We start from the raw sequence: 230686 nt of genomic DNA, 5'->3' as shown, positions 1-230686 counted from the left end.
TGCGTTGTCCCGGCAGGATGAAAATAATCAGGCTTAAATCAGGGAGAAAACGTTAATGGCGGAAATTGGTATTTTTGTCGGCACCATGTATGGAAACTCGCTGTTGGTTGCCGAAGAGGCCGAGGCGATCCTTACCGCGCAGGGGCATAAAGCAACCGTCTTTGAAGATCCGCAACTGAGCGACTGGCAGCCGTATCTGGATAAAGTTGTGCTGGTTGTGACATCGACGACGGGGCAGGGCGATCTCCCGGACAGCATTGTGCCGCTGTTCCAGGGAATAAAGGACAATCTCGGTTTTCAGCCAAATCTGCGTTACGGCGTGATTGCGCTGGGCGACAGCAGCTACGTTAATTTTTGCAATGGCGGCAAACAGTTCGATGCGCTGTTGCAGGAGCAAAGCGCGCAGCGTGTTGGGGAGATGCTGTTGATTGACGCCAGCGAACACCCGGAGCCGGAGAGCGAATCCAACCCCTGGGTCGAAAACTGGGGAACATTGCTCTCCTGAGCAAAACCCAGCCGGATGGCGACGTCCGGTCTACATGCGCAGTCTGTTGGCCTGATAAGCGTAGCGCCATCAGGCATTTGCCCTAAAACCCTTTCATACGAAAGGGTTTTCAGAGGCATTTTCATAGGGTCAAGCGACCCGTTTCACACTCCTCTTCTTTTGCTTCTCGCACCCTGTCCGTTTACCTCTTCGTTTTTCATTTCCGTGAAGTGGCTTCCATTGCCCTGGGCTTTTGCCACAAACATACGTGATACGCTGCCGAAATACTGTGTTGTTGCACGGTGAGAGTGCGAGGTGTGCTTTTTATACTTCTCGTGCCAGTTATTAAAAATGCAGTACACAAGGCAAACGACCTCATAAAAAGCTGCAAAAAACACGAAACGTCATCTCTGATTCCCTACCGGTTGTGCAGTTCAGAGTGAGCGTAGATAACGCGAAAATTCAGGAGTGCAACAATGAGTTCATTAAGTCACGCGGTGAGCGGCGCGGAAAAACGCACCAATGCCCGCTACTGGATAGTGGTGATGCTGTTTATCGTCACATCCTTCAACTATGGCGACCGCGCCACATTGTCCATTGCCGGATCGGAAATGGCCAAAGATATTGGTCTCGACCCGGTAGGCATGGGGTACGTGTTCTCCGCTTTCTCATGGGCCTACGTGATCGGGCAAATCCCCGGCGGTTGGCTGCTCGACCGTTTTGGTTCTAAACGTGTCTACTTCTGGTCCATCTTTATCTGGTCCATGTTTACCCTGTTACAGGGCTTTGTGGATATCTTCAGCGGTTTTGGCATCATCGTGGCGCTGTTTACCCTGCGATTCCTGGTCGGGTTAGCCGAAGCGCCATCTTTCCCCGGCAACAGCCGAATCGTCGCGGCCTGGTTCCCGGCGCAGGAGAGGGGAACGGCGGTGGCGATTTTCAACTCCGCGCAATACTTTGCCACCGTTATCTTTGCGCCAATCATGGGCTGGCTGACCCATGAAGTGGGTTGGTCGCATGTATTCTTCTTTATGGGCGGTCTGGGGATCGTGATCAGCTTTATCTGGCTGAAAGTGATCCATGAACCAAACCAGCATCCCGGCGTTAACAAAAAAGAGCTGGAGTACATTGCTGAAGGCGGCGCGCTGATCAATATGGATCAGAAAGATACGAAGGTGAAAGTCCCGTTTAGCGTGAAATGGGGCCAAATCAAACAGCTGCTGGGTTCCCGCATGATGATCGGCGTCTATATCGGCCAGTACTGCATTAATGCGTTGACCTATTTCTTTATCACCTGGTTCCCGGTTTATCTGGTGCAGGCGCGTGGCATGTCGATTCTGAAAGCGGGGTTCGTCGCTTCCGTCCCGGCTATTTGCGGCTTCGTGGGCGGCGTGCTGGGCGGCATTATTTCCGACTGGCTGATGCGTCGTACCGGCTCGCTGAACATCGCCCGTAAGACGCCGATCGTGATGGGGATGCTGCTGTCGATGGTGATGGTGTTCTGTAATTACGTCAACGTCGAATGGATGATTATCGGCTTCATGGCGCTGGCCTTCTTCGGTAAAGGCATTGGCGCGCTGGGCTGGGCAGTCATGGCGGACACCGCGCCGAAAGAGATCAGCGGCTTGAGCGGCGGCTTATTCAACATGTTTGGCAATATTTCCGGCATCGTAACGCCAATTGCGATTGGCTACATCGTCGGCACGACCGGCTCGTTCAATGGCGCGCTGATTTACGTTGGCGTCCATGCGCTGGTGGCGGTACTGAGTTACCTCGTGCTGGTCGGGGATATTAAACGCATCGAACTGAAACCTGTAGCAGGACAATAAATATGACAACGCAATCAAGTCCCGTCATTACCGATATGAAAGTCATTCCGGTGGCCGGACATGACAGTATGTTACTCAACATCGGTGGGGCGCATAACGCGTATTTCACGCGCAATATCGTCGTCCTCACCGATAACGCCGGTAACACCGGCGTGGGTGAAGCGCCCGGCGGCGAGGTGATTTACCAGACGCTGGTGGATGCGATTCCGATGGTTTTAGGCCAGGAAGTGGCCCGCCTGAATAAAGTGGTGCAACAGGTGCATAAAGGTAATCAGGCTGCCGACTTTGATACCTTTGGTAAAGGCGCCTGGACTTTCGAACTGCGGGTGAATGCGGTAGCGGCTCTGGAAGCGGCGCTGCTGGATCTGCTGGGCAAAGCGCTGAATGTACCGGTGTGCGAACTGTTAGGGCCGGGCAAACAACGCGATGCGGTGACTGTGCTGGGCTACCTTTTCTACGTGGGCGATCGCACCAAAACGGATTTACCTTATCTCGAAAAAACGCCGGGCAATCATGACTGGTATCACCTGCGCCATCAGGAAGCGCTCACCAGCGACGCGGTTGTGCATCTGGCGCAGGCGGCGCAGGATCGCTACGGCTTTAAAGATTTCAAACTGAAGGGCGGCGTGTTGCCCGGCGAGCAGGAGATCGACACGGCCCGCGCGCTGAAAAAACGCTTCCCGGATGCGCGAATCACGGTTGATCCAAACGGCGCCTGGCTGCTGGATGAAGCCATCGCACTGTGTAAAGGGCTGAACGATGTGCTCACGTATGCTGAAGATCCGTGTGGCGCAGAACAAGGATTCTCCGGGCGTGAAGTGATGGCGGAGTTCCGTCGTGCGACGGGGCTGCCGGTCGCGACCAACATGATTGCCACCAACTGGCGTGAAATGGGCCATGCGGTGATGTTAAACGCGGTGGATATTCCGCTCGCCGACCCGCACTTCTGGACGCTCTCCGGCGCGGTGCGCGTGGCGCAATTATGCGATGACTGGGGGCTGACCTGGGGCTGCCATTCGAACAACCATTTCGATATTTCCCTGGCGATGTTCACTCATGTTGGCGCTGCCGCGCCGGGTAAACCGACGGCGATTGACACCCACTGGATCTGGCAGGAGGGCGATTGTCGCCTGACGAAGCAACCGCTGGAAATTAAAGACGGAAAAATTGCAGTGCCGGATGCGCCGGGTCTTGGCGTGGAGCTGGACTGGGAGCAGGTGCAGAAAGCGCATGACGCTTACAAGAAACTGCCCGGCGGCGCGCGCAATGACGCAGGCCCGATGCAATACCTGATCCCCGGCTGGACTTTTGATCGTAAACGCCCCGTTTTCGGCCGTCGCTAATTCATATAAGGACTGAATGATGAGTACACAATTTACGACCCCTGTTGTTACCGCTATGCAGGTTATCCCGGTTGCGGGGCATGACAGTATGCTGATGAACCTGAGCGGGGCGCATGCGCCGTTCTTCACCCGTAATATCGTCATTATTAAAGACAATTCTGGTCACACCGGCGTGGGGGAAATCCCTGGCGGCGAGAAAATCCGCCAGACGCTGGAAGAGGCGATCCCGCTGGTGGTGGGTAAAACGCTGGGTGAGTACAAAAACGTGCTGAATGCCGTGCGTCATCAGTTCGCCGATCGTGATGCGGGCGGGCGCGGCTTACAAACCTTCGACTTACGTACCACCATTCATGTGGTCACCGGCATTGAAGCGGCGCTGCTTGATCTGTTAGGCCAGCACCTGGGGGTTAACGTGGCATCCCTGCTGGGTGAGGGGCAACAGCGTAGCGAAGTGGAAATGCTTGGCTATCTGTTCTTTGTCGGCAACCGTAAAGCGACGCCGCTGCCGTACCAGAGCCAGCCGGATGAGAAATGCGACTGGTATCGTCTGCGTCACGAAGAGGCGATGACTCCTGATGCGGTCGTCCGCCTGGCGGAAGCGGCATACGAGAAGTATGGCTTTAACGACTTTAAACTGAAGGGCGGCGTTCTGGCGGGAGATGAAGAGGCGGAGTCCATTGTAGCGCTGGCGAAACGCTTCCCGAATGCCCGCGTGACGCTGGACCCGAACGGCGCCTGGTCGCTGAACGAAGCAATCCAAATCGGTAAGTACCTGAAAGGCTCGCTGGCCTATGCGGAAGATCCGTGCGGGGCGGAGCAGGGTTTCTCTGGTCGTGAAGTGATGGCGGAGTTCCGTCGCGCGACCGGCCTGCCGACGGCCACCAATATGATCGCCACTGACTGGCGTCAGATGGGGCATACGCTCTCCTTACAGTCTGTGGACATTCCGCTGGCTGACCCGCATTTCTGGACGATGCAGGGATCTGTTCGCGTCGCGCAGATGTGCCATGAGTTCGGCCTGACCTGGGGTTCGCATTCCAACAACCACTTTGATATTTCCCTGGCGATGTTCACGCATGTGGCGGCCGCCGCGCCAGGCAAGATCACCGCGATCGACACCCACTGGATCTGGCAGGAAGGTAATCAGCGTCTGACCAAAGAGCCGTTTGAAATCAAAGGCGGTATGGTGCAGGTGCCTGATAAACCAGGTCTTGGCGTTGAGATCGACATGGATCAGGTGATGAAGGCGCACGAGTTGTATCAGCAACACGGCCTGGGCGCGCGTGATGATGCGATGGGAATGCAGTATTTGATCCCGAACTGGACATTCGACAATAAGCGCCCGTGCATGGTGCGCTGACTGTATTGAACCGGTTTCGTCATGGGGTCGGTTCTTCTCCTGGTGTATGCTTAGTACAGTCAACATGCGTAAGGATGCTTTATGAAAATAGTGATCGCACCGGACTCTTATAAGGAAAGTTTGAGCGCTCTTGAGGTAGCGACCGCCATTGAGGAGGGGTTTCGTGAAATCTGGCCTGATGCGGATTACGTAAAACTCCCGGTTGCTGATGGTGGTGAGGGAACGGTTGAAGCGATGGTCGAGGCCACGGCAGGCCGGATTGTTGATGTTGACGTGACGGGCCCGCTCGGTGACAGCGTGCGGGCATTTTATGGGCTTTCTGGCGACGAGCGTTCGGCCTTTATCGAAATGGCCGCCGCCAGCGGGCTGGAGTTGGTTCCACCGCAATTACGCGATCCGCTAAAAACCACCTCGTGGGGAACCGGTGAGTTAATTCGCCACGCTCTCGATGCCGGGGTGGAACATATTATTATTGGCCTTGGCGGTAGCGCGACGAATGACGGCGGCGTCGGTATGGTGCAGGCGCTGGGGGCGAAATTGCTGGATGCGCAGCACCAGGAGATTACGCAAGGCGGCGCGGCGCTGGAAGCGCTCTCAAAGATTGATATCAGCGGTATTGATAAACGTCTTGCCGCGTGTCGTATCGAAGTCGCCTGCGATGTTACGAATCCGCTGACCGGGAAAGAGGGGGCATCTGCGGTATTTGGTCCGCAAAAAGGCGCCACGCCGGAGATGATTCAACGCTTAGACGATGCGCTGACGCACTATGCCCGGCTGATTTCCCGCGATCTGGATATTAATGTATTCGAACTGGCGGGCGGCGGCGCGGCGGGCGGTCTGGGAGCCGCATTATATGCGTTTTGCGGCGCGGAGTTACGGCGTGGCATTGAGATCGTGACCGATGCCTTGCATCTGGAGGAGTGCGTTGCTGATGCGGATCTGGTTGTTACCGGAGAAGGGCGCATTGACAGCCAAACGATTCACGGCAAAGTGCCTGTTGGCGTGGCAAAGGTCGCGAAACGACATAATAAGCCCGTGATTGGCATTGCAGGTAGCCTGACGGCAGATGTGGGTGTTGTACACCAACATGGGCTGGATGCTGTTTTCAGCGTGATTTATACCATCTGTACGCTGGATGAGGCGCTGGAGAATGCCGCAGAAAATGTGCGTATGGCTGCGCGCAATATCGCCGCCACCCTTAACGTGGGGCAACATTTACGTTAACTGCCTGATGGCGCTGCGCTTATCAGGCCTACGGTCACGCACCTGTAGGCCGGTCACGTTGCGCTTATCAGGCCTACGGCCACGCACCTGTAGGCCGGATAAGACGCGCTAGCGTCGCCATCCGGCATCCCCCTCATCCTAATATTTTCTTTGCTTCGCGCGCGACGTTGTCCATCTCATCAAGCAGCTCCAGAAACTCGGGTTCAAGCTCCTCTTCTTTGGTGCCGCTGCGTAACTGCTGCTCAATTAACTGGCACAAGTTTTTCATGCGCGGCACCCCGCTGTAGCCGCAGCTGCCGTGCAGCGTGTGGATGAGATCCACCAGCCCTTCGGGCGCCTCTCCCACCAGCTGTTCTTCAATTTTGTTACGCACTTCCGGCAGGAAGTCGATGAGCATTTGCAGCAGATCCCGCGCCAGATCGGATTTTCCGGCCGCCTGGCGCAGCGCCAGTTGCCAGTCGAGCGTTGCGTTCGGGTTGACGATAAACTCAGCCGATTCAGCGGCGGGTAATCGGGTTGCTACCACGGCCCCCGGCTTATAGCGTAACAGCAGACTGTGCAGCTTTTCTTCTTCTATCGGCTTGGCCAGATAGTCATTCATCCCCGCGCTCAGCAGCTTCTCTTTCTGACCCGCCATCGCATGTGCCGTCACGGCGATCACCGGCGTTTGCTGCTGATGCGGAAGCTGATGAATCAGCTCACAGGCGCGGATACCGTCCATATCCGGCATCTGAATGTCCATCAGGATCAAATCAAACTGCATCTGTTTGGCCCGTTCCACCGCCTGATGCCCGCTGTCGCAAAGCTCCACATGCTGGACTTTGTCCTCCAGCAGCGCGCCGATCAGCTTCAGGTTGGCCGGGTTATCGTCGACCGCCATTACCGTCATGGCGATTTTATTCTCATCCGTCAGCAGCGGTTCAACATGCTGATTTAAATGGCAGTATTCCGTCAGCGCAGGCAGTAAACGCGTTGAGGTGAGCGGTTTTAACAGACAGGCCGCCGCGCCGCCTTGCTTGAGTTTTTCGGCGTTAATCTGGGCATGGCAAGGCAGCGCCAGCAACAGGAAGTCCGTCATGGCGGCGGCTTTTGCCAGCCGTTCTTGCTGCATGGTGAGCGGTTCGTTAAAGGTCACCGGAACGCTGATGAGCAGGATATCGTAGTGATCCAGCGGCAACGCTGAGAACGTCGGGCTGTAGATCACCTCCAGCGGCGTGTCGCTCAGCATATCCAGCGTGCATTGCGCGGCGGTGGCGTTCGGTTCGACGTAGGCCAGCCGTTTTCCGACCAGACAGCGCGTTGGCGGCGCGTCGCTTATCACATTCGGGTTGAGATCGAGATTAATGTGGAACCAGAAAGTGGAACCGCGATTGGGCTGACTGTGGAACGAGATATCGCCGCCCATCTCATTGACCAGTTTTTGCGTAATCACCAGCCCCAGACCGGTTCCGCCATGACGGCGTGAAATGCTGGCGTCCGCCTGGCGGAAAGCCTGGAACAGACGCGACTGGTCGCGCTCGGGAATGCCGATGCCGGTATCGCGGATCTGGATTTCAATCTGTACTTTGGTATTACTGAGCGCGCGCTTTTCAACCAGAATATCGATATTGCCGCTTTCGGTAAATTTAATGGCATTACCGACCAGATTGGTAATGACCTGCTGTAGGCGCAGCGGGTCGCCGATGACGTTATCCGGTACGTCATTTTTGATGTTTAGCGTGAGTTCCAGCCCTTTGTCATGGGATGAATGCGCCAGCAGCGTCACCACTTCATCCAGCGTGCTGCGTAGCGGGAAAGGAATGCTTTCCAGAATCAGCTTGCCCGCTTCCAGCTTGGAAAAATCGAGCACGTCATTGATGATCGCCAGCAGGTTGTTGGCCGAACGCTCGATAGTATTGAGGTGATCGCGCTGGGTTGTATTGAGTTCGGTTTTTAGCGTCAGACGGGTAAAGCCAATCACGCCGTTAAGCGGCGTACGCAGTTCGTGCGACATGTTGGCCAAAAACTCAGACTTAATACGCGCCGCTTCCTGAGCGCGCTTCTTCGCCAGATCCAGCTCAACGTTCTGGATCTCCATCTGTTCCAGCGTTTCGCGCAGATCCGAAGTGGCCTGATCGATATTATGCTGCATCTCTTCATGGTAAGCGGCAAGCGACATCGCCATCGAGTTGATGCCGTTTTTCAGCATATCCAGCTCGCCCAGCATAAAGCCCTCGACGCGGCTGTCGAGCTGCCCACGACGAATGCGGTCAACGGTATTGACCATATTACGAATGGGACCGGTGACGTCGCGCATCAGACGCCAGCCAAAAATTAAGGCAATGCCGATACAGAACAGCATCATCACGCTGGAGATGAAAATCTCTTTGTACTGTTGCAGGCGGACGGACTTGAGATCCAGTTCAAGCGCCACATATCCCAACATATTTCTCGGCGTTTTGGCGTCTGTTACGGGGGATTCGTCCGGCGAATACCTTTCGGAGATAATCGGCGTTCGCAGGATCATAATGTCCCCGTGGCGGGTCACGCTCAGCCTGCGGGGAAACGGCTCCCCGGTGGCGAGCTGCATTTCTGACGGATCGAGATGGAAATTGGATGTGACAAACAGCCGGTTATTCTCGTCATAAACGGAAATGGCGCGCACGATGTCGGAGTGGCGGCGATGGAGAACGCTGATGAGCTGCCCGATTGATTCGCGGTTTTGCAGGTTCATGCCATATTCGCTGGAGACCGCAAGAGGTTCGATAATGCTGGCGCCAGCATCTTCCAGTTGACGCTGCAAGTCGTTATAGCGATGCACAACGAAAAAGATACTGAGCAGTAAACCAATGAGGACGGTCGGGGCCAGGATCAGAATCATCATGCGTGCGCGCAGGCTGTAGTTGGTCATGGAGTTCCGTTATGGGACAATTAGGGTCACACTGTTAAATTGAGAAATATCTCGTCGATGGCGCAATTCTACTCTGCAAAACGACGCGTGACGACGCGTCAGATCATAACCGTTACGGTCAATGACCTCGATCCTTTTGGTCAGGGCGTGGCTCGCCATAATGGAAAGGCGCTGTTTATACCGGGATTACTGCCCCAGGAAAAGGGCGACGTCGTCATTACCGAAGATAAAAAACAGTTCGCTCGCGCGCAAGTTAAGCGTCGCCTGAATGATAGCCCGGAACGGGAAACGCCGCGCTGCCCACACTTTGGCGTCTGTGGCGGCTGCCAGCAGCAGCATGCCAGCGTCGCGCTGCAACAACGCAGCAAAAGCGCCGCGCTGTCGCGCTTAATGAAATGCGATGTCGCCGAGGTGATCGCCGATACGCCGTGGGGCTATCGACGTCGCGCGCGTTTAAGCCTGAATTATCTGCCTAAAACTCAGCAATTGCAGATGGGATTTCGCAAGGCGGGCTCCAGCGATATCGTGGATGTCAGGCAGTGCCCCATTCTGGTGCCCCAGCTTGAGGCGCTGCTGCCTCGCGTCAGGGCGTGTCTGGAAAGTTTGCAAGGAAACCGCCACTTTGGCCATGTCGAGCTGGTACAGGCGGGGAATGGCACCCTAATGGTGCTGCGTCATACGGCGCCCTTGAACGCGACGGACAGAGAAAAACTGGAACGCTTTTCGCATTCTGAGGGACTGTCTCTGTTTCTGGCCCCTCAAAGCGACATACTTGAACCGCTTACCGGGGAGGCGCCCTGGTATGATTCAAACGGGCTACGCTTAACCTTCAGCCCGCGCGACTTTATTCAGGTCAACGAAGGGGTGAACCAGAAAATGGTCGCCCGGGCGCTGGAATGGCTGGATATTCAACCTGACGACCGCGTTCTGGATCTGTTCTGCGGCATGGGGAATTTTACTCTGCCGCTGGCGACGCGCGCCGCCAGCGTTGTGGGCGTTGAAGGCGTTCCGGCGCTGGTGGAAAAAGGCCGGGAAAACGCGCGGCGTAACGGATTACAGAATGTGACATTCTTTCACGAAAATCTCGAAGAAGATGTCACGAAGCAGCAATGGGCGAAAAACGGTTTTGACAAAATTTTGCTCGATCCCGCTCGTGCCGGGGCGGCAGGCGTGATGAAACACATTATAAAGTTAAAACCAATTCGTATTGTTTATGTATCCTGTAATCCTGCTACGCTGGCACGGGATAGCGACGCCTTGTTGAATGCCGGATACCAAATTCAGCGGCTGGCGATGCTCGACATGTTCCCACACACTGGGCATCTGGAATCAATGGTGTTGTTTGAGCGTTTGTAATGAGTCATGGCTTGCTGACTTCGGTAGGCCTGGTCCCTTAAGGAGAGGACAATGGTTGCGGTAAGAAGTGCACATCTTAATAAAGCTGGTGAGTTTGATCCGAAAAAATGGATCGCGAGTCTGGGTATCTCCAGCCAGCAGTCGTGTGAACGCTTAGCCGAAACCTGGGCGTATTGCCTGCAACAGACACAAGGACATCCCGATGCGGAACTGTTGCTGTGGCGTGGCGTGGAGATGGTGGAAATCCTCTCTACGTTAAGTATGGATATCGACACGCTGCGGGCGGCGCTGCTCTTCCCCCTGGCTGACGCCAATGTTGTCAGCGAAGATATCCTGCGCGAGAGCGTGGGGACATCGATCGTCAATCTGATTCACGGCGTGCGCGACATGGCGGCGATTCGTCAGCTGAAAGCGACGCATAACGATTCCGTCTCCTCCGAGCAGGTGGATAACGTTCGTCGGATGCTGCTGGCGATGGTGGACGACTTCCGCTGCGTGGTCATCAAGCTGGCGGAACGCATCGCCCATCTGCGCGAGGTTAAAGACGCGCCGGAAGATGAACGCGTACTGGCGGCGAAAGAGTGCACCAATATCTATGCCCCGCTGGCTAACCGGCTGGGCATCGGGCAACTGAAGTGGGAGCTGGAAGATTACTGCTTCCGCTATCTGCACCCGGCGGAATACAAGCGGATCGCCAAACTGCTGCACGAACGCCGCATTGACCGCGAGCATTACATTGAAGAGTTTGTCGGGCATTTGCGTTCTGAAATGAAAACCGAAGGTGTGAAGGCGGAGGTCTATGGCCGCCCGAAACACATCTACAGCATCTGGCGCAAAATGCAGAAAAAGCATCTGGCGTTTGACGAGCTGTTTGACGTGCGCGCCGTGCGTATTGTGGCCGAACGTTTGCAGGACTGCTATGCCGCGCTGGGGATTGTGCATACGCACTATCGCCATCTGCCGGACGAGTTCGATGATTACGTCGCCAACCCGAAACCTAATGGCTACCAGTCAATCCATACGGTGGTGCTTGGCCCTGGCGGTAAAACCGTTGAGATCCAGATTCGTACCAAACAGATGCACGAAGATGCCGAACTGGGCGTCGCGGCGCACTGGAAGTACAAAGAGGGAGCGGTCTCCGGGGGCGCGCGCACGGGCCATGAAGACAGAATTGCGTGGCTGCGTAAGCTGATCGCCTGGCAGGAAGAGATGGCGGATTCTGGCGAAATGCTGGATGAAGTGCGCAGCCAGGTCTTTGACGACCGGGTGTATGTCTTTACGCCAAAAGGCGATGTGGTGGATCTGCCCGCAGGCTCCACGCCGCTTGACTTTGCCTACCATATCCACAGCGATGTGGGGCATCGCTGCATCGGGGCGAAAATCGGCGGGCGTATCGTGCCGTTTACCTATCAGTTGCAGATGGGCGATCAGATTGAAATCATCACCCAGAAGCAGCCAAACCCTAGCCGGGACTGGCTCAACCCGAACCTGGGCTATGTGACGACCAGCCGTGGCCGTTCTAAAATCCACGCCTGGTTTCGCAAGCAGGATCGGGACAAGAACATTCTCGCCGGGCGGCAAATCCTCGACGATGAACTGGCGCATTTGGGCATCAGCCTGAAAGAGGCGGAAAAACACCTGCTGCCGCGCTACAACTTCAATGAGCTGGAGGAACTGCTGGCGGCGATTGGCGGCGGGGATATTCGCCTTAACCAGATGGTGAACTTCCTGCAATCGCAGTTTAATAAGCCGAGCGCCGCCGAACAGGACGCCGCCGCGCTGAAACAGCTTCAGCAGAAAACATACGCCCCGCAGAATCGCCGTAAAGACGATGGTCGCGTGGTGGTGGAAGGGGTCGGCAACCTGATGCACCACATTGCGCGCTGCTGCCAGCCGATTCCAGGAGATGAGATTGTCGGGTTTATCACCCAGGGGCGCGGTATTTCCGTACACCGGGCGGACTGCGAACAGCTTGTGGAGCTGCGTTCTCATGCACCGGAACGTATCGTGGATGCGGTGTGGGGCGAGAGCTACTCTGCGGGATATTCGCTGGTGGTACGCGTTCAGGCCAACGATCGCAGCGGCTTGTTGCGGGATATCACCACCATTCTGGCTAACGAGAAGGTGAACGTGCTGGGGGTGGCCAGCCGCAGCGACACCCGGCAGCAGCTCGCCACCATCGATATGACCATCGAAATTTACAACCTGCAAGTGCTGGGGCGCGTTCTCAGTAAACTCAACCAGGTGCCGGATGTGATCGACGCGCGTCGTTTGCACGGTAATTAATTTTTCCAGGCCGGATACGCTTTGTAGGCCTGATAAGACGCGTCAGCGTTGCCATCAGGCATTGCCAGTTGCCGGATGGCGGCTGTCGCCTTATCCGGCCTACGTTGGTGACAATTTTCAGGATATTCCAATGAATCAAATCGATCGCCTGCTTGGCATTATGCAACGCTTGCGCGACCCGGAAAACGGCTGCCCGTGGGACAAAGAGCAGACGTTTGCCACCATTGCGCCGTATACCCTTGAAGAAACCTATGAAGTGCTCGACGCCATTGCCCGTGAGGACTTTGACGACCTGCGCGGAGAGCTGGGCGATCTGCTGTTTCAGGTCGTGTTTTATGCGCAGATGGCGCAGGAAGAAGGGCGCTTTGACTTTAATGATATTTGCGCCGCCATCAGCGATAAACTGGAACGTCGCCACCCACACGTCTTTGCGGACGTAGCCGCTCACAACAGTACCGAGGTATTAGCCCGCTGGGAGCAAATCAAAACCGAAGAGCGCGCGCAGAAAGCGCAGCATTCGGCGCTGGATGATATTCCCCGCAGCTTACCGGCGTTAATGCGCGCGCAAAAAATCCAGAAACGCTGTTCGAACGTCGGCTTTGACTGGACGACGTTAGGGCCGGTTGTCGATAAGGTGTATGAAGAGATCGACGAGGTCATGTTCGAGGCGCGGCAGGCTGTCGTAGACCAGGCTAAACTGGAGGAGGAAATGGGCGACCTGCTCTTTGCCACCGTCAATATGGCGCGTCATTTAGGGACAAAAGCAGAGACCGCGTTACAAAAAGCCAATGAAAAGTTCGAACGGCGTTTTCGTGAAGTTGAGCGGATTGTTGCGGCGCGAGGCCTGGAAATGACGGGAGTTGATCTGGAAACAATGGAAGAAGTCTGGCAGCAGGTAAAACGCCAGGAAATTGATCTCTAACGAATTTAGGCAGTCAAGGGCGTTTTGTGTGATTTTTTAAATAACAAGCTCTTGATTTACGTCAAAAACATTTACCCCAAAGGGGCTATTTTCTCTTTCCGTTATGTTGATGAAACACCTTGTATACTGCCTCTTCGAGTTATTCGAGTCGCAACAAGGCGGCGACTGAAAGAATCCCCAGGAACATAGAAATGCGATGTGACTGGGGGGAGTGAAGGAAGCTAACACTGGTGCGGCTTGAAGAACGAAGGAGAGGGGATAATGAAAGTTTGTGGCGTACGCCATGTTCGGGTATACTGCTTTCCCGTCCTGGTTATTCCATCGTCTTTTAAACCTAACTTCTCAGGTTCAGCATGACAACGAACTATATTTTTGTGACCGGCGGGGTCGTATCCTCTCTGGGTAAAGGCATTGCCGCAGCCTCCCTCGCAGCCATTCTTGAAGCCCGTGGCCTCAACGTGACCATCATGAAACTGGATCCGTACATCAACGTCGATCCTGGTACTATGAGTCCAATCCAACACGGGGAAGTGTTCGTTACTGAAGACGGCGCCGAAACCGATCTGGACCTGGGTCACTATGAGCGCTTCATTCGCACCAAGATGAGCCGCCGCAACAACTTCACCACGGGTCGTATTTACTCTGACGTTCTGCGTAAAGAACGCCGTGGCGACTATCTGGGCGCAACCGTACAGGTTATCCCGCACATCACCAACGCGATTAAAGAGCGCATCATCGAAGGCGGCGAAGGCCACGACGTGGTGCTGGTCGAAATCGGCGGTACTGTCGGTGATATCGAGTCCCTGCCGTTCCTGGAAGCGATTCGTCAACTGGCGGTTGATATCGGTCGTGAGCACGCGCTGTTTATGCACCTGACGCTGGTGCCGTACATGGCCGCGGCAGGCGAAGTCAAAACGAAACCGACGCAGCACTCCGTTAAAGAACTGCTCTCCATCGGTATCCAGCCGGATATTCTGATCTGCCGTTCCGATCGCGCCGTTCCGGCCAATGAGCGTGCGAAGATTGCATTGTTCTGTAACGTTGCTGAAAAGGCCGTTATTTCTCTGAAAGACGTCGATTCTATTTATAAAATTCCGGGCATGTTGAAATCTCAGGGCCTGGACGATTATATTTGTAAACGATTCAGCTTAGACTGCCCGGAAGCGAACCTGGCCGAATGGGAACAGGTTATCTACGAAGAAGCGAACCCGGCGGGCGAAGTGACTATCGGTATGGTCGGCAAGTACATTGAACTGCCGGATGCCTATAAGTCGGTGATTGAAGCGCTGAAACACGGTGGCCTGAAGAACCGTGTCACCGTCAACATCAAGCTGATCGATTCGCAGGATGTTGAAACGCGCGGCGTCGAAATTCTGAAAGATTTGGACGCTATCCTGATCCCTGGCGGCTTCGGCTACCGTGGCGTTGAAGGTAAGGTCGCGACGGCGCGTTATGCGCGTGAAAACAATATTCCTTATCTGGGTATTTGCCTGGGTATGCAGGTTGCGCTGATTGAGTTTGCGCGCAACGTAGCGGGTATGGAAAACGCCAACTCAACGGAATTTGTGCCAGACTGTAAGTACCCTGTTGTGGCGCTGATTACCGAGTGGCGTGACGAGAACGGCAACGTTGAAGTCCGTACGGAGAAGAGCGATCTGGGTGGCACCATGCGTCTTGGCGCGCAGATGTGTCAGCTTTCCGATGAGAGCCTGGTTCGCCAGATGTACGGTACGCCGACAATCACTGAGCGCCATCGTCACCGCTATGAAGTCAACAACATGTTGTTGAACCAAATTGAAGCTGCGGGTCTGCGCATTGCGGGCCGTTCCGGGGATGATCAGTTGGTCGAGATCATCGAAGTGCCGAACCATCCGTGGTTCGTTGCCTGTCAATTCCACCCGGAATTTACTTCAACGCCGCGTGACGGGCATCCGCTGTTTGCAGGCTTTGTGAAAGCCGCCAGCGAATATCAGAAGCGTCAGGCGAAGTAAGAAGTAAAAAAAGTTAGAACGGCAACGCGTACCAAAGGTACGCGTTGTTTGTCTGGAGTTTTAGTTTAACTTGTACTGAGGAAAACCTAATGTCCAAAATCGTTAAAGTCATCGGTCGTGAAATCATCGACTCCCGTGGTAACCCGACTGTTGAAGCCGAAGTACACCTGGAAGGTGGTTTCGTTGGTATGGCAGCCGCTCCGTCAGGTGCTTCTACGGGTTCCCGCGAAGCGCTGGAACTGCGCGATGGCGACAAATCCCGTTTCCTGGGTAAAGGCGTAACCAAAGCTGTTGCAGCGGTTAACGGCCCGATCGCTCAGGCAATCCTTGGCAAAGACGCCAAAGATCAGGCTGGCATTGATAAAATCATGATCGACCTGGATGGTACTGAAAACAAATCTAACTTCGGTGCGAACGCGATCCTGGCTGTGTCTCTGGCTAACGCCAAAGCCGCTGCGGCCTCTAAAGGTCAGCCGCTGTACGAGCACATCGCTGAACTGAACGGCACCCCGGGTAAATACTCCATGCCGGTTCCGATGATGAACATCATCAACGGCGGCGAGCACGCTGACAACAACGTTGATATCCAGGAATTCATGATTCAGCCGGTTGGCGCTAAAACCCTGAAAGAAGCAGTGCGTATGGGTTCTGAAGTGTTCCACAACCTGGCTAAAGTTCTGAAAGCTAAAGGTATGAACACTGCTGTTGGTGACGAAGGCGGCTATGCGCCGAACCTGGGCTCCAACGCTGAAGCACTGGCTGTTATCGCTGAAGCGGTTAAAGCTGCTGGCTACGAGCTGGGCAAAGACATCACTCTGGCGATGGACTGCGCAGCATCTGAATTCTACAAAGACGGCAAATACGTTCTGGCTGGCGAAGGCAACAAAGCATTCACCTCTGAAGAATTCACTCACTTCCTGGAAGACCTGACCAAACAGTACCCGATCGTTTCCATCGAAGACGGTCTGGACGAGTCTGACTGGGACGGTTTCGCATACCAGACCAAAGTGCTGGGCGACAAAATCCAGCTGGTTGGTGACGACCTGTTCGTAACCAACACCAAGATCCTGAAAGAAGGTATCGACAAAGGCATCGTTAACTCCATCCTGATCAAATTCAACCAGATCGGTTCTCTGACCGAAACGCTGGCTGCTATCAAGATGGCGAAAGACGCTGGCTACACTGCCGTTATCTCTCACCGTTCTGGCGAAACTGAAGACGCGACCATCGCTGACTTGGCTGTTGGTACCGCAGCAGGCCAGATCAAAACCGGTTCTATGAGCCGTTCTGACCGTGTTGCTAAATACAACCAGCTGATTCGTATCGAAGAAGCGCTGGGCGAAAAAGCGCCGTACAACGGTCGTAAAGAGATCAAAGGTCAGGCGTAATCCTGCTCTTCACTCTTAACGTAAAAAACCCGCTCCGGCGGGTTTTTTTATGGCGTGCGTTTGGCGCAGTTGCTGTGCATGACCTTAGCGAGGCTTTCTGCGATAATCACTGATTATCCCCTTAACAGAGAATGCTATGCAGTACCCGATTAACGAGATGTTCCAGACCCTGCAAGGTGAGGGTTACTTTACCGGCGTCCCCGCCATTTTTATCCGTTTACAGGGATGCCCGGTTGGCTGTGCCTGGTGCGATACCAAACACACCTGGGATAAGCTTGAAGATCGGGAAGTGTCGTTATACAGCATCCTGGCGAAGACCAAAGAGAGCGACAAGTGGGGCGCGGCAAGTAGTGAAGACCTGCTGGCGGTGATAAGCCGACAGGGGTATACCGCGCGTCATGTCGTGATCACCGGCGGAGAGCCCTGTATCCATGACCTGATGCCATTGACCGATTTACTTGAGAAGAATGGATTCAGCTGTCAGATTGAAACCAGCGGTACCCACGAGGTGCGCTGTACGCCGAATACCTGGGTGACGGTCTCGCCGAAGGTGAATATGCGCGGTGGCTATGATGTCCTGTCGCAGGCGCTGGAGCGTGCGAATGAAATCAAGCACCCTGTTGGTCGCGTCCGTGATATTGAAGCGCTGGATGAGCTATTGGCGACGCTGAGCGACGATAAGCCGCGAATCATTGCCTTGCAGCCAATCAGCCAGAAAGAAGACGCGACGCGTCTGTGCATTGAAACCTGTATCGTGCGTAACTGGCGCTTATCAATGCAGACGCACAAATATCTGAATATTGCGTGATAAAAAATCGTTAGCGCGCTTGCCGGGGGCGCTTCGCTTGCCCGGCCTACGGTCATACTCATTTGTAGGCCGGATAAGACGCAACGCGTCGCCATCCGGCACGTTCGCCCGTTCATTTACAGGCCGGATAAGACGCGAGATAAGGAATGCTACGCGTTCGACCAGCTTTGAATCGAATCGACGTTATCCAGATTGCCATGCAGCACTTCATACGACTTTTTCAAAATCACATCGGTGTATTGCGTTAAGTCGCGGAAAATCCCTTTATTCAGTGCGTCATAGCGTCTGGCATTGCTCTCTATCGGCATAAACACATCTTTTACCCGCACCATTTTTTCAACCGCGGTCTCATAGTTCGGGTACAGACCAAGCCCTATGGCCGTGTTAATTGCCGCTCCCAGACTCGCGCAACCATTTATCACATTGCGTCTGGCGGGGAGATTGAACACATCGGCAAAGATTTGCATAAACAGGTCGCTATTCGAACCACCCCCGGTGATGATCACATGTTTAGCAAAGTGGTTCATTTCATTGCACATATTGTCGTAGTTGTTTTTCAGCGTCAGCGCAACGCTCTCCAGAATAGAACGGTAAATCCATGCGTAATCCATGCTGGAATCAAAGCCGATCATGATTCCTCGCTTGAACGGTTCCCAGGGATTGGTTAGCCAGTCGAGAACCGTCATTAAACCGTTACAGCCAGGCGGTACGCCGGCCGCTTTCTTATTGAGTAAATCTTCCGGCGACAGCCCCTGTGCTTTGGCGTCCTGAATCAGTGATTCGCCCAACATATCCCGCAGCCAACTGACCGTCCACATGCCTTTACGAATACCGTAGCCTTCATAGAGCAGGGTTTCGGGAATAGAAGACATAATCGGCCAGTAAGCGACCGGATCTTTGGGGAGCGCTTTGCCGTTCATCATCAGGGCGATATAGGTGCCTAATGAGATAACTGCGGTTTCATCGTCCAGCAATCCTGCGCCCAGTGCTTCCACCGGTTTGTCGCTGGTAGTGCAGACCACGGGCAAGCCGACAGGGAAACCCGTTGCCAGGGCGGCGGCTTCAGTCAGATGACCAAGCACGCTTCCCGGCATCTGGACGTCAAACAGCATCCTGCGCGGAATGTTGAACTTCTTCATCACCTCATCGTCATCGCTCCACGCCCAGGTTTTGTAATCCACCGGCCACTGCCCAAAGTAGTTGGCGATATTGTCTTTAAACTCACCGGTTAAGCGATGCGACAGATAACCTGAAAATGAGGTGACATAAGCCACATCGGGGTTGGTATGCTCGTAGGGACGGGTTACGCGCGCGTCCTGCCAGCTAATCAGCGGAGCTGCGGGCGTGCCGTCGGCTTTTAATAATGCGCGACAGCAACGGATGGAACCCAGACCGATTCCAGCAATGTCTTTTCTGTCACCCGAAAACTGACTCATCAGGTCTTGCCCTGCGGAGCATAAAGACGTCCATAAATCATCATCAGGATGTTCTGCCGTATTGGCATCGGGTGTATACATGGGCTGTAACAATCCTTTCCCTTCGCACACCACATTCCCTTCGAGATCGTACATCACGACCTTCGTACTCTGACTTCCGCCATCAATTCCAATGATGTATTTCTTCGACATTGTCATTCTCCTTAATTTTCTCTCTTCACTCGCCGGAGGCTTCTGCGGCCAGCGATGTCATCTTTTCCGGTGTGGCGTTAGCGGTACGAATTTTGCGAAAGAGCAAAAAGGTAAACAGAATCACCATACACAGCGCCGCCAGTCCCATCAGCCACATGTTGCGATAGGCTTCCGCTGCCGGGAGCGTGTCCTGCCAGTGGCCTACGATCGGATAAACAAAAACGTCGGGTAGAAAACCGATAACCGAGCAGATACCTACCGTCGTTCCCATGATGTAAGACGGCGTTCTGGCTTCACCAGGGCAGGCCCAGTAAAGCCCGCGTGAGGCGTAGCAGGTGAAGCCCAACAGCAGAATCAGGCCGATCCCCATCACGACAGACTGTGGATTTGAGTTGGTGGCCAGCAGCGCAATAAGCGCGACGGCTCCGACAATGGAGAGAAGCTGAATGACGCGCGTCGGCGATTTAATTTTGCTGTAAGTGGTAATGATGCCGCCCAGCGGGCCACAGATAGCGCGGAAAATTTTGTTGATCACAATGCCCATGTAACTCGCGGCGACCAGCGACATGCCATACATTTCGGTCAGGTAGTTGGTGGAGTAGCTGAGGATGGCATAGATCGTAAAGACACCGAAGATGACCATGCTGCAATACCAGGTGGTGCTGATGCGTAACACGGCCAGAATATCGCTGAGCTGGAATGATTTTTTCTCTTCTTTTGCCGCGCTGCTGTGATGATGACCATCGCTGACGAAGAACCAGCACAGGATACCCAGCAGGATATAGACCACGCTGTAAATCAGAATCACCGTTTTCAGGCTGTTGCTGTCATCCGGCGCGAAGCGAGAAAAGACCCACATGGTAAACACTGCCAGCGACATCACGCCGACGCCGCGCAGCCCTTCCATCCAGCCCATAATTTTGCCTTGTTCACTGTGATCGCCAAGCAGCGACGCGGCTTTAATGGATACGGACCACAGCATCAGGATTGTCGTAATCGCGAACGCGACCTGAATGCACAGCATGACCCATAGCGGTGGATACGTCGCCATGACCAGACCGAGTAGTCCGGTAATAATCATTGCGGAGGTAATCATTTTGCGATGGGAAAATTTATCGGCGATGATTCCGCTGGGCGCATAAAGAATAATAGCAGCAACACCAAAGGTACTCATTATTAGCCCTATTTCGGTATTGCTAAATCCCATAAATTTTGCCATGGGAATTTGATATATATAGCGTAAATAAGCCAGATCAAAACTGACGCCACCGCTAAAACTAATAATGGCGAGGGTTATCCAGCGGCGATATGAGTTGTGTTGCATATCGAATTCCCATTTGTAATGGACAAAAAAAAGAGAAAAGTAAGCCGCCTTTTCAGGAGGATTACTTTTCTCAGGTCTCTAGTAATTACGTTAGAAATAGCATGGAAGGGCAGCTTATAGTGTGAGAATAATCACGCTTCTTGTTTTTTACCATAATTACAAAGCGAACGGTTCATCTGTGATTACGATCACATTAGATGTCTGGAGGTTGTGCTAAAAATTTACGCCAGTTACCAGAGATAATGAGAAAGGTAACTTCCCTCTCGCGGGGGAAGTTACCTTTCTTTTTTTTTTGCCTGAAGGAATTTGGAGCCAACTATGTCGATCGAATCTCTCAATGCATTCTCAATGGATTTTTTCTCCCTGAAAGGGAAAACGGCAATTGTAACGGGCGGGAACAGTGGTCTGGGTCAGGCTTTCGCGATGGCGCTGGCGAAAGCCGGAGCCAATCTTTTTATTCCCAGCTTCGTAAAGGATAACGGTGAAACGAAAGAACTCATTGAAGCACAAGGTGTTGAAGTGGCGTTCATGCAAGTGGACATCACCGAGAAAGGCGCGCCGCAGAAGATTATTGCCGCCTGCTGCGAGCGTTTTGGCACGGTAGATATTCTGGTGAACAACGCCGGGATCTGTAAGCTGAATAAGGTTCTGGACTTTGGCCGCGCGGACTGGGACCCGATGATTGATGTTAACCTGACTGCGGCGTTTGAGCTGAGCTATGAAGCGGCAAAAATTATGATCCCACAAAATAGCGGGAAAATTATTAATATCTGCTCTTTGTTCTCTTATCTTGGCGGGCAGTGGTCTCCGGCTTATTCAGCAACCAAGCATGCGCTTGCTGGTTTTACCAAAGCATATTGCGATGAGCTTGGGCAATATAATATTCAGGTTAACGGTATTGCGCCGGGTTATTATGCCACTGATATTACGCTGGCAACCCGCAGTAACCCGGAAACTAATCAGCGTGTATTGGATCATATTCCGGCCAATCGTTGGGGTGATACTCAGGATCTTATGGGGGCGGCGATATTCCTCGCCAGTCAGGCATCAAATTATGTTAATGGTCATCTTTTGGTTGTCGATGGCGGTTATCTGGTGCGTTAATTTTAATATCGGTGGTTTCTGGTTTTTATTTTATTCTGCATTGACTATCAGGAAGGATTTATTATGTCATTATCCCGTGAAGCGATTGTTGACCAGTTAAAAGAAATTGTGGGTTCCGGGCGTGTTATTACGGATGAAACCGTATTAAAGAAAAACAGTATTGACCGTTTTCGCAAATATGCGGATATTCACGGCGTTTACACGCTGCCCATTCCGGCGGCCGTGGTTAAGCTCGGTTCGACGGAGCAGGTCTCTCGTGTTCTGGCATTCATGAATCAGCATAAAATCAATGGCGTGCCGCGTACCGGCGCATCTGCGACGGAAGGCGGTCTGGAAACTGTCGTCAAAGATTCTGTGGTGCTGGACGGCGCAGGGATGAATCAAATCCTGAGTATTGATATCGAAAACATGCAGGCAACCGCGCAATGTGGCGTACCGCTTGAGATTCTGGAAAACGCGCTGCGTGAAAAAGGCTATACCACCGGGCACTCGCCGCAGTCTAAGCCGCTGGCGCAGATGGGCGGTCTGGTCGCCACCCGCAGTATCGGCCAGTTCTCCACGCTGTACGGCGCGATTGAAGATATGGTGGTGGGGCTGGAAGCCGTGCTGGCGGACGGAACCATTACCCGCATCAAAAACGTGCCTCGCCGGGCGGCCGGGCCGGATATCCGCCATATCATCATTGGGAACGAAGGCGCGCTGTGCTACATCACTGAAGTCACAGTGAAAATCTTTAAGTTCACGCCCGAAAACAACCTCTACTACGGCTATGTGCTGGACGACATGAAAACCGGTTTCGACATCCTGCGTGAAGTCATGGTGGAAGGCTATCGCCCCTCCATTGCGCGCCTGTACGACGCCGAAGATGGAACCCAGCACTTCACGCATTTTGCCGACGGCAAATGTGTGCTGATTTTTATGGCTGAAGGCAATCCGCGACTGGCGCAAGCCACCGGCGAAGGGATTGCAGAGATCGTGGCGCGCTACCCGCAGTGCCAGCGGGTGGACAGCAAACTTATCGAAAACTGGTTCAACCATCTGAACTGGGGGCCGGAAAAAGTGGCTGCCGAACGCGTACAGATCCTGAAAACCGGCAATATGGGCTTTACGACGGAAGTATCTGGTTGCTGGAGCTGCATCCATCAAATCTACGAAAGCGTGATCAACCGTATCCGTACCGAGTTCCCGCATGCGGACGATATCACCATGCTGGGCGGCCACTCTTCTCACAGCTATATCAACGGCACCAACATGTATTTTGTGTATGACTACAACGTGGTGGACTGCAAGCCGGAAGAGGAGATTGATAAATACCATAACCCGCTCAACAAGATCATCTGCGAAGAGACGATCCGTCTTGGCGGCTCAATGGTGCATCACCACGGCATTGGTAAGCACCGCGTTCACTGGAGCAAGCTGGAACACGGTAGCGCCTGGCCGCTGCTGGAAGGTCTCAAGCGCCAGTTTGATCCAAACGGTATTATGAATACAGGCACGATCTACCCGATTGAAAAATAGAGAGTTATACGCAAAATCCTTTAAGCTGCATCAGGCAGCTTAAAGGGCGAAGCGTATAAACGGCTTCTCAACCGGGAAGCCGCGACTTTACCGGACAATGAAGGGGCTACGATGAACACTTCACCGGTGCGAATGGATGATTTACCGCTGAATGGTTTTCATTGCCGCATTGCTGCGCTGACATTCGGCGCGCATTTGACCGATGGCTATGTATTAGGCGTCGTCGGCTATGCCATGATCCAACTGACCCCCGCCATGCAACTGACGCCTTTTATGGAAGGGATGATTGGCGGCTCGGCGCTGGTTGGACTTTTTCTCGGTAGCCTGATCCTGGGATGGGTATCTGATTATATCGGGCGTCAGAAAATTTTTACCTTCAGCTTTATGCTGATAACCATCGCCTCTTTCCTACAGTTTTTTGCCACAACGCCGGAACAGCTTATTGGCTTGCGCATTCTGATTGGTATCGGCCTTGGCGGTGACTACTCGGTTGGTCATACATTGCTGGCTGAATTTGCGCCGCGTCGCCATCGGGGAATATTACTGGGCGCATTCAGTGTGGTGTGGACTATCGGCTATGTTCTGGCGAGCCTGGTGGGGCATCATTTTATTCAGGAAACGCCGGATGCCTGGCGCTGGCTGCTGGCATCGGCATCATTACCCGCGCTGTGCATTACGTTCTTACGCTGGGGAACGCCGGAGTCGCCTCGCTGGCTGATGCGTCAGGGGCGGATAACAGAAGCGTATGCGATTGTGCACCGCTATTTTGGCACGCATGTGCTGCTCGGCGATGAGGTGGCGGCGCCGACGAGCAGACATATCAAAACGCTATTTTCAACGCATTACTGGCGAAGAACCGCGTTTAACAGCGTGTTCTTTGTCTGCCTGGTGATCCCGTGGTTTGTGATTTACACCTGGCTTCCCACCATTGCACAAACGATCGGTCTTGAAAATGCGCTAACCGCCAGCCTGATGCTTAACGCGCTGCTGATTGTTGGCGCGCTGCTGGGGCTGTTGTTAACACACCTGTTGGCGCACCGCCAATTTCTGCTCGGCAGTTTTATGCTGCTCGCCGCGACGCTTGTCGTCATGGCTTGTTTACCGGCGGGAAGCAGCCTGACGCTGTTGCTGTTTGTGTTGTTCAGTACCACCATTTCTGCCGTCAGCAATCTGGTGGGGGTTCTGCCTGCGGAAAGCTTCCCGACGGATATTCGTTCCCTGGGCGTCGGGTTTGCCACGGCAATGAGCCGATTAGGGGCGGCGATCAGCACCAGTTTGTTGCCCTGGACGCTGGCGCAGTGGGGAATGCAGGTTACGCTATTACTGCTGGCTGGGGTATTAGTCATCGGATTTGTGGTGACCTGGCTGTGGGCGCCGGAAACCAAGGCGCTGCCGCTGGTGGCTGCCGGGAGTGTGGACAAAAGACAGGGAGGTGTGAATGAACATTCTGTTAGCGTTTAAGGCAGAGCCCGATCCCGGTATGTTGGCGGAGAAAGACTGGCAGGCGGCGACGGCGGATACCCACGGCCCGGATGTCTCCTTGCTGCGTTGCTCCCCAGGTGCGGATGAACAGGCGGCGGCAGCGTTGCTGCTGGCTCAGCGCAATGGGGGCTGTGAGATGACGTTGACTGCGTTAAGCATCGGCGATGAGCGGGCGCTCCACTGGTTACGTTATTTTGTCGCGCTGGGTTTTGAGACGCCGGTGTTGCTGGAGACGACGGCAGACCTGCGGTTTGCTCCCGAATTTGTCGCCAGGAACATTGCCGACTGGCAGCGTAATCACGGTGCGGATCTGATTATAACGGGCTGTCAGAGTAGCGAGGGTCAGAACAGTCAGACGCCATTTCTGGTTGCTGAAATGCTGGCGTGGCCCTGTTTTACCCAGGTGGAGCGTTTTACGCTTGAGCCTCCTTTTATTGTGGTTGAGCAGCGAACGATGACCGGGCTTCGGCGTTGTCGGGTACGGTTCCCGGCCGTCATCGCCGTCAGGCAGTGTGGTGAAGTGGCGCTTCCCGTACCGGGGATGCGCCAGCGTCTGGCGGCGGCGAAAGCAGACGTCGTGCGTCGGAGCGTTGTGGTTGAGACAACACCAGCGGTTCAGTGCCTGCGTCTGGAGAGACCGGAACAGCGGCGGCATGCAACGATTATCAGCGGCGCGACGGCACAGGAAAAAGCCCGGAGGCTATGGGCGGATTATTTGCGCCAGAGGATGCCGTCATGAAAATTGCTATCATTACTGACTCGCATGAGTGTGCGGCGATGGCGAGCTGGATCGCAGAGAATGCGCTTTGCACCGCAGAACTGGAGCGCTGGATTATCGATCCCGTGCCGGATGTTGCAGAGCAGGTGCTGGATGCGCTGGCGGCGCAATGGCTGCGGACACCTGTTGATATGCTGATCTTTCCGGCAGGTAGTCCGGGCGATGAACTGGCGACGCGACTCGCCTGGCGTCTGCATGGCGGCAGCCTCTGTCAGGTTCAGGCTGTGGATGTGCGACAAGGCCTGGTGAAAAAATCCCATTGGGGGAATGCGCTGACGGCAACGTTGCAAATTACCGCGCGCCCTTTGTGCCTGTCGCTGGCGCGACAGCCGGAGGTGAGCACTTCTGGTCATTCCTTGCCTGTGATGACGGAATATCTGATTACCCCCACGGCGCCCCCCGACTGGCTGGATAAGGTGGAAAGCGTAAATAGCGTCACTACCCATCCTTTGTTACGTGCCGGGCGCGTACTGGTGGTTGGGCAAGGGGGAAGTGAAGCGGATGCAGATAAGATTACCGCGCTTGGTCAGGCGCTTGATGCTGAGGTAGGGTACAGCCGTGCGCGGGTGATGAACGGCGGTTTTGATGCCGATCGCGTGACTGGAATATCGGGGCATCTGCTGTCGCCGGATGTCTGTATCGTGGCTGGCGCGTCAGGGGCGGCGGCGTTGATGGCCGGAGTACGCCAGAGCCGTTTTGTTGTGGCGATAAACCACGATGCCAGCGCGCCGGTTTTTTCGCAGGCGGATGTCGGGATTGTCGATGACTGGCTACCGGTGCTGGAAGAGTTGGTCCGCTGCAAAAATGCCTGATGGCGCTACGCTTATCAGGCCTACGTGTAGGCTACAAAATGCCTGATGGCACTATGCTTATCAGGCCTACGTGTAGGCCGGATAAGACGATTTATCGTCGCCATCCGGCGTTGCCCGGCTTAATTAAGGTGTTTCGCTAACGTCCAGACATCGGTATTGGTGGTGGAAAGCGCCGCCACACCGGCTTTCATCGCATTGCGGGCGTCTTCTTCATCGCATACCAGCCCCCCGGCAATCAGCGGCTGGCGTATCTTCTCTGTCACCCAGCCCAACACTTTCGGCATACAGCCCGGCAGGATCTCAATACAGTCCGGGTTTGACTGCGCGACCTGCTTATCAATATTGTGAAATGAAATGGAATCAACGATAAACAGACGGTGAATACAGAAAAAACCTTCCGCTCTGGCGGCTTTCAGCATTGCCGCTTTCGTGCTGATGATGCCATCCGCTTCGGTGACCAATTTTAAAAACTGGATCACGACCTCTTTATTTGACGCCCCCTCCAGCAGATCAACGTGGATAAACGCATATTTACCCGCATTTTTTATTTTCTTCACAATCGCGCTGATGGTGCAAATGTTCCCGTACAGCACGGAGATGAACTGACATTCGGAATCAATGGCTAACTGTAGGCTGGCGTTATCTTTAACGGCGGCAATCACCGGATTCTGGCGGAGCAGGTGTAACAGGGGCATAGATTATCCTTATATACTCGTCATACTTCAATTTGCTGGTGCGTTGGCTTTCCTCGCAACTCGAATTATTTAGAGTATCAAATTAGCCAAATCGGTAAGTGATGCCAAACCCAGATGCCGGGTAGCGCCACTGTTGCAGCGTTTTTTCATCACACAGTAGTCGACAGGCGCCACACTCCAGGCAGCCGCGAAAGTCGACTTGCAGGCCCCCTTCCGGCGTGCGGGAAAAGAGTCCGGCGGGGCAGGACGTGATCAGCCGTTCTGCCGTTTTGCTGTCGACAGCGGCAGCCGTAACGATATGGGAAATATCGGCGGGGCGCCAGATGTTGCGGGCTACAGACATCGTAAGCTCCTGATAATATCGCCTGCCAGATGGCGCAGGCCGTGACGGCGAAAATGACGCCAGACGATCTGGCGCAGCGGCGGCACAGGATGATGCCCCTGATGCCAGAGCTCGTGAGAAATATCCTGCATTAATGCAGGCCATTGACGATACCATCCCGGGCGCTGCAACAGCGCGGGAACATCCCGATAGCGTTGCAAAACCTCCCACAGCAGACTGTGCTGGATGTCCTGATGATAGGCCGGGAACAGATTTTGCGGCGCATGTTTCTGGCAGGCGTTAATCAGGGTTTGCGCGGCCGCCTGAGCGCCGATGAGCGCCATATCCATACCGCGTACGGAGAAGCCGGTATTGACGCAGCTGCGCAACGCATCGCCTGTCAGCAGCCAGCCTTCGCCTGCGTACTGGACGGGCATGCTGTGTAAGCCGCCTTCCGGCACCAGATGTGCGCCGTACTCCAGCGTTTCGCTGCCTCTGAGCAAAGGACGCAGCGCTGGATGTGCTTTGAGCCGTTCCAGCATTTCGACTGTCGGAATGTCGCTCTGCGCAACAGAAGAGAGTGGACACACTACGCCTAAAGAGAGCGTCTCCTGGTTGGTATAAAGAAACGCGCCGCCAGGGAGATCGCCGCAAATTTCTCCGCTAAACAACATGGCGGCACCTTCCTCCCCGGACAATCGGAAGCGCTCTTCAAGCGTTTGTTTATCCAGCGCCAGCACCTCCTTGATCCCCAGCGCCATTGATGTCGCGGCGGGGCGAGGCAGGAATCCATACCGTTCCGCCAGCACGCTGTTTGCTCCTTCTGCCAGTACGACATAACGGGCGCGCAGCGTTTCATCTTCGCACATGACGCCGCAGACTCGGCCATCTTCAATATGGAGCGCTTCAACCGTAACGCCGTTAACGCACTGTACCCCTGCGGCCTCGGCCTGAGCGACAAACCAGGGATCGAAGCGGGCGCGCAGCAGACTCCATGAGTCACCGTCTGGTTGCAGGCTGGACCAGGTTGTTGCGCCATCACGGGTTAATAGCGTGAGGTTTTCCTGAGTGATACGGCGTTCAAGGGGGGCGGACTGGTGAACGTCGGGAAGAAGTTCGGCGAGCGCATGACAATATAAACGACCGCCGGAAAGATTTTTGCTGCCGGGAAACTCACCGCGTTCAATCAGCAGGACTGAGAGTCCAGTCCGCGCACAGCGTAAAGCACAAGCGGTGCCCGCTATCCCTGCACCGATGATGATGATATCGAAATCGTCAGCCATGTTGTGCTCCAGAAATCCTGAGAACACAACCCTAACATAACGTTATTTAAGGAAAATTGACCCGCGACACAAACGAAAAAATCACTCGCCGCGATACACGCAGCCTGCTGTGCAGGTCTCTTTCACCATTACCGCGCTCAGCAGCGGTACGGCAGGTTTAACCTGATCCCAAATCCATTTTGCCAGTACTTCGCTGGTTGGATTTTCCAGACCTGGAATATCGTTCAGATAATAATGATCCAGACGATCGTACGTCGGTTTGAACGCGGCTTTCAGTTCGGCGAAATCCATGATCCAACCGGTATGCGGATCGACGTCACCGGTAATTTCAAGGCGCACCATAAATGAATGACCATGCAGGCGGCCACATTTATGCCCTTCCGGTACGTGGGGCAGGCGGTGAGCGGCTTCAAAGGTGAAATCTTTAAACAAGGTGGTGGACATGGATGATTAACTCTCAAGAATACAAAAACCGCCGTAGGGTACCGGAAAGCACATTTTTTATCATTAACTAAAACGGCGTTGACGCGCGGATAATGAGATTTACACAAGAATCGTGAATTATTTCTTTCTATTTCAATGGGTTGTTTAATCGCTTTTGTTGTTAATAACTATAACTAAAACAGGTTAGTCCATTTGGTTATTTGTTATTTCCATCCCTTCTTTAATTGTTATTATCCCCGCCGTTAACCTTATCGCTAGTTTGGTCTTTTTGCATAAATTCCGCTTTGCTACTGGAACATAACGACGCATGACAACACAGGCCCCACCATCCGCTTTGCTTCCGCTAAACCCGGAGCAGCTGGCACGCCTTCAGGCGGCCACAACCGATCTTTCTCCCACCCAGCTTGCCTGGGTTTCCGGCTATTTCTGGGGAATGCTGAACCAGCAGCCGGGCACGCTCGCCGCCACGCCAGCGCCTGTCGCTGAAATGCCGGGTATTACGCTTATTTCTGCATCGCAAACCGGCAATGCGCGGCGCGTGGCGGAAGCCCTGCGCGATGACCTGCTGGCGGCGAAACTGAGCGTCACGCTGGTTAATGCGGGCGACTACAAATTCAAACAGATCGCCAATGAAAAGCTGCTGGTTGTGGTCGCGTCCACGCAGGGCGAAGGCGAGCCGCCGGAAGAAGCCGTTGCGCTGCGTAAGTTTCTGTTCTCTAAAAAAGCGCCGAAGCTCGACAACACCGCCTTCGCCGTCTTTGGCCTCGGTGATACCTCCTATGAATTTTTCTGCCAGGCGGGTAAAGATTTCGACAGCAAGCTGGCGGAACTGGGGGGGGAGCGTCTGCTCGATCGCGTCGATGCGGATGTGGAATACCAGGCGGCGGCACAAGAATGGCGGGCTCGCGTTGTTGACGTACTGAAAGCGCGTGCGCCGAGCGCATCGGCAGCGCAGGTCGCTGTCGCGGCAACGGGGGCCGTGAATGACGTGCATTCCAGCCCTTATACCAAAGAAGCGCCGCTGAGCGCCTCGCTCGCCGTCAATCAGAAAATCACCGGCCGCGACTCGGAAAAAGATGTGCGCCATATCGAAATCGATCTGGGCGATTCTGGCCTGCGTTATCAGCCGGGCGATGCCCTGGGCGTCTGGTATCAGAACGATCCTGAACTGGTCAAAGAGATCGTCGAACTGGTCTGGCTGAAAGGCACGGAGCCGGTCACCGTTAACGGTAAGGTGCTGCCGCTTGCCGAAGCCTTGCAGTGGCATTTTGAGCTGACGGTGAACACCGCCAATATCGTGGAAAACTACGCCACGCTGACCCGCAGCGAATCGCTGTTGCCGCTGGTGGGTGATAAAGCCCAGTTGCAGCATTACGCCGCGACGACGCCTATCGTTGATATGCTGCGTTTCTCTCCGGCTCAGCTGGATGCTGACGCGCTGGTGGGGCTGCTGCGCCCGCTGACGCCGCGTCTTTACTCGATAGCCTCTTCCCAGGCGGAAGTCGAGAGCGAAGTGCATATCACCGTAGGCGCCGTGCGTTATGAAATAGAAGGCCGGGCGCGGGCGGGCGGGGCATCAAGCTTCCTGGCCGACCGCGTGGAAGAAGAAGGGGAAGTGCGCGTATTTATCGAACACAACGATAATTTCCGTCTGCCGGCCAACCCGGAAACACCGGTGATCATGATTGGTCCAGGCACCGGGATCGCCCCTTTCCGCGCCTTTATGCAGCAGCGTGCGGCAGATGAAGCGCCGGGTAAAAACTGGTTGTTCTTTGGCAACCCGCACTTTACCGAAGATTTCCTCTACCAGGTGGAATGGCAGCGCTACGTCAAAGAGGGCGTCCTGAGCCGCATCGATCTGGCCTGGTCCCGCGATCAAAAAGAAAAAATATACGTACAAGACAAACTGCGCGAACAGGGCGCAGAGCTGTGGCGCTGGATTAATGACGGCGCGCACATTTATGTCTGCGGCGACGCGAATTGCATGGCGAAAGACGTTGAGCAGGCACTGCTGGAAGTGATTGCCGAATTCGGCGGTATGGATGCCGAAGCGGCGGATGAATTTTTAAGTGAGCTGCGCGTTGAGCGCCGTTATCAGCGAGATGTCTACTAATGAGCGAAAAACATCCAGGCCCACTGGTGGTCGAAGGTAAACTGGCAGATGCCGAGCGCATGAAGCTTGAGAGCAACTACCTGCGCGGCACCATTGCTGAAGATTTGAATGACGGCCTGACCGGCGGTTTTAAAGGCGACAACTTTCTGCTGATCCGTTTTCACGGTATGTACCAGCAGGATGACCGCGACATTCGCGCCGAGCGCGCCGAGCAGAAGCTGGAGCCGCGTCATGCGATGCTGCTGCGTTGCCGTCTGCCGGGTGGGGTTATCACCACCAGACAGTGGCAGGCGATCGATAAATTCGCCGCGGAAAATACGATTTACGGCAGCATTCGCCTGACTAACCGTCAGACCTTCCAGTTCCACGGCATTCTGAAAAAGAACGTGAAGCCGGTACATCAGATGCTGCACTCCGTTGGGCTGGACGCGCTGGCGACCGCCAACGACATGAACCGTAACGTGCTGTGCACCTCTAACCCGTATGAGTCTGAGCTGCATGCCGAAGCCTATGAGTGGGCGAAAAAGATCTCCGAGCATTTGCTGCCGCGTACTCGCGCCTATGCGGAGATCTGGCTTGATCAGGAAAAGGTCGCCACAACGGATGAGGAGCCGATCCTCGGCCAGACCTATCTGCCGCGTAAGTTCAAAACGACCGTGGTGATCCCGCCGCAGAACGACATCGATCTGCACGCCAACGACATGAACTTTGTCGCCGTGGCGGAAAACGGCAAGCTGGTGGGCTTTAACCTGCTGGTCGGCGGCGGGCTTTCCATTGAGCACGGGAACAAGAAAACGTATGCCCGCACCGCGAGCGAGTTCGGCTATCTGCCGCTGGAGCATACCCTGGCGGTGGCGGAAGCGGTGGTGACGACTCAGCGCGACTGGGGTAATCGTACCGATCGTAAAAACGCCAAAACCAAATACACTCTGGAGCGTGTTGGGGTCGAGACGTTCAAGGCGGAAGTCGAGCGTCGTGCAGGCATCAAATTTGAACCGATCCGCCCGTATGAATTTACCGGGCGCGGCGATCGCATCGGTTGGGTGAAAGGCATCGACAACAAATGGCACCTGACGCTGTTTATTGAGAATGGCCGTATTCTGGATTATCCGGGGCGCCCGCTGAAAACCGGTCTGCTGGAGATCGCGAAGATCCACAAGGGCGAATTCCGTATTACCGCCAACCAGAACCTGATCATTGCCGGCGTGCCGGAAAGCCAGAAAGCGAAGATTGAAAAACTGGCGCGCAACCACGGCCTGATGAATGCGGTCACGTCGCAGCGTGAAAACTCGATGGCCTGCGTATCGTTCCCGACCTGCCCGCTGGCGATGGCGGAAGCGGAGCGTTTCCTGCCGACCTTTGTCGATAAAGTGGACGCGTTGATGACCCACCACGGCGTGAGCGATGAGCACATCGTGCTGCGCGTGACGGGCTGCCCAAATGGCTGCGGACGCGCCATGCTGGCGGAAGTCGGCCTGGTGGGGAAAGCGCCGGGCCGTTATAACCTGCATCTGGGCGGCAATCGCATCGGAACGCGTATCCCGCGTATGTTCAAAGAGAACATTACCGAGCCGGAAATTCTGGCGTCGCTGGATGAACTGATTGGGCGCTGGGTGAAAGAGCGCGAAGCGGGTGAAGGCTTCGGCGACTTTACGGTGCGTGCGGGCATCATTCGCCCGGTGCTCGATCCCGCCCGGGATTTCTGGGAATAACGTGCATCGCCGGATGGCGGCATAAATGCCTTATCAGGCCTACGTAGACGGTAGGCCTGATAAGCGCAGCGCCATCAGGCAAGGCAAACAGTGAGGAACTTATGTCCGTACTCGATCTAAACGCCCTGAATGAATTGCCGAAAGTCGAGCGCGTCATGGCGCTGGCTGAAACCAACGCGCAGCTGGAAAAGCAGGATGCTGAAGGACGCGTGGCGTGGGCGCTGGAGAATCTACCCGGTGAATACGTGCTCTCGTCGAGCTTTGGTATTCAGGCGGCGGTCAGCCTGCATCTGGTTAACCAGGTTCGCCCGGATATTCCGGTTATCCTGACCGATACCGGCTATCTGTTCCCGGAAACCTACCAGTTTATTGATGAGCTGACGGAAAAGCTGAATCTGAACCTGAAAGTCTACCGTGCGACGGAAAGCGCGGCCTGGCAGGAAGCCCGCTACGGTAAACTGTGGGAGCAAGGCGTTGAGGGCATTGAGAAATACAATGACATCAACAAAGTCGAGCCGATGAACCGGGCGTTAAAAGAGCTTAACGCGCAAACGTGGTTTGCTGGCCTGCGCCGCGAACAATCCGGGAGCCGGGCACATCTGCCAGTGCTGGCGATTCAGCGCGGCGTTTTTAAAGTGCTGCCCATCATCGACTGGGATAACCGGACGGTGTACCAGTATCTGCAAAAACACGGTCTGAAATACCATCCGCTATGGGATCAGGGCTATCTGTCGGTTGGCGATACCCACACCACCCGTAAATGGGAGCCCGGCATGGCGGAAGAAGAGACGCGATTCTTCGGGCTGAAGCGCGAGTGCGGGCTGCACGAAGGGTGATTGTTTGCCTGATGGCGCTGCGCTTATCAGGCCTACCAGACAGCACGAAGGGTGATTGTTGCCTGATGGCGCTACGCTTATCAGGCCTACCAGACAGTGTCTGTAGGCCGGATAAGGCATTTATGCCGCCATCCGGCAAGTGCAGCTCTGTAGGCCCGGTAAGGCGTAGCCGCCACCGGGCGACACATCAGGCTTTACCGGCTTTCGCCAGTTCTTTTACCAGCGGCAACATGATGCGCACGACATCGCGACTGCGGTGTTCAATTCTTCCTGGTAGCGCCTTGTCGATGTGCTGTTGGTTATCCAGACGCACATCGTGCCAGCTGTTTCCGGCCGGGAATGAAGGCGTTTTCGCACGCTGCTGATAGCCGTCTTTTTTCCCCAGATTCCAGTTGGTGGCTTCAACCGACAGCACGGAAATACCGGCTTTATCGAAGACTTCGGCGTCGTTGCAGCAGCCTGTGCCTTTCGGGTAATCCTTGTTCAGACCCGGATTGGTCGCGGCGGCGATACCGTGGCTGCGCGCAATCGCCAGCGCCCGGTCGCGCGTCAGTTTGCGTACGGCTTCCGGCGTTTGCTGCCCGCTGTTGAAGTAGAGTTTGTCGCCGACAATCAGGTTATCAAGGTTAATTACCAGCAGCGTATTTTTCTTCTCAGCGGCGCTCATCCGCTTAAGCAGGTTTTCTGCGCCCAGTTTTCCTTCTTCTTCACCGCTGGTGGCGATAAAGCGGATGCCGTACTGCGTCGGGATGTCTTTCAGGCGTTCAGCCAGTTCCAGCATCACGCCCAGCCCGGCGGCGTTATCGTCAATGCCCTGCAAGGTTAAACCGCCGAGATTGGCGTCGGTATCAGCATCGCTCAGCGGCGCATAGGTATCCAGGTGCGCCATAATAATAATTTGTTGCGGCGCTTTCCCTTCGTGCGCCGCAATAACGGTACTGCCCGTCACGTTATGCCAGTTCTTGCGATTATTCCTGGCGGTATAAATATAGCGGCTATTAAATGTTCGGATATCGCTGCGATATCCCATCTGCTCAAATTGCTGACGTAAATAATCGGCAGAGAGCATCTCCGCCGGTGTTCCGGTCATTCTGCCGGGAAAGAATGTTGCAATGTGTCGTGCCTGAATATTGGCGATATCGCCAGGCTTCGGTGACGTTGCCTGCGCGGGAAGGATAAAGCATACGCCGAGCGCCAGGAGCGCTGCACGGAGGCGCGATGCGGAAAACATAGTGAGTCCTTAAATACAGAGCAGAAATTTTTACCCGCTTAGTATGAAACCGTGATTGCCGTAAAACAATTTCATTTGCTCTGAAATGCCCTAAATTCGGTGGGTTAAGCATTTTTTGATATTTGCTTTCTCAAATCGTTATTCCTTTGAGGAACTACTCATTCCAATTCGTAATTTCATTCGTTCTCCTGCGCTCCCTATAGTCGTGTTATCTGAATGTTTAGCAAAATAGCGGTATTGCAAAGGAACGGTTATGGACCAAAAACGACTCACCCACCTGCGGCAGCTGGAAGCGGAAAGCATCCATATCATTCGCGAGGTGGCCGCCGAATTTTCTAATCCGGTGATGATGTATTCCATCGGTAAAGATTCCAGCGTCATGCTGCATCTGGCGCGTAAAGCGTTTTATCCAGGTACGTTGCCGTTTCCGCTGCTGCACGTTGATACCGGCTGGAAGTTTCGTGAGATGTACGAATTCCGCGATCGCACCGCAAAGGCCTACGGTTGTGAACTGCTGGTGCATAAAAACCCGGAAGGGGTGGCGATGGGGATTAACCCGTTCGTTCACGGCAGCGCTAAACACACCGATATTATGAAAACCGAAGGGTTGAAACAGGCGTTGGATAAATATGGCTTTGACGCCGCGTTCGGCGGCGCGCGCCGCGACGAAGAGAAGTCGCGCGCCAAAGAGCGTATTTACTCCTTCCGCGACCGTTTTCATCGCTGGGACCCGAAAAACCAGCGCCCGGAGCTATGGCACAACTACAACGGGCAGATTAACAAAGGCGAAAGCATCCGCGTTTTCCCGCTCTCTAACTGGACCGAGCAGGATATCTGGCAGTACATCTGGCTGGAAAATATCGAGATCGTGCCGCTGTACCTGGCCGCTGAGCGCCCGGTGCTGGAGCGCGACGGCATGCTGATGATGATCGATGACGATCGTATTGACCTGCAACCCGGCGAGGTGATCAAAAAACGCATGGTGCGTTTCCGTACCCTCGGCTGCTGGCCGCTCACGGGGGCGGTGGAATCCAGCGCGCAGACGCTGCCGGAAATTATTGAAGAGATGCTGGTCTCGACCACCAGTGAACGTCAGGGGCGCGTGATTGACCGCGACCAGGCTGGCTCAATGGAGCTGAAGAAACGTCAGGGGTATTTCTAAGGAGCCGCCATGAACACCACACTTGCACAACAAATCGCTAATGAAGGCGGCGTCGAAGCCTGGATGGTTGCCCAGCAACACAAAAGCCTGCTGCGCTTCTTGACCTGCGGCAGCGTCGATGACGGTAAAAGCACGCTGATTGGCCGACTGCTGCACGATACGCGTCAGATTTATGAAGATCAGCTCTCGTCGCTGCATAACGACAGTAAGCGTCATGGCACCCAGGGTGAAAAACTCGATCTGGCGCTGCTGGTCGACGGGTTGCAGGCTGAGCGCGAGCAGGGAATTACCATTGATGTGGCATACCGCTATTTCTCGACCGAGAAACGCAAATTTATTATTGCCGACACGCCAGGGCACGAGCAGTACACGCGTAACATGGCGACCGGCGCATCAACCTGCGATCTGGCGATCCTGCTGATCGACGCCCGCAAAGGCGTGCTGGATCAGACCCGCCGCCACAGTTTCATCTCTACGCTGCTGGGCATTAAACACCTGGTGGTGGCGATCAACAAGATGGATCTGGTGGGGTTCAGCGAGGAGACGTTCGCCCGTATTCGCGAAGATTACCTGACGTTTGCCGGGCAGTTGCCGGGGAACCGGGACATCCGCTTTGTGCCACTCTCTGCGCTGGAAGGGGATAACGTCGCGACCCAGAGCGCCAGTATGCCGTGGTACAACGGCCCGACGCTGCTGGAAGTGCTGGAGACGGTTGAGATCCAGCGGGTTGTCGACACCCAGCCGATGCGCTTCCCGGTACAGTATGTGAACCGGCCGAACCTCGATTTCCGTGGTTATGCCGGAACGCTGGCCTCCGGCAGCGTGAAGGTCGGGCAGCGTATCAAAGTTCTGCCGTCCGGCGTTGAATCCAACGTGGCGCGCATCGTCACCTTTGATGGCGATCTGCAAGAGGCGCACGCCGGTGAAGCGATTACGCTGGTGCTGAAAGATGAAATTGACATCAGCCGTGGCGATCTGTTGCTGGATGCAGGCGAAAACCTGCCAGCCGTACAGAGCGCCGCCGTTGATGTGGTATGGATGGCGGAACAACCGCTGTCGGCCGGGCAGAGTTATGACATCAAGATTGCCGGTAAAAAGACCCGTGCGCGCGTCGATGCCATTCGCCATCAGGTTGATATCAACAACCTGACCCAGCGCGAGGTGGAAAGCCTGCCGTTGAACGGTATCGGCCTGGTCGAACTGACTTTTGACGAACCGTTAGTGCTGGATACATACCAGCAGAACCCGGTCACTGGCGGGTTAATCATCATCGACCGGCTGTCCAACGTGACCGTTGGCGCGGGGCTGGTACGTGAGCCTATTGAGCACACCGCCGCGACGCCTTCCGGGTTCAGCGATTTTGAGCTGGAACTGAACGCGCTGATCCGTCGCCACTTCCCGCACTGGGGCGCGCGTGATTTGCTGGGAGGCAAGTAATGGCGCTGCATGACGAAAACGTCGTCTGGCATGCCCATGCGGTAACGCGCGAAGATCGTGAAGCGCTGCATGGGCATAAAGGGGCTGTGGTCTGGTTTACGGGACTTTCCGGTTCGGGGAAATCAACGATTGCAGGCGCGCTGGAAGAGGCCCTGCATAAGCTGGGCATCAGTACCTGGTTGCTGGATGGCGATAATGTCCGTCACGGCCTGTGCAGCGATCTTGGCTTTAGCGACGCAGACCGTAAAGAGAATATCCGCCGGGTGGGGGAGGTTGCGAACCTGATGGTGGATGCCGGGCTGGTGGTGCTGACGGCGTTTATTTCGCCGCATCGCGCGGAGCGGCAGATGGTGCGCGAGCGCATCGGGGAGGGGCGGTTTATCGAGGTTTTTGTCGATACGCCGCTGGCAACCTGTGAAGCGCGCGATCCTAAAGGGTTGTACAAGAAGGCCAGGGCGGGTGAACTGCGTAATTTCACCGGCATTGATTCGGTATATGAAACGCCTGAATCGCCTGAAGTTCATCTGGATGGTGAACAATTAGTAACAAATTTGGTTGCCCAATTATTAGATCTACTGAGACAGGGCGATATTATCAGATCCTGAGACACCGCCGGGCTTGTATGCCCGGTGAGTCAAGGTTACAGGATTCGATATGCGTAATAGCCATAACATTACTATCACAAGGTCAGATGCCCTCACGACCGACGACGACACAACCTGGTCACTGCCGGGCGCCGTGGTCGGTTTTGCCTCGTGGCTGCTGGCGTTGGGAATTCCCTTTCTCATCTATGGCCCTAACACGCTGTTTTTCTTCCTCTATACCTGGCCCTTCTTCCTGGCGCTCATGCCCGTTGCGGTTGTGGTTGGCGTGGCCCTGCATTCAATCATGAGCGGCAAACTGTTCTACAGCATTACGGCTACGCTATTAACGGTAGGCGCGATGTTTGGCGCGCTCTTCATGTGGCTGTTGGGGTAGGTCAGCCCTCCCTTTTCATGACGGGCGAGAGTGGCCATAATTCAAACCGTAACCAACAATAAGATTATGTTCTCCCTGCACGAGATATGCGGATCGGCGGATAAATGTGGTACATTTGCCCGCGTTGTCGCGGCATTCCCGCCTCAGAGTAGAGTCTCTGGGAAAGTTATGGGATGATGGTGCCGTTTTTCAGGGGGCAGGATGGGTAAACTAACGCTGCTGCTGCTGACTTTACTGGTCTGGTTGCAGTATTCGCTGTGGTTCGGTAAGAACGGCATACATGACTACAGCCGCGTCAACGATGATGTGGCTGCGCAGCAAGCTACGAATGCGAAACTTAAAGCGCGTAACGATCAGCTTTTCGCCGAAATTGACGATCTCAATGGCGGCCAGGAAGCGATCGAGGAGCGCGCGCGTAATGAACTCAGCATGACCAAACCGGGCGAAACTTTTTACCGTCTGGTGCCTGACGCGTCTAAACGTGCTCAGGCTGCGGGGCAAACTAATCGATAAATCAGCCCAGGAAATGACATGGCAGCCACTTTATTGGACGTTTGCGCTGTGGTACCGGCTGCCGGATTTGGCCGCCGAATGCAAACGGAATGTCCTAAGCAATATCTCTCTATTGGCAATAAAACCATTCTTGAACACTCGGTGCATGCGCTGCTGGCGCATCCCCGGGTGACGCGCGTCGTTATCGCAATCAGCCCTGGCGACAGCCGCTTCGCCGAACTTCCTCTGGCGCAACATCCGCAGGTCACCGTCGTGGACGGAGGTGACGAACGCGCCGATTCCGTACTGGCAGGCTTACGGGCGGCCGGTGACGCGCAGTGGGTGCTGGTGCATGACGCCGCCCGGCCTTGTCTGCATCAGGATGACCTGGCGCGTCTGCTCTCGCTTAGCGAAACCAGCCGCACGGGCGGAATCCTCGCCGCTCCGGTACGCGACACCATGAAACGCGCCGAGCCGGGTAAAGCCGCCATTGCGCATACCGTAGAGCGTACCGACCTGTGGCACGCGTTAACGCCGCAATTCTTCCCACGCGAGCTGCTGCATGATTGCCTGAGCCGTGCGCTGAACGAAGGCGCGACCATTACCGATGAGGCGTCCGCGCTGGAGTATTGCGGTTTTCATCCCCAACTGGTTGAAGGCCGGGCTGATAATATAAAAGTCACCCGCCCGGAAGATCTGGCGCTTGCGGAATTTTATCTGACCCGAACAATCTAGACACAAAATCATTCAGGCTGCATCGAGGCGGCAACTGAGTGCATCCCCAGGAGCTTACATAAGTAAGTGACTGGGGTGAACAAAGGCAGCCAACAAAGAGGCAGCTTGAAGGATGATGTGTATATCAGGAGAATGCATAATGCGAATCGGACACGGTTTTGACGTACACGCTTTTGGCGGAGAAGGCCCAATTATCATTGGTGGCGTGCGCATCCCGTATGACAAAGGGCTGCTGGCGCATTCTGATGGCGACGTGGCGCTGCATGCGCTGACCGATGCGCTGCTCGGCGCGGCGGCGCTTGGCGATATCGGCAAACTTTTCCCGGATACCGATCCGGCCTTTAAAGGCGCAGACAGCCGCGAATTGCTGCGGGAAGCATGGCGACGCATTCAGGCCAAAGGCTATACCCTTGGTAACGTGGACGTGACCATTATCGCCCAGGCGCCGAAGATGCTGCCACATATCCCGCAAATGCGCGTGTTTATCGCGGAAGATCTTGGTTGTCATATGGATGATGTCAACGTCAAGGCGACCACCACGGAGAAACTCGGGTTCACCGGGCGTGGGGAAGGGATTGCCTGCGAAGCGGTGGCGCTACTGATTAAGGCCGCGAAATGACCGAGTTTGAAAACCTGACGTACCTCCACGGAAAGCCGCAGGGCGCCGGGCTGCTTAAAGCGAACCCGGAAGATTTTGTGGTGGTTGAAGATTTAGGTTTTGAGCCAGATGGCGAAGGCGAACATATTCTGGTTCGCATTCTGAAAAACGGTTGTAACACCCGTTTTGTGGCCGATGCGCTGGCGAAATTCCTTAAAATTCATGCCCGTGAAGTGAGCTTTGCCGGGCAGAAAGACAAGCATGCCGTCACTGAACAGTGGCTGTGCGCGCGCGTGCCGGGCAAAGAGATGCCAGACCTGAGCGCATTCCAGATTGAAGGCTGTAAAGTGCTGGAGTACGCGCGTCACAAACGTAAGCTGCGTTTAGGCGCGCTGAAGGGCAACGCGTTTACGCTGGTGCTGCGTGAAGTCAGCCATCGTGATGATGTCGAAGCCCGGCTACAGGCCATCAATACGCGCGGCGTACCAAACTATTTTGGCGCGCAGCGATTCGGTATTGGCGGCAGCAACCTGCAAGGCGCGCTGCGCTGGGCGCAAAGCAATGCGCCGGTGCGCGATCGCAATAAACGCAGTTTTTGGTTGTCGGCGGCCCGCAGTGCGTTGTTTAATCAGATCGTCAACGAACGCGTGAAAAAACCAGACTTTAATCAAGTTGTTGATGGCGATGCGCTACAATTAGCGGGGCGCGGGAGCTGGTTTGTGGCCACGCAGGAAGAACAGGCGGAATTGCAGCGTCGCGTTGACGAAAAAGAACTGATGATTACGGCGGCGCTTCCCGGTAGCGGCGAGTGGGGAACCCTGCGCGACGCGCTGGCGTTTGAAGAGGCTGCCATTGCGGATGAGGGCGAACTGCAATCGTTACTGCTGCGCGAAAAGGTTGAAGCGGCGCGCAGAGCGATGCTGCTCTATCCGCAACAATTACGCTGGAACTGGTGGGATGACGTCACCGTTGAGCTGCGCTTCTGGCTACCGGCAGGCAGTTTCGCCACCAGCGTCGTAAGGGAACTGATTAACACAATGGGTGATTATGCGCATATTGCTGAGTAACGATGATGGGGTCCACGCGCCCGGTATACAAACGCTGGCGAAAGCGCTGCGTGAGTTTGCTGACGTACAGGTCGTCGCCCCGGATCGTAACCGCAGTGGCGCGTCAAACTCGCTGACGCTGGAATCCTCGCTTCGTACCTTTACCTTTGATAACGGCGATATCGCCGTGCAGATGGGCACACCGACCGACTGCGTCTACCTGGGCGTGAACGCGCTGATGCGTCCGCGCCCGGATATTGTGGTTTCAGGCATTAACGCGGGCCCCAATCTGGGCGATGATGTCATCTATTCCGGGACCGTCGCCGCAGCGATGGAGGGCCGTCACCTGGGTTTTCCCGCGCTGGCGGTATCGCTTGACGGCCATCAGCACTATGAGACGGCGGCAGCGGTAACCTGCTCTATTTTGCGTGCATTACGTCGGGAGCCGCTGCGTACCGGACGCATTCTGAATATCAATGTCCCGGATCTGCCGCTGGATCAAATCAAAGGCATTCGCGTAACCCGCTGCGGCAGCCGCCATCCGGCCGATCAGGTTATTCCACAGCAGGACCCGCGCGGCAACACGCTGTACTGGATCGGCCCGCCGGGCGGCAAATGCGACGCCGGGCCGGACACCGATTTTGCAGCGGTGGATGAGGGCTATGTCTCCGTTACCCCGCTGCATGTGGATTTAACGGCGTATAGCGCGCATGATGTGGTTTCGGACTGGTTAGACAGCGTGGGAGTTGACGCGCAATGGTAAGCAGACGCGTACACACTCTTCTTGAACAATTGCGCGCTCAGGGCATCAAAGATGAGCAAGTGCTGGATGCGCTTGCCGCCGTCCCGCGTGAAAAGTTTATTGATGAAGCGTTTGAACATAAAGCCTGGGACAATATCGCTTTGCCGATTGGCCAGGGGCAGACCATTTCGCAGCCCTATATGGTGGCGCGAATGACAGAATTGCTTGAGCTGACGCCGCAATCCAGAGTGCTGGAGATCGGCACTGGCTCCGGGTATCAGACGGCGATTCTCGCGCATCTGGTACAGCATGTGTGCTCGGTGGAGCGCATTAAAGGGCTGCAATGGCAGGCGCGTCGTCGCCTGAAACAGCTTGATTTACACAATGTTTCAACTCGTCATGGCGATGGATGGCAAGGTTGGCAGGCTCGTGCCCCGTTTGACGCCATCATCGTGACGGCAGCTCCGCCGGAAATTCCGACGGCGTTAATGACGCAACTGGATGAAGGCGGGATTCTCGTTTTACCCGTGGGTGAGGAGCATCAGTTCTTGAAACGGGTGCGTCGCCGGGGAGGCGAATTTATTATCGATACCGTGGAGGCCGTCCGCTTTGTGCCTTTAGTGAAAGGCGAACTCGCTTAAGCATCCTTTAATACCCGGATTTTTCCTGGTTATTTTATAAAGGGTAAGCGTATTGTGGGGACGTTTCCAGCGTCCAGGCCGATGCCTTGCACAGTTATTACGTCACTGGTTGTTAACCAAATTTTTCCTGGGGGATAAATGAGCGCGGGAAGCCCAAAATTCACCGTTAGCCGCATTGCGGCATTGTCGCTGGTTTCGCTATGGCTGGCAGGTTGTTCCAATTCTTCGAATCCTCCTGCGCCGGTAAGCTCAGTTAATGGTAATGCCCCGTCGAGCACCAGCTCCGGGATGCTGATCACGCCGCCGCCCAAAATGGGGACAACGGCGCAACAAACGCCGCAGATTCAGCCCGTGCAGCCTGTTCAACCGGTTGCCCAGTCCCGGCAGATCCAGCCGGTCGCTGAGCAGCCTGTGCAAATGGAAAATGGCCGTATCGTGTACAACCGCCAGTATGGGAACATTCCGAAAGGCAGCTACACCGGCGGCAGCACATACACCGTTAAAAAAGGCGACACGCTTTTCTATATCGCCTGGATCACCGGGAACGATTTCCGCGACCTTGCTCAGCGTAACAACGTTCCAGCCCCATACGGCCTGAATGTGGGGCAAACGCTCCAGGTCGGCAATGCCTCAGGCACGCCAATTACCGGCGGCAACGCGATTACGCAGGCGGATGCAGTAGAGCAAGGAGTTGTGACCAAACCTGCACAAAATTCCACCGTTGTAGTTGCGTCGAAACCGACAATTACGTATTCTGAGGATTCAGGTGAACAAAGTGCTAATAAAATGTTGCCGAACAACAAGCCTGCTGGGACCGTGGTCACAGCGCCTGTAACGGCACCAACAGCGAGCACAACCGAACCGACTGCAAGCAGTACGTCAACCAGTTCGCCAATCTCCACATGGCGCTGGCCGACTGAAGGCAAAGTGATCGAAAACTTCGCGGCTACCGAAGGTGGCAACAAAGGGATCGACATTGCAGGCAGTAAAGGACAGGCTATTGTCGCGACCGCAGATGGACGCGTCGTATATGCCGGTAACGCGCTGCGCGGTTACGGTAATCTTATTATCATCAAACACAACGATGATTACCTGAGTGCCTACGCCCATAACGATACGATGCTGGTCCGGGAACAACAAGAAGTTAAGGCGGGGCAAAAAATCGCTACCATGGGTAGCACCGGAACCAGTTCTACACGCTTGCATTTTGAAATTCGTTACAAGGGGAAATCCGTAAACCCGCTGCGCTATTTACCGCAGCGATAATTCGGCGGAACCAGGCTTGCACTTGCTAGTTCCGTCCAGGGATCACGGGTAGGAGCCACCTTATGAGTCAGAATACGCTGAAAGTTCATGATTTAAATGAAGACGCGGAATTTGATGAGAACGGAGTAGAGGCTTTTGACGAAAAAGCCTTGAGTGAAGAGGAACCCAGTGATAACGACCTGGCTGAAGAGGAGCTGTTATCGCAAGGGGCCACACAGCGTGTGTTGGACGCGACTCAGCTTTACCTTGGTGAGATTGGTTATTCGCCACTGTTAACGGCCGAAGAAGAAGTTTATTTTGCGCGTCGCGCACTGCGTGGAGATGTTGCCTCTCGCCGTCGCATGATTGAGAGTAACTTGCGTCTGGTGGTAAAAATTGCCCGCCGTTATGGCAATCGTGGACTGGCGTTGCTGGACCTGATTGAAGAGGGCAATCTGGGGCTTATCCGTGCCGTCGAGAAGTTTGACCCTGAACGTGGGTTCCGTTTCTCAACATACGCTACCTGGTGGATTCGCCAGACGATCGAACGGGCCATTATGAACCAAACCCGTACGATTCGACTGCCGATTCACATTGTTAAAGAGCTGAACGTCTATCTGCGTACCGCACGAGAGTTGTCGCATAAACTGGACCACGAACCGAGCGCGGAAGAGATAGCAGAGCAACTGGATAAACCGGTTGATGACGTCAGCCGTATGCTTCGTCTCAACGAGCGCATAACCTCGGTAGACACCCCGTTGGGTGGTGATTCCGAAAAAGCGTTGCTGGATATCCTGGCCGATGAAAAAGAGAACGGCCCGGAAGACACCACGCAAGATGATGATATGAAACAGAGTATCGTCAAATGGCTGTTCGAACTGAACGCCAAACAGCGTGAAGTGCTGGCACGTCGTTTCGGTCTGCTGGGGTATGAAGCGGCGACACTGGAAGATGTGGGGCGTGAAATTGGTCTCACCCGTGAACGTGTTCGTCAGATTCAGGTTGAAGGCCTGCGTCGTCTGCGCGAAATTTTGCAGACTCAGGGGCTGAATATCGAAGCGCTGTTCCGTGAGTAAGTGATTATTCGTCAAAAAAAGGCCAGTCGTGAGACTGGCCTTTTTCTTTGGCCGTCAGTTCGTAGGCCAGATAAGGCGTAGCCGCCATCTGGTACTTATTGCCCGATGGCGCTTTGCTTATCGGGCTGACTTTACCCCATCATCTTGCGCACCAGCTGCGTGAACTGCTCACGCTCATCGTCGCTCAGGCGCCCTAAAAATTCATCATCCACACGATCCCCCAACGGCATGGCGCCGGTCAGCAGCGTTTCTCCTTCGCCGGTAAGATAAACAAAGCGGCGGCGTTTATCTTGTGGATCGCTTTCCCGCGTCACCAGTCCCCGGCTTTCCATTCGGCTTAGCATCTCCGCCAGCGTCGCTTTTGTACTGACCGCCGCCTCCATTAGGGCAATCTGCTCAATGCCTGGATGCTCAGCAATAGCGCGCATTACCGCATACTGTGGCTTGGTCAGTTCCGGTAATTCGTGCTGCCAGCGGGCCGTATGCTGTTGAAAAAGCTGACGTAACAGATGAAACGCTGTGTTTCGTAACTCCATGTGCGCTCCTGGCAAAATATCTGTTGCTATCATAACGGGTTGTAGCAATTTTTATAATGCTCAATCTTTTAGCTCTCCGTGCGGCTATGGGGAATGAAGCTTGTCCAGGTATTCCGGGTAGCGTATTTTATCTAAAACGTTCGTATACGAACAAAATGGAGTGATGGATGAGACTGATTGTGGGGATGACCGGCGCAACGGGGGCGCCGCTAGGCATTGCGCTGCTACAGGCGCTGCGGCAAATGCCGACAGTAGAAACACACCTGGTAATGTCTAAGTGGGCCAAAACGACCATTGAGCTGGAAACGCCTTACAGTGCGCGAGATGTTGCCGGACTGGCTGATTACTGCCATAACCCGGCGGATCAGGCGGCGACGATCTCTTCCGGCTCATTTCGCACCGACGGCATGATCATTATGCCTTGCAGTATGAAAACGCTGGCGGGGATTCGCGCAGGATATGCCGAGGGGTTAGTTGGCCGTGCCGCCGATGTGGTGCTGAAAGAAGGGCGCAAACTGGTGCTGGTGCCGCGTGAAATGCCGCTCAGCACGATCCATCTGGAAAACATGCTCGCCCTTTCCCGCATGGGGGTCGCGATGGTGCCGCCCATGCCTGCTTTCTACAACCATCCGCAAACTATTGATGATATTACGCAGCATATTGTGGCGCGTGTGCTGGATCAGTTTGGTCTGGAGCATCCGCGTGCCCGGCGCTGGCAGGGGTTGCAGCAGGCGCAGAATTTTTCACAGGAGAATGAATAATGGCATTTGATGACTTACGCAGCTTTTTGCAGGCGCTCGACGAGCAGGGGCAACTGCTGAAAATCAGTGAAGAAGTGAATGCAGAGCCGGATCTGGCTGCTGCGGCTAACGCAACCGGGCGCATTGGCGACGGCGCGCCTGCGCTGTGGTTCGATAATATCCGTGGCTTCACGGATGCGCGCGTGGCGATGAACACCATTGGTTCCTGGCAGAACCATGCCATCTCTTTAGGCTTGCCGCCTAATGCGCCAGTAAAAAAGCAAATTGATGAATTTATCCGCCGCTGGGACACGTTCCCCGTCGCCCCCGAGCGCCGAGCCAACCCGGCGTGGGCGGAAAACACCGTTGATGGCGAGGCGATCAACCTGTTTGATATTCTGCCGCTGTTTCGCCTCAACGATGGCGATGGCGGCTTCTATCTGGATAAAGCCTGTGTCGTCTCCCGCGATCCGCTCGACCCGGATCACTTCGGCAAGCAGAATGTGGGTATCTACCGGATGGAAGTGAAAGGCAAGCGCAAGCTGGGCCTGCAACCGGTGCCAATGCACGATATCGCGCTGCATCTGCATAAGGCGGAAGAGCGTGGCGAAGATCTGCCGATTGCTATTACGCTCGGTAACGATCCGATCATCACTCTGATGGGCGCCACGCCGCTGAAATACGATCAGTCTGAGTATGAAATGGCGGGCGCGCTGCGCGAAAGCCCATACCCGATCGCCACCGCGCCGCTGACCGGCTTTGATGTGCCGTGGGGTTCAGAAGTGATCCTTGAAGGGGTGATCGAAAGCCGTAAGCGTGAAATTGAAGGGCCGTTTGGCGAGTTTACCGGCCACTATTCTGGTGGGCGCAATATGACGGTGGTGCGCATCGACAAAGTGTCTTATCGCACTAAACCGATTTTTGAATCACTCTATCTGGGGATGCCGTGGACTGAAATCGACTACCTGATGGGGCCAGCGACCTGTGTGCCGCTGTATCAGCAGTTGAAAGCGGAATTCCCGGAAGTGCAGGCGGTTAACGCCATGTATACCCACGGTCTGCTGGCGATTATCTCGACCAAAAAACGCTACGGCGGATTTGCCCGCGCGATCGGCCTGCGGGCAATGACCACGCCGCACGGTCTGGGCTATGTGAAGATGGTGATTATGGTTGATGAGGATGTCGATCCGTTCAACCTGCCGCAGGTGATGTGGGCGCTGTCGTCGAAGGTCAACCCGGCAGGCGATCTGGTGCAGCTGCCGAACATGTCGGTGCTGGAACTGGACCCAGGCTCAAGCCCGGCGGGGATCACTGACAAACTGATCATCGACGCCACAACGCCGGTTGCGCCGGATAATCGCGGCCACTACAGCCAGCCGGTATGTGATTTACCGGAAACCAAAGCCTGGGCTGAAAAGCTGACTGCCATGCTGGCCAACCGTAAATAAGGAGTAGCAGATGATTTGTCCACGTTGTGCTGATGAACATATTGAATTGATGGCGACCTCTCCGGTCAAAGGGATCTGGACGGTGTATCAGTGCCAGCATTGTCTGTACACCTGGCGTGATACCGAGCCGCTACGCCGTACCAGCCGTGAACATTATCCGCAAGCGTTTCGCATGACGCAGAAAGATATTGATCAAGCGCCGATGGTGCCGGGCATTCCACCGCTGCTGGCGGAAGATAAGCGTTAATAAAAAAGCCGGATGGCGGCTGGCGCCTTATCCGGCCTACGGATTGCGATGCTTCTTGTAGGCCCGGTAAGCGTAGCGCCACCGGGCGTTTCTGATTTACACCAGACTCTTCAACCGGTAGATCCACTCCAGCGCCTGGCGTGGCGTCAGAGAGTCAGGGTCGAGGTTCTCCAGCGCTTCAACGGCAGGAGAGGTCTCTTCCGCAACCGACAGCAGCGACATCTGCGTACCATCCACCTGGGTCGCGGCGGCATTCGGCGAGAGGCTTTCCAGCTCGCGCAGCTTTTGCCGCGCGCGTTTGATCACCTCTTTCGGCACGCCCGCCAGCGCAGCTACCGCCAGACCGTAACTCTTGCTTGCCGCCCCGTCCTGCACGCTGTGCATAAAGGCGATGGTATCGCCGTGCTCCAGCGCGTCCAGATGCACATTCGCGACGCCTTCCATTTTCTCCGGCAACTGCGTCAGTTCGAAGTAGTGGGTGGCGAACAGCGTCAACGCTTTGATCTTATTCGCCAGATTTTCCGCACACGCCCACGCCAGCGACAGGCCGTCATAGGTTGATGTGCCGCGCCCGATTTCGTCCATCAAAACCAGACTGTTTTCGGTCGCGTTGTGCAAAATATTGGCGGTTTCGGTCATCTCGACCATGAAGGTTGAACGACCGGAAGCCAGATCGTCCGCCGCGCCTACGCGGGTAAAGATGCGGTCAATCGGGCCAATCTCAACGCTTTGCGCTGGCACGTAGCTGCCAATATACGCCAGCAGCGCAATCAGCGCGGTCTGACGCATATAGGTGCTTTTACCCCCCATGTTCGGCCCGGTGATAATCAACATTCGGCGCTGCGGGGAAAGGTTCAGCGGGTTGGCGATAAACGGCTCGTTCAGCACCTGCTCGACAACCGGATGGCGACCTTCGGTAATACGAATGCCGGGCTTATCGCTAAAAGTCGGACAGGTATAATTCAGCGTATACGCGCGTTCAGCCAGGTTGACCAGCACGTCCAGCTCAGCCAGCGCATTGGCGCTCTGTTGCAGCTCTGCCAGGTGAGGGAGCAGCAGATCGAACAGCTCGTCATAAAGCTGTTTTTCCAGCGCCAGCGCTTTGCCTTTAGAGGTCAGAACTTTGTCTTCGTACTCTTTCAGCTCGGGAATAATGTAGCGCTCGGCGTTTTTCAGCGTCTGACGGCGGACGTAGTTAATGGGCGCCAGGTGGCTTTGCCCACGGCTGATCTGGATGTAATAACCGTGTACGGCGTTAAAGCCGACTTTCAGCGTATCCAGCCCGGTACGTTCACGCTCGCGTATTTCCAGACGATCGAGATAGTCGGTCGCCCCGTCAGCCAGCGCGCGCCATTCGTCCAGTTCTTCGTTGTAGCCCGGCGCAATAACGCCGCCGTCGCGCACCAGAACCGGCGGCGCATCTATAATGGCGCGTTCCAGCAGATCGCGCAGTTCGGTAAACTCGCCCATTTTCTCGCGCAGGTTCTGCACGGGGGCGCTGGTTACGGTTTCAAGCTGTGCGCGCAGTTCCGGTAACTGCTGGAAGGCGTGACGCATACGGGCGAGATCGCGTGGTCGGGCGGTACGCAAGGCCAGACGGGCGAGGATACGCTCCAGGTCGCCCACCTGACGCAGTACCGGTTGCAATTCACTGGTCACATCCTGCAACGCGCCAATGGTCTGCTGACGTTCGATCAGGGTTTTCGTGTCGCGCACCGGCATATGCAGCCAGCGTTTGAGCATACGGCTGCCCATTGGCGTGACGGTGCAGTCGAGCACCGAAGCCAGCGTATTGTCCACGCCGCCCGCCAGGTTCTGGGTGATCTCCAGGTTGCGGCGCGTGGCGGCATCCATAATGATGCTGTCCTGCTGGCGTTCCATCGTAATGGAGCGAATGTGCGGCAGTGAAGTGCGCTGGGTGTCTTTGACGTACTGCAACAGACAGCCTGCGGCGCACAGTCCGCGTGGTGCGTTCTCTACGCCAAAGCCGATCAGGTCCCGCGTACCAAATTGCAGGTTTAGCTGCTGGCGAGCGGTATCGATTTCAAATTCCCACAGCGGGCGACGGCGTAAACCACGGCGGCCGTCGATCAGCGCCATTTCGGCAAAATCTTCGGCATATAGTAGTTCTGCCGGGTTAGTGCGCTGTAATTCTGCGGCCATCGTTTCACGGTCAACCGGTTCGCTTAAGCGAAAACGCCCGGAGCTGATGTCCAGCGTGGCGTAACCATAGCCTTTGCTGTCCTGCCAGATGGCGGCCAGCAGGTTGTCCTGGCGCTCCTGCAACAGCGCTTCATCGCTGATAGTGCCAGGCGTAACGATGCGCACGACCTTACGTTCAACCGGGCCTTTGCTGGTGGCCGGATCGCCAATCTGTTCACAGATTGCGACGGACTCCCCTTGATTGACCAGCTTCGCAAGGTAGTTTTCGACGGCGTGATGCGGGATGCCCGCCATCGGAATCGGTTCGCCCGCCGATGCGCCGCGTTTGGTCAGCGAAATATCGAGTAATTGCGAGGCGCGGCGTGCATCGTCGTAAAACAGTTCGTAAAAATCGCCCATGCGGTAAAACAGCAGGATCTCCGGGTGCTGGGCTTTCAGCTTGAGATACTGCTGCATCATGGGGGTATGGGCGTCGAGATTATCGATTGTACTCATGGAGTCGTGTCCAGTTCCCTGATTTTAAATGGATTGCGATGCTTTTTCTTTTCGTTGTTATCACATAAGGGGCACATGATAACGGAGATACGCATTTCAGGGAAAGCAGCGATGGACGACTTATCGATCCTTATTCCGTTTCTGATTTTTATAACTGCTGTTTGAGCTGCATTTCGGAACGCCGCTCCCGCAACGTAGCGTAAATAAATGCCACGATGAAGATCGCAGTGAACAATACTACGATGGTTGGCGCAGGGGCGCTGTCGAGGAAAAACGACAGATAAACGCCGAGAAAAGAGGTGACGACCGACAGCGTGACCGCCAACATCAGCGCGCGGGCAAAACGCCGCGTCAGCAAAATCGCAATCGCGCCAGGGGCGATTAACAGCGAGATGGAAAGAATAATCCCCACCGATTTCAGCGTTGCGACGATGGTCAACGCGATCATGCACAACAGGCCATAATGCAGCAGGGAGGTATTAAGGCCGCTGGCTTTTGCCTGGTGCGGATCGAAGGCATGCAGTAAAAAGTCTTTCCATTTCAGCCCGATAATCAGCGCAATACCCAGCGCAATCAGCGCCGTTTGCAGAATATCGCTGATGGACACGCCCAGCATATCGCCGAACAGAATATGATCCAGATGGACTTCAGACTGGATAGAAACGTACAGCACCAGCCCTGCGCCAAACATTCCTGAGAAGACGATTCCCATGATGGTATCGCGCTTAATGCGGCTGTTATCGTCGAGATAGCCGGTGGCAACCGCGCAGAATAGCCCGGCAATAAACGCGCCGATGGCCAGCGGAATACCGGCGATATAGGCCAGCACAATGCCGGGGAACACGGCGTGACTCATGGCGTCGCCCATTAACGCCCAGCCTTTCAGCACCAGAAACACCGACAATAACGCGCAGGGGATCGCCACAATTGCCGAGACCATGAGCGCGTTGATCATAAAATCAAACTGGAAGGGTTCCAGTAAGGCGGTTAAGCGCATGGGGTCTCCTTATTCAGGCGCGCACGACGGCGGTTGGCAAGCAGGCCGTGTTTCGGGGCGAAGATAAATGCCAGCAGAAATAATAGCGTTTGCAGGACGACGATGATCCCGCCGGTCGCACCATCCAGCCAGTAGCTGAGCCAGGCGCCGAAAAAGCTGGTCAGGCTGCCAATGGCGACGGCGATGGTTAACAGGCGCGGAAAACGATCGGTCAGCAGCCAGGCGGTGGCGCCAGGCGTGACCACCAGACAGATCACCAGAAAAGCGCCGACGGTTTGCAGAGCGGCGACGGTGGAGACCGACAGCAACGTGAAAAACAGCAGCTTCAGCCGGGCGGGGTTAAGCCCAATCGATCGCGCATGGTTTTCGTCGAAAAAAGTCACCATCAGATCTTTCCACTTCAGCAGCAAAATCACCAGAGAGACCGTGCCGATGATCGCCAGTTGCAGAATATCTTCTGGCGCAATAGCCAGCACGTTGCCGAGGATAATGGTCTGGATGTTGACCGACATCGGATTGAGCGAAACCATAAACAGCCCGATGCCAAAGAAAGAGGAGAAGATAAGACCGATAATCGCGTCTTCCTTCAGGCGTGAACGCTGGTTGAGAAAAAGCATGCTGCCCGCCGCCAGGCCGCCGGAGAGAAACGCGCCGAGAGAGAAGGGCAGCCCCAGCATATACGCGCCCGCCACGCCGGGGACGATGGAGTGGGAAAGCGCGTCGCCAATCAGCGACCAGCCTTTAAGCATCAGATAGCAGGAGAGAAAGGCGCACAGGCCGCCGACCATTGCCGAGACCCACATGGCGTTGAGCATGTACTGGTAGCCGAACGGTTCCACAAGCCAGTTCATGATGATTCTCCTCCGCCTGCTGCGCGCCGTGAGATAAAGGGACGCTCGTCGTCGGTGATGATATGCTCCTCGCCGCCGCTCAGCGCCACATGACGCAATACGCCGCTGAACGCCAGTTCGAGGTTTTCAGCGGTGAAAGTGGTTTCCGTCGGGCCGCTCGCCAGCACGGTGCCTTTGATCATCACCGTGTAATCGCAAAACTCCGTTACCGAGCCGAGGTTATGCGTTGAAACCAGCATGGTGCGGCCTTCATCGCGCAGCTCGCGCAACAGGGCAATAATGCGGGCTTCGGTTTTCACGTCAACGCCGGTAAAAGGCTCATCCAGAAGAATAACCTGCCCGTCCTGGGCGATGGCTCTGGCCAGAAAGACGCGTTTTTTCTGCCCGCCGGAAAGCTCGCCAATCTGCCGATAGCGATGTTCCAGCATGTCCACCCGCGCTAGCGCAGCGTCCACGCTTTCACGATCGTGCGCGCTGGGGCGGCGCAGCCACCCCATATGGCCGTAGCGCCCCATCATCACCACATCTTCCACCAGTACCGGAAACGACCAGTCCACCTCTTCAGATTGCGGGACATAGGCGATCAGATTCTGTTTCAACGCTTTGTTGACGGGCTGTTGCAGGATGGCGATTTCTCCCTTCGCCAGTCGGACAAACCCCATCAATGCTTTAAACAGCGTCGATTTCCCTGAACCGTTGACGCCAACCAGCGCGGCAATTGAGCCGCCAGGCACCTGAAACGTTGTGTCCCGCAGGGCAGTGTGACCATTGCGATACGTCACCGTGACGCGATCAACGGTAATCGCAGATTGACTCATTTCTGGCTCCTCAGCCCGTCAGTGATGCCGCTGACGATGGTTTCAGTTGTGACGCGCAGCAGATCCAGATACGTCGGCACCGGACCGTCGGCAGCGCTCAGAGAATCAACATATAGCACACCGCCGTAGTGCGCGCCGGATTCACGCGCGACCTGGCGGGCCGGTTTATCGGAAACGGTACTTTCGCTGAACACCGCCGGGATGTGATGTTCCCTGATCGCGTCGATCACTTTGCGTACCTGTTTAGGCGTGCCTTGCTGATCGGCGTTGATCGGCCAGAGGTACAGCTCTTTCAGGTCGTTATCGCGCGCCAGATAGGAAAATGCGCCTTCACTGGTCACCAGCCAGCGCTTGTCGGCAGGAATCTTCGCCAGTGCGTCGCGTAGTGGATCGAGCGTCTGGCGGATTTGGGCTTTATAGTTTTCGGCGTTTTTCTGGTATGTCGCGGTGTTATCTGGATCGTATTTCACCAGCGCATCGCGAATGTTATCCACGTAAATCAGCGCATTTTCCGCCGACATCCAGGCGTGCGGGTTGGGTTTGCCGTTATACGGCCCTTCGGTAATGCCCATCGGCTTCACGCCGTTGGATACCGTAACTTCCGGCACGCCGGATAAGTGCTGGTAGAACCGGGCGAACCACAGCTCCAGGTTCAGGCCGTTAGAGAGGATCAGCTGCGCGCCCTGCGCCCGCTTAATGTCGCCGGGCGTCGGCTGATACTCGTGGATCTCCGCGCCAGGCTTCGTGATTGAACTGACGTCCGCCGCATCGCCCGCTACGTTTTTCGCCATGTCGGCGATGACGGTAAACGTTGTGATGACCTTAAATTTATCTTTTGCATAAGCAGGCGACAGCGCAAGCATCGCCAGCGCGCTGGCAAGGAGAATGGATTTCAGACGGAGCAAGTGCGGCATAGTATCCCTCATCATAATGCGGTTAATTATTCATCGAATATAGCCTTTGCTATGTTATATAGCACAAGGTATAGATAAATGAAAATAATTCTTATTTACGTAGGGCGCTAAGGATGTGTCACCTTAGGGTGATAGTCCTGAGAGAAGATAAGGTGTATTATTTATGCAACTTATTTGTGGAGGCATCATGTCCGGTAAGCGTATTGCTCGTGAAAAACTGACGATTAAAAAAATGATCGCGCTGTACGAGAGCCAGTGCCCGCAGGCCTCAAACGAGCAAGGTCATTACGATGCGCTGTTTGCCTATGCGCAAAAGCGGCTGGATAAGTGCGTGTTTGGCGAGGAAAAACCGGCCTGTAAGCAGTGTCCGGTACACTGTTATCAGCCAGCGAAGCGTGAGGAGATGAAGCAGATCATGCGTTGGGCAGGCCCAAGAATGCTCTGGCGCCATCCGATTTTGACCATCCGTCACCTTATTGATGACAAACGCCCCGTCCCGGAATTGCCGGAAAAGTATCAGCGCAAGAAATAAATGTGTCTTACCGGATGGCGGGAGTTAATCGCAGTTGCGTAGGCCCGATAAGCGTTAGCGCCATCGGGCAACACCATTACGCTTTGGTCGCAATCAGAATCGCTGACGCCTTAATCAGCGCAATAACGCGACTGCCCTGCGCCAGTTTCATCTCTTCCTGACTTTCATTGGTGACAACGGCCACAATCTCAAAACCAGCGTCGGTTTTGATGTGTACAGTCGCGTTGACCGCGCCTTCCGTTACCTGAGATACGCTACCGGCAAACTGGTTGCGGGCGGAGAACTTCAGGCCGCAATCTTCGCTTGCCAGAGTAACCCAGGGGGCTTTAATCAAAGCAATGGCGTCTTTTCCGTTTGTCAGACCCAGCGCCTGCTGGCTGCTGTGAGTGACAATCGCCACCAGTTTTGCGCCGCCCGCCAGCGTCAGTTCAACTTCATCATTCACCGCACCCGTTGCGACTGCGCTAACCGTACCGGTCAGTTGATTACGTGCTGATACCGCCATACTGCCTCCTTTCGTTGAGATATCTGCCAGTATAGCCAGAGATGCTATACCAATGCATCTTTATCAATGCCTAATCGTTTCATGCGAGAGAGCAGGGTGGTGCGCTTCAGCCCCAGACGCTGCGCGGCGCCTTTTGGCCCCGCCACCACGCCATTTGTCTCTTTCAACACGCGCATAATGAGCTGAAATTCATCCTCGCCCTCCTGGGCGACTTCGGTGGCGACCGGCGGCGCGCCCGGCGTGAGCATTCCCATGTCCGGCAGCGAGAGTTGCAGCACGTTGCCCCGCGTCAGCAGAACGGCGCGCTCGACGACGTTTTCCAGCTCGCGGACGTTCCCCGGCCACTCCATATTGCTCAGCGTGCGCAGCGTTTCGGCAGGAATACTGTTGATGTTGCGCCCCATCCGGCGGGCGATTTTAAAGGTGAAGGCTTTGACCAGCAGCGGAATGTCCTCCGGGCGCTCGCGCAGCGGCGGGAGCTGGATCGGAAAGACGTTCAGACGGTAATAGAGATCGTTGCGGAACTCACGATCGGCCACCATTTTTTTCAGATCGCGGTTGGTGGCGGCGATCAGCCTGACGTCCGTCTGGATCAGTTTATTGCTGCCCAGACGTTCAAATTCCTGCTCCTGGAGCACACGCAGCAGTTTCGGCTGTAGCTCCAGCGGCATGTCGCCCACTTCATCAAGAAACAGCGAGCTTTTATCCGCCAGCTCAAAGCGGCCAATACGCTGCGCGCTGGCACCGGTAAAGGCGCCGCGCTCGTGACCAAACAGATCGCTTTCCAGCAGCCCGGCGGGCATCGCCGCGCAATTCATCTTCACCATTCGCCGTGCGTTACGCCCGCTCAGATTATGAATCGCCCTGGCAATCAGCTCTTTACCGGTTCCTGTTTCACCGAGGATCAGGACGGTGCTGTCGCTTTGCGCCACCATCTCCACCTGCTTGAGCACGTTGTACATGGCTTCGCTGCGACCGATTATCTCGCCAAATTCGCTATCCACGTTATTGAGCTGCTCGGTAAGCGCCAGGTTCTCGTCGACCAGACGCTCTTTCAGCCGGTGAATCTCCTGATAGGCGAGGGCGTTGTCCACGGCAATCGCCACGCGTTCGGCAATCTGGCGCAGCAGTTTGAGGTTGGCGGTGGTAAACACTTTCTCTTCGCATTGCGCCAGCTTCAGCACGCCGAGCATTGTATTGCCGGACATCAGCGGCAGCAGACACAGGGTCTGTATCTGGTTGCCCCAGGTGTCGAACAGCATGCGTTCGTACGGCGCAAGCGTATCCCGCTCGTTCAGGTTAATCAGCAGCATCTCTTTGCTTTTGAAAACCCGTTCAGAGAGCGTTCCCGCTTCGTCCACTTCGCTTTGTTCATGCGCGGGATTATGTTCATCCAGATAATGTGTGGAATAGATACTCAGCTTGTTTTTGCGGGAGCTGTGCAGGACGATGCTAATGGCATCGATATTAAAGTAGTGGTGGATCTCTTTCGCGACTTCGCTCACCAGTTCGTCGATGTCCAGCCGTGAAAGCACGGCATTGGTGATCGCCACCAGAATGCGGAAGTTGTCGCGCTCACGGCACAGGAGATCGTAGTCAACGTTATTGCTGACCCGACACTGAATTTGCTCAGCGACCACTGCGACAATCTGGGTGAAGGTTTGCAGACGTTCGTACTCTTTCTCGCTCCACGGCTGGTCGTTTTGGCGGATGAATTCGCAGCCGCCAAAAATGCGCCCTTCAGCGGCCAGCGGCAGCAAACAGTAGTGGCCAAATTCACCGTACAGCCCGTTTGTCGCCAGTTGTGGCCAGGTTTCGCTGAATTCGTGATGATTGCAGTGCAGCGCATCGGGGCGCGAGAGAATGCGCCGAACCGGGCCATGTGCCAGCACGGTTTCGTCTTCATACGCGACAGGTTTACCATTTTCGCGAGTTGCATAATAACGCGCGCGTTGTGTCTGTGGCTGCCATAACACAATAGCCGCGCTGTCGGCCAGCGCTGAGCGCTTGACCAGTTGCGAAAGCGCTTCACTGAGCGACGCCAGGTCGGGCTGCTGCAATAATGTACGAGTGATGTCGAACAAACCTTGTTGTCCGAGATCGCTCATCGGTGTATACGACATGTTGCTTTTCCAGAAAAGCACCGCGATGCGGTGCGAAAACGGTAAATAAATTATAGATATAGGTAATATATTTTGGGTATCACCGCAGGCCTGTCCATCCGTAGGCCTGATAAGCGCAGCGCCATCAGGCGCCTTTGCCGGATGGCGGCGTAAACGCCTTATCCGGCCTACAAACTTCGTTGAACCGCAGGCCTGATAAGCGCAGTGCCATCAGGCACCTTTGCCGGATGGCGGCGTAAACACCTTATCCGGCCTACAAACTGCATTGAACTGTAGGCCTGATAAGCACAGCGCCATCAGGCGCTAGCATATACGCGGCAACGGTTCGGCGTGGGGTAAATCAAGGGTACGTTTCACGCCATACAGACCGGCCAGGCGAACGCCTCTGCGTTCAACCACCTCGCCGATCGGCGTCGCATCGCGGCCCAGCGGGTGCGCGCGCAGCGCGTCAAGCACCGCGTCTGCGGCCTGGCGCTCAACGGCGATCACCAGTTTGCCTTCATTGGCAAAGTTAAGCGCATCCAGCCCCAGCAGTTCGCAGACGCCGCGCACCGCCGGTTTGACCGGCAGCGCGGATTCAGACAGCTCAATACCGAAGCCGCAGGCGGCGGCAAACTCATGGGCGACAGCATTCACGCCGCCGCGCGTCGCATCGCGTAAGGCTTTCACGCCAGGAATATCACGCAGCGGCTGAATAAGCGGGGTTAATACTGCGCAGTCGCTGACCAGCTCGCCATCCAGCCCCAGTTGTTCACGCAAATTGAGGATCGTTGCGCCATGATCGCCGAGCGTGCCGCTGACCAGCAGCACATCTCCCACGCTTAATGTCTGCGCCCCCCAGTGAATATTGGCGGGAATAGCCCCCATTCCGGCGGTGTTGATGAACAGCTTATCCGCCGCGCCGCGCTGAACGACTTTGGTATCACCGGTCACAATGGCGATACCGGCTTCACGCGCGGTTGCCGCCATGCTGTTCACCACGCTTTTCAGCGTCTCCATCGGCAGACCTTCTTCGAGGATAAAGCCGCAGGAGAGATAACGCGGGATCGCGCCGCTGACCGCCACGTCGTTGGCCGTGCCGCAAATCGCCAGTTTGCCGATATTGCCGCCGGGGAAAAACAGCGGGTCAATAACATAGCTGTCGGTGGAGAAGGCCAGGCGGTCGCCTTCCGCCGCCAGTTGCGCCAGTTCAAGACGCGCCTGATCTTCCTGCTCAGCCAGCCACGGGTTGGCAAAGGCTTCCATAAACAGGCTGTTAATCAGCTGCTGCATGGCCAGACCGCCGCTGCCGTGGGCAAGTTGTACGCTGTTCATGCTTCACACTCCTGCTGACGATATTGATACCAGGCGGCGCATGCCCCCTCGGAGGAGACCATTAACGCGCCGAACGCCGTCTGCGGGTTACAGGTCGTGCCAAACAACGGGCACTGGTGCGGTTTGCACTTGCCGGTGAGCACTTCTCCGCAGCGCGCACGCGGATCGTCGCACACCTGTTGCGGCGCCGGGCGGAAGTGCGCTTCGGCGTCAAACCGCTGGTAGTCTGGCGTCAGGTGGACACCGGACGATTCAATCACGCCCAGCCCGCGCCATTCGCTGTCGCCGTTGACACAAAACACCTCGGCGATAGCCTGTTGCGCCAGTAGATTACCGGCATCCGGCACCACGCGACGGTACTGGTTCTCAACCTGGCTATGGGAGGCTATTTTCTGCTCAACCAGCATGACGACGCCTTGCAGTAGATCAAGCGGTTCGAATCCCGCCACCACCAGAGGACGATGGAAATCCGTCGCGATGAAGCTATAGGCGTCGGTGCCGATCACCATGCTGACGTGACCCGGCGCGAGAAATGCGTCAATTCCGTTATCCGGCTGCTCCAGCAGGCTGCGCAGCGTTGGAATAAGCGTGATGTGCTGGCAGAAAAAGTAAAAGTTCTGCACGTTGCGAAGCTTCGCCTGTTGCAGCGTGATGGCGGTGGTCGGCATGGTGGTTTCAAATCCCAGACCGAAGAAAACGACTTTGCGCGTTGGGTTTTCCTGCGCCAGTTTCAGGGCATCCATTGGCGAATAAACAATGCGGATATCTGCGCCACGGGCTTTGGCCTGCAATAGCGAACCCTGTTTCCCCGGTACGCGTATGGCATCGCCAAAGGTGCAGAAAATCACCTCAGGATGGCTGGCGATCTCCACGCAGCTGTCAATTCTGCCCATCGGCAACACGCACACCGGGCAACCGGGGCCGTGGATAAACTCCACGTTGTCGGGCAGCAGCTGGTCGAGGCCGAACTTGAAGATGGCGTGCGTATGACCGCCGCACACTTCCATAATGCGTAGCGGACGTTCGGCGGTATAAGGGAGATGCGCGGCACGTTCACGCAGGTGATCAATCAACTGCATCACCTGTTCCGGCGCGCGATATTCGTCAACAAAACGCATTATTTTTCCTCGCCATACAACAAAGCGCCGACGTCCGGTTCGACATCAAACATGTTTTGCAGCGCGTCGAGGGTGTCGCGCGCTTCCGCTTCGTTAATCACACTCATGGCAAAACCAACGTGAACCAGCACCCACTGGCCCAGACGCGGCTCACCGCTCTCATCGCAACTGCCAACCAGCGTCAGGTCGACATCGCGCTGGATGCCGCAGACATCGACTTTCGCCTGATTGCCGTTAATGGAGCGAATTTGCCCCGGAACGCCTATGCACATCGCTGTGCCTCCAGCCAGTTCAGCCACCGATCCATCCCTTCGCCGCTGGTGGCGGAGATGAGGATGATCTCAATGTCAGGATTGACTTCCCGGGCGCTGGCGATGCACTTCTCAACGTCAAAATTGAGGTACGGCAGCAGATCGACTTTGTTCAGGAGCATGAGCGAAGCGGCGGCGAACATATGCGGGTATTTCAGCGGCTTGTCTTCGCCTTCCGTAACGGAAAGCACCGCCACTTTATGGCGCTCGCCGAGGTCAAAGCTGGCCGGGCAGACAAGGTTACCGACGTTTTCGATAAACAGAATACCGTTGTCGGCCAGCGGCAGACGCGGAGCGGCATCGGCAATCATTTGCGCATCAAGATGGCAGCCTTTGCCGGTGTTGACCTGAATCGCAGGCGTACCGGTCGCGCGGATGCGGGCGGCGTCGTTGACCGTTTGCTGGTCGCCTTCAATCACCGCGCACGGCACACTGTCTTTTAACTTCATCAGCGTTTCGGTCAGCAGGGTGGTTTTACCGGAACCGGGGCTGGAGACAAGGTTGAGCACCAGATGCTGGCGGGCGGCGAAGCGGGCGCGGTTGCGCTCGGCCAGACGGTTGTTTTTGTCCAGCACGTCAATTTCGACTTCCAGCATCCGGCGCTGGCTCATACCCGGCGCATGGGTTCCCGCTTCACCGTGACCGTAGTGCAGATCGCCTTCGGCGGTCTGGCTCGGGGTAAAGGCGGATGTCTTCACGCCGGTGATGTTCAGCGCCGGGCGAGCTGCCGGGGCAAAAGGCGCGCTACGAAACGCCGAATGGGGATTATGCTCATCTCCCTCTATATAAAGGTTGCCTTCACCGCAACCGCATGTCGTACACATCGCTCACTCCTGATCTCTATCTTGCGGTAAATCTATTGCCGGATGGCGGCTTTGCTTTATGCAGCCTACAACTCAGGCTATTCCTGTCGGCCGGATAAGACGCTCAGGCGTCGCTATCCGGCGTTGGATTACTGTCTATTTCAATTCGGCGAATCTGCAATCCGTCATCGGCCACAATGCGTAACGTGTCACTCTGGCATTGCGGACAACGGCGCACGCGCTGCGTCAGTAGCGTGACGTACTGCTGACAAGACTCGCACCAGCATTCGGCTTCTTGTTCTTCGAGGTGGAGTTTACAACCTTCCGCCAGGGTGCCACGGCATACCAGATCAAAACAAAAGGCGAGAGCGCTGGTTTCTACGCAAGAAAATGCGCCAATTTTGAGCCAGACCCCAGTTACCCGTTTTGCACCGTGCGCTGCGGCCTGTTGTTCAATTAATTCCAGTGCCCGTTGGCAGAGAGTTATTTCGTGCATATCGCCTCCCGAATTCATTGCCCTGAATAAGCAATAAATATGCCAGTTATTTTTCCCTTGCTTGTGACAATGACGACGATGACGAAATGACATGTCGTCACAGCGTCGAACGTGATGGCTGTTTTTGTATCATCATGAAAAATAAAGGTTTAAAAACTGGCATGGAAAATGCTTAAGGCTGGCTATCTCTGCTAACCGGGTAACCTGACATGACTATTTGGGAAATAAGCGAAAAGGCTGATTACATCGCGCAGCGGCATCATCGCCTGCTGGACCAGTGGCGAATCTACTGCAACTCACTGGTTCAGGGGATCACCTTATCAAAAGCGCGTCTGCATCACGCCATGAGCTGTGCGCCGGACAAAGATCTGTGCTTTGTGCTTTTCGAGCACTTCACGATTTACGTCACCCTGGCGGACGGCTTTAACAGCCACACCATCGAGTATTACGTCGAAACCAAAGACGGTGAAGATAAGCAGTTGATTGCACAAGCGCAATTGACCATTGACGGTCTCGTTGATGAGAAGGTCAGTAACCGCGATCGCGAGCAGGTGCTGGAGCACTATCTCGAAAAAATCGCCAGCGTTTACGACAGCTTATACACCGCCGTGGAAAACAATCGCCCGGTGAATTTACGTCAACTGGTAAAGGGAAATAGCCCGGCGGCATAAGCACGAGGCGCTGCCCGTTGTTACTCGCGGCGTGCGCTTCACGCTGCATATGAATGTTTGAGGGGATGGGAATGTCGATAAGTGTCGAAAATGACATTTTTCAGACATGTTTTCGTCAAAAATGACTATCACCTGAGGAATGCCTGGTGAATCGTTTTGTAATTGCTGACTCCACGCTCTGTATTGGCTGCCACACCTGTGAAGCAGCCTGTTCAGAGACGCATCGCCAGCACGGCCTGCAATCAATGCCGCGGCTGAAAGTGATGCTCAATGAAAAAGAATCCGCGCCGCAGCTGTGTCACCACTGTGAAGATGCGCCCTGTGCCGTGGTGTGCCCGGTGAACGCCATCAATCGGGTAGACGGCGCCGTACAACTGAATGAAAGCCTGTGCGTAAGCTGCAAGCTGTGTGGCATTGCCTGCCCGTTCGGCGCGATTGAATTTTCCGGCAGCCGTCCGCTGCATATTCCGGCGAATGCCAATTCACCGAAAGCCCCGCCGGCGCCTCCCGCGCCGGCACGCGTCAGCACGCTGCTGGACTGGGTGCCGGGCGTGCGCGCCATCGCGGTCAAATGCGATCTGTGCAGCTTCGACGAACAAGGCCCGGCCTGCGTGCGGATGTGTCCGACCAACGCGTTACACCTGGTGAATAACATGGATATCGCCCGCGCCAGCAAGCGCAAACGTGAGCTGACCTTCAACACCGATTTTGGCAATCTCACCTTGTTTCAGCAGGCGCAAAGTGGGGAGGCAAAATGAACGCAATTTCACTGATCAATAGCGGTGTGGCCTGGTTCGCGGCGGCGGCCGTACTGGCATTTCTGTTTTCTTTTCATAAAGCGCTGAGCGGCTGGGTCGCTGGTGTCGGCGGCGCGGTCGGCAGTCTGTATACCGCGGCGGCGGGTGTTTCCGTCCTGGTGAATGCGACAGCGGTCAGCGGCGTGATGCCGTTGATCGGTCATGGTTTACAAATCACCCCGCTCAACGCCATCTGGCTGATTACGCTGGGGCTGTGCGGGCTGTTCGTCAGCCTGTACAACATCGACTGGCATCGTCACCCACAGGTGTTAGCCAACGGGCTGCTGGTAAACCTGCTGATGGCGGCGGCAGTTTGCGCGGTCGTCGCCAGCAATCTCGGCACGCTGGTGGTGATGGCGGAAATCATGGCGCTGTGCGCGGTGTTTCTTACCGGTTGCAGCAAAGAGGGCAAACTGTGGTTTGCGCTGGGGCGTATCGGTACGCTGCTGCTGGCTGTCGCCTGCTGGCTGGTGTGGCAGCGTTACGGCACGCTGGAGCTGCGTCTGCTCGATCTGCGCGCCCAGGCGCTGCCGCTCGGTTCTGACATCTGGCTGCTCGGCGTAGTCGGTTTTGGTCTGCTGGCCGGGATTATCCCGCTGCACGGTTGGGTGCCGCAGGCGCATGCCAACGCCAGCGCGCCGGCGGCGGCCCTGTTCTCTACCGTGGTGATGAAAATGGGTCTGCTGGGCATTCTCTCTTTATCGCTGATTGGCGGCAATGCGCCGCTGTGGTGGGGCGTTCTGCTGCTGGTGCTCGGCATGATCACCGCGTTTGTCGGCGGTCTGTATGCGCTGATGGAACATAACATTCAGCGTCTGCTGGCGTACCACACTCTGGAAAACATCGGCATTATCCTGCTCGGTCTGGGCGCGGGCGTCACCGGTATCGCCCTTAATCAACCGGCGCTGATTGCGCTCGGCCTGACCGGTGGTCTCTATCATCTGGTCAACCATAGCCTGTTCAAAAGCGTGCTGTTTTTGGGCGCGGGCAGCATTTGGTTCCGTACCGGGCACCGCGACATCGAAAAACTGGGCGGCATCGGCAAGCGTATGCCGGTGATTTCTGTCGCGATGCTGATTGGCCTGATGGCGATGGCCGCGCTGCCGCCGCTGAACGGGTTTGCCGGTGAGTGGGTTATCTATCAGTCCTTCTTCAAACTGGGCAACAGCGGCGCGTTCATTGGCCGTCTGTTAGGGCCGTTGCTGGCCGTGGGGCTGGCGATTACCGGTGCACTGGCGGTGATGTGTATGGCGAAAGTCTATGGCGTCACTTTCCTCGGCGCGCCGCGTACCAAAGAGGCGGAAAACGCCTGCTGCGCGCCAATCCTGATGGGGGTGAGCGTCGTCGCGCTGGCCATTTGCTGCGTGCTGGGCGGCGTTGCCGCGCCGTGGCTGCTGCCGCTGATCTCCGCTGCCGTCCCGCTGCCGCTGGAGACGGCGAACACCACCGTTTCTCAGCCGATGATTACGCTGCTGCTGATCGCCTGTCCGCTGCTGCCGTTCATCATCATGGCGATTTTCAAAGGCAACCGTCTGCCGTCGCGTTCACGCGGCGCGGCCTGGGTCTGTGGCTACGACCACGAGCAGTCGATGGTGATTACCGCCCACGGTTTCGCCATGCCGGTGAAAGAGGTCTTTGCCCCGGTACTTAAGTTGCGTAAATGGCTTAACCCGGTATCGCTGGTTCCGGGCTGGCAGAATGCGGCGGCACCGGTTCTGTTCCGCCGCCTGGCGCTGATTGAGCTGGCGGTGCTGGTGGTGATTGTGGTTTCACGAGGAGCCTGAGAATGAGTGTGTTATATCCGTTAATTCAGGCGCTGGTGTTATTCGCCGCAGCGCCGCTGCTGTCCGGTATTACCCGCGTGGCGCGTGCCCGGTTGCACAATCGTCGCGGGCCGGGCGTTTTGCAGGAGTATCGCGACCTGATCAAGCTGTTGGGGCGCCAGAGCGTTGCGCCTGCCGATTCCGGCTGGGTCTTTCGCCTGACGCCGTTTGTGATGGTCGGCGTCATGCTGACTATCGCCACCGCGCTGCCGGTGGTGACGGTTGGTTCGCCGTTGCCGCAGTTGGGCGATCTGATCACCCTGATCTACCTCTTTGCGATCGCCCGCTTCTTCTTTTCTATTGCCGGTCTGGATACCGGGAGTCCGTTTACCGCGATCGGCGCAAGCCGCGAAGCGATGCTCGGCGTACTGGTGGAGCCAATCCTGCTGCTCGGCCTGTGGGTGGCGGCGCAGGTGGCCGGTTCCACACACATCAGCAATATCACCGACACGATTTACCACTGGCCGGCAGCGCGCAGCATTCCGCTGATGCTGGCGCTGTGCGCCTGCGCGTTCGCCACCTTTATCGAGATGGGCAAACTGCCGTTCGATCTGGCGGAAGCGGAGCAGGAGTTGCAGGAAGGCCCACTGACCGAATACAGCGGCAGCGGCTTCGCGGTGCTGAAGTGGGGCATCAGCCTGAAACAGCTGGTGGTGCTGCAAATGTTTGTCGGCGTATTCCTGCCGTGGGGACAGATGGAAACCTTCAGCGCGGGTGGGCTGCTGCTGGCGCTGGTGATTGCCATCGTCAAGCTGATCGCTGGCGTACTGGTGATTGCCCTGTTCGAAAACAGCATGGCGCGCCTGCGTTTTTGCGCCACTTCACGCGTGACCTGGGCCGGTTTTGGGTTTGCGTTTTTAGCATTCGTCTCCTTGCTGGTGGCGTGATTTAAGAGAGTTTGAGCATGTCTGAAGAAAAATTAGGTCAACAATACCTTGCGGCGCTGCACCAGGCTTTTCCGGGCGTGGTGCTGGACGAAGCCTGGCAGACCAAAGATCAGCTGACCCTCACCGTGAAGGTGAACTACCTGCCGGAAGTGGTGGAGTTTCTCTACTACAAACAGGGCGGATGGCTCTCGGTACTGTTTGGCAACGACGAACGCCAGCTGTGCGGCCACTATGCCGTTTACTACGTGCTGTCGATGGAGCAGGGGACGAAGTGCTGGATTACCGTGCGCGTTGAAGTCGATGCCAACAAACTGGAGTTTCCGTCCGTGACGCCGCGCGTGCCTGCTGCGGTGTGGGGCGAACGCGAAGTGCGCGACATGTATGGCCTGATCCCGGTCGGCCTGCCTGATGAACGCCGCCTGGTGCTGCCGGATGACTGGCCGGATGAACTCTATCCGCTGCGTAAAGACAGCATGGATTACCGTCAACGCCCGGCGCCGACCACCGATGCCGAAACCTACGAATTTATCAACGAGCTGGGTGACAAGAAAAACAACGTGGTGCCGATCGGCCCGCTGCACGTCACCTCTGATGAACCGGGTCACTTCCGCCTGTTTGTTGACGGCGAAAACATTATCGACGCCGATTACCGCCTGTTCTACGTCCATCGCGGCATGGAGAAACTGGCGGAAACCCGCATGGGCTACAACGAAGTCACCTTCCTGTCGGACCGCGTGTGCGGCATTTGCGGCTTTGCTCACAGCACCGCCTATACCACCTCCGTCGAGAATGCGATGGGGATCGTGGTGCCGGAACGCGCGCAGATGATCCGTGCCATTCTGCTGGAGGTGGAGCGCCTGCATTCACACCTGCTGAACCTCGGCCTGGCCTGTCACTTCACCGGCTTTGACTCCGGCTTTATGCAGTTCTTCCGCGTGCGTGAAACGTCGATGAAGATGGCGGAGATCCTTACCGGGGCGCGTAAAACCTACGGTCTGAACCTGATCGGCGGGATTCGTCGCGATCTGCTGAAAGAGGACATGATCCAGACCCGTCAACTGGCGCAGCAGATGCGCCGCGAGGTGCAGGAACTGGTGGATATGCTGCTCAGCACGCCGAACATGGAGCAGCGCACCGTCGGCATTGGGCGCCTCGACCCGGAAATCGCCCGCGACTTCAGTAACGTAGGGCCGATGGTGCGCGCCAGCGGTCACGCCCGCGATACCCGCGCCGATCACCCGTTTGTCGGCTACGGCCTGCTGCCGATGGAAGTGCATAGCGAGCAGGGCTGTGACGTCATCTCCCGTCTGAAAGTGCGCATCAACGAAGTGTACACCGCGCTGAACATGATCGATTTCGGCCTGGACAACCTGCCGGGCGGCCCGCTGATGGTGGAAGGCTTTACCTATATTCCACACCGTTTTGCGCTGGGCTTTGCCGAAGCGCCGCGCGGGGATGACATCCACTGGAGTATGACTGGCGACAACCAGAAGCTGTACCGCTGGCGCTGCCGTGCGGCGACCTACGCCAACTGGCCGACCCTGCGCTATATGCTGCGCGGTAACACGGTCTCCGACGCGCCTCTGATCATCGGTAGCCTCGACCCTTGCTACTCCTGTACCGACCGCATGACCGTGGTGGATGTGCGTAAGAAGAAGAGCAAAGTCGTGCCGTACAAAGAACTTGAGCGCTACAGCATTGAGCGTAAAAACTCGCCGCTGAAATAAGGAATCGCCATGTTTACCTTTATCAAAAAAGTTATCAAAACCGGCGCGCCGACGTCGTCGTATCCGCTGGAGCCGATTGCGGTCGATAAAAACTTCCGTGGCAAACCGGAGCATAACCCGCAGCAGTGTATTGGCTGCGCAGCCTGCGTCAATGCCTGCCCGTCGAATGCGCTGACGGTTGAAACCTGCCTTGTTACCGGCGAGCTGGCCTGGCAGTTCAACCTCGGGCGTTGCATCTTTTGCGCCCGCTGTGAAGAAGTGTGCCCGACGGCGGCGATTAAACTCTCGCAGGAATATGAGCTGGCGGTGTGGAAGAAAGCGGACTTTCTGCAACAGTCCCGCTTTACGCTGTGCAATTGCCGCGTGTGCAACCGTCCTTTCGCGGTGCAGAAAGAGATTGATTACGCCATCGCGCTGCTGAAACACAATGGCGACAGCCGCGCGGAACATCACCGTGAAAGCTTTGAGACCTGCCCGGACTGCAAGCGTCAGAAATGCCTGGTGCCGTCCGACCGTATTGAACTGACTCGCCATATGAAAGAGGCCAGCTGATGAGCAATTTATTAGGCCCACGCGACGCCAACGGCATCCCTCTGCCGATGACGGTGGATGAATCCATCGCCAGCATGAAGGCGTCTTTGCTGAAAAACATTAAGCGTTCGGCGTATGTCTACCGCGTGGACTGCGGTGGCTGCAACGGCTGCGAAATCGAAATTTTTGCCACCCTTTCTCCGCTGTTTGACGCCGAACGTTTTGGCATCAAAGTCGTCCCGTCGCCGCGTCATGCGGATATTCTGCTGTTCACCGGGGCGGTGACGCGCGCGATGCGTTCTCCGGCGCTGCGCGCCTGGCAGTCCGCGCCGGACCCAAAAATCTGTATCTCTTACGGCGCCTGCGGCAACAGCGGCGGTATCTTCCACGACCTGTACTGCGTCTGGGGCGGCACCGACAAAATCGTACCGGTGGATGTCTACATTCCGGGCTGCCCGCCGACGCCTGCGGCAACGTTGTACGGTTTCGCGATGGCGCTGGGTTTGCTGGAACAGAAAATTCACGCCCGCGCGCCGGGAGAACTGGACGAGCAGGCGGCAGAGATTCTGCATCCCGATATGGTGCAGCCGCTGCGCGTGAAGGTGGATCGCGCGGCGCGTCGTCTGGCGGGTTATCGCTATGGCCGTCAGATCGCCGATGATTACCTGACCCAACTGGGGCAGGGTGAACATCAGGTGGCGCGCTGGCTGGAAGCGGAAAACGATCCGCGTCTGACCGAGATCGTCACTCACCTGAATCATGTGGTTGAAGAGGCGCGTATCCGATGAGTGAAACGGTGGTGTTCAGTCAACTGAGCCGTAAGTTTATTGATGAGAACGATGCGACGCCCGCCGAGGCGCAGCAGGTTGTCTATTACAGCCTGGCGATTGGCCACCACCTTGGGGTCATCGACTGCCTGGAAGCGGCGTTAACCTGCCCGTGGGAGGATTATCTGGCGTGGATTGCGACTCTGGAAGAGGGGAGCGAGGCCAGACGTAAAATGGAAGGCGTGCCGAAGTACGGCGAGATCGTCATCGATTTTAACCATGTGCAAATGCTGGCGCGCGCTTTCGACAGCGCGCTCGCTGCGCAAAACCCGCAACAGCAGGCGTGGAGCAAGCTGATGCTGAGTATGCTCCACGATATTCATCAGGAAAGCGCCATCTATCTGATGGTGAGGAGACACCGTGACTGATGTTTTATTGTGCGTCGGCAACAGTATGATGGGCGATGACGGCGCCGGGCCACTGCTGGCCGAGATGTGCGCCGCGCAGCCTAAAGGCAACTGGGTTGTTATTGACGGCGGCAGCGCGCCGGAGAACGATATTGTCGCGATCCGCGAACTGCGCCCGGATCGTCTGCTGATTGTCGATGCGACCGACATGGGGCTGAATCCGGGCGAGATCCGCATCATCGACCCGGATGACATCGCCGAAATGTTTATGATGACCACCCACAATATGCCGTTGAATTACCTGGTGGATCAGCTGAAAGAGGACGTTGGCGACGTGACTTTCCTCGGCATCCAGCCGGATATCGTTGGCTTTTATTATCCGATGACGCCGCTGGTGAAAGAGGCGGTGGAAGTGGTTTATTCAAGGCTTGCAGAGTGGGTTGGCGACGGGGGATTTTCTCCGCTCTGAGCAGGTGCCCGGTGGCGCTACGCTTACCGGGCCTACGGTTTTGTAGGCCGGGTAAGGCGAAGCCGCCACCCGGCAAAACGGGCTACGCCAGATCTTCCCCGTTACTCGCAATCACTTTCTTGTACCACCAGAATGATTTTTTGCGGGTACGCGCCAGCGTGCCGTTGCCAGCGTCGTCACGGTCGACATACACAAACCCGTAGCGTTTGCTCATTTCGCCTGTCGAGGCGGACACCAGATCGATGCAGCCCCAGGTGGTGTAACCCATCAGCGGCACGCCGTCTTCAATGGCGTCGGCCATCGCCCGAATATGCTCACGCAGGTAGCGGATGCGGTAATCATCATGGATCTCACCTTTCGCGTCCGGCTCATCTTTCGCGCCGAGGCCGTTTTCCACCAGAAACAGCGGCTTCTGGTAGCGGTCATACATCATATTCATAGTGATGCGCAGACCAAGCGGGTCAATCCCCCAGCCCCATTCGCTGACGTCAAGGTGCGGATTGCGCAGCGATTTCACCACGTTGGCGGCGTTGGTGTTATTGGCGTTCATCTCCGCTGAGGCGCAGCGTGACGCGTAGTAGCTAAACGAGACGAAATCGACGGTGTTCTTCAGGATAGCGTCGTCTTCCGGGGCTTTTTCAATCACCACGCCTTTCTCGCGAAAAACGCGGGCGGAATAGGCCGGGTAAGCGCCGCGCGCCTGCACATCAATAAAGAACAAGTTTTCGCGGTCTTTCTCCAGCGCGGTCCAGACGTCCTGCGGTTTACAGGAGTACGGATAAAAATTGCCCCCCGCCAGCATACAGCCGACCTGGTTTTGCGGGTTGACCTCATGGGCGATTTGGGTCGCCAGCGCGCTGGCAATCAGCTCGTGATGCGCGGCCTGATACTTCACCTGATCCTGATTTTCACCTTCCTCAAACACCAGGCCCGCGCCGGAGAATGGGCTGTGCAGCATGATGTTGATTTCGTTGAACGTCAGCCAGTATTTCACCAGACCATCAAAGGCTTCAAAGCAGGTTCGCGCGTAGCGGGTAAAGAATTCCACCATTTTGCGATTGCGCCAGGAGCCGTACTCCGTCACCAGGTGCATCGGCACATCGAAGTGGCACAGCGTGACCAGCGGCTCAATACCGTACTTTTTACACTCTTCAAACACCGCGCGATAAAACGCGATGCCTTCTTCGTTCGGCGTCAGCTCATCGCCGTCAGGGTAGAGACGGCTCCAGGCGATCGAGGTGCGAAACACCGTGAAGCCCATCTCCGCCATCAGGGCGATATCGTCTTTATAGCGATGGTAAAAATCAATCGCGTCATGGCTAGGATAAAATTCGTCATCCCGCAGTTGAAAGCGTTTCTCCAGCCCCAGTTTGACCGGCATACGGTGCTCGCCGTGCGGGATCATATCGACGGTGCTCAGCCCTTTGCCGCCTTCCCGGTATGCCCCTTCAGACTGGTTGGCGGCCAGTGCGCCGCCCCATAAAAATCCTTGCGGAAATACAGACATAGTCATCCTCAATATGCGCCAGTCAGATGCTGGCTTCTTTTGCAGTAGTCGGTTGCGCGGCCTGGTTTTTTCTTGCCTGCGCGGCTGCGTCTTCCACGGGGATATCTTCAAAGCCGAGGAGCAGCGTCAGAACAAAAGAGAGCACCACGGCCAGCGCCATCACGCCAAACACCCAGGCGATGGTCATCGGGTTCGCCGGGTCGAAGAACTGGACGCTGGTGAACAGGCCCGGCGCCGCCATCGAGTGGCTGGCAAGCCCCGCCATACCTGCCACCGCGCCGCAGATAAAGCCGCTGATCAGGCTCGCAATCAGCGGACGCTTCAGACGTACCGCCACGCCGTACAGCGCCGGTTCGGAGATCCCCGCCATAATTGCGGAAGCGGCGGCGGCAAGCGCCGTCTGGCGCAGTTCCGGGTTTTTGGTTTTCCATGCGACGGCCAGAGAGGAGCCGCCCAGCGACAGGTTAGCGCCAATTTCAGACGGCATGACCATGCCTTCTTTGCCGGTTTCAGCAATGGTCTGGATGATGGTTGGGGTAAAGACGCGGTGCATCCCGGTCATGACCAGCAGCGGCCACAGCGCGCCCATGATGGCGACGGAAAGCCAGCCCAGATAGCCGTGAATGGTGTAAACCAGCGCGGAGATGGCGCTACCGATCCAGATCCCGATTGGGCCGATTAAAACAATGGCGAGCGGGGCGGCGATCAGGACGATCAGCATTGGTTTCAGGAAGTTTTTCGTGACGGCTGGGGTAATGCGATCCACCCAGCGTTCGATATATGAAAGACACCATGTCATCACCAGCGCCGGGATCACCGTGTAGGTGTATTTCACCGCCGTCACCGGGATCAGGGCAAATTCAACGTGTTCACCTTCGGCGGCTTTCGCCATCAGGTCGATAAAACTCGGGTGAACCAGCACGCCTGCGATGGCAATCGCCAGCGACATGTTTGTTTTGAACTTGATTGCCGCTGACGCCGCCACCATCAGCGGCAGGAAGAAGAACGCGCCGTCGCCAATCACCGTCAGGATGGTCAGCGTGGAGGCGCCTTTTTCCAGCAGCCCCGTCATTTCGAGGATCATGGCCAGCAGTTTCAGCATCGATCCGCCGATAATCGCCGGGATCAGCGGGGACATGGTGCCGATCAGCGCGTCAAGTATTCCCGCGCCGATGCGTTTAAAGGTGAGTTTAGGTTTGCCGACGGGCGCTGCGGGCTGCATATCGGTCGGCAGCAGACTAACGACTTCGCGATACGCCTGTGAAACGGTGTTGCCGATAATCACCTGACACTGGTTGTCGCTGCGAACCACGCCGAGAACGCCGCTGAGGGTTTTCAACGTCGCGCTGTCGACCTGCGCGTCATCTTTGAGAACGAAACGCAGACGCGTCATGCAGTGTGTCACGGCGGTGATGTTATCCACACCGCCCAGCGCCGTCACCACGGAGCGCGCCAGTGCCGCATAATTCTTAGACATCGGATTTTATCCTGTTTTATCAATAGGGTAGTTTTATCGTCTTACGCCTTTTCGCTAAAAAAACGTGGGCAATGAAACGCAAAATAGGAAACCGGTTCCACAAAATCATGAATAGTTTCACTGAATGACACAAGATCACAACTTGATCATTTTTTATAATTGTGAGAATGATCACTTGTTGTTTTGGGCGGTGATTTACCATCAAGGACAACAACGGTACGGTGAAGTACACTGCGTGTCATTGAGTGCTAATGGATGAGTAATATGACGACGATGCTGGAGGTGGCGAAGCGGGCCGGGGTGTCGAAAGCGACGGTTTCCCGGGTGCTTTCAGGTAACGGCTACGTCAGCCAGGAGACCAAAGACCGCGTGTTTCAGGCCATTGAAGAGAGCGGCTATCGACCCAATTTGTTAGCGCGCAGTCTGGCGGCGAAGAAAACGCAGACCCTCGGTCTGGTGGTGACGAACACCCTTTACCACGGCGTTTATTTTAGCGAGCTGCTGTTTCATACGGCGCGGATGGCAGAGGATAAGGGGCGTCAGCTTCTGCTCGCGGACGGCAAACACAGCGCGGAAGAAGAGCGTCAGGCGATTCAGTATCTGCTCGATCTGCGCTGCGACGCCATTATGATTTATCCCCGTTTTCTCAGCGTGGATGAGATTGACGACATTATCGACTCACACGCCCAGCCCATTATGGTGCTTAACCGTCGGCTGCGAAGAAACAGCAGCCACTGCGTTTATTGCGACCAGAAGCAGACCAGTTTTAACGCGGTGGAACAGTTGATCGCCGGGGGGCATCGCGAGATTGCGTTTATCACCGGTTCGATGGATTCCCCTACCGGCGTGGAGCGTCTCTCAGGGTATAAAGACGCATTGACGCGACACGGCATCGCTATCAATAACGAATTGATTGTCAACGGAAAGTGGACGCCCGCCAGCGGTGCTGAAGGGGTGGATACGCTTCTGGCGCGCAAGGTGAGTTTTACCGCGCTGGTAGCCAGTAATGACGATATGGCGATTGGCGCCATCAAACAGTTACACGAGCGTGGCATGAGCGTGCCTGCGCAGACCTCGGTCATCGGATTCGACGACATTGCGATGGCGCCCTATACCATCCCGGCGCTTTCCAGCGTTAAAATTCCGGTCACGGAGATGATTCAGGAGACGATTGGACGTCTTATCTTCATGCTGGACGGCGGTGAATTTACGCCGCCAAAAACCTTTACCGGTGCGCTGATCCTGCGCGATTCGGCAGCGCCGCTGCCTGCCCGCTGATCCCGCTTTACATTGTCATTTGTCATCGTCATTCGTGACGATGACAGTGCCTGGTCACAACGTCATCATCAAATATCAAGCGATAACAATCAGTTAAAAACTGGCACGATTTATGAATGTTTCGGCACATAATCTGTCATTGCTGGAGAATTTGATGAACCGTTTCATCATTGCCGACGCCAATAAATGCATTGGTTGCCGTACCTGTGAAGTGGCCTGTGTGGTGTCTCATCAGGAAAACCAGGACTGCGCGTCGCTGACCCCTGAAACTTTCTTACCCCGCATCCATGTGATCAAAGGTGTAAATGTCTCCACGGCGACGCTGTGCCGCCAGTGTGAAGACGCGCCGTGCGCCAACGTCTGCCCGAACGGCGCCATCAGCCGTGATAAAGGTTTCGTACATGTGATGCAGGAGCGTTGCATTGGCTGTAAAACCTGCGTGGTCGCTTGCCCATACGGCGCGATGGAAGTGGTTGTGCGTCCGGTGATTCGCAACAGCGGCGCGGGCCTGAACGTCCGGGCGGAAAAAGCGGAGGCCAACAAATGCGACCTTTGCCACCACCGCGAGGCCGGCCCTGCCTGTATGGAAGCCTGTCCGACCCACGCGCTGATTTGCGTCGATCGCAACAAACTTGAACAACTGAGCGCGGAAAAACGTCGCCGTGCGGCGCTGGACTCCTCCGCGTCTTTGCTTTTCTGATTCCTGAAAAACCGCGTAAAATACGGCGGTATTCATGCCGGATGGCGGCCTTGCCTTATCCGGCCTACTGTTCGTATCCCCGTAGGCCTGATAAGCGTAGCGCCATCAGGCAAACCGGGATAGATGACTGCGGGAACGACTTCATGACAATAAACAACCACTCCGGCGTACAGCTGCGTATTCGTGGCAAGGTACAGGGCGTCGGATTTCGCCCCTACGTCTGGCAACTGGCGCAGCGGTTACAACTGCATGGCGACGTGTGTAACGACGGTGACGGTGTGGTTGTGCGCTTACAGGAAGATCCGGCGGAGTTTATTGTGCAGTTACATCAACATTGCCCGCCGCTGGCCCGTATTGACAGCGTCGAGAGCGAGCCGTTTGCCTGGTCTCAACTGCCTGCCGATTTCTCCATCCGCCAGAGTGCGGGCGGAACGATGAATACGCAAATTGTGCCCGATGCGGCCACATGCCCGGCCTGTCTCGCCGAAATGAATACGCCCGACGAGCGGCGCTACCGTTACCCTTTTATCAACTGTACCCACTGCGGCCCGCGTTTTACGATCATTCGTGCGATGCCTTACGACCGTCCGTTTACCGTGATGGCATCGTTTCCGTTGTGCAGGAAGTGTGCGACGGAATATCGCGATCCATACGACCGACGTTTCCACGCCCAGCCTGTTGCCTGCCCGGCCTGCGGCCCGCATCTGGCGTGGCGCTCTGGTAGTGCTCGGGCAGAAAAAGACGCCGCGCTACAGGCTGCCGTCGCGATGTTAAAAGCGGGGGGCATTGTCGCCATCAAAGGTATTGGCGGCTTTCATCTGGCCTGCGATGCGCAAAACGATGAGGCGGTGGCGATGCTGCGGGCGCGTAAACGCCGCCCTGCGAAACCGCTGGCGGTAATGTTGCCGGATGCGGAAGGCTTGCCGGATGCGGCGCGCCGACTGCTGACTACGCCGGCCGCCCCCATCGTACTGGTGGATAAACAGCATGTCGCGTCGCTGTGCGAGGGGATCGCGCCGGGGCTGGCGGAAGTGGGGGTAATGCTGCCCGCGAATCCGCTCCAGCATCTGCTTTTACAGGCGCTGAATTGTCCGCTGGTGATGACCTCCGGCAACCTTAGCGGTAAACCGCCAGCCATCACTAACCAACAGGCGCTGGACGACCTGAAGGCGATCGCCGACGGTTTTCTGTTGCACAACCGCGATATCGTGCAGCGAATGGATGACTCGGTAGTGCGTGACAGCGGCGAAATGCTACGCCGTTCGCGGGGCTATGTGCCGGATGCGATCGCGCTGCCGCCGGGATTTCGCGATGTGCCGCCGATGCTTTGTCTGGGCGCCGATCTGAAAAATACCTTCTGCCTGGTGCGCGGCGAGCAGGCGGTGGTAAGCCAGCATCTGGGGGATCTCAGCGATGACGGTATTCAAACGCAGTGGCGTGACGCGCTGCGTTTGATTCAGAACATTTACGATTTTACGCCGCAACGCGTTGTCTGCGACGCGCATCCGGGCTACGTTTCCAGTCAGTGGGCCAGCGAGATGACGCTTCCGACCGAAACGGTATTGCACCACCATGCGCATGCGGCGGCATGCATGGTCGAGCACGGCTGGCCGTTGAACGGCGGCGATGTGATTGCCCTGACGCTCGACGGCATCGGTATGGGAGAGGGCGGCGCGCTGTGGGGCGGGGAGTGTTTACGCGTTAATTACCGTGAATGCGAGCATCTTGGCGGCCTGCCCGCCGTCGCGCTGGCGGGCGGCGATCTCGCCGCGAAGCAGCCCTGGCGCAACCTGCTGGCGCAGTGTCTGCGCTTTGTTCCTGACTGGCGGGACTATCCAGAAACGGCTGCGCTGCAACAACAGCAGTGGAACGTGCTGGCGCGGGCCATTGAGCGCGGAATCAACGCCCCGCTGGCGTCGTCGTGCGGACGCCTGTTCGATGCCGTCGCCGCCGCATCAGGCTGCGCGCCTGACACACTCAGTTATGAAGGAGAAGCGGCCTGTGCGCTGGAGGCGCTGGCTTCGCGATGCAATCGCGTTGAACATCCGGTGACGATGCCGGTTAAAAACAACCAGCTGGATTTAGCCACGTTCTGGCGGCAGTGGCTGAACTGGCAGGCCGCTCCCGAGGAGCGGGCGTGGGCCTTTCACGACGCGCTGGCGCATGGGTTCGCCGCGCTGCTGCGCCAGGAGGCGACCGCACGCGGGATCACCACGCTGGTATTCGGCGGTGGCGTGCTGCATAACCGCTTGCTGTGCAGGCGTCTGGCGTTCTGTCTTGCTGATTTTACCTTACTGTTCCCGCAGCGTTTACCGGCCGGGGATGGGGGAGTGTCGTTAGGGCAGGGAGCGATCGCCGCAGCGCGCGAGCTTGCGCAAAAATAAAAAAAAACCCCGGGACTGGCGGGGCGAAACGTGTCGGGGCATACCGACAAGCAGCAGCGCACTTCCGTGTGCGTGAGGTTAATAAATCAGTGGCAGTATCGCCGGATGGCGACGTACAAACAGGCGCTTCCCGTAGGCCGGATCAGGCGTTTACGCCGCCATCCGGCAAAGATGTTCGAACATTGCCTGATGGCGCTGCGCTTATCAGGCCTACGGCGTCATGATTTGCAGGCCAGCCGCCATCCGGCACAATGAACTTACGCGGGCAGCGTTTTCAGCAGCGCAAAGGCCTCCTTCATGCGGTCTTCGCTCACCACAAAGGCGCAAAGCTGACCTTCGGTATTTATGCCTCGGGCGACCATCCCTTCGGACTCCGCCGCAATGTGCCAGTTCAGGTCGCAACGCTGGGTTTCGCCTGCAAGATGTAACGGCAATTCCGGCGTTTTGATTTTCACCAGCATGGCGGGCAGCTTCAGCGGCGCGTTCCCGCCGAGCAGATTTTTCGCCAGATACATGGCGCTTAACTGAATCGGTTGCAGGAAAGGCAGAACCTGACCGTTAATTTCCGCGCAGTCTCCCAGCGCATAAATATCCGGGTGGCTGGTTTGCAGATAGCTGTCAACGCAGACGCCACGGTTGATGGTCAACCCGGCACGGCGCGCCAGCGCGGTTTCCGGGCGCAGGCCGGTCGCGGCGATGACCGCATCCACCTCTACCTGACGATCGCGATCCAGCGTGGCGCGAATACCGGTAGCGGTTTTCTCCAGACCCTGCAACTGCGATTTCAGCAGCAGATGTACGCCCATATCGGTCAGACGATGCTGCAAACGGCTGCTCACTTCCGGCGGCATCAGCGAGGCCAGAATGCTGGCGGCATTGTCAATCAGCGTGACGGCTTTACCCGCACGGCAGAAATCCATTGCCAGTTCGCTACCAATCAAACCGCCGCCGACGATCAGTACGCGCTGTGCGTCACGCAGTTGCGTTTCACAGGCGCGATACTCCTGTTGGCTATTCAGTGTGAGCATTAACTCACGTCCGGCAACCGGCGGAACAAAGGCTGATGCCCCTGTCGCCAGTACCAGTTTGTCGAACTGCCATTGCTTGTCCTGGCTTTTTACCACATGGGCGTCGGCATCAATGTCCGTAATCCAGGTGTGTGGGAACAGACGAAGATTAAACTGTTCGGCAAACTCACCCGCCGACTGGCGGGTGAGGTCGTCGGCGCGCTGCGCCTGGCTGATGACGTGACTGAGGTCGGGTTTGTTGTACTCGTCCATACTGTCAGCGGCAATCAGGGTCAGCGCTACGGTCGCGTCCTGTTTACGGATGTTTTTGACTAACTGGCGGGCGGCGAAGCCCGAACCAATAATGACAATTCCCCGGCTCATTTTGCCTCCGTTGCCAACACATCAAAGACGTCTTTACCTAATGAGCATTCCGGGCACAGGAAGTTATCCGGTACGTCGCTCCACGGCGTACCCGGCGCGACATCCTGCAACGGCTCACCTTTTGCAGGGTCGTAAATCCACTGGCACACGCTGCACTGCATGCTTGGGCCGAGGTCAGCCGCAGCGGCGGCGGCACAGGCGCACTCTTCTTCCTGGGTTGTCGCTTTCACATTTGTTTCCGGCAGCGGAGCGAGCGCCCACTGACGGGCAATATCGCGGCCGTGCTGGCGGCAAAGTTCCAGGGCATCAATATCAGGACGCCATTTCGCTTTCAGACTCAGTGACATCTCGAAGCCGGCATCTTGCAGACGGGTGGACAGACGGTCTACCGCGCCGCCGCTCCAGCCGTGGGAACCGAAAGCGCTGGCGCGTTTGTTACGAAAGCGCAGGCCAGTCATCTCTTCAACGAGACCGGCGATTTTCGGCATCATCACGTTGTTCATCGTAGAAGTACCGACCAGCACGCCTTTGGAACGGAACACGTTGGTCAGAATTTCGTTTTTATCGCTGCGTGCGACGTTAAAGATTTTCACCGCCACGTTCGGATCAACTTCGTTGATGCCTTGCGCAATCGCGTCGGCCATCATGCGGGTGTTGTTGGACATGGTGTCGTAGAAAATGGTGATGCGATCTTCCTGATAATCCGCCGCCCATTTCAGATACAGTTCAACGATCTGGGTTGGGTTGTCGCGCCATACCACACCGTGGGAGGTGGCAATCATATCTACCGGCAGGTTGAAGCCGAGGATTTCGGTGATTTTTGGCGTGACCAGACGGCTGAACGGCGTCAGGATGTTGGCGTAGTAACGCTGGCACTGCTCGAACAGCTCGGTCTGATCGACTTCATCGTTGAACAGACGTTCGTCACAGTAGTGCTGACCAAAGGCGTCGTTACTGAACAGTACCGCGTCGCCCGTCATGTAGGTCATCATGCTGTCCGGCCAGTGCAGCATCGGGGTTTCAACAAAAATCAGCTGCTTGCCGTTGCCGATATCCAGCGTGTCGCCTGTTTTTACGACGTTAAAGTTCCATTCCGGGTGATGGTGGTGACCGGTAATGGAGTCAATGGCGTTTGCGGTGCAGTAGATCGGCGTATCCGGGATTTGCGCCATCAGTTCGGTCAGCGCGCCCGCGTGGTCTTCTTCCGCATGGTTAATAATGATGTAATCAATGTCGGCCAGGTCGATTTCGCTACGCAGGTTTTGCACGAATTCGCGGCTGAATTTATGGTCTACGGTATCGATCAGAACATTTTTTTCTTCACGGATGAGATAGCTGTTGTAGCTGCTGCCGCGCAGCGTTTTATATTCGGTCCCGTGAAAATCACGAACTTCCCAGTCACGTTGGCCAACCCAATGAATGTTATTTTTAACCAGAATAGACATAGCAACCTCAGTAAATACAGTTTTTTTAAGAAAGATGTATTGCTAATAGCAGGATGCGTGCCAACTTTTTAACTGATTGATTTTAAATAATTAAAAAATTTATACTCATAAAATGGTAGTCAAAAAGACTATTCAATTAATTGTCAATATGACACTATTAATTGTCAAAATGACAATGAGGTAGCCATGAGCTTTTCAGTTGATGTCCTGGCGGGCATCGCCATTGAATTACAAAGTGGTATCGGGCATCAGGACCGCTTTCAGCGCCTGATCACCACGCTGCGTCAGGTGCTGGAGTGCGATGCGTCGGCGCTGCTGCGCTATGAGGGGCGGCAGTTTATTCCGCTGGCGATCGACGGTCTGGCGCAGGATGTACTGGGCAGGCGCTTCACTCTGGAAGGGCACCCGCGACTGGAAGCCATTGCCCGTGCCGGGGATGTGGTGCGTTTTCCGGCCGACAGCGACCTGCCGGACCCGTATGACGGACTGATCCCGGATCAGGAGAGTCTGAAGGTACACGCCTGTATCGGGCTGCCGCTGTTCGCCGGGCAAACCCTGATTGGCGCACTCACGCTTGACGGCATGGAACCCGATCAGTTTGATGTTTTCAGCGATGAAGAACTGCGGCTCATCGCAGCGCTGGCGGCGGGGGCGCTGAGCAATGCGCTGCTTATTGAGCAATTAGAAAGCCAGAATATGTTGCCGGGATCTTCCGCCTCTTTCGAACAGGTGAAAGAAACGCAGATGATCGGCCTGTCGCCAAATATGATGCAGTTGAAAAAAGAGATTGAGATTGTGGCGGGGTCGGATCTCAACGTGCTGATCAGCGGCGAAACGGGAACCGGGAAAGAGCTGGTGGCGAAAGCGATTCACGAAGGCTCGCCACGGGCGGTGAACCCGCTGGTGTATCTGAACTGCGCCGCGCTGCCGGAAAGCGTGGCGGAGAGCGAGCTTTTCGGCCACGTCAAAGGGGCGTTTACCGGGGCAATCAGCAACCGTAGCGGTAAGTTCGAAATGGCCGATAACGGCACGCTGTTTCTTGATGAGATCGGCGAGCTGTCGCTGGCGTTGCAGGCGAAACTGCTGCGCGTTTTGCAGTATGGCGATATTCAACGCGTCGGGGACGATCGCAGCCTGCGCGTTGACGTGCGCGTGCTGGCGGCGACTAACCGCGACTTACGCGAAGAGGTGCTGGCCGGGCGTTTTCGCGCCGACCTGTTCCACCGTTTGAGCGTGTTCCCGCTCTCCGTGCCGCCGCTGCGTGAGCGTGGTGAGGATGTGGTCTTGCTGGCCGGGTATTTTTGCGAACAGTGCCGCCTGCGGCTGGGGCTTTCCCGCGTGGTGCTGAGCCCGGGGGCGCGTAGCCATCTGCTGAGCTATGGCTGGCCGGGGAACGTTCGCGAACTGGAACATGCGATCCACCGTGCGGTGGTTCTGGCAAGAGCGACCCGGGCGGGGGATGAGGTGGTGCTGGAAGCGCAGCATTTTGCCTTACAGGAGGAGGTTTCTCCCGCCCTGCCTGACGACAGTACGCCGACGCTACCGGCAAATCACAATTTGCGCGACGCGACCGAGGCTTTCCAGCGGGAGATGATTCGCCGTGCGTTAGCGCAAAATAACCACAACTGGGCCGCCTGCGCGCGGGCGCTGGAGACAGACGTCGCCAACCTGCATCGGCTGGCGAAGCGTCTGGGGCTGAAAAGTTAGATGATGCCTGCCTGGTAGAAGTCTTGCAGGTTGATTGCGCCGGTGAGTTTACCGTTTTCATCCACCACCGGCGCGGCGGTGATCTTGCGCTTCATCAGAAGTTCTTTGGCATCGATGGCGCGGCTCTGCTCCTGCAACGTAATGCCGTTGTGGGTCATCGCTTCGCTGACCGGCGTAGCCAGCGTGCCGCCGCCAACCAGCCAGCGGCGCAGGTCGCCGTCGGTAAAGACGCCTTTCACAACGCGCTGCGCGTCGCATACCGCAACCAGACCTAACCCGGTACGGCTCAGCTCCAGCATGGCGTCCATCACGCTGGTGGTGAGCTGAACCTGCGGCACCGCATCGTCACGGCGCATCAGGTGATGGACTTTGTTGAGCAGACGCGCGCCCAGCGCCCCGGCAGGGTGTGAACGGGCGAAATCCTCTTCATTGAAACCGCGCGCCTGCATCACCGCCATAGCCAGCGCGTCGCCCATCATCAGGGTGTTGACGGTGCTGGAGGTCGGCGCCAGGTGCATCGGGCAGGCTTCACGCTCAACGGAGATATCCAGCACAGCCTTTGCCGCCAGACCTAGCGGGGAGGTCGGCTTTCCGGTCATCGCCAGCAGGGTTATCGATTTATCTTCCAGGCGCGGAATAATGAGATCCAGCTCTTTCGCACCGCCGGAATAGGAGATGAACAGCATCACGTCCCGGCTTTCGATCATGCCGAGATCGCCATGTAACGCTTCTGCCGGGTGGACAAAGAACGCGGGCGTTCCTGTACTGGCGAGAGTCGCGGCGATTTTTTTGCCGATATGGCCTGACTTGCCAATACCGGAGACAATCACTTTGCCTTCGCAGTGGAGGATAGTATTGGCGGCACGGACAAAATCATCGCCCAGGCGTTCCGGCAGACGGCTTGCTTCCTGTAACTCCAGCAGTAATGTCTGGCGACCCGCGTTCAGTAATGCATCACTCATTGGTTTCTCCGGTTATGATCACTTCAATCCCTTTTGCTTCCAGCGCCTGACGAAACGCGGGGTCGATACCCGCGTCGGTAACCAGTTTGTCGACGCTTTCCAGACTGCACACAACGTTGGGGCTTTTACGCCCAAATTTTGAGGAGTCCGCCATCAGAATCACTTCGCGCGCGGCATTGCACATCGCTTTGCTGACGGTATAGACCTCGTTAAAGGTGGTCACTCCGGCATTGAGATCGATGCCGTCGGTGCCCATGAACAGTTTATCAAAACTGAACTGCTCAAAGGCGTTTTCTGCCAGCTGACCGTGAAATGACGCAGATTTTTTGCGGAATGTGCCGCCGGGCATCAGGATGGTCTGCTCGTTGTCCAGCTCCGAAAGGGCGTTAACAATGTGCAGGCTGTTGGTCATGACGGTGATATTGCTAAAGCGGGTAAGCATCGGCACCATCTGCAACACGGTGCTTCCGGCATCAAGGATGATGGAGTCGCCATCGTGGATAAACTGGACGGCCGCTTGTGCGATCAACGCCTTTTTATGGGTGTTGATCAGCGTTTTGTGATCGATAGGCGGGTCGGATTCATCTTTATTCAACACCACGCCGCCATACGTGCGAATAACGGTTCCGGCATTTTCCAGAATGACCAGGTCTTTGCGAATGGTGGTGCCCGTGGTGTCAAAGTACTGGGCCAACTCCTCAACCGAGCATTTTCCCTGCTTTTGCAGATGCTCCAGAATAGCAGCCTGACGCTGACGTGGTTTCATAGGCGTAATTACCCTGACTGATGTATAAGTTGTGAAATGATAATTTCGCAAGCAATTAGCATTCACAACGAAATTACCCATGTTTCAGTTTAAGCGCTAATGATAGTGCATTCTGTGAGAGCGAATCATGGGGAAAGATCACATCAGGCTGTAATTCATCAAGATGTTTGCCCTGTATTGCGGGAATTTTAACCGGTCGGGCAAAGACGGTGAGACCTTTCATGAATAAGGTATCCGTGACGCGCTGCTGGTCATCCAGAGCGATGGCGACCACCACTCGCGGTTTAAAGCGTCCGCCGGAGCGCCCGACGCCCACTCGCCCTCGTTGGCAAAGTTTGTCAAACGCCCGGTTAAAGCGGGAGATTTGCCAGCCGCCCAGCGCCAGTTGCGCACACCAGGCGATAACGGCGACGGTGATCAGTGCGGAAACCATAATGCGCTCCTTTGATTTTGCCGGATGGCGGCTGCGCCTTATCCGGCCTACATAATATTCGTAGGCCCGGTAAGCGCAGCGCCACCGGGCAATCATACCTCTTAAAACATCACCTGACCGCCGGTTACATTGATGGACTGTCCGGTGCAGTACGACGCCTTCGCGCTGGCGTAAAACAGCAGCATGTCCAGTACGTCCTGATAATCGCAGCCGCGTTTTAACGGAACTTTGTCGATGTAATACTGCTCCACTTCGTCCGGCTTGATGCCAAGCTTGGCGGCGTATTGCGGCAGCAGCGACTGGAACATCGGTGATTTCAGCAGGTTGCCAAGCATCAGCGAATGCACGGTAATGCCGTATTCTGCCAGATCCAGCGCCAGCGACTGGGTTAAGCCCACGCCGCCGAACTTCGCCGCGCTATAGCCGGAGTTGTGTTTACTGCCCACTTTCCCGGACTTGGAGTTGATCTGGATAATGCGTCCCTGAATGCCGTCGCGGATCATCAGGCGGGAGAATTCGCGAGCGCAAAGGAAATACCCCACCAGATTCACCTGTAGCGAGCGGTCGAAATCGCCGAGTTGAAAATCGCTGATAAACGCCGCTTTGGCGATGCCCGCGCTGTAGACCAGCAGATCAACCCGGCCAAAAATTTCATCGACTCCGCGAGAGAGCGCCAGAACGCTCTGCTCGCTGGTGGCATCGGCGCCAAAACCGTACGCCATGCCTTCGCCAAACGCGGCGTTAATCTCCTGCGCCACATTTGCGGCTTTATCACTCTGAATATCGACAACGGCGACGCGATAACCAACCTCTGCAAGCCCACGGCAGAGGAAGGCCCCCAGGGTCTGGCCTCCACCAATGACAACGGCAACCTGATTCATTTTTCTCTCCTTAAACCTTTAAGCCACAAACTTCAAAATACAGCCCGGCGCGATGTCGTCCGGTACTGGCCCCGCAACGTGTACGGTGCCGGGAAATTCCGCCTCGTTCAGCCCGTCGAAGCGCAGGGTGATATGCCCCAGTTCACGCAGATTCTGCTCGGCCACGCTGCCCACAGCAGTCACCGGATAGCGATGCTCACCCAACTGAAACTGTGCGCCGGGTTGCAGCGTGCCGTTCAGCTCGCCGTGGCAGTGGATAAAGCAAAACGCTTCGATATCCGCCGGCGCGCCTTCACGAAAGGTAATCAGCATCCTGTCGCAGAGCGCGTCCGGCGCGCTCTCGCCGATACGGGTGATGGTGGTCTGGTAAATCACGGTCATCTCTGAACCTCTTATTGATAAATAAAGCCGGAAACAAACCAGGCGATGAGAACGGTAGGCGCGCCGGTCAGGAAACGGCTAACCAGCACGGAAGGCACGCCGACGCGAACGGTGTCCTGACGGGCCTCCGCCAGCGATAAACCGACCGGAATAAAGTCGCACGCGGCCTGAGCGTTAATCGCGAACAGCGCGGGCAGCGCCAGATGGGGAGGGATATTACCTAGGCCAATCTGCACGCCAATCAGCACCCCGATAACCTGGGCGATCACCGCGCCAGGGCCGAGGAAGGGCGACAGCAGCGGGAATGAACAGATGAGCGCCAGCGTGACCAGCCCTAGCGGATGGCTGGCAAGCGGCGCCAGGCCGTGAGCGATCCAGTCGCCGAGACCGGAGGCCATAATGATGCCGATCAGCGCCGAGACGAAGGCCATAAACGGCAGAATGGTTTTCAGCACCGTATCGATGGTGTCGCGCCCGGACTGGAACAGCACCGCTACCGCTGAGCCCATCCCCATACCGACTTTCGCCAGCAGGCCATCGCTCTGTTCGGTGATTTTTTTGCTGGCGTCGTAATCGCGGCCCGCAGGCGAGGCGACAGGCTGCGCGTTTGCAGGCGCCTCGCCGCTCAGCGTGATGTTCTCTTCCTTCACCCCGGAGACGTAAATATCTTCCATGATGTATTGCGCCAGCGGCCCCGACTTCCCGGTAGAGTGGATGTTGATGGTTGGAATGCGCCGCTTCGGGTAAATCCCGCAGCGCAGCGTGCCGCCGCAGTCGATGATTGCCGCGCCGATCTCTTCCTCAGGCGGTTCGCCCTCTTTAAAGCCATCCACCGCCTGCCAGCCTGTTAGTTGCGCCAGTTTGTCGACAATCCCCGGACGCGTCCCGGCGGTGATGTAGACGATTTTCTTTCCGGGTGTTGCATCCAGTTCAAGCGGGCCGCCCCAGCCGCCGGTGCCTTTCTCAATACGAATACGCGTCATGATGTTGCTCCAGCCAGGTGGACTTTCTGCTCAAGTTGAATGCCCATTTTTTTCTCAAAGATGGATGTGGTGAGGTCAGTCACCCAGCCACGGAAGAAGTTGGTGACCAGACCGACCAGCAGATAGCTGACGGCGAGCGGGCCAAGCGGGAGGCCGAGTGTCGTCAGGCCGCTGGCGATGCCCAGGTAAACAAACAGTTCGCCGGGGTTGATGTGCGGGAAGAGTCCGTTCATCGAGTGGCAGCTGTAGGAGGCCGCCGCGTAGTAACTGGGCTTGTATTTTTCTGGCATAAAGCGGCCCAGGCTCAGCGTCATCGGGTTACAAAACACAAACGTACCGATGCACGGCAGCAGCAGGTAACGGGATAACGGGTTCCCGGCGCAGCGCTGGGCAAAACGTTCAATACGCTGCTGGCCAATGAAGTTTATTAAGGCATTCATGATGACCAGCAGGCTTATCAAAAGCGGAAGGATGCCGGTCACCATACTGGTGAACACCTCTCCGCCTTTCTGGAACAGCCCGATAAACCACTCCGCACCATGTGTAATGGTTTCGATCATTGTTCTCTCCTGTAGGGTTTGTTGTTATCTTGCCAATTGGTGAGTTATTTTAATCAGATCGAAAGATTTAAAAGTGTTATTTTGATCTCAAAATGAAAGATAAATATTTTAAAGTGAAAGTTTGCGTTTGTTGCGGAGAAAAAAAGCAGGGATGTTACGGGAGAATAGTGCGTATTCTGTGAAGAGCGCTTCCTTGTGCGAAGCGGGATGCTTTACCATACTTCCCCCTGGCTGAATCTGTTTAATGGATGTCTCATGTTCAAGCGTCGTTATGTAGCACTACTTCCTCTCTTTGCGTTGCTTGCTGCCTGTAGCAGCAAACCACAGTCTTCAGAAATTCAAACGACAACGGGAGCGCCGTCCGGCGGTTTCCTGCTTGAGCCGCAGCACAATGTCATGGTGATGGGCGGTGATTTCGCCAATAATCCGAACGCGCAGCAGTTCATTGAGAAGATGGTGAACAAGCACGGTTTTAATCGCCAGCAGTTGCAGGAGATCCTGTCGCAGGCGAAGCGCCTGGACTACGTTCTGCGACTGATGGACAGACAGGCGCCGACCACGCAACCGCCAGCGGGGCCGAATGGCGCATGGTTGCGCTATCGCAAGCAGTTTATTACCCCGGACAATGTGCAAAACGGCGTGGCGTTCTGGAATCAATATGAGGATGCGTTGAACCGTGCATGGCAGGTTTATGGCGTCCCGCCGGAGATTATCGTCGGCATTATTGGCGTGGAAACCCGCTGGGGCCGCATCATGGGTAAAACGCGAATTCTGGATGCGCTGGCGACGCTGTCGTTTAACTATCCGCGTCGGGCGGAGTATTTCTCCGGCGAGCTGGAAACGTTCCTGCTGATGGCGCGTGATGAACAGGATGACCCGCTGGATCTGAAAGGCTCTTTTGCCGGTGCGATGGGGTACGGACAGTTTATGCCGTCGTCCTATAAGCAGTATGCGGTGGACTTTAACGGCGACGGGCACATCAACCTGTGGGACCCGGTTGATGCCATCGGCAGCGTGGCGAACTATTTCAAAGCCCACGGTTGGGTGAAAGGCGATGTGGTCGCCGTTCCGGCCAACGGTCAGGCGCCGGGGCTGGCGAACGGCTTTAAAACTCAGTACAGCATTTCTCAGCTTGCGGCCGCCGGGCTGATGCCGCAGCAATCGCTGGGCAATCATCAGCAGGCCAGCCTGCTGCGCCTGGACGTGGGTACGGGCTATCAGTACTGGTACGGGTTGCCGAACTTCTATGCCATCACGCGCTATAACCACAGCACTCACTATGCGATGGCGGTCTGGCAGCTTGGTCAGGCCGTCGCGCTGGCGCGTGTACCTGCGGCGTCGCTGTTTAGTCAGTAGCCGCGGTGTGTTTTCCGGGGGGCTACGCTTACCCGGTCTGGATTACGCTCCCTTTTCCCTGAGAGAAAGGGGAGCGTGCAGCGCCGCTGCTGCGCTATTTCACGTCTGAAATATTTCGCCACACTCCCTTTTTTCCTGGCAATTTACATCCGCATCGTATTTTATTATTGTTATGTTATAACATTTTATTGTGGTGCGAATATGTCTGCTTCACTCTTCTCTCTTTCGGCTCTGACTCGCCTGTTGATGGCTATCGCGCTTGTTTTGTTTATCGGGCTGGCCGTGCGCTGGGCGGTGGCATTGCCATGATTATCCTGAATCAACTGGTGGCTGGTTACGAGCGACAGCCGGTCACGTCGCCTCTGACCGGCACGCTGGAACGCGGCAGCATGACGGCGATTATCGGCGCTAACGGCTGCGGCAAATCAACGCTGCTGAAAACGCTGGCCGGTTTTCTTCCTCCGGTGAGCGGCGCATTTCGCTGGCGCGGACGCCGCCCGGTAATTGGCTGGCTGGCGCAACGTCACGCACTGGAGACGCAGTTTCCGCTTACCGTTCAGGACGTGGTGAGCATGGGGTGCTGGCCTGATATTTCCCTGCTGGGGGGATTTCAGCGCAAAACCCGTCTGCGTGTCGCCCACGCTATTGAGCGCGTGGGGCTGGAGGCAATGGCGACGATGACCATTGATGAACTCTCCGGCGGTCAGTTTCAACGCATGCTGTTTGCCCGTGTGCTGGTGCAGGAAGCGCCGCTGGTCATGCTGGATGAACCCTTTACCGGCGTGGATGAGGAGACCTGCAACGTACTGATGGGGCTGATGCTGGAGATGTATCAGCGAGGGCAAACGGTGCTGGCGGTGCTGCACGACAGCGAACGGGTGGCGCGCTATTTTCCGCAGACGTTACGGCTGGATACAGATGTGTCTCACTGGATGACCGAGCGGGTGAGGGTGGCATGATCTGGCATATCTTCTTTCAGCCGTTTATTGAATACGGCTTTATGCGGCGGGCGCTGGTGGTCTGTCTGGCGCTTTCGGTCAGCACGACGGCGCTTGGCGTCTTTTTACTGCTGCGACGTATGAGCCTGATGGGAGACGCGCTGTCGCATGCGGTGCTGCCCGGCGTGGCGGTGGGCTATCTGCTCAGTGGAATGTCATTGCTGGCAATGAGCATCGGCGGGTTTATCGCCGGGATTACGGTAGCGCTGGTGGCGGGAATGGTGAGTCGCCGTACGCCGCTAAAAGAAGACGCCAGCTTCGCCGGGTTCTACCTGGGATCGCTGGCGCTGGGGGTTACGCTGGTGTCGCTGCGCGGGTCAAATGTCGATCTGCTGCATCTTCTGTTTGGTTCCATTCTGGCGGTCGATCGCGATTCCGCGCTGTTCGTGGCGGGGGTATGCGCATTCACATTGATCATGCTGGCGATTTTCTATCGTGGTCTGGTGAGTGAAGCGTTTGATACCGCATGGTTGCAGGTTAACGCGCGCTGGCTGCCTTCGCTGCTGCACGGGCTGTTTCTCTCGTTGCTGGTGTTGAATCTGGTGGCTGGCTTTCAGGTACTCGGCACGCTGATGGCGGTAGGGCTGATGATGCTTCCTGCCGTCGCGGCCCGCTGTTGGGCGCGCACGTTACCGGGGCTGTTATTGCTTGCCGGCGGCAGCGGCGTCGTCTGTGCATGGCTGGGGCTAAGCCTTTCCTGGGCGGTGAGTTTACCCGCCGGGCCGTCGATTGTGCTGACCGCCAGCGCGCTGTTCTTTATTTCCATTTTATTCGGCACGCGCAGCAGGCTGGCTGACAGTCTGCGCGCGCTTTTTTAATGCAAGGGGAAAAGATGAAACGTACAGGGGTAATGATTGCGCTCGCGTTGGGGTTGATGACGCAAGGCGCGCTGGCGAAAACGCTGAATGTGGTGACGAGTTTTTCTATTCTCGGCGACATCACCCAGGAGGTCGGCGGCAAGAATGTCAACGTCACTACGCTGGTTGGGCCGGATGGCGATCCGCATACCTTCGAGCCTTCGCCGAAAGACAGCGCGGCGTTGAGCAAAGCGGATGTGGTGGTAGTGAACGGGCTGGGGCTGGAGGGGTGGCTTGACCGGCTGGTAAAAGCCTCCGGTTTCAAAGGTACGCTGGTGGTGGCTTCCGACGGGGTGAAGACGCATACGCTGGATGAAGACGGCGAAACCGTCACCGATCCGCATGCCTGGAATAGCGCAGCGAACGGCGCGCTGTATGCGCAGAATATTCTTTCCGGGCTGGTCAACGCCGACCCGCAGGATAAAGCCGCGCTGGAGGCTTCCGGCAAACCTTACATCGCACAGCTGACTGAACTGGACGCGTGGGCGAAAGCACGCTTTAGCCAGATCCCGCAGGAGAAACGCAAGGTGCTGACCAGCCACGACGCCTTTGGTTATTTCGGTCGCGCCTACGGTGTTGAGTTTTTGGCGCCGCAGGGGCTGTCGTCGGAAAGTGAAGCCTCTGCCGCGCAGGTCGCCGCGCTCATTAAGCAGATTAAAGCGGATGGGGTGAACACCTGGTTTATGGAGAATCAGCTCGATCCGCGTCTGGTAAAACAGATCGCCAGCGCGACGGGCGCGCAGCCGGGCGGCGAGCTGTATCCTGAAGCCTTGTCGGCAAAAGGCGGCGTGGCGGATAGCTACGTAAAAGCGTTTCGCCACAATGTTGAGACCATCGCCAACAGTATGAAATAACCGTACGATCGGCCGATGCCTTCGCATCGGCTTTTTTCTGAAGCCTCCTCGTAAAATCCGCACCTCGTCCCCATATCTGCTCAGAAAGTGCTATCTTGTGCTGCACGTTTTTCAGGAGCCTTAAGCGATGATGACTGACCATGAATTGATGCAGTTAAGCGAAGTGGTAGGGCTGGCGCTGAAACAGCGCGGCGCAACGCTGACGACAGCGGAGTCCTGCACGGGCGGTTGGGTAGCGAAAGTGATTACCGATATCGCCGGGAGTTCCGCCTGGTTTGAACGCGGTTTTGTTACCTACAGTAATGAAGCGAAAGCGCAAATGATTGGCGTGCGCGAACCGACGCTTGAGCAGCACGGCGCGGTCAGCGAACCGGTGGTGATTGAGATGGCGATTGGCGCGCTCAGAGCGGCCCGCGCGGATTATGCCGTTTCTATCAGCGGTATTGCCGGGCCGGACGGCGGCAGCGACGTGAAGCCCGTCGGCACTGTCTGGTTTGGTTTCGCAACCGCGCAGGGCGAGGGGATCACCCGCCGGGAGTGCTTTAGCGGCGACCGTGACAGCGTACGTCGCCAGGCGACGGAATATGCGCTCAAAACGCTCTGGCAACAATTTCTACAAAACACTTGATACTGTATGACTGTACAGTATAATCGCACCTAACAGTACAGAATTCACTATCCGGTACAAGCGCAAGCGGACCCCGGCTCATGACAGGAGTAGTTAATGGCTATCGACGAAAACAAACAGAAAGCGTTGGCGGCAGCGCTGGGCCAGATCGAAAAACAATTCGGTAAAGGCTCCATCATGCGCCTGGGTGAAGACCGTTCTATGGATGTGGAAACCATCTCTACCGGTTCGCTTTCTCTGGATATCGCGCTGGGCGCGGGTGGCCTGCCGATGGGGCGTATCGTAGAAATCTACGGGCCGGAATCCTCCGGTAAAACCACCCTGACGCTTCAGGTGATTGCCGCTGCACAGCGTGAAGGCAAAACCTGTGCGTTTATCGACGCCGAACATGCGCTGGACCCTATCTATGCCCGCAAACTGGGCGTCGATATCGACAACCTGCTGTGCTCCCAGCCGGACACCGGCGAGCAGGCGCTGGAAATCTGTGATGCGCTGGCGCGTTCAGGCGCTGTAGACGTTATCGTTGTTGACTCCGTGGCGGCGTTGACGCCGAAAGCGGAAATCGAAGGTGAAATCGGCGACTCTCATATGGGCCTCGCGGCGCGTATGATGAGCCAGGCGATGCGTAAGCTGGCCGGTAACCTGAAACAGTCCAACACCCTGCTGATCTTCATCAACCAGATCCGTATGAAAATTGGCGTCATGTTCGGCAACCCGGAAACCACTACCGGGGGTAACGCGCTGAAATTCTACGCGTCCGTTCGTCTGGATATCCGCCGTATCGGCGCGGTGAAAGAGGGCGAAAACGTCGTGGGTAGCGAAACCCGCGTGAAGGTTGTGAAGAACAAAATCGCCGCGCCGTTTAAACAGGCAGAGTTCCAGATCCTCTATGGCGAAGGCATTAACTTCTATGGCGAACTGGTTGACCTGGGCGTGAAAGAGAAGCTGATCGAGAAAGCCGGTGCATGGTACAGCTATAACGGCGAGAAAATCGGTCAGGGTAAAGCGAATGCCACTGCCTGGCTGAAAGAGAACCCGGCGACCGCCAAAGAGATCGAGAAAAAAGTGCGTGAGCTGCTGCTGAGCAACCAGGACTCGACGCCAGACTTCTCCGTTGATGACAACGGTGAAGGTGTGAAAGAAACCAACGAAGATTTCTAATCGTTGCATTGCCCGGTGGCGGCGCTCTGGCGCCTTATCGGGCTTATACTTTGAAGGGCTGCATATCTTGCGGCCCTTTTTGCATTTCTTTTTCCGAAGGTTTGTTATGAGTGAATCCACACCGCGACGCCCCGCATATAACCGTCTGCTGGATCGCGCGGTACGTATTCTGGCGGTACGCGATCACAGTGAACAGGAACTGCGGCGTAAACTCTCCGCACCGGTTATGGGAAAAAACGGGCCGGAAGAGATCGATGCGGCGCCGGAAGACTATGAACGGGTTATCGCCTGGTGCCATGAGCACAACTACCTTGATGATCATCGTTTTGTTTCGCGCTTTATCGCCAGCCGCAGCCGTAAAGGTTATGGCCCGGCACGTATTCGGCAGGAGCTGAATCAAAAAGGCATTGCGCGTGAGGCGATTGAGCGCGCAATGCGTGAATGCGAGATTGAGTGGTTGCGTCTTGCACGAGAACAGGCGATCCGCAAATATGGCGAACCCTTACCAGCCGCATTTTCGGAAAAGGTCAAAGTCCAGCGTTTCCTGCTTTATCGTGGCTATCTGATGGAGGATATTCAGGAGATATGGCGAAATTTTGACGATTGACTGCATACGGGATTTTACTTCCCCGTAAAGAAAACTTATCTTATTCCCACTTTTTTCAATTGCCAGCCGGGCAGGGCATATGAGCGCTGAGGCGGGTAATGATATTTCGTTAGCTTGATTTCAGGATAATTATGAGCAAGAGCACCGCTGAGATCCGTCAGGCGTTTCTCGATTTTTTCCACAGTAAGGGACATCAGGTAGTTGCCAGCAGCTCCCTGGTGCCAAACAATGACCCAACTTTGTTGTTTACCAACGCCGGGATGAACCAGTTCAAGGATGTTTTCCTTGGGCTCGACAAGCGTAATTATTCCCGCGCCACCACTTCGCAGCGTTGCGTACGTGCGGGTGGTAAACACAACGATCTGGAAAACGTCGGTTACACTGCACGTCACCACACCTTCTTCGAAATGCTGGGTAACTTCAGCTTCGGCGACTATTTCAAACACGACGCGATTCAGTTTGCGTGGGAACTGCTGACCGGTGAAAACTGGTTTGCCCTGCCAAAAGATCGTCTGTGGGTGACCGTCTATGAAACTGACGATGAAGCCTACGAGATCTGGGAAAAAGAAGTCGGCATTCCGCGCGAACGTATCATCCGAATTGGTGATAACAAAGGCGCGGCATACGCGTCCGACAACTTCTGGCAGATGGGCGATACAGGGCCGTGCGGTCCATGTACCGAGATCTTCTACGACCACGGCGATCACATCTGGGGCGGCCCTCCGGGAAGCCCGGAAGAAGATGGCGATCGCTATATTGAGATCTGGAACATCGTCTTCATGCAGTTCAACCGTCAGGCTGACGGCACGATGGAACCGCTGCCGAAACCGTCCGTCGATACCGGTATGGGTCTGGAGCGTATCGCCGCTGTGTTGCAACACGTTAACTCCAACTATGAAATTGACCTGTTCCGCACGTTGATTGAAGCCGTTGCGAAGGTGACTGGCGCGACCGACCTGAGCAACAAGTCGCTGCGCGTGATTGCCGACCACATCCGTTCCTGCGCTTTCCTGATCGCCGACGGCGTGGTTCCGTCGAATGAAAACCGTGGCTATGTGCTGCGCCGTATCATTCGTCGTGCGGTTCGTCATGGCAACATGCTGGGCGCGAAAGAGACCTTCTTCTACAAGCTGGTTGGGCCGCTGATTGACGTTATGGGCTCTGCCGGTGAAGAGCTGAAGCGCCAGCAGGCGCAGGTTGAGCAGGTTCTGAAAACGGAAGAAGAGCAGTTTGCCCGTACGCTGGAACGTGGTCTGGCGCTGCTGGACGAAGAGCTGGCGAAGCTTTCCGGCGACACGCTGGATGGCGAAACCGCTTTCCGTCTGTATGACACCTACGGCTTCCCGGTTGACCTGACGGCGGACGTTTGCCGCGAGCGCAACATCAAAGTTGATGAAGCGGGATTTGAAGCCGCGATGGAAGAACAGCGTCGTCGTGCGCGTGAGGCCAGCGGTTTTGGCGCAGACTATAATGCGATGATCCGCGTTGACGGCGCGTCAGAATTTAAAGGTTATGACCATCTGGAACTGAACGGTAAAGTGACCGCGCTGTTTGTGGATGGTAAAGCGGTAGATGCGATTAGCGCGGGTCAGGAAGCCGTTGTCGTGCTGGATCAGACGCCGTTCTATGCGGAATCCGGCGGTCAGGTTGGCGATAAAGGCGAACTGAAAGGTGCAGGCTTCGCGTTTGCGGTTAGCGATACGCAAAAATATGGCCAGGCGATTGGACATATCGGTACGCTTTCGACCGGTTCCCTGAAAGTGGGCGATGCGGTGCAGGCTGATGTGGATGACGCTCGCCGGGCGCGTATTCGCCTGAACCACTCTGCGACGCACCTGATGCACGCGGCGCTGCGCCAGATTCTGGGCACGCACGTAGCGCAGAAAGGCTCGCTGGTTAACGACAAAGTCCTGCGTTTCGACTTCTCGCATAATGAAGCGATGAAACCGTCTGAAATCCGTGCGGTGGAAGATCTGGTGAATGCGCAAATCCGTCGCAACCTGCCGGTCGAAACCAACATCATGGACCTTGAAGCGGCGAAAGCCAAAGGCGCGATGGCGCTGTTTGGCGAGAAGTATGACGATCGCGTTCGTGTGCTGAGCATGGGCGATTTCTCCACCGAACTGTGTGGCGGTACGCACGCCAGCCGTACGGGGGATATCGGTCTGTTCCGCATCGTTTCTGAATCCGGTACTGCGGCAGGCGTTCGCCGTATTGAAGCGGTTACGGGCGAAGGCGCGATTGCTACGCTGCACGCTGAAAGCGATCGCTTAAGCGATATCGCACAGCTGCTGAAGGGCGACAGCCAGAATCTGGGCGAAAAAGTCCGTTCTGTACTGGAACGTACGCGTCAGCTTGAAAAAGAGTTGCAGCAGTTGAAAGAACAGGCTGCCGCGCAGGAAAGTGCGAACCTTTCCAGCAAAGCGGTTGATATCAACGGCGTGAAGCTGCTGGTTAGCGAGCTTGCGGGCGTTGAGCCAAAAATGCTGCGTACGATGGTTGATGATCTGAAAAATCAACTGGGTTCTACCGTTATCGTTCTTGCAACGGTAGCGGAAGGTAAGGTTTCTCTGATTGCGGGCGTGTCGAAGGATGTGACCGACCGCGTGAAAGCAGGGGAGCTGGTCGGCATGGTCGCTCAGCAGGTGGGCGGCAAGGGCGGCGGACGTCCAGACATGGCGCAAGCCGGTGGTACGGATGCGGCTGCTCTGCCAGCAGCGTTAGCCAGTGTGAAAGGCTGGGTTAGCGCAAAACTGTAATAACTATAAGCGTTATCTAACGCCGCAGGCCCCGGTCTGCGGCGTTTGCATCAACGTTATTGACAACGATAAAGTCAGGTTGAAGTTGTGTATATCGGCTAAACTTAGGTTTAACAGAATGTGATGCCGTGACTGCTTACACTTTACGTGTTTGTCATCGCTTACTTTTTGGCGTTATATGATGGATAATGCCGGGATACAGAGAGACCCGACTCTTTTAATCTTTCAAGGAGCAAAGAATGCTGATTCTGACTCGTCGAGTTGGTGAGACCCTCATGATTGGAGATGAGGTCACCGTGACAGTTTTAGGGGTAAAGGGCAACCAGGTGCGCATTGGCGTAAACGCCCCGAAAGAAGTCTCTGTCCATCGTGAGGAGATCTACCAGCGTATCCAGGCTGAAAAATCCCAGCAGTCCAGTTACTAAGGTTTTCGCGTCTCATCTCTTCCGATGAGGCGCAACCTGCTCTTCGCGTCCTTTCTCTTTCTCTTTTTCATTTTTCTTCACTCTTTTTCCGTATCGCTTTCCATGCCGGTAGGCTCTTTCCTGGCTATTCTGTTTTTCTGCCTGCGTTCAGGCGGTGTAACACGCCGATTTATCTGTTGATAAAACACCCTTTTTGCCGTTTTTGCAGACTAATTGAGCGTGAAGTGTGCAAACGATAAAAGCGCGGGAAAAATTGTTTGACTTATAAGTCCCAGAAAGTAATATGTGCGCCACGCAGCGACGATGAGCAGAAACAAGTTCTTCGAAGCACTCGTAAGAGGCGCGTGGTGAGGTGGCCGAGAGGCTGAAGGCGCTCCCCTGCTAAGGGAGTATGCGGTCAAAAGCTGCATCCGGGGTTCGAATCCCCGCCTCACCGCCATTTGCATCCGTAGCTCAGCTGGATAGAGTACTCGGCTACGAACCGAGCGGTCGGAGGTTCGAATCCTCCCGGATGCACCATCTCTTACTTGATATGGCTTTAGTAGCGGTATCAAAATCTGCAATAAAGTAAGTTTCCCGATGCATCCGTAGCTCAGCTGGATAGAGTACTCGGCTACGAACCGAGCGGTCGGAGGTTCGAATCCTCCCGGATGCACCATCTTCCCCGATATAACAGCTACGCTGTTGTTTCATGGTCTGCGAAGTTATCGCAAGCACCAGGGAGGATAACGTTGCTTCAGCAACGGCCCGTAGGGAGAGGCGCAGCCGAGTAATCCTCCCGGATGCACCATCTCTTACTTGATACGGCTTTTGTAGCGGTATCAATATCGGCAGTAAATAAGTTTCCCAATGCATCCGTAGCTCAGCTGGATAGAGTACTCGGCTACGAACCGAGCGGTCGGAGGTTCGAATCCTCCCGGATGCACCATCTTCCCCGGTATAACAGCTACGCTGTTGTTTCATGGTCTGCGAAGTTATCGCAAGCACCAGGGAGGATAACGTTGCTTCAGCAACGGCCCGTAGGGCGAGGCGCAGCCGAGTAATCCTCCCGGATGCACCATCTCTTACTTGATACGGCTTTAGTAGCGGTATCAATATTGGCAGTAAATAAGTTTCCCGATGCATCCGTAGCTCAGCTGGATAGAGTACTCGGCTACGAACCGAGCGGTCGGAGGTTCGAATCCTCCCGGATGCACCATCTTCTCCGTTATAACAGTTACGCTGTTGTTTCATGGTCTGCGAAATCGTCGCAAGCACCAGGGAGGATAACGTTGCTTCAGCAACGGCCCGTAGGGCGAGGCGCAGCCGAGTAATCCTCCCGGATGCACCATCTTCTTCTCCACCATCTTCTCCTGAATACCTCCATTACCTCTCTACCCTGAACAATCCTCATTTCTCTGTCAGCGACAAAATCAGTCAATTACGATAAAGTAACATCTGGTCATTTGGTTTGTGAGAACACGATGTACGAACGTTATGCGGGTTTGATTTTTGATATGGATGGCACCATCCTGGATACCGAGCCGACGCACCGTAAGGCGTGGGACGAGGTATTAGGGCGCTATGGCCTTCGTTTTGATCTGCAAGCGATGGTGGCGCTTAACGGTTCTCCAACCTGGCGTATCGCGCAGTCGATTATCGAACTGAATCACGCGGATCTTGACCCTCATGCGCTGGCGCAAGAAAAAACTGATGCAGTGAAAAGCATGTTGCTGGATAGCGTAGAGCCTCTGCCGCTGGTTGAGGTGGTTAAAGCCTGGTACGGCCGTCGACCTCTGTCGGTGGGAACGGGCAGCGAAAGCGCAATTGCCGAAGCGCTATTGACCCATCTGGGGCTGCGTCGTTATTTTGATGCAGTTGTCGCTGCGGATCATGTTCTGCACCACAAACCCGCGCCGGACACGTTCCTGCTGTGTGCGGAGCGTATGGGCGTTGTGCCGACGCAATGCGTCGTGTTTGAGGATGCGGATTTCGGCTTGCAGGCAGCACGCGCGGCGGGAATGGATGCCGTGGACGTTCGACTATTGTGAGTGACGGGCTGTCGCTCCTGTCACTGTTTGCCAGCAGTTTTCTCAGCGCCACGTTGTTGCCCGGTAATTCCGAAGTTGTTTTAGTTGCCATGTTAGTCTCCGGGGTAAGTCATCCCTGGGTCTTAGTCTTAACAGCAACAATGGGTAATAGCCTTGGAGGGTTAACTAACGTTATCCTTGGGCGTTTTTTTCCGTTGCGCAAAACATCGCGCTGGCAGGAAAAAGCCACTGGCTGGCTTAAGCGCTACGGTGCAGTCACACTATTATTAAGCTGGGCGCCGGTTATCGGTGATTTGTTGTGCCTGTTAGCGGGATGGATGCGCATCTCGTGGGGGCCAGTGCTCTTTTTTTTATGCCTTGGTAAAGCGTTGCGTTACGTTATCGTCGCAGCCGCTACGGTTCAGGGCATTATGTGGTGGCACTAATTGTGGGATAGACATTTACCGTCACCATTACAATTATGCTAATTAAAACGATTTTGACAGGCGGGAGGTCAATTTGATCCCGGACGTATCACAGGCTCTGACCTGGCTGGAAAGGCATCCTCAGGCACTAAAGGGGATTCAACGCGGGCTGGAGCGCGAAACGCTGCGTGTTAACGCTGATGGCACGCTGGCAACCACGGGTCATCCTGACGCGTTAGGCTCGGCGCTGACGCACAAATGGGTCACGACAGATTTTGCTGAAGCCTTGCTGGAGTTTATTACCCCGGTAGACGGCGATATTCAGCATATGCTCACATTGATGCGCGACCTGCATCGCTATACGGCCAGAAATTTGGGTGATGAGCGAATGTGGCCGCTGAGTATGCCTTGCTATATTGCTGAAGGGCAGGATATTGAGCTGGCGCAGTACGGTACGTCAAATATTGGTCGTTTGAAAACGCTTTACCGGGAAGGGTTGAAAAACCGTTACGGCGCGTTGATGCAAACCATCTCCGGCGTACACTACAATTTTTCGCTGCCGATGGCATTCTGGCAGGCGAAGTGTGGCGTCGTGGACGGGGAAGATGCGAAAGAGAAAATTTCCGCAGGCTATTTCCGCCTGATCCGTAACTATTACCGTTTTGGGTGGGTCATTCCGTATCTGTTTGGCGCCTCTCCGGCTATTTGTTCCTCATTCTTGCAGGGCAAACCCACCACGCTGCCGTTTGAAAAAACGGACTGCGGTATGTACTACCTGCCGTATGCTACGTCGCTGCGTTTGAGCGACCTGGGTTATACCAATAAGTCGCAAAGCAATCTTGGAATTACGTTTAACGATCTGCATGAATATGTGGCAGGATTGAAGCGCGCGATCAAAACGCCGTCCACGGAGTATGCGGAGATCGGTCTGGAGAAGGACGGTAAACGCCTGCAAATCAACAGCAACGTGCTACAGATTGAGAACGAGCTGTATGCGCCGATCCGCCCTAAACGCGTGACGCGTAGCGGAGAAACGCCGTCAGATGCGCTTCTGCGCGGCGGGATTGAATATATCGAAGTGCGTTCGCTGGATATTAACCCGTTCTCGCCTATTGGCGTGGACGAGCAGCAGGTGCGTTTCCTGGATCTGTTTATGGTCTGGTGCGTACTGGCCGATGCGCCGGAAATGAGCAGCGACGAGCTGCTGTGCACGCGCACGAACTGGAATCGGGTGATTCTGGAAGGGCGTAAACCAGGGCTGACGTTAGGGATTGGCTGTGAAACCGCGCAGTTCCCGCTGCCGAAAGTGGGTAAAGATCTGTTCCGCGACCTGAAACGTGTGGCGCAAACGCTGGACAGCATCCACGGGGGAGAGGATTATCAGAAGGTATGTGATGAACTGGTTGCCTGTTTCGACAACCCGGAGCTGACGTTCTCAGCGCGTATTCTGCGCTCGATGATTGATACCGGGATTGGCGGCACCGGCAAAGCGCTGGGCGAGGCTTATCGCAATCTGCTGCGCGAAGAACCGCTGGAAATTTTGCGTGAAGAGGACTTCATTGCTGAACGTGAGGCGTCAACGCGTCGTCAGCTTGAGGTTGAAGCGGCGGATACCGAACCGTTTGATGCGTGGCTGGAAAAGCACGCCTGACAGAAAAGAAAAAGGCCACTCGTGAGTGGCCAAAATTTCATCTCTGAAAACAGGGATGATGATAACAAATGCGCGTCTTTCACATACTCAGACTCGCCCCGGAACGAAGAGTTCAGTTTATTTTAAAAAATATTATCGGAGGTGGCTAAATGCCGTTGTTAGATAGCTTCACAGTCGATCATACCCGGATGGAAGCACCAGCAGTCCGGGTCGCGAAAACGATGAACACCCCGCATGGCGATACCATTACCGTGTTTGACCTGCGTTTCTGCATCCCGAATAAAGAAGTGATGCCTGAGAAAGGTATCCATACGCTGGAGCACCTGTTCGCTGGTTTTATGCGTAATCATCTGAACGGCAACGGCGTTGAGATTATCGATATCTCCCCGATGGGCTGCCGTACCGGTTTCTACATGAGCCTGATCGGTACGCCTGACGAGCAACGTGTGGCGGACGCCTGGAAAGCCGCGATGGCTGACGTGCTGAAAGTGAAGGAGCAGAATCAGATCCCGGAGCTGAACGTTTATCAGTGCGGTACGTATCAGATGCACTCTCTGAGCGAAGCGCAGGATATTGCACGTCATATTCTGGAACACGACGTTCGCATCAACAGCAACGAAGAGCTGGCCCTGCCGAAAGATAAATTGCAGGAACTGCATATCTAGTCGAATGCAATGCCCGGTGGCGCGATGCTTACCGGGCCTACAATGTGCGCGTTCTGTAGGCCGGATAAGGCGCAGCCGCCATCCGGCAAAAAAAAAGCCAGTTCATCATGAACTGGCTTTTTTATTAATGCGCGCCTCCACCGCCGCCGCCCGCGCCGAAAGGTGGTTTGGCGAACCAGACCAGCCCAAGCAGCACGAGGAAGATCCCGGCCGACATCCAGAAGATCTCATTGGCGGAAATAATCAGCCCCTGATTGGTAATCTGCTGGGCGATCCAGCCTGACGCCTGCTGCTGCGTCATCCCCAGCCCCTGTAGCTGATCGTACATCGCCTGGGCATTGGGGTTGTACGGATTCACCGACTCGGTCAATTGCGAATGGTGCATCGCTTCACGGTTGGTCCACATGGTGGTGGTGATTGATGTACCAATTGACCCCGCCAGCGTTCGCGTAAAGTTAGACAGACTCGACGCCGCCGCCAGACGCTCAGGCGGCAAGCCGGAGAGCGTGATGGTGGTGAGCGGCATAAAGAAGCAGGCTACGGCGAAGCCCTGAATAAACTGCGGCCAGGCCGATGCGCCGAAATCCATACCCGGTTCAAACGTCCACGCACGCCAGTAAAAGCAGACGGCATACATGATAAAGCTGAACGTGACCAGCCTGCGCATATCCAGCTTGTGGGCGAAACGTCCGATAATCGGCGACAGGATCACCGGGATTACCCCGACCGGCGCTGAGGCCAGGCCGGCCCACGTCGCGGTATAGCCGTATACCTCCTGCAACAGCTGCGGTAACAACACAATCGCGCCGAAATAGAGCATATAGGCGAGACTGATACACAAACAGCCAATCGTAAAGTTACGCGACTTGAACAAGGAGAGGTCAACGATTGGGTTATCGTCGGTCAGCTCCCAGACAATCAGGAAACTGATGGCAATGACGGCGACCACGGTCAGGATGATAATCTCTTGCGAGGCGAACCAGTCCAGCTCTTTCCCGCGGTCAAGCATGATCTGTAGACTGCCGATACCAATCACCAGCAGCGCCAGGCCGATAGCGTCGATACGTCGCTGCTCGGTGCGGGTCTCGCGACCGCGCAGGGTTTGCAGCGTCATCAGCACGACCGCAACCCCAATCGGCACGTTGATGAAGAAAATCCAGCCCCAGTGATAGTTATCGCTGATGTAGCCGCCCAGTATCGGGCCGCAGATCGGCGCGACAATCACCGTCATCGACCATAGCGCCAGCGCGATAGAACGTTTTGCGGGAGGATAGTTATTCAGCAACAGGCTCTGTGAGAGCGGGATTAACGGCCCTGCGACGACACCCTGAACCACGCGGAAGAAGATCAGCATGTTCAGACTGTTGGAGACCCCGCACGCCCATGACGCAATGGCAAAGGCGACGGTTGACCACATGAACAGCTTCACTTCCCCGACGCGTTTCGCCAGCCAGCCGGTAATCGGGATGGAGATCGCGTTCGCCACCCCGAATGAGGTGATAACCCATGTCCCCTGGCTCAACGATGAGCCAAGGTTCCCGGCGATGGTGGGGATCGCCACGTTAGCAATGGTGGAGTCCAGCACCTGCATGAATGTCGCCAGCGACAGCGCAATCGTCATAATGACCAGCTGCGCGCCTTCCAGCGGTTTTTGCTGTTGCATTACACGCACCTCAGGATTATCCCGCGTTGGCCTGCACAATCTCTTCGATCAGCTTATTGACCGGAGCGAGATTAATTTCTCGTGCGTTACTCTCAGAAACCGGGGTACTACGAACCTGGCTTGCCAGCACCTGTCCGTCGCGATTCGACGTATCCACGGTGACGAGGGTTGATAAGCCGATACGCAGTGGATGCTGCGCCAGTTGCTGCGCATCCAGTTCAATACGTACAGGCAAGCGCTGCACGACCTTGATCCAGTTGCCGGTCGCGTTTTGCGCCGGAAGCAGGGAGAAGGCGCTGCCTGTCCCCATATCCAGGCCGACAACCTTACCGGTGTATTTCACGTCATCGCCGTAAATATCGCTGATGACCGTTGCCGGTTGGCCGATACGCATATGGGCGAGCTGCGTCTCTTTGAAGTTCGCGTCCACCCACAGGTTGGTGGCAGGCACGACCGCCATCAGCGGCGTGGTCGGGCTAATCTGCGCGCCAGGCTGTACGGCGCGGCGGGAGACGTAGCCAGTCATCGGGCTGACGATTTTGGTACGCTCCAGCGCCAGCCAGGCGTTGCGCACTTCCGTAGCCGCCTGTTGCACGGCAGGCTGATCTTCCAGCTTGCTGCCGAGGATCATCGCCTGGTTTGCGTTATATTGTTGAATTGCCACATCCAGCTGCGCCTGCGCGCTGGCGACGGCATCACGCGCGTGTTGCAGCTCTTCGCGACCGATCAGGTTCGCATTGCCCAGCGGCACGCGACGATTAAAGTCGCTTTGTGCCTGCGCCAGTGCGGTTTTCTGCACTTCAATGCTGGCCTGGAGCTGCTTGCTATTGATCATCAACTGGTGCGTCTGGCGAACGCTGGAGGCCAGCGCCGTTTTCGCTTTTTCGAATGCCTGTCTGGCATCCGTCTGGTCGAGCGTGACCAGCACGTCGCCCTGTTTTACAAAGTCAGTATTATCAGCCCAGACTTTCGTCACGCTGCCTGATACCTGCGCCATGATTTGAACCTGGTTCCCTGCCACGTACGCATCATCCGTTTCTTCGATATGACGCAGTACTAAAAACCAATAAATCCCATATGCCACGGCAATTGCGATAAAGAGCAAGGTTAAAAGGATTAGCGCGCTTTTACGTTTGCCATTCTTCTTAACCGGTTGCTGCGGGGTTTGAGTCTCCGCATTTGCGCTCATGTTGTTCTCCACGATCTTATTTTTCATATCGGCTGGGCCGACGTTTTTGTCAGAAAGGCCAGCAGTATGACGTGCTGGCCTGTCAGTTTTTTCTTTTATAAATCTGGATGATTGAGCGTGTCGACGCGTTAGCGTAGCGCCTCAAGAACGGCGCCATCCTGATCCATCTGATCGAGACGCGTCAGGAGCTTACGAGTGATGTGCTCAAGTTGATCTTTTTCGGCGGTGCTGAGAGAGGACCATAGCTGGTGCAGGCAGTGATGCTGAGGCGGTAACACCTCGCGCAAAAACGCGTGACCTTTCTCCGTCAGTTGCAGATGCAGGCAGCGACGATCGTTATCGCTTTCACGACGTTCGATCCAACCGCGTTTCTCTAATTCATCTGCGATACGTGTTGCGTTGGTACGGGACGAGCCCAGCGCGCAACTCAGTTCAGATGGCTGAATACTGTGGTTTTCCTGAGACTCCAGCGTAATCAACGCCATAAACAACGTCTCGTTAATCCCTTGAGCTTTCAGCATCTTATTGCGGTTTTCCAGCAGTTTGCCTTGCATATGCATGCAAAGGCGGGTCAGAAGGATCTCCTGGTAAGGAAACTCTTCGTGGCGGCTGGCGCGAAATTTTAGCATTTGTTCAATGGGCGTAAACGAACTATCCATTTGGGCATGACCTCATTAATTTCAGCCGATATAGTAACGACAGTGACAAATAAAGTAAATGTATTATTAATTTAAAATGATTCTTTTGGGTTATAAAATGACCTCTATCTTCCAGGCGAGTCCATAGCCCAGAGCGCTCAGTAGCGTTGGGATGATGATGCTGCGCGTCTTGTAGAAACTGACGCCCAGGACGGCAAACCCGACCAGCGTCGGAATGAACCGGCTGGCGTCGTGCATCACTTCGGGAGCCGTAGACACCACCAGCAGGGCGCAGATGGACGCGATGCCAATGGTGTCGAGCAACACGCCCGTTGCGCCGCGCCTGGCGGGGCGGGTGTTTCCCATTCGCAGACGAAGCGGTAAATAACGAAAACAATAATTGGCGCAGCCGACCAGCAGTCCCAGCAGCAGAACCTCATAACTCATCGGGCGCTCCTTGCCAGAACGACTGGATCAAGGCGGTCAGACACCCGCTGGCGATACCCGCCAGGATAGCCGCAGGAATGGAAAACAGCGTGACGCCTGCCAGCGCGCCGATTAACGCCGCCGTGACGCACAGCGTTTGTTTGCGTTGAAAAGAAGCGAGCAAAAAGCTCATAAACAGGGCTGGCAGCATAAAACCTAATGCCGCCTCAACGGCGGGGAAGCCTTTCAGCAATCCGCTCCCGGAAAATGCGCCAATGACCGTGCCGAGCACCCAGGAGGCCCAGGAGCAGAACGCGATGCCGATCATCCAGTTTTCACTCCAGCGGCGGTTATCCCGCACCAGTTTGGCCGTGGCGGCAGCAAACACTTCATCGGTGAGGCCAAATGCCCACAGGGCGGTTTTAGGTTTACTGAGCCGTTGGCTGATGCGACTACGCAGGGAAGGGCCGTACAGCACATGACGCACGTCCATCGCCATCACGGTCAGCGCGGCGACCCATAATGTGCTGCCCGCCGCGAGCATGGTGGTGATGACGAACTGGCTGGCGCCTGCGTAAATAATGCAGGAGAAAAAAACGCTTTCGAGGGGAGTAAAGCCCAGACGGGTGGCGTTAAGGCCAAACGCAAACGCCACCGGAATATAACTTATGACTATCGGTAAACTGTCTTTGAATCCTTCCGTTAATGTTGCCGGACGGGGCTCAGACTGGGGTGCAGGGCTTTCCATAAGATTATCTGATTCGTCACCGATGTTAAAATAACCAGCATAAATGAATCATATAACCTTAACAGAGTGGGGGACGCCTTAACACCCTGGGGAGCTCAATCAAAGGTAAACGCTTGCCATCTGCTTAATTTGCGGCTTCTTGTCGGTGAAAACCTCGCCACCAGACCAGCAGATTGAGCGCGGCGACGGTGGTACCGGCCAGACAAACGCCGGCCCAGCCGGCATGCTGCCAGGCCGATGCCGAAATCAACGAACCGGCGGCGCCGCCGATAAAGTAGCTGGTCATATACCCGGCGGTGAGCCGGTTACGCGCATCCGGGTGGACGCGGTAAATCACCGTCTGATTGGTGATGTGTACGCCCTGCACGGTGAGATCCAGCACCAGGATGCCAATAATCAGCGCCAGCACGGAGCTGTGTCCGTACCAGATAGCCAGCCAGGAGAGCAACAGCAACAGCAGGCCGAAAGTCGTGGTGAGATGGGACTTCCCTTTATCGGCAAAACCGCCCGCCGGACGTGCGCCCAGCGCGCCAGCGGCTCCCGCCAGACCAAACAGCCCAATCATCCCTTCGGAATAGTTAAACGGCGGCGCGGCCAGTAAAAAGGCCATCGATGTCCAGAGAATGCTGAAGTTGGCGAACGTCAGGCAGCCTAACAACGCGCGGGTGCGCAGGAGGCCGTCGTGGATAAACAGGCTGAACACGGAACCCAATAGCTGCGGATAGTTAAGATGCGTTTCTGATTTCACCTTTGGTAAACCGCGCCACAGCGCGACGGCCATCAGCGCCATCAGCACAGAAGCGACCCAGAAGACGGTGCGCCAGCCGCCAAGATTCGCCAGCAATCCGGCAACGGTACGCGCCAGTAAAATCCCCAGCAGCAGGCCGCTCATGATGGTGCCGACCACTTTGCCGCGCTTATCCGGCGTGGCGAGCGTCGCCGCCAGCGGCACCAGGATTTGCGCCACGACGGAGAACAGCCCGGTGAGCGCCGTGCCGAGAATCATCATGCCGAGCGACTGGCTGCTGGCGGTAATCAGCATGCCGCCTGCGGCCAGCAGCGTCATGGAGACGATGAGCGTCCGGCGCTCGAACATATCGCCCAGCGGCACCAGAAAGAGCAATCCGGCGGCATAGCCCAACTGAGCGGCGGTAACGATAAAGCCCGCCGAGCTGGCGGAAAGCGAGAAATTGTTTGCGATAGTATCGAGCAACGGCTGGGCGTAATAGTTACTGGCGACGGCCAGACCGGTTGCCACGGACATTAAAACAATCAGCGCCGGGCTAAGCCCGTGAGTGGATTTGGTCATTATTTTGAGTCAGATATGATTTCCTGGGGTATCAATCATAGCGGATGTTTATGAATGTGAGTGGTTTGTTGAGTGATGGATTGTGCGGTTGGGGGAGGGCGTATAGGCCGGATAAGGCGCATCGCGCCACCATCCGGCATTGGTGTGGTTACTGCGCCTGATGGCGCGCAGCTTTAAGGCCGACGAGTAGGTTATTTCTGCGCGGCCAGCGCTTCTTTTACCCAGCCGTCAAACTGCTGCTGGTGGGCTTTGATCCAGCCGTCAACGTGACCCTGAACATCGGCCTCGGATGATTTGCCTTCATGCATCATCGCGTTCTGCGCGTTGATATCCGCCAGCGGCACCTTCATGATGGCGAACAGCTTCGCCGCCGCCGGGTTTTTCTCTGCCCAGGCTTTGTTGGCGACAATGTGCATGGTGTTCACCGGGAAGCCATAGTTCGCGCCGTTCGGCAGTTTGGTATCAATGTCTTTCTGCTCGCCCGGCAGGGAAGAGAACGGCACCTGTAACCAGACAACATCTTTACCCGGCTTCATCACGTCGCTCACCCAGTACGGCGTCCAGGTGTAGTACAGAATCGGCTTGCCTTCTTTGAAGCGGGTGATGGTGTCGGCCATCATCGCGGCATAGTTACCGTGGCTGACGTCGACGGTTTTTTCCAGATCGAACGCTTTGTTCTGGTGGTTAATCACCGCTTCACAACCCCAGCCTGGCGAACAACCCATCATGTCAGCTTTGCCGTCGCCGTTGGTGTCAAAGATTTTGGCGATTTTCGGGTCTTTCAACTGGGCGAGGTTAGTGATCTTGTACTGCTCAGCGGTTTTCTTGTCGATCAGATAACCCTGCGCGGCGCCCGTCACGAATACCCCCTCGCGATAGAACTTTTTGTCTCCGCCCGCAGCGGCGTACATATCATCATGCAGCGGCTGCCAGTTCACGGCGGTAAAAGTTGCATCGCCAGAGGCAATGGAGGTGTAACCGACGTTGTAATCAACTTCGCTTGGCTTATTAACGGTATAACCCAGTTTCTCCAGCGCGCGGCTGACCAGCAGCGTCTGGAAGGTTTCTTCGGTGATGGTGCTCTGCACCGGCTGTACGGTAACGCCTTTGCCCGGCAGGTCGGCAGCGAATGCGCTGGTAGAGACAAGGGTGGCAAACGCTGTGGCAAATAGAATGTTATGTCGCATCGTTGTTCCTTATTACACTTCATCTTTCAAGCTGCCTCTTTGTTGGCTGCACTCATGCACCCCGGTCACGTACTGCGTGTTCGCTCCTGGGGATACATTCGTTTGCCGCCGCGATGCAACTTGAACGATTTTGTGTAAGCTAATGAATTGTAGACCCGGTAAGCAATGCGCCACCGGGCAACGGGTGAATTACTTAACGAAAGGGCGAGTGATAAGCCCAACGGGACCGGTGGTATACCAGCGGCGGTTGCCACGGCTGCGCGAGTCGCGACCAACGGCCTGGGTCAGGCGGTCCAGAATGATAGCGAGGATCACAATACCGACCCCGCCGACGGTTGCCAGCCCCATGTCGAGGCGGCCAATACCACGCAGCACCATCTGACCAAGCCCGCCGACGGCAATCATAGAGGCGATCACTACCATGGAGAGGGCAAGCATGAGCGTCTGGTTAACACCCGCCATAATGGTGGGCATGGCCAGCGGTAGCTGTACTTTGAACAGCATCTGACGCGGACTGGCGCCAAATGAGCGTGAAGCTTCGATCAAATCCGCCGGAACCTGGTTAATCCCCAGAATGGTCAGACGCACAATCGGCGGCAGGGCAAAGATAATGGTCACTACCACCCCCGGCACGTTACCGATACCGAACAGCATCACGATTGGCACCAGATAGACGAACGCAGGCGTCGTTTGCATCGCATCCAGCAGCGGGCGGACAATCTTCGCCGCACGCGGACTGCGCGCCAGCCATATCCCCAGCGGCAAACCGATGACCACGCAGAACAGCAGGGCGGTCAGCACCAGCGCCAGGGTAATCATCGCCTGTGACCAGGCGCCAATCGCGCCGATGGCAATCAGGGACACCAGCGTGGCGACCCCCATCCCCAGGCCGGAGATCTGCCAGGCGATCAGTGCGAAAATGATAATCGCCACCGGAGCTGGCATACCCAGCAACAGCTGTTGGAAGCCATTGAGAATGTAATCCACCGGCACACGGATGCCCTGGAAAACAGGGCGGAAATGCGTAACGACCCAGTCGATCCCTTCAGTGACCCAGCTGTCCAGCGGGATCAGCGTCTTATGGAACGGGTCCATAATATTAAAATGTTCTGGCGCAGGCGCGGGCGCGCTGGTCAGCCAGTCTGCGCCGCCGCCATCGGCAGGCGCGCCCGAAGGCGTTCCCCAGGCGTCGGCGGATTGCGCGGCGCTATCCGCCGCTGGCGCGGTATCCCACGGATTAGTTTGTTCAGCCATTGTTTGCCCCCTCGCGATCTAAAGCCTGTAGCAGCATGCGTTTTGAAATAATGCCGACATACTGTTGTTCCTCGTCGACAACCGGCACCGCACAAGGCGCCTGGCCAACATGAGAGAGCAACTCGCTAAGAGGTGTTTGCGCATCCACCGCCAGTGACTCGTCAATAAGCGCTGCTTCAATACCTTGCGCCTGGCTTAATGCCGCTTTTAATGAGTCGATGGAAACAATGCCGACAAACTTATTACCGCGTTCAATCACATAACCAAATTCACGGTCTTCATCCTGCAATAATTTCAGTGCGGAACGCGGACCAAAACCTGGCGTTTTACGAATTAATCCCACCGGGCTGCGGCGGGCAATATCTTTGGCGCTGAACACCTGGCTAATATCGACCCCACGGAAGAAGGTGCGGACATAATCATTCGCCGGGTTATTCAGAATTTCATCTGGCGTTCCCACCTGAACGACTTCGCCGTTTTGCATAATGGCAATACGATCGCCAATACGCATCGCTTCATCGAGATCGTGGGAAATAAAAACGACGGTACGCTGATGTTTTGCCTGTAGTTTTACCAGCTCATCCTGCATCTCGGTACGAATTAAGGGATCGAGCGCCGAGAAGGCCTCATCCATTAACAGAATGTCAGGGTTGATCGCTAATGCGCGGGCCAGACCGACACGCTGACGCATACCGCCGGAGAGTTCATCCGGGTAGCCGTGCGCATAATTCTCCAGCCCCACCTGGCGTAAGGCATCCAGCGCTTTTTCACGGCGCTCTTCAGCGGCAACGCCGGCTAATTCCATGCCGAATGCCGTATTATCCAGTACGGTCATGTGCGGCATTAATGCAAATGACTGGAAAACCATCGCAATTTTCTTTCTGCGCACCTCGCGAAGTTCGGCGTCAGATATTTTTGCAATATCAACGCCGTCGATAAGCACTTGCCCGCGGGTGGGTTCAATCAGGCGATTGAGAAGGCGTACCATTGTGGATTTACCCGAACCGGATAATCCCATGATGACAAAAATCTCGCCTTCTTCAATGGCCAGACTGGCGTCTTTAACGCCAAGCGATAGCCCTGTTTTATCCAGAATTTGCTCTTTCGAAAGTCCTTTTTCAATATATTTGAAAGCTCGCTGCGGATGCTCACCAAATATCTTATAGAGATTCTTAACTTCTAATTTAATTGCCATGCAATAGAAAGATTCCTGTTATTTATTATGTCGATACGATACCTGATAGAAATAGTCACCTTTTTCTACCCTAACATACTGAGAATCTGAGACAACCCTGAATTTCCCTCAGACACAAATATTGCCGGAGGCCATTTGCCGGGATTTCCCATGATATAAGGGCTGAGCGGGAGTGGGGGGAGAGCGATATTTTTTGTAACGACCACCGAAAATGCGCCTGAATTGCTGAAATTCAGGCGAATAATGTGGCAGATATTGAGTGTAGATCACACAGAAATAATTGTGTGATAAAAACGTGATCCCGTTAAAATATTATCGCGGAAGTGTGATCGATATTTACCGCGATAATCGCCGTCAAAAATTCCAGTCTTCATCTTCGGTTTCAATGGCTTTTCCCATCACATAGGAGGAGCCTGAACCGGAGAAGAAATCATGGTTTTCATCCGCATTCGGTGACAGCGCAGCAAGTATGGCAGGATTGACCTCCGCCATTTCTGCGGGGAATAACGCTTCGTAGCCCAGGTTCATCAACGCTTTATTGGCGTTGTAACAGAGAAAGGCGTTAACGTCTGCCACCCAACCGGTTTCGGCATACAGTTCTTCCGTATAGCGAGACTCGTTGTCATACAGCTCCATCAGCAAATCAAGGGCGAAATGCTTCAATTCGTCGCGTTCAGATTCCGACAGTTTCTCCAGCCCTTTTTGGTATTTATAGCCGATGTAATACCCATGTACCGCTTCGTCACGAATAATCAGACGAATCAGGTCGGCGGTGTTGGTCAGCTTGCCCCGGCTGGAAAAATACATTGGCAGCCAGAAGCCGGAATAGAACAGGAAAGATTCCAGGAATACGCTGGCGATTTTCTTTTTCAGCGGATTGTCGGCGGTGTAATGTTGCAGGATAATCTGCGCCTTGCGTTGCAGCGGCGCATTTTCCTCACTCCAGGCATAGGCCGCGTCTACGTCTTTCGTCTGGCAAAGCGTAGAGAATATCGAGCTGTACGAGCGGGCATGTACCGCTTCCATAAAGCTGATGTTTGACAGCACCGCCTCTTCATGCGGCGTCAGCGCGTCCTGCATCAACGCGGGGGCCCCGGCGATATTCTGAATGGTGTCGAGCAGCGTTAATCCGGTAAACACGCGGATGGTAAGCTGCTGCTCGGCGGCGCTCAGCGTCTGCCAGGCGGGGATGTCATTGGAAAGCGGCACCTTTTCCGGCAGCCAGAAGTTGCTGGTCAGGCGGTTCCACACTTCCAGGTCTTTATCATCCTGAATCTTGTTCCAGTTGATGGCGCTCACGCGTGATAGTTTCATCCTGCTCTCCTTATAGCGCGCATGATACGCAGCCTTCTATTTCAGTACCTTCCAGCGCCAGCTGACGCAGACGGATGTAATACAGCGTTTTGATCCCTTTTCGCCACGCGTAAATCTGGGCTTTGTTGATATCGCGGGTTGTCGCGGTATCCGGGAAGAACAGCGTCAGCGACAGTCCCTGATCAACGTGGCGTGTGGCTTCGGCATAGGTATCAATGATTTTTTCCGGGCCGATTTCATAGGCGTCCTGGTACATGTCCAGGTTCTCATTGGTCATAAACGGGGCCGGGTAGTAAACGCGCCCGGTTTTTCCTTCTTTGCGGATCTCTATCTTCGACACGATCGGGTGAATGCTTGACGTCGCGTGGTTGATATAGGAAATGGAACCGGTCGGCGGCACCGCCTGTAAATTCTGGTTATAGATGCCGTAGCGCATCACCTCATCCCGCAGCCGCGCCCACATTTCGCGGCCCGGAAGCGTCATGCCGCTACGGGCAAAGAGCGCACGAACCGTGTCGGTTTTCGGCTGCCAGTCGCCCTGCAAATATTGTTCGAAATACTCGCCGCTGGCATAGCGCGATTGTTTGAATCCGGCGAAGGTTTTACCGCGTTCACGCGCCATCATCATTGAGGTATTCAGCGCGTGCCAGGTCACGGTGTAGAAATAGAGGTTGGTGAAATCCAGCGCCTCCGGGCTGCCGTAGGCAATGCCTTCTCGCGCCAGATAACCGTGCAGGTTCATCTGCCCCAGGCCAATCGCGTGTGACGCGGCGTTTCCGGCTTCAATTGACGGTACGCTGCGGATATGGCTCATATCCGACACCGCCGTCAGGCCGCGAATCGCCGTTTCCACCGTGCGGCCAAAATTCGGGGAGTCCATCGTATGGGCGATGTTCAGCGAACCGAGGTTGCAGGAGATATCATGCCCGGTCTGCGCGTAATCCAGATTTTCATCATAGGTGGAGGCGCTGTTGACCTGCAAAATCTCCGAGCACAGGTTGCTCATGTTGATGCGACCGGCAATCGGATTCGCGCGGTTTACCGTATCCTCGTACATGATGTAGGGATAGCCTGACTCAAACTGGATTTCCGCAAGCCGCTGGAAAAATTCGCGCGCGTTGATGTACTGCTTGCGTACGCGTTCATCGGCGAGCAGCTCATCGTACCGTTCGCTAATGGCGATATCTCCGAACGGTTTGCCGTAAATGCGTTCGACATCGTAAGGCGAGAACAGCGCCATCTGCGCGTTTTCTTTCGCCAGACGGAACGTTACGTCCGGGATCACCACGCCCAGCGACAGCGTTTTAATGCGGATCTTTTCATCGGCGTTTTCGCGTTTCGTGTCGAGAAAACGCAGGATATCCGGGTGGTGCGCGTGCAGATACACGGCGCCCGCCCCCTGACGCGCCCCTAACTGATTGGCGTAAGAAAAGGCGTCTTCCAGCATCTTCATTACCGGGATCACGCCCGAGGACTGGTTCTCAATACGCTTGATCGGCGCGCCCGCTTCACGAAGATTCGAGAGCAAAAACGCCACGCCGCCGCCGCGCTTGGAAAGCTGTAGCGCCGAGTTAACCGCTCGGCCAATGGACTCCATATTGTCTTCAATGCGTAACAGGAAGCAGGAGACCAGCTCGCCGCGCTGTTGTTTGCCGCAGTTTAAGAAGGTCGGCGTGGCTGGCTGAAAGCGCCCGGAGAGGATTTCATCGGTAAGCTGCATCGCCAGCGCTTCATTGCCCTGCGCCAGCGTCAGCGCCACCATTGTCACCCGGTCTTCAAAGTCTTCAAGGTAGCGTTTGCCGTCGAACGTTTTCAGCGTATAGCTGGTGTAATATTTCCACGCGCCAAGGAACGTCTGGAAGCGAAAACCGCTGGCGTGGGCGTGAGCAAACAGCTTCACCACGAAAGCGCGATCGTAGCGGGTTAAAACGCTTTCGTCGTAATAGCCTTCGCGAAGCAGATACTCCAGGCGCTCGTCCTGGCTGGCAAAGGAGACGGAATTGGGGCGGACATGGGTGGCAAAGAACACCTCCACCGCCTGCCGATCCTTGTCGAACTGAATATGGCCTGCTTTATCGTACAGATTCAGCATGGCATTCAGCGCGTGATAATCCATCGTTTCTTGCTTCACACGTTCTGCGGTTGTCGTTGCCAAAATTCGCTCACTCCTTTTCGGACGTTGTCGATGTCGCTTTGCGTTCCCATCAGTTCAAAGCGGTACAGCCAGGGGACGCCGCATTTTTGTGAAATGACCTCGCCAGCGCGACCGTAAGCCTCGCCAAAGTTACGGTTGCCGGAGGCGATCACGCCGCGAATTAACGCCCGGTTATGTTCATCATTTAAAAAGCGGATCACCTGTCGTGGAACCGCGCCTGCCGTACCGCCGCCGCCGTAAGAGGGGACGACCAGAATGTAAGGTTCGTCTACCCTGATTCGCTCGCGTTCATTAAGCGGAATGCGAATAGCGGGCAGCCCCAGACGCTGCATAAAGCGGTGCGTATTTTCGGAGCTACTGGAAAAGTAGACGAGTTGGCTCATGCGCTGGCCACGCGCGCATCAGGATGCAGACGGTTGATCATATCCGGGCGGAAGCCTGACCAACTGGTATCGCCCGCGATGACCACCGGCAACTGGCGAAAACCTTTTTCCCGCAGGGTGTCTGCCGCGTCGGGAACCAGATCGACGTTCACCATCTCAAAGTCAAATCCACGGCTTTCCATCGCCCGTTTGGTGGCGTGGCACTGAACACAGTCGTTACGAGTGTAAATAGTAATGCGCATGATTCGTATTTCCATTTAAAATGAGAGAACGGCGCGATGATATGCGTCGGGTTGTGTGTGTCTTGATAGAGAGAATACTAGATGTAGATGAATAAAGTTTCAACCACACAAGATATGGGAAATATCGATTAATTTGCTTCTGCTGATTAGCTCAGCGGGAATGGGGGGGTATGGTTAAACGTCGCCCGATGGCGCTTACGCTAATCGGGCCTACGGTGTAGGCCGGATAAGGCGTTTACGCCGCCATCCGGCAATAGCGGGATTACATCCGCATCCCAACGGCCAGTCGGTTGAAGCAGTTCATCAGACTGATAGCAAAAGTCAGATCGCTGATTTCACGGGCGCTGAAACTTTCGAGTAGCGGCAGATACGCGTCATCTTCGGCATGCGTTCTTGCGATATCCGTGACGGATTCCGCCCAGGCCAGCGCCGCACGCTCCTGTTCGCTGAAGTGATGGCTTACCCGCCACCCGGCCAGCGCATCCAGTTTGCTTTGCGCCACGCCGGATTTACGCAGGGCTTTGCTGTGCATCTCCAGACAAAATGCGCAACCGTTGATCTGTGAGATACGCAGATAAATCAGTTCCATCAGCGTGGTGTCCAGCGCGCTGTTTTCCAACGCTTTTTTGGCCTGGCCCAGCGCACTATAGACTTCAGGGCTAAGTTCATAATAGGGCTGACGTAATGTCGTCATCATACTTCTCCTCGTTTAGACGTCAGCAATGTAGCACTATAATGGACTGCTAAAGAGAGCCATATTTTTATGAAAAAAGCAGACCATAAAGGAGCGTTCACCTGTGCCACGCTACCAGCAAATCGCCCGTCAGTTAAAAAACGCCATTGAGCATGGCGAACTCAAGGCCGGGGCGCGTTTGCCGTCCAGCCGGACATGGTCGCAAGAGTTAGGCGTTTCACGCTCGACGGTCGAAAACGCGTACGGCGAGCTGGTGGCGCAAGGCTGGCTGGAGCGGCGCGGGCAGGCCGGTACGTTTGTCAGCGGGCATGTACGTCCAGAAAAAACGGTCGCTACGCCTGCCGTTTTCGCCGGAGAAAGCCAGACGCCCGATCCATTTCAAATGGGATTACCTGCGCTGGATCTTTTCCCGCGTGAGATTTGGGCGCGGGTGATGGGGCGTCGCCTGCGTACGCAGACCCGTTTTGATCTCGCGTTGGGCGACGTCTGCGGCGAAGCGGTTTTGCGCGAAGCCATTGTCGATTATCTGCGGGTGTCGCGCAGTATTGAATGCCTGCCGGAACAGGTGTTTATCACTTCCGGCTATGCCTCCTCAATGACCCTTATCCTGCGCGCGCTGGCGAAACCAGGAGAAGGCATGTGGGTTGAAGATCCCGGGTTTCCCCTTATTCGCCCGGTGATTGCCCAGGAAAATATCGGGCTGATGCCGGTTCCGGTCGATGATCATGGACTGAATGTGGCGGCAGGCATTCACGATTACCCGCAGGCGCGTTTTGTGTTGTTAACGCCGGCCCACCAAAGCCCGCTCGGCGTGGCGCTCTCTTTAACCCGTCGCCGCCAGTTACTTGAATGGGCGGCGAGCGCGCAGGCATGGATTATCGAAGATGATTATGACAGTGAATTTCGTTACCACGGCAAGCCGCTTCCGCCGCTGAAAAGCCTCGATGCGCCGCAGCGGGTGATCTATGCCGGAACGTTCAGCAAGTCGCTGTTTCCGGCGCTGCGTACCGCATGGCTGGTGGTTCCGCTTAATCAGGTGGCGCGTTTTCGTCAACTGGCGGGGCTGATGGCCTGTAGCGTGCCGGTGCTGTGGCAGCAGACGCTGGCGGATTTTATCCGCGATGGTCATTTCTGGCGGCATTTGAAAAAGATGCGCCAGCATTACGCCAGGCGACGGCTTTGGATGGAAGAGGCGCTGCGTGAGCAGGGATTCGCCGTTGTCCCGCAGGAAGGTGGCATTCAGTTGGTTGTTGCAGTGGATGCTGATGACCGGTTGCTGACGGCGAAAGCCAATCAGGCCGGATTAGCGGTGCAGGCATTGAGCCGCTGGCGGCTTAAGTCAGAAGGAAGGGGAGGACTGCTGTTGTCGTTTACCAACATCACTTCAGCGGAAATGGCAAAACAGGTCGCACGTCAGCTTCGGGAAGCCATAACCGACACGCCGTCGGCCGGATAAGACGCTCTGCGTCGCATCCGGCAAGATTCCCCGTTAACGGCGTAAACTTAACAGCGCCCCGACAACGATGCCGACAGCGGCGGCTGTCCCCATGCTGCACCAGGGTTTTTCTCGCACAAAGGTATCCGCGCATCCCACGGCATCACGCGCCGCCTGTTCTACTCGCGTGCGGCCATGCATACGGGCACGGGTTTCTTTCAGCAATGCCTGCGCTTTGCGCCGCGCGGTTTCCGCTTCATCTTTGGCATCGCTTCCCCATGATTTCAGCACGTCTTCAAGGGTATCGGCTAATTGACTGACATCGTTCTGAATATCCTGAACATTTTCATCGGCGTCTTTTCGGCTCGGTCGGTTAAACATATGATCCTCCATTGATTTCGATGTGAACTTCAGTGTAGTCCATATTTTTTATCTTCTGAGGCGCGTCACGGTATATTCGCGTGTTTATGGATTTTTCTGAAAGCGTTGCTAATGCTGGATCGGGTAAGGTAAGCCCGCAGTAAAGGATAACGAGGATAAAATATGTATTTACGACCCGATGAGGTGGCGCGCGTACTTGAAAAAGTGGGTTTTACCGTAGATGTGGTAACACAGAAAGCATACGGTTATCGACGTGGCGAAAATTATGTGTACGTTAATCGTGAAGCGCGTATGGGGCGTACCGCATTAGTGATTCATCCGACGCTAAAAGAACGCAGTTCTTCACTGGCGGAACCTGCTTCGGAAATTAAAACCTGCGATCATTATCATCAGTTCCCGCTTTATTTAGGCGGAGAAATTCACGAACATTACGGCATACCGCACGGCTTTAGTTCACGGATTGCGCTTGAGCGCTATTTGCATGGACTGTTTGGTGAAGCAAAACCAAATTCAAACTAACGAAGCGACTGGCCTTGCCAGTCGCGAAGAAAGCGGGTCTCAGGCTTTAGCCTGGTGGTAGCTGCTGACTTTGAACAGGCGTCGGCAATAATCAAGGAAGTAGCCGTAAACCGCGCCCATCAGCATGGATATCACGATATTCGAACTGACTGCCGCTGTAATCTGGTGCCAGTCTGCGCCGACCGTCAATAAAATCGCGACATAAACCGGAGACTGGAAGGTGACGTAAGCCAGTACATCCGCCAGATTCTTCACCCAACTCGCCGGGCTCGCCTTACGCGCGACGCGCATAATCGCATCACGATACATTCCATAGGGCCACGCGATCAGAATATTGACCGGAATGGCGACCAGACGGGAAGACAGCGACTGTTCAAAGGTCATTCCAGAGAGGAATATCTCGATCAACATGTTCACGACAGAACAATAAACAACCATCGCGAACGTGTCTGCGACTGCATGACGCAAGCGTGACTGCGGTGAGAACATGTTAATGCTCCTTGTAAAAGGGTAAAAATCGCCATTGAACGTGTGGTTGTAGTGATTTAGCATAGTGCTTTCGCTAATGCATAGCGTATATCTCTACATAATAACTAGCAACTAGTGTAAAATTTTTATTTATTGCCTTTTTGTCGATAAAATACTCTGTCAGTGTCTGTTTTTTGTTCGTTTCGGGATTTTCGTTGTCCGCCGTGACTAATGTTTTCCAAATCAATGGCTTAACTTTTATTGTTTTTTTCGGCGTTTTGCGCAAGTGAGGCGGGAGCGAAAGGGCATCGACGGCTGCTGTTGTGTACGCCGGGGAGGGGCCGCTTTTTTAATTTTGCAGGCGTGCGTTATTCAGGCTGAATATATAACGGCGAAGGCGAATAAATATAAGCGGCGGTGTGCAGGCCAGATATTGCTGTATATCCCACTCTCTGGAAATATAATCAATAATCGAATATACTTTCTGGCGTAATACTTGTTTTCCCCTGCGTTAAAAGGTTTTATTGTTATGACTTTGATGTTACAGAATTTAAATAATATCCGTACACTGCGCGCAATGGCCCGCGAATTCTCCATTGACGTTCTTGAAGAAATGCTCGAAAAATTCAGGGTTGTCACTAAAGAAAGACGCGAAGAAGAAGAAGAGCAACAGCGTCTGCGCGCTGAACAGCAAGAGAAAATTAATACCTTTCTGGAGATGATGAAAGCCGACGGCATCAATCCAGAAGACTTATTAAATATGGGGGCGGCAACGCCGCGTTCAGGTAAAAAACGTCAGCCGCGCCCGGCGAAATATCGTTTTACCGATTTTGATGGTGAGACGAAAACATGGACTGGTCAGGGGCGTACGCCTAAGCCGATTGCCCAGGCGCTGGCGGCGGGGAAATCTCTGGATGATTTTCTGATCTAATTTCGCGGTATTTTGCCGGATGAGACGGTGCTTATCCGGCTGATATCAACCAGGTCAGTACAAACCACCCGGCCCGCCGGGGACTGCGGCGATTCTGGCGCTACCGCTTAATGCGTTCGCCGGTTCCAGGGCATCTTTTCGAGCAGTCGCGCCATGCCGCAGAAACCCGTGAATCCCGCCAGCATTAACCCGGCGCCAACAAAGCCGCTGATCAGGAAGAAACCGCTACTGACGGTGTAACCCAGCGCAACGCCCAGTAGAACCAGCCCTCCGGCGGCAATTTGCACCTGACGCATCAGCGGCAGCGGCTGAGACTTATCTTCCGCCACGGGCAGGCCCGCAGCTTTCCAGCCTTCGATTCCCCCCTCCAGCAGCCAGACTTCTGCGGGGGCGGCGACCGCCTGGAGCGCTGCGGCATTGCCGCTGGTACGCCTGCCTGACTGACAGTGAAAGATGACGCGTTCAGCCCGTAACGCCGCCGGAAAAGCGCCGTGCTCAAGCGTGGAGAGCGGCGCCAGCTGCGCGTCGGGAATATGTTCGCGCAGGTATTCATCGGCGTCACGGATATCAATCAGCGTTGCCCCTTGTGCTATCAGCGCCTGTGCTTCGCGCGGGGAAATCGTCCCGGTTGTCATGGTTTCTCCTGGTGGACAATACGGTGTATTTAGCAGCGTAAATCAGCTTCCTGGCAGCGTAAAGGGTGTAAATGAGGAATGTCTTGTTCGCCTTACAGTTTGCGCCAGCAATATGTCATGCCGTTTCCCTGTTAAGCCGCTTCCCTCTGCTACACTCTCTGGGTGTCTATTGTGTACAACCGAGGTAAATATGGGTCTCTTCAATTTTGTGAAAGATGCGGGCGAAAAGCTCTGGGATGCCGTAACCGGAAATCATGATAAAGATGATCTGGCGAAAAAGGTGCAGGAACACTTAAACAAAACCGGTATTCCTGACGCCGATAAAGTCAATGTGCAGGTGACGGACGGTAAAGCGACGGTAACGGGCGACGGTTTAAGTCAGGAAGCGAAAGAAAAAATCCTCATTGCGATCGGGAATATTTCCGGGATCGGCAGTGTGGAAGATCAGGTTAAAACGTCAGCGCCTGCGGCGGAGAGTCAATTTTATACGGTGAAATCAGGCGACACGTTGAGCGCTATTTCAAAACAGGTTTACGGTAATGCCAATCTGTACAACAAAATCTTTGAAGCGAATAAACCGATGCTGAAAAGCCCGGATAAAATATATCCCGGGCAGGTTTTACGTATCCCGGAAGAGTAACCGGACTCAGCTCTGTTCCTGCTGAAGTTTACCGGCCATCGCCTGTTGAATAATCGGAATTGGCGTCAGTAAATGCTGGCGCATTAATTCGCTGGCGCGTGCGGCATCGCGCGCCAGAATAGCCTCCATAAGCGCCCGATGCTGAATATGTTTATCTTCGAGCATTTCAACGGACAGAACCGTTTTGCGCAGCCAGATAAAACGGTAGCGTGCCGCCAGATCGAAAAGTCGCTCGCGCATTTGCAGCAGATAATGTGAGCCGCAACCGGCAACAATGGCCGTATGAAATGCCTGATGGCGCTGATCCCACTCGTCCAGCATACGTTCGCTGGCATCGCTCGATTCCAGTTTGTTGAGCATATGCGCCCTGGCGAGAATATCGGCTTCCCACTCATCGCCGCCACGCGCAATAGCCAGTTGCACCAGCATGGCTTCCATATTGGCGCGGGCATCGAAAATATCGAGCAGTTCCTGCTCCGACATCGACGCCACACGATAGCCTTTCTGGTTCACCACCGTGACCAGCCGTTCCGCCACCAGTTGAGAAAGCGCTTCCCGCAACGGCCCCACGCCTAACTCATAGCGTGATGTTAACAGACTCATGCGCAGCTTCTCATCGGGCTGATAAACGCCGCGAATAATATCGTTTTTGAGCCATCGGTATCCATCTATGGCCGTCGGTTGGGCAGAGGCGGTCATGGTACAACTCCTGAATAGCATTGGGCTGATATCCCGGCGCGCGCCGGGACACAGGTCTAACGCGTATTTTGCAACGGCGTTTTTTGCCACAATACCAGTTTTTTCCAGCGGGACATAATCGGCACGGTACAAATGATCCCCAGTCCTAACAGCCCGGTAGATATCACCTCCAGCTGTTGCGCCGGTCGGAATAGCATCACCACCAGCACAAAGCAGATAAAAGCGATAACCAGCCAGGTCAGCCACGGATAGAGCCACATTTTCAGCTTAATTTCGCTCCCTTCCGCCAGCAGGATTTTCCGCATTCTGAGCTGGGAAACCGCAATCACCAGGTAGACGAGCAGGGCGATCGCGCCGGAGCTGTCGATCAGGAATTTAAACACTTTCGCCGGGGCGTAATAATTTACCACCACCGTGAGAAATGCCGCCCCTGTGGATAACAGCACCGCCACATACGGCGTCCTGCTGCGGTTGAGTTTGCCCATAACGGCGGGCGCATCGCCACGACGGCTGAGGGAGTAGAGCATTCTCGACGCCGTATACAGCGCGGAATTCAGGCAACTGGTGACTGACAATAAAATCACGCAGTCCATGATCGCTTTGGCATAAGGAATATTCAGCAATTCCAGTACCGAACGGTAGGAACCAACGTCTTTGAGTCCCGGCATGTTCCACGGGATGAGCGCGACCACCACGAAAATAGAGCACAGGTAGAAGATTGAAATACGCCAGATCACCGAGTTGGTGGCGCGCACGATATGCTTATCCGGCGTGTCGGACTCGGCGGCGGCAATCGTGACAATCTCTGCGCCCATAAACGAGAACATGGTGATCAGCATCGCGCTCAGTACCGCGCCGAAGCCATTGGGCATAAAGCCGCCGTGATCCCACAGGCGTGAAACGCCGCTCACGTCTGCGTAGGGATAAAAGCCGCTAATTGCCGCCGCGCCCAGCGCGATAAACGCCAGAATGGCAATCACTTTGCACAGCGCCAGCCAGAATTCGAACTCGCCGTAATTTTTGACGCTCAGCAAATTACTGCCGGTTAATGCGATGGTGATCGCCAGAGAGAACAGCCAGATGGGGACGCCCGGTATCCATGAATGCAGGATGATGGCGGCAATATTGGCCTCCAGCGGGATAACCAGCACCCAGAACCACCAGTACAGCCAGCCGATGGTGTAGCCCGCCCAGGGGCCGATGGCTTTATCCGCATAGGTTGAGAAAGAGCCGGTATCCGGCGTGGCGACGGCCATTTCGGCCAGCATTCGCATAATCATAACGACCAGCAACCCGGCAAACAGGTAAGCCAGCAGTACCGCAGGCCCGGCTTGCGCAATCGCGACGCTGGAACCGACAAACAGACTGGCGCCAATGACGCCGGCGATAGACAGCATGGTGACGTGGCGGGATTTCAGTCCGCCACCTAAAGCATGTGATTCTGACAATTGCCCCATCTTCTTACCCCGTTATTGTTATTGAAGCTGTTGGCTGCTCTTGATGCGTAGGCCCGGTAAGCGGAGCGCCACCGGGCATCACAACATTGCCGGATGGCAGCGTAAGCGCCTTATCCGGCCTACAACAACCTAACCTTGCTTCGCCTCATCAAAACACTGAGCGATGATGTCCAGCCCTTGCTGAATTTGCGCTTCTTCGATAGTCAGCGGCACCAGAATGCGCAGCACGTTGTAGTACGGCCCGCAGGAGAGCAGGATCAGCCCTTTATCACGGGCGCGGGCGACGATGTCGGCGGTCAGTTTCGCGTCCGGTTTGCTGCGATCGCCATTTTCAAACAGCTCAATGGCGATCATCGCTCCCGGGCCGCGCACGTCGCCAATCTCGCGGTGCGTTTCAGCAATATTCAGCAGCCCTTTACGCAGGGTTTGCCCCAGGTCTTTGGCTTTTTGCAGCAGGTTTTCCTGCTCGAAAATGTTCAGTACCGCCAGCGCGGCGGCGCAGGCGAGAGGATTACCGGCGTAGGTGCCGCCCAGACCGCCCGGCGGGATGGCGTCCATCACATCGGCGCGACCGGTTACTCCCGCCAGCGGAAAGCCGCCGGCAATCGATTTGGCGAAGGTGGTGAGGTCCGGGGCGACGCCCGTCTGTTCCATCGCGAAAAGCGTACCGGTACGCCCCGCGCCGCTTTGCACTTCATCGGCAATGAGCATGATCCCGTGTTCGTCGCAGAGTGCGCGCAGACGCTGCATAAAAGCGGGCGAGGCCGCATAAAAACCGCCTTCTCCCTGTACCGGTTCAATGATGATGGCGGCAATATCTTCCGGCGCGGCATCGTTTTTAAAGATGCGCTGGATGCTGGCAATCGCATCATCATCACTGATGCCGTGCAGGGCGCAAGGGTAGAGCGCGCGGTAAACGTGGCCTGGCATCAGCCCCATTCCGGCAGAGTAGGGATTGACTTTTCCGGTCAGCGACAGGGTGTAGTGGGTACGGCCATGATAGGCACCGCTAAAAGCGATGGCGCCGCTACGCTTTGTCGCCGCACGGGCGATTTTCACCGCGTTTTCCACCGCTTCGGAACCGGTAGTCACCAGCAGGGTTTTCTTCGCGAAATCGCCTGGCACCTTCTGGTTCATGAGTTCGCACAGCTCCAGATACGGCTCGTAGGCGAGTACCTGAAAACAGGTATGCGACAGCTTTTTCAGTTGTGCTTCGACCGCCGAGACGATCTCCGGGTGCAGGTGCCCGGTATTCAACACCGCAATACCGCCTGCAAAATCGAGATACTCGCGGCCTTCCACATCCCAGACCCGGCAGTTTTCCGCGCGATCGGCAAAAATAGGGTGGATCTGTCCTACGCCGCGAGGGACGGCGTTACTGCGGCGATGCATTAATTCTTTATTGCTGCTCATCAGGTGTTCTCCAGTATTGTTTTTTTAAAGGCCGATGCACATGTATTTGATTTCTAAATAATCTTCGATGCCGTACTTAGAACCTTCGCGGCCAAGACCGGAGGCTTTAATCCCGCCGAATGGCGCGACTTCGTTGGAGATAATGCCGGTGTTGATGCCGACAATGCCGTACTCCAGCGCTTCACCGACGCGAAACACGCGGCTTAAATCGCGGGCGTAGAAATAGGCTGCCAGACCGAACTCGGTATCGTTCGCCTGCGCGATCGCGTCCGCTTCATCTTTAAAGCGGAATAGCGGGGCGAGGGGGCCGAACGTCTCTTCTTTAGCCACTTTCGCGTTATTGGGGACGTCCACCAGGATGGTGGGCTGGAAGAAGTTGCCGCCGAGCGCATGCGCCTTACCGCCGCAGAGCACTTTTGCGCCTTTCTCCAGCGCGTCGGCGATGTGCTCCTGCACTTTGGCTACCGCTTTTTCGTCAATCAGCGGCCCGGTGGTGACGTCTGCTTGCAGGCCGTCGCCGAGATGCAGCTTGCTCACCGCCTGCTGGAGTTTTTCCGCAAAGCGGTCATACACGCCGTCCTGTACATACAGGCGGTTAGCGCAGACGCAGGTCTGCCCGGCGTTGCGAAACTTAGAGGCCAGCGCGCCTTCCACGGCGTTATCCAGATCGGCGTCATCAAAGACGATGAACGGCGCGTTGCCGCCCAGCTCCAGCGACACCTTTTTGATGTCTTTCGCACACTGTTCCATCAGTTGACGGCCAATTTCGGTTGAGCCGGTAAACGACAGTTTGCGCACCAGCGGGTTGCTGGTCAGTTCATTGCCGACCGCTCCCGCAGAACCGGTGATGATGTTAAAGACGCCTGCGGGAACCCCGGCGCGGTTCGCCAGTTCAGCCAGCGCCAGGGCGGAAAACGGCGTCTGGCTGGCGGGTTTCAGAACCATCGTACAACCGGCCGCCAGCGCCGGGCCGGCTTTGCGGGTAATCATCGCCGAGGGGAAATTCCACGGCGTGATGGCGGCGGTAACGCCAATCGGCTGCTTGATAACGATCAGGCGCTTATCGGCCTGGTGGCCTGGAATCGTGTCGCCATAGATACGCTTACCTTCTTCGGCAAACCATTCAATAAAAGAGGCGGCATAGCTGATTTCTCCTTTTGCCTCCGCCAGCGGCTTCCCCTGTTCCAGCGTCATCAGACGGGCGAGATCGTCCTGGTGCTCCATCATCAAATTGAACCAGCGACGCAGAATATTCGCCCGCGCTTTGGCGGTGAGCGCGCGCCAGGCGGGCAGCGCGCGGTTAGCGGCGTCAATGGCTTCACGGGTCTCTTCTGCCCCCATTTTCGGTACGCTGCCTAATGGCTGACCGTTCGCTGGGTTGGTTACGGCGATTGTGTCGCCGCTTCTGGCGTCGCGCCATTGCCCCTCGATAAACGCCTGCTGGCGGAACAAGGTGGGATCGTTAAGTTGCATGATTGCTTCCTGTCTTAAAAGGGTTAACGGGTGAATGCGGCGTTTAATGAGTCCACGCGACGCGCCGCACGTAGCGTGCGTCCGGGATGACTCTGGCTTGCCAGCAGCGTCTGCACTTTGCTGACGATATGCGCCCCGATGGGAATGGCTGATGTGGCCGCCGGAGAGGGCGCATTGCAGGTGTGAATGGATCGTGGCGTGGTGACAAACAGGAAATCGTCGATCAGCTTGCCATCCGGCGACACCGCCTGCGCCCGCACGCCAGCAGGCCACGGCTGCAAATCTTTTAAGGTCAGGCTGGGGCAATATTTTTGCACCAGCCGCAGATAGCCGCTTTTGCACAGTGAGTTCTTCATCTCGCCAAGCCCTGAGCGCAGATTGTTTTGCAGCACGCGGCGGATGCCGGACGAACCGAAAATTTCCAGCGTATCGGATAATGAAAAATCGCCTTTCCGGTAGCCTTCTCGTTTAAAAGCCAGCACGGCGTTAGGCCCGACGGTAACGCTGCCGTCGATCATCCGGGTGAGGTGGACGCCCAAAAACGGCATCGCCGGATCGGGAATGGGGTAGATCAAATGGTTAACGATTTGATTATGCTGCGACGCCAGGCGGAAATATTCGCCACGGAACGGGCAGATGATAAAACCGGGATCGACCCCCAGCATTTTAACCAGCCGGTCGGCCATCAGCCCGGAACAGCTAATCAGGGTTGAGGCTTCGTATATCTGCCCGCCCCGGGTTGTGATCACCACGCCCGCCGCATGTTCCTTCAGCGCGCTGACCTCCGCGTTGTAGACAATCTCACCGCCTTTGGCCTGGAAGATTTTCGCCATCGCCGCCGTCACGTCCCGGTAGCTGACAATTCCGCTGGAGGGGACAAAAATCCCGCCCAGACCAGTGATGTTCGGCTCCCGCTCCCGCAGTTCCGCCGCGCTTAACCACTCGCGTTCCAGGCCGTTTGCCGCCGTGCGATCCCACAGCGCCCGCATCCGCGCCATTTCCAGTTCGGATGTCGCCACCAGCATTTTTCCGCAGGTGTCGTAGCGAATGCCGTTTTGATCGCAAAAGGCTTTGGTGGCGCGATTTCCGGCGAGGCAAAACTGCGCTTTGAGGCTACCGGGAGTGTAGTAGACCCCGGCATGGATCACGCCGCTATTGTGACCCGTCTGATGACAGGCCGGTTCGGACTCTTTTTCCAGCAGGGCGATGCTGGCGTCTGGATACACATCAATAAGCTGCATGGCGGTCGACATGCCGATAATGCCGCCGCCAATAATCACAAAATCATACATCCGCTTAATTCCTTCGTCTGACCGCGCTTATTGATGAGTCTGGTAGCAACGGGTGGAATAAGCGAAATAACCGCGCTGGCGCATCAGTTCACGGCGCAGATCCGGGTGTGGCGTAAAACGATCGCGCCCGTGCAGCCAGAACAGGTTGTTAATCAACAGGAATTTACCGACCGGCACCGGAACAGAGAGGATGTTTTTGCTGGTTTCCAGCGCATCGGAGAGATCGCTGAGCCAGACGCCCTCTTCAAAATCTTTTGGCTGGACGAACTGGTCGATATAGCGCATGACCGGGCGCCCCTGCTGGTCAACGTCAAATACCGGATGATAAACATCGTGGCTGACGTTTTTGCTCGGCGGCGCGGCAAAACGCATGGAGCGACGTGCCAGCGGGTGGCTGAAAAAGCGCTCCAGATGTTCCCAGTCATCAAGGTGTAGCAACAGTGAGTTTCCGCCCGCCATATTTTGTTCGTCGATTTTCATCATCAGCACGTAGTCGGTAACTTCCTCAACGTAGGTGCCGTCGTTATGCAGCTCCATCACGCGGTGCGGTTGTCGCAGGTAGCTGTCTGAATTATCAACGTTCTTCACCACAAAGCGCGCGTAGTACTGGCCGCTCATCGCATCATAATTAGAGCGCCCGATAAGGTGCGCCACCGCCGTCGCCAGCTTGACCATCTCGTCAGCCTGTTCTACGTTGTCGATCCCTTCGGCGTTGATCAGCAGTGCGCCTTCGGCGCGATCCAGCAGCGTTTTAATAAGCAGCGGCTGTAGCTGGTTGCCACATAAGGCGTCGAGGATCTGACCGACCTTAAAACGTAAAAAGGATTTGTATTCCAGCGCCTGTACCGGCCACTGTTCCACCTGCTGCAAAAATTGCGCCGTCGTTTTTGCGCTAAAGGTCAGTTCCAGCAGACGCGGCGACTGTACGGAAGGGGCGAAGGTAAATCCGGCGTCGCTGCGGGTGACACTATCAGCATTTGTTTTTACGGCGGTCAGTGCATTCATCAGAATCGATCCTCTCAGTAAATGGTCAGGGAGACATGGCGATGCTCATTTCGTAGCCATAAACTAAAAATATCTACATTTTTGATAAACGCATACAAAACTGACGATTTGTTTAATTTTTGTGATCAAAAGCAACAAATATTTAACATTATAAATATCAGGGATTAAGAAATGAGACAGGATTTACATCCGCAGCCTAAACTGATTCTGTTTGTGAAATAGCAGACGAGCGGGAGACAGGGATTAAACCATTGATAAAAAATCTATTCCGACGCCTTAAATGGATGAGTACCGGACTGGCATCGCTCATCAGGCATGTGGCGTTGACGCTGCTTGTGGTTCTGATCGTTTTTCTTGGCGTGCGGGTTTACCAGACAGAAAGTGGGCCCGATCTTCATCTCTGGCATACCTGGACCGGTAGCGAAATGTCTGCCAAAGCGCTGGATAAGGCCACTTTTTCGCAGTACCTGGCGCGGGAAGAGGCGCTGTTTAGCCATCTGAAAACCGGAGTGACGGATAAGCTGAAGCCGGATGAGCAGACGCCCATCAACCGTTTTTACCATAACAGCCGGGTCTGGCCGCCGCAGTTTTCGCCCAACGGCAATCGCTCGTACGTACTCATGCCGCAGGGGAAACCGCGTGGCGTCGCCGTGTTATTGCATGGTTTAACGGATTCGCCCTACAGCATGAAATACGTTGCTAAGGATTATCAGCAGCGTGGCTTTATCGCCATTGTGCCGCGTCTGCCTGGGCACGGCACCGCTCCCGGTGCGTTAACGGCGGTGGAGTGGGAACAGTGGCTTGCCGCTTCGCGGCTGGCGGTTCGGGAAGCGACGCGGCTCGCGGGGCGTGATGTGCCGTTGCATCTGGTGGGCTACTCAAACGGCGGGGCGCTAGCGCTCAAGTACACGCTGGACGCGCTGGAAGACAACACGTTGCGGCGTCCTCAGCAGCTTATCCTGCTGTCGCCGATGATCGGCGTGACGGCATTCGCCCGTTTTGCCGGACTGGCGGGTTTACCTGCGCTCTTTCCAGCGTTTGCCAAAGCGGCGTGGTTGAACGTCACGCCAGAATATAATCCGTTCAAATATAACTCGTTTCCGGTTAACGCCGCGCGTCAGTCTTATCTGCTGACAAAAGCATTACAACAGCAGATTTCGCGGGATGCGCGAAGCTCCCGCCTTAACGAACTGCCGCCGGTGTTGACCTTCCAGTCAATTATGGATTCCACGGTGAGCACCCGTGCAGTGGTGGATTCGTTTTATCGTTATCTTGGCAATAACGGCAGTGAGCTGGTGTTGTTCGATATCAATCAGGCCGCCAGTCTGCGTCCGCTGTTGCGCACCTCATCGTATACCGCCATTACTCAGTTGTTACCGCCTGCGCCGCGCAACTATCGCACGACAATTATCACGAATGCGACGCCGGAAACGCTGAATGTCGTGGCGCGCGATACCCCGGCCGGGGAGCATGTGGAGCAGGTTCAGCCGTTACCGTTGGCCTGGCCGCAGGAGATGTATTCGCTGTCGCATGTGGCGGTGCCGTTTCCGCTCAGCGATTCGCTGTATGGTCTGCAACCGGACGAACTGAACCGCTATGGAATCAGTATCGGGACTATCGCGCTGCGCGGGGAAACGTCCACGCTGGCGGTGGGGCTGGATACGCTGATGCGCGTGACGTCGAATCCTTTCTTCCCGTATATGCTACAGCGGATTGAGGCGCGACAGTGATGATTGCCGGATGGCGCAACACCATCCGGCAATCCGTTAGCCGATATCCACCTGTGGCTTATTGTTGCGTTTGCGGAGCAGGCGCAGCAGCGGCGGGATGATAATCACCGCTATCGCCATCGTCAGCAGCGCTTTCGTCACACCGCTCTCCCACAAAATCGCCATATTGCCGTTGCTGATAGAGAGCGCGCGGCGCAGGTTCTGCTCCAGCATTTCGCCCAGCACAAAGCCGAGGATCAGCGGCGACATGGGGAAGTGCATTTTGCGCAGAATGTAGCCCAGTATGCCGAGCGCCACCATCAGCACCAGATCGAACGTGGTGCTGTGTACCGCGTACACGCCGACCGCAGACACGGCGGCAATCGCCGGGACAAGGAACCACAGCGGGATGGTCAGCATACGGGTGAACATGCCAATCAGCGGGATGTTCATGACCAGCAGCATCACGTTGGCGATCAACAGCGCGGCGATCAGCCCCCAGACGATATCCGGCTGTTCGGTGAACATCGCAGGCCCTGGCGTGATGTTATACAGCGTCAGCGCTCCCATCATTACCGCCGTGGTGCCGGAACCCGGTACGCCGAGGGTCAGCATGGGGATGAATGAACCGCAGGCCGACGCGTTGTTAGCGGCTTCCGGTGCCGCCACGCCACGGATATCGCCTTTACCGAAGCTGTCGCTGTTGCCGCTGATCTTCTTCTCGGTCATGTAGGTGATGGCGCTGGCGATGGTGGCGCCTGCGCCCGGCAGCACGCCGACGAAGAAGCCAATCACCGATGAGCGTAACGTTGCGCCCACGCACTGCGCTCCTTCTTTGGCGTTAAATAACATGCGCCCGGTTTTGCGTACCAGTTTCTGGCCGCTGCTGGTATGTTCCAGCATTAATAGAATTTCTGAGACAGAGAACAAACCGATCACCACCACGATGAACTGCACACCGTCGGAGAGATGTACGCTGTCAAAAGTAAAGCGATAAACCCCGGTGTTGGCGTCTACGCCGACGGTCGCCAGACCCAGACCGATCAGCGCTGCCAGAAATGATTTCAGTGGATTTTGCGCCATCATGCTGCCGAGGCAGGCGATGGCAAAGACCATCAGCGCAAAGTATTCCGCCGGGCCAAACGCCAGCGACCATTGCGCCAGCAACGGCGCGAACAGGATGATCCCGCCGATGGCGATAAGCGATCCAAAAAATGAACTGACCGCCGAGATGGAAAGCGCGACGCCGCCGCGCCCCTGTTGCGCCATCGGATAACCGTCGAGCGCGGTCATGATCGCCGCCGCATCGCCGGGCACGTTGAGCAGAATCGACGAAATACGCCCGCCGTATTCACAGCCGATATAAACCGTAGCCAGCAGGATCAGCGCGGACTCCGCAGGCAGATGCAGAGCGAAAGCCAGCGGCAGTAAAATCGCCACGCCGTTAATCGGGCCAAGACCCGGCAGCAGGCCGACAATGGTGCCGACGAAGCAGCCGATCAGCGCGATCACCAGGTTTTCCGGCGTCATTGCCACCGCAAAACCCTGAGAAAGATATATCCAGGTATCCATCGTTTCTCCGTTAACTCAGCCAGGCGCCGAGAGGTAAGGTGACGTCAAGCAGACGGTCGAAGGCATACCACAGCAGGATGCCGAGAACCGCGCCGGAAATGCCCGCAGCCGGGATTGTTGCGCCGAACAGAATGCCGATGACCAGGGTGAGAATGGCGGTGGCAACCGGGAAGCCCAGCCACTCAAATCCCCAGGCGTACATCAGCAGGACAATCACCATCGTGAGCAGCTTTTGCAGCACATGGTGGTGAGGCCAGCTAACGGTATCGGGATGACGCAATAACAGCGCCAGCGCGCAGAGCGCCATCAGACCGATAATGCCCAGCGGAAACGGGCGAGGGCCGACCGGTTCGTAGCTGTATTCACTCTGAATCTGCCAGGCGATGAACAGCCCGGCAACGCAGAGCAACAGCCAGATACCTGCAAAAATACGATCGCTCATGATTGCCTCCAGGTTTATTTCGCGAGGCCGAAGGCTTTCGCCTGCTCGCGGTAATCGGCGACCTGCTTTTTGACGTAGTCGTCAAGCTGCTTGCCGGTCATGTCGAATGCAAACAGGCCGCGCAGCTCACGCTGCTTTTTAAACTCGTCGGTCTGCTGGAGCTTTTGGAAGGTCTCTACCCACCACTGGTAGTCGGCATCGCTGACTTTTGGCCCCACGTAGAAGCCGCGAATGATCGGCCAGACCAGGTCGTATCCTTGCTCTTTGGCGGTCGGGACGTTGGCTAACTGACCCGGCAGGCGTTCTTCAGAAAATACCGCCAGCACGCGAATTTTATCGCCGCTCAGGTAAGGCACCATTTCACTGAGATCGCCGGAAACTACCTGCACATGGTTGCCCATCAGCGCAGTGACCGGCTCGCCGCCGCCTTCAAACGCCACGTAGCGCATCTTGTGCGGATCGACATTGGCTTTTTGCGCCAGCAGCGCCGACTTCATCCAGTCCTGGCTGCCAATCGATGCGCCAGCGCCAATCACCACGCTGTCAGGATTTTTCTCCATCGCGGCGAGCAGATCTTTTAGCGACTTCCACGGGGAGTCGGCGCGCACGGCGATCATGCCGTAATCAGTACCGGCGCTCGCCAGCCAGCGCACGTCATCCACGCCGTAACGACCAAATTTCCCCTGCGACAGATTAAGCAGCGAGCCGCCGGAGAAGGCGACGACCGTCCCCGGTTCGCCAGGTCGCTGGGCGACGATAGCGTTATAGGCGACCGCGCCGACGCCGCCCGGCATGTAGGTGACGCGCATCGGTTTTTCGATAGCGCCGGTTTCCATCATGCTCACCTGAATCAGCTTACAGGTGAGGTCAAACCCGCCGCCGGGTTTGGCCGGGGCGATACACTCAGTACGCGACGGCGCGTCCTGCGCCAGTACAGCGGTGCTCATCAGTAAAACGCTTGCAGTAAGGGCACGAAGTAATTGTTTTTTCATTGTTTATCCTCACGCGGACGTCCGAGTTTTCAGATACGGAAGAAGATTTTTGTGATTATGTGAGCCGACATGTAGCAGTTCGGTTGCGTGATTGTTAAAACAATAACCTTTCAATTCCCTTTCAATGCGGCAGAAACTTTACAGGATGTGATATGCGTCTCTTATTAGCGGAAGATAACCGTGAACTGGCTCACTGGCTGGAAAAAGCGCTGGTGCAGAACGGTTTTGCCGTGGACTGCGTATTTGATGGCCAGGCGGCCGATCATCTTCTGCACACTGAGACCTATGCGCTGGCGGTGCTCGACATCAACATGCCGGGGCTGGACGGACTGGAAGTAGTGCAGCGCCTGCGCAAGCGTGGACAAACGCTGCCGGTGCTGCTGCTGACGGCGCGCAGCGCGGTGGCGGATCGGGTGAAAGGGCTGAACGTCGGAGCGGATGACTATCTGCCAAAACCGTTTGAGATTGAAGAACTTGATGCGCGGCTGCGGGCATTACTGCGGCGCAGCGCGGGTCAGGTGCAGGAGTTGCAGCAGCTTGGCGATCTGGCGTTTCACGATGAGGGTTACTTTTTGCTTCAGGCGCAGCCGCTGGCGCTGACCCCGCGTGAGCAGGCGTTGCTGACGGTATTGATGTACCGCAGAACGCGACCGGTGTCGCGCCAGCAGCTGTTTGAACAGGTCTTCAGCCTGAGCGATGAGGTCAGCCCGGAGAGCATCGAACTCTATATCCATCGTCTGCGGAAAAAATTGCAGGGCAGTAACGTGCGGATCACCACCCTGCGTGGGCTGGGTTACGTGCTGGAGTGCGGCGATGAGGTGGGCTAAACCCCAGTCGCTGTACCTGCAACTGTTGCTGTTCCTCGGATTGCCGCTGGTGCTGCTGTGGGGATTGTCGGCATTTAACAGCTACGTTAGCGCGCTACAGGCGGCGACGCAGGCCTACGACAGGACGCTGCTCTCTTCTGCGAGAACGGTGGCGGAACGGCTGGTGGTGCGCCACGACAAACTGGAGGTGAATGTCCCCTGGGTGGTGCTCGACAGCTTTGAACTCAACATGAACGACCGTCTCTATTACAAAATCGTAGACCCGGGCGGCAAGGTGATCTCCGGTTATGACGATCTGCCCGCGATGCCGCCTTCCACCTCGCGAACCCGGCTCTACCCGGCGCTGGCGTGGTTTTATCACACCCAGTATCGCGGACAGGCGATCCGCGTGGCGCGTCTGCTCCAGCCGGTAAATGAAGGGGCGATATTCGGGATGGCGGAGATCTACGTTGCCGAGACGCTACAGTCCCGGCGCTATCTGGCCGGGCAACTGCTGTTCTCCTCATGGGTGTCGCAAGGGCTGCTGGTGCTGCTGACATTGATTCTCGTTGGCTGGCTGCTGCGACGCATTCTGAAGCCGATGCGCCAGCTCTCCTCGCTGATGGTGCGTCGTGAACCGGGCCTGCTGACGCCCTTGCCGGAACTGCTGCCCTGGTCAGAGACCCGGCTGCTGATCGTTGCCTTTAACCGCTACATTGATCGCCTGCGCGCGCTGATCTCCCGTCAGGAACGCTTTAGCGCCGATGCGTCCCATCAGTTAAAAACGCCGCTGGCTGTATTGAAAACGCAGGCGGCGGTGGCGTTAGCCAGTCAACAGCCGCAGCAGTGGCACGAAAGTTTACGGGCGATGAGCGCGACGCTGGATAGCACGATTTTGCTGACGGAGCGGCTGTTGCAACTGTCGGCGGTGAAACGTAAAGAGCAGGGGGAGCGACAGTTCTTGCCGGTTAATCTGTATGAGGTGGTGCAGATGAGCTGTTTTAGCCGTCTGGCGCAGGCGCGCAGCAAGGCTATCGATCTGGGGTATGAAGGTGAGCAAGAGGCGGTGTGGATTGAAGGGGATGACGTTTTGCTCGGCGAGCTGTGCGCGAATTTGCTGGATAATGCGCTGAAATATACGCCGTCGCAGGGAACGGTAACGGCACGGCTATTGCGGGATGGCGAGGCTGTTGTGCTGGTGGTGGAAGACAATGGGCCAGGGATTGACGCTGAGCAGATCCCGCAGGCGCTGATGCCGTTTCATCGGCTTGCTAACGTGGGGAATGAGAGCGGGGCGGGGATCGGTCTGGCGCTGGTTAACGACATTGCCCGCCTGCACCGTACCCATCCACAGCTGTCGCGCAGTGAAACGCTGGGCGGTCTGCGTGTGCGGGTACGGTTTTTAACGACGGCGCAGTAAATAAAAACGTTATCACCGTAGGCCGAATAAAGGGTGATTCGCTGGAATAAAAAAAGCCGCATTAGCGGCTTTTTTCTCATGTCAGGCAAAATTATTCGCTGACTTTTTTCTCAAGTTCTGCTGCGCCTTCTTTGGTTTTGTTCCAGCCTTTCTCAGCACCTTCTTTCGTGGCATTCCAGCCTTTTTCGGTGCCTTCTTTGGTCTTATTCCAGGCCTTCTGCGAGCCTTCGCTCACTTTACTGCTCAGGTTGTCGCTTTTACCTTCAGCGGCATGTTCAGATTTCAGTTTCAGCTCTTCACCCTGATTCTGCGCCTGGTGCAGCTTCTCTTTGGCGGTATTTGCGCTTTCATGAGCGGCTGCAACGTCGTTATCGGTCGCGTGTGTGGTCGCAGCAAAAACAGGGGAAGCCAGCAGAAGTGCAGATAAGGCGATCATTGTTTTTTTCATAAGAACCTCGCTTAACGTTATCAGTTATATGCGTGGTTAAGCATGACACGGCAGAAAGGCGGTGGCTTTAGGAATAAACTGTAATTGAATCAATGAGGTCTGGATGTGGGAGCGACGGGGGCTCCGTAGGGGGTCGTGAATATTGTAGAAACTGCCGTGATAAGCGGTCATATGGGTTGACAATCAGACAACGTTGATCTGGCAATCGGGAAGGTTGCGTGATAGGCTTTAACCGGAAAATTTGTGATTTTTTCACAAAAAAAGGAGTTATAAATGCTTATTGAATTTTCAGTGCAGAATTTTAAAGTTTTTAGCCAAAAACAAACTTTATCGATGGCTGCTAAAAAATCTTATAAAGAGCATCCAGAGACGACGGCAACAGCTGAGCATTTTGATGATCTGCTGATTAATAAGGTCGCAGTAATTTATGGTGCTAACGGCGCGGGCAAAAGTAGTTTTGTTGAAGCTTTAGATTTTCTGCAATCCTATATCCTTAGAGGGTTTGCTGATAGTTCACAGAATGATTCAATAAGAACGCGGTTTATCGACAGAGAAATACCTAAATTTATTTTTGATGAGGAACAGTTAACCGCGCCTACTGATTTTGAGATCAGTTTTATCGGCACGACCGGTGAACGGTATCAGTATACGTTATCTATCGGTACAGACGCGATAGAAGCTGAAGGTTTATGGGTTTACTCAAAAAAAGGGGTAAGACCAAAGACGATTATCTCCAGAGTATATAATGCTGAAACCAATGAATTCGAATACTACTGCCCATCGTTGCAGATAGATAAAAAAACGTATGAAGTGGCGATAGAAAAAGCCAATAACAGCAAACGCTCGCCATTCGTATCCATTCTGCATGCTTATGATGTCTCACAACTGGATGAGTTTATTAACTGGTTCAGAGGCGATTTAATTGTATCCAGTAATCGCAATGATGATGTTTTCCGAATGGCATCCAGATACTCTTTTTTAGACGATCTGGCTGATGGCGATGAACAGAAAAAAAATAAAATACTTGAGTTTTTAAACAAGTTTGATCTTTCTATTTCTGATATTTCGGTAACGAAAAAGAATGTGACGTTACCTGATGAGATGCCAGAAGAAATGAAAAAAATGATATTGAGCGATGTCGGTTTTCAAATTGTCTTAGAACATACGACGTCCAGCGGTATCAAGAAAAACATCCCTTATGAAAGATTATCTTCGGGAACGAAGAAGTTATTCGATCTATCAGGCATTCTTTTACTGTGCTGTGAGGCCGGTGAAAAAAGCGTACTGGTTCTTGATGAGTTTGAATCATCGCTCCACCCTTATATCGTCAGAGCGATTTTTGAGTTAATGGTCAAACACTCTGAACGTCTTTTGCAGCTGATTCTCACAACGCATTCAAACGTTCTATTAGATACGGAAAAACTCGTCAGACGGGATCAAATATGGTTCCTGGAGAAAAATAGCGAGCTTGAAACCGTGCTTTATCCACTGAGCGATTTTGCCCCCAGGTTTGAGGACTCTATTATAAAAGGCTGGGATTTGGGTAAATTTGGTGGCGTTCCTTTTTTGGGGTGAATGATGGCCAGGAAAATGAAAGAGTTAATTTCTCCTTCTGCATTGAAAAAACGAGGCAGCGGTAAAGTTAAATCTGAGCGTAAGAAAACCCTGATCGTTTGCGAAGGTACGGAGACCGAACCAACCTATTTTAAGGATATGGTTAAAGACCTTAAAATAGCGAATACAGACGTTTATATTGAACCTGGGCGCCATTCAAACCCAAGTAGCGTTGTACGCACCGCCATTGATCTTTATGAGCAGGATCTTGAATTTGAGCTGATTTATTGCCTAATTGATACGGATGAGTTTGGGAAAGATATTGACCTGGCATCCAGTATGTTAAAAGAACATACTTTTTCACGGCGTAAAAAGTCCCTTGGTGGCGACCGGTATCCTCAGGCGAAGATCCTGCGTTCTGATCCCTGCATCGAGGTCTGGTTTTTACTCCATTATGAAGTGTTAAGACGGCCATTTGTTAAAGCAAATAAAAGCGCGGCACAGAACTGCAAGGAATACCTTAAAAATACGCATTTGAAAGATTATAGCGAAAAGTATAATGGACTCTATAGCCTAATAAAGAAAAATGGTCTTAAGGCGTGTGAGGAAAGCGCCAGGCTCAGAGCATGGCTTGAGAAGAACGATTGTATCAATCCGTTTACGCAGATTGATGAGTTATATCTGGATTTACATGAAAAAGTTTTCGCGCCAGCGAAAAGATAAATAAAGAGTAACACTGCACACGAAAAGCATTGCGTTTGTGCCCCTGTAAAGGGGCATTTTGAATTAACGCATGATCAAAAAATAACGCTATTTTAAGCAATATTATCTTCGTCCACGCCTTAACGATTATTTATGACTGTTTCCCTGCCTGTAAGCCAGAGCGACAACCAATGACTGCACCAGACAAAGCGTTGCGGACTGTGAGCGAAAAGCGTCTACCTGCGCTTCTTTGACTACAAAGCAGAGATCGCTGAAGGTCGCCAGTGGGCTTATCTGACTGTCGGTAATGACAATTTGCTTTGCGCCGACGCTGGCTGCGGTTTCGCTGACCATGACCGTCTCTTCTGCGTAAGGGGAAAAGCTGATGGAGATAACGATATCGCGACTCTTGATTCGGCTGATTTGCTCTCGCAGCATCCCCCCCATGCCATCAAGCAGTATTGGGCGGCATTCAAGGTGGCTGAGCGCGTAAGTCAGATAGGCGGCCACGCTAAAAGAGCGCCGCAGGCCAGCGATATAAATCGTATCGGCCTCCGCCAGTAATTGAACGGCGCGTTGCAGCATGTCGGGATCGGTACGCGACGCCAGCTGTTGCAGCGCCTGAGCATTCGAACGGGCAAATTCTTGCAGGATGTCTAACGGCGTTTCCGGTACGGATTCGCTCTCCATCTCTCTGAACAGCCGCGCGCGATCGCTGTAGCTGGCCGTTTCTTCCACCAGGTTCATACGAAACAGTTGTTTCATTTCGTTGAAACCGGTGAAGTCAAACGCGTTGGCGAAACGGATAAGCGTCGATGGCGGCACGTCCGCCCGCTCGGCGATGACGGCGACGGTATCGAACGCTACGCTGTTAGTGTTATCCAGCACATAGCGGGACACCTGCTGCAATCGTTTACTGAGACTATCGTAACGGTCGCGAATTTGCTGCTGTAGCTCGCTCAGACTGGATGCTGTCGTCATGTTATCCCCCATACTTAGTTTTCTGATTCTAAACGCAAAACCGTACATTTTAAATGTTAGCGATACATCCGGCCCGGCGATGTAGCCTGTTAACATAAAAATCCATTCCTGATCACAATAATCAATATTTATTTTATTTCAACTTAAAATAGAACGTTTGTTTCATATACAGTGTTCGGGTAACAGTCACGTATTAACAGCGAGAGGTTCAGGATGGAGACGGTAGCGAATTTTATTCACGGCGAATGTGTTACAGGCTCAGGCCAGCGCATTCAGGCGATCTTCAACCCCGCCACGGGCGAGCAAATTCGTCAGGTGGTGATGAGCACGGCGCAGGAAACGGAGCGAGCCATTGCCGCTGCGCAGCAGGCGTTTGCCGCCTGGTCAAGGCAGTCGCCGCTGAAACGCGCGCGAGTGCTGTTTCGTTTTAAAGCGCTGCTGGAGCAGAACATGGATTCGCTCGCCCGGCTGGTCAGTGAAGAACATGGCAAAGTGTATTCTGATGCGGTGGGCGAACTGACGCGCGGTCTGGAAGTGGTCGAGTTTGCCTGCGGCATTCCACACCTGCAAAAAGGCGAACATTCGGCGAATGTCGGCACCGGCGTTGACAGCCATTCACTGATGCAGCCTCTGGGCGTGTGCGCCGGGATCACCCCGTTCAACTTCCCGGCGATGGTGCCGATGTGGATGTTCCCCATCGCGCTGGCTACCGGCAATACCTTTGTGCTTAAGCCGTCGGAAAAAGATCCCTCGCTGCCGCTTGCGCTGGCAAAACTGCTGAAAGAGGCCGGTCTGCCGGATGGCGTTTTTAACGTCGTGCAGGGCGATAAAGAAGCGGTGGATGTTCTGCTGACCGATCCGCGCGTTCAGGCCGTCAGTTTTGTCGGCTCGACGCCGATTGCAGAATATATTTATCAGACGGCGTCGGCGCACGGCAAACGCTGTCAGGCGTTGGGCGGGGCGAAAAACCACTGCATTCTGATGCCGGACGCAGACATGAATATGGCGACCAATGCGATTATGGGGGCGGCGTACGGTGCGGCGGGCGAGCGCTGTATGGCGCTCTCCGTGGTGCTGGCGGTGGGGGATAACACGGCGGACGAACTTTGCGCGCGGCTGGAAACGCAGATCGCCGCGTTACGCGTTGGGCCGGGGCTTGATCAAACGCCGGAAAATGAGATGGGGCCGCTGATCTCCGCCGCACATCGCAGTAAAGTGCTGGGCTATATCGACAGCGGCGAGGCGCAGGGCGCGCGGCTGCGGGTGGATGGTCGCGGCTTTAGCGTGAAGCGCCACGAACAGGGCTTTTTCGTCGGGCCGACCTTGTTTGATAACGTCACGCCTGAAATGACGATTTACAAAGAAGAGATCTTTGGCCCGGTACTCTCCGTGGTGCGGGTGAAGGATTACGCCAGCGCGGTGGATCTGATTAATCGCCACGAATATGGCAACGGGACGGCGATCTTTACCCGCGACGGCGGCTGCGCGCGTCGTTTCTGTGAAGAGGTGCAGGCCGGGATGGTCGGTGTTAACGTGCCGATTCCGGTGCCGATGGCGTTCCACAGTTTCGGCGGCTGGAAACGGTCTATTTTTGGTCCGCTTAACGTTCATGGTAATGACGGCGTGCGTTTTTATACCCGCATGAAAACCGTTACCGCCCGCTGGCCGGAGATGCAGCAGGATAGCGGCGCCGCGTTCTCCATGCCAACGCTGGGCTGACGGAGGGACTTATGACAACCGTACGTATGACCATGGCGCAGGCGCTGGTCAAGTTTCTCAACCAACAGTACGTCGATGTAGACGGGCAGGAGATGCCGTTCATTGAAGGCGTGGCGACCATCTTCGGCCACGGCAACGTACTCGGCATCGGGCAGGCGCTGGAGCAGGACGCCGGGCACTTGCGGGTGCATCAGGGCTGTAATGAACAGGGAATGGCGCACATGGCGACAGGGTTCGCGAAACAGCACCGTCGCCAGCGCATTTACGCCGTCACCTCTTCGGTAGGGCCCGGCGCGGCTAATATGGTGACGGCGGCGGCCACGGCGACGGCGAACCGTATTCCTCTGCTGCTGTTGCCGGGCGATATCTACGCCAGCCGCCAGCCGGACCCGGTATTACAGCAAATCGAGCAGTACCACGATCTCAGTATCAGCACCAACGACTGCTTTCGCCCGGTTTCGCGCTACTGGGATCGTATCAACCGCCCGGAACAGTTGATGAGCGCGATGCTTAACGCCATGCGCACCCTGACCGATCCGGCTGATACCGGCGCGGTGACGATCTGTTTACCGCAGGATGTGCAGGGCGAAGCCTGGGATTACCCGCAGAGTTTCTTTGCCCGTCGCGTTCACCATATTGAAAGACGACCGCCGGACCCACACCGGCTGGCGCAGGCGCGGGCGCTGATTGCCCGTAAACGCCGCCCGCTGGTGGTTTGCGGCGGTGGGGTGCGTTATTCCGGCGCGCACGACGCGTTTCGTCAGTTCGTGGAAAACCTGCACCTGCCGTTTGCGGAAACCCAGGCCGGGAAAGGCGCGCTGGTCAGCGACCATCCGCTGAATCTGGGCGGTATTGGCGTTACCGGCGGGCTGGCGGCAAACCAGCTTGCGCCACAGGCCGATCTGGTTATCGGCGTCGGCACGCGTCTGACCGATTTCACTACCGGTTCGAAAGCGCTGTTTGCACACCCGGACGTAGAATTTCTCCTGCTGAATGTCGCCGAGTTCGATGCCCTCAAACTGGACGCCACGGCGCTGGTGGCCGATGCCCGCGCCGGTCTGACGGCGCTGACGGAAGGGCTTCAGGATTATCGCAGCGGCTGGGGAGACGAGGTGGCGCAGGCGAAATCGGCCTGGGACGAGGAGTGCCGCCGGCTGTGGTCTCGCCAGTGGCGCCCGGATGACGCGCCGGAAATTGCCGGGCACCTTGATGCGCAACTGGCGGAATACAGTGAAGCGCTGAACACGCGGCTGACTCAGACTCGCGTTCTGGGGATTATCAACCAGCACATTGAGGATGACGCCATTGTGGTCGGCGCGGCGGGATCGCTGCCGGGCGATTTGCAGCGTCTCTGGCAGGTGAAAACGCCCGACAGCTACCACCTGGAGTACGGCTATTCCTGTATGGGGTATGAAATTGCGGCCGCGCTTGGGGCGAAACTCGCGAAGCCGCAGCAGCCGGTCTATGCGATGGTGGGCGACGGTTCGTACATGATGCTGCATTCTGAGCTGCAAACGGCGGTGCAGGAGGGGATAAAAATCACCATCCTGCTGTTTGATAACGGCGGGTTTGGCTGCATCAATAACCTGCAAATGGGGCATGGGATGGGCAGTTTTGGCACCGAGAATCGCGCCCGTCAACCACAATCCGGCCAGCTGGACGGCCCGCTGGTGGCGGTTGATTTCGCCCAAAATGCGCAAAGCTACGGCTGCCGGGCGTGGCGGGTGCATGATGAGCAGAGCCTGCTGACGGCGCTGGAGGCGGCGCGCGCGCATCCGGGGCCGACGCTGCTGGATATTAAAGTGTTGCCAAAAACGATGACTCACGATTACGCCTCATGGTGGCGCACCGGCGATGCGCAGGTGGCCGATTCACCGTCAGTGCGAAAAGCCGCCGAGCAGACGTTCGATCAGGTGAAAAAGGCGCGTCAGTATTGAGTGAGTAATGCCGGATGGCGCTAACCCGTAGGCCGGATAAGGCGTTCGCGCCGCCATCCGGCAACCTGCGACAACGAAATTTTCATTTCATTTTTCCTGTTTTTTCATTCCTCGCCCTCTTTCTGAATGAAAGGGGGCCAATTTCTGCATCTTCTCCATCGTTGTGTTGTGAGATTGATAACAAAATTTACCTCAATCATCACAAGAATGTTAACTTGCACGCAAAAACATAATTTTCACTATTTATAAAAATGAAATAAATGTTTTATTTAAGGGGTCGTTAGTTCACCGCATTCACCAACACCGGGAGCCGTTATGTTTAACATTGCTTTACTGGGAGCTGGCCGAATTGGTCAGGTACATGCCGCTAACATCGCAACCCACAAAGAGACAACCCTGTGGTCTGTCGTTGATCCGAACGAGACCTTTGCCTCCCGCCTGGCTACGCAATATCAGGCCCGTCAGCAAAGTCTTGATGAGGCGATGACCGATCCTGATGTTCATGCCGTGCTGATTGCCTCCGCCACGGATACCCACGCCGATTTGATTGAACTGGCCGCCCGCCACGGCAAAGCCATTTTCTGTGAAAAGCCCGTACATCTTGATCTTGCCCGCGTGCGCGACTGCCTGAAAGTGGTCAAAGAGTTCGACGTGCCGCTGTTTATCGGCTTTAACCGTCGTTTCGACCCACAGTTCCGCCGCGTTAAAACCGAAGCGCAGAGCGGGCGCATCGGCAAGCCGGAATCATTGCTGATTATCTCCCGCGATCCTTCTCCGCCGCCTGCGGAATATGTGCGCGTCTCCGGCGGGATGTTCCGCGATATGACCATCCACGATTTCGATATGGCGCGTTTCATCATGGGGGAAGAGCCTGTTTCGGTCTACGCCCAGGGAAGCAATCTGGTCGATCCGGCAATTGGCGCGGCAGGCGATATCGACACCGCGTTTATCGTGCTCAAGTATGCCTCCGGCGCGCTGGCGACCATCGTTAACAGCCGTCGCTCGTCTTATGGCTATGACCAGCGTCTGGAACTGCACGGTTCCGAAGGTCTGCTTACGGCGGGCAATATCCTCGAAAACCAGGTGCAGCACTTTGGACAGAACGGCTGCACCAGCGCGCTGCCTGAGCATTTCTTCCTGCAACGTTATCAGGCTGCCTATGCCGCCGAGTGGGAGCACTTTGTCGCCATCTTACGCGGCGAGGCTGTGCCGGAGTGCAGCGGTGATGACGGCGAGCGTGCGCTGTATCTGGCTGATAAAGCGCTGGAGTCATTGCACAGCCAGCGTGAAGTTCTCCTCTGATTTTCCATAACAACACACCCTACACAGAGAGACATAACAATGAAAAAGCTGATTTTAGCCGCCTTCATCGCCATGACAGCCGGGGCGGCAATGGCCGAGAACGAACAAATTGTTTTCAGCACGCCGAACCTGGCAATGCCGTTTGAAGTTCACATGCAGCGCACGGCGGTGAAAGCCGCGAAAGAGATGGGCGTCAGCCTACAGGTTCTGGACGGGCAGGGAAGTTCGCCGAAGCAGGTTGCCGATCTGGAAAACGCCATCACCCGCGGCGCCCAGGGATTTATCGTCTCCCCGAATGATGTCAACGCAGTTTCCAGCGCGGTGGATGAGATTCAGGACGCTAAGCTGCCGGTGGTGACGCTCGATCGCTCCGTCGATAGCCAGAAGCAGGTTCCGCATTTTGGCGCGAACAACTACAAGGGCGGCCAGGCCATTGGCGACTTTGTCAAAAGCAAATTTCCTGACGGCGCAGACATTGTGCTGCTGACCGGCCAGCCGGGCTCTTCTTCCAATATTGAACGCACCAAAGGCATTCGCGACAGCCTGAAGGCGGGGGGCGATACGTACCGCATTGTTGCTGACCAGACCGGTAACTGGATGCGTTCGGAAGGAATGCGCATTGTTGAAAGCGTGCTGCCGTCGTTGAAAAAACGTCCGCAGGTCATCCTCTCCGCCAACGATGATATGGCGCTGGGCGCGATTGAAGCGTTGCAGGGGCAGGGGGTGAAACCGGGTGAAATTCTGGTGACAGGATTTGACGCGGTGCCGGAAGCGCTGGCGCGGGTACGCGACGGCTGGATGGCGGCGACGGCGGATCAGCGTCCGGGCTTCGCGGTACAGACGGCGATGAGCCAGCTGGTTGCGAACGTGCGTGAGAAGAAAGCCATCACCGGTGCGGATTATCCGCCGACGTTAATCACCAAAGAGAACCTGCAACAGGCCGAGCGTATCGGCGAAGCCGGTAACTGATTTGCCCGGAGCCGCCGTCGCTGCGGCGGCTCGCATTAAAGGAGGAGCAGACCGATGTTGCAACCCTTACTGAAAGTTACCGATCTGGCAAAGAGCTTTTCCGGCGTCTGGGCGTTGAGCAACGTACAACTGACCGTCGGGACGGGGGAGATTCACGCGCTGCTTGGCGAGAACGGCGCGGGGAAGTCCACGCTGCTGAAAGCGCTGGCAGGGGCGCAGCCGCAGACCCGTGGGGACATCTGGTTCAATGGCGAAACGCTGCCGGTGGAGGACTCGCCGGTTGAGCGGCAAAACAAAGGCATCATTACCATCTATCAGGAATTTAATCTGCTGCCCAACATGACCGTTGCGGAAAATATGTTTCTCGGGCGCGAGCCGCGTAAACGTAATGTGATTGTCGATGCGAAGGCCGTGAACCAGGAGGCGCAGGTGGTGCTGGACTATCTGCAACTGAATGTCGCGCCGACCACGCCGGTCGCCCGCCTGAGCGTGGCGCAGCAGCAAATGGTGGAGATCGCCCGCGCGCTGACCCTGAACGCGAAGCTCATCATTATGGATGAACCTTCCGCCGCGCTGAGCGACAGCGAAGTGGAAAGCCTGCACCGCGTCGTGCGGGAACTTAAAGGCCGGGGCGTGAGCATTATTTATGTCACCCATCGTCTGCATGAAGTTTTCCAGCTCTGCGATCGCTTTACCGTGTTTCAGGATGGCCGCTTTACCGGCAGCGGCGCGGTCGCGGAAACCAACGTGGAACAGCTGATCCGCCTGATGGTGGGACGAGACGTGGCCTTTAATCGTCGCCCCCCCAGTGAAACCCATCATGAAGACAAACCGATTCGCCTTGCGGTGAAAGGGCTGTGTCGCGAAAAGCCGCCGCTGGACCCGCACGGCATTGCGCTGCACGACATCAGCTTTCACGTTCACGCCGGGGAGGTGCTGGGGATTGCGGGGCTGGTCGGCGCCGGGCGTACTGAAGTGGCGCGCTGCCTTTTTGGCGCTGACGGCTTTACTTCCGGGACGTTCGAGCTGGACGGCGCGGCGTATCACCCCCGTGACCCGATGTATGCGCTGGATCAGGGTGTGGCGCTGGTGCCGGAAGATCGCAAAAAAGAGGGGGCGGTGCTGGGACTGTCTATTCGCGACAACCTGTCGCTCTCCAGTCTCTCTTCGCTGCTGCGCTGGCGCTTTTTCGTCAACACCCGCAAAGAAGATGACCTGATCGAATCTTACCGCCAGGCGCTGCAAATCAAGATGGTCAACAGCGAACAGGAGGTGCGCAAGCTCTCCGGCGGCAATCAGCAGAAAGTGATCCTCGCGCGCTGTATGGCGCTCAATCCACGGGTGCTGATTGTTGATGAACCGACGCGCGGCATCGATGTGGGCACCAAATCCGAGGTGCACCAGGTGCTGTTTGATATGGCGAAACAGGGCGTGGCGGTGATTGTGATCTCTTCCGATCTGCCCGAAGTGATGGCGGTTTCCGACCGGATCATCACCTTAAGCGAAGGCCGGGTAACCGGTGAAATCCACGGCGATGACGCCACCGAAGAGCGGCTCATGATGATGATGGCCATCAACCATAACGCCCTGAACGCGGCATAACGGAGTTTCACATGACGCAGATAGTGACCAAAACGCAACCCCCTGCCAAACGTAGCGGACGTATCGATCCGATCGCTTTTTTCGAGCGCTTTGGGGTACTGATTTTTATGTTCCTGCTGCTGATTTTTTTCCAGACGCAGAACAGTAACTTCCTGTCAGAACGCAATATTTTCAACATCCTGACCGAGGTGTCGATCTACGGGATCATGGCCGTGGGGATGACGTTCGTCATCCTGACTGCCGGAATCGATCTGTCTGTCGGCTCCATTCTGGCGGTATGCGCCATGACGGCAGCATACGTGATTAAAGGCGACAACTTTACCACGGTAGACCCGAGCGCCTGGGGCGGGATGAGCTGGCTGATTGGCCTCGGCATCTGCCTGGCGATGGGGACGGCGATTGGCTTCCTGCATGGCCTGGGCGTGACCCGCCTGCGCCTGCCGCCGTTCATTGTCACCCTCGGCGGGATGACCATCTGGCGCGGCCTGACGCTGGTGATTAACGACGGCGCGCCCATTGCCGGTTTTGATCAGGGCTACCGCTGGTGGGGGCGTGGCGAACTGCTCGGTATCTCCATCCCGATCTGGATTTTTGCGCTGGTGGCGATCGGCGGTTATCTGGCGTTGCACAAAACGCGCTGGGGCCGTTTCGTCTACGCCATTGGCGGCAACCCGGAGGCGGCGCGTCTTGCCGGGGTCAACGTCAAACGTGTGCTGGTCAGCGTGTATGTCGTGATTGGCTGTCTGGCCGGGCTGGCGGGGTTTGTACTGAGCGCCCGTCTGGGCAGCGCGGAGGCGGTGGCCGGGATCTCCTTTGAGCTGCGCGTTATCGCCTCGGTGGTCATTGGCGGGACATCGCTGATGGGCGGCTATGGTCGCATCGGCGGCACCGTTATCGGCTCGATCATTATGGGCATTCTGATAAACGGTCTGGTGCTGATGAACGTCTCCGCCTACTACCAACAAATTATTACCGGGCTGATTATTGTGCTGGCGGTGGCGTTTGATACCTATGCCAAGAGCCGTCGTGGCGCGCTGTGAGGGATAAATAATGAAACAAGTGCGAATTGGATTGATTGGGACGGGATACATCGGCAAGGCGCACGCCATTGCCTATGCCCAGGCGCCGACGGTGTTCAACCTGCAAGGCCAGCTGGTGCGCGAAATGGTGGCGGAAGTGACGCCGGAGCTGGCGGCGGAACGGGCGCAGGCATTCGGGTTTCGCCGTTCGACCGGCGACTGGCGTGAGCTGGTGGCAGACCCGAATATCGATGTGGTGGATATCTGTTCGCCCAACCATCTGCATAAAGAGATGGCGCTGGCGGCCATTCGCCACGGTAAGCACGTCTATTCGGAAAAGCCGCTGGCGCTGAACGCTCACGATGCCCGCGAAATGGTTGAGGCCGCAAAACAGGCCGGGGTGAAAACGCTGGTGGGTTTTAACTATATGAAGAACCCGACGGCGGCGCTGGCGAAAGAGATCATCGCGCGAGGGGAGATAGGCGATGTGATCCACTTCTACGGCACCCACAACGAGGACTATATGGCCGACCCGCTTTCCCCTATTCACTGGCACTGCTTTAAGGAGACGGCGGGGTTAGGGGCGCTGGGCGATCTGGCGGCGCATATCGTCAATATGGCGCACTACCTGGTCGGCGATATTCGCGAGGTCTGCGGCGACCTGAAAATTGTGGTGCCGGAGCGCCCGGCCAGCGCTGGAGCGGCGCAGAAGGTGGCCGTGGAAAACGAAGATCAGGCGCACGCGATGGTGCGATTCGCCAGCGGCGCGCAGGGGGTGATCGAAACCTCCCGCGTGGCCTGCGGGCGCAAAATGGGGCTGTCATACGTGATTACCGGCACCAAAGGCGCCATCAGTTTTACCCAGGAGCGAATGGCCGAGCTGAAGCTCTATCTGCATGACGATCCGGTTAACCGCCAGGGATTTCGCACCCTGCTGGTGGGGCCCGCGCACCCGGACTATGCCGCGTTTTGCATGGGGGCGGGGCACGGCATCGGCTTTAACGATCAGAAAACGGTGGAAATCCGCGACCTGGTGAACGGCGTTGCCGCCGATGCGCCGATGTGGCCGGATTTTGAAGAGGGCTGGAAAGTGTCGCGCGTGCTGGACGCCATCGCGCTCTCGCATCAGGAAGGCCGCTGGCTGAATGTGAACGATATTGTCTGACGAGGTATCAACGTGGAAAAGCAGTTTGATGTGATATGCATGGGCCGCGTGGCGGTTGACCTCTACAGCCAGCAGATTGGCGCACGGCTGGAGGATGTCTCAAGTTTTGCCAAATACCTCGGCGGTTCCTCAGGGAATGTCGCCTACGGCGCCGCGCGTCAGGGGCTGCGTTCGTCGATGCTGGCAAGAGTGGGCGACGAACATATGGGGCGCTTTTTGCGCGAAGAGCTTAACCATGTTGGCTGCGATACCAGCCATCTGATAACGGATAAAGAACGCCTGACGGCGCTGGTGCTACTCGGCATTAAAGACCGGGACACCTTTCCACTGATTTTTTATCGCGATAACTGCGCGGATATGGCGATTACCGCCAGCGATGTTGACGAGCAGTACATCGCTTCATCCCGCTGCCTCGCCATCACCGGGACTCATCTTTCTCATCCGCAAACCCGCGACGCGGTGCTGACGGCGCTGACCTGTGCCCGCCGTCACGGCGTGCGCACGGTACTGGATATCGACTATCGTCCGGTGCTGTGGGGGCTGACCTCGCTGGGCGATGGCGAAACGCGCTTTATTGCCGCAGAGCAGGTCACTCGCCAGTTGCAGGCGGTGTTGCACCTGTTTGATGTGATCGTCGGCACCGAGGAAGAGTTTCATATTGCGGGCGGCGCTACCGATACCGTGCAGGCGCTGGCGCAGGTGCGTGAGGTAAGCGCGGCGACGCTGGTTTGTAAACGCGGCGCGCTGGGCTGCTCGGTGTATACCGACTCGATTCCGCCATCGCTGGATGACGGGCTGACGGTGACCGGCGTGCGCGTCGAGGTGCTTAATGTGCTCGGCGCGGGCGATGCGTTTATGTCGGGGCTGCTGCGCGGTTATCTCAATGATGAAGGCTGGGAGCAGGCCTGCCGCTACGCCAACGCCTGCGGCGCGCTGGTGGTCTCGCGCCACGGTTGCGCGCCCGCGATGCCGAGTAAGGTGGAGCTGGATGACTACCTCTCCCGCGAGCATCAGGTGCCGCGCCCGGATCTTGATCCACGGCTTAATCATCTGCATCGCGTCACGACGCGTCGGCGTAACTGGCCGGAATTGTGCGTGATGGCGTTTGATCACCGCAGTCAGCTTGAAGAGATGGCGCTACAGTGCGGCGCCTCCCTGAAGCGCATTCCGGCGCTGAAAACGCTGATCTTACAGGCCAGCCGCGATGCGGCGAACAGCGCGGGGCTGGAAGGAAAAGCCGGTCTGCTGTGCGACGGAACGTTTGGCCAGGACGCGCTGAATGCGATAACCGGCGAAGGGTGGTGGATTGGCCGCCCGATTGAGCTTCCCGGTTCACGGCCGCTGGAGATGGAGCACGGCAACATTGGCACTCAGCTTATCAGTTGGCCGCAGGAACATGTGGTGAAGTGCCTGGTCTTTTTCCACCCGGAAGATGCCCACGGCCTGCGCCTGGAGCAGGAGCAGAAAATCGCCGAGGTGTATCACGCCTGCTGTCAGTCGGGGCATGAGCTGCTGCTGGAAGTGATTTTACCTGTGGGTATGCCGCGCAGCGATGAGCTTTACCTGCGGGCTATCTCCCGCTTCTACAACCTGGGCATTTATCCCGACTGGTGGAAACTGCCGCCGCTCTCCTCTGACGGCTGGACGGCGCTGAGTGACATTATCGAACGCCGCGACCCGCACTGCCGTGGCGTGGTGATTCTTGGGCTGGATGCGCCAGCCGAACAGTTACGCGCAGGGTTCAGAGCCGCTGCCGGACATGAGCTGGTGAAAGGGTTTGCGGTGGGGCGCACGCTGTTTGGCGAGGCTTCCCGCGCATGGCTGAAACATGACATTGACGATGCGCAACTGGTGACGCGCATTCGGGATAACTATCTGCAACTGATCGCCTGGTGGCGCGAGCGCGGGCAGGCATAACTTTAGGAGAACATTATGGCTGTGCAATTAGGCATTAATCCGCTGACATGGACCAATGATGATTTGCCCTCTCTTGGCGCGGAAACGCCGCTGGATACCTGTCTGAGCGAAGGTAAAGAGGCTGGTTTTGCGGGCTTTGAACTCGGTAATAAATTCCCACGCGAGGCGCGTCTGCTGGGGCCAATCCTGCAACGCCACGATCTGAAGCTGGTGTCGGGGTGGTATTCCGGTCGCCTGCTGGAGAGGAGTGTAGAAGAAGAGATTGCGGCGGCGCAGGCGCATTTGACGTTATTGCGCGAGCTGGGGGCGAAAGTGATGGTTTTCGCTGAGGTGAGCCATTGCATTCACGGCGAGCAGCAGACGCCGGTTCACCTGCGTCCGCGATTCCCGCAGGCGCGCTGGGCGGAGTATGGCGAGAAGCTCACCGCGTTCGCCCGCTATACACAGCAGCAGGGGGTGCAGATTGCTTATCATCACCATATGGGGACGGTGATTGAGTCCGCTGAGGATGTGGACAATCTGATGACCCATACCGGTGATGAGGTTGGATTGCTGCTGGATACCGGTCATTTGACCTTCGCTGGCGCCGACCCGCTGGCGGTGGCGCAACGCTGGGCGAGCCGTATTAATCATGTGCACTGTAAAGACGTGCGCGCCGACGTGCTGGCGGATGTGAAAAACCGTAAAACCAGCTTTCTGGATGCGGTGCTCAGCGGCGTCTTTACCGTGCCGGGCGACGGCTGCGTGGATTACCCGCCGATTATGCGACTGCTGAAAGCGCACGATTATCAGGGCTGGCTGGTGGTGGAGGCGGAGCAGGACCCGGCGATTGCCCATCCGCTGACTTACGCGCGGCTGGGATATAACAACCTGAGCCGCCTGGCGCGGGATGCCGGTCTTATCTGAGGAGGCGCTATGTCACGTTTACTGTCACGCTGGCAACAGCCTGACGCGCAGGGACGTACCCAGTCCGTCACCCCGGAGCGGGCAGGCTGGGGCTACGTCGGTTTTGACGCGTTTGAGCTTGAAGAAGGGCAGCAGTTGCATCTTCCCGCCGTTGCTGAAGAGCGCTGTCTGGTGCTGGTGGCGGGGAGGGCGTCTGTCACCACACCAACCGCGCAGTTTTCAGAGATTGGCGAGCGGATGAGTCCGTTCGAGCGTATTAAGCCGTGGGCGGTATACGTTACGCCCGGAGAAACGGTACGGGTACAGGCGTTAACAAAGCTGGAGCTGGCGGTATGCGCCGCGCCGGGCAAGGGAACGTATCCTACCCGCCTGATTGCACCGCAGGATATCGACGGCGAGGCAAGGGGCAAGGGGCATAACCAGCGTTATGTACACAACATTCTGCCGGAAGATAAACCCGCCGATAGTCTGCTGGTGGTGGAAGTGTGGACTCACGAAGGCTGTACCAGTTCGTACCCGAGCCACAAGCACGACACTGATAATCCGCCTTACGAGACCCTTCTTGAGGAGACGTATTACCATCGCCTCAACCCGGAACAGGGATTTTGTATGCAGCGGGTATACACCGACGATCGCTCGCTCGATGAGTGTATGGCGGTCTACAACCGTGACGTCGTGATGGTGCCGAAAGGCTATCACCCGGTGGCGACAATGGCCGGGTATGACAGTTATTACCTGAATGTGATGGCAGGCCCGGTGCGCAAATGGATTTTCACCTGGGAAGACGATCACGCGTGGATTAACCGCGATTACCCTGCGCGTTGAGAACGCGATAAATAGAAAAGCCCCTGGCGTATGCTGAGGGCTTTTTGCTTTTCGCTGCTATCGTGAGGCGCCAAAAACCTGTACGGCCTGTTGCAGCCGTGACGCGCGTCCCGTTAAATCCCCCGCGGCATCCGTCACCTGCTCCACCATTTCCGCATTGTTGTCCGTCATGGAACCAATTCGTGAAATTGAATTGTTGATCTGTTCGAGCGCTAAAGTTTGTTCCCGCGTCGCCAGGCTTATCTCTTTGATCATGGTAGACATCTGCAACACGTCATCGATCATTCCGGTAAGGTGTGTTTCCGTCTGCTCGACCATTTGCACTCCCGTATTGACGTTGGTGACGTTTTTCTCGATAAGCTGCTTGATCTCTTTTGCCGCAGACGCAGAATGCTGGGCGAGGTTACGCACCTCTGCGGCAACGACCGCAAATCCGCGCCCGGATTCACCGGCGCGGGCCGCTTCGACCGCTGCATTCAGCGCCAGGATGTTGGTCTGAAAAGCAATACTGTCAATGACGCCGATAATGTCCACGATTTGACTGTTATCGTGTGAGATAGCCTGCATCATGGTGATGGTTTGCTTCATGATATGGCCGCCTTCAGTCGCATTGGCGCTGGTACTGTCGGCCATCGTCATTGTCTGGGCCGCGGTATCTGCGGTTTGTTGCACAGCGCTACCGATCTCTTCAATGGCTGCGGCGGTTTGTTGCAGGTCGGCAGATGTCTCTTCTGAGCGGCTCTGCAATGCCGTGCCTTCCTGAGACACGCGCTGGCTGATAGCCTGAATACCGGATATTTGCGTGCTGACATCATCAACCAGGGAGCGCAGATTAAGCCCCGATTGATTCACCAGTCGCATGAGCATCCCTATTTCGTCCACGCGCTGCAAATGGCAATTATCGGGTTTACGGCCCGAAACCACTTTTTGCATCTGCACCAGCAGCGTATTAACCGGCTGACAAATTTGAACCTTAAGGTAAATAGCCAGGAGCAAAAATAATACGATGATGCTGCCCCCCTGAATAGCAGGAGGAACAGGTAAGAAAATAAATAACAGGGCTGTCAGACTGGTGATGGCTAAAGCATAATTGACGCGTTGGCTAACCGACAGCCATTTAAACATCGAAAGCCAGGACAGCGCTCCGCGACGGATAATTATGCCTTTAAAAAGTCGAAACCCTTTAATTCCATTATTGTTTATTTTCTGATAAAGCTGTTCGCTGTGCGAAACTTCATCCCGGGAAGGCACGGTGCGTACTGAAATATACCCCGTTAATTTTTCATTTTGCCAGACAGGGGTAACATTTGCGCGTACCCAGTAATGATCGCCGTTTTGTCGTCGGTTTTTGACCAGCCCGGTCCAGCTATCGCCTTGCAGTATCGTGTGCCACATGTCAGCGAAAGCGGCAGAGGGCATGTCCGGGTGGCGAATAATATTATGTGGTTTACCCATTAACTGCGTTTCATTAAATCCGCTGGCGTCGATAAATGCAGAGTTAGCATAGGTAATATGACTGTCTTTATCTGTGGTTGATAATAACGTTGTTTTATTGTTAAGCAAATATTCTTTTTGCGTGACAGTTGTGTTGTTTTTCATGAAAACTCCATGACGCTATTTATATAAAATGCAAATTTCACCCATTGTGCATCAGGTAAATAATAGTAAATGGCGGTTTTATCTGAGGCGTTACATTCTCTACTAATCATCATTTATATGAAAGCACTTCAAATGAATTTTTATTTTTAATAAACCTGGCGTGTCATAAATATGAAATACATAAATGCAGGTTGATAATCTGGAATTGATATATATCGACTTAAACTAAATCTAAAAGATAAAAAAGATCTGATTTATTGGGGCTGATAAATGCCCGCTTTCCTTGATGGGTTTTAGTCCACCCACGAAGTTCGCTGCCGCGTTGCGGTCAGTATTCTTACTCATGCTGCGATCCCTTTGTGATAGTCTAACCCGATGTCATTTATAGACATCTGGATGGCTAATAATATTTTGCTTTATCTTATGCTTTTTATGTCGTTGTCAGTCAGGGAGAGCTGTGAAAAATTTCGTAAATCAAATGATTATCAGAAAGGATTTACAGCGGATGCTCTCCAGTCGCCTCGACATGCGCGGTATCAGCCTGGCCTTTTCCGGCTTTCAGGCGCTCTCCCGCGTTGATTTCACCCTGACGGGCGGTTCCGTGCACGCGCTGACGGGGGCGAACGGTGCGGGGAAATCCACGCTGATGGCGGTGCTCTGCGGCACGCACGACCATTACGAAGGGGAAATTGCAATTAATAACCAGCCGGTGCCGATACGCGAACCGCTGGACGCCAAACGGCTGGGCATTCATCTGGTGCAGCAGGAGGTGGATGTTGCGCTGATCCCTGGGTTGAGTATTGCGGAAAATATTATGCTCGATCAGCTGGCGCAGCCGGGACACCGCTACCGCTGGCGCGCTATTCGCCAGCAGGCGCGTGACGCGCTGGCCCAGCTTGATGTTCATCTGGACGTGCGCCGGGTCATCGATGGTTGCACGCTCGCCGAAAAGCAGCAGATCCTGCTGGCCCGCGCGCTCTCGCACCACTGTCGTTTTCTGATCCTCGATGAACCCACCGCGCCGCTCGATCAGCATGAAAGCGAACGGCTGTTTGCCGTGGTGAAACGCCTGCAACAACAGGGGATCGGCGTGGTGTTTATCTCCCATCGCATTCATGAGCTAAAGGCCATTTGCGACACCTTAACCGTACTGCGCGATGGCAAGTTGATTGAGTCCGGGCCGATGGCGGAACTGAGCGCTGACGCCATCGTCGAGAAGATGCTGGGTCATGAGTTAAACGATATCTATCCGCCAAAACGCCCGCCGCATGCTGATGAAACGCTGCTGCGCGTGGAAGGGCTGCACGATGAACGGCTGCTGAAAAATATCAGTTTGCACCTGCGTAAAGGTGAAATTCTCGGCATCGCCGGGCTGGCGGGGGCCGGGAAAACCGAGCTGTGCAAGGCGCTGTTCGGCGCGTCGAAAAGCCGCGTTGAACGCGGCGAACTTAATCATCAGCCGTGGACGCCGCGCGACCCGGTTGATTCGGTGACGCGCGGGCTGGCGCTGGTGCCGGAGGAACGGCGCAAAGAGGGCATTTTTATTGATGAGTCCGTCGCCATGAACCTGGCGGTCGCCGCTGATAACCGTTTCTCGCGCTGGAGCTTGTTTGGTCATCGTCAGGCATGGCGCTGGGCGGAAGCGGTGATTGCCCGCGTCGGCGTGCGCGCTCGCGGGCCGGGGCAAGTGTTGCGTCGGCTTTCCGGCGGCAACCAGCAGAAAGTGGCGATCGGCAAATGGCTGCGCGGCGACGCCCGCGTGCTGATTTTCGACGAGCCGACCAAAGGCGTGGACGTGAAAGCCAAAACCGACCTGTTTGCGCTGATCGACGGCCTGGCGCGGGAAGGCAAAGGGGTGATTTACGCCTCCGGTGAGTTCGCCGAACTGGTGGGACTGTGCGACCGGATCTGCGTGTTGTGGGACGGGCGCATCGTGGCGGAAGTGGAAGGCGCGCAGGCCCGCGAAGAGACACTACTTTATTATTCAACCGGAGGAACGGCGTTGTGAGTAAGGCCCTTTCAGTCAATGCAGCGGCGTCTGGCCGCCAGCAGATTTTCGATTTTCTCTATAAGTGGGGCATGCTGCTGACGGTTGTCGCGCTGATCGCCATTTTTGGCGTCGCGTCGGATAACTTCCTCGATCCCTTCAATATCATCAACATCCTGCGCTCTATTGCGATCGTCACGGTGATTGCGATTGGCGTCTCCATCTCGCTTACCGTCGGCGGTTTTGATCTTTCCGTTGGCTCAACCGCGTCGCTGGCGAACGCACTGGTGATTTCGCTGTTCGTCTGGCACGGCTTTGGCACCACTGGGGCGATTGTCATTACCCTGGCGCTCTGTACGCTGGTGGGGCTGTTCAACGCTTTTCTGATTGTGGTGCTGCGTATTCCCGACATGCTCGCCACGCTTGCCAGCCTGTTTGTGATTCAGGGAGTGGCGATGACCTACAGCTACGGCGGTTCTATTACTGAAAACATGGTGCTGCCGAGCGGTGAAATGGCTGAGGGGCTTATTCCGGCGGCATTCGGCGCGCTGGGGCAGGTGCCGACTATTGTTGTCGTGATGCTGGTCGTGACGCTGGCGGCGCAGCTCGCGCTGTCGTTGACCACCCACGGGCGACGGATGTACGCCATTGGCGGCAACCCGGAAGCGGCGCGCCTCTCCGGTATTCGCACCACCCGCTATAAAGTGGCGGCCTACGTCATTGCCTCGTTGCTGGCGGGGTTAGGGGGCATCCTGCTGGCTTCGCGTATTGGCTCTTCACAGGTTAACGCCGGGGGAGGCTATTTGATGGATGCCGTCGCGGCGGCGTGGATCGGCTTTTCGCTGGCCGGTTCCGGCAAACCGAATGCGTTCGGCACGCTGGTGGGGGCGGTGATCCTTGGCGTGCTCTCCAACGGGCTGGTGATGCTCTCGGTGCCCTATTACGCAATGGACATTATAAAAGGGCTGGTGCTGGCGGCGGCGCTGGCGATCACCTACATACAAAAACGTTAACAACACAACGGGAAACGATAATGAAAAAAACTGCACTTTCTTTGTTGGCGCTGGGATTACTGAGTTCGCTGCCGGGCTATGCGGCAACGCCGGTGCCAGCGGCCATTGCCGGGCATAATGGCCCGGTTCGCATTGCGGTGATCCGCAACCTTGGCTCTGATGACAACACGACCCAGTTCGTTGCGGGCGCGATTCAGGAGGGGAAAAAGCTCGGCTTTAAGGTCAGCACCTTTTTAAGCAATGGCGACGACGCGAAATTCCAGGATTTCGTTAACCAGGCGATCAGCCAGAAGTATGACGGCATTATTCTCTCTCAGGGGCGCGATCCGTACTCCACCGCGCTGGTGAAGAAAGCGGTAGATGCCGGGATCAAAGTGGCGGTGTTTGATACCGCCGTCAACGGTGAGATCCCGGGCGTGACGGTAACTCAGCAGGATGACGCCTCGCTGACCCATCTCTCCTTCGGACAACTGGTAAAAGATTTCAACGGTAAAGCCAATATTATCAAGCTGTGGGTCGCCGGTTTCCCGCCGATGGAGCGCCGCCAGGCGGCTTATCAGCAAATGCTGAAGGACAATCCGGGGATTAAAGAGCTGGAGTCTATCGGCGCGGTCTCTTCCGACGTGCAGGGCGATACCGCCAACAAAGTGGGCGCGGTGCTGGCGAAATACCCGAAAGGGAAAATCGACGCTATCTGGGGGACCTGGGACGCCTTTAGCCAGGGGGCGTACAAAGCGCTGAAAGAGAATGGCCGCACTGAGATTAAGCTCTACAGCATCGACATCTCCAACCAGGATTTGCAACTGATGCGCGAGGCGGGCAGCCCGTGGAAGGTGAGCGTGGCGGTTGACCCGAAACTGATTGGCGCCACTAACGTGCGGCTGATTGCCAATAAGATTGCTGGTGAACCTACGCCTGCCACTTACGATTTTAAAGCCGCAGCCATTCCGCAGGCGCTGCTGGCAGCGCAGCCGGGGGCGGTTAACGTCGCCTCATTAGGCAAAATCATTCCGGGCTGGGGCCAGACGGAAGACTTCATCGCGCCGTGGTTTGCGACGCTTGAAGCGAAGAATAAATAATGCCCGGTGGCGCTGCGCTTACCGGGCCTACAATGCGCTCCCTGTAGGCCGGATAAGGCGGTTACGCCGCCATCCGGCGTAATGCCCGCTGGCGCTGCGCTTACCGGGCCTACAATGTGCTCCCTGTAGGCCGGATAAGGCGGTGACGCCGTTTGGCAAAAGGAGATTAAGGTGACTGAATTACCGCGCCCCGACTATAGCCGCAATATGCGGCTGATTGGCCATAGCGACCAGGGCGGTCGCCCGGACGGCGTACAGCTAATGGTACATCGCGGTTTTGCCTATATTGGCCATATGGTGTCGCAGGGGTTTTCGATTGTTGACGTGCGTGACCCGAAAAATCCACGGGCGGCGGGCTATGTGCCTGCACCGCCAGGCACCTGGAACGTGCATTTGCAGGCGCATGACGATCTGCTGCTGGTGATTAACGCCCGCGATTTGTTCGCCGATGCCCGCTTTGCCGATGAAAAGGTCTACTACACGCGGCAGGTCGGTGAGACGGTCAGCGATGTGCAGGACCGGGGCTGGAGCGCAGGGCTGCGCGTGTTTGATATTTCCACGCCGGATAAACCGCGTGAAATCGGTTTTCTCTCCCTGAATGGGATCGGCATTCACCGCATCTGGTACGTCGGCGGACGCTGGGCCTACGTCTCGGCGCTGATCGACGGTTTCACTGACTACATCTTCCTGACCATCGATCTGGCCGATCCGCGTAAGCCAGAGGTGGCCGGGCGCTGGTGGTTGCCAGGGATGAATCAGGCGGCGGGAGAGACGCCAGACTGGCCGGAGGGCAAACGCTATGCGTTGCATCACGCGATTATCGCTGGCGATACCGCCTACGGTAGCTGGCGTGACGGTGGTCTGACGCTGCTGGATGTGCAAGATCGCACGCAGCCGAAACTGATTAGCCATCGCAACTGGAGCCCGCCGTTTGGCGGCGGCACACACACTGCGCTGCCGCTGCCGGACCGCGATCTGCTGGTGGTACTGGACGAAGCGGTGCTCGACAATCAGGAAGACGGCGAAAAGCTGATCTGGCTGTTTGATATCCGCGAGCCGTCGAATCCGGTGAGCATCGCCACCTTCCCGCAGCCGGATGAGGCTGATTACGTGGCGAAAGGGGCGCACTTCGGGCCGCATAACCTGCACGAAAACCGCCCTGGCAGCTTTATTAGCTCGACGCTGATTTTCGCCACTTACCAGAACGCAGGGGTGCGCGCTTATGATATTTCCAATCCTTATCGTCCGGTAGAAACCGGCGCGCTGGTGCCTGCGGCACCTGAGAAGATGATGGATACGCGGCCAAATCGCCCGCAGGTGATCCAGTCCTGCGATGTGTTTGTCGATGCGCGGGGGATTATCTACAGCACGGATTACAACGGCGGGTTATCGGTGATTGAGTATCTGGGGTAAGTATTTGCCGGGTGGCGGCTTCGCCTTACCCGGCCTGCATTCGGATCGTAGGCCCGGTAAGCGTAGCGCCACCGGGCAAACGGCCTACACTTAACTGTACTGCCGCACCCGCGCGATCAGCGCTTCCACGCTCTCAATCCGGTCGGCAATCACAATCAGCGCTTTTCCGAGGGTAATGGCATGGCGCAGGCATTCATGGCGCATTTCCGCATCCTGAATGGTATCGATATCCGCTACGTGCGACAGCCCGACGCTGCGGCGAATCAGCTCGGTGCCGCAAAAGCCGATGGCGTCCGCCCAGACTTTTTTCAGAAATTCCGACGCGTAGCCCGGCGCGCGTAGCGCCGCGTCGCGAGTTTTCTCCGTCGCCAGCACCTGAAAACGTTCAGCAAAGGTGTTCCACAGCTCCTGAATATCCGTCAACCGCTGCTCGCGCGCGGCGGCGGCGTCGCGAATGCCCAGATGACCCGGCAGGCCGCAGAAGTTCAGCAGCAGATTGCCGATGGCGGTGCCTACATCAAAGCCTATCGGCCCAAAGTAGCCGAACTCGGCGTCGATGGCTTTCAGGCGACCGTCGGCGACAAAGATCGAGCCGCTGTGGATATCGCCGTGCAGTAGCGCTTCGGCATGGGAGAAGAAACGATGTTTGAGCGCTGCCACCGCCAGCTTAAGCTGAGCGTCACTGCGTAGTGCGGCGACGTCGCCTTCGATCTCCGCAGGATAGCTGTTGCGCTCGTGGATCTGGTAGGGATCGTTGAAGAACAGATCTTCGGTGATCTCACACATCTCCGGGTTAATAAATGTCGCCACCTGCGCTTTTTTGTCATGCGGGTGGAGATAAAAATCGCTGGTGTGAAACAGCGTTTGCGCCAGATATTCGCCGAGCTGGCGTGCCGCCTGCGGATACCAGGCGCCTTTAATCAGTTCGCCGCGCCAGATGTTATGGTCGGAGAGATCTTCCATCACCATCACCGCCAGTTCAGGGTCGAAATGGTGGATTTTCACCGTATGCTGCGGGCAGTGCTGGTAATGCGCCACCAGCGTTTGCGCTTCAAGACGAGCGCGATCCAGCGTCAGCGGCCAGGATTCGCCGACGCAGCGCACGTAAGGCAGCGCCTGTTTGACGACGATGCGGCTTACGCCAGTGGTATCGAAAATCTTAAACACCAGATTAAGGTTGCCGTCGCCCACCTCCTGCGCCTCTACCAGTGTGGATGGATCATCGATGCCGCCAAACGTTCGGGCGTATTCCACGGCATCCTGGGCGGTAAAGGTACGGTATTGCGACATTGCCTGTTCCTCACTCATTTCACTAATAAAGACATGTAGACGTCTATACATCTGTAATTCATCCTGACACAATGTGATACAACAACGCAACAGAGAATTAACGACATGCAGACATTACAGACGACCAGCCTGCGGGTGGCGGATAATCAATTATTTATTCTCGATCAGCAGGCGCTTCCACAGGAGAAACGCTGGCTGGATGCCTCAACGGTAGAAGCGCTGGTGGGGCATATTCACGCGCTGCGAGTGCGCGGTGCGCCGCTGATTGGTCTTTCCGCCAGTCTGCTACTGGCGCTGCTGGCGGAGTCAGGCCATCGCCGGGATGAACTGGCGATAGCGCTGGAAACGCTGCGCGCTGCGCGCCCGACGGCGGTCAATCTGATGAACAATCTCGATCGCATGAAGCAGGCGCTGAGGCAAGAAGACTTTGTTCCGGCGCTGGCGGCGGAAGCGCTACGTCTGATCGATGAAGACAAACAACTCTGTGACGATATCGCGCGTGCGGGAAGTGCGCTGGTGAAGCCGGGCAGCCGTCTGCTGACCCACTGCAACACCGGCGGGCTGGCGACAGCGGGCACGGGGACGGCACTGGGGGTGATTGCCCGCGCGTATGCACAGGGCAACGTGCAAAACGTCTGGGTGGATGAAACGCGCCCGTTATTGCAGGGCGGCAGACTCACAGCCTGGGAACTGGGCGAACTGGGGGTTCCCTATCAACTGATTACCGACTCAATGGCTGCCAGTCTGATGGCGAAAGGGCTGGTGGACGCGGTGTGGGTAGGGGCCGACCGTATTGCCGCAAATGGCGATGTGGCGAATAAAATCGGCACCTATTCGCTGGCGGTGCTGGCGAAATTCCACGGTATTCCGTTTTACGTTGCCGCGCCGCAAACCACGCTGGACCCCCACTGCCCGAATGGCGACGCAATCCCGATTGAGCAGCGTGCGGCAGGAGAAGTCACCGGCGTGGCGGGCAGTTTTGGCGCGGTACAGTGGGCGCCGGAAAATGCGCAGGTCTATAACCCGGCGTTTGACGTGACGCCAGCAGCGCTGATTAGCGGCTGGGTGCTGGATAGCGGCGTGGTGACGCCAGAAGACGTGGCGAAGGGAGTTTTCAGGACGGAGGCGGCCTGATGCAGAGCAGGCCTGGCGTACGATAGCGTCGCCCGGCCAGATCGTTAAAGCAGGCGCGGATAGGCATCCGCAATGGCGTCGCCGGTAAACTGCGCCACCCAGCCTTCCGGGTTATCGAAAATACGGATCGCGGTAAAGTTTGGCTCGGAGCCCATATCAAACCAGTGCGGCGTACCGGCGGGCACTGAAATCAGATCGTTTTTCTCACACAGCACCTGGTAAACCTGGTCGCCAATGTGCAGGCAAAACAGTCCTGCGCCTTCAACGAAGAATCGCACTTCATCTTCGCCGTGGGTGTGTTCATTGAGAAACTTTGCACGCAGCGCCTCTTTTTGTGGATTGTCGGCGCGCAGGCTGATCACATCCCAGCTCTGATAGCCTTTCTCGGCAACCAGCTTATCAATCGCATGTTGATAGGCGGTGATCACCGTTTCTGGCGCGGGGGCCTGGCCTAAGTCGCGGTCTGCAACCCAGCGTTCGAAGCGGACGCCTTTCGCGTTGAGCTGTTGGGCTATCTCTGCGGCGTCGGTACTGTGCCACTGGGGCTGGCTGGCGTCTTTATCGGAATAAATAGTCAATGCGCTCATGAAAGGATCTGCTCCGGGTTAATGTCGTCGAATTGATGTACCTGGTGGTGGCGGCTGGCGCCATCACCCTCGCCACGAATCAGTTGCAGGGTGCGAAGACCCGCCTCTTCAGCGGCGTCCAGCTCCTGATATACGTCGGAGAGGAACAGGATTTGCGACGGCGCGACGCCGATATACGACGCGATATTGCGGTATGACTGCGTTTCTCGCTTTGCGCCGATATGGGTATCAAAATAGCCGCTGAACAGATGAGTAATATCACCTTCGTCGCTATAGCCAAATAACAGTTTCTGCGCTGCGACGGAGCCGGAGGAATAAACATAGAGATCAATGCCTTGTGCTTTCCATTTCTCCAGCGCTGGCAGAACGTCCGGGTAGAGATGACCGGTAAAGTCGCCATTGACGTAACCGTCGTGCCAGATAATGCCTTGCAGGGCTTTTAGCGCCGTTGATTTGCGATCTTCATCCATAAAGGTGAAAAGCGTTTCGATAAGTTCTGCGGTACTGGCGTCCGGCCGGGCAATCTCGTTGCGCAGATTATCAAGAATTGATTTTACCGGTTCGGCATACTGCCGGGCGGTAACAAACGCCGCCAGCCGCTCGCGCGCATAGGGGAACAGAACATTGTGAACAAAACGGATATCGCTGGTGGTGCCTTCAATATCCGTCACAATCGCGCGAATCATAATCTCTCCAGTTGCCGCAAACGCATTTCGCATTCAAATAAAAATTCCAGCCCCTCCAGATGACGGCGGGCCTCCTCCACTGAGCGTCCCCAGCAGGTTAAGCCATGACCGCGCAGAAGAAAACCGTAATTCAGAGAACGCTCTTGCGCGTAATGCGCAATACGTGACGCCAGCGCGTCGATATCCTGGTCGTTGTCGAACACTGGCACGCAGACGGTATCAAGATGGGTGGTCTGCCCGCTAAGCGACTTTTGCATTTCAAAACCGCTGATATATAGCTCCGGCGTTTTAACGATGCGCGAGAGCACCGTGGCGTTGGCGGTGTGGACGTGCAACACCGCGTTTGCCTGGGGAAAGAGGTGATAAATCAGGGTATGCAGCCCTGTCTCCGCCGATGGTTTGCGACCGGATGGTGCGTGACTGGTGGCGATTTCCACCTGCAAAAAATCGTCGGTAGTCAGGTTGCCTTTATCTTTTCCCGACTCGCTGAGCCAGCAAAAAGCGTCGTCCTGGCGGACAGACATATTGCCGCCAGTGGCGGGAGCCCAGCCTTTTGCCCCTATCCAGCGGCAGGTCTCGACCAGTTGTGTGAGTTGCAGGTTATCTGTCATCTTCCTTTTAGCCTCTCTCGGGGTCAGGAATGGGGTTTTTAGACATCTAAGCGTCTTGATTGCCAAATGCTAACATCGTGTTACGGCAGCAGCAACACAACTCTTCCGGGCAGGAGCAACAACATTGTCCTGGTGGCAGTGTGACTTGGTGGGGGAGGTGGTTGAGTTTGTCAGGAGCGGGAGTTTTGCGTATTGATTGATGCTTTCAATGGAAGCTGTAGGGGGGGGGCGCCCATAGCAGACCTGATAGCCCTTCGTTCAGGCCGCTTTGTGCCAGGAGGGGGCATCCACAACAGGTATTAATCGGCAAGGTGCCGGTGGGCTGCTTAAATGTTCAGGGAAAGCAATGCAGGAAGTGCGCGGTTTTTTATCATGTTATTTAACAGACTCAGATACCAGACATAAATCTCCTCCTTGATATTAAGAACATTCGGGTGCACGGATGGAAAGTGGTTTATTCTCTTTTTCACAGAACAGGAATGTCAGAGCCGGGAAGAGGGGATTAGCGAGAGATTAAAACAGGCAACTCAGGAGTTCAGTAAATGGATACTAAAAAATGGCGCTGTGTTTGCGCCATTTTACCACATTAAGAATTTGTCACCGGCTTGTTCCCAAAGGGATCTCCGGGTCCGGTTGATGAGTAATCCTGTTACGCAGATCCCGACGGATAATTTCGATGGACCAGAACCAGATTAAATGTCCAAAAATTTCGGATACATTCTCATACCATGGAAGGTCAACCAAAGGTGGAGTCAGCCCCATGAGAGGGAAGGAAATCATATGTACGAAAAGCTGTGCCAGCGCACCAGCCAGCAAACCCTGCCAGAGTTTAATTTTGGGGAAAACTTCAGCAACAACACAGTAACCCACTGCGAAGACAATCGAAAAGATGATGTGTGTTACGCCAACCCAGTTAAACACATGCCCGGCAAAGGTGTAGACGGCAGCGTTAGGATCAGCAAGCCCCATCCAGTCACGAAGGAAAATATAAGGGGGATTCAGGAAATTGCGGGAACAGTCAATTTGCCCGGCAGCCCTGATTAATGATTCCGGCCCGCATGCAGCAGTGAACATATCAGTCGGACTGCGGGGTGGCAAAGGTACTTCAGCGCCCCATTTAACAAATGCTGATACGATACCAGCGATTAACCCAATAAATGCAGCCAGGCCATAACGCCTGCGGTTTGGTGGAGTTTGTTCAAATATATTCATATTTCATCCGTTGAATTTCATCGTGTTAACATAATCATTTAGTAGTATTCATGAAAACCACCAAATGTAAAGATGTGTATGTGATTGTATGTTCCGTATTTGCGTCAGTAACTGGAAATTCCCAATCGAGTTGCTTTATATGGCGTAACAGGAAGGCTGTGAAAGTGGTGAGAGCGGCAAGGCCGTATGCGATCTACAGCAAGATTCTCATCAGTAGAATTAATAGAGTAGCAACCACGCCGCATGGAAGAGCATGGTACGGACAGCTGGCGTGCGAATATAGAATGTTGCCAGCCGCCGCGGATTGTATCTGCCCGGCATGACGGATCAATGTGTTTTAAGTATTAATGCCACGTCTTTTTGCTCAGGCTTGTTATAGCTGAAATCGCATGTGCTGAATCATCAAAAAGCCGGGTCAGTACAGGAACCTACTGCCTGTTTTTGTACTCAAGCACCAGATGTCCAGGCGGGTCTTTGCTGACGATGGCAAATGTCCTGAGTTCAGGCGTTGGAACAGGGAGTTCGGTGCCAGGCGGGAAATATATTCTTACCCCGGCAATAATCATGTTGTCCATGCTCATAATTCGTTCACCAGCCACATATCGGCTTCTTCAAACATCTCTTCCAGCATTCTGTTTAGCCGCTCTTTTTCGGTCTTTGTGCAGTCGCTGTTTAATGCGTTAGCCTGCATTGGCTTAACTCTCACGTCGGCGTCGGGGAAGATCCGGTGTACGCGCTTTGTCAGCTCGTTAAGAATGATGTTTCTTGCGTCCGGTAGCCCCTCGACATTACGCTTGTCATAAACCAGTTCAACGAACATAAAAGCCCCCCGGAAAATTACTGTGATTGTATACAGTATTTTTACTGTAAAAATAAACAGTGTCAAGGTGAGCGGAGCGCGAAAGGGGGATGTGTTTTTGTTACCCTTAGTTACAAATAGAAAAACCCCAGACCGTGAGATCTGGGGTTCTTTTAAAGTGCACGTGCATTTCACGTGTATATTTTTGTCTTTTCTCGGTCTGCGCACTGTCTGGTCAGTGTCCTTAAGTGGCTGTTTTTATTGCCGCTGTCCGGTTGCAGTCCTATCAAGCTGGCGTCCCTGTGATTAGCTATTTAAACCATTGATTTTTAGATTAATTTTTTATTTATATTTTATTGGTGGTTCTAAAAAGGAACCATAAATCTTAATGGTATGAATTCTCACGATTAGCTGATTGGCAAATTGTATCAAAAGATAACAAATCCTCAGTTCAGCTACCAACTGGGAGTTGAACTGCGTAAGCAGGATCTGCTTTCCACCGATTAGTGTATACGGTAGTTTTTAAGCATAACTGAATTGTACCCGTAGGGCAGTACCAGCATAGGTGGAGAATGGATTTTGAACAACTGGTCACTAGAGCATACAAAAGAAATCAAAGCTTGGCTTAACATAGATAACTATCGCAAGTTTGAAGATCTCTCATTGATACACTTCTATCACGAGTTATGGGCCCGGAATCTGTTCTTTAAGGAGTATCGGGAAGAGTTTGAGAGCAGAACTCTTATGGGTTACTTCTCAAAGATTTTCACCGGTAACCCTTTTTTGATTCCAGAAGGGCAACTTGGATACATGACTCCTGCCAACAAACTTTTTCAGCCCCCCCATTTTTTTCTAACAACTCTTGATCGCCTTGCTGAAACGAGCATTATTGCTATGCAACGCGGAGGTTTTGTTTGGCATGAAGGTAACAATTATTCTATAAACGCAGAGCTTCGAGAGGAATCACTTTCAGACATTATGCCAGATCAGTTTACACGAACAGTCATGATCGAGATTGATTTGGCAAGTGGCACAGACGAAGAGATTGCAGAGTCGCTTAAAGCTGCATTACCGCAATGGCGTAAAATTAAGGGTATTGATGAAAACCCATTGGAATCTGTTCGTTTTGGATACGGAACTATCAAGAAACTCATCAGTTATCGTGTAATACCTATGTTGGATATCTTGGTGTGGGCAGCCGTTAAAAAAATCCGTGTTTCTGACGACAGGTTATCCAGACTACTATATACAGACGATGACGAAGAAAGCGAAATGAGGCAGTCCAGCCAAATCAAAGATACCGACAGGCCTTTGGCCCTTAAATCCTGCACAACTGACTTTATCCGACAATTCCTTTACTTCATGAACAAAAATAGCCATTTGAAGCAAATGAAAGTCTCTGATGTAATGAAACTATCGGATTAGTATTTTATCTATAACCATCTGTTTTTATTATAAAAAGAAACCAAAAGCATCATCGTAAATGATGCTTTTTTTTTGCGATTTTTACTTTAAACCGCCCATTTGGCCACTTGCTATAAAACAGGGGAATTTCAGCTACTCTCAAGTTCCCCTGTTCTGTACGGCACCAACTTCGAGAAAACCATCCTGCATAGCAGCGAAGAACCTCCGTTTCAGGAGCTTCGCTCCTTTCTTTTCCCAAGTGTTCGTATAGTGACTTCACCGCAACGACAAGGGGAAACAAAATGAACAATCAAGCAACCCGCCTCATACGCCTACCAGAAGTTCTCGAACGAACTGGCTACGGAAAAGCATGGATCTATCGTCTGATCAACGATGGCAAGTTTCCTGCTCCTGTCAAAATTGGAAGTCGTGCAGTAGCTTTCGTTGAAAGTGAGATTGATGCCTGGATTCAGTCTGTAATCGAAACAAGCCGCAATAAAGTTGCTTAATTAAACCTGGGAGAGATTTTATGAATATTGAGAAATTTTTGAGTGAAGAAAACCATATGTGCAATTTAGGCGATGATCTTTTTTACAAGATCTTCGAACTCGGAGCGATTTACGATTTACCTGATAATGAATTTAACAGAAAGATTGTTTACTGGTTAAGCCAGTATTTAGTGGGGAATCTAAGAGAACCGTTAGATTCGATCTTTGAGCTTAATATTTTCGAACAGTTTTATGTTTATGAGACATGGTTCTCGCTAATTAAATGCCCAGATGAAATTAGAAATTTATCGAAACGGATAATTCGATATCAGATTGGGTTGAAAACCATTCTTTGAATGAACCTATATTTAGTACTATTTTGTAAATTGCATTATTGAAATGATAGTGCTATTTACTTTTTGATTTACAAAACACCTTTAATTCCTTTTAAAATAATGGGTTAACTATTTCAAGTGAAAAGAAAGGATTATAATATCCCTCTAGAGGGATATTATAAATTTTCGACCTGTAAGTGTTATAGCAAAAGGAAATAATGTTAAAAACAGGAAAATATATTTGTAAATTGCTTATGTTATATGCTTTATTTATTTTCACTGATGATTATATGTAAATAGAGGTGATATGACTTTGAAATATAGAATAAAAAGATTGAAGAATAAAGATGGTATCAGGAGTTGTATAATTATTAATGAGAGCAACGGATTACCCCTGGTTTATCCGAACCTGTATATGAGTGTTATTTCGCGTACAAATAACTATTCATTTTCAACAATGGAAGCAATAGCAAATGCTTTGCTTTTATTTGAAAGATACAATGCTGATATTAATGTGGAAGCTTTTAATACAGTAAATCTTGATATCGAAAAACTTGTCTCGAACAAAGGGTACTTATTCGGCTTAATGAATGCACTCACATACAGAAAAGACTTAGGAAATGTTACAAGCATTCTTAAAGAACAACATGTCTCTAAAAGAGCCCTTTATTTCAAGATAATGACAATTGAAAATTACGTCAAATGGTTTTTTGATAACATTGCTATCAATAATATTGACTCTTCTCGTTATGAAACAATCAGTCGAGCATTTGATTTTATAAAGCCAAGAATAGAGAACGGAAAGAATTACAATATTGAAAGCGAAAGCAAATCATTGACAAATGAGCAAGTTACAACTTTGACTGGTATGGTAAGTGTTAAATCTAAGATTAATCCATTTTCGGAGCATGTAAGGTTTCGAAATAATCTAATAATTGAAATTTTGTTAGAGACAGGTATTAGGGGAGGGGAGCTACTTAATATTAAGTTGGTTGATTTTGACTATGTCCACAAAAGTCTATGCATAGTAAGAAGGCCAGATGATCAAAACGAACCACGATTAAGGCAACCATTGGTTAAAACTTTAGAAAGAAAAATACCATTGAGTATAGAATTGACTGAGTTAATACAGAATTATATTAGTGATTTCAGAGGTAAGCAGTGTCATGCAGGGGAGCATGACTATCTGCTTGTTACTCATAGCAGTAAAGGTCAATTAGGTCATGCATTAACTATTTCAGGTTATCAGAAAATTTTCGAACAAATTAGGAAAAATAGTAATGTATTGAGCGATATTGTGGGGCATTCGCTAAGACATACTTGGAATGTGAAATTCTCAGAAATGATGCTCATGAATTCGAACTCTCAGGAATATATTACTTATGAGAAAGTAAGAAATTATCTTATGGGGTGGAAAAAGAATAGTACAACCTCAGATATCTATAACCAAGCATTTATAGCACAAGAGAGCCGAAAAATAATGGCTGTTATTAATCCACTAAAAACTATAATAGAGGATAAGTCTAATGTTTCAAACCTTAAAAAAACTTCAAGAAAATCAATATTCGGTTTTTGAAACCAAAGATTGTAACTTCAAAGTAAATTTTGCGCATTCCAAGTGGAAGATAAGTGAAAGTATAACATTGAACATTGATTCTTTAAGAATGATCGTTAGTGCATTCATGCCTATCAAAACCACTTTGGCATATTTCGCTATAAATTATAGTGCCAGTTATACTAAGAAAATGTTTTATGCAATAAAGCATTATATTAGGGTAATTAACAAGGATGATAGCTTGCTATCTAAGGATTGCATACAGTATTACTATAAAAATGTTAGCTCATCGGATTACACACATGCCGAGACACTGAAATACTTTTTTATGAAAATTAGTGATATTTATCCATCTCTGTTTTCGGCTGAATCAATCATATTCATTACTAATGTTAAAGTTAAAAAAGCATACACAAGCAAGCATATAAAGACACATGATTACAAAAGAGGTCCATTTAGTGATTCTCAACTTAAAGTAATAATCGATTCTGTAGAAAAAGCACACAGGGAAGAGAAGGTTAGCTTATCTAACTACCTACTATTAATCCTTATTGCATATTCCGGGCGGCGACCAATGCAAATATCACAACTTGAAGTTGGTGATCTCTTCAATTCCAATGGCGAGTACTATCTAAATGTTCCAAGGATTAAACAACGAAATGGATATAGAAAAGAGTTTAGAAAAGTACAAATACCAGAAGAGCTTTTCAGACAGTTGACCTTTCTCGTTGAAGCTGTGATTTCTCTGGTAAGTGAAACATTAAATTTAGAGTTAAGTGAAAAACAAAAGAGAAAACTTCCTATTTTTATAAATACATATCTTTTTAAAAATAAATGTGTAGAGCTAAGTATGATTGATAATGGTGGATTAAAACTTACTCCATATGCAATAACCCTAAAAATCAGAAATACTATAAATCGCGCAATAAATAAACCTCAAGACTATCTGGGTGTTATAAACTCACGTAGATTTAGATACTCATTAGGAACCAAATCTGCGCAATTGGGATACAGCCCTTCACTTATTGCAAATGTTTTGGACCATTCTTCAATTAATTCTGTTATGAGTTATATAGAAAATACAGCAGAAAATGGTAAGAAAATAAATGAATCCGTAAACGATTTAATGAAACCTTTGGCAAATAAATTTATTGAGGGTAAAGAACTTGAAAGGGAATTGAATTCTTTGAAGAACTTGATTGATAAATATTACGAAAGATGCAAAAGAACATTTTTTGATAATAATGAATTATTGTTAGTCAAAAATGAAATAGATGATCTTATCAATAGTATTTAGTAATAAGGGGGAAATAATGATATTTAACTATAAGAATATGATTGATGATTTCATCACAACTAACAAGGCATTAGCTAAAAAATGTGACGATTTTAAATGGGATAATTCCAGCTGGGGTGGAGGAATAACATTTTTTAGCGGAATCAAGGTTAGAAGAGGAAGCAAGAGTAAGGAATTAATGGACCCCAATATTTCTGAATTTGCAAAATCATATATATGGCATGAGTGTTTATATGACATTCCGGTGGCTTTTAGGATGCTAAGATTATTTAGGGTTTTAGAAATTGCCATTCGTAGGATAAAGAATGAAGTTAATATTTCTAATATAGATAACAAGGTCTTAGATGAGGTTATGATTATTTCACATGCCAATTTTGCAATTTCAACTTCTTATAAAATTTATTTGGATTTGAAAACATTATGTTCGTTTATGTCTAAACATAAAATGCTGTCTGAATCGATTACACGATGGTCATATCCATTTGAAACACACGATATTTATAAAAGTACAACAATGGATTCTATTTTGAATTTATCCCACCAAAGAAAACTTCCAGATGAGCGGGTCATAGATTTCATTGGTAGAATATTTACTTCTAATCCAGTCGATGAAAGAGATATATTCACATCTTCAATTTTTGCATTACTCATATGTGCTCCGTCACGAATCAGTGAAATTATGCTTTTGGAAGATGATTGTGAGGTTATCATTGAAGATAGTAATGGCACTTTAAGATATGGTCTGCGATTTTTTTCATTGAAAGGTTTTGGATACAATACTAAATGGATTCCAGACTGTATGGTTCCCGTAGCTTCAAAGGCTATCATGCGATTGAAAAAACTGACAGGGAATGCAAGAGTTGTCTCACAGTTGATAAAAGCAGGGGAATTTAATTTATACGAATCATTAAACAGAAGTGCATTTGAATGTTTAACAATTGAAGATCTCCACAAGCTTGGCTTTGTCATAAATCAATCAACTGTCTGTCAAGAAAATTTAAAGTTCTTGTCGAGTGTTAGGGCTGGTATCGTTAGTGTAAAAGCATTTTGGATATATTTAAAACGCAAAAACACGAATTCTAAACAAAAGAGTAAAAAATATCATCTCGATAATTATGTTAGCTTGCTTTCTATTAATAATAATCTATTGAATTCTAACAAAGGAGCCGATATCTTTACAACTGTAAAGGCAACTTCAAATGATTTCAGAACAGACTTCCGTAATGATAATGTCAATAACATCTTTCATAGGCATGTTAATTTTAACGGTGAGAGTACTGATTTCAGTTTTCATAGTCACCAAATCAGGCACTTAATTAATACCTTAGCTCAAAGGAGTATGTTGTCTGAGATACAAATTGCCCAATGGTCCGGTAGAAAGAGTGTCAAGCAGAATGCAGTATATGATCATATGTCTCACGACGAGCTATCAGAACTATCAAGAAAAATACTGAGAAGAGACATATTAGAAGAAGCAAAAAATTCAAAAATTTCATTCTATGAAGAATCTATTATTATGGATTCAATTAAAGATAAATTTGAAAAACTCGAATTAAAAATCCAAAATTCAGATCCAGTGAAAAGAAAATATATTCTGGAAAAAATAAAAGAGTTAAGGTTGAAAGTTGAGAGAATATTAATGTGAGGAGGTTATATGGCAAGAAAATTTTATGATAAAGAAATAAAAGCTATTGTTAAACTTATTGAGACCTGGAGTAAGCCTGATTTTACTTGGGATTCTTTATGCATGGCTTGTAAAAAAATTTTAGGTAAAGTACCAACACGGCAAGCATTAAGCCAGCATACTGAGATTGTCGTTGCATACAGGACCAGAAAAAGGTCTGGTATGGCTAAATGTCTAAATACGAAGTTACCTGGTAGTCTGAGCCTTGCAGCGAAAAGAATAGAACGACTAGAAAATGATAATTCGGCACTAAAATATGAAAATAATAATTTACTGCTGATGATTCAAAGAATGCACGAAAATGCTTACAGGCATAATATATTGGCTTCTATTCTTGAAGAAGAATTGCCGCAGAGAGCAAGAAAATGATAGCTTGATAGGTTTTACCTATTGACAGGTGATATTAATATGGTATTTGTATATTTAGTCAGGAAGACAACACTAACTTGCAAGGATGCAATTTATGGACAAAAACATAATCAATCCAGATTTTACTCTGGAAGAGCAACTTATCATTATAATTGATAAATATATCGCTAAACGATATCAACCGAACGATAAAAGTTTCTCATACCAACTATACCTCCTTTTCGTAGGCTATCACTTAAAGTATTTCTATCCCCAAAAACTTTATACTCGCTCTAATCGCAACATAGACAACATCATGACGATGTTCAGTTCTGTATACAAATGTCTGACAAGTAATCTTTTGCAGAAGTTAAACAATAAAGAGGCAGTTCTTAGGGAGCTAAATTCTCTCGTTAATTATATTGATAACAATCGAGAAAAAGCAGAGGAAATTTATGCTGTTGTAAGAACACAGTATGAAGTGAAGGTTATCGAGAAAGAGTTAACCCATGAGGTTGTTAGAGTAAGAAATGTTAGATTATAAAAGCTCCCGAAAGGGAGCTTTATTTTAATAATTAATTATTGCTAATTGCCTACAAATTGCCAGCCGTCATCTGTTTTTAGGATTTTAATAGATGCTGCTTGTTTTGAACCACTGATATCCATCACTACATTACATTTATAGCTTTTATCAGATTCCTTTGTGCAATCTACTTTATTTACGGAGGTCAGTTGGCTTCCCATCCATTTACTTAAAGCAGAATAAATATCTTTTTCTGATGGTTCACTGTTACATGCGGTTAGAAGAAATGTAGTCAGGATAACAGTAAGGATTGAGTATGATTTCATTTTTTATCCAAATTAATTAAGAACACCAGATTTAGTGTTGCTATTATCAGAGGAGAAAGACCATTTGCTGACAATTTCGCCTTTGAAATCTATTTCAAGAGTTTTAGACTGAGTCTGTGAACCACCAGTTAGTAGCCCAACCACAGGAATGAACGTTGAGGCATTGAACTGATTGTTATACATAAAGTATCTCCACTGCTCATTTCCGTCATCGAGAGTCGTTCTGGTGTCAGGCTCACCGAGTTTAGCGAGTAGCTCCGTCTTAGTTGTTTTGTTTTTAATGATCTTTGATTGCAGGCTTTGAGGTGTTTCGTTTTTAAGGTTCTGGTTCCCTGATGTTGAACAGCCAGAAAGCAGGAAGACAATAATAAAAAAAGAGGACTTTATAAATCGGTTCATTTACTTTCTCATTTTAGGTTTGCGGTTGTGTGAAATTAATTTCACCGTAAAAAAACAACTCTGTCTGCATACGTTTTTTTAATTTTATAGATAAGAATAATGATGCTTACGAAAAACGTAATGACTGATACAAGAGTGCTGCCAGTCCACGAAAATGCTAACCACGCGAGACCAAATGCAACGAATTGAAACAGGAATGCCACACTGAGCGGGCTTTCACCGTAAGCGATCTTTGCATGGCAGCCTTTACAAATCCGCACACCATGAGGACTTTGTGTAAAGCAGAACGGGCACTTTATTGTTTCGTTTTTCATAGCAACCCCAGGGTGGAAGATTTACTGCGTGTTTGTAGGGATTCTCGATGAAGGTCTTGCTTTAGTAAAATTGCTTGTACCGATCGATGATTTGCACTTGATAGGCATTATCTATCATAACTAATTTATCGATCTGTAATAACGATCAATATTTTATTGACTAAACGAAAATTTATTACTACATGGCAGAGTGCGGTTACGAAAATTTTTTGCAATTGACTGTCTATAAACGAATTTTTCTTGCAGGTTTCAGATGATGTGTTGAATAGACTTCTGAGAAGTTTGTAGGGGTCTTATGAAGAATGCTCTTACCATAGCTTCTGAGAAGCTCAATGAACTGCTTTAGAGAAGCAAGCCACTTTAAGAAGCTGAGATGCTTTTGCTGTTGTACTGCGTTTTTTTGAAGAATCTTTTCTACGATTTCGTTTCGTCTGTCTTCTCTGAGCCTCAATTCAATTTCAGCAATCTTTTCACTTATGCTTTCCCTTGGTAAATCCGTTGCAGCAACATCTTTTGCAGGAGCAGGAGCAGGAGCAGGAGCAGGAGCAGGAGCAGGAGCAGGAGCAGGAGCAGGAGCAGGAGCAGGAGCAGGAGCAGGAGCAGGGTGGCCTTTTGTCGGTCTGTTGGTTCGTATAGCTTCTAAGTGGTCAGGGTCGTAGCTAAGTTGCTTTTGAAGATTTGCCCAGGAATAGCTCTTACCCAATTGCGAAGCTTTGAAAGCTATATCGCGGTAGGAGAATGAGAACCCGTTCATTTTACCTGTGCTTGCGACATTCGCTGTCCAGCCGACTTCTGAATCTTCGAGTCGCTTAATAAAAGTTAGAAGGTCAGGTTTACCAACTAAACTTTTATCAATAATCTGCTGTAAAGCTTCTTTTGGTGAAGGCTCCCCGGTTCGTTCTGATAGCATCTTTTCGTTTCGAGAGATTCTTTTCCGCTTCGATTGCTTCGGTGTAATGGAATGGGCTGTCTTAGTCACTGTCAGACCATGAGCGATTTCAAGTTCACTGATTATGCTGGTACTTATGAGGTTCTCATTCCTGCCAAGGTAGAGCTTCCCTCCATTGAGGTCTATGCGACTTGCGATAATGTGTATGTGCTGACCGGCAGAATCGTCATGTAGAACATAACAACGAAGATGAGTATCACTGAACCCCATCCTCTTCATGTAATCATCTGCGATGCTGGACCATTGTTCAGCCGTTAGTGATTCTCCATCAGGTAAGCGAAGCGAGTTGTGCCAAACTGGTTTTGCGATATCTTGGCGAAGATGCTTGGTGCTATCGAATTCAGTGATCAGTTCAAGGGCTGAATCTCCAAGCATATTGCCCCCTATTATGACTGGATCGCATTTATGATGTGCTCCCGGTTTCAATGCATATTGGACCACACCAGCAAAATTCTTACCCCTCTTGATCTTCCGCATACCCTTCATTCGGGAGGCTCCATATACCGTCACTTAAAACATTCTTGCGAAGCTCTTCGAGTTGTCGCTTCACGGCGAAAAGCTCTGTATGAGTAAGCTTGCTATCTTTGCTCTTACCATCGATATGGATCGCAATTCGATTTAGTTTTTGTGATATGTCAGTTAAAGCTATCCAGGCTTTGGTATTAATAGCTGGTATAACTGGAGGCAATTTTTGAAGGGAAGCCATACGAAGCCACTCTCCTTTCGAATAATGCTCCCTCAATGTATTAAGCTTGGCCAATTCAGCATTGTTAAGACGAACACTAACACAATGAATTCGTAATTCCTGTGGTAGTAAGTTACACTTTGAAGTTGAATGTTTTGCATCCTTAGTGTTCAAAAACTGCGATTTTTTATTTGCCATATAAACTCCTTTTATATGTCATGCTTTAAAAGTAATTAACTAACTTTACCTCTTGTTATAGTAAATAATTATTAGTTGTCAATGTTAAGTGCGATTTAATATGTTTGCTTCTCTATTGGATAAGAATAGGCGGCTAATTAAAAAAGAGATTAATTAGTAAATAAGATAAATCTAAATAATAAAAATTAAGATGAATATATCAATAAGCTGTAAATATTAGTTTATTCATTAAAAAATAAGGGCCAAAAGGCCCATGTAAAATTAGTTCCATTCAAAGTGGAACACATATCCATTTAATGTTAAAAAGGTTAGTGCCAAGATTAAAGTTATGATCCCACCATTACCAAGAGCTTGAATACGGAATAAATTAGTTATTTTAAGACTTATAAACCAAAATCCAGACATGTTTTTGTTAGCTAAGGAGTATGATAATTCTCTGAATGCAGCGAAGATTATCAATATTATTGATGCACCAATCAAGATACTCGAAGATATCAACGACAAAGAAAGGTTTTTGCCATATTCGTTTAATCCGTTCCAAAAACCTGAAACCGATGCGGCTCGTTTTGATAAGTCTATGATTTCTAATGGAACATTTATATTCAAATATTCATTTAATAAAAAAACAGAACCTCCAGCTAAGACTAAGAAAAAAAACCTGACAAAATCTGTCGTTTCAACCTCTTTTCTAAGAACCAAAGCTATAATTCCAATTATCGAGAATACAGGAGAGAATAAAGCACCCGTTTTTAAAATGGGATAAATTTCTTGATAATGTGTGAAAAATGACCAGATGACAAATCCTATTCCTATAGTTAAAATGATCGCTCCCGCCATAAAAGCACCTGCATCGCCATCACCATTAGAATTTTGCTTTGTATAATGATTGTTGATGGTTCGATTATTTATGACCTGGGTATTTTGAACATTATAACCACCACTGTTGCTTTGACTGACATTAGTATTTTCGGTATTGTTTTTGATATTAAAATCCGCAAATTTTCCCATTTTTTATTCCATATCAAACGAAGGAGTAACAATTTTACATCGATTAAATAGTAGATCATAGAAATTTCGTATCGGCATACAAAAGTTCTCTTTTCATGTGGCAATTAATTACATCCTAATTAAATTAGGAGTTCGAAAGTTAAGGTTCCAGGTTTAAATCATTCTTTTTCAATCAAAGAGCAGAAAAAGCAAGGCAACTTAGAGAAGCGGAGCATCTCTGAGTTAGCTCTTGCTTAATTTAATGGGGTGTTGACAATAGATTAAAATAAGCTATTTATATATAAAACACGAGAGGGTTTATGATGAAAGAAAAAATTATAGCTTTATCAGCTTCATTAATATGTATTGTCTTTTTTTTATTTTTATCATTAATAATAAAAGAACCATGGATTAAAGACGGATTGTATTTCCTAACTCCGATCATGGTTCTAATGATTCCTATAATTTGCGTGCTAATTCTTAAAAATTATATGAAGCTAAAAAAACGTGAAAGCAATAATTTTATTCGTTAGTAAAAATCTCAAAAAGAGCTATGGATGCCTTCAACGTCGCAGCTGTGGCTAAAATCATTAGCAGTAATGTACTATTTTTTAAAGCATCTATAATTTGATTCAATACTAAGCTATCATGATTCAGTTTAGAAGCAACTAACTTAATAGCACCAAGTCCAGCAGAAGAAAAAAGCAAAAAATCATTTGCACTTTTAAGCTTATTTAAGTTTTTTTTGAAAAACATGCATAGGGATATTGAAATGATGAAAGGAAGAAAGAAAATCAAATAATTTAAGGGGCCAATCATTTCAGAAATAACATAGCAAAACAATATAACATATATAAAGAAAAATATACCAATTATCACTTTCAAAAAGATGTCTACTTGATTCATATTCTTTCCTTTGTAGTAACCAGTGAGTTAATATTTCCTCACTGGTTATATTATTAAGCTGCTAATCCTTCATTGGGGCGATCTGAATCTTCTCTGCTATCTTTTTCAGCAGCATAAGTAGATTCACGAGATTTCGTTGACATACCTGAACCATAGATTCGTTGAGCTTCACTATTCTCAGGTTTCCATGCCCAATTTGATACATCTACTTTTTGTTCCGATTCCATTTTCTCAAGAAAATTTAAACCAAATACATTCATAGTTCACCTGCTATTTGAAGTTAACCAATTTGCAATGGACCCGGAAATATCCATGCCGGACAAATCTTCGATCCATAACCATTGACCAGCAGAATTCACCTCTAAGAACCACCAGTCATTATTTTCATCGACGATGAAATCTAAAGCCCCATATCGAAGGTTTAACTTAGACATTAAGGAATTTATTTTTTCCTTCACCGCTGTGGGTGCATCAATTTTCCAGTGCGGTGTATTAGGTATATCGTATCTACGCCAGTCTACTTTTGCCTTGTTTGAATGCTGAGAGTCTATAGCGCAAGCAAAATGTTTATCTTCAATTACTGTGTATCTAACTTCAAATTTTTTATTAACATATTTTTGAAGAGTAATAGGATTTTCTGAATCGTTTGAGAAACTTTCTAATTGTTCTAAAGTGATTTTGTTTACATATAGACCTAATATCTCACCTGATTCAGAGACATACATATCTTGCGACATGAATTTAACAACCGAATCAGGATAAGTAGTTAAGAAATTTTTGAGGTCTTGTTTGGAGTTTGATGTTATAAATGCTGGATTATTTAGCCCAACTTCATTAGCTATTTTATGTTGAAAATACTTGTTATCAGCGAGAGTTGCATCTCTTACATGATTAAACCAGCAACTTTCAGATAATGCATTATATAGACCAAAAAGGCTTTTATTCCATTCAGATCGCCATAATCTGAAACCATTACTTTGATCTTGCTGTTGTTCAGAATTGACTTGAACAGATACCCGCCTTGGCCAAACACATTTTACGGATGAATTTTTGATCGTTTTTCCGTTCTGGGAGATAGTCCATTCAGAGCCATCAAAGCTAATTTTGGTATCTTTAAGGGCTTCTATATCTAAATTCAAACGGAAATAGTTATCACCGAGTTTCATCGAAACTACATCTGCATGAACATCGTTACTGTCAGTAAGTATCAAGATCATTGTTAGGATGTGTCTGAAATTTTTTGTTCATTTAATATCCGATAGTTATGTTGCATCGTCAATATTAATTTTTATCTAGTGTAATCTATTGATTTAAAAGTGTTTTAATCGTTATATTGGTTTTCATAATCAAATTTCAATGCGGTATTATATCTTTTCTTTTAGTCCCTTTTGTAAACTATATTGCTTTTACTTGACTTAACTAGACTTTTGAACTCGATGGCTTTGTGCTTCTGGTGGCTATGGAGTAATCTAATGTGTAGTAAAACTATGCTAAGGGCCCAATCGATTACTATGTATATCAATAAATTAGCTATTAGAAACTATAAAAACTTTCGAAGCTCAAATTTCTACTTTGTTAAAGGCTCAGTGAATACAATTATCGGTGAAAATGCTTCGGGAAAAACAAATTTATTTAATGCGATGAGATTAATTCTAGATGATTCTCTCCCAATGAATTCTAGGATTCTATCTAATGAGGACTTCTACCGTGGATTATCCGAACCCTTTGGTCATTGGATCATAATTACGCTATATTTTGATGATTTAAGTGAGTCGGAGGAAGAACAGGTCCTTGCCAACTATACAGTAAATGATGGTAATGATAAGTCTATAAAGGAAGGTAATTATACTTTTATATATCGACCTAAATTTCATATTCGACAAAAGCTTTATGAGTTAACATTAGAAGATGACAATGTGGAAGCAAGATCTGCTTCTTTTACTGAATTTGCATCTAACCATATTATTTCTAAAGAAACATATGAAGCAGTAGCTTTTGTTAGAACAAAGGTTGATTTGAATAATGACGAAATTTATAAACAAGTAGTTGGTGATTTTGATAGTTACTCCTTTTCAAATCCTAATGATGATGATGCTACTGTATTAGGGGTTAAGAAGCCACCTTACTTTGCCTTAGGCAGCGAAGTCGCTTGCACTTATGTCAAAGCACTTAGGAATGTAGTTGCAGATCTTAAATATTATAAAACGAATCCATTGTATAAATTACTTACTTTAAAAAGTAAACAAATTGATGATAGAAAAGATATTGTAGAAAATGTTAAAGAGATCAATGGTAAAATTTCAGCTATACCTGAAATTGAGAGATTGAGTAATAAGATATCTGCTTCATTACTTAATACAGTAGGTTCGACTTATTCCCCTAAAATATTAGTATCCTCACAACTTCCAGAAGATTTCACAGAATTAATTCAATCACTTGGCTTAGTGGTTGAAGATTCTCTGGATTACAATGGCTCAGGAAAGATTGATGATCTGAGTCTTGGTGGAGCAAACTTAATTTATCTTGCTTTAAAGTTATATGAATATGAAGAAATAAGGGATAGTGAAGAGCATATTACTCACTTCTTGTTAATTGAAGAGCCCGAAGCACATATTCATAACCATATCCAAAAAACCCTTTTCGATAACTTCAATTTTAAAAATACGCAAGTGTTTGTATCTACACATTCAACACAAATTAGTTCTGTATCAAAAATATCATCAATGAATATACTATCACGCCAAAAAGGATTCACTGATGTATATCATCCATCGTTTGGTTTGACGCCGAAAGAAATTTCTTCCGTAGAACGATATCTTGATGCAATTCGTAGTGACCTTTTGTTTGCTAAAAGTGTCATTCTGGTAGAAGGCGATGCAGAACTTATTTTAATACCAGCAATGGTAAAAGAAACTTTGGGAATCAGCTTAGATGAGTTGGGCATAAGTCTGATCAAAGTAGATGGCACTGTTTTTAAACATATTTCTAACCTTTTCCATGAAAAACGGCTGAAAAGAAAATGTGCAATTCTCACGGATCTTGATTCGGCCTATGTAAAAGTAGCTGATGATATTTTTGATGCGGATTTTGTCGAATCTCTGGTAGATGCCGAAGATGATGGGTTACGAAGAAAAGAAGAGTTAGATAAATATATTGAAGGTAATGAGTTTATTACGGTTCATTACGCAGAAAATACTTTCGAAACTGAGCTTGTTCGCTACGATGAAAACAATAACTTGTTTTTAGAGGTTATGAAAACAGAGTATAAAAAAGAAGCGTATTTTAAAAAGGCTGAATCAGATGTAAATTCATCTGATCTCAGAGTTCGATATAAAAGAGTATTAAAGTTTGCAAAGAAAATAGGGAAGGGATGGTTGGCTACTGAAATGGTAGAGCATCTTAGTGTTGATAATCGTGTTCCTGATTATATTTTACAGGCCATTCAATTTGTTCTTCGAGATAGAAATGTCGAGCCTATATATCAAAAAATGCTTGATTACAATATGTCTTTAATGGGGGTTAAAGAATTTGACTGTATAAATGCCGAAAAGGATTTTTCTAGTAAAATGATAGAATATAAGAAACATTTCAATGACAGTTTTGTAAGACTGTTGGAGTTATAGTTTATGCCATATAGAAATTTAACTTCTGAGCAAATGGATGCCGTTAAATTCAACGGGAATTTATTGTTAACGGCATGTCCAGGGTCTGGTAAAACAAAGACATTGGTTTCTAAACTTTGTTTTATTTTAGAAAATAAAGAACTATTTTGTATAGGTAAAAAAAAGATAATTGCTCTTACATATACAAATATAGCAGCCGATACAATTCTTGAACGAATTATGTCATTCGGCATAAGTAGTGAATCGTTATGGATTGGAACAATACACAGTTTTTGTTTGAATTGGATTATAAAACCTAATGTAGATAAGATACCAAGACTTTGCCGAGGATTTAGTGTAATTGATGAGCATGAAAAGGAATTTCTCATAAATGAATTAAAAGAAAAGCATGGCTTATCTGCAAATGATAAAGTTTTTACTAATTTAGATTTTAACCTTTGTCAGCTTTATTCCCGTGGGACCAAAGAATATTTGGTTGTAAAAGAATATCATAATCATTTGTATGAGCAAAAATTAATCGATTTTGATTTGATATTAAATCTGTCTTGTCGGGTGTTGACAAAATACAATGCACTTTGTGAAAGATTGTCTTTACTTTTAAGGTGTATTTTAGTCGATGAGTATCAAGATACATCCCTTATACAATATGAGATACTCAGACAAATTGTATTAAAGAAAAATACAATGATTACTTTTATTGGAGATAAAGAGCAAGCTATATACACTGGTTTGGGGGCTGTCGTTAAGAATAGAGATGAATTAATTGATTGTTTCCAACTTGATAATCTAACCGAGATGAAATTAACAGGGTGTTTTCGTAGTAGCCAATCTATTGTTGATTTTTATAGTAAATACAAAGACGAAGATTATGATATTAATTCACTTTCAGATAATAAGGATTTCAACTCAGTAATTTTTAAAGAAAGCGAGGTAGATGTTACTCAACTTCCTATTTATATATCAGGTATTATTAGAACTCATTTAGCTCAGGGAGTGCTTTCAAATGAAATTGCTATTCTGTGTCCAGGCTGGTTTGATGTGATAAAACTGTCAAATGATATTGTTACTCTTAATCCGGATATAGAAGTTGATGGAGTCATGATCTCTCCTATACCTAAAAACAATGAAAACCTCTGGCTTGCTTTGGTTAAACTCTTTTTAATTAAGAGGGTTCCATCTAATTTTAATACAAGACAGAAACTATTGCGAGATTTCCTTCAGGAATTAAATGTTGCCGCACCGTATACAGAGTCTTTGTCTCCTAAAAAAATATTGAAGATAATAAATAAAATATCATTATCCGTAGATTACAATTGTGAAATTGATGTTTGGTTGAGAGAGATTATAACGAGCTTTTGCCATTCTATTAACTTGAGTATAAGTATCGATAGCTACTATTATCAAGAAATGGATCTTTTGATTAATGCCACATTGAAAAGAATGTTGAAGTATAAAATGGCTTATAAAGCAAATGAATTACATTTATTTTTCAATTTTAGAAGCGGTGTTAAAATCACAACTTGTCATTCAACAAAAGGAGATGAGTATGAAGTAGTCATTTGCACTGGGTTACTAAATGGAAAAATACCTAATTGGAATGATATTATAAATTGTAGCTCAGAGCATCAAAATTATGTTGCCCGTAGACTTTTATATGTTGTTTCTTCGCGTGCAAAGAAACATTTATACATGATATCAGAGAGAGGTTACAAAACAAAAAGGGGATATCCATATCAGACAACACCACAGCTATGATCTCGCATTTCTTGTGTTTTTTGCCAGTTCATAGAGAAAATCGTTTTTGTTCGTTACTGCCCATTTATCTTGGTTTAGAAAAAAGTGGTGTTAAAAAAAATGGTTATGTCTTGGTGGATAAGGGGCTAGGAGAATTAACCCCTTATAGAGTTGTTACGCCGCAATAGCCTTAAATTTTTGAGCAATGACGTAATCGCTCCACCACTGCATGAGAACTACTCGTTCTGCTAAGTATTCTGCACGATTATAGGCTGCGATGATTTCATCTTTCTTCGAATGGGCAAGGGCCGCTTCTAAGACATCTGTCCTGAACTTACCCGACTCCTCTGCGGCCGTTCGTGCAATAGATCTCATTCCATGGGCTACAAGCTCTCCCCCAAAGCCCATACGGATTATGGCCGCATTAGCTGTTTGTTCATGCATATGGCTAAGAGGAGCCTTTATACTTGGAAACACCCATTCACGATGTCCACTTATCGCTTTCATTGACTCCAGGACTCGCAAAGCTTCTTTGCTTAGTGGAACTTTGTGAGGCTTCTTCATTTTCATAAAATCCGATGGTATGTTCCACATGCCGGTTTCTATATCAATATCTGACCATCTTGTGCGAACTGCTTCACCAGGGCGAACCCATGTGAGAAGTTGCCACTCAATCAGTAGCCTTGTTTCTAAACGGATAGAAGCATTGTTTAGAGCAACTAGGAAGCGGGGGAGTTCGGAAGGGGGTAATGCTGGCATATTCTGTTTTTTAGGCTTACTGAACCGTTGCCCCAGGTTGTCAGCCGGATTGAATTCGATAAGTTCCTCAGTTGTTGCATAACGGAAAATTTCATTTAATCGGGAAATGATTCGCCGTAAAGTTTCGAGTACTCCTCGTTGCTCAATAGGGTCAAGATGTTGCTTTAAGAGTTTGGGGCGGATCTCATTGATAGGAACATTACCCAAGCCGGGAAAGATGTTTCTCTCCAGGCTTCGCCAGATGTCTTCTGCATGGTCTTGTGAGATACCTGAGGTCTTTACCTTTTCATCTAACCATTTCCTTGCCACGGCTTGGAGAGTGTGTTCAGTAGCATTCTTTAAGGCATTAGCTTTATCGTTGTTATGGACTTGCGGATCAATGCCATTGGCAAGCAAGGAAAGGTATTCATCTCGTAAGGCTCTGGCTCTAGCCAGTGTAAGGTGAGGATAGGTCCCAAGGCTCATTTTGGTTCTTTTCTTACTCACCGGCACTGCATACCTGAAATACCAATTCTTCTTCCCTCCTTTTGCGAGAGCAGAGATTCGCAGGATCAAACCATCACCGTCAAACAAGTTGATTTCTTTGTCGGTTGGCTTAGTGCTTTTGATTTCAGTGTCAGTGAGTTTCTTAGCGATTTTTGCCATTTTGGGACCCTCGATTTTAGGACCCTTCGTTGTGGGTCCCATTCAGGGTGCCATAAGTGATAGTTCTCAGCAATTCTCACTGGACGACAATAGACGTAAAAAAGCCCGCAGAGCTTGTGCTGTGCGGGCTTAGTAGACTTCATTGTACTTCAAACAACTAAAAAGTGGTGGAGCTGGCGGGAGTTGAACCCGCGTCCGAAATTCCTACATCCTCGGTACTACATGCTTAGTCAGTCTTTACATTCGCCTGGCACCTGCGGACGGACACGCCACTACCAAACTAGCCTGATTAGTTTTAACGCTTCAACCCCAGGCAGGGCATCCACGCGATCTCTTTTGGGTTTGACCTCTCTTTGATCCCCGTCTTAAGAGCGGAAGCTAGGGAGAGAGGGCTCAGAGCAGGTTATTAAGCTGCTAAAGCGTAGTTTTCGTCGTTTGCGACTATTTTTTGCGGCTTTTTACGAGGCCAACCGCCCCTCGGCATGCACCTTGGGTTTCGCAAATCCCGTCGAATCCAGAATCAGCCCCAATGTGTTACGTTAAGTATAACAGAGTTGTGACACGCGTGACCAGCCCCCGATTTTCCTTATCTTCAAGGATTTACCGCTCATTTCGCGTGATGGAACGATTTGCTTAAATAGCCAGCAACGAAAGCGGTGTTATCAGGGAACGTTTAGCGGCCTGCATTCTTCATGATGCGGGCTTTATCCAGTTGCCACTCACGCTCTTTCAGGTCTGAGCGTTTATCATGCTGTTTCTTACCTTTTGCGACGCCGATTTTCACTTTGCACCAGGCGTTCTTCCAGTACAGTGAAAGCGCGACGACGGTATAACCTTCACGATTGACGCGTCCGTACAGGGAGTCGAGTTCGCGCTGGTTCAGTAGCAGTTTACGGGTGCGAGTGGGGTCGCACACGACGTGCGTTGAGGCGACTGCCATTGGCGTAAAGTTTGCGCCGAACAGGTACGCTTCGCCATCCCTGAGAAGGACATAGCTATCGCTAATATTCGCTTTGCCCGCGCGCAGGGATTTAACTTCCCAACCTTGCAGGGCGAGTCCAGCTTCGAACTCTTCTTCAATAAAGTATTCGTGTCGGGCGCGCTTATTCAACGCAATAGTGGCTGAGCCAGGTTTGTGTGCTTTTTTCTTCGTCATAATGCCGCTCAGTATAGGTAATCTGAAATCGAAAAACACCCCATTTCATCCTGCGGGGGATAAGGCGTTATCTTAGCATGAACCTGCGTAGGCCCTGTTGAGGTATAGCGTTTTTTTTACCTGGGGATAAATGGTATTATTTGTTCGATTTATGTTGATGGAAATTGCTATGCCTCAGATTAGCCGGACCGCTTTAGTCCCTTATAGCGCGGAACAGATGTATAAGTTAGTGAATGATGTTCAGTCCTACCCTCAGTTTTTGCCGGGATGCGTCGGCAGCCGTGTGCTGGAATCGACGCCGGGTCAGATGACGGCGGCCGTGGATGTGTCTAAGGCAGGGATCAGCAAAACATTCACGACACGTAACCAGTTGACGAATAACCAGAGCATCCTGATGCATCTGGTCGATGGCCCTTTCAAAAAGTTGATTGGCGGGTGGAAATTTACGCCGCTCAGCCAGGAAGCGTGCCGCATCGAGTTCCACCTCGATTTTGAGTTCACCAACAAGTTAATTGAACTGGCGTTTGGCCGCGTCTTTAAAGAGCTGGCTTCTAATATGGTGCAGGCGTTCACCGTTCGGGCCAAAGAGGTTTACAGTGTCGGCTAAAATTGTCGTCGAAGTGGCGTATGCGCTGCCCGAGAAACAGTATTTACAGCGTGTGACGTTGCAGGAAGGCGCGACGGTTGAAGAGGCGATTCGTGCTTCCGGTTTGCTGGAACTGCGCACCGATATCGATCTCGCTAAAAACAAAGTCGGTATATATAGCCGCCCGACAAAACTTGCCGACGTGGTTCATGACGGCGATCGGGTAGAGATCTATCGACCGCTGATTGCCGATCCAAAAGAGTTGCGCAGACAGCGAGCGGAGAAATCGGCAAATAAATAATCATGGATGCCTGAACGCTTATCAGGCCTGCATTCTTTCGGCAAAGCGGGTTCAGGTTCGTCAATAATTAAAAAAGGTGCCAATGGCACCTTTTTTAACACCAGAAAACAATCTTACTTGTTGTCGGTCAACGCTGGCTTATTGTCGATGTTGGTCAACACGCCGTTGCTGTTAAAGGTCAGCGTTAAGGTTTGTTGCGTTACGCCTTCATGACCCGGTTGCTGACGGAACACATAGAACCATGTGTTAGTGCCAAAAGGATCGGACATCATCGGTGTACCCAAAGCATAAGCAACCTGCTGTTGCGTCATACCGACGCGCACTTTGGCGACATCGTTAGCGGTCAGATAGTTCCCCTGGTTGATGTCAGGGCGGTAAACCACTCGCTCCAGAGTGGAACAGCCTGCGGTCAACATCAGTAGTACTGCTGCGGCAGCAGTCAGCGTTTTACAGCGCATAGTGATTTGATTCCTTTTCGGGCCCGAGCAGTACGCGGCTCATATGTAATATGCCGATGATAATAGACCTTTCACCACTTTAAAACCTTTTGGTGTCGGGTCTTACGGCGATTTTGTTTTGTACTCAGACCTTAAAGGGTCAAAAAAGTTTACGCAGCCAACAGTTCTTTCGCATTTGCGAGGGTATTACGCGTCACTTCGCTGCCGCCAAGTAAACGAGCCAGCTCCTGTAATCGCGAGCGTTTATCCAGCGACTGCATATGCGTTTCGGTCATGGCGCCGTCCGTTTCTTTGCTGACAAAGAAGTGCTGATGACCACAACCGGCAACTTGCGGAAGGTGGGTAACGCACATTACCTGAGTTGACTCACCTAACTGGCGCAGCAGTTTACCGACAACGGCCGCAGTAGGGCCGCTGATACCGACATCGACTTCATCGAAAATGAGCGCCGGGGTTTCCATTTTACGGGCAGTAATGACCTGAATTGCCAGCGCGATACGGGACAGTTCGCCCCCGGAAGCGACCTTTGCGATTGGCTGCAATGGCTGACCCGGGTTTGTGGTGACTTTAAACTCTACGCGGTCGGCACCGTCGCTGCTCAGATGATGCTCATCAAATTTCACATCAATAGTGAACTGGCCATGCGGCATCGACAGCGCATGCATGCTTTCGGTGATCAACTGCCCCAGTTCCTGCGCGTCATGCTGACGCTGAGTATGCAGCGCTTTTGCCGTCTCCAGCGCCTGCTGGCGATGTTTGTTCACCGCCAGCGTCAGGGTTTCCAGTGAGTCGGCCTGATCGTCAAGCTGCTGCTGTTCTTCGAGCAGTGACTGATAAAACTGCGGCAGCGCTTCCGGGCTGACGTGATGTTTACGCGCCAGTGAAATCTGCTTAGAAATGCGCTGCTCAAGTTCGAACAGGCGATTGGGGTCTAAATCCAGACGATCGCAATAGTGACGCAGTTCGTCGCTGGCCTCAGTTATCTGGATTGTGGCCTCTTCCAGCATATCCAGAATGCCAGACAGTTTGCTGTCCATGCCCGTTAGTTCGGTGACTAACTGTTTTGACGTGTACAGCTGGCTTTGCAGATTGACGTCTTCGCCATCAGCAAGCAACGTCAGCGCATTCTGGCTGGTCGTCAGCAACTGGCCGCTGTTTGCCAGTCGTTTATATTCTTCATCAATTTGCTCAAACTCACCGGGCTGCGGGTTAAATTCGTTCAGTTCTTTCAACTGATATTGCAGCAGCTCCATACGTGCGGCGCGTTCCTGGCTTTGCTGTTGATGATGCGCCAGATCGCGGCAGCTTTGATGCCACAGTTGATAGCGTGAGGACATTTCCTGAATCAGAAGCGCTTCGTTGGCGTAGCCGTCGAGCAGGGATTTTTGATGTTCAGACTTGGTCAGTAGCTGATGCGCATGCTGGCCGTGAATTTGAATGAGCAACTGGCCCAGTTCCCGTAACTGGGAGAGAGGCACGGCGGTGCCGTTGATGAAGCCGCGGGAGCGACCGTCGCTGCTAATGACGCGGCGAAGTAAGCACTCACGCCCTTCTTCCAGTTGGTTTTCTTCCAGCCAGCGCAGCGCTGCTGGCGTATCTTTCAGTGAGAAGCGGGCGCACAGGTCTGCGCGGGTTGCTCCCACCCGCACCATGTCGGCGTCTGCACGGCCACCCAGACACAAGCCGAGCGCATCAATCGCAATAGACTTACCCGCGCCGGTTTCACCGGTAATGACGGTCATTCCGCTCTGAAAATCGATCTCAAGTTCACGAACGATAGCAAAATTGCTGATGGTCAGTTGTGCCAACATAGATGTTTTCCTGTATGAAAAACCATGACTGTGATTACATACAGTATAAACTGGTTTTTTATACAGTAAAGAGGGCGGCGTTAAATTAGAATAATTTTTTTGACCAGCCTAATTTTGTGCTTAATGTGTTGAAATAACTGTAATCTTTAGGGTGTATCAGGTTCAGGTGGTAGTCACAGCGGCGGATCAATACATCTTCGCCTTCCTGTATGGGCAGGGCAATCTGACTGTCGCAACTGATTTCGAGGTCGCTACGGCGGTGTGAGAAACGCAAACGAATCGTGCTGCTGCCGTTAATGACCAACGGGCGTGCGGATAGGGTGTGCGGGAACATCGGCACCAGCGTGATGGCGTCCAGCGACGGCGTCAGAATGGGGCCGCCCGCCGAGAGTGAATAGGCGGTGGAACCGGTCGGCGTGGAGATGATCAGGCCATCGGAACGCTGAGAAAAGGCGAAGGTTTCGTCGATATACACTTCAAATTCAATCATGTGCGCCACTTTTCCCGGGTGCAGCACGACTTCATTGATGGCGGTACTGATGCGTTTCTGGCAGTTTTGCTGGCAGACCTGAGCTTCCAGTAAAAAGCGTTTCTCGGCGATATAATGGCCTTCCAGTACGTCCGCGAGTTGTTGCAGGGCGTTGTCCGGGTCAAGGTCGGTCAGGAAGCCGAGATTGCCACGGTTAATGCCGATCACTTTGATATCATAGCGCGCCAGCGTGCGCGCCGCGCCGAGCATATTGCCATCCCCGCCGACAACGACGGCGAGATCCGCCAGTTGACCAATTTCCGCCAGCGTGCCGGTTTTTACATTTTTCAGCTGTAATTCGTGGGCGATCTGCTGCTCCACGATGACCTCGTAACCTTTTGTGCATAGCCAGCGGTAGAGCATTTCATGTGTCGTCAGTGCAGTGGGGTGACGTGGATGTCCCACAATGCCAATACACTTGAAATGATTGTTCATTTTCTCGAGGTCCTTGTAGCGAAGATTGATGACAATGTGAGTGCTTCCCTTGAAACCCTGAATCTGATCCCCATAATAAGCGAAGTTAGCGAGATGAATGCGAAAAAAAACGCGGAGAAATTCATGAGTAGTAAAGAACAGAAAACGCCTGAGGGGCAAGCCCCGGAAGAAATTATCATGGATCAGCACGAAGAAGTTGAGGCGGTTGAATCAGACGCTTCTGCTGAGCAGGTGGATCCGCGCGATGAAAAAATTGCGAATCTGGAAGCGCAGCTTGCTGAAGCCCAGAATCGCGAACGTGACAGCGTGTTACGTATCAAAGCGGAAATGGAAAACCTGCGCCGTCGTACCGAGCTGGACGTAGAAAAGGCGCATAAGTTCGCGCTGGAAAAATTCGTCAATGAGCTGTTGCCGGTTATCGATAGCCTGGATCGTGCGCTGGAAGTGGCGGATAAAGCGAATCCAGATATGGCGTCAATGGTCGAAGGCATTGAGCTGACGCTGAAATCCATGCTGGATGTCGTGCGTAAGTTCGGCGTAGAGGTGATTGCTGACACCAACGTACCGCTGGATCCGAACGTACATCAGGCGATTGCGATGGTGGAGTCTGAGGATGTTACCCCGGGTAACGTGCTGGGCATTATGCAGAAAGGCTATACGCTGAACGGTCGTACTATTCGCGCGGCGATGGTAACGGTGGCGAAGGCGAAAGCGTAATTTGCCATCCGTAGTGCCGGGTGGCGGCATTCGCCGTACCCGGCCTACAACATTATTCTGAGATACTCTCCCGCAACGGTTTCACCGGCAAGACTTTAACCTGCTTAATCATATTGTCCTGGACGTCGAGAATATCGATATCGTACTGGCCAATGCGCACGCGCGTTCCGGCGATGGGGATCTCTTCCAGCGCTTCCAGAATCACGCCGTTTACCGTTCGCGCATCGTCTTCCGGCAGGTGCCAGTTAAAGGCTTTGTTGATTTCCCGCACGTTGGCGCTGCCGTCGATAATCACTGAACCGTCATTCTGCGGCGTGACCTCTTCTGCCAGCGTCGGCGACATAGAGGTAGTGAAGTCGCCGACAATCTCTTCCAGAATATCTTCGACCGTCACCAGCCCCTGAATATCCCCGTATTCGTTGACCACCAGCCCGACTTTCTTTTTATTACGCTGAAATTTTACCAGCTGCGTGCTGAGCGGCGTGCCTTCCGGGATGAAGTAGATCTCATCGGCGGCGCGCAGCATGGTCTCTTTAGTGAACTCTTTTTTCTCGGACATTAACCGCCAGGCTTCGCGTACGCGCAGCATGCTGATGGCGTCATCCAGCGAGTCGCGGTAAAGCACAATGCGCCCGTGCGGCGAGTGAGAAAGCTGGCGGACGATCGACTTCCAGTCGTCATTGATATCAATGCCGATAATTTCGTTGCGCGGCACCATGATGTCATCCACGCTGACCTTTTCCAGATCCAGCACTGAGAGCAGCATGTCCTGGTTGCGGCGGGAGATTTGTGAGCGGGATTCATTCACGAGCGTGCGCAGTTCGTCTTTACTCAGAGAGCCGCTGATGACGATATCCGTTTTAATGCCCATCATACGCATCAGCAGCCGGGTAATGGTGTTAAGCAACCAGACCAGCGGCATCATCAGCACCTGCAAAGGCGCCAGCAGAAAACTGCTGGGGTAGGCCACTTTTTCCGGGTACAGCGCGGCGATGGTTTTCGGCAGCACTTCCGCAAATACGAGGACGACAAACGTCAGTACGCCGGTGGCAATCGCCACGCCCGCATCGCCGTACAGACGCATACCGACGATGGTGCCGATGGCTGAGGCGAGAATATTGACCAGGTTATTACCGATCAGAACCAAGCTTATCAGTCGGTCCGGCTTGCGCAGTAGTTTTTCCACGCGCTTTGCCGGACGGTTGCCCTGTTTTGCCAGGTGGCGAAGACGATAGCGGTTCAGCGTCATCATGCCGGTTTCGGAACCGGAAAAATAGGCTGAAATAACCACCATGATGATCAGTGTGACGATCAGCGTGGTAGTGGAGATATGTTCCAGGGGGGGCTCCTTTAAGACTTAGCTTACAAACTGCTGCAATACGCGGCTGCCGAAATAGGCCAGCGTCAGAATGCCTGCGCCCGCGACGTTAAACCATACGACCCGACGTCCGCGCCAGCCTTCGTGGTAATGTCCCCACAACAGAACAATATAGACAAACCATGCCACGATAGAGAGAACGGCTTTGTCGATATTTTCCATGCTGAACAGGTTATGCATGTAAAACAGACCAGTACACAGCGTGAGCGTCAGCAGCACCACGCCAATCTGCGTGATGTGAAACATTTTGCGCTCAATGCTCATCAGCGGAGGCATTTCATTATTGAACGCCAGCTTTTTGTTTTTGAGCTGATAGTCGATCCATGCCAGCTGCAACGCATACAGCGCGGCAATGATCAATGTGGCGTAAGCGAACAGCGACAGGCCGATGTGTATCATCATACCTGGCGTGGCTTCGAGGTGGGTGATGTACTCGTTCGGCATGAACGTGGCGAAGGCCAGGTTAATTAACGCAAAGGCGTAGACAACAGGCAGCAGCAGCCAGCCGCGATTGCGTGAAGCGACAATTGTCATGACGGTACAAATCATCAGGCTGACCAGCGAACCGACGTTCAGCAGACTCAGGTTTTGACCGCTTTCGCCGCCGGGCAGGATTCGGGCTTCCAGCGCAAAAGCATGGCACACCAGCGCGATGACCGCAGAAAGAATAGCCATACGCCGCCAGCCGCTGTTTTTTTGCAGCAAAGCTGGAACGATCAGCGCGAGGCTGATGGAATAGGCGACAAGAGCGAGTAAAGCAAAAACGGGCATAGGAGTGTCGACAGTTGGCCAGTGAGAGAGAAGCAGTATAGCGTTACGTGACCGCTGCTCCAACCGTTGCATAACAACAAAGGCGGCTTCATGTTATACTGCGACAAAATTCTGTATATGTGTCGCGCTAGCGACCAACCGTTTCCACCCCAGGCGAGAGACAATGTTTGATAATTTAACCGATCGTTTGTCGCGCACGCTGCGCAATATCAGTGGCCGTGGACGCCTTACTGAAGACAACGTTAAAGAGACGCTGCGCGAAGTGCGCATGGCGCTGCTGGAGGCTGACGTTGCGCTTCCTGTAGTGCGAGAGTTTATCAATCGCGTAAAAGAGAAAGCGGTTGGTCATGAAGTTAACAAGAGCCTGACGCCGGGGCAGGAGTTCGTCAAGATTGTGCGCAACGAACTGGTTGCGGCGATGGGCGAAGAGAACCAGACCCTGAATCTGGCCGCGCAGCCGCCAGCCGTCGTGCTGATGGCGGGCTTGCAGGGCGCCGGTAAAACCACCAGCGTCGGTAAGCTGGGTAAATTCCTGCGCGAGAAGCACAAGAAGAAAGTGCTGGTCGTCTCTGCCGACGTTTATCGCCCGGCGGCGATCAAACAGCTGGAAACCCTGGCACAGCAGGTTGACGTCGATTTCTTCCCGTCTGACGTCGGTCAGAAGCCGGTTGATATCGTCAATGCCGCGCTGAAAGAAGCGAAACTCAAATTCTACGACGTGCTGCTGGTGGATACCGCCGGTCGCCTGCACGTCGATGAAGCGATGATGGACGAAATCAAACAGGTCCACGCTTCTATTAATCCGGTAGAGACCCTGTTTGTGGTCGATGCGATGACCGGTCAGGATGCCGCGAATACCGCGAAAGCGTTTAACGAAGCGCTGCCGTTGACCGGCGTGGTGCTGACGAAAGTCGACGGTGACGCCCGTGGCGGTGCCGCGCTCTCTATTCGTCATATCACCGGCAAGCCGATTAAATTCCTCGGCGTTGGCGAGAAAACCGAAGCGCTGGAGCCGTTCCACCCGGATCGTATCGCGTCCCGTATTCTCGGCATGGGCGACGTGCTGTCGCTGATCGAAGATATTGAAAGCAAAGTTGACCGCGCGCAGGCTGAGAAATTAGCCAGCAAACTGAAAAAAGGCGACGGCTTTGATCTGAACGATTTCCTCGAACAGCTCAACCAGATGAAAAACATGGGCGGTATGGCGAGCCTGATGGGCAAGCTGCCGGGCATGGGCCAGATTCCTGACAACGTGAAATCGCAGATGGATGACAAGGTGCTGGTGCGGATGGAGGCGATCATCAACTCGATGACGCTGAAAGAGCGCGCGAAGCCAGAAATCATCAAAGGTTCCCGTAAACGCCGTATCGCAGCCGGTTGTGGCATGCAGGTACAGGACGTTAACCGTCTTCTGAAACAGTTCGACGACATGCAGCGCATGATGAAGAAAATGAAGAAAGGCGGGATGGCGAAGATGATGCGTGGCATGAAGGGTATGATGCCGCCAGGCTTCCCGGGTCGTTAATCAGCCTGGCTTGTTTGCCATTTCGGCACCGGGGTGTGCTCGCCATCCTCACGTACTGCGTGTACGCTCCGGTGGCTGCGCGCACGCCGGCACCGAACTGCCTGCACCGCCGACGGCCTTTTATAGCAGAGTTATCAACTGCTGATTGCATTTTCCCCAGAAATCAGTAAAATTTTCGGGCTTTTAATATGACACCCGGGCTCCGTTCCTCGATGGGGCCTGGGTGTTTTATTCACACAAGAGGATGTTATGGTTACTATTCGTTTAGCTCGTCACGGCGCTAAAAAGCGTCCGTTCTACCAGGTTGTTGTTACCGACAGCCGTAATGCACGCAACGGTCGCTTCATTGAGCGCGTTGGCTTCTTCAACCCGATCGCCAGCGAAAAAGAAGAAGGCACCCGCCTGGATCTGGATCGCATCGCTCACTGGGTTGGCCAGGGCGCGACTATTTCTGATCGCGTTGCAGCGCTGATCAAAGCAGCAAACAAAGCAGCTTAATCTGTCACGGTGGTCATGATGAGCAAGCAACTCACTGCGCAAGCGCCCGTTGAACCCATCGTTTTGGGGAAAATGGGGTCGTCTTACGGTATTCGTGGGTGGCTCAGAGTGTTTTCTTCCACCGAAGACGCCGAAAGCATTTTTGACTATCAGCCCTGGTTTATCCAGAAGGCGGGTCAGTGGCAGCAAGTACAGCTGGAAAGCTGGAAGCACCACAATCAGGATCTGATCATCAAGCTGAAAGGCGTTGACGATCGTGATTCGGCGAATCTACTGACTAATTGCGAAATTGTCGTGGATTCCTCGCAGTTGCCAGCGCTGGAAGATGGTTCCTACTACTGGAAAGACCTTATGGGCTGCCAGGTAGTGACCACTGAAGGCTACGATCTCGGTAAAGTCGTCGATATGATGGAAACCGGTTCGAATGACGTCATCGTTATCAAGGCAAACCTGAAAGATGCGTTTGGTATCAAGGAACGTCTTGTGCCGTTCCTCGATGGGCAGGTTATCAAGAAAGTCGATCTCGCTACTCGTACTATCGAAGTAGATTGGGATCCTGGTTTTTAAACCACCGGATAAACGGTAAAAGTCGGCGTTATGGGGATTGGCTTGTGTTTATAGGTATCGTTAGCCTGTTTCCTGAAATGTTCCGCGCAATTACCGATTACGGGGTAACTGGCCGGGCAGTAAAAAATGGCCTGCTGAGCATCCAGAGCTGGAGTCCTCGTGACTTCACGCATGACCGGCACCGTACCGTGGACGATCGTCCTTACGGCGGCGGACCGGGGATGTTAATGATGGTGCAACCCTTGCGGGACGCCATTCATGCAGCAAAAAGCGCGGCGGGTGAAGGCGCTAAGGTGATCTATCTGTCACCTCAGGGACGCAAGCTTGATCAAGCGGGCGTCAGCGAACTGGCAACGAATCAGAAACTGATTCTGGTGTGCGGTCGCTACGAAGGAATAGATGAGCGCGTGATTCAAACCGAAATTGACGAAGAATGGTCAATCGGCGATTACGTACTCAGTGGTGGTGAGTTACCAGCAATGACGCTGATTGACTCCGTTTCCCGGTTCATTCCGGGGGTTCTGGGTCATGAGGCTTCGGCAATCGAAGATTCCTTTGCCGACGGATTACTGGACTGTCCACACTATACTCGACCTGAAGTGTTGGAAGGGATGGAAGTACCGGCAGTATTGCTGTCAGGAAACCATGCTGAGATACGTCGCTGGCGTTTGAAACAGTCGCTGGGCCGAACCTGGCTTAGAAGACCTGAACTTCTGGAAAACCTGGCTCTGACTGAAGAGCAAGCAAGGTTGCTGGCGGAGTTCAAAACGGAACACGCACAACAGCAACATAAACATGATGGGCTGGTCTGAGACCCCCAAATATCAGTTTACCCAGGATAAGAGATTAAATTATGAGCAACATTATTAAGCAACTTGAACAAGAGCAGATGAAGCAGGACGTACCTTCCTTCCGTCCGGGTGATACCGTGGAAGTGAAAGTATGGGTTGTTGAAGGTTCCAAAAAACGTCTGCAGGCATTCGAGGGCGTGGTTATCGCTATTCGTAACCGCGGTCTGCACTCTGCATTCACTGTTCGTAAAATTTCCAACGGCGAAGGCGTTGAGCGTGTCTTCCAGACTCACTCTCCGGTAGTTGACAGCATTGCTGTTAAACGTCGTGGTGCCGTTCGTAAAGCTAAACTGTACTACCTGCGTGAGCGTACTGGTAAGGCTGCTCGTATTAAAGAGCGTCTTAACTAAGATATCGCTCAGGCGACATCCTGTAAGAAAGGGCTGGCCAGTTGGCTGGCCCTTTTTTTATCTTCGTGAAGCTCACAACGTTAACCATTAGTTCATAAATCATTTACAATGCCCGTTCGTTACGGGAGGGGCAGTGGTTATCGGTACATTTCGTCAGCCTGCGTATCAACGCAACGCGACATGGCTCGCGATGTTTGCGATCCTGCTGATCGTGGTGGCGCCGCTTATCTCCGTCTCGTTGCAAAAAGATCCCATGAGCGCCATGCCTGGTATGCATCATGACATGAGCATGATGGCTGAACATGTTGGACATCATGGGCAGTCTTCATCAATGCCGATGCCTGTCGATCACGGTGAAGCGTGCGGGTATTGCGTCCTCCTGACCCATGTTCCTGGCCTGATGCTGGCGCTGGTCATCCTGTTGTCCGGGATGCTGCTCAGACAAAAGCTGACGCCGCCACGCCCGGTTGTTAAACACTGGCATTTCTTCCCCTGGCTTTATCCCGATACGCGCGCACCGCCGCGCAGGTCTGCTGTTTCCTGAATCTAACAATACGTTTGTGCGCATAAGCGTCACGACACATGTGTGCTTTCTCTGAGGAAAAGTATGACAACCTGCACTCCGCGCGCGGCATGGATAACCCTGCTGCGACGTTTTCATTTCTACACAGGTCTGTTTGTCGGGCCATTTATCTTTGTGGCGGCCTTAACCGGTACGCTCTACGTTGCGACGCCGCAACTGGAAGAGGCGCTCTATGCACCGGCGCTACAGGGCACAGGGCAAGGAGAGCGGCAACCGCTGGCGGCGCAAATCGCCGTTGCCCAACAGGTGACGGGAGGGCATTTACGACTGCATGCCGTTCGTCCCGCTCTTGAAGAGGGCGCAACGACGCGGGTGATGTTTGCCGACCCCGGACTTGCCGCTTCCGAGAACCGGGCGATTTTCATCGATCCAGTGACGCTGGCGGTGAAAGGCGATATGACGGTCTATGGCACCAGTGGCATTTTGCCCCTGCGTCAGTGGATTGATTATGCTCACCGCTCTTTGCTATTGGGGGATATCGGGCGAATTTACAGCGAGCTGGCGGCCTCCTGGATGTGGGTTGCGGCGACTGGCGGCATCATGCTCTGGTATTTCACCCGACCAAAACGTCGGCTGAATAATCGGGTGCAAAATAACCGGCGTTTACACGTAATGCTGGGGTGGTTATTGCTGGCGGGGATGCTGCTGTTCTCGGCAACCGGTTTAACCTGGTCCCAGTGGGCCGGAGGCAACGTGGATAAAATGCGTGCGGCTTTTGGCTGGCTGACGCCGCAGGTGAATACGCAGCTTTATGGCGACGAACACCCTGCTGATGAACATGCCGATCATCATGCCGGGCAGGAAATGCCGGTTATGCATATGGATGTCAGCCAGTTTGATGCGGTTCTGCATACGGCGCAGGCGGCGGGAATTGATGCTAAAAAGCTGGAGATTCGTCCGGCCAAAGATGCGCAACATGGCTGGACGGTAACTGAAATTGATCGCCGCTGGCCGACACAGGTTGATGCGGTATCAGTAGACGCCGCAACCCTGCATGTTATCGACCGGACGCATTTTGCTGACTTTCCGCTTATGGCAAAGCTGACGCGCTGGGGCGTCGATTTCCATATGGGCATACTGTTTGGTCTGCCAAATCAGTTACTGCTGATCGCCTTCGGCATCGGGCTTTGCCTGATGATTATTATCGGCTACCGTCTGTGGTGGATTCGCCGACCGGCCAGGTCAGGCGTTAACCCGGCACAAACGCTGATGCAGTGTTGGCTTACGTTAGGTTGGCCGGGAAGGTGCGGGGTTCTGGTGCTGGCTGCCGCCCTGGGGATGGCGATGCCGGTGCTGGGAGGCAGTCTGCTGGTATTTATCGTTATCGACTGGCTGCGCTGGTTCAGCACGTCTCGCGCCGCCCTTGCGCAGCCAGTTGACTAACATTACGGCGTGCTGATGACGACGGCAACGCGGCGGTTTTCAGCACGACCTTTCGCGCTCTGATTGCTGGCGACCGGGTGCTTTTTACCTAAACCCTGCGTCGTCAGATTGCTTCGTGGGATGTTGGCGCCTTCGGCCCAGGCGTCAGCAACCACATTGGCGCGCTTGAGCGACAATGCCTCGTTATAACTGTCTTCGCCGTAGTTGTCAGTATGGCCATCCATACGGGCATGTTTCAGCCCGGTGGCTGCCAGCCTGGAGGCCATCTCACGGATTTGCTGCTGGCTTTCCGGGCGTAACTTATAGTCGTTTTTATCAAATAAAATGTTGTCAGACAGCCCCAGAGACCAGTCGCCTGCTGATTCAGTAAATCCATAGGATTTCATTGCCGCAACTTGTTCGGGCGTAAATTTCCTCTGCGGCGTCTGGCAACCCGCCAGAATCAACGCTATCAGAATGATCGGGGAGAAAAGTCGCTTTAGCATATATCTATTCCTGTTATTTAATTGAACGTTCAGAACGCTGATGTTTGGCCTGATACATATTACGATCGGCCAACTCTTGTAATTTTTCTGCGGAAGCGTGTTCCCACGTCAGCGCGAAACCAATACTCAGCGTCATACTCGCCAGATGCCCGTTATGCAGATCAAAAGGGCGATTAAATTCTTGCGATAATGCCGAACAAATGCGTTTAACTTCGTACTCCGAATGCACGTTGTAAAGCACCATGGCGAATTCATCTCCGCCAAGTCGATATGGCTGGTGGTGATTGCCGCCAAACTCCGCCAGTCGCCGGGCGACCTCGATCAAAACGCGATCTCCTGCGGCATGCCCCCATGTATCGTTAATGAATTTAAAATTATCGCCGTCCAGAAATAGCAGCGCCGAACAGCTACGGGCGGAGCTGTCATTCATCAACTCAGTTATGCTGTTACGAAAGGCGGCACGATTAGCAAGACCAGTAAGGGGGTCGTGCAGCGCGGTACGCAAAAGTTGGGCGTTTTTAGCCTGTAGCCGCAGTTGCCACTCTTCCATCTCATCCAGCAGGCTGTTGAAATCCTGGGCAAAAAGATGGAACTCTTCAATGCGTTCCTCAGAAACGCGACGTGAAAAGTTACGGTTCGTGCGTACATCATGTACCACATCGGTGATGTTTTGCAGCGCGTCCACCACGCCATTATGCAAATAACGCGTGAGCATTAACGCAATGCCGGATGCGAGCAAAATACACCCGGTAAGAACCGCCAGCGAGAGCCAGATAAAATGACCAATCAAGCTGTCGCGCGCGGTCAGGCAGACCTCGCCGATAATTTTGCCATTGTGCCAGACGGGCTGAGTCACCGGCAGCGGGAAAAGCCACTGGCTGATCAGGCCATTGAGCTTATCGTCCGATGCTTGTGCGTCATAGTACCAGGAGGCGATTACCTTCTGGTTTTTATCGCGGACCTCTGCGGCCGAGAACTGCCCCTGGCGCCCCAGCGCGGCCAGCGTTTCTGTCGCGGCGACGCCATCGGAAAACACCAATGCGGCCTCAAGACTATGGGTCATTGTCGCGGCAGTCAGATCCAGATTTTTTTGCGCATATTGTTTCAGCGTCAGGACAGAGGCGACGCAAAGCAGCAGCCAGATCAGCAACATGGTGACCAGTACGCTGATCATGTTGATCCGGCGTAATGTACGCTTAAAGGTCGGGCGCGTTGTAGGGAAAAAATCCTTATCCATGCTTTTGATTCCGTGCAAGCATCAATACGTCGGGGTTCACTCTTACGCCACTGCGTGACAGGGAATCCAGATTTACGGAAAATCTGACTTCATCATTGTTTATGATCAGACAAAATGCGCTGCCAATAATGCATTCAGTATTTTGTTCGGCAATTAATAACAATGCCTTAGACGGATATTTATTCGTTAATTCTACCTGATACGCCGGAGATTCACTGCCGAAATAAAAGCCATCGCAACGGGCTGCCAGAGCTTCCTGCTCCGTGCGGATGATGACGGGCAGATAAGGTAATGACCTGGCGCTGTTGTCGTTCAGCACATCGGCAAAACGAGACGAGGCGAAAATACATAGCCGTGGAGGGCCAGATAATGCAGGCCAGCGTGTATAGCTGACGATACCGGAAACGATTGAGCGTACAGATTTCGCTTCTTCTGTGATGCCCTGAGCATACAGTGGTAATCCTGCCAGTAATAGCGTTAGCAGGAGTATGAGTCGGTGAGAAAAGCTCATAAACAGGTGCCCACCAGCGTCAGTCAAAAAGCATCAAAATACATCCGTGATTGTTTGCAGCAAAATAACATTATTTTGCCTGTCAGTCATTACACCATGCCGATTAATGGTATTTCCTTAAGTTAAATCCCATACTTATTTATTGGTAAGGTCTTAATTAATTTAGCCGCATTGAGCGAACACCTTCGTCTGCGCCTTTTTGCCAGGCATCATGCAATTGACTGGCGTTTTCAACCGTGTCGCAACTGGCGGGAAATGTTTTTCCGGCCAGTCCTCTGGCGTGGACAAAGTTTAACTGGCAGGTTTTTCGTTGGCCTTCGGCGTAGCCCTTAAGATATTGCGTTCGCTCCACGTCAGGATCGTTCCAGGCGTCAGCCAGTGTTTCGTTATCTTTGACGGCAACGCCTGAAATCGCATCTTCGATACCGGCGCTATACCAGTCGGTCGCGGTCCAGGTGGGAGCATGCGTGTAAGGATCGATCTGACATCCGCTGATGAATAAAACAAATAAGGCGCCTGCGAAACGCTTCATTGCCTGTTCTCCTGTGTTTTTCAAAGCATAGTGGATTCGCAAATATAATGATGTAAATTTTTATGTACGATTTGAATGGCGTTAATTGCGAGATAAATGGTTTATGTAAAGTAAAATTTACGGAATGTGGATTGAAATCTTTACCGATTATGTTATCGTTACGCCATCCTCTGTGAGGATCATTTATCGCAAACGAGCTAAACAGGATCGCCATCATGCAAAAAGACGCGCTGAACAACGTACACATTACCGACGAACAGGTTCTGATGACCCCGGAGCAACTCAAAGCGGCGTTCCCGCTGAGTTTGTCGCAAGAGGCGCAAATCGCCCAGTCACGTAAAACGATTTCTGACATCATCGCTGGTCGCGATCCGCGCCTGCTGGTGGTGTGCGGCCCTTGTTCTATCCACGATCCTGAAACCGCTCTGGAATACGCTCGTCGATTTAAAACTCTTGCCGCAGAGGTCAGCGATAGCCTCTACCTGGTAATGCGCGTCTATTTTGAAAAACCCCGTACCACTGTCGGCTGGAAAGGGTTGATTAACGATCCTCATATGGATGGCTCGTTTGATGTGGAAACTGGCCTGAAGATTGCGCGTCAACTTCTGGTGGAACTGGTGAATATGGGCTTGCCGCTGGCGACGGAAGCGTTAGATCCAAACAGCCCGCAATACCTGGGCGATCTGTTTAGCTGGTCGGCAATCGGCGCGCGTACGACCGAATCCCAAACCCACCGTGAAATGGCCTCTGGCCTTTCCATGCCCGTTGGCTTTAAAAACGGGACAGATGGCAGCCTGGCGACGGCGATTAACGCCATGCGTGCCGCTGCTCAGTCACACCGTTTTGTCGGTATCAACCAGGCGGGGCAGGTCGCTCTGCTGCAAACTCAGGGCAACCCGGATGGCCATGTCATTCTGCGCGGTGGGAAAGCGCCAAACTACAGCCCGGCAGATGTCGCGCAGTGTGAAAAAGAGATGGAACAGGCAGGACTCCGCCCGTCTCTGATGGTAGATTGCAGCCATGGTAATTCGAATAAAGATTACCGTCGCCAGCCTGCCGTGGCAGAGTCTGTGGTCGCGCAGATCAAAGACGGCAACCGTTCCATTATTGGCTTGATGATTGAAAGTAATATTCACGAAGGCAACCAGTCCTCCGAGCAACTGCGCAGTGAAATGAAATACGGCGTGTCTGTTACGGATGCGTGTATCAGTTGGGAAGCCACGGATGCGCTGCTGCGTGAAATTCATCAGGACCTGAACGGCCAACTGGTGGCGCGTGTAGCATAAGAGGTTGGTTATGGTTGCTGAGTTGACCGCGTTACGCGATCAAATAGATGAAGTGGATAAGGCGCTGCTGGATTTACTGGCTAAGCGCCTGGAGCTGGTGGCCGAAGTCGGTGAAGTGAAAAGCCGCTTTGGGCTGCCGATTTACGTGCCTGAGCGTGAAGCGTCTATGCTGGCTTCGCGCCGTGCGGAGGCGGAAGCGCTTGGCGTTCCTCCCGATCTGATTGAAGACGTCTTGCGTCGGGTGATGCGTGAGTCTTACTCCAGTGAGAATGACAAAGGGTTTAAGACGCTTTGTCCTTCTCTGCGCCCGGTGGTTATCGTCGGCGGCGGCGGTCAGATGGGCCGTTTGTTTGAAAAAATGCTCACGCTGTCGGGATACCAGGTACGCATACTTGAGCTACAGGACTGGGGACGGGCGCAGGAGATCGTGGCCGATGCCGGGATGGTGATCGTAAGTGTGCCGATTCATATCACGGAGCAGGTGATCGCGAAATTACCGCGTTTGCCTGCGGACTGTATTCTGGTCGATCTTGCATCGATTAAAAACGGACCGCTACAGGCGATGATGGCGGCGCACGATGGCCCGGTACTGGGCTTACACCCGATGTTTGGCCCGGACAGCGGCAGTCTGGCAAAGCAGGTGGTTGTCTGGTGCGATGGCCGTCAGCCGGAGGCGTATCAGTGGTTCCTTGAGCAAATTCAGGTGTGGGGCGCGCGGTTGCATCGGATTAGCGCCGTTGAGCACGATCAGAATATGGCGTTTATTCAGGCGCTGCGTCACTTCGCGACGTTCGCTTACGGTTTGCACCTGGCGGAAGAGAATGTCCAGCTGGAACAACTGCTGGCGCTGTCGTCACCGATTTACCGTCTCGAACTGGCGATGGTTGGGCGACTGTTTGCGCAGGACCCGCAGTTGTATGCCGATATTATTATGTCGTCGGAAAATAACCTGGCGCTGATCAAACGCTACTATAAACGTTTTGGCGACGCGATTGGTTTGCTGGAGCAGGGCGACAAGCAGGCCTTTATCGACAGTTTCCGTAAAGTTGAGCATTGGTTTGGTGATTACGCCAAACGCTTCCAGAACGAAAGTCGCACGCTGTTACGCCAGGCGAACGATAGCCGACAATAAGTGAGATGCCTGATGGCGACGCAGGTGCGTCTTATCCGGCCTACAAAATTGTATGAATCGTAGGCCGGATAAGCGTAGCGCCATCCGGCATTATCAAACAGTTAGTTCGGATCGACAGGCACAACGTTCTCGCTGGGGTAGCAGCCCAGTACCTTCATTGAGCGGGTAATTTCCCCCAACTCTTTCAGCGCTTTTTTCATCTCCGGTGATTCCAGGTTGGCCTGGATATCGAGATAAAACATCTCTTCCCACGGGTTGCCGTGAATCGGACGGGACTCCAGTTTGGTCATGATCAGGTTGTGATTGCGCAGCACCAGCAGCGCCTCAACCAGCGCACCTGCCTGTTGACCCGTGGCGATCAGCAGCGTGGTTTTCGCCGGGACCTGATCGGAAACATTGACGGCTTTGCGCGCCAGCACCACGAAACGGGTAATATTCTGCGTCTGGTTGGCTTCGATTCTTTCCAGCACCTGTAGCCCATGCAGCACGCCACCGGCTTCGCTACCCAGTGCCGCCACGCGTGGAGAGTTCGCCTGCGCCACTTTTTCCATCGCCGCAGAGGTGCTTTCAGTGTACTCAATTTTCCAGTGCGGATAGCGGTTAAGGAATTTACTGCACTGCTGGAACGGCTGCGGGTGGCTGTAGACCGTCTCAATGGTGTTTAAATCGGTCGTCCCTGAAACCAGCACGCAGTGGTCGATGATAATGGTCATCTCGCCCACGATAGAGAGGCTGGTGTGCTGCAACAGATCGTAGACGTCGTTGATCGCGCCTGAACTGGTGTTTTCAATCGGCACGACGGCGTAGTCCGCTTGCCCGGTTTCGACCTGATTAAAGATATCAGCGAATTTTGCGCAGCCGCTTTCAATAAACTGTTCAAAGTGGCGGGCGGCATACTGGCGCGCAGCGAGGTGCGAGTACGACCCTTTTGGTCCAAGAAAGGCAATACGCGCTGAATGCGGGTTAATTTTGTTCAGATGTTGCTGCAACAGCGCCTGCTGGGTAAGAACGGAGTCTTCAATGATGAGCTGGAACAGGCGAGTAATATAGTGCGCGTCCAGATGATGGGTTTTGCCAAGCGCGATCAGCCTGTCCAGCAGGTCGCGCTCGCGGTCGATATCACGCACCGGGCGATGAGAAAGCAGCTTCGCTTTCCCGACTTCAACGGCCAGTTCACGACGCTCCGCCAGTAAGGCCAGTAATTTTACATCCAGAGCGCTTATTTTCTCTCGCAGCGCCAGTAACGGGTTTTCCGATGTCATAGTGTTGCCTTTCTTGTTATCAATAAAAAAGGCCTCCCGTGTGGGAGGCCTTATTGTTCGTCTTCGCATTCTTTTTCACACGACGAAACGCCTCCCATTCAGGGGAAGGTAAAAAAGAATGCGAAGAAGAACGGGATAAGTTTCATGTCAGTTTCCTTTAGCGACTTCAGTAAAGTACCCGTACTGTTTTAATCCTGTCAACAAAAAACGCGCCCGAAGGCGCGTTGGCGATACACTCAATGTAAGGGACTACTCTTCTTCTGCTTCGACGAAGTTGGCGTCTTTTACTGAAGTTGTGGCACGACGGGCTTCGCCTTTGTGCTGCACTTTATTGAGCTGCCGTTCCAGCTTGTTGATCAAATCGTTAATGGCGGCGTACATATCTTCGTGTTTTGCGCTGGCGACCAGATGTCCGTTCGGGGTATTGATGGTGGCATCAGCGATGAAACCCTGTGGCTCCTTAGACAGAATGATATGTGGATTAATCAGGTGAGTTTGCCATTTTTCTAGTTTGGCGAGACGGTCTGCGACATGCTGGCGTATTGCCGGAGTAATTTCCATTTGTTTACTGGTAATGTTCATTGTCATAAATTTTACCTCTTGTCTTTCCCGTCTTGGTGATTCCAGCATACCGTTCCCAATGTCAAAAAGCGTGATTTAAATCACATTATTTTGTCACTTTTTGTCAAGGAAGCCTTTTTGTGAGTTATCGCAGGAACAACGGATTTTTTACTTGAGGAATAGCTGAAAGGGGGCCATATTTGACGGGATGCGTTGTACTGAAACCGCTTCAGCGGCAGCGCAAAATGGATAAAAAAACGGCAGCCTTAGGGCTGCCGTTTTGCGTTCAGTACGCAATCAGGTGTTGCGACCATTAGCGGCGATAATTTTCGCCACTTTGTCAGCCTGAGTCGTCATCTGCATCTGACGATAAGCGTTTTCCATCAGCGGCAGAGCGTCGCGCGTCGCCTGCGTATCCGGGAAGTCGCGCAGCATACCTTCCACACGGTTTACCACGGCAACCCATGCGCCGCGAGCGGTGTAGTAGTCGGCAACGGAGTATTCATACTTCGCCAGACGATCTTTCAGGAAGACCAGACGTTTGGTGGCGTCGGTCGTGTACTGGCTGTTCGGATAGCTACGCACCAGCTTTGAGAAATCATTGAATGCAGCTCGGGCGTGCTGCGGATCGCGATCGCTACGATCGACGCCGAAGAAACCTTGCAGCGCGCTGTCATCCAGCGCCATATTGGTCAGACCGCGCATATACATGACATAATCAATATTCGGGTGCGTCGGATTGAGGCGAATAAAACGATCGATGGCGGCCTGAGCTAACGGCAGATCGGCGTTTTTGTAGTAGGCGTAGATCAGATCCAACTGCACCTGCTGAGAATACGGTCCAAATGGATAACGGTTATCCAACGCTTCCAATTGCGTTATTGCCTGTTTCCAGTTACCGTCCTGCAGCTTTTGCTGGGCAGTCGCGTAGATTTCGTTAGGCGGATTATCGGGCACCTCTTCCTTTGAACCAGAGCAACCCGCCAAAAACAGGCTCAACGTGGCTGCTGCCACCAGATATTTCATGCGCGTCATGACGTTTTGACTTTCCTCAAAATGTTTTACGGGAGATTCTCTGTTCCTGCTCCCGGTTAAGACCAGCTACAATAGCACACTATATTAAACGGCAAAGCCGTAAAACCCAACGTTAAACGAAGAAGCTGTATATGGCACAACGAGTACAACTCACCGCAACGGTATCCGAAAACCAACTCGGTCAACGCTTAGATCAGGCTTTGGCCGAAATGTTCCCGGATTATTCACGTTCGCGCATAAAAGAATGGATTCTCGATCAGCGCGTGCTGGTCAACGGTAAACTTTGCGATAAACCGAAAGAAAAAGTATTGGGCGGCGAACAGGTTTCCATTAACGCGGAAATCGACGAAGAGATCCGCTTTGAGCCGCAGGATATCCCGCTGGATATCGTCTACGAAGATGACGATATCCTTGTCATTAACAAACCGCGCGATTTAGTGGTTCACCCTGGCGCCGGTAATCCTGATGGTACGGTACTGAACGCGCTGTTGCATTATTACCCGCCGATTGCTGACGTACCGCGCGCGGGTATTGTGCATCGTCTGGATAAAGACACCACAGGTCTGATGGTGGTGGCGAAAACGGTTCCGGCGCAAACGCGACTGGTGGAGTCTTTGCAGTTGCGTGAAATCACCCGTGAGTATGAAGCGGTCGCGATTGGACATATGACGGCGGGCGGTACGGTAGATGAACCGATCAGCCGTCACCCGACCAAACGAACCCATATGTCAGTGCATCCAATGGGGAAACCGGCGGTGACTCACTACCGCATCATGGAACATTTCCGTGTGCATACGCGTCTGCGGTTGCGTCTGGAAACCGGACGTACGCACCAGATCCGCGTGCACATGGCGCATATCACGCATCCGCTGGTGGGCGATCAGGTGTATGGCGGTCGTCCGCGTCCACCGAAGGGGGCATCGGAAGCGTTTATCTCCACGTTGCGTCAGTTTGATCGCCAGGCGCTGCACGCGACGATGCTGCGTCTTTACCATCCGATTTCCGGTATTGAAATGGAGTGGCATGCGCCGATTCCGCAGGATATGGTGGAGCTGATTGACGTGATGCGCGCTGACTTCGAAGAACATAAGGATGATGTAGACTGGCTATGAGTAAGCTAATTGTTCCGCAGTGGCCAATCCCGGAGGGGGTTGCAGCCTGTAGTTCTGTACGTACAGGCGGTGTCAGCTTACCGCCTTACGATTCTCTGAATCTGGGCGCCCATTGCGGCGATAACCCGGAACATGTGGAAGAGAATCGCAAGAGACTCTTTGCTGCGGGCAATTTGCCGTCAAAACCCGTCTGGCTTGAACAGGTGCATGGCAAGGACGTGCTGAAACTCACCGGCGAGCCTTATGCATCCAAACGTGCGGATGCGTCGTACAGCAATACCCCCGGCACCGTTTGCGCGGTGATGACGGCGGACTGTTTGCCCGTGTTGTTTTGTAATCGCGCGGGAACGGAAGTGGCGGCGGCTCATGCGGGCTGGCGCGGATTATGTGAAGGTGTGCTGGAAGAGACGGTCGCCTGCTTTGCCGATAAACCTGAAAACATTATCGCCTGGCTGGGTCCGGCTATTGGCCCTGCTGCTTTTGAAGTGGGGGCTGAAGTGCGTGAAGCGTTTATCGCAAAAGATGCGAAGGCGAGCAGCGCATTTCAGGCGCGCGGTGAAAAATATCTGGCGGATATTTATCAGCTTGCGCGTCAACGTCTGGCGAATGTGGGAGTTGAAAGCGTCTATGGCGGCGATCGCTGTACTTACAGCGAAAGTGAGACTTTCTTCTCTTATCGTCGCGACAAGATCACAGGTCGTATGGCAAGTTTTATTTGGCTGATATAACCTAAAGAATCAAGACGATCCGGTACGTGTAATTTTCTTTTCACATAATTCAGGTCATTCACCTTGAATAATTGAGGGATGACCTCATTTAATCTCCAGTAGCAATTTTGACCTGTTATGGGAGGAGTTATGCGTCTGGATCGTCTTACTAATAAATTCCAGCTTGCTCTTGCCGATGCCCAGTCGCTCGCACTGGGGCACGACAACCAATTCATCGAACCTCTTCATTTAATGAGCGCCTTACTGAATCAGGAAGGGGGATCGGTACGTCCTTTATTAACGTCCGCTGGCATTAATGCTGGCCAGTTACGCACGAGTATTGATCAGGCGCTGAGCCGTTTACCGCAGGTGGAAGGCACCGGCGGCGACGTACAGCCGTCTCAGGATCTGGTGCGTGTACTGAATCTTTGCGACAAGCTGGCGCAAAAACGTGGGGACAACTTTATTTCGTCGGAACTGTTCGTTCTGGCAGCGCTTGAGTCTCGCGGTACGCTGACTGATCTACTGAAATCGGCCGGGGCGACCACCGCCAATATCACTCAGGCAGTTGAACAAATGCGCGGAGGTGAAAGCGTGAACGATCAAGGGGCTGAAGACCAACGTCAGGCCTTGCAAAAATATACCGTCGACCTGACCGAGCGTGCGGAGCAGGGCAAGCTCGATCCGGTGATTGGTCGTGATGAAGAAATTCGCCGTACCATTCAGGTACTGCAACGCCGTACTAAAAACAACCCGGTATTAATTGGTGAACCGGGGGTCGGTAAAACGGCGATTGTCGAAGGGCTGGCGCAGCGAATCATTAATGGCGAAGTGCCGGAAGGGCTGAAAGGCCGCCGCGTACTGGCGCTGGATATGGGCGCGCTGGTGGCCGGGGCGAAGTATCGCGGTGAGTTTGAAGAGCGTCTGAAAGGCGTGCTGAACGATCTCGCCAAACAGGAAGGCAACGTCATCCTGTTTATCGATGAATTACACACGATGGTCGGCGCGGGTAAAGCCGACGGCGCAATGGATGCCGGGAACATGCTGAAACCGGCGCTGGCGCGTGGAGAACTGCACTGTGTGGGCGCCACGACGCTGGACGAATATCGCCAGTACATTGAAAAAGATGCGGCGCTGGAACGTCGTTTCCAGAAAGTGTTCGTCGCGGAACCGTCTGTGGAAGATACCATCGCTATTCTGCGTGGTCTTAAAGAACGTTATGAGCTGCACCACCATGTGCAGATTACTGACCCGGCGATTGTGGCGGCGGCAACCTTATCTCACCGCTACATTTCCGATCGCCAGTTGCCGGATAAAGCCATCGACCTGATCGATGAAGCTGCATCCAGCATCCGTATGCAGATTGACTCCAAGCCGGAAGAACTGGACAGGCTCGACCGCCGTATTATTCAGCTCAAGCTGGAACAGCAGGCGTTAATGAAAGAGTCTGATGAGGCGAGCAAAAAACGCCTCGATATGCTCAACGAGGAACTGGATGATAAAGAACGCCAGTACTCTGAATTAGAAGAAGAGTGGAAAGCAGAGAAAGCCTCTCTGTCCGGTACGCAGACCATTAAGGCCGAACTGGAGCAGGCGAAGATCGCCATCGAACAGGCGCGTCGTGTGGGCGATCTGGCGCGGATGTCTGAACTTCAGTACGGCAAAATCCCTGAGCTGGAAAAACAGCTGGAAGCGGCGACTCAATCTGAAGGTAAAACCATGCGTCTGTTACGCAATAAAGTGACGGATGCGGAAATAGCTGAAGTGCTGGCGCGGTGGACGGGGATTCCGGTTGCCAGAATGCTTGAAGGCGAACGTGAAAAACTGCTGCGTATGGAGCAGGAATTACACAGCCGCGTGATTGGGCAGAACGAGGCCGTTGAAGCGGTATCGAATGCCATTCGCCGTAGCCGTGCGGGACTGGCCGACCCGAATCGTCCAATTGGTTCGTTCCTGTTCCTTGGGCCGACCGGGGTGGGTAAAACCGAACTGTGCAAGGCGCTGGCAAACTTTATGTTTGATAGCGATGACGCGATGGTGCGTATCGACATGTCTGAGTTCATGGAAAAACACTCCGTGTCTCGTCTGGTTGGCGCGCCTCCGGGATATGTGGGTTATGAAGAGGGCGGTTATCTGACGGAAGCGGTACGTCGTCGTCCTTATTCCGTCATACTGCTGGACGAAGTTGAGAAAGCGCATCCTGATGTATTCAACATTCTGTTGCAGGTGTTGGATGATGGCCGTCTGACGGACGGGCAAGGGAGAACGGTCGACTTCCGCAACACGGTTGTCATTATGACCTCAAACCTCGGTTCCGATCTGATCCAGGAGCGTTTCGGTGAGCTGGATTACGGCCATATGAAAGAACTGGTGCTTGGTGTGGTCAGCCACAACTTCCGCCCGGAATTCATTAACCGTATAGATGAGGTCGTGGTATTCCATCCGTTGGGTGAAAAACATATCGCTTCTATTGCACAGATCCAGTTGCAGCGTCTGTACAAACGTCTGGAAGAGCGCGGATATGAAATCCATATCTCTGATGATGCGCTGAAATTGCTGAGCGCGAATGGTTACGATCCGGTTTACGGGGCGCGTCCATTGAAACGTGCAATTCAGCAGCAGATTGAAAACCCGCTGGCGCAGCAAATCTTGTCTGGTGAGCTGATTCCGGGTAAAGCGATTCGTCTGGAGGCGAATGACGATCGCATTGTGGCAGTGCAGTAAGTCACAAATAATAAAAAACGGGCCCATTCGGGCTCGTTTTTGTTTAAAAACCAGGCAAAAATAAAAGGGTGATATGCAAAACGTCCAAAAAACGAACGGTTGATAAGTTTTTTCTAATTTCCCCTTGTCACGCCGAAATAACTCCCTATAATGCGCCTCCACTGACACGGAACAACGGCACACAGGCCGCCGGGTCAGCGGGGTTCAGCGATGAACGCCGGCAGAGAAAAGCAAAAATAAATGCTTGACTCTCAAGCGGGAAAGCGTATTATGCACACCCCGCGCCGCTGAGAAAAAGCGAAGCGGCACTGCTCTTTAACAATTTATCAGACAATCTGTGTGGGCACTCAAAGTGACATGGATTCTTAATGTCTTCGGACAATAAATGAATACCAAGTCTCTGAGTGAACACGTAATTCATTACGAAGTTTAATTCACGAGCATCAAACTTAAATTGAAGAGTTTGATCATGGCTCAGATTGAACGCTGGCGGCAGGCCTAACACATGCAAGTCGAACGGTAACAGGAAGCAGCTTGCTGCTTTGCTGACGAGTGGCGGACGGGTGAGTAATGTCTGGGAAACTGCCTGATGGAGGGGGATAACTACTGGAAACGGTAGCTAATACCGCATAACGTCGCAAGACCAAAGAGGGGGACCTTCGGGCCTCTTGCCATCAGATGTGCCCAGATGGGATTAGCTAGTTGGTGGGGTAACGGCTCACCAAGGCGACGATCCCTAGCTGGTCTGAGAGGATGACCAGCCACACTGGAACTGAGACACGGTCCAGACTCCTACGGGAGGCAGCAGTGGGGAATATTGCACAATGGGCGCAAGCCTGATGCAGCCATGCCGCGTGTATGAAGAAGGCCTTCGGGTTGTAAAGTACTTTCAGCGGGGAGGAAGGTGTTGTGGTTAATAACCGCAGCAATTGACGTTACCCGCAGAAGAAGCACCGGCTAACTCCGTGCCAGCAGCCGCGGTAATACGGAGGGTGCAAGCGTTAATCGGAATTACTGGGCGTAAAGCGCACGCAGGCGGTCTGTTAAGTCAGATGTGAAATCCCCGGGCTCAACCTGGGAACTGCATCTGATACTGGCAGGCTTGAGTCTCGTAGAGGGGGGTAGAATTCCAGGTGTAGCGGTGAAATGCGTAGAGATCTGGAGGAATACCGGTGGCGAAGGCGGCCCCCTGGACGAAGACTGACGCTCAGGTGCGAAAGCGTGGGGAGCAAACAGGATTAGATACCCTGGTAGTCCACGCCGTAAACGATGTCGACTTGGAGGTTGTGCCCTTGAGGCGTGGCTTCCGGAGCTAACGCGTTAAGTCGACCGCCTGGGGAGTACGGCCGCAAGGTTAAAACTCAAATGAATTGACGGGGGCCCGCACAAGCGGTGGAGCATGTGGTTTAATTCGATGCAACGCGAAGAACCTTACCTGGTCTTGACATCCACGGAAGTTTTCAGAGATGAGAATGTGCCTTCGGGAGCCGTGAGACAGGTGCTGCATGGCTGTCGTCAGCTCGTGTTGTGAAATGTTGGGTTAAGTCCCGCAACGAGCGCAACCCTTATCCTTTGTTGCCAGCGGTTAGGCCGGGAACTCAAAGGAGACTGCCAGTGATAAACTGGAGGAAGGTGGGGATGACGTCAAGTCATCATGGCCCTTACGACCAGGGCTACACACGTGCTACAATGGCATATACAAAGAGAAGCGACCTCGCGAGAGCAAGCGGACCTCATAAAGTATGTCGTAGTCCGGATTGGAGTCTGCAACTCGACTCCATGAAGTCGGAATCGCTAGTAATCGTGGATCAGAATGCCACGGTGAATACGTTCCCGGGCCTTGTACACACCGCCCGTCACACCATGGGAGTGGGTTGCAAAAGAAGTAGGTAGCTTAACCTTCGGGAGGGCGCTTACCACTTTGTGATTCATGACTGGGGTGAAGTCGTAACAAGGTAACCGTAGGGGAACCTGCGGTTGGATCACCTCCTTACCTGAAAGAACCTGCCTTTGCAGTGCCCACACAGATTGTCTGATGAAAAGAAAGAAGCAAGGCGTCTTGCGATTGAGACTTCAGTGTCCCCTTCGTCTAGAGGCCCAGGACACCGCCCTTTCACGGCGGTAACAGGGGTTCGAATCCCCTAGGGGACGCCACTTGCTGGTTCGTGAGTGAAAGTCACCTGCCTTAATATCTCAAAACTCATCTTCGGGTGACGTTTGAGATATTTGCTCTTTAAAAATCTGGATCAAGCTGAAAATTGAAACGACACACGTAAAGTGTGTATGAGTCTCTCAAATTTTCGCAACACGAAGTGTTTCACGAAACATCTTCGGGTTGTGAGGTTAAGCGACCAAGCGTACACGGTGGATGCCCTGGCAGTCAGAGGCGATGAAGGACGTGCTAATCTGCGAAAAGCGCCGGCGAGGTGATATGAACCCTTGACCCGGCGATGTCCGAATGGGGAAACCCAGTGTGATTCGTCACACTATCGTTAGCTGAATACATAGGCTAACGAGGCGAACCGGGGGAACTGAAACATCTAAGTACCCCGAGGAAAAGAAATCAACCGAGATTCCCCCAGTAGCGGCGAGCGAACGGGGAGGAGCCCAGAGCCTGAATCAGCTTGTGTGTTAGTGGAAGCGTCTGGAAAGTCGCACGGTACAGGGTGAAAGTCCCGTACACGAAAACGCACAGGCTGTGAGCTCGATGAGTAGGGCGGGACACGTGGTATCCTGTCTGAATATGGGGGGACCATCCTCCAAGGCTAAATACTCCTGACTGACCGATAGTGAACCAGTACCGTGAGGGAAAGGCGAAAAGAACCCCGGCGAGGGGAGTGAAAAAGAACCTGAAACCGTGTACGTACAAGCAGTGGGAGCCTCTTTATGGGGTGACTGCGTACCTTTTGTATAATGGGTCAGCGACTTATATTCTGTAGCAAGGTTAACCGAATAGGGGAGCCGAAGGGAAACCGAGTCTTAACTGGGCGTTAAGTTGCAGGGTATAGACCCGAAACCCGGTGATCTAGCCATGGGCAGGTTGAAGGTTGGGTAACACTAACTGGAGGACCGAACCGACTAATGTTGAAAAATTAGCGGATGACCTGTGGCTGGGGGTGAAAGGCCAATCAAACCGGGAGATAGCTGGTTCTCCCCGAAAGCTATTTAGGTAGCGCCTCGTGAACTCATCTCCGGGGGTAGAGCACTGTTTCGGCTAGGGGGCCATCCCGGCTTACCAACCCGATGCAAACTGCGAATACCGGAGAATGTTATCACGGGAGACACACGGCGGGTGCTAACGTCCGTCGTGAAGAGGGAAACAACCCAGACCGCCAGCTAAGGTCCCAAAGTCATGGTTAAGTGGGAAACGATGTGGGAAGGCCCAGACAGCCAGGATGTTGGCTTAGAAGCAGCCATCATTTAAAGAAAGCGTAATAGCTCACTGGTCGAGTCGGCCTGCGCGGAAGATGTAACGGGGCTAAACCATGCACCGAAGCTGCGGCAGCGACACTATGTGTTGTTGGGTAGGGGAGCGTTCTGTAAGCCGTTGAAGGTGTGCTGTGAGGCATGCTGGAGGTATCAGAAGTGCGAATGCTGACATAAGTAACGATAAAGCGGGTGAAAAGCCCGCTCGCCGGAAGACCAAGGGTTCCTGTCCAACGTTAATCGGGGCAGGGTGAGTCGACCCCTAAGGCGAGGCCGAAAGGCGTAGTCGATGGGAAACAGGTTAATATTCCTGTACTTGGTGTTACTGCGAAGGGGGGACGGAGAAGGCTATGTCGGCCGGGCGACGGTTGTCCCGGTTTAAGCGTGTAGGTGTGTGCTCCAGGCAAATCCGGTGCACTTTAACACTGAGGCGTGATGACGAGGCACTACGGTGCTGAAGTGACAAATGCCCTGCTTCCAGGAAAAGCCTCTAAGCATCAGGTAACACGAAATCGTACCCCAAACCGACACAGGTGGTCAGGTAGAGAATACCAAGGCGCTTGAGAGAACTCGGGTGAAGGAACTAGGCAAAATGGTGCCGTAACTTCGGGAGAAGGCACGCTGATATGTAGGTGAAGTGGTTTACCCATGGAGCTGAAATCAGTCGAAGATACCAGCTGGCTGCAACTGTTTATTAAAAACACAGCACTGTGCAAACACGAAAGTGGACGTATACGGTGTGACGCCTGCCCGGTGCCGGAAGGTTAATTGATGGGGTTATCCCTCGGGAGAAGCTCTTGATCGAAGCCCCGGTAAACGGCGGCCGTAACTATAACGGTCCTAAGGTAGCGAAATTCCTTGTCGGGTAAGTTCCGACCTGCACGAATGGCGTAATGATGGCCAGGCTGTCTCCACCCGAGACTCAGTGAAATTGAACTCGCTGTGAAGATGCAGTGTACCCGCGGCAAGACGGAAAGACCCCGTGAACCTTTACTATAGCTTGACACTGAACACTGGTCCTTGATGTGTAGGATAGGTGGGAGGCTTTGAAGTGTGGACGCCAGTCTGCATGGAGCCGCCCTTGAAATACCACCCTTTAATGGCTGGTGTTCTAACGTGGGCCCGTAATCCGGGTTGCGGACAGTGTCTGGTGGGTAGTTTGACTGGGGCGGTCTCCTCCTAAAGAGTAACGGAGGAGCACGAAGGTCAGCTAATCCTGGTCGGACATCAGGAGGTTAGTGCAATGGCATAAGCTGGCTTGACTGCGAGCGTGACGGCGCGAGCAGGTGCGAAAGCAGGTCATAGTGATCCGGTGGTTCTGAATGGAAGGGCCATCGCTCAACGGATAAAAGGTACTCCGGGGATAACAGGCTGATACCGCCCAAGAGTTCATATCGACGGCGGTGTTTGGCACCTCGATGTCGGCTCATCACATCCTGGGGCTGAAGTAGGTCCCAAGGGTATGGCTGTTCGCCATTTAAAGTGGTACGCGAGCTGGGTTTAGAACGTCGTGAGACAGTTCGGTCCCTATCTGCCGTGGGCGCTGGAGAACTGAGGGGGGCTGCTCCTAGTACGAGAGGACCGGAGTGGACGCATCACTGGTGTTCGGGTTGTCATGCCAATGGCACTGCCCGGTAGCTAAATGCGGAAGAGATAAGTGCTGAAAGCATCTAAGCACGAAACTTGCCCCGAGATGAGTTCTCCCTGACTCCTTGAGAGTCCTGAAGGAACGTTGAAGACGACGACGTTGATAGGCCGGGTGTGTAAGCGCAGCGATGCGTTGAGCTAACCGGTACTAATGAACCGTGAGGCTTAACCTTACAACGCCGAAGATGTTTTGGCGATTTGAGAGACGATTTTCAGCTTTGATTACAGATTTTGCGAAAACGAAAGATTTTACGCTGAGCCAAGGCGGCAAGCGAAGGAAAGGAAGGAGCATACACAGGTATGTGACTGAGTTTACGAGCGCAGCCAACGCAGTATCAGGGTAAAAGATTCGTTTTAAGGGCACAAAGAATTTGCCTGGCGGCCGTAGCGCGGTGGTCCCACCTGACCCCATGCCGAACTCAGAAGTGAAACGCCGTAGCGCCGATGGTAGTGTGGGGTCTCCCCATGCGAGAGTAGGGAACTGCCAGGCATTAATTAAAGTGAAGAGGCCATCCTGAGGGATGGCCTTTTTGCGTTCATGCGCCCGGGTGCAGCCGGATGTCGGCTGCGCCTTATCCGGCCTACAGACTGTGTGCAAAATACCCGGGATGTTTTTACAGGCCGGATAAGGTGTTCACACCGCCATCCGGCATATATGCGCTGTTCTGCCGGATGACGCTGCGCTTATCCGGCCTACGTATGAACCAGATTCAATAACGGATACGGCCTGCCAAGATCGTCTACCTCTGAACGTCCTGTCACTTTAAATCCCATCTTTTTGTAGAACCCAACCGCTTGTTCATTCTGTTCGTTAACGTTGGTTGTTAACTCGGGAGCCAGCGTAAACGCATGCTCAACCAGCAATTTCCCTACGCCGCAGCCACGAACGTCGGGATCGACAAACAGGGCATCCATGTGCTGCCCGGTCAGCAGCATAAACGCGATGGGCTCATCCTGCTCTGTCACTGCCACCCATAACGGCGCTTCTGGTAAAAAAGAACGCACCAGCTCTTCCAGCTCGCTCCGATAGGATGCAGACAGAAAATGGTGCGTAGCATCAACAGAACGACACCAGATAGCAATCAGTTTTTCCCCTTCATCCTGCCGCGATCGGCGAATGCTAATAACCATATTATCTCCTTTTCTTTGTGCTTATATTCTATCGTAAACACCGCCGTGAAACTTTCTCACCTTCAACATGCAGGCTCGACATTAGAAGAATTTCTGGGTATCTTCAGCTATCTGGATGTCTAAACGTTTAAACGTATGTAGTGAGGTTATCAGGTTATGCCAATTCGCGTGCTGGACGAGCTACCCGCCGTCAATTTCTTACGTGAGGAAAACGTCTTTGTTATGACGACATCCCGCGCTTCTGGCCAGGAAATTCGTCCGCTGAAGGTGCTTATCCTCAACCTGATGCCGAAGAAGATCGAAACGGAAAACCAGTTCCTGCGCCTGCTGTCAAACTCACCGCTTCAGGTCGATGTTCAACTCTTGCGGATTGATGCTCGTGAATCGCGTAATACACCGGCAGAGCATCTGAACAACTTCTACTGTAACTTCGAGGATATCTGCGATCAGAATTTCGATGGGCTGATTGTCACCGGCGCGCCTCTGGGTCTGGTGGAGTTTAATGATGTTGCGTATTGGCCGCAGATTAAGCAGGTGCTGGAGTGGGCAAAAGATCACGTCACCTCAACGCTGTTTGTCTGTTGGGCGGTACAGGCCGCGCTTAATATTCTCTATGGCATTCCGAAGCAAACCCGCACAGATAAACTTTCCGGCGTCTACGAACATCACATCCTTCATCCTCATGCTTTACTGACTCGTGGTTTTGATGATTCATTCCTTGCTCCGCACTCACGCTATGCCGACTTCCCGGCGGCGCTGATTCGGGACTATACCGACCTTGAGATCCTCGCAGAAACCGAAGATGGAGATGCCTACCTGTTCGCCAGCAAAGATAAACGAATCGCGTTTGTAACCGGTCACCCGGAGTACGATGCCCATACGCTGGCCAGTGAATATTTCCGGGATGTTGAAGCAGGTTTAAGTCCGAATGTACCGTACAACTATTTCCCGAAAAACGATCCGCAAAACAAACCTCGCGCGACCTGGCGCAGCCACGGTAATTTGCTGTTTACCAACTGGCTCAACTATTACGTCTACCAGATCACGCCATATGATCTGCGTCACATGAATCCAACGCTGGATTAATCTTCTGTAGCGCACGATCCTAAAGCGTTTCAGCATGTTGAAACAGGCACCTTCGGGTGCCTTTTTTATTTCTGAAATGCCGCTCATCTTGTAATTAAACTTTATTTTTATTGTTATCAATAAGTTAATTGATAATTAAATTAAAAATGGAAATTGTTTTTGATTTTGGAATTTAATTGAGTAGTCTTAGTTGTGCTGAACGAAAACCACACAACGATCCTTCGTTCGCATTGGGGATGTATTCGGATCAATGACGAGGAGCTGCATAATGAATCAACAGGCAACGACAACCGATGAACTGACCTTTACCAGGCCGCATGGTGAGCAGGAGAAGCAAATTCTGACCGCAGAAGCGGTAGAGTTTCTGACCGAACTGGTGACGCGTTTTACGCCAAAGCGTAACAAACTCCTCGCTGCTCGTATTCAGCAACAGCAGGATATTGATGACGGTAAGTTGCCTGATTTTATTTCGGAAACCGCTTCCATTCGTGAGGGTGACTGGAAAATTCGCGGCATTCCTGACGATTTACAGGATCGTCGCGTGGAAATCACCGGCCCGGTAGAACGTAAAATGGTGATTAACGCGCTGAATGCTAACGTGAAAGTGTTCATGGCTGACTTTGAGGATTCACTGGCGCCGGAGTGGAGCAAAGTGATTGATGGTCAGATCAACCTGCGTGATGCGGTGAACGGCACCATCAGCTACACCAACGAAGCCGGGAAAATCTATCAACTCAAGCCGGACCCGGCGTTACTGATTTGTCGCGTACGCGGTTTACACCTGCCGGAAAAACATGTGACCTGGCGTGGTGAAGCCATTCCTGGCAGCCTGTTTGATTTCGCTCTCTACTTTTTCCACAACTATAAAGCGTTGCTGGCAAAAGGCAGTGGCCCGTATTTCTACCTGCCGAAAACTCAAGCCTGGCAGGAAGCCGCCTGGTGGAGCGAAGTCTTCAGCTATGCCGAAGACCGTTTTAATCTGCCGCGTGGCACCATCAAAGCCACCTTGCTGATTGAAACGCTGCCTGCCGTCTTCCAGATGGATGAGATCCTGCACGCGCTGCGTGACCATATTGTTGGTCTTAACTGCGGCCGCTGGGATTACATTTTCAGCTATATCAAAACACTGAAAAATCACCCGGATCGCGTCCTGCCGGACCGTCAGGTGGTGACGATGGATAAACCGTTCCTCAGCGCCTATTCACGGCTGTTGATCAAAACCTGCCACAAGCGCGGCGCATTTGCGATGGGCGGCATGGCGGCGTTTATCCCGAGCAAAGACGCCGAGCGCAACAATCAAGTGCTCAACAAAGTGAAAGCGGACAAAGCGCTGGAAGCCAATAACGGTCATGACGGCACCTGGATCGCGCACCCGGGGCTGGCGGACACCGCGATGACGGTCTTTAACGAGGCGCTGGGCGAAAACCAGAACCAGCTGTTTGTTACCCGTGATGAAGATGCGCCCATTACTGCCGAACAGCTGCTGGCGCCCTGCGAGGGCGATCGTACCGAAGAGGGGATGCGTGCCAATATTCGCGTGGCGGTGCAGTACATCGAAGCATGGATTTCCGGTAATGGCTGCGTACCGATTTATGGCCTGATGGAAGATGCGGCAACGGCTGAAATCTCCCGTACCTCTATCTGGCAATGGATTCATCACGAGAAAACCCTGAGTAACGGCAAACCCGTCACGAAAGCGCTATTCCGCCAGATGCTGGCCGAAGAGATGCTGGTGATCCAGGACGAGCTGGGAGAGCACCGCTTCAGCAGCGGGCGCTTTGATGAAGCCGCGCGCCTGATGGAGCAGATCACTACCTCTGATGAACTGATCGATTTCTTGACCCTGCCAGGCTACCGCCTGCTGGCTTAACTCACCACATAACAATATGGAGCATCTGCACATGAAAACCCGTACCCAACAAATCGAAGAGTTACAGAAAGAATGGACGCAACCGCGCTGGGAAGGTATCCGTCGCCCGTATAGCGCGGAGGAAGTGGTGAAATTACGCGGCTCGGTCAACCCGGAATGTACGCTGGCGCAGCTTGGCGCGGCCAAAATGTGGCGTCTGCTGCATGGCGACGCGAAAAAAGGCTACATCAACAGCCTCGGCGCACTGACTGGCGGCCAGGCGTTGCAACAGGCGAAAGCGGGCATTGAGGCGGTCTATCTGTCCGGCTGGCAGGTGGCGGCGGACGCTAACCTGGCCTCCAGCATGTACCCGGATCAATCGCTGTACCCGGCAAACTCTGTTCCGGCGGTCGTGGATCGGATCAACAACACTTTCCGTCGTGCGGATCAGATCCAGTGGGCGTCCGGCATTGAGCCTGGCGATCCGCGCTTTGTCGATTACTTCCTGCCGATCGTTGCCGATGCGGAGGCCGGTTTTGGCGGCGTACTGAACGCGTTTGAACTGATGAAATCGATGATCGAAGCCGGTGCAGCGGCTGTTCACTTCGAAGATCAGCTTGCATCGGTGAAGAAGTGCGGTCATATGGGCGGCAAAGTTCTGGTGCCGACGCAGGAAGCCATTCAGAAACTGGTGGCTGCGCGTCTGGCGGCTGACGTGATGGGCGTACCGACGTTGCTGATTGCCCGTACCGACGCGGATGCGGCAGATCTGATAACCTCCGACTGCGACGCGTACGACAGTGAATTTATTACCGGCGAACGCACCAGCGAAGGCTTCTTCCGCACGCGTGCCGGTATTGAGCAGGCGATCAGCCGTGGGCTGGCGTATGCGCCTTACGCAGACCTGGTGTGGTGCGAAACCTCCACGCCGGACCTTGAACTGGCGAAGCGCTTTGCCGATGCCATCCATGCGAAATACCCGGGTAAACTGCTGGCCTACAACTGCTCGCCGTCGTTTAACTGGCAGAAGAACCTGGACGATAAAACCATCGCCAGCTTCCAGCAGCAGCTGTCGGACATGGGCTACAAGTACCAGTTCATCACCCTGGCGGGCATCCACAGCATGTGGTTCAACATGTTCGATCTGGCACATTCCTATGCGCAGGGTGAAGGCATGCGCCACTACGTTGAGAAGGTTCAGCAGCCAGAATTTGCGGCGGCCAAAGACGGTTACACCTTCGTGTCCCATCAGCAGGAAGTGGGGACAGGCTACTTCGACAAAGTGACCACCATTATTCAGGGTGGCACCTCCTCAGTGACGGCATTAACGGGTTCCACTGAAGAATCGCAGTTCTGATCCATGCCGGATGGCGCTTACGCTGATCCGGCCTACCCCGAACCGTAGGCCGGATAAGGTGCTTGCTCCGCCATCCGGCAACCGATGAGGACAAACCATGTCGCGTGGCCTGGAATTACTGATTGCTCAAACCATCCTGCAAGGCTTTGACGCGCAGTATGGTCGATTTCTGGAAGTGACTTCCGGCGCGCAGCAGCGCTTTGAACAGGCCGACTGGCATGCCGTGCAGCAGGCGATGAAAAGCCGTATCCACCTCTACGATCATCACGTTGGTCTGGTGGTGGAACAGTTGCGCTGCATTACTGACGGCAAAAGCACCGATGCGGCCTTTTTACTGCGTGTCAAAGAGCATTACACCCGGCTGTTGCCGGATTACCCGCGCTTCGAGATTGCGGAGAGCTTTTTTAACTCTGTCTACTGTAGGTTATTTGACCACCGCTCGCTCACTCCCGAGCGGCTTTTTATCTTTAGCTCCCAGCCTGAGCGCCGGTTTCGCACGATCCCGCGCCCGCTGGCGAAAGATTTCTTCCCCGATCACGGCTGGGAACCGCTGTTGACGCGTATTCTCAGCGATCTACCGCTGCGTTTGCCCTGGCAAAACAAAAGCCGTGATATTCATTACATCATTGCTCACCTGACGGAAACGTTCGGAGCGGAGGCTTTGCACCGCAGCCATTTGCAGGTGGCGAATGAGCTGTTTTATCGCAATAAAGCCGCCTGGCTGGTGGGGAAGTTGCTGACCCCTGCCGGCACGTTGCCGTTTTTGCTGCCGATTCATCGCACCGATGAAGGCGAACTGTTTGTCGATACCTGCCTGACCACCACGGCTGAGGCCAGTATCGTGTTTGGTTTTGCCCGTTCCTACTTCATGGTGTACGCGCCGTTGCCCGCCGCGCTGGTTGAGTGGCTGCGTGAGATCTTGCCAGGTAAAACCACCGCCGAGCTGTACATGGCGATTGGCTGTCAGAAGCATGCGAAAACCGAGAGCTATCGCGAGTATTTACTGTATCTGGCGAACAGCGATGAGCAGTTTATTGAAGCGCCCGGTATTCGTGGCATGGTGATGCTGGTGTTTACGCTGCCGGGCTTTGACCGGGTGTTTAAGATCATCAAGGATAGGTTTGCCCCACAAAAAGAGATGTCGGCCGCCCATGTGCGCGCTTGCTATCAACTCGTTAAAGAACACGATCGCGTCGGGCGGATGGCCGATACGCAGGAGTTCGAGAACTTTGTGCTGGAGAAGCGGCGAATCGCGCCAGCGCTGATGACGCTGTTGCGCCAGGAGGCGCCGGAGAAAATCATCGACCTTGGCGATCAGATAGTGATTCGCCATCTCTACATTGAGCGTCGTATGGTGCCGCTGAATATCTGGCTGGAGCAGGTGGAGGGCCAGCAACTGCGTGACGCGATTGAAGAGTACGGCAATGCGATTCGCCAGCTTGCCGCCGCCAACATCTTCCCCGGCGACATGCTGTTTAAAAACTTTGGCGTCACCCGCCACGGGCGCGTGGTGTTCTACGATTACGATGAAATTTGCTACATGACGGAAGTGAATTTCCGCGACATTCCGCAAGCGCGCTACCCGGAAGATGAGCTGGCCAGCGAGCCCTGGTACAGCGTTTCGCCAGGGGATGTTTTCCCGGAAGAGTTTCGCCACTGGCTGTGCGCTGACCCAAGAATTGGGCCGTTATTTGAGGAGATGCACGCCGACCTGTTCCGCGCCGACTACTGGCGGGCGTTACAGACGCGTATCCGCGAAGGGCACGTGGAAGATGTTTACGCCTATCGGCGCAAACAGCGGTTTTGCTTCAGATTTGCGGCTTGACGCCCGGTGGCGCTGCGCTTACCGGGCCTACACGTGACTGTAGGCTGGATAAGGCGCTTGCGCCGCCATCCGGCAAGCCTTGCTTATCTAAACCCGCCGTATGCCAGCGTGACTTCTTTCGCCGCTTTAATCACCATCGCGCCAAACTCGGTGACACGATCGTCAGTGATGCGGGAAATCGGCCCGGAAATTGAGATCGCGGCAAACGGCTCGCGGTGCTCGTCGTAAATGCACGACGCAACGCAACGCAGGCCAAGCGCGTGCTCTTCATCATCAAAGGAATAACCGCGTTTGCGCGTCTGGGCGAGGTCGTCTTTCAGATGTACCGGCGACACCAGCGTGGCGTGGGTATAGGCATGCAGCCCTTTACGGTGAAGCAGGCCAGTCACCTGCTCTTCGCTGAGTTGCGCCAGAAACGCTTTCCCGGCGCCGGAAGCGTGCATTGGCAGTTTGCCGCCGATGGGCGCAGACATGCGCATCAGCTGTGTGCACTGTACCTGGTCGATAATAATCGCCTGGTGATCGCTCTGATCCAGTACCGCCAGATTGACCGTCTCGCCGGAGTCTTCCATCAGTTTGCGCAGGATAGGGTGGACAATCGCCAGCAGGTTACGGCTCTGCAAAAAACTGCTGCCGACGATAAACGCATGGGCGCCCACGGCCCAGTGGCCCAGCTCTCCCACCTGTCGCACAAAGCCCTGCTGCTGCATGGTGGTCAACAAACGGTGAGTCGTGGAGTTCGGCAGGCCCGCCTGCTGCGCCAGTTCGGTCAGCGCGACGCTGCCGTTGGATTCGGCAATCCACTCCAGCAGCTTCAGGCCACGGGTCAGCGACTGAACCTGCCCGGTTGCGGGCGCAGTGGCAGCGGAGGGTTTTCTACCGCGTTTCGCGGGGACAGGGGCAACCATGGCGGACTCCTTTTCTGTATCGTGGAAATCATTTTCGTTTTATTAAAATATAATGCAAGAATTCCTGCACTGATCGGAGGAGTGAAGCTGAACATGTCTCATGTTACCCGTTGTTCTCTTTTCCGCCTGTCGTGTTTATGCCAGTATGGTTTGTTGGCCTTTTTTCGGTCCAGGTTGAGTGTTGTCGGGAGCAAGTCGTGAGCAGCAAAGTTGAACAACTGCGTGCGCAGTTAGATGAACGTATTCTGGTTCTGGATGGTGGCATGGGGACAATGATCCAGAGCTATCGCCTGAGTGAAGAGGATTTTCGCGGCGAGCGTTTTGCTGACTGGCCCTGCGATTTGAAAGGCAACAACGACCTGCTGGTACTCAGCAAGCCGGAGGTGATTACCGCGATTCATCACGCTTACTTTGAGGCGGGTGCGGATATCATCGAAACCAACACGTTTAACTCCACGACGATTGCGATGGCGGATTACCAGATGGAATCCCTGTCGGCGGAAATCAACTTTACCGCTGCGAAACTGGCCCGCGCCTGCGCCGATGAATGGACGGCGCGCACGCCGGAAAAACCGCGCTACGTTGCGGGCGTGCTTGGCCCAACCAACCGCACCGCATCCATCTCGCCGGACGTGAACGACCCGGCGTTTCGTAATATCTCCTTCGATCAGCTGGTCGCGGCCTATCGCGAATCCACCAAAGCGCTGGTGGAAGGCGGGTCAGACCTGATTCTGATTGAAACCGTCTTCGACACGCTGAATGCGAAAGCCGCCGTTTTTGCGGTGAAAGAAGAATTTGAAGCGCTGGGCGTCGAGCTGCCGATTATGATCTCCGGCACGATTACCGATGCGTCCGGGCGCACGCTCTCCGGCCAGACTACCGAAGCGTTTTATAACTCGCTGCGTCACGCCGAAGCGCTCACCTTTGGTCTTAACTGCGCGCTGGGGCCGGATGAACTGCGCCAGTATGTGCAGGAACTGGCGCGCATTGCCGAATGCTATGTCACCGCGCACCCGAATGCCGGTCTGCCTAACGCCTTCGGCGAATACGATCTTGATGCTGATACGATGGCGAAGCAGATCCGCGAGTGGGCGGAGTCGGGCTTTCTCAACATTGTCGGCGGCTGCTGTGGGACGACGCCGGAACACATTGCCGCGATGAGCCGCGCGGTTGATGGTTTAGCGCCGCGTAAACTGCCCGATATTCCGGTTGCCTGTCGTCTCTCTGGCCTTGAGCCGTTGAATATTGGCGATGACAGCCTGTTTGTAAACGTGGGGGAGCGTACCAACGTCACCGGTTCCGCTAAATTTAAGCGGCTGATCAAAGAAGAGAAATACAGCGAAGCGCTGGATGTCGCCCGCCAGCAGGTGGAGAGCGGCGCGCAGATTATCGATATCAACATGGATGAGGGGATGCTCGATGCCGAAGTCGCGATGGTGCGCTTCCTCAACCTGATTGCCGGTGAGCCGGATATCGCCCGCGTACCGATCATGATCGACTCCTCAAAATGGGAGGTCATCGAAAAAGGGCTGAAATGCATTCAGGGTAAAGGCATCGTTAACTCCATTTCGATGAAAGAGGGCGTGGAAACCTTTATCCACCATGCGAAGCTGCTGCGTCGCTATGGTGCGGCGGTGGTGGTGATGGCCTTTGATGAACAAGGGCAGGCCGATACCCGCGCGCGTAAGATCGAGATTTGCCGCCGGGCGTACAACATTCTCACCAAAGAGGTGGGCTTCCCGCCGGAAGACATTATCTTTGACCCGAACATTTTTGCCGTAGCGACCGGTATCGACGAGCACAACAACTATGCGCAGGACTTTATCGGCGCCTGTGAAGATATCAAACGCGAACTGCCGCACGCGCTGATCTCCGGCGGCGTTTCTAACGTCTCCTTCTCGTTTCGCGGCAACGACCCGGTGCGCGAAGCGATTCATGCGGTGTTCCTCTACTACGCCATCCGTAACGGCATGGACATGGGGATCGTCAACGCCGGGCAACTGGCGATTTATGACGACCTGCCCGCCGAGCTGCGCGACGCGGTGGAAGATGTGATCCTCAATCGCCGCGACGATAGCACCGAGCGTCTGCTGGCGCTGGCGGAAAAATACCGTGGCAGCAAAGCCGATGATTCAGCCAATGCGCAACAGGCGGAATGGCGCAGTTGGGAAGTGAAAAAACGCCTTGAGTATTCGCTGGTAAAAGGCATTACCGAGTTTATCGAACAGGATACCGAAGAAGCCCGTCAGCAGGCGACGCGTCCGATCGAGGTTATCGAAGGGCCGCTGATGGACGGTATGAACGTGGTGGGCGATCTGTTCGGCGAAGGCAAAATGTTCCTGCCGCAGGTGGTGAAATCGGCCCGCGTCATGAAGCAGGCGGTAGCGTATCTGGAACCGTTTATTGAAGCCAGCAAAGAGCAGGGCTCCAGCAACGGTAAAATGGTTATCGCCACCGTGAAGGGCGACGTGCATGACATTGGCAAAAACATTGTTGGCGTCGTTTTACAGTGCAACAACTATGAAATCATCGATCTTGGCGTTATGGTGCCGGCAGAAAAAATCCTCAAAACCGCGAAAGAAGTGAATGCGGATTTGATTGGTCTCTCTGGCCTGATTACCCCGTCGCTGGATGAAATGGTCAACGTGGCGAAGGAGATGGAACGTCAGGGCTTCACCATTCCGCTGCTGATTGGCGGCGCGACCACGTCCAAAGCGCACACGGCGGTGAAGATTGAGCAGAACTACAGCGGCCCGACGGTCTATGTCCAGAACGCCTCGCGTACCGTGGGCGTCGTGGCGGCGTTGCTGTCTGAAACCCAGCACGATGAGTTTGTCGCCCGTACCCGTAAAGAGTATGAAACCGTGCGCATCCAGCATGCGCGCAAGAAACCGCGCACGCCGCCGGTGACGCTGGCCGCCGCGCGTGATAATGACCTGGCATTTGACTGGGAAAGCTATACACCGCCTGTCGCTCATCGTCTGGGCGTGCAGGACGTTGAAGCAAGTATCGAAACGCTGCGCAACTACATCGACTGGACGCCGTTCTTTATGACCTGGTCGCTGGCCGGGAAATATCCGCGCATTCTCGAAGACGAGGTGGTAGGCGAAGAAGCGAAACGCCTGTTTAAAGACGCCAACGACATGCTGGATAAACTGAGTGCGGAGAAGACGCTCAATCCGCGTGGCGTGGTGGGGCTGTTCCCGGCAAACCGTGTGGGTGATGATATCGAAATTTACCGCGATGAGACGCGTACCCATGTGCTGGCGGTCAGCCATCATCTGCGTCAGCAAACGGAGAAGGTGGGTTTCGCCAACTATTGCCTGTCTGACTTTGTTGCGCCGAAACAGAGCGGCAAAGAGGATTACATCGGCGCCTTCGCCGTCACGGGCGGTCTGGAAGAGGATGCGCTGGCAGAGGCATTCGAGGCGCAGCATGATGATTACAACAAGATTATGGTCAAAGCGATCGCCGACCGTCTGGCGGAAGCCTTTGCGGAATACCTGCATGAGCGGGTGCGTAAAGTTTACTGGGGCTATGCGGCGAATGAGAACCTCAGCAACGAGGAGCTGATCCGCGAAAACTATCAGGGGATTCGTCCGGCGCCAGGCTATCCGGCCTGCCCGGAGCACACTGAGAAGGGCACCATCTGGCAACTGCTGGACGTGGAAAAACACACCGGCATGAAGCTGACCGAATCCTACGCCATGTGGCCGGGCGCTTCCGTTTCCGGTTGGTACTTCAGCCATCCTGACAGCAAGTACTACACCGTCGCGCAAATACAGCGCGATCAGGTGGAGGATTATGCGCAGCGTAAAGGGATGACGGTCGCTGAGGTGGAGCGCTGGTTGGCCTCCAACCTGGGCTATGATGCCGACTAGTTCATAAAACTGTCATTTTTCCTTACAACAAACAGGGTGCTCATCGGGCGCCCTGTCTCTTTATTGTTTTGAAACCCTTATACTGGAAGAAGGTTCACGGGGCTACTTGCCGGATGGCGGCGTAAACGCCTATCCGGCCTACAAATATCCCCGTACGCCATCCGGTAAAAAGGCTGAACATCATAATAATGATAAGGAGTACCTGATTCTGTGTTAACTCTGCTACACCTGCTTTCTGCTGTTGCCCTGCTGGTGTGGGGCACCCATATTGTGCGTACCGGCGTGATGCGCGTTTTCGGCGCTCGTCTGCGTACCGTTCTCAGCCGCAGTGTTGAAAAGAAACCGCTCGCCTTCTGCGCGGGTATCGGCGTGACTGCGCTGGTGCAAAGCAGTAACGCCACGACTATGCTGGTGACGTCATTTGTCGCCCAGGATCTGGTCGCCCTGACGCCTGCACTGGTGATTGTGTTGGGGGCCGACGTGGGGACCGCGCTGATGGCGCGTATCCTTACCTTTGATTTGTCATGGTTATCGCCGCTGCTGATTTTCATCGGCGTTATCTTCTTTTTGGGGCGTAAGCAGTCACGCGCCGGACAACTGGGGCGAGTGGGGATAGGTCTTGGCCTGATATTGCTGGCGCTGGAGCTGATTGTGCAGGCGGTGACGCCGATTACTCAGGCGAATGGCGTACAGGTCATCTTCGCCTCGCTGACCGGCGACATCATGCTGGATGCGCTGATTGGCGCCATGTTTGCCATCATCAGCTATTCCAGCCTGGCAGCCGTCCTGCTGACGGCCACGCTGACGGCGGCGGGCATCATATCGTTCCCGGTCGCGTTGTGCCTGGTCATCGGCGCCAACCTCGGTTCCGGCCTGCTGGCGATGCTCAACAACAGCGCAGCCAATGCCGCCGCTCGCCGCGTGGCGCTGGGCAGTCTGCTGTTTAAGCTGGTGGGCAGCCTGATTATCCTGCCGTTTGTCCATGTGCTGGCCGATACGATGGATGCGTTACCGCTGCCAAAATCCGAACTGGTTATCTACTTCCACGTTTTTTACAACCTGGCGCGGTGTCTGGTGATGATTCCGTTCGCCGAACCGATGGCGCGTTTCTGTAAACGTATTATCCGCGATGAACCGGAACTGGATGCCCATCTGAAGCCTAAACATCTGGATGTCAGCGCGCTGGACACGCCAACGCTCGCGCTGGCCAATGCCGCCCGGGAAGCGCTACGCATTGGTGATGCGATGGAGCAGATGATGGAAGGTCTGAAAAAGGTGATGCACGGCGAGCCGCGCGAAGAGAAAGAGCTGCGCAAGCTGGCGGATGATATCAACGTGCTTTACACCGCCATCAAACTCTATCTGGCGCGGATGCCGAAAGAGGAACTGGCGGAGGAAGAGTCACGGCGCTGGGCGGAAATCATCGAGATGTCCCTGAACCTGGAGCAGGCCTCAGATATCGTCGAACGGATGGGCAGCGAGATTGCCGATAAGTCGCTGGCGGCGCGGCGGGCGTTTTCCATTGAAGGGCTGAAAGAGTTGGATGCGCTGTATGATCAGTTACTCAGCAACCTGCAACTGGCGATGTCGGTGTTTTTCTCCGGCGATGTCACCAGCGCCCGACGTTTGCGTCGCAGCAAACATCGTTTCCGTATTCTCAATCGTCGTTATTCACATGCGCATGTGGATCGCCTGCACCAGCAGAACGTACAGAGCATCGAAACCAGTTCATTGCATCTGGGACTGCTGGGCGATATGCAACGCCTGAATTCGCTGTTTTGTTCGGTGGCTTACAGCGTGCTGGAGCAGCCGGATGAAGACGACGAGCGGGATGACTATTGATTGCTGATTGCCGGATGGCGGCGTGAAACGCCTTATCCGGCCTACGTTATAAGCACTATCCTGTAGGCCTGATAAGCGTAGCGCCATCAGGCATTTTACATTCTACATTCTACATAGCGACGATCAGAAGCGATGACCGGCTTCAAGAGGAACCGCTTCTTCACCCGCGTTGAACACATACGTCGTGTTCGGGCCGCCGAGCGTCGCCTGCCCCTTGCTCACCTGAATCCAGTTGCCTTCCGGCAGGCCAATCACCGTTAACTCTGGCGCGACCACCAGCAGCTCGCGAATACGCTGTTCGCGGGTTTCGCCTTTGTGACCTTCCGGCAACGCGTTAGTGAAGTGCGGGTTAATCTGCAACGGGAACAGACCCAGCGCATCAAATCCTTGTGGGTCAACGATTGGCATATCGTTGGTGGTGCGAATGGTCGGACAGGCAAGGTTCGCGCCCGCGCTCCAGCCGATATACAACGCGCCACGCTTAACGGCAGCCACGATGGGCGCCAGCAGCCCACGTTCACGGCTCTCTTTTAGCAACTGGAAAGTGTTCCCACCGCCGACAATCACCACTTCCGCATCGGCAATCGCTGCGACCGGATCGGCGACGCTATGAATACCGGTCACTGAAACGCCGAGCGGCGCAAGGACTGCGGCGGTTTTCGCTGTGTAATCGTCCCAGGTTTGCGTAACGCCAGCAAACGGGAGAAACACCGCTGAACGGCGGCCATGCAGTTGTTCCGCCACCAGCGGCAGCGCGTGTTCCAGCCAGGCTTTTCCCGGCAGAGTGGAGTTACTCAATAACAGCAGTTCCATGACATCTCCAGTAATCAAAAAGTAAAAACATCCGTGATGCTACCACCGCTCATCTTACCGCTTGCTGATGTGGCTCACGATG

212 protein-coding genes, 6 tRNA genes, 3 rRNA genes, 1 other RNA gene and 1 other annotated feature (1 of these 223 cut by a window edge) are annotated in these 230686 nt (G+C 53.6%); of the genes, 127 read left to right on the top strand and 95 right to left on the bottom strand.

Translation table 11 applies throughout. The annotated features are described in order from the left end of the window. The 6 genes from truC to CKO_RS17725 form a co-directional block, all read left to right on the top strand. Positions 1–37: the 3' portion of a tRNA pseudouridine(65) synthase TruC gene (truC, locus tag CKO_RS17750; protein WP_012134901.1), read on the top strand. The gene continues 746 nt to the left of window position 1, outside the view; 37 of the gene's 783 nt are visible here — the last part of the coding sequence; its start codon lies off the left edge, out of view; the stop codon is at positions 35–37. 18 nt (positions 38–55) lie between these two features. Beyond that, positions 56–505 (top strand): flavodoxin, encoded by a 450-nt coding sequence (locus CKO_RS17745; RefSeq protein ID WP_012134900.1) that lies wholly within the window; start codon positions 56–58, stop codon positions 503–505. Between the two features lie 455 nt (positions 506–960). Further along, positions 961–2313 carry a galactarate/glucarate/glycerate transporter GudP gene (gene gudP / locus CKO_RS17740; protein ID WP_012134898.1) on the top strand — a complete coding sequence of 451 codons (1353 nt, stop codon included), beginning with the start codon at positions 961–963 and terminating at the stop codon, positions 2311–2313. Positions 2314–2315: 2 nt separating this feature from the next. Beyond that, a complete protein-coding gene (locus CKO_RS17735) occupies positions 2316–3656 on the top strand; it encodes an enolase C-terminal domain-like protein (protein ID WP_012134897.1) in 1341 nt (446 codons plus the stop codon). Between the two features lie 19 nt (positions 3657–3675). After that, on the top strand, positions 3676–5016 hold the full coding sequence (gene gudD, locus CKO_RS17730; RefSeq protein ID WP_024130902.1) for a glucarate dehydratase: 1341 nt from the start codon (positions 3676–3678) through the stop codon (positions 5014–5016). 81 nt (positions 5017–5097) lie between these two features. Then, positions 5098–6240, top strand: coding sequence for a glycerate kinase (locus CKO_RS17725; protein WP_012134895.1), 1143 nt, complete (start codon positions 5098–5100; stop codon positions 6238–6240). A gap of 133 nt (positions 6241–6373) precedes the next feature. Here CKO_RS17725 and barA read toward each other — a convergent pair whose 3' ends face one another. Further along, positions 6374–9130, bottom strand: a complete 2757-nt coding sequence (barA, locus tag CKO_RS17720; RefSeq protein ID WP_012134894.1) for a two-component sensor histidine kinase BarA — start codon at positions 9128–9130, stop codon at positions 6374–6376. A gap of 57 nt (positions 9131–9187) precedes the next feature. Between barA and rlmD the strand changes: the two genes are divergently transcribed. The 6 genes from rlmD to queE all read left to right on the top strand — a co-directional run bounded on the left by rlmD (position 9188) and on the right by queE (position 17881). Further along, a complete protein-coding gene (gene rlmD / locus CKO_RS17715) occupies positions 9188–10486 on the top strand; it encodes a 23S rRNA (uracil(1939)-C(5))-methyltransferase RlmD (protein WP_012134893.1) in 1299 nt (432 codons plus the stop codon). Positions 10487–10537: 51 nt separating this feature from the next. Next, complete coding sequence (gene relA, locus CKO_RS17710; RefSeq protein WP_012134892.1) at positions 10538–12772, top strand: GTP diphosphokinase; 2235 nt, start codon at positions 10538–10540, stop codon at positions 12770–12772. 130 nt (positions 12773–12902) lie between these two features. Further along, on the top strand, positions 12903–13694 hold the full coding sequence (gene mazG / locus CKO_RS17705; protein WP_012134891.1) for a nucleoside triphosphate pyrophosphohydrolase: 792 nt from the start codon (positions 12903–12905) through the stop codon (positions 13692–13694). Positions 13695–14047: 353 nt separating this feature from the next. Further along, complete coding sequence (gene pyrG / locus CKO_RS17700; protein ID WP_012134890.1) at positions 14048–15685, top strand: glutamine hydrolyzing CTP synthase; 1638 nt, start codon at positions 14048–14050, stop codon at positions 15683–15685. Positions 15686–15774: 89 nt separating this feature from the next. Next, a complete protein-coding gene (gene eno / locus CKO_RS17695) occupies positions 15775–17073 on the top strand; it encodes a phosphopyruvate hydratase (RefSeq protein WP_012134889.1) in 1299 nt (432 codons plus the stop codon). A gap of 136 nt (positions 17074–17209) precedes the next feature. Then, positions 17210–17881 (top strand): 7-carboxy-7-deazaguanine synthase QueE, encoded by a 672-nt coding sequence (gene queE, locus CKO_RS17690; protein WP_012134888.1) that lies wholly within the window; start codon positions 17210–17212, stop codon positions 17879–17881. A 149-nt stretch (positions 17882–18030) separates the two neighbouring features. Here queE and CKO_RS17685 read toward each other — a convergent pair whose 3' ends face one another. Both CKO_RS17685 and CKO_RS17680 read right to left on the bottom strand, forming a co-directional pair. Next, complete coding sequence (locus tag CKO_RS17685) at positions 18031–19509, bottom strand: FGGY-family carbohydrate kinase (RefSeq protein ID WP_024130901.1); 1479 nt, start codon at positions 19507–19509, stop codon at positions 18031–18033. 25 nt (positions 19510–19534) lie between these two features. Continuing rightward, positions 19535–20833 carry an MFS transporter gene (locus tag CKO_RS17680; protein ID WP_012134886.1) on the bottom strand — a complete coding sequence of 433 codons (1299 nt, stop codon included), beginning with the start codon at positions 20831–20833 and terminating at the stop codon, positions 19535–19537. A gap of 318 nt (positions 20834–21151) precedes the next feature. On the opposite strand from CKO_RS17680, the gene CKO_RS17675 reads away from it, so the two are divergent. The 5 genes from CKO_RS17675 (at position 21152) to CKO_RS17655 (ending at position 26527) form a co-directional block, all read left to right on the top strand. Further along, on the top strand, positions 21152–21937 hold the full coding sequence (locus tag CKO_RS17675; RefSeq protein WP_012134885.1) for an SDR family oxidoreductase: 786 nt from the start codon (positions 21152–21154) through the stop codon (positions 21935–21937). 63 nt (positions 21938–22000) lie between these two features. Then, positions 22001–23455 carry an FAD-binding oxidoreductase gene (locus CKO_RS17670; protein ID WP_012134883.1) on the top strand — a complete coding sequence of 485 codons (1455 nt, stop codon included), beginning with the start codon at positions 22001–22003 and terminating at the stop codon, positions 23453–23455. A gap of 111 nt (positions 23456–23566) precedes the next feature. Further along, complete coding sequence (locus CKO_RS17665; RefSeq protein ID WP_024130900.1) at positions 23567–24916, top strand: MFS transporter; 1350 nt, start codon at positions 23567–23569, stop codon at positions 24914–24916. Further along, positions 24894–25676, top strand: a complete 783-nt coding sequence (locus CKO_RS17660) for an adenine nucleotide alpha hydrolase family protein (RefSeq protein WP_012134881.1) — start codon at positions 24894–24896, stop codon at positions 25674–25676. Before CKO_RS17665 ends, CKO_RS17660 begins: the two co-directional genes overlap by 23 nt. Then, the gene (locus tag CKO_RS17655; RefSeq protein ID WP_012134880.1) at positions 25673–26527 is read left to right on the top strand and encodes an electron transfer flavoprotein subunit alpha/FixB family protein; all 855 of its coding nucleotides are present in this window, start codon (positions 25673–25675) and stop codon (positions 26525–26527) included. Before CKO_RS17660 ends, CKO_RS17655 begins: the two co-directional genes overlap by 4 nt. A gap of 119 nt (positions 26528–26646) precedes the next feature. On the opposite strand, the gene CKO_RS17650 is transcribed toward CKO_RS17655, so the two are convergent. The 4 genes from CKO_RS17650 to queD form a co-directional block, all read right to left on the bottom strand. Next, complete coding sequence (locus CKO_RS17650; protein ID WP_012134878.1) at positions 26647–27222, bottom strand: glycerol-3-phosphate responsive antiterminator; 576 nt, start codon at positions 27220–27222, stop codon at positions 26647–26649. A gap of 82 nt (positions 27223–27304) precedes the next feature. Then, complete coding sequence (locus CKO_RS17645; RefSeq protein ID WP_012134877.1) at positions 27305–27565, bottom strand: ferredoxin family protein; 261 nt, start codon at positions 27563–27565, stop codon at positions 27305–27307. Next, positions 27556–28827 carry an FAD-dependent oxidoreductase gene (locus tag CKO_RS17640; RefSeq protein ID WP_012134876.1) on the bottom strand — a complete coding sequence of 424 codons (1272 nt, stop codon included), beginning with the start codon at positions 28825–28827 and terminating at the stop codon, positions 27556–27558. The genes CKO_RS17645 and CKO_RS17640 overlap by 10 nt, the downstream gene beginning before the upstream one ends. An 81-nt stretch (positions 28828–28908) precedes the next feature. Next, a complete protein-coding gene (gene queD / locus CKO_RS17635) occupies positions 28909–29271 on the bottom strand; it encodes a 6-carboxytetrahydropterin synthase QueD (protein WP_012134875.1) in 363 nt (120 codons plus the stop codon). A gap of 307 nt (positions 29272–29578) precedes the next feature. On the opposite strand from queD, the gene cysJ reads away from it, so the two are divergent. The 3 genes from cysJ (at position 29579) to cysH (ending at position 33932) form a co-directional block, all read left to right on the top strand. Further along, complete coding sequence (cysJ, locus tag CKO_RS17630) at positions 29579–31384, top strand: NADPH-dependent assimilatory sulfite reductase flavoprotein subunit (protein WP_012134873.1); 1806 nt, start codon at positions 29579–29581, stop codon at positions 31382–31384. After that, positions 31384–33096 (top strand): assimilatory sulfite reductase (NADPH) hemoprotein subunit, encoded by a 1713-nt coding sequence (cysI, locus tag CKO_RS17625; RefSeq protein ID WP_012134872.1) that lies wholly within the window; start codon positions 31384–31386, stop codon positions 33094–33096. The genes cysJ and cysI overlap by 1 nt, the downstream gene beginning before the upstream one ends. A 101-nt stretch (positions 33097–33197) precedes the next feature. Next, positions 33198–33932, top strand: a complete 735-nt coding sequence (gene cysH, locus CKO_RS17620; RefSeq protein WP_012134870.1) for a phosphoadenosine phosphosulfate reductase — start codon at positions 33198–33200, stop codon at positions 33930–33932. Between the two features lie 187 nt (positions 33933–34119). Here the strand turns inward: cysH and CKO_RS17615 are convergent, their stop codons facing one another. Further along, positions 34120–35163, bottom strand: a complete 1044-nt coding sequence (locus CKO_RS17615) for an aminopeptidase (protein ID WP_012134869.1) — start codon at positions 35161–35163, stop codon at positions 34120–34122. A 253-nt stretch (positions 35164–35416) separates the two neighbouring features. Here CKO_RS17615 and cysD point away from each other — a divergent pair, with 253 nt between their 5' ends. From cysD to rpoS, 12 genes are all read left to right on the top strand, one after another. Continuing rightward, a complete protein-coding gene (gene cysD / locus CKO_RS17610; RefSeq protein ID WP_012134868.1) occupies positions 35417–36325 on the top strand; it encodes a sulfate adenylyltransferase subunit CysD in 909 nt (302 codons plus the stop codon). A gap of 9 nt (positions 36326–36334) precedes the next feature. Next, the gene (gene cysN / locus CKO_RS17605; protein WP_012134867.1) at positions 36335–37762 is read left to right on the top strand and encodes a sulfate adenylyltransferase subunit CysN; all 1428 of its coding nucleotides are present in this window, start codon (positions 36335–36337) and stop codon (positions 37760–37762) included. Beyond that, positions 37762–38367, top strand: a complete 606-nt coding sequence (gene cysC / locus CKO_RS17600; RefSeq protein ID WP_012134866.1) for an adenylyl-sulfate kinase — start codon at positions 37762–37764, stop codon at positions 38365–38367. Before cysN ends, cysC begins: the two co-directional genes overlap by 1 nt. Positions 38368–38416: 49 nt before the next feature. Then, the gene (locus tag CKO_RS17595; RefSeq protein ID WP_012134865.1) at positions 38417–38740 is read left to right on the top strand and encodes a DUF3561 family protein; all 324 of its coding nucleotides are present in this window, start codon (positions 38417–38419) and stop codon (positions 38738–38740) included. A gap of 201 nt (positions 38741–38941) precedes the next feature. Continuing rightward, a complete protein-coding gene (ftsB, locus tag CKO_RS17590; RefSeq protein WP_012134864.1) occupies positions 38942–39253 on the top strand; it encodes a cell division protein FtsB in 312 nt (103 codons plus the stop codon). Positions 39254–39271: 18 nt separating this feature from the next. Next, positions 39272–39967, top strand: a complete 696-nt coding sequence (gene ispD / locus CKO_RS17585; RefSeq protein ID WP_012134863.1) for a 2-C-methyl-D-erythritol 4-phosphate cytidylyltransferase — start codon at positions 39272–39274, stop codon at positions 39965–39967. A gap of 139 nt (positions 39968–40106) precedes the next feature. Beyond that, complete coding sequence (gene ispF / locus CKO_RS17580; protein WP_012134862.1) at positions 40107–40586, top strand: 2-C-methyl-D-erythritol 2,4-cyclodiphosphate synthase; 480 nt, start codon at positions 40107–40109, stop codon at positions 40584–40586. Beyond that, positions 40583–41632 (top strand): tRNA pseudouridine(13) synthase TruD, encoded by a 1050-nt coding sequence (gene truD, locus CKO_RS17575; RefSeq protein ID WP_012134861.1) that lies wholly within the window; start codon positions 40583–40585, stop codon positions 41630–41632. The genes ispF and truD overlap by 4 nt, the downstream gene beginning before the upstream one ends. Then, the gene (surE, locus tag CKO_RS17570; protein WP_012134860.1) at positions 41613–42374 is read left to right on the top strand and encodes a 5'/3'-nucleotidase SurE; all 762 of its coding nucleotides are present in this window, start codon (positions 41613–41615) and stop codon (positions 42372–42374) included. The genes truD and surE overlap by 20 nt, the downstream gene beginning before the upstream one ends. Then, on the top strand, positions 42368–42994 hold the full coding sequence (gene pcm / locus CKO_RS17565) for a protein-L-isoaspartate O-methyltransferase (RefSeq protein ID WP_012134859.1): 627 nt from the start codon (positions 42368–42370) through the stop codon (positions 42992–42994). The genes surE and pcm overlap by 7 nt, the downstream gene beginning before the upstream one ends. A gap of 138 nt (positions 42995–43132) precedes the next feature. Continuing rightward, complete coding sequence (nlpD, locus tag CKO_RS17560; RefSeq protein WP_024130899.1) at positions 43133–44260, top strand: murein hydrolase activator NlpD; 1128 nt, start codon at positions 43133–43135, stop codon at positions 44258–44260. Between the two features lie 62 nt (positions 44261–44322). Continuing rightward, on the top strand, positions 44323–45315 hold the full coding sequence (gene rpoS / locus CKO_RS17555; protein ID WP_000081498.1) for an RNA polymerase sigma factor RpoS: 993 nt from the start codon (positions 44323–44325) through the stop codon (positions 45313–45315). A 131-nt stretch (positions 45316–45446) separates the two neighbouring features. Here rpoS and CKO_RS17550 read toward each other — a convergent pair whose 3' ends face one another. Continuing rightward, positions 45447–45851 (bottom strand): MarR family winged helix-turn-helix transcriptional regulator, encoded by a 405-nt coding sequence (locus CKO_RS17550; RefSeq protein ID WP_024130898.1) that lies wholly within the window; start codon positions 45849–45851, stop codon positions 45447–45449. A 167-nt stretch (positions 45852–46018) separates the two neighbouring features. Here CKO_RS17550 and CKO_RS17545 point away from each other — a divergent pair, with 167 nt between their 5' ends. The 3 genes from CKO_RS17545 to CKO_RS17535 are packed head-to-tail and all read left to right on the top strand — an operon-like array spanning position 46019 to position 48286. Next, positions 46019–46612 (top strand): non-oxidative hydroxyarylic acid decarboxylases subunit B, encoded by a 594-nt coding sequence (locus CKO_RS17545; RefSeq protein ID WP_012134854.1) that lies wholly within the window; start codon positions 46019–46021, stop codon positions 46610–46612. Further along, the gene (locus tag CKO_RS17540; RefSeq protein ID WP_012134853.1) at positions 46612–48039 is read left to right on the top strand and encodes a non-oxidative hydroxyarylic acid decarboxylases subunit C; all 1428 of its coding nucleotides are present in this window, start codon (positions 46612–46614) and stop codon (positions 48037–48039) included. Before CKO_RS17545 ends, CKO_RS17540 begins: the two co-directional genes overlap by 1 nt. 10 nt (positions 48040–48049) lie before the next feature. Further along, on the top strand, positions 48050–48286 hold the full coding sequence (locus tag CKO_RS17535; RefSeq protein ID WP_012134852.1) for a non-oxidative hydroxyarylic acid decarboxylases subunit D: 237 nt from the start codon (positions 48050–48052) through the stop codon (positions 48284–48286). A gap of 96 nt (positions 48287–48382) precedes the next feature. On the opposite strand, the gene mutS is transcribed toward CKO_RS17535, so the two are convergent. The 5 genes from mutS to sitA form a co-directional block, all read right to left on the bottom strand. Beyond that, entirely contained in the window at positions 48383–50944 is a 2562-nt protein-coding gene (gene mutS, locus CKO_RS17530; protein WP_012134851.1) for a DNA mismatch repair protein MutS, read from the bottom strand. Between the two features lie 148 nt (positions 50945–51092). Continuing rightward, complete coding sequence (gene sitD / locus CKO_RS17525; RefSeq protein WP_012134850.1) at positions 51093–51941, bottom strand: iron/manganese ABC transporter permease subunit SitD; 849 nt, start codon at positions 51939–51941, stop codon at positions 51093–51095. Next, entirely contained in the window at positions 51932–52792 is an 861-nt protein-coding gene (gene sitC, locus CKO_RS17520) for an iron/manganese ABC transporter permease subunit SitC (RefSeq protein ID WP_012134848.1), read from the bottom strand. Before sitC ends, sitD begins: the two co-directional genes overlap by 10 nt. After that, on the bottom strand, positions 52789–53610 hold the full coding sequence (sitB, locus tag CKO_RS17515) for an iron/manganese ABC transporter ATP-binding protein SitB (RefSeq protein ID WP_012134847.1): 822 nt from the start codon (positions 53608–53610) through the stop codon (positions 52789–52791). The genes sitC and sitB overlap by 4 nt, the downstream gene beginning before the upstream one ends. After that, a complete protein-coding gene (gene sitA, locus CKO_RS17510) occupies positions 53607–54524 on the bottom strand; it encodes an iron/manganese ABC transporter substrate-binding protein SitA (RefSeq protein WP_024130897.1) in 918 nt (305 codons plus the stop codon). Before sitA ends, sitB begins: the two co-directional genes overlap by 4 nt. A 187-nt stretch (positions 54525–54711) precedes the next feature. Between sitA and CKO_RS17505 the strand changes: the two genes are divergently transcribed. Continuing rightward, positions 54712–55056, top strand: a complete 345-nt coding sequence (locus tag CKO_RS17505) for a nitrous oxide-stimulated promoter family protein (protein WP_024130896.1) — start codon at positions 54712–54714, stop codon at positions 55054–55056. A gap of 76 nt (positions 55057–55132) precedes the next feature. On the opposite strand, the gene CKO_RS17500 is transcribed toward CKO_RS17505, so the two are convergent. The 7 genes from CKO_RS17500 to hypA all read right to left on the bottom strand — a co-directional run bounded on the left by CKO_RS17500 (position 55133) and on the right by hypA (position 61726). Then, on the bottom strand, positions 55133–55561 hold the full coding sequence (locus tag CKO_RS17500; RefSeq protein ID WP_012134844.1) for a TOBE domain-containing protein: 429 nt from the start codon (positions 55559–55561) through the stop codon (positions 55133–55135). A gap of 44 nt (positions 55562–55605) precedes the next feature. After that, entirely contained in the window at positions 55606–57684 is a 2079-nt protein-coding gene (gene flhA / locus CKO_RS17495) for a formate hydrogenlyase transcriptional activator FlhA (RefSeq protein WP_024130895.1), read from the bottom strand. A gap of 303 nt (positions 57685–57987) precedes the next feature. Beyond that, on the bottom strand, positions 57988–58998 hold the full coding sequence (gene hypE, locus CKO_RS17490) for a hydrogenase expression/formation protein HypE (RefSeq protein ID WP_012134842.1): 1011 nt from the start codon (positions 58996–58998) through the stop codon (positions 57988–57990). Then, on the bottom strand, positions 58995–60116 hold the full coding sequence (hypD, locus tag CKO_RS17485; protein WP_012134841.1) for a hydrogenase formation protein HypD: 1122 nt from the start codon (positions 60114–60116) through the stop codon (positions 58995–58997). The genes hypE and hypD overlap by 4 nt, the downstream gene beginning before the upstream one ends. Then, entirely contained in the window at positions 60116–60388 is a 273-nt protein-coding gene (gene hypC / locus CKO_RS17480; protein WP_012134840.1) for a hydrogenase 3 maturation protein HypC, read from the bottom strand. The genes hypD and hypC overlap by 1 nt, the downstream gene beginning before the upstream one ends. After that, complete coding sequence (gene hypB, locus CKO_RS17475; protein ID WP_012134839.1) at positions 60379–61251, bottom strand: hydrogenase nickel incorporation protein HypB; 873 nt, start codon at positions 61249–61251, stop codon at positions 60379–60381. Before hypB ends, hypC begins: the two co-directional genes overlap by 10 nt. A 103-nt stretch (positions 61252–61354) precedes the next feature. Continuing rightward, the gene (gene hypA, locus CKO_RS17470) at positions 61355–61726 is read right to left on the bottom strand and encodes a hydrogenase maturation nickel metallochaperone HypA (protein WP_024130894.1); all 372 of its coding nucleotides are present in this window, start codon (positions 61724–61726) and stop codon (positions 61355–61357) included. Between the two features lie 209 nt (positions 61727–61935). Between hypA and hycA the strand changes: the two genes are divergently transcribed. From hycA to hycI, 9 genes are all read left to right on the top strand, one after another. Then, positions 61936–62397: a formate hydrogenlyase regulator HycA gene (hycA, locus tag CKO_RS17465; protein WP_012134837.1), complete on the top strand. Its 462-nt coding sequence runs from the start codon at positions 61936–61938 to the stop codon at positions 62395–62397. A 146-nt stretch (positions 62398–62543) separates the two neighbouring features. Further along, complete coding sequence (hycB, locus tag CKO_RS17460; RefSeq protein ID WP_024130893.1) at positions 62544–63155, top strand: formate hydrogenlyase subunit HycB; 612 nt, start codon at positions 62544–62546, stop codon at positions 63153–63155. After that, positions 63152–64978: a formate hydrogenlyase subunit 3 gene (gene hycC / locus CKO_RS17455; RefSeq protein ID WP_012134834.1), complete on the top strand. Its 1827-nt coding sequence runs from the start codon at positions 63152–63154 to the stop codon at positions 64976–64978. Before hycB ends, hycC begins: the two co-directional genes overlap by 4 nt. Before the next feature lie 2 nt (positions 64979–64980). Beyond that, complete coding sequence (locus CKO_RS17450) at positions 64981–65904, top strand: respiratory chain complex I subunit 1 family protein (RefSeq protein ID WP_012134833.1); 924 nt, start codon at positions 64981–64983, stop codon at positions 65902–65904. A 17-nt stretch (positions 65905–65921) separates the two neighbouring features. Beyond that, a complete protein-coding gene (gene hycE / locus CKO_RS17445; protein ID WP_012134832.1) occupies positions 65922–67631 on the top strand; it encodes a formate hydrogenlyase subunit HycE in 1710 nt (569 codons plus the stop codon). 9 nt (positions 67632–67640) lie between these two features. Next, the gene (locus tag CKO_RS17440) at positions 67641–68183 is read left to right on the top strand and encodes a formate hydrogenlyase complex iron-sulfur subunit (protein ID WP_012134831.1); all 543 of its coding nucleotides are present in this window, start codon (positions 67641–67643) and stop codon (positions 68181–68183) included. After that, positions 68183–68950, top strand: a complete 768-nt coding sequence (gene hycG, locus CKO_RS17435) for a formate hydrogenlyase subunit HycG (RefSeq protein WP_012134830.1) — start codon at positions 68183–68185, stop codon at positions 68948–68950. Before CKO_RS17440 ends, hycG begins: the two co-directional genes overlap by 1 nt. Beyond that, on the top strand, positions 68947–69357 hold the full coding sequence (locus CKO_RS17430) for a formate hydrogenlyase maturation HycH family protein (RefSeq protein WP_012134829.1): 411 nt from the start codon (positions 68947–68949) through the stop codon (positions 69355–69357). Before hycG ends, CKO_RS17430 begins: the two co-directional genes overlap by 4 nt. Further along, positions 69350–69805 carry a hydrogenase maturation peptidase HycI gene (gene hycI / locus CKO_RS17425; protein WP_024130892.1) on the top strand — a complete coding sequence of 152 codons (456 nt, stop codon included), beginning with the start codon at positions 69350–69352 and terminating at the stop codon, positions 69803–69805. The genes CKO_RS17430 and hycI overlap by 8 nt, the downstream gene beginning before the upstream one ends. Positions 69806–69887: 82 nt before the next feature. On the opposite strand, the gene CKO_RS17420 is transcribed toward hycI, so the two are convergent. Together CKO_RS17420 and ascF are read right to left on the bottom strand one after the other, a co-directional pair. Then, positions 69888–71312: a 6-phospho-beta-glucosidase gene (locus tag CKO_RS17420; RefSeq protein ID WP_024130891.1), complete on the bottom strand. Its 1425-nt coding sequence runs from the start codon at positions 71310–71312 to the stop codon at positions 69888–69890. Between the two features lie 22 nt (positions 71313–71334). Beyond that, positions 71335–72789 carry a PTS cellobiose/arbutin/salicin transporter subunit IIBC gene (gene ascF / locus CKO_RS17415; protein WP_012134826.1) on the bottom strand — a complete coding sequence of 485 codons (1455 nt, stop codon included), beginning with the start codon at positions 72787–72789 and terminating at the stop codon, positions 71335–71337. 264 nt (positions 72790–73053) lie between these two features. Between ascF and CKO_RS17410 the strand changes: the two genes are divergently transcribed. The 4 genes from CKO_RS17410 (at position 73054) to CKO_RS23400 (ending at position 77406) form a co-directional block, all read left to right on the top strand. Then, entirely contained in the window at positions 73054–74067 is a 1014-nt protein-coding gene (locus CKO_RS17410; protein WP_024130890.1) for a LacI family DNA-binding transcriptional regulator, read from the top strand. Between the two features lie 154 nt (positions 74068–74221). Continuing rightward, the gene (gene hydN, locus CKO_RS17405) at positions 74222–74767 is read left to right on the top strand and encodes an electron transport protein HydN (protein WP_024130889.1); all 546 of its coding nucleotides are present in this window, start codon (positions 74222–74224) and stop codon (positions 74765–74767) included. Positions 74768–74910: 143 nt separating this feature from the next. After that, complete coding sequence (gene hypF / locus CKO_RS17400) at positions 74911–77151, top strand: carbamoyltransferase HypF (protein WP_024130888.1); 2241 nt, start codon at positions 74911–74913, stop codon at positions 77149–77151. 30 nt (positions 77152–77181) lie between these two features. Then, complete coding sequence (locus CKO_RS23400; protein ID WP_012134822.1) at positions 77182–77406, top strand: hypothetical protein; 225 nt, start codon at positions 77182–77184, stop codon at positions 77404–77406. A gap of 2 nt (positions 77407–77408) precedes the next feature. Here the strand turns inward: CKO_RS23400 and norW are convergent, their stop codons facing one another. Together norW and norV are read right to left on the bottom strand one after the other, a co-directional pair. Next, complete coding sequence (norW, locus tag CKO_RS17395; protein ID WP_012134821.1) at positions 77409–78542, bottom strand: NADH:flavorubredoxin reductase NorW; 1134 nt, start codon at positions 78540–78542, stop codon at positions 77409–77411. After that, a complete protein-coding gene (gene norV / locus CKO_RS17390) occupies positions 78539–79987 on the bottom strand; it encodes an anaerobic nitric oxide reductase flavorubredoxin (RefSeq protein ID WP_012134820.1) in 1449 nt (482 codons plus the stop codon). Before norV ends, norW begins: the two co-directional genes overlap by 4 nt. A gap of 186 nt (positions 79988–80173) precedes the next feature. On the opposite strand from norV, the gene norR reads away from it, so the two are divergent. After that, positions 80174–81694, top strand: coding sequence for a nitric oxide reductase transcriptional regulator NorR (gene norR, locus CKO_RS17385; protein WP_012134819.1), 1521 nt, complete (start codon positions 80174–80176; stop codon positions 81692–81694). Here norR and gutQ read toward each other — a convergent pair. From gutQ to srlA, 7 genes are all read right to left on the bottom strand, one after another. Continuing rightward, the gene (gene gutQ, locus CKO_RS17380; protein WP_012134818.1) at positions 81691–82656 is read right to left on the bottom strand and encodes an arabinose-5-phosphate isomerase GutQ; all 966 of its coding nucleotides are present in this window, start codon (positions 82654–82656) and stop codon (positions 81691–81693) included. The genes norR and gutQ overlap by 4 nt on opposite strands. After that, on the bottom strand, positions 82649–83422 hold the full coding sequence (gene srlR / locus CKO_RS17375; protein ID WP_012134817.1) for a glucitol operon DNA-binding transcriptional repressor SrlR: 774 nt from the start codon (positions 83420–83422) through the stop codon (positions 82649–82651). The genes gutQ and srlR overlap by 8 nt, the downstream gene beginning before the upstream one ends. Positions 83423–83495: 73 nt before the next feature. Next, positions 83496–83855, bottom strand: coding sequence for a transcriptional regulator GutM (gene gutM / locus CKO_RS17370; RefSeq protein WP_012134816.1), 360 nt, complete (start codon positions 83853–83855; stop codon positions 83496–83498). A gap of 101 nt (positions 83856–83956) precedes the next feature. Beyond that, the gene (srlD, locus tag CKO_RS17365; protein ID WP_012134815.1) at positions 83957–84736 is read right to left on the bottom strand and encodes a sorbitol-6-phosphate dehydrogenase; all 780 of its coding nucleotides are present in this window, start codon (positions 84734–84736) and stop codon (positions 83957–83959) included. 18 nt (positions 84737–84754) lie between these two features. After that, positions 84755–85117: a PTS glucitol/sorbitol transporter subunit IIA gene (srlB, locus tag CKO_RS17360; RefSeq protein WP_012134814.1), complete on the bottom strand. Its 363-nt coding sequence runs from the start codon at positions 85115–85117 to the stop codon at positions 84755–84757. 11 nt (positions 85118–85128) lie between these two features. Beyond that, positions 85129–86100 (bottom strand): PTS glucitol/sorbitol transporter subunit IIB, encoded by a 972-nt coding sequence (gene srlE / locus CKO_RS17355; protein WP_012134813.1) that lies wholly within the window; start codon positions 86098–86100, stop codon positions 85129–85131. Further along, entirely contained in the window at positions 86097–86660 is a 564-nt protein-coding gene (gene srlA / locus CKO_RS17350) for a PTS glucitol/sorbitol transporter subunit IIC (RefSeq protein ID WP_012134812.1), read from the bottom strand. The genes srlE and srlA overlap by 4 nt, the downstream gene beginning before the upstream one ends. Before the next feature lie 255 nt (positions 86661–86915). Between srlA and mltB the strand changes: the two genes are divergently transcribed. The 18 genes from mltB to luxS all read left to right on the top strand — a co-directional run bounded on the left by mltB (position 86916) and on the right by luxS (position 101055). Then, entirely contained in the window at positions 86916–88016 is a 1101-nt protein-coding gene (gene mltB / locus CKO_RS17345; protein ID WP_012134811.1) for a lytic murein transglycosylase B, read from the top strand. A gap of 305 nt (positions 88017–88321) precedes the next feature. Beyond that, positions 88322–88975 carry a metal ABC transporter ATP-binding protein gene (locus tag CKO_RS17340; RefSeq protein WP_012134810.1) on the top strand — a complete coding sequence of 218 codons (654 nt, stop codon included), beginning with the start codon at positions 88322–88324 and terminating at the stop codon, positions 88973–88975. Further along, positions 88972–89832 carry a metal ABC transporter permease gene (locus CKO_RS17335; protein ID WP_012134809.1) on the top strand — a complete coding sequence of 287 codons (861 nt, stop codon included), beginning with the start codon at positions 88972–88974 and terminating at the stop codon, positions 89830–89832. The genes CKO_RS17340 and CKO_RS17335 overlap by 4 nt, the downstream gene beginning before the upstream one ends. A gap of 14 nt (positions 89833–89846) precedes the next feature. Further along, positions 89847–90725, top strand: coding sequence for a metal ABC transporter substrate-binding protein (locus CKO_RS17330; protein WP_024130887.1), 879 nt, complete (start codon positions 89847–89849; stop codon positions 90723–90725). Between the two features lie 130 nt (positions 90726–90855). Further along, positions 90856–91353: a nicotinamide-nucleotide amidase gene (gene pncC, locus CKO_RS17325; protein ID WP_024130886.1), complete on the top strand. Its 498-nt coding sequence runs from the start codon at positions 90856–90858 to the stop codon at positions 91351–91353. Positions 91354–91449: 96 nt separating this feature from the next. Continuing rightward, positions 91450–92514 carry a recombinase RecA gene (gene recA / locus CKO_RS17320; protein WP_012134806.1) on the top strand — a complete coding sequence of 355 codons (1065 nt, stop codon included), beginning with the start codon at positions 91450–91452 and terminating at the stop codon, positions 92512–92514. Positions 92515–92620: 106 nt separating this feature from the next. Next, positions 92621–93121 carry a recombination regulator RecX gene (recX, locus tag CKO_RS17315; RefSeq protein ID WP_024130885.1) on the top strand — a complete coding sequence of 167 codons (501 nt, stop codon included), beginning with the start codon at positions 92621–92623 and terminating at the stop codon, positions 93119–93121. 131 nt (positions 93122–93252) lie between these two features. Beyond that, positions 93253–95880: an alanine--tRNA ligase gene (gene alaS / locus CKO_RS17310; protein WP_012134804.1), complete on the top strand. Its 2628-nt coding sequence runs from the start codon at positions 93253–93255 to the stop codon at positions 95878–95880. 239 nt (positions 95881–96119) lie between these two features. Beyond that, complete coding sequence (gene csrA / locus CKO_RS17305) at positions 96120–96305, top strand: carbon storage regulator CsrA (RefSeq protein WP_000906486.1); 186 nt, start codon at positions 96120–96122, stop codon at positions 96303–96305. A gap of 346 nt (positions 96306–96651) precedes the next feature. Then, positions 96652–96744: transfer RNA gene (locus CKO_RS17300), tRNA-Ser, on the top strand. 3 nt (positions 96745–96747) lie between these two features. Beyond that, positions 96748–96824: transfer RNA gene (locus tag CKO_RS17295), tRNA-Arg, on the top strand. Positions 96825–96886: 62 nt separating this feature from the next. Continuing rightward, a tRNA-Arg gene (locus CKO_RS17290) sits at positions 96887–96963 on the top strand. Positions 96964–97156: 193 nt separating this feature from the next. Beyond that, positions 97157–97233, top strand: a tRNA-Arg gene (locus CKO_RS17285). A gap of 193 nt (positions 97234–97426) precedes the next feature. Further along, a tRNA-Arg gene (locus CKO_RS17280) sits at positions 97427–97503 on the top strand. 265 nt (positions 97504–97768) lie between these two features. Further along, positions 97769–98335 (top strand): fructose-1-phosphate/6-phosphogluconate phosphatase, encoded by a 567-nt coding sequence (gene yqaB / locus CKO_RS17275; protein ID WP_012134803.1) that lies wholly within the window; start codon positions 97769–97771, stop codon positions 98333–98335. After that, positions 98332–98760 carry a YqaA family protein gene (locus CKO_RS17270; RefSeq protein WP_012134802.1) on the top strand — a complete coding sequence of 143 codons (429 nt, stop codon included), beginning with the start codon at positions 98332–98334 and terminating at the stop codon, positions 98758–98760. Before yqaB ends, CKO_RS17270 begins: the two co-directional genes overlap by 4 nt. Positions 98761–98833: 73 nt before the next feature. Next, complete coding sequence (gshA, locus tag CKO_RS17265; protein WP_012134801.1) at positions 98834–100390, top strand: glutamate--cysteine ligase; 1557 nt, start codon at positions 98834–98836, stop codon at positions 100388–100390. Positions 100391–100539: 149 nt separating this feature from the next. Next, positions 100540–101055, top strand: coding sequence for an S-ribosylhomocysteine lyase (luxS, locus tag CKO_RS17260; RefSeq protein ID WP_012134800.1), 516 nt, complete (start codon positions 100540–100542; stop codon positions 101053–101055). 124 nt (positions 101056–101179) lie between these two features. Here the strand turns inward: luxS and emrB are convergent, their stop codons facing one another. From emrB to CKO_RS17190, 14 genes are all read right to left on the bottom strand, one after another. Further along, entirely contained in the window at positions 101180–102718 is a 1539-nt protein-coding gene (emrB, locus tag CKO_RS17255) for a multidrug efflux MFS transporter permease subunit EmrB (RefSeq protein ID WP_012134799.1), read from the bottom strand. Positions 102719–102734: 16 nt separating this feature from the next. After that, a complete protein-coding gene (emrA, locus tag CKO_RS17250; RefSeq protein WP_024130884.1) occupies positions 102735–103907 on the bottom strand; it encodes a multidrug efflux MFS transporter periplasmic adaptor subunit EmrA in 1173 nt (390 codons plus the stop codon). A gap of 128 nt (positions 103908–104035) precedes the next feature. Continuing rightward, complete coding sequence (mprA, locus tag CKO_RS17245; protein ID WP_012134797.1) at positions 104036–104566, bottom strand: transcriptional repressor MprA; 531 nt, start codon at positions 104564–104566, stop codon at positions 104036–104038. A gap of 90 nt (positions 104567–104656) precedes the next feature. Further along, entirely contained in the window at positions 104657–104992 is a 336-nt protein-coding gene (ygaH, locus tag CKO_RS17240) for an L-valine transporter subunit YgaH (RefSeq protein WP_012134796.1), read from the bottom strand. After that, a complete protein-coding gene (locus CKO_RS17235; RefSeq protein WP_012134795.1) occupies positions 104982–105719 on the bottom strand; it encodes an AzlC family ABC transporter permease in 738 nt (245 codons plus the stop codon). Before CKO_RS17235 ends, ygaH begins: the two co-directional genes overlap by 11 nt. 124 nt (positions 105720–105843) lie before the next feature. Beyond that, positions 105844–107028, bottom strand: a complete 1185-nt coding sequence (locus CKO_RS17230; RefSeq protein WP_012134794.1) for an MFS transporter — start codon at positions 107026–107028, stop codon at positions 105844–105846. Positions 107029–107219: 191 nt separating this feature from the next. Beyond that, entirely contained in the window at positions 107220–108215 is a 996-nt protein-coding gene (proX, locus tag CKO_RS17225) for a glycine betaine/L-proline ABC transporter substrate-binding protein ProX (RefSeq protein ID WP_012134793.1), read from the bottom strand. A gap of 189 nt (positions 108216–108404) precedes the next feature. Next, on the bottom strand, positions 108405–109469 hold the full coding sequence (proW, locus tag CKO_RS17220; protein ID WP_012134792.1) for a glycine betaine/L-proline ABC transporter permease ProW: 1065 nt from the start codon (positions 109467–109469) through the stop codon (positions 108405–108407). Beyond that, the gene (proV, locus tag CKO_RS17215; protein WP_012134791.1) at positions 109462–110664 is read right to left on the bottom strand and encodes a glycine betaine/L-proline ABC transporter ATP-binding protein ProV; all 1203 of its coding nucleotides are present in this window, start codon (positions 110662–110664) and stop codon (positions 109462–109464) included. Before proV ends, proW begins: the two co-directional genes overlap by 8 nt. A gap of 354 nt (positions 110665–111018) precedes the next feature. Then, a complete protein-coding gene (nrdF, locus tag CKO_RS17210; RefSeq protein ID WP_012134789.1) occupies positions 111019–111978 on the bottom strand; it encodes a class 1b ribonucleoside-diphosphate reductase subunit beta in 960 nt (319 codons plus the stop codon). Between the two features lie 10 nt (positions 111979–111988). Continuing rightward, positions 111989–114133, bottom strand: coding sequence for a class 1b ribonucleoside-diphosphate reductase subunit alpha (nrdE, locus tag CKO_RS17205; protein WP_024130883.1), 2145 nt, complete (start codon positions 114131–114133; stop codon positions 111989–111991). After that, positions 114106–114516 (bottom strand): class Ib ribonucleoside-diphosphate reductase assembly flavoprotein NrdI, encoded by a 411-nt coding sequence (gene nrdI, locus CKO_RS17200; RefSeq protein WP_012134787.1) that lies wholly within the window; start codon positions 114514–114516, stop codon positions 114106–114108. Before nrdI ends, nrdE begins: the two co-directional genes overlap by 28 nt. Continuing rightward, the gene (nrdH, locus tag CKO_RS17195; RefSeq protein WP_024130882.1) at positions 114513–114758 is read right to left on the bottom strand and encodes a glutaredoxin-like protein NrdH; all 246 of its coding nucleotides are present in this window, start codon (positions 114756–114758) and stop codon (positions 114513–114515) included. Before nrdH ends, nrdI begins: the two co-directional genes overlap by 4 nt. Before the next feature lie 262 nt (positions 114759–115020). Beyond that, positions 115021–115452 carry a carboxymuconolactone decarboxylase family protein gene (locus CKO_RS17190; protein WP_024130881.1) on the bottom strand — a complete coding sequence of 144 codons (432 nt, stop codon included), beginning with the start codon at positions 115450–115452 and terminating at the stop codon, positions 115021–115023. A gap of 103 nt (positions 115453–115555) precedes the next feature. Between CKO_RS17190 and pdxR the strand changes: the two genes are divergently transcribed. Continuing rightward, positions 115556–116908, top strand: a complete 1353-nt coding sequence (gene pdxR, locus CKO_RS17185) for a MocR-like pyridoxine biosynthesis transcription factor PdxR (protein ID WP_012134784.1) — start codon at positions 115556–115558, stop codon at positions 116906–116908. 33 nt (positions 116909–116941) lie between these two features. On the opposite strand, the gene CKO_RS17180 is transcribed toward pdxR, so the two are convergent. After that, positions 116942–117268: an ElaB/YgaM/YqjD family protein gene (locus tag CKO_RS17180; protein ID WP_024130880.1), complete on the bottom strand. Its 327-nt coding sequence runs from the start codon at positions 117266–117268 to the stop codon at positions 116942–116944. Between the two features lie 162 nt (positions 117269–117430). Here CKO_RS17180 and CKO_RS17175 point away from each other — a divergent pair, with 162 nt between their 5' ends. Beyond that, positions 117431–117787: a DUF2002 family protein gene (locus tag CKO_RS17175; protein ID WP_012134782.1), complete on the top strand. Its 357-nt coding sequence runs from the start codon at positions 117431–117433 to the stop codon at positions 117785–117787. Between the two features lie 39 nt (positions 117788–117826). On the opposite strand, the gene alaE is transcribed toward CKO_RS17175, so the two are convergent. Then, positions 117827–118276 carry an L-alanine exporter AlaE gene (gene alaE / locus CKO_RS17170; RefSeq protein WP_024130879.1) on the bottom strand — a complete coding sequence of 150 codons (450 nt, stop codon included), beginning with the start codon at positions 118274–118276 and terminating at the stop codon, positions 117827–117829. Between the two features lie 508 nt (positions 118277–118784). Here alaE and stpA point away from each other — a divergent pair. Next, positions 118785–119186 (top strand): DNA-binding protein StpA, encoded by a 402-nt coding sequence (gene stpA, locus CKO_RS17165; protein WP_012134778.1) that lies wholly within the window; start codon positions 118785–118787, stop codon positions 119184–119186. Positions 119187–119293: 107 nt separating this feature from the next. On the opposite strand, the gene CKO_RS17160 is transcribed toward stpA, so the two are convergent. Then, positions 119294–119821, bottom strand: coding sequence for a rhodanese family protein (locus CKO_RS17160; RefSeq protein ID WP_012134777.1), 528 nt, complete (start codon positions 119819–119821; stop codon positions 119294–119296). Positions 119822–120011: 190 nt separating this feature from the next. On the opposite strand from CKO_RS17160, the gene lysM reads away from it, so the two are divergent. Then, positions 120012–120461, top strand: coding sequence for a peptidoglycan-binding protein LysM (gene lysM / locus CKO_RS17155; protein ID WP_012134776.1), 450 nt, complete (start codon positions 120012–120014; stop codon positions 120459–120461). A gap of 6 nt (positions 120462–120467) precedes the next feature. Here the strand turns inward: lysM and csiR are convergent, their stop codons facing one another. The 6 genes from csiR to glaH all read right to left on the bottom strand — a co-directional run bounded on the left by csiR (position 120468) and on the right by glaH (position 127800). Continuing rightward, entirely contained in the window at positions 120468–121160 is a 693-nt protein-coding gene (gene csiR / locus CKO_RS17150) for a DNA-binding transcriptional regulator CsiR (protein WP_012134775.1), read from the bottom strand. A gap of 56 nt (positions 121161–121216) precedes the next feature. Next, positions 121217–122617 carry a GABA permease gene (gene gabP, locus CKO_RS17145; RefSeq protein WP_024130878.1) on the bottom strand — a complete coding sequence of 467 codons (1401 nt, stop codon included), beginning with the start codon at positions 122615–122617 and terminating at the stop codon, positions 121217–121219. 129 nt (positions 122618–122746) lie between these two features. Further along, the gene (gabT, locus tag CKO_RS17140) at positions 122747–124030 is read right to left on the bottom strand and encodes a 4-aminobutyrate--2-oxoglutarate transaminase (protein WP_012134773.1); all 1284 of its coding nucleotides are present in this window, start codon (positions 124028–124030) and stop codon (positions 122747–122749) included. 24 nt (positions 124031–124054) lie between these two features. Then, a complete protein-coding gene (gene gabD / locus CKO_RS17135) occupies positions 124055–125503 on the bottom strand; it encodes an NADP-dependent succinate-semialdehyde dehydrogenase (protein WP_012134772.1) in 1449 nt (482 codons plus the stop codon). Between the two features lie 23 nt (positions 125504–125526). Next, positions 125527–126795: an L-2-hydroxyglutarate oxidase gene (gene lhgO, locus CKO_RS17130; RefSeq protein WP_012134771.1), complete on the bottom strand. Its 1269-nt coding sequence runs from the start codon at positions 126793–126795 to the stop codon at positions 125527–125529. A 27-nt stretch (positions 126796–126822) separates the two neighbouring features. Then, a complete protein-coding gene (gene glaH, locus CKO_RS17125) occupies positions 126823–127800 on the bottom strand; it encodes a glutarate dioxygenase GlaH (protein ID WP_012134770.1) in 978 nt (325 codons plus the stop codon). A gap of 254 nt (positions 127801–128054) precedes the next feature. On the opposite strand from glaH, the gene CKO_RS17120 reads away from it, so the two are divergent. Continuing rightward, positions 128055–129530: an alpha/beta hydrolase gene (locus tag CKO_RS17120; RefSeq protein ID WP_024130877.1), complete on the top strand. Its 1476-nt coding sequence runs from the start codon at positions 128055–128057 to the stop codon at positions 129528–129530. A gap of 36 nt (positions 129531–129566) precedes the next feature. On the opposite strand, the gene CKO_RS17115 is transcribed toward CKO_RS17120, so the two are convergent. The 3 genes from CKO_RS17115 to CKO_RS17105 are packed head-to-tail and all read right to left on the bottom strand — an operon-like array spanning position 129567 to position 132515. Then, positions 129567–131081 carry a tripartite tricarboxylate transporter permease gene (locus tag CKO_RS17115; protein WP_012134767.1) on the bottom strand — a complete coding sequence of 505 codons (1515 nt, stop codon included), beginning with the start codon at positions 131079–131081 and terminating at the stop codon, positions 129567–129569. Between the two features lie 10 nt (positions 131082–131091). After that, positions 131092–131526: a tripartite tricarboxylate transporter TctB family protein gene (locus CKO_RS17110; protein ID WP_160880288.1), complete on the bottom strand. Its 435-nt coding sequence runs from the start codon at positions 131524–131526 to the stop codon at positions 131092–131094. Between the two features lie 11 nt (positions 131527–131537). After that, entirely contained in the window at positions 131538–132515 is a 978-nt protein-coding gene (locus CKO_RS17105; protein WP_012134765.1) for a Bug family tripartite tricarboxylate transporter substrate binding protein, read from the bottom strand. 152 nt (positions 132516–132667) lie between these two features. Between CKO_RS17105 and tctD the strand changes: the two genes are divergently transcribed. Together tctD and CKO_RS17090 are read left to right on the top strand one after the other, a co-directional pair. Continuing rightward, positions 132668–133342: a transcriptional regulator TctD gene (gene tctD / locus CKO_RS17095; protein WP_012134764.1), complete on the top strand. Its 675-nt coding sequence runs from the start codon at positions 132668–132670 to the stop codon at positions 133340–133342. Continuing rightward, positions 133329–134741: a sensor histidine kinase gene (locus tag CKO_RS17090; RefSeq protein WP_012134763.1), complete on the top strand. Its 1413-nt coding sequence runs from the start codon at positions 133329–133331 to the stop codon at positions 134739–134741. The genes tctD and CKO_RS17090 overlap by 14 nt, the downstream gene beginning before the upstream one ends. Positions 134742–134832: 91 nt before the next feature. Here the strand turns inward: CKO_RS17090 and CKO_RS17085 are convergent, their stop codons facing one another. Then, entirely contained in the window at positions 134833–135189 is a 357-nt protein-coding gene (locus CKO_RS17085; protein WP_012134762.1) for a hypothetical protein, read from the bottom strand. A gap of 273 nt (positions 135190–135462) precedes the next feature. Between CKO_RS17085 and CKO_RS17080 the strand changes: the two genes are divergently transcribed. Beyond that, positions 135463–136764 carry an AAA family ATPase gene (locus CKO_RS17080; protein ID WP_012134761.1) on the top strand — a complete coding sequence of 434 codons (1302 nt, stop codon included), beginning with the start codon at positions 135463–135465 and terminating at the stop codon, positions 136762–136764. A gap of 15 nt (positions 136765–136779) precedes the next feature. Beyond that, on the top strand, positions 136780–137466 hold the full coding sequence (locus CKO_RS17075) for an RloB family protein (protein ID WP_024130874.1): 687 nt from the start codon (positions 136780–136782) through the stop codon (positions 137464–137466). A 126-nt stretch (positions 137467–137592) separates the two neighbouring features. Here CKO_RS17075 and CKO_RS17070 read toward each other — a convergent pair whose 3' ends face one another. Further along, positions 137593–138426 (bottom strand): MurR/RpiR family transcriptional regulator, encoded by an 834-nt coding sequence (locus CKO_RS17070; RefSeq protein ID WP_047463948.1) that lies wholly within the window; start codon positions 138424–138426, stop codon positions 137593–137595. 213 nt (positions 138427–138639) lie between these two features. Here CKO_RS17070 and CKO_RS17065 point away from each other — a divergent pair, with 213 nt between their 5' ends. The 10 genes from CKO_RS17065 to iolB all read left to right on the top strand — a co-directional run bounded on the left by CKO_RS17065 (position 138640) and on the right by iolB (position 151787). Continuing rightward, positions 138640–140145 carry a CoA-acylating methylmalonate-semialdehyde dehydrogenase gene (locus tag CKO_RS17065; protein WP_012134758.1) on the top strand — a complete coding sequence of 502 codons (1506 nt, stop codon included), beginning with the start codon at positions 138640–138642 and terminating at the stop codon, positions 140143–140145. 11 nt (positions 140146–140156) lie between these two features. Continuing rightward, positions 140157–142082: a 3D-(3,5/4)-trihydroxycyclohexane-1,2-dione acylhydrolase (decyclizing) gene (gene iolD, locus CKO_RS17060; protein WP_024130872.1), complete on the top strand. Its 1926-nt coding sequence runs from the start codon at positions 140157–140159 to the stop codon at positions 142080–142082. 315 nt (positions 142083–142397) lie between these two features. After that, entirely contained in the window at positions 142398–143384 is a 987-nt protein-coding gene (gene iolG / locus CKO_RS17055; protein ID WP_012134755.1) for an inositol 2-dehydrogenase, read from the top strand. Positions 143385–143423: 39 nt separating this feature from the next. Beyond that, the gene (locus CKO_RS17050) at positions 143424–144353 is read left to right on the top strand and encodes a substrate-binding domain-containing protein (RefSeq protein WP_012134754.1); all 930 of its coding nucleotides are present in this window, start codon (positions 143424–143426) and stop codon (positions 144351–144353) included. A 54-nt stretch (positions 144354–144407) separates the two neighbouring features. Then, positions 144408–145955 (top strand): sugar ABC transporter ATP-binding protein, encoded by a 1548-nt coding sequence (locus tag CKO_RS17045; protein ID WP_012134753.1) that lies wholly within the window; start codon positions 144408–144410, stop codon positions 145953–145955. 11 nt (positions 145956–145966) lie between these two features. Then, positions 145967–146995, top strand: a complete 1029-nt coding sequence (locus CKO_RS17040) for an ABC transporter permease (protein WP_012134752.1) — start codon at positions 145967–145969, stop codon at positions 146993–146995. A gap of 10 nt (positions 146996–147005) precedes the next feature. After that, complete coding sequence (locus tag CKO_RS17035; RefSeq protein ID WP_012134751.1) at positions 147006–148139, top strand: Gfo/Idh/MocA family protein; 1134 nt, start codon at positions 147006–147008, stop codon at positions 148137–148139. Between the two features lie 12 nt (positions 148140–148151). Continuing rightward, complete coding sequence (locus CKO_RS17030; protein ID WP_012134750.1) at positions 148152–150056, top strand: bifunctional 5-dehydro-2-deoxygluconokinase/5-dehydro-2-deoxyphosphogluconate aldolase; 1905 nt, start codon at positions 148152–148154, stop codon at positions 150054–150056. A gap of 15 nt (positions 150057–150071) precedes the next feature. Continuing rightward, positions 150072–150962, top strand: a complete 891-nt coding sequence (iolE, locus tag CKO_RS17025; protein ID WP_012134749.1) for a myo-inosose-2 dehydratase — start codon at positions 150072–150074, stop codon at positions 150960–150962. Positions 150963–150971: 9 nt separating this feature from the next. Beyond that, positions 150972–151787 carry a 5-deoxy-glucuronate isomerase gene (iolB, locus tag CKO_RS17020; protein ID WP_012134748.1) on the top strand — a complete coding sequence of 272 codons (816 nt, stop codon included), beginning with the start codon at positions 150972–150974 and terminating at the stop codon, positions 151785–151787. A 57-nt stretch (positions 151788–151844) separates the two neighbouring features. On the opposite strand, the gene CKO_RS17015 is transcribed toward iolB, so the two are convergent. Continuing rightward, positions 151845–153386: a methyl-accepting chemotaxis protein gene (locus CKO_RS17015; RefSeq protein WP_012134747.1), complete on the bottom strand. Its 1542-nt coding sequence runs from the start codon at positions 153384–153386 to the stop codon at positions 151845–151847. 505 nt (positions 153387–153891) lie between these two features. On the opposite strand from CKO_RS17015, the gene CKO_RS17010 reads away from it, so the two are divergent. From CKO_RS17010 to CKO_RS16995, 4 genes are all read left to right on the top strand, one after another. Then, positions 153892–155394: a sugar ABC transporter ATP-binding protein gene (locus CKO_RS17010; RefSeq protein ID WP_024130870.1), complete on the top strand. Its 1503-nt coding sequence runs from the start codon at positions 153892–153894 to the stop codon at positions 155392–155394. Next, positions 155391–156386 carry an ABC transporter permease gene (locus CKO_RS17005; RefSeq protein WP_012134744.1) on the top strand — a complete coding sequence of 332 codons (996 nt, stop codon included), beginning with the start codon at positions 155391–155393 and terminating at the stop codon, positions 156384–156386. The genes CKO_RS17010 and CKO_RS17005 overlap by 4 nt, the downstream gene beginning before the upstream one ends. Positions 156387–156406: 20 nt before the next feature. Next, positions 156407–157465: a sugar ABC transporter substrate-binding protein gene (locus CKO_RS17000; RefSeq protein WP_012134743.1), complete on the top strand. Its 1059-nt coding sequence runs from the start codon at positions 156407–156409 to the stop codon at positions 157463–157465. A 171-nt stretch (positions 157466–157636) separates the two neighbouring features. Further along, a complete protein-coding gene (locus tag CKO_RS16995) occupies positions 157637–158878 on the top strand; it encodes an LVIVD repeat-containing protein (RefSeq protein ID WP_024130869.1) in 1242 nt (413 codons plus the stop codon). Between the two features lie 90 nt (positions 158879–158968). Here CKO_RS16995 and mtnK read toward each other — a convergent pair whose 3' ends face one another. Beyond that, on the bottom strand, positions 158969–160168 hold the full coding sequence (mtnK, locus tag CKO_RS16990; RefSeq protein ID WP_024130868.1) for an S-methyl-5-thioribose kinase: 1200 nt from the start codon (positions 160166–160168) through the stop codon (positions 158969–158971). A 105-nt stretch (positions 160169–160273) separates the two neighbouring features. On the opposite strand from mtnK, the gene mtnA reads away from it, so the two are divergent. Next, on the top strand, positions 160274–161302 hold the full coding sequence (gene mtnA, locus CKO_RS16985) for an S-methyl-5-thioribose-1-phosphate isomerase (protein WP_012134738.1): 1029 nt from the start codon (positions 160274–160276) through the stop codon (positions 161300–161302). 44 nt (positions 161303–161346) lie between these two features. Here mtnA and CKO_RS16980 read toward each other — a convergent pair whose 3' ends face one another. The 5 genes from CKO_RS16980 to CKO_RS16960 all read right to left on the bottom strand — a co-directional run bounded on the left by CKO_RS16980 (position 161347) and on the right by CKO_RS16960 (position 165218). After that, the gene (locus tag CKO_RS16980) at positions 161347–161889 is read right to left on the bottom strand and encodes a 1,2-dihydroxy-3-keto-5-methylthiopentene dioxygenase (protein ID WP_012134737.1); all 543 of its coding nucleotides are present in this window, start codon (positions 161887–161889) and stop codon (positions 161347–161349) included. Next, positions 161886–162575, bottom strand: coding sequence for an acireductone synthase (gene mtnC, locus CKO_RS16975; RefSeq protein ID WP_012134736.1), 690 nt, complete (start codon positions 162573–162575; stop codon positions 161886–161888). Before mtnC ends, CKO_RS16980 begins: the two co-directional genes overlap by 4 nt. Continuing rightward, positions 162572–163186 carry a methylthioribulose 1-phosphate dehydratase gene (locus CKO_RS16970; protein ID WP_012134735.1) on the bottom strand — a complete coding sequence of 205 codons (615 nt, stop codon included), beginning with the start codon at positions 163184–163186 and terminating at the stop codon, positions 162572–162574. Before CKO_RS16970 ends, mtnC begins: the two co-directional genes overlap by 4 nt. 597 nt (positions 163187–163783) lie before the next feature. After that, positions 163784–164398 (bottom strand): YagU family protein, encoded by a 615-nt coding sequence (locus tag CKO_RS16965; protein WP_024130867.1) that lies wholly within the window; start codon positions 164396–164398, stop codon positions 163784–163786. A 577-nt stretch (positions 164399–164975) separates the two neighbouring features. Then, the gene (locus tag CKO_RS16960) at positions 164976–165218 is read right to left on the bottom strand and encodes a DinI family protein (RefSeq protein ID WP_024130866.1); all 243 of its coding nucleotides are present in this window, start codon (positions 165216–165218) and stop codon (positions 164976–164978) included. A 558-nt stretch (positions 165219–165776) separates the two neighbouring features. Here CKO_RS16960 and CKO_RS16955 point away from each other — a divergent pair. From CKO_RS16955 to CKO_RS16920, 8 genes are all read left to right on the top strand, one after another. Next, positions 165777–166622 (top strand): DUF6387 family protein, encoded by an 846-nt coding sequence (locus CKO_RS16955; RefSeq protein ID WP_001625719.1) that lies wholly within the window; start codon positions 165777–165779, stop codon positions 166620–166622. A gap of 281 nt (positions 166623–166903) precedes the next feature. Then, the gene (locus tag CKO_RS16950; RefSeq protein WP_024130865.1) at positions 166904–167110 is read left to right on the top strand and encodes a helix-turn-helix transcriptional regulator; all 207 of its coding nucleotides are present in this window, start codon (positions 166904–166906) and stop codon (positions 167108–167110) included. 20 nt (positions 167111–167130) lie between these two features. After that, positions 167131–167445, top strand: coding sequence for a hypothetical protein (locus CKO_RS16945; protein ID WP_012134729.1), 315 nt, complete (start codon positions 167131–167133; stop codon positions 167443–167445). 286 nt (positions 167446–167731) lie between these two features. Then, positions 167732–169000 (top strand): tyrosine-type recombinase/integrase, encoded by a 1269-nt coding sequence (locus tag CKO_RS16940; protein ID WP_024130864.1) that lies wholly within the window; start codon positions 167732–167734, stop codon positions 168998–169000. Then, positions 168951–170276, top strand: a complete 1326-nt coding sequence (locus CKO_RS16935; protein ID WP_024130863.1) for a site-specific integrase — start codon at positions 168951–168953, stop codon at positions 170274–170276. The genes CKO_RS16940 and CKO_RS16935 overlap by 50 nt, the downstream gene beginning before the upstream one ends. A 16-nt stretch (positions 170277–170292) precedes the next feature. Then, positions 170293–171921, top strand: coding sequence for a hypothetical protein (locus CKO_RS16930; protein ID WP_024130862.1), 1629 nt, complete (start codon positions 170293–170295; stop codon positions 171919–171921). A 9-nt stretch (positions 171922–171930) separates the two neighbouring features. Continuing rightward, entirely contained in the window at positions 171931–172329 is a 399-nt protein-coding gene (locus CKO_RS16925; RefSeq protein WP_012134725.1) for a hypothetical protein, read from the top strand. Between the two features lie 85 nt (positions 172330–172414). After that, positions 172415–172852 (top strand): hypothetical protein, encoded by a 438-nt coding sequence (locus tag CKO_RS16920; RefSeq protein WP_012134724.1) that lies wholly within the window; start codon positions 172415–172417, stop codon positions 172850–172852. Positions 172853–172893: 41 nt separating this feature from the next. Here the strand turns inward: CKO_RS16920 and CKO_RS22680 are convergent, their stop codons facing one another. The 9 genes from CKO_RS22680 to CKO_RS16885 all read right to left on the bottom strand — a co-directional run bounded on the left by CKO_RS22680 (position 172894) and on the right by CKO_RS16885 (position 178761). Further along, on the bottom strand, positions 172894–173157 hold the full coding sequence (locus CKO_RS22680) for a hypothetical protein (RefSeq protein WP_012134723.1): 264 nt from the start codon (positions 173155–173157) through the stop codon (positions 172894–172896). A gap of 12 nt (positions 173158–173169) precedes the next feature. After that, positions 173170–173556, bottom strand: a complete 387-nt coding sequence (locus CKO_RS16915) for a hypothetical protein (RefSeq protein ID WP_012134722.1) — start codon at positions 173554–173556, stop codon at positions 173170–173172. 41 nt (positions 173557–173597) lie between these two features. After that, positions 173598–173870: a hypothetical protein gene (locus tag CKO_RS23650; protein WP_024130859.1), complete on the bottom strand. Its 273-nt coding sequence runs from the start codon at positions 173868–173870 to the stop codon at positions 173598–173600. 223 nt (positions 173871–174093) lie between these two features. After that, positions 174094–175305, bottom strand: coding sequence for a relaxase/mobilization nuclease domain-containing protein (locus tag CKO_RS16905; protein WP_012134721.1), 1212 nt, complete (start codon positions 175303–175305; stop codon positions 174094–174096). Next, positions 175274–175702, bottom strand: a complete 429-nt coding sequence (locus CKO_RS16900; RefSeq protein WP_012134720.1) for a hypothetical protein — start codon at positions 175700–175702, stop codon at positions 175274–175276. Before CKO_RS16900 ends, CKO_RS16905 begins: the two co-directional genes overlap by 32 nt. A gap of 261 nt (positions 175703–175963) precedes the next feature. Then, a complete protein-coding gene (locus CKO_RS23395) occupies positions 175964–176710 on the bottom strand; it encodes a hypothetical protein (RefSeq protein WP_024130858.1) in 747 nt (248 codons plus the stop codon). A gap of 501 nt (positions 176711–177211) precedes the next feature. Beyond that, positions 177212–177595 (bottom strand): hypothetical protein, encoded by a 384-nt coding sequence (locus CKO_RS16890; protein ID WP_012134714.1) that lies wholly within the window; start codon positions 177593–177595, stop codon positions 177212–177214. Positions 177596–177648: 53 nt separating this feature from the next. Further along, a complete protein-coding gene (locus CKO_RS23390; protein WP_047685188.1) occupies positions 177649–177855 on the bottom strand; it encodes a hypothetical protein in 207 nt (68 codons plus the stop codon). A gap of 3 nt (positions 177856–177858) precedes the next feature. Next, positions 177859–178761, bottom strand: coding sequence for an MvdC/MvdD family ATP grasp protein (locus CKO_RS16885; protein WP_155116397.1), 903 nt, complete (start codon positions 178759–178761; stop codon positions 177859–177861). A gap of 306 nt (positions 178762–179067) precedes the next feature. Here CKO_RS16885 and CKO_RS16880 point away from each other — a divergent pair, with 306 nt between their 5' ends. Both CKO_RS16880 and CKO_RS16875 read left to right on the top strand, forming a co-directional pair. Beyond that, a complete protein-coding gene (locus tag CKO_RS16880; protein ID WP_198478780.1) occupies positions 179068–181218 on the top strand; it encodes an AAA family ATPase in 2151 nt (716 codons plus the stop codon). A 3-nt stretch (positions 181219–181221) separates the two neighbouring features. Next, positions 181222–182973, top strand: coding sequence for a UvrD-helicase domain-containing protein (locus CKO_RS16875; RefSeq protein ID WP_024130856.1), 1752 nt, complete (start codon positions 181222–181224; stop codon positions 182971–182973). Between the two features lie 153 nt (positions 182974–183126). On the opposite strand, the gene CKO_RS16870 is transcribed toward CKO_RS16875, so the two are convergent. From CKO_RS16870 to smpB, 3 genes are all read right to left on the bottom strand, one after another. Continuing rightward, positions 183127–184356: an integrase domain-containing protein gene (locus tag CKO_RS16870; RefSeq protein WP_024130855.1), complete on the bottom strand. Its 1230-nt coding sequence runs from the start codon at positions 184354–184356 to the stop codon at positions 183127–183129. Between the two features lie 165 nt (positions 184357–184521). Continuing rightward, positions 184522–184884, bottom strand: a transfer-messenger RNA (tmRNA) gene (gene ssrA / locus CKO_RS22670). Positions 184885–185029: 145 nt separating this feature from the next. Further along, positions 185030–185512 (bottom strand): SsrA-binding protein SmpB, encoded by a 483-nt coding sequence (gene smpB / locus CKO_RS16865; protein ID WP_012134708.1) that lies wholly within the window; start codon positions 185510–185512, stop codon positions 185030–185032. Between the two features lie 169 nt (positions 185513–185681). Here smpB and ratA point away from each other — a divergent pair, with 169 nt between their 5' ends. Continuing rightward, on the top strand, positions 185682–186119 hold the full coding sequence (gene ratA / locus CKO_RS16860; protein ID WP_024130854.1) for a type II toxin-antitoxin system toxin RatA: 438 nt from the start codon (positions 185682–185684) through the stop codon (positions 186117–186119). Then, a complete protein-coding gene (locus CKO_RS16855; protein ID WP_012134706.1) occupies positions 186109–186399 on the top strand; it encodes an RnfH family protein in 291 nt (96 codons plus the stop codon). The genes ratA and CKO_RS16855 overlap by 11 nt, the downstream gene beginning before the upstream one ends. Positions 186400–186512: 113 nt before the next feature. On the opposite strand, the gene bamE is transcribed toward CKO_RS16855, so the two are convergent. The 3 genes from bamE to nadK form a co-directional block, all read right to left on the bottom strand. Continuing rightward, complete coding sequence (gene bamE, locus CKO_RS16850; RefSeq protein WP_012134705.1) at positions 186513–186857, bottom strand: outer membrane protein assembly factor BamE; 345 nt, start codon at positions 186855–186857, stop codon at positions 186513–186515. Between the two features lie 149 nt (positions 186858–187006). Beyond that, positions 187007–188668, bottom strand: coding sequence for a DNA repair protein RecN (gene recN / locus CKO_RS16845; protein WP_012134704.1), 1662 nt, complete (start codon positions 188666–188668; stop codon positions 187007–187009). A gap of 85 nt (positions 188669–188753) precedes the next feature. Then, complete coding sequence (nadK, locus tag CKO_RS16840) at positions 188754–189632, bottom strand: NAD(+) kinase (protein ID WP_024130853.1); 879 nt, start codon at positions 189630–189632, stop codon at positions 188754–188756. Positions 189633–189755: 123 nt separating this feature from the next. Here nadK and grpE point away from each other — a divergent pair, with 123 nt between their 5' ends. Further along, on the top strand, positions 189756–190349 hold the full coding sequence (gene grpE / locus CKO_RS16835) for a nucleotide exchange factor GrpE (RefSeq protein WP_024130852.1): 594 nt from the start codon (positions 189756–189758) through the stop codon (positions 190347–190349). Between the two features lie 52 nt (positions 190350–190401). On the opposite strand, the gene CKO_RS16830 is transcribed toward grpE, so the two are convergent. Then, entirely contained in the window at positions 190402–191688 is a 1287-nt protein-coding gene (locus CKO_RS16830; protein WP_047461874.1) for an HlyC/CorC family transporter, read from the bottom strand. An 18-nt stretch (positions 191689–191706) separates the two neighbouring features. After that, positions 191707–192498 carry a cytochrome C assembly family protein gene (locus tag CKO_RS16825; RefSeq protein ID WP_012134700.1) on the bottom strand — a complete coding sequence of 264 codons (792 nt, stop codon included), beginning with the start codon at positions 192496–192498 and terminating at the stop codon, positions 191707–191709. Positions 192499–192661: 163 nt separating this feature from the next. On the opposite strand from CKO_RS16825, the gene ffh reads away from it, so the two are divergent. The 7 genes from ffh to CKO_RS16790 all read left to right on the top strand — a co-directional run bounded on the left by ffh (position 192662) and on the right by CKO_RS16790 (position 198255). Continuing rightward, complete coding sequence (ffh, locus tag CKO_RS16820; RefSeq protein ID WP_012134699.1) at positions 192662–194023, top strand: signal recognition particle protein; 1362 nt, start codon at positions 192662–192664, stop codon at positions 194021–194023. A 249-nt stretch (positions 194024–194272) separates the two neighbouring features. Next, positions 194273–194521: a 30S ribosomal protein S16 gene (gene rpsP, locus CKO_RS16815; protein ID WP_012134698.1), complete on the top strand. Its 249-nt coding sequence runs from the start codon at positions 194273–194275 to the stop codon at positions 194519–194521. 18 nt (positions 194522–194539) lie between these two features. After that, complete coding sequence (gene rimM / locus CKO_RS16810) at positions 194540–195088, top strand: ribosome maturation factor RimM (RefSeq protein WP_024130851.1); 549 nt, start codon at positions 194540–194542, stop codon at positions 195086–195088. A 44-nt stretch (positions 195089–195132) separates the two neighbouring features. Continuing rightward, a complete protein-coding gene (gene trmD, locus CKO_RS16805) occupies positions 195133–195900 on the top strand; it encodes a tRNA (guanosine(37)-N1)-methyltransferase TrmD (RefSeq protein WP_024130850.1) in 768 nt (255 codons plus the stop codon). A gap of 41 nt (positions 195901–195941) precedes the next feature. Continuing rightward, positions 195942–196289 (top strand): 50S ribosomal protein L19, encoded by a 348-nt coding sequence (gene rplS, locus CKO_RS16800; RefSeq protein WP_012134695.1) that lies wholly within the window; start codon positions 195942–195944, stop codon positions 196287–196289. Positions 196290–196479: 190 nt separating this feature from the next. Then, on the top strand, positions 196480–196833 hold the full coding sequence (locus tag CKO_RS16795; RefSeq protein WP_012134694.1) for a DUF2946 domain-containing protein: 354 nt from the start codon (positions 196480–196482) through the stop codon (positions 196831–196833). A 63-nt stretch (positions 196834–196896) separates the two neighbouring features. Then, on the top strand, positions 196897–198255 hold the full coding sequence (locus tag CKO_RS16790) for a PepSY-associated TM helix domain-containing protein (protein WP_012134692.1): 1359 nt from the start codon (positions 196897–196899) through the stop codon (positions 198253–198255). Positions 198256–198257: 2 nt separating this feature from the next. Here CKO_RS16790 and CKO_RS16785 read toward each other — a convergent pair whose 3' ends face one another. From CKO_RS16785 to CKO_RS16770, 4 genes are all read right to left on the bottom strand, one after another. Next, positions 198258–198740 (bottom strand): OmpA family protein, encoded by a 483-nt coding sequence (locus CKO_RS16785; RefSeq protein WP_012134691.1) that lies wholly within the window; start codon positions 198738–198740, stop codon positions 198258–198260. A gap of 13 nt (positions 198741–198753) precedes the next feature. Further along, entirely contained in the window at positions 198754–199977 is a 1224-nt protein-coding gene (gene dgcN / locus CKO_RS16780; protein WP_012134690.1) for a diguanylate cyclase DgcN/YfiN, read from the bottom strand. Further along, positions 199970–200488 (bottom strand): regulatory sequestration protein YfiR, encoded by a 519-nt coding sequence (gene yfiR, locus CKO_RS16775; RefSeq protein WP_024130847.1) that lies wholly within the window; start codon positions 200486–200488, stop codon positions 199970–199972. The genes dgcN and yfiR overlap by 8 nt, the downstream gene beginning before the upstream one ends. A 157-nt stretch (positions 200489–200645) precedes the next feature. Beyond that, entirely contained in the window at positions 200646–201020 is a 375-nt protein-coding gene (locus CKO_RS16770; RefSeq protein WP_012134688.1) for a DUF2799 domain-containing protein, read from the bottom strand. 215 nt (positions 201021–201235) lie between these two features. Here CKO_RS16770 and aroF point away from each other — a divergent pair, with 215 nt between their 5' ends. Together aroF and tyrA are read left to right on the top strand one after the other, a co-directional pair. Next, positions 201236–202306 (top strand): 3-deoxy-7-phosphoheptulonate synthase AroF, encoded by a 1071-nt coding sequence (gene aroF, locus CKO_RS16765; RefSeq protein WP_012134687.1) that lies wholly within the window; start codon positions 201236–201238, stop codon positions 202304–202306. A 10-nt stretch (positions 202307–202316) separates the two neighbouring features. Beyond that, positions 202317–203438 (top strand): bifunctional chorismate mutase/prephenate dehydrogenase, encoded by a 1122-nt coding sequence (gene tyrA, locus CKO_RS16760; protein WP_012134686.1) that lies wholly within the window; start codon positions 202317–202319, stop codon positions 203436–203438. Between the two features lie 101 nt (positions 203439–203539). Here the strand turns inward: tyrA and pheA are convergent, their stop codons facing one another. From pheA to bamD, 4 genes are all read right to left on the bottom strand, one after another. Continuing rightward, a complete protein-coding gene (gene pheA / locus CKO_RS16755; RefSeq protein ID WP_024130846.1) occupies positions 203540–204700 on the bottom strand; it encodes a bifunctional chorismate mutase/prephenate dehydratase in 1161 nt (386 codons plus the stop codon). Positions 204701–204722: 22 nt separating this feature from the next. After that, positions 204723–204847 (bottom strand) — a sequence feature (Phe leader region). Then, on the bottom strand, positions 204799–204846 hold the full coding sequence (gene pheL / locus CKO_RS23385) for a pheA operon leader peptide PheL (protein ID WP_101706155.1): 48 nt from the start codon (positions 204844–204846) through the stop codon (positions 204799–204801). (Overlaps the previous feature by 48 nt.) A 102-nt stretch (positions 204848–204949) precedes the next feature. Next, positions 204950–205288, bottom strand: coding sequence for a ribosome-associated translation inhibitor RaiA (gene raiA / locus CKO_RS16750; RefSeq protein ID WP_024130845.1), 339 nt, complete (start codon positions 205286–205288; stop codon positions 204950–204952). A gap of 270 nt (positions 205289–205558) precedes the next feature. Next, positions 205559–206296, bottom strand: coding sequence for an outer membrane protein assembly factor BamD (gene bamD / locus CKO_RS16745; protein WP_012134683.1), 738 nt, complete (start codon positions 206294–206296; stop codon positions 205559–205561). Positions 206297–206427: 131 nt separating this feature from the next. Between bamD and rluD the strand changes: the two genes are divergently transcribed. From rluD to rrf, 7 genes are all read left to right on the top strand, one after another. Next, on the top strand, positions 206428–207408 hold the full coding sequence (gene rluD, locus CKO_RS16740; RefSeq protein ID WP_012134682.1) for a 23S rRNA pseudouridine(1911/1915/1917) synthase RluD: 981 nt from the start codon (positions 206428–206430) through the stop codon (positions 207406–207408). Then, a complete protein-coding gene (yfiH, locus tag CKO_RS16735) occupies positions 207405–208136 on the top strand; it encodes a purine nucleoside phosphorylase YfiH (RefSeq protein WP_012134681.1) in 732 nt (243 codons plus the stop codon). The genes rluD and yfiH overlap by 4 nt, the downstream gene beginning before the upstream one ends. A 129-nt stretch (positions 208137–208265) precedes the next feature. After that, positions 208266–210839, top strand: coding sequence for an ATP-dependent chaperone ClpB (gene clpB, locus CKO_RS16730; protein WP_024130844.1), 2574 nt, complete (start codon positions 208266–208268; stop codon positions 210837–210839). Between the two features lie 451 nt (positions 210840–211290). After that, a 16S ribosomal RNA gene (locus CKO_RS16720) occupies positions 211291–212832 on the top strand. An 85-nt stretch (positions 212833–212917) separates the two neighbouring features. Beyond that, positions 212918–212993 (top strand) — tRNA-Glu (locus CKO_RS16715). 187 nt (positions 212994–213180) lie between these two features. Further along, positions 213181–216085: ribosomal RNA gene (locus tag CKO_RS16710) — 23S ribosomal RNA — on the top strand. Positions 216086–216286: 201 nt separating this feature from the next. After that, positions 216287–216402, top strand: a 5S ribosomal RNA gene (gene rrf / locus CKO_RS16705). Together the 16S, 23S and 5S rRNA genes with 1 tRNA gene alongside form the textbook arrangement of a ribosomal RNA operon. A 203-nt stretch (positions 216403–216605) precedes the next feature. Here the strand turns inward: rrf and CKO_RS16700 are convergent. Continuing rightward, positions 216606–217043, bottom strand: coding sequence for an acetyltransferase (locus CKO_RS16700; protein WP_012134678.1), 438 nt, complete (start codon positions 217041–217043; stop codon positions 216606–216608). Between the two features lie 156 nt (positions 217044–217199). On the opposite strand from CKO_RS16700, the gene metA reads away from it, so the two are divergent. From metA to aceK, 4 genes are all read left to right on the top strand, one after another. Further along, the gene (metA, locus tag CKO_RS16695) at positions 217200–218129 is read left to right on the top strand and encodes a homoserine O-acetyltransferase MetA (RefSeq protein ID WP_012134677.1); all 930 of its coding nucleotides are present in this window, start codon (positions 217200–217202) and stop codon (positions 218127–218129) included. A 268-nt stretch (positions 218130–218397) separates the two neighbouring features. Continuing rightward, a complete protein-coding gene (gene aceB, locus CKO_RS16690) occupies positions 218398–219999 on the top strand; it encodes a malate synthase A (RefSeq protein WP_012134676.1) in 1602 nt (533 codons plus the stop codon). A 31-nt stretch (positions 220000–220030) separates the two neighbouring features. Next, positions 220031–221335 carry an isocitrate lyase gene (gene aceA / locus CKO_RS16685; RefSeq protein ID WP_024130843.1) on the top strand — a complete coding sequence of 435 codons (1305 nt, stop codon included), beginning with the start codon at positions 220031–220033 and terminating at the stop codon, positions 221333–221335. Between the two features lie 97 nt (positions 221336–221432). Then, a complete protein-coding gene (gene aceK / locus CKO_RS16680) occupies positions 221433–223160 on the top strand; it encodes a bifunctional isocitrate dehydrogenase kinase/phosphatase (RefSeq protein ID WP_012134674.1) in 1728 nt (575 codons plus the stop codon). A gap of 83 nt (positions 223161–223243) precedes the next feature. On the opposite strand, the gene iclR is transcribed toward aceK, so the two are convergent. Then, the gene (gene iclR / locus CKO_RS16675) at positions 223244–224068 is read right to left on the bottom strand and encodes a glyoxylate bypass operon transcriptional repressor IclR (protein ID WP_012134673.1); all 825 of its coding nucleotides are present in this window, start codon (positions 224066–224068) and stop codon (positions 223244–223246) included. 197 nt (positions 224069–224265) lie between these two features. Between iclR and metH the strand changes: the two genes are divergently transcribed. After that, a complete protein-coding gene (metH, locus tag CKO_RS16670; RefSeq protein WP_024130842.1) occupies positions 224266–227949 on the top strand; it encodes a methionine synthase in 3684 nt (1227 codons plus the stop codon). Positions 227950–228159: 210 nt separating this feature from the next. Continuing rightward, positions 228160–229791 carry a Na/Pi cotransporter family protein gene (locus tag CKO_RS16665; protein WP_024130841.1) on the top strand — a complete coding sequence of 544 codons (1632 nt, stop codon included), beginning with the start codon at positions 228160–228162 and terminating at the stop codon, positions 229789–229791. A gap of 123 nt (positions 229792–229914) precedes the next feature. Here the strand turns inward: CKO_RS16665 and pepE are convergent, their stop codons facing one another. Continuing rightward, on the bottom strand, positions 229915–230604 hold the full coding sequence (gene pepE / locus CKO_RS16660; RefSeq protein ID WP_012134669.1) for a dipeptidase PepE: 690 nt from the start codon (positions 230602–230604) through the stop codon (positions 229915–229917). Positions 230605–230686: the final 82 nt, after the last annotated feature.

This window comes from Citrobacter koseri ATCC BAA-895 (genome assembly GCF_000018045.1).
Classification (GTDB): Bacteria; Pseudomonadota; Gammaproteobacteria; order Enterobacterales; family Enterobacteriaceae; genus Citrobacter_B; species Citrobacter_B koseri.
The sequence above is the reverse complement of the archived record's forward strand: the minus strand, read 5'-3'. Positions and strand labels throughout refer to the sequence as shown.

Coding starts and splice junctions, on each gene's coding strand:
- CKO_RS17745 (WP_012134900.1), top strand. CDS start 56: ATGGCGGAAATTGGTATTTTTGTCGGCACCATGTATGGAAACTCGCTG.
- gudP (WP_012134898.1), top strand. CDS start 961: ATGAGTTCATTAAGTCACGCGGTGAGCGGCGCGGAAAAACGCACCAAT.
- CKO_RS17735 (WP_012134897.1), top strand. CDS start 2,316: ATGACAACGCAATCAAGTCCCGTCATTACCGATATGAAAGTCATTCCG.
- gudD (WP_024130902.1), top strand. CDS start 3,676: ATGAGTACACAATTTACGACCCCTGTTGTTACCGCTATGCAGGTTATC.
- CKO_RS17725 (WP_012134895.1), top strand. CDS start 5,098: ATGAAAATAGTGATCGCACCGGACTCTTATAAGGAAAGTTTGAGCGCT.
- barA (WP_012134894.1), bottom strand. CDS start 9,130: ATGACCAACTACAGCCTGCGCGCACGCATGATGATTCTGATCCTGGCC.
- rlmD (WP_012134893.1), top strand. CDS start 9,188: ATGGCGCAATTCTACTCTGCAAAACGACGCGTGACGACGCGTCAGATC.
- relA (WP_012134892.1), top strand. CDS start 10,538: ATGGTTGCGGTAAGAAGTGCACATCTTAATAAAGCTGGTGAGTTTGAT.
- mazG (WP_012134891.1), top strand. CDS start 12,903: ATGAATCAAATCGATCGCCTGCTTGGCATTATGCAACGCTTGCGCGAC.
- pyrG (WP_012134890.1), top strand. CDS start 14,048: ATGACAACGAACTATATTTTTGTGACCGGCGGGGTCGTATCCTCTCTG.
- eno (WP_012134889.1), top strand. CDS start 15,775: ATGTCCAAAATCGTTAAAGTCATCGGTCGTGAAATCATCGACTCCCGT.
- queE (WP_012134888.1), top strand. CDS start 17,210: ATGCAGTACCCGATTAACGAGATGTTCCAGACCCTGCAAGGTGAGGGT.
- CKO_RS17685 (WP_024130901.1), bottom strand. CDS start 19,509: ATGTCGAAGAAATACATCATTGGAATTGATGGCGGAAGTCAGAGTACG.
- CKO_RS17680 (WP_012134886.1), bottom strand. CDS start 20,833: ATGCAACACAACTCATATCGCCGCTGGATAACCCTCGCCATTATTAGT.
- CKO_RS17675 (WP_012134885.1), top strand. CDS start 21,152: ATGTCGATCGAATCTCTCAATGCATTCTCAATGGATTTTTTCTCCCTG.
- CKO_RS17670 (WP_012134883.1), top strand. CDS start 22,001: ATGTCATTATCCCGTGAAGCGATTGTTGACCAGTTAAAAGAAATTGTG.
- CKO_RS17665 (WP_024130900.1), top strand. CDS start 23,567: ATGAACACTTCACCGGTGCGAATGGATGATTTACCGCTGAATGGTTTT.
- CKO_RS17660 (WP_012134881.1), top strand. CDS start 24,894: ATGAACATTCTGTTAGCGTTTAAGGCAGAGCCCGATCCCGGTATGTTG.
- CKO_RS17655 (WP_012134880.1), top strand. CDS start 25,673: ATGAAAATTGCTATCATTACTGACTCGCATGAGTGTGCGGCGATGGCG.
- CKO_RS17650 (WP_012134878.1), bottom strand. CDS start 27,222: ATGCCCCTGTTACACCTGCTCCGCCAGAATCCGGTGATTGCCGCCGTT.
- CKO_RS17645 (WP_012134877.1), bottom strand. CDS start 27,565: ATGTCTGTAGCCCGCAACATCTGGCGCCCCGCCGATATTTCCCATATC.
- CKO_RS17640 (WP_012134876.1), bottom strand. CDS start 28,827: ATGGCTGACGATTTCGATATCATCATCATCGGTGCAGGGATAGCGGGC.
- queD (WP_012134875.1), bottom strand. CDS start 29,271: ATGTCCACCACCTTGTTTAAAGATTTCACCTTTGAAGCCGCTCACCGC.
- cysJ (WP_012134873.1), top strand. CDS start 29,579: ATGACAACACAGGCCCCACCATCCGCTTTGCTTCCGCTAAACCCGGAG.
- cysI (WP_012134872.1), top strand. CDS start 31,384: ATGAGCGAAAAACATCCAGGCCCACTGGTGGTCGAAGGTAAACTGGCA.
- cysH (WP_012134870.1), top strand. CDS start 33,198: ATGTCCGTACTCGATCTAAACGCCCTGAATGAATTGCCGAAAGTCGAG.
- CKO_RS17615 (WP_012134869.1), bottom strand. CDS start 35,163: ATGTTTTCCGCATCGCGCCTCCGTGCAGCGCTCCTGGCGCTCGGCGTA.
- cysD (WP_012134868.1), top strand. CDS start 35,417: ATGGACCAAAAACGACTCACCCACCTGCGGCAGCTGGAAGCGGAAAGC.
- cysN (WP_012134867.1), top strand. CDS start 36,335: ATGAACACCACACTTGCACAACAAATCGCTAATGAAGGCGGCGTCGAA.
- cysC (WP_012134866.1), top strand. CDS start 37,762: ATGGCGCTGCATGACGAAAACGTCGTCTGGCATGCCCATGCGGTAACG.
- CKO_RS17595 (WP_012134865.1), top strand. CDS start 38,417: ATGCGTAATAGCCATAACATTACTATCACAAGGTCAGATGCCCTCACG.
- ftsB (WP_012134864.1), top strand. CDS start 38,942: ATGGGTAAACTAACGCTGCTGCTGCTGACTTTACTGGTCTGGTTGCAG.
- ispD (WP_012134863.1), top strand. CDS start 39,272: ATGGCAGCCACTTTATTGGACGTTTGCGCTGTGGTACCGGCTGCCGGA.
- ispF (WP_012134862.1), top strand. CDS start 40,107: ATGCGAATCGGACACGGTTTTGACGTACACGCTTTTGGCGGAGAAGGC.
- truD (WP_012134861.1), top strand. CDS start 40,583: ATGACCGAGTTTGAAAACCTGACGTACCTCCACGGAAAGCCGCAGGGC.
- surE (WP_012134860.1), top strand. CDS start 41,613: ATGCGCATATTGCTGAGTAACGATGATGGGGTCCACGCGCCCGGTATA.
- pcm (WP_012134859.1), top strand. CDS start 42,368: ATGGTAAGCAGACGCGTACACACTCTTCTTGAACAATTGCGCGCTCAG.
- nlpD (WP_024130899.1), top strand. CDS start 43,133: ATGAGCGCGGGAAGCCCAAAATTCACCGTTAGCCGCATTGCGGCATTG.
- rpoS (WP_000081498.1), top strand. CDS start 44,323: ATGAGTCAGAATACGCTGAAAGTTCATGATTTAAATGAAGACGCGGAA.
- CKO_RS17550 (WP_024130898.1), bottom strand. CDS start 45,851: ATGGAGTTACGAAACACAGCGTTTCATCTGTTACGTCAGCTTTTTCAA.
- CKO_RS17545 (WP_012134854.1), top strand. CDS start 46,019: ATGAGACTGATTGTGGGGATGACCGGCGCAACGGGGGCGCCGCTAGGC.
- CKO_RS17540 (WP_012134853.1), top strand. CDS start 46,612: ATGGCATTTGATGACTTACGCAGCTTTTTGCAGGCGCTCGACGAGCAG.
- CKO_RS17535 (WP_012134852.1), top strand. CDS start 48,050: ATGATTTGTCCACGTTGTGCTGATGAACATATTGAATTGATGGCGACC.
- mutS (WP_012134851.1), bottom strand. CDS start 50,944: ATGAGTACAATCGATAATCTCGACGCCCATACCCCCATGATGCAGCAG.
- sitD (WP_012134850.1), bottom strand. CDS start 51,941: ATGCGCTTAACCGCCTTACTGGAACCCTTCCAGTTTGATTTTATGATC.
- sitC (WP_012134848.1), bottom strand. CDS start 52,792: ATGAACTGGCTTGTGGAACCGTTCGGCTACCAGTACATGCTCAACGCC.
- sitB (WP_012134847.1), bottom strand. CDS start 53,610: ATGAGTCAATCTGCGATTACCGTTGATCGCGTCACGGTGACGTATCGC.
- sitA (WP_024130897.1), bottom strand. CDS start 54,524: ATGCCGCACTTGCTCCGTCTGAAATCCATTCTCCTTGCCAGCGCGCTG.
- CKO_RS17505 (WP_024130896.1), top strand. CDS start 54,712: ATGTCCGGTAAGCGTATTGCTCGTGAAAAACTGACGATTAAAAAAATG.
- CKO_RS17500 (WP_012134844.1), bottom strand. CDS start 55,561: ATGGCGGTATCAGCACGTAATCAACTGACCGGTACGGTTAGCGCAGTC.
- flhA (WP_024130895.1), bottom strand. CDS start 57,684: ATGTCGTATACACCGATGAGCGATCTCGGACAACAAGGTTTGTTCGAC.
- hypE (WP_012134842.1), bottom strand. CDS start 58,998: ATGAACAGCGTACAACTTGCCCACGGCAGCGGCGGTCTGGCCATGCAG.
- hypD (WP_012134841.1), bottom strand. CDS start 60,116: ATGCGTTTTGTTGACGAATATCGCGCGCCGGAACAGGTGATGCAGTTG.
- hypC (WP_012134840.1), bottom strand. CDS start 60,388: ATGTGCATAGGCGTTCCGGGGCAAATTCGCTCCATTAACGGCAATCAG.
- hypB (WP_012134839.1), bottom strand. CDS start 61,251: ATGTGTACGACATGCGGTTGCGGTGAAGGCAACCTTTATATAGAGGGA.
- hypA (WP_024130894.1), bottom strand. CDS start 61,726: ATGCACGAAATAACTCTCTGCCAACGGGCACTGGAATTAATTGAACAA.
- hycA (WP_012134837.1), top strand. CDS start 61,936: ATGACTATTTGGGAAATAAGCGAAAAGGCTGATTACATCGCGCAGCGG.
- hycC (WP_012134834.1), top strand. CDS start 63,152: ATGAACGCAATTTCACTGATCAATAGCGGTGTGGCCTGGTTCGCGGCG.
- CKO_RS17450 (WP_012134833.1), top strand. CDS start 64,981: ATGAGTGTGTTATATCCGTTAATTCAGGCGCTGGTGTTATTCGCCGCA.
- hycE (WP_012134832.1), top strand. CDS start 65,922: ATGTCTGAAGAAAAATTAGGTCAACAATACCTTGCGGCGCTGCACCAG.
- CKO_RS17440 (WP_012134831.1), top strand. CDS start 67,641: ATGTTTACCTTTATCAAAAAAGTTATCAAAACCGGCGCGCCGACGTCG.
- hycG (WP_012134830.1), top strand. CDS start 68,183: ATGAGCAATTTATTAGGCCCACGCGACGCCAACGGCATCCCTCTGCCG.
- CKO_RS17430 (WP_012134829.1), top strand. CDS start 68,947: ATGAGTGAAACGGTGGTGTTCAGTCAACTGAGCCGTAAGTTTATTGAT.
- CKO_RS17420 (WP_024130891.1), bottom strand. CDS start 71,312: ATGTCTGTATTTCCGCAAGGATTTTTATGGGGCGGCGCACTGGCCGCC.
- ascF (WP_012134826.1), bottom strand. CDS start 72,789: ATGTCTAAGAATTATGCGGCACTGGCGCGCTCCGTGGTGACGGCGCTG.
- CKO_RS17410 (WP_024130890.1), top strand. CDS start 73,054: ATGACGACGATGCTGGAGGTGGCGAAGCGGGCCGGGGTGTCGAAAGCG.
- hydN (WP_024130889.1), top strand. CDS start 74,222: ATGAACCGTTTCATCATTGCCGACGCCAATAAATGCATTGGTTGCCGT.
- hypF (WP_024130888.1), top strand. CDS start 74,911: ATGACAATAAACAACCACTCCGGCGTACAGCTGCGTATTCGTGGCAAG.
- norW (WP_012134821.1), bottom strand. CDS start 78,542: ATGAGCCGGGGAATTGTCATTATTGGTTCGGGCTTCGCCGCCCGCCAG.
- norV (WP_012134820.1), bottom strand. CDS start 79,987: ATGTCTATTCTGGTTAAAAATAACATTCATTGGGTTGGCCAACGTGAC.
- norR (WP_012134819.1), top strand. CDS start 80,174: ATGAGCTTTTCAGTTGATGTCCTGGCGGGCATCGCCATTGAATTACAA.
- gutQ (WP_012134818.1), bottom strand. CDS start 82,656: ATGAGTGATGCATTACTGAACGCGGGTCGCCAGACATTACTGCTGGAG.
- srlR (WP_012134817.1), bottom strand. CDS start 83,422: ATGAAACCACGTCAGCGTCAGGCTGCTATTCTGGAGCATCTGCAAAAG.
- gutM (WP_012134816.1), bottom strand. CDS start 83,855: ATGGTTTCCGCACTGATCACCGTCGCCGTTATCGCCTGGTGTGCGCAA.
- srlD (WP_012134815.1), bottom strand. CDS start 84,736: ATGAATCAGGTTGCCGTTGTCATTGGTGGAGGCCAGACCCTGGGGGCC.
- srlB (WP_012134814.1), bottom strand. CDS start 85,117: ATGACCGTGATTTACCAGACCACCATCACCCGTATCGGCGAGAGCGCG.
- srlE (WP_012134813.1), bottom strand. CDS start 86,100: ATGACGCGTATTCGTATTGAGAAAGGCACCGGCGGCTGGGGCGGCCCG.
- srlA (WP_012134812.1), bottom strand. CDS start 86,660: ATGATCGAAACCATTACACATGGTGCGGAGTGGTTTATCGGGCTGTTC.
- mltB (WP_012134811.1), top strand. CDS start 86,916: ATGTTCAAGCGTCGTTATGTAGCACTACTTCCTCTCTTTGCGTTGCTT.
- CKO_RS17340 (WP_012134810.1), top strand. CDS start 88,322: ATGATTATCCTGAATCAACTGGTGGCTGGTTACGAGCGACAGCCGGTC.
- CKO_RS17335 (WP_012134809.1), top strand. CDS start 88,972: ATGATCTGGCATATCTTCTTTCAGCCGTTTATTGAATACGGCTTTATG.
- CKO_RS17330 (WP_024130887.1), top strand. CDS start 89,847: ATGAAACGTACAGGGGTAATGATTGCGCTCGCGTTGGGGTTGATGACG.
- pncC (WP_024130886.1), top strand. CDS start 90,856: ATGACTGACCATGAATTGATGCAGTTAAGCGAAGTGGTAGGGCTGGCG.
- recA (WP_012134806.1), top strand. CDS start 91,450: ATGGCTATCGACGAAAACAAACAGAAAGCGTTGGCGGCAGCGCTGGGC.
- recX (WP_024130885.1), top strand. CDS start 92,621: ATGAGTGAATCCACACCGCGACGCCCCGCATATAACCGTCTGCTGGAT.
- alaS (WP_012134804.1), top strand. CDS start 93,253: ATGAGCAAGAGCACCGCTGAGATCCGTCAGGCGTTTCTCGATTTTTTC.
- csrA (WP_000906486.1), top strand. CDS start 96,120: ATGCTGATTCTGACTCGTCGAGTTGGTGAGACCCTCATGATTGGAGAT.
- yqaB (WP_012134803.1), top strand. CDS start 97,769: ATGTACGAACGTTATGCGGGTTTGATTTTTGATATGGATGGCACCATC.
- luxS (WP_012134800.1), top strand. CDS start 100,540: ATGCCGTTGTTAGATAGCTTCACAGTCGATCATACCCGGATGGAAGCA.
- emrB (WP_012134799.1), bottom strand. CDS start 102,718: ATGCAACAGCAAAAACCGCTGGAAGGCGCGCAGCTGGTCATTATGACG.
- emrA (WP_024130884.1), bottom strand. CDS start 103,907: ATGAGCGCAAATGCGGAGACTCAAACCCCGCAGCAACCGGTTAAGAAG.
- mprA (WP_012134797.1), bottom strand. CDS start 104,566: ATGGATAGTTCGTTTACGCCCATTGAACAAATGCTAAAATTTCGCGCC.
- ygaH (WP_012134796.1), bottom strand. CDS start 104,992: ATGAGTTATGAGGTTCTGCTGCTGGGACTGCTGGTCGGCTGCGCCAAT.
- CKO_RS17235 (WP_012134795.1), bottom strand. CDS start 105,719: ATGGAAAGCCCTGCACCCCAGTCTGAGCCCCGTCCGGCAACATTAACG.
- CKO_RS17230 (WP_012134794.1), bottom strand. CDS start 107,028: ATGACCAAATCCACTCACGGGCTTAGCCCGGCGCTGATTGTTTTAATG.
- proX (WP_012134793.1), bottom strand. CDS start 108,215: ATGCGACATAACATTCTATTTGCCACAGCGTTTGCCACCCTTGTCTCT.
- proW (WP_012134792.1), bottom strand. CDS start 109,469: ATGGCTGAACAAACTAATCCGTGGGATACCGCGCCAGCGGCGGATAGC.
- proV (WP_012134791.1), bottom strand. CDS start 110,664: ATGGCAATTAAATTAGAAGTTAAGAATCTCTATAAGATATTTGGTGAG.
- nrdF (WP_012134789.1), bottom strand. CDS start 111,978: ATGAAACTATCACGCGTGAGCGCCATCAACTGGAACAAGATTCAGGAT.
- nrdI (WP_012134787.1), bottom strand. CDS start 114,516: ATGAGCCAACTCGTCTACTTTTCCAGTAGCTCCGAAAATACGCACCGC.
- nrdH (WP_024130882.1), bottom strand. CDS start 114,758: ATGCGCATTACTATTTACACTCGTAACGACTGTGTTCAGTGCCACGCC.
- CKO_RS17190 (WP_024130881.1), bottom strand. CDS start 115,452: ATGACGACATTACGTCAGCCCTATTATGAACTTAGCCCTGAAGTCTAT.
- CKO_RS17180 (WP_024130880.1), bottom strand. CDS start 117,268: ATGTTTAACCGACCGAGCCGAAAAGACGCCGATGAAAATGTTCAGGAT.
- CKO_RS17175 (WP_012134782.1), top strand. CDS start 117,431: ATGTATTTACGACCCGATGAGGTGGCGCGCGTACTTGAAAAAGTGGGT.
- alaE (WP_024130879.1), bottom strand. CDS start 118,276: ATGTTCTCACCGCAGTCACGCTTGCGTCATGCAGTCGCAGACACGTTC.
- stpA (WP_012134778.1), top strand. CDS start 118,785: ATGACTTTGATGTTACAGAATTTAAATAATATCCGTACACTGCGCGCA.
- CKO_RS17160 (WP_012134777.1), bottom strand. CDS start 119,821: ATGACAACCGGGACGATTTCCCCGCGCGAAGCACAGGCGCTGATAGCA.
- lysM (WP_012134776.1), top strand. CDS start 120,012: ATGGGTCTCTTCAATTTTGTGAAAGATGCGGGCGAAAAGCTCTGGGAT.
- csiR (WP_012134775.1), bottom strand. CDS start 121,160: ATGACCGCCTCTGCCCAACCGACGGCCATAGATGGATACCGATGGCTC.
- gabP (WP_024130878.1), bottom strand. CDS start 122,617: ATGGGGCAATTGTCAGAATCACATGCTTTAGGTGGCGGACTGAAATCC.
- gabT (WP_012134773.1), bottom strand. CDS start 124,030: ATGAGCAGCAATAAAGAATTAATGCATCGCCGCAGTAACGCCGTCCCT.
- gabD (WP_012134772.1), bottom strand. CDS start 125,503: ATGCAACTTAACGATCCCACCTTGTTCCGCCAGCAGGCGTTTATCGAG.
- lhgO (WP_012134771.1), bottom strand. CDS start 126,795: ATGTATGATTTTGTGATTATTGGCGGCGGCATTATCGGCATGTCGACC.
- glaH (WP_012134770.1), bottom strand. CDS start 127,800: ATGAATGCACTGACCGCCGTAAAAACAAATGCTGATAGTGTCACCCGC.
- CKO_RS17115 (WP_012134767.1), bottom strand. CDS start 131,081: ATGGATACCTGGATATATCTTTCTCAGGGTTTTGCGGTGGCAATGACG.
- CKO_RS17105 (WP_012134765.1), bottom strand. CDS start 132,515: ATGAAAAAACAATTACTTCGTGCCCTTACTGCAAGCGTTTTACTGATG.
- tctD (WP_012134764.1), top strand. CDS start 132,668: ATGCGTCTCTTATTAGCGGAAGATAACCGTGAACTGGCTCACTGGCTG.
- CKO_RS17090 (WP_012134763.1), top strand. CDS start 133,329: ATGAGGTGGGCTAAACCCCAGTCGCTGTACCTGCAACTGTTGCTGTTC.
- CKO_RS17085 (WP_012134762.1), bottom strand. CDS start 135,189: ATGAAAAAAACAATGATCGCCTTATCTGCACTTCTGCTGGCTTCCCCT.
- CKO_RS17080 (WP_012134761.1), top strand. CDS start 135,463: ATGCTTATTGAATTTTCAGTGCAGAATTTTAAAGTTTTTAGCCAAAAA.
- CKO_RS17075 (WP_024130874.1), top strand. CDS start 136,780: ATGAAAGAGTTAATTTCTCCTTCTGCATTGAAAAAACGAGGCAGCGGT.
- CKO_RS17070 (WP_047463948.1), bottom strand. CDS start 138,426: ATGACGACAGCATCCAGTCTGAGCGAGCTACAGCAGCAAATTCGCGAC.
- CKO_RS17065 (WP_012134758.1), top strand. CDS start 138,640: ATGGAGACGGTAGCGAATTTTATTCACGGCGAATGTGTTACAGGCTCA.
- iolD (WP_024130872.1), top strand. CDS start 140,157: ATGACAACCGTACGTATGACCATGGCGCAGGCGCTGGTCAAGTTTCTC.
- iolG (WP_012134755.1), top strand. CDS start 142,398: ATGTTTAACATTGCTTTACTGGGAGCTGGCCGAATTGGTCAGGTACAT.
- CKO_RS17050 (WP_012134754.1), top strand. CDS start 143,424: ATGAAAAAGCTGATTTTAGCCGCCTTCATCGCCATGACAGCCGGGGCG.
- CKO_RS17045 (WP_012134753.1), top strand. CDS start 144,408: ATGTTGCAACCCTTACTGAAAGTTACCGATCTGGCAAAGAGCTTTTCC.
- CKO_RS17040 (WP_012134752.1), top strand. CDS start 145,967: ATGACGCAGATAGTGACCAAAACGCAACCCCCTGCCAAACGTAGCGGA.
- CKO_RS17035 (WP_012134751.1), top strand. CDS start 147,006: ATGAAACAAGTGCGAATTGGATTGATTGGGACGGGATACATCGGCAAG.
- iolE (WP_012134749.1), top strand. CDS start 150,072: ATGGCTGTGCAATTAGGCATTAATCCGCTGACATGGACCAATGATGAT.
- iolB (WP_012134748.1), top strand. CDS start 150,972: ATGTCACGTTTACTGTCACGCTGGCAACAGCCTGACGCGCAGGGACGT.
- CKO_RS17015 (WP_012134747.1), bottom strand. CDS start 153,386: ATGAAAAACAACACAACTGTCACGCAAAAAGAATATTTGCTTAACAAT.
- CKO_RS17010 (WP_024130870.1), top strand. CDS start 153,892: ATGCTCTCCAGTCGCCTCGACATGCGCGGTATCAGCCTGGCCTTTTCC.
- CKO_RS17000 (WP_012134743.1), top strand. CDS start 156,407: ATGAAAAAAACTGCACTTTCTTTGTTGGCGCTGGGATTACTGAGTTCG.
- mtnK (WP_024130868.1), bottom strand. CDS start 160,168: ATGTCGCAATACCGTACCTTTACCGCCCAGGATGCCGTGGAATACGCC.
- mtnA (WP_012134738.1), top strand. CDS start 160,274: ATGCAGACATTACAGACGACCAGCCTGCGGGTGGCGGATAATCAATTA.
- CKO_RS16980 (WP_012134737.1), bottom strand. CDS start 161,889: ATGAGCGCATTGACTATTTATTCCGATAAAGACGCCAGCCAGCCCCAG.
- mtnC (WP_012134736.1), bottom strand. CDS start 162,575: ATGATTCGCGCGATTGTGACGGATATTGAAGGCACCACCAGCGATATC.
- CKO_RS16970 (WP_012134735.1), bottom strand. CDS start 163,186: ATGACAGATAACCTGCAACTCACACAACTGGTCGAGACCTGCCGCTGG.
- CKO_RS16965 (WP_024130867.1), bottom strand. CDS start 164,398: ATGAATATATTTGAACAAACTCCACCAAACCGCAGGCGTTATGGCCTG.
- CKO_RS16960 (WP_024130866.1), bottom strand. CDS start 165,218: ATGTTCGTTGAACTGGTTTATGACAAGCGTAATGTCGAGGGGCTACCG.
- CKO_RS16950 (WP_024130865.1), top strand. CDS start 166,904: ATGAACAATCAAGCAACCCGCCTCATACGCCTACCAGAAGTTCTCGAA.
- CKO_RS16945 (WP_012134729.1), top strand. CDS start 167,131: ATGAATATTGAGAAATTTTTGAGTGAAGAAAACCATATGTGCAATTTA.
- CKO_RS16940 (WP_024130864.1), top strand. CDS start 167,732: ATGACTTTGAAATATAGAATAAAAAGATTGAAGAATAAAGATGGTATC.
- CKO_RS16935 (WP_024130863.1), top strand. CDS start 168,951: ATGTTTCAAACCTTAAAAAAACTTCAAGAAAATCAATATTCGGTTTTT.
- CKO_RS16930 (WP_024130862.1), top strand. CDS start 170,293: ATGATATTTAACTATAAGAATATGATTGATGATTTCATCACAACTAAC.
- CKO_RS16925 (WP_012134725.1), top strand. CDS start 171,931: ATGGCAAGAAAATTTTATGATAAAGAAATAAAAGCTATTGTTAAACTT.
- CKO_RS16920 (WP_012134724.1), top strand. CDS start 172,415: ATGCAATTTATGGACAAAAACATAATCAATCCAGATTTTACTCTGGAA.
- CKO_RS22680 (WP_012134723.1), bottom strand. CDS start 173,157: ATGAAATCATACTCAATCCTTACTGTTATCCTGACTACATTTCTTCTA.
- CKO_RS16915 (WP_012134722.1), bottom strand. CDS start 173,556: ATGAACCGATTTATAAAGTCCTCTTTTTTTATTATTGTCTTCCTGCTT.
- CKO_RS23650 (WP_024130859.1), bottom strand. CDS start 173,870: ATGAAAAACGAAACAATAAAGTGCCCGTTCTGCTTTACACAAAGTCCT.
- CKO_RS16905 (WP_012134721.1), bottom strand. CDS start 175,305: ATGAAGGGTATGCGGAAGATCAAGAGGGGTAAGAATTTTGCTGGTGTG.
- CKO_RS16900 (WP_012134720.1), bottom strand. CDS start 175,702: ATGGCAAATAAAAAATCGCAGTTTTTGAACACTAAGGATGCAAAACAT.
- CKO_RS23395 (WP_024130858.1), bottom strand. CDS start 176,710: ATGGGAAAATTTGCGGATTTTAATATCAAAAACAATACCGAAAATACT.
- CKO_RS16890 (WP_012134714.1), bottom strand. CDS start 177,595: ATGAATCAAGTAGACATCTTTTTGAAAGTGATAATTGGTATATTTTTC.
- CKO_RS23390 (WP_047685188.1), bottom strand. CDS start 177,855: ATGAATGTATTTGGTTTAAATTTTCTTGAGAAAATGGAATCGGAACAA.
- CKO_RS16885 (WP_155116397.1), bottom strand. CDS start 178,761: ATGAAACTCGGTGATAACTATTTCCGTTTGAATTTAGATATAGAAGCC.
- CKO_RS16880 (WP_198478780.1), top strand. CDS start 179,068: ATGTGTAGTAAAACTATGCTAAGGGCCCAATCGATTACTATGTATATC.
- CKO_RS16875 (WP_024130856.1), top strand. CDS start 181,222: ATGCCATATAGAAATTTAACTTCTGAGCAAATGGATGCCGTTAAATTC.
- CKO_RS16870 (WP_024130855.1), bottom strand. CDS start 184,356: ATGGCAAAAATCGCTAAGAAACTCACTGACACTGAAATCAAAAGCACT.
- smpB (WP_012134708.1), bottom strand. CDS start 185,512: ATGACGAAGAAAAAAGCACACAAACCTGGCTCAGCCACTATTGCGTTG.
- ratA (WP_024130854.1), top strand. CDS start 185,682: ATGCCTCAGATTAGCCGGACCGCTTTAGTCCCTTATAGCGCGGAACAG.
- bamE (WP_012134705.1), bottom strand. CDS start 186,857: ATGCGCTGTAAAACGCTGACTGCTGCCGCAGCAGTACTACTGATGTTG.
- recN (WP_012134704.1), bottom strand. CDS start 188,668: ATGTTGGCACAACTGACCATCAGCAATTTTGCTATCGTTCGTGAACTT.
- nadK (WP_024130853.1), bottom strand. CDS start 189,632: ATGAACAATCATTTCAAGTGTATTGGCATTGTGGGACATCCACGTCAC.
- grpE (WP_024130852.1), top strand. CDS start 189,756: ATGAGTAGTAAAGAACAGAAAACGCCTGAGGGGCAAGCCCCGGAAGAA.
- CKO_RS16825 (WP_012134700.1), bottom strand. CDS start 192,498: ATGCCCGTTTTTGCTTTACTCGCTCTTGTCGCCTATTCCATCAGCCTC.
- ffh (WP_012134699.1), top strand. CDS start 192,662: ATGTTTGATAATTTAACCGATCGTTTGTCGCGCACGCTGCGCAATATC.
- rpsP (WP_012134698.1), top strand. CDS start 194,273: ATGGTTACTATTCGTTTAGCTCGTCACGGCGCTAAAAAGCGTCCGTTC.
- rimM (WP_024130851.1), top strand. CDS start 194,540: ATGAGCAAGCAACTCACTGCGCAAGCGCCCGTTGAACCCATCGTTTTG.
- rplS (WP_012134695.1), top strand. CDS start 195,942: ATGAGCAACATTATTAAGCAACTTGAACAAGAGCAGATGAAGCAGGAC.
- CKO_RS16795 (WP_012134694.1), top strand. CDS start 196,480: ATGTTTGCGATCCTGCTGATCGTGGTGGCGCCGCTTATCTCCGTCTCG.
- CKO_RS16790 (WP_012134692.1), top strand. CDS start 196,897: ATGACAACCTGCACTCCGCGCGCGGCATGGATAACCCTGCTGCGACGT.
- CKO_RS16785 (WP_012134691.1), bottom strand. CDS start 198,740: ATGCTAAAGCGACTTTTCTCCCCGATCATTCTGATAGCGTTGATTCTG.
- dgcN (WP_012134690.1), bottom strand. CDS start 199,977: ATGGATAAGGATTTTTTCCCTACAACGCGCCCGACCTTTAAGCGTACA.
- yfiR (WP_024130847.1), bottom strand. CDS start 200,488: ATGAGCTTTTCTCACCGACTCATACTCCTGCTAACGCTATTACTGGCA.
- CKO_RS16770 (WP_012134688.1), bottom strand. CDS start 201,020: ATGAAGCGTTTCGCAGGCGCCTTATTTGTTTTATTCATCAGCGGATGT.
- aroF (WP_012134687.1), top strand. CDS start 201,236: ATGCAAAAAGACGCGCTGAACAACGTACACATTACCGACGAACAGGTT.
- tyrA (WP_012134686.1), top strand. CDS start 202,317: ATGGTTGCTGAGTTGACCGCGTTACGCGATCAAATAGATGAAGTGGAT.
- pheA (WP_024130846.1), bottom strand. CDS start 204,700: ATGACATCGGAAAACCCGTTACTGGCGCTGCGAGAGAAAATAAGCGCT.
- raiA (WP_024130845.1), bottom strand. CDS start 205,288: ATGACAATGAACATTACCAGTAAACAAATGGAAATTACTCCGGCAATA.
- bamD (WP_012134683.1), bottom strand. CDS start 206,296: ATGACGCGCATGAAATATCTGGTGGCAGCAGCCACGTTGAGCCTGTTT.
- rluD (WP_012134682.1), top strand. CDS start 206,428: ATGGCACAACGAGTACAACTCACCGCAACGGTATCCGAAAACCAACTC.
- yfiH (WP_012134681.1), top strand. CDS start 207,405: ATGAGTAAGCTAATTGTTCCGCAGTGGCCAATCCCGGAGGGGGTTGCA.
- clpB (WP_024130844.1), top strand. CDS start 208,266: ATGCGTCTGGATCGTCTTACTAATAAATTCCAGCTTGCTCTTGCCGAT.
- CKO_RS16700 (WP_012134678.1), bottom strand. CDS start 217,043: ATGGTTATTAGCATTCGCCGATCGCGGCAGGATGAAGGGGAAAAACTG.
- metA (WP_012134677.1), top strand. CDS start 217,200: ATGCCAATTCGCGTGCTGGACGAGCTACCCGCCGTCAATTTCTTACGT.
- aceB (WP_012134676.1), top strand. CDS start 218,398: ATGAATCAACAGGCAACGACAACCGATGAACTGACCTTTACCAGGCCG.
- aceA (WP_024130843.1), top strand. CDS start 220,031: ATGAAAACCCGTACCCAACAAATCGAAGAGTTACAGAAAGAATGGACG.
- aceK (WP_012134674.1), top strand. CDS start 221,433: ATGTCGCGTGGCCTGGAATTACTGATTGCTCAAACCATCCTGCAAGGC.
- iclR (WP_012134673.1), bottom strand. CDS start 224,068: ATGGTTGCCCCTGTCCCCGCGAAACGCGGTAGAAAACCCTCCGCTGCC.
- pepE (WP_012134669.1), bottom strand. CDS start 230,604: ATGGAACTGCTGTTATTGAGTAACTCCACTCTGCCGGGAAAAGCCTGG.